Annotated in this window: 213 protein-coding genes (1 of these 213 cut by a window edge); 85 read left to right on the plus strand and 128 right to left on the minus strand. The window is 64.1% G+C overall.

Annotated elements, in window-relative coordinates; all coding sequences use genetic code 11:
• Positions 1-139: 139 nt before the first annotated feature.
• The 13 genes from ACFO5X_RS19770 to ACFO5X_RS19830 all read left to right on the plus strand — a co-directional run bounded on the left by ACFO5X_RS19770 (position 140) and on the right by ACFO5X_RS19830 (position 14,170).
• Positions 140-988 (plus strand): ABC transporter ATP-binding protein, encoded by an 849-nt coding sequence (locus ACFO5X_RS19770; protein WP_380720798.1) that lies wholly within the window; start codon positions 140-142, stop codon positions 986-988.
• On the plus strand, positions 985-1,797 hold the full coding sequence (locus ACFO5X_RS19775; RefSeq protein ID WP_380720210.1) for an ABC transporter ATP-binding protein: 813 nt from the start codon (positions 985-987) through the stop codon (positions 1,795-1,797). The genes ACFO5X_RS19770 and ACFO5X_RS19775 overlap by 4 nt, the downstream gene beginning before the upstream one ends.
• On the plus strand, positions 1,794-3,737 hold the full coding sequence (locus ACFO5X_RS19780; RefSeq protein ID WP_380720212.1) for an AMP-dependent synthetase/ligase: 1,944 nt from the start codon (positions 1,794-1,796) through the stop codon (positions 3,735-3,737). Before ACFO5X_RS19775 ends, ACFO5X_RS19780 begins: the two co-directional genes overlap by 4 nt.
• Positions 3,734-4,606 (plus strand): branched-chain amino acid ABC transporter permease, encoded by an 873-nt coding sequence (locus tag ACFO5X_RS19785; RefSeq protein WP_380720215.1) that lies wholly within the window; start codon positions 3,734-3,736, stop codon positions 4,604-4,606. The genes ACFO5X_RS19780 and ACFO5X_RS19785 overlap by 4 nt, the downstream gene beginning before the upstream one ends.
• On the plus strand, positions 4,606-5,652 hold the full coding sequence (locus tag ACFO5X_RS19790; RefSeq protein WP_380720218.1) for a branched-chain amino acid ABC transporter permease: 1,047 nt from the start codon (positions 4,606-4,608) through the stop codon (positions 5,650-5,652). The genes ACFO5X_RS19785 and ACFO5X_RS19790 overlap by 1 nt, the downstream gene beginning before the upstream one ends.
• Before the next feature lie 22 nt (positions 5,653-5,674).
• Entirely contained in the window at positions 5,675-6,826 is a 1,152-nt protein-coding gene (locus ACFO5X_RS19795) for an ABC transporter substrate-binding protein (protein ID WP_380720221.1), read from the plus strand.
• Positions 6,827-6,893: 67 nt separating this feature from the next.
• Positions 6,894-8,132, plus strand: a complete 1,239-nt coding sequence (locus tag ACFO5X_RS19800; RefSeq protein WP_380720224.1) for an acetyl-CoA C-acetyltransferase — start codon at positions 6,894-6,896, stop codon at positions 8,130-8,132.
• Positions 8,133-8,264: 132 nt separating this feature from the next.
• A complete protein-coding gene (locus ACFO5X_RS19805) occupies positions 8,265-9,386 on the plus strand; it encodes a 3,4-dihydroxy-2-butanone-4-phosphate synthase (RefSeq protein WP_380720226.1) in 1,122 nt (373 codons plus the stop codon).
• Positions 9,376-10,437 (plus strand): phosphotransferase family protein, encoded by a 1,062-nt coding sequence (locus ACFO5X_RS19810; RefSeq protein WP_380720228.1) that lies wholly within the window; start codon positions 9,376-9,378, stop codon positions 10,435-10,437. Before ACFO5X_RS19805 ends, ACFO5X_RS19810 begins: the two co-directional genes overlap by 11 nt.
• The gene (locus tag ACFO5X_RS19815) at positions 10,434-10,850 is read left to right on the plus strand and encodes a hypothetical protein (protein ID WP_380720231.1); all 417 of its coding nucleotides are present in this window, start codon (positions 10,434-10,436) and stop codon (positions 10,848-10,850) included. Before ACFO5X_RS19810 ends, ACFO5X_RS19815 begins: the two co-directional genes overlap by 4 nt.
• Positions 10,851-10,869: 19 nt before the next feature.
• On the plus strand, positions 10,870-11,976 hold the full coding sequence (locus ACFO5X_RS19820; protein WP_380720234.1) for an Rv3169 family protein: 1,107 nt from the start codon (positions 10,870-10,872) through the stop codon (positions 11,974-11,976).
• 29 nt (positions 11,977-12,005) lie between these two features.
• A complete protein-coding gene (locus ACFO5X_RS19825; protein WP_380720237.1) occupies positions 12,006-13,562 on the plus strand; it encodes an AMP-binding protein in 1,557 nt (518 codons plus the stop codon).
• A gap of 38 nt (positions 13,563-13,600) precedes the next feature.
• Complete coding sequence (locus ACFO5X_RS19830; RefSeq protein WP_380720239.1) at positions 13,601-14,170, plus strand: DUF2889 domain-containing protein; 570 nt, start codon at positions 13,601-13,603, stop codon at positions 14,168-14,170.
• A gap of 6 nt (positions 14,171-14,176) precedes the next feature.
• On the opposite strand, the gene ACFO5X_RS19835 is transcribed toward ACFO5X_RS19830, so the two are convergent.
• Positions 14,177-14,926 carry an enoyl-CoA hydratase/isomerase family protein gene (locus tag ACFO5X_RS19835; RefSeq protein ID WP_380720242.1) on the minus strand — a complete coding sequence of 250 codons (750 nt, stop codon included), beginning with the start codon at positions 14,924-14,926 and terminating at the stop codon, positions 14,177-14,179.
• 127 nt (positions 14,927-15,053) lie between these two features.
• Between ACFO5X_RS19835 and ACFO5X_RS19840 the strand changes: the two genes are divergently transcribed.
• From ACFO5X_RS19840 to ACFO5X_RS19855, 4 genes are all read left to right on the plus strand, one after another.
• Complete coding sequence (locus ACFO5X_RS19840; protein ID WP_380720244.1) at positions 15,054-15,959, plus strand: SDR family NAD(P)-dependent oxidoreductase; 906 nt, start codon at positions 15,054-15,056, stop codon at positions 15,957-15,959.
• Positions 15,960-15,989: 30 nt separating this feature from the next.
• On the plus strand, positions 15,990-16,961 hold the full coding sequence (locus ACFO5X_RS19845; RefSeq protein WP_380720247.1) for an NAD(P)H-dependent flavin oxidoreductase: 972 nt from the start codon (positions 15,990-15,992) through the stop codon (positions 16,959-16,961).
• Between the two features lie 98 nt (positions 16,962-17,059).
• Entirely contained in the window at positions 17,060-17,656 is a 597-nt protein-coding gene (locus ACFO5X_RS19850) for a TetR/AcrR family transcriptional regulator (RefSeq protein ID WP_380720249.1), read from the plus strand.
• A gap of 27 nt (positions 17,657-17,683) precedes the next feature.
• Positions 17,684-18,559 (plus strand): alpha/beta hydrolase, encoded by an 876-nt coding sequence (locus ACFO5X_RS19855; protein ID WP_380720251.1) that lies wholly within the window; start codon positions 17,684-17,686, stop codon positions 18,557-18,559.
• Between the two features lie 36 nt (positions 18,560-18,595).
• Here ACFO5X_RS19855 and ACFO5X_RS19860 read toward each other — a convergent pair whose 3' ends face one another.
• The 3 genes from ACFO5X_RS19860 to ACFO5X_RS19870 form a co-directional block, all read right to left on the minus strand.
• Entirely contained in the window at positions 18,596-20,128 is a 1,533-nt protein-coding gene (locus ACFO5X_RS19860; RefSeq protein WP_380720253.1) for an AMP-binding protein, read from the minus strand.
• Between the two features lie 170 nt (positions 20,129-20,298).
• Positions 20,299-21,390 (minus strand): acyl-CoA dehydrogenase family protein, encoded by a 1,092-nt coding sequence (locus ACFO5X_RS19865; RefSeq protein ID WP_380720256.1) that lies wholly within the window; start codon positions 21,388-21,390, stop codon positions 20,299-20,301.
• 57 nt (positions 21,391-21,447) lie between these two features.
• Complete coding sequence (locus ACFO5X_RS19870; RefSeq protein ID WP_380720258.1) at positions 21,448-22,662, minus strand: acyl-CoA dehydrogenase family protein; 1,215 nt, start codon at positions 22,660-22,662, stop codon at positions 21,448-21,450.
• Positions 22,663-22,873: 211 nt separating this feature from the next.
• Here ACFO5X_RS19870 and ACFO5X_RS19875 point away from each other — a divergent pair, with 211 nt between their 5' ends.
• Entirely contained in the window at positions 22,874-23,758 is an 885-nt protein-coding gene (locus ACFO5X_RS19875) for a helix-turn-helix transcriptional regulator (RefSeq protein ID WP_380720261.1), read from the plus strand.
• A 3-nt stretch (positions 23,759-23,761) separates the two neighbouring features.
• Here the strand turns inward: ACFO5X_RS19875 and ACFO5X_RS19880 are convergent, their stop codons facing one another.
• The 8 genes from ACFO5X_RS19880 to ACFO5X_RS19915 all read right to left on the minus strand — a co-directional run bounded on the left by ACFO5X_RS19880 (position 23,762) and on the right by ACFO5X_RS19915 (position 31,986).
• The gene (locus tag ACFO5X_RS19880) at positions 23,762-24,511 is read right to left on the minus strand and encodes a TetR family transcriptional regulator (protein WP_380720263.1); all 750 of its coding nucleotides are present in this window, start codon (positions 24,509-24,511) and stop codon (positions 23,762-23,764) included.
• Positions 24,512-24,663: 152 nt separating this feature from the next.
• On the minus strand, positions 24,664-25,992 hold the full coding sequence (locus ACFO5X_RS19885) for a phytoene desaturase family protein (RefSeq protein ID WP_380720266.1): 1,329 nt from the start codon (positions 25,990-25,992) through the stop codon (positions 24,664-24,666).
• Between the two features lie 149 nt (positions 25,993-26,141).
• Positions 26,142-27,203: an MBL fold metallo-hydrolase gene (locus ACFO5X_RS19890; RefSeq protein WP_380720269.1), complete on the minus strand. Its 1,062-nt coding sequence runs from the start codon at positions 27,201-27,203 to the stop codon at positions 26,142-26,144.
• Between the two features lie 29 nt (positions 27,204-27,232).
• Positions 27,233-27,601, minus strand: coding sequence for a MaoC family dehydratase (locus ACFO5X_RS19895; RefSeq protein ID WP_380720272.1), 369 nt, complete (start codon positions 27,599-27,601; stop codon positions 27,233-27,235).
• A 10-nt stretch (positions 27,602-27,611) separates the two neighbouring features.
• Positions 27,612-28,010, minus strand: a complete 399-nt coding sequence (locus ACFO5X_RS19900; protein ID WP_380720274.1) for a hypothetical protein — start codon at positions 28,008-28,010, stop codon at positions 27,612-27,614.
• Positions 28,011-28,165: 155 nt separating this feature from the next.
• Entirely contained in the window at positions 28,166-29,434 is a 1,269-nt protein-coding gene (locus ACFO5X_RS19905; RefSeq protein WP_380720276.1) for a CaiB/BaiF CoA transferase family protein, read from the minus strand.
• Positions 29,435-29,514: 80 nt separating this feature from the next.
• Complete coding sequence (gene kce / locus ACFO5X_RS19910; protein WP_380720279.1) at positions 29,515-30,456, minus strand: 3,5-dioxohexanoate:acetyl-CoA acetone transferase; 942 nt, start codon at positions 30,454-30,456, stop codon at positions 29,515-29,517.
• Between the two features lie 99 nt (positions 30,457-30,555).
• On the minus strand, positions 30,556-31,986 hold the full coding sequence (locus tag ACFO5X_RS19915) for an amidase family protein (protein WP_380720281.1): 1,431 nt from the start codon (positions 31,984-31,986) through the stop codon (positions 30,556-30,558).
• Positions 31,987-32,325: 339 nt separating this feature from the next.
• Here ACFO5X_RS19915 and dctP point away from each other — a divergent pair, with 339 nt between their 5' ends.
• Positions 32,326-33,354 carry a TRAP transporter substrate-binding protein DctP gene (gene dctP / locus ACFO5X_RS19920; RefSeq protein WP_380720284.1) on the plus strand — a complete coding sequence of 343 codons (1,029 nt, stop codon included), beginning with the start codon at positions 32,326-32,328 and terminating at the stop codon, positions 33,352-33,354.
• Between the two features lie 84 nt (positions 33,355-33,438).
• Positions 33,439-34,455, plus strand: coding sequence for a quinone oxidoreductase family protein (locus ACFO5X_RS19925; RefSeq protein WP_380720287.1), 1,017 nt, complete (start codon positions 33,439-33,441; stop codon positions 34,453-34,455).
• Positions 34,456-34,459: 4 nt separating this feature from the next.
• Here the strand turns inward: ACFO5X_RS19925 and ACFO5X_RS19930 are convergent, their stop codons facing one another.
• From ACFO5X_RS19930 to ACFO5X_RS19985, 12 genes are all read right to left on the minus strand, one after another.
• Positions 34,460-35,161, minus strand: coding sequence for a GntR family transcriptional regulator (locus ACFO5X_RS19930; RefSeq protein ID WP_380720290.1), 702 nt, complete (start codon positions 35,159-35,161; stop codon positions 34,460-34,462).
• Positions 35,162-35,476: 315 nt separating this feature from the next.
• Positions 35,477-36,685: a CaiB/BaiF CoA transferase family protein gene (locus tag ACFO5X_RS19935; RefSeq protein WP_380720293.1), complete on the minus strand. Its 1,209-nt coding sequence runs from the start codon at positions 36,683-36,685 to the stop codon at positions 35,477-35,479.
• Complete coding sequence (locus ACFO5X_RS19940) at positions 36,682-37,536, minus strand: HpcH/HpaI aldolase/citrate lyase family protein (protein ID WP_380720296.1); 855 nt, start codon at positions 37,534-37,536, stop codon at positions 36,682-36,684. Before ACFO5X_RS19940 ends, ACFO5X_RS19935 begins: the two co-directional genes overlap by 4 nt.
• Positions 37,537-38,784, minus strand: coding sequence for an acetyl-CoA hydrolase/transferase family protein (locus ACFO5X_RS19945; protein ID WP_380720299.1), 1,248 nt, complete (start codon positions 38,782-38,784; stop codon positions 37,537-37,539).
• The gene (locus ACFO5X_RS19950) at positions 38,781-39,746 is read right to left on the minus strand and encodes a hydroxymethylglutaryl-CoA lyase (RefSeq protein WP_380720302.1); all 966 of its coding nucleotides are present in this window, start codon (positions 39,744-39,746) and stop codon (positions 38,781-38,783) included. Before ACFO5X_RS19950 ends, ACFO5X_RS19945 begins: the two co-directional genes overlap by 4 nt.
• A 19-nt stretch (positions 39,747-39,765) precedes the next feature.
• On the minus strand, positions 39,766-40,545 hold the full coding sequence (locus tag ACFO5X_RS19955) for an enoyl-CoA hydratase/isomerase family protein (RefSeq protein ID WP_380720305.1): 780 nt from the start codon (positions 40,543-40,545) through the stop codon (positions 39,766-39,768).
• Positions 40,546-40,560: 15 nt separating this feature from the next.
• Positions 40,561-41,670 carry a CaiB/BaiF CoA transferase family protein gene (locus ACFO5X_RS19960; RefSeq protein ID WP_380720308.1) on the minus strand — a complete coding sequence of 370 codons (1,110 nt, stop codon included), beginning with the start codon at positions 41,668-41,670 and terminating at the stop codon, positions 40,561-40,563.
• Positions 41,671-41,683: 13 nt separating this feature from the next.
• Complete coding sequence (locus tag ACFO5X_RS19965) at positions 41,684-42,883, minus strand: acyl-CoA dehydrogenase family protein (RefSeq protein WP_189681584.1); 1,200 nt, start codon at positions 42,881-42,883, stop codon at positions 41,684-41,686.
• A gap of 97 nt (positions 42,884-42,980) precedes the next feature.
• Complete coding sequence (locus tag ACFO5X_RS19970; RefSeq protein WP_380720312.1) at positions 42,981-43,742, minus strand: flavin reductase family protein; 762 nt, start codon at positions 43,740-43,742, stop codon at positions 42,981-42,983.
• 38 nt (positions 43,743-43,780) lie between these two features.
• Complete coding sequence (locus ACFO5X_RS19975) at positions 43,781-44,953, minus strand: LLM class flavin-dependent oxidoreductase (protein ID WP_189681586.1); 1,173 nt, start codon at positions 44,951-44,953, stop codon at positions 43,781-43,783.
• Positions 44,954-45,103: 150 nt separating this feature from the next.
• Complete coding sequence (locus ACFO5X_RS19980; RefSeq protein WP_380720315.1) at positions 45,104-45,748, minus strand: VOC family protein; 645 nt, start codon at positions 45,746-45,748, stop codon at positions 45,104-45,106.
• Positions 45,749-45,876: 128 nt separating this feature from the next.
• Positions 45,877-47,058, minus strand: a complete 1,182-nt coding sequence (locus ACFO5X_RS19985; protein WP_380720317.1) for an alpha/beta hydrolase — start codon at positions 47,056-47,058, stop codon at positions 45,877-45,879.
• Positions 47,059-47,215: 157 nt separating this feature from the next.
• Here ACFO5X_RS19985 and ACFO5X_RS19990 point away from each other — a divergent pair, with 157 nt between their 5' ends.
• Positions 47,216-48,877 carry an FAD-dependent oxidoreductase gene (locus ACFO5X_RS19990; protein WP_380720320.1) on the plus strand — a complete coding sequence of 554 codons (1,662 nt, stop codon included), beginning with the start codon at positions 47,216-47,218 and terminating at the stop codon, positions 48,875-48,877.
• A gap of 40 nt (positions 48,878-48,917) precedes the next feature.
• On the opposite strand, the gene ACFO5X_RS19995 is transcribed toward ACFO5X_RS19990, so the two are convergent.
• The 4 genes from ACFO5X_RS19995 to ACFO5X_RS20010 all read right to left on the minus strand — a co-directional run bounded on the left by ACFO5X_RS19995 (position 48,918) and on the right by ACFO5X_RS20010 (position 52,736).
• A complete protein-coding gene (locus tag ACFO5X_RS19995) occupies positions 48,918-49,745 on the minus strand; it encodes an SDR family NAD(P)-dependent oxidoreductase (RefSeq protein ID WP_380720323.1) in 828 nt (275 codons plus the stop codon).
• Positions 49,746-49,809: 64 nt separating this feature from the next.
• Positions 49,810-51,102, minus strand: coding sequence for a TRAP transporter large permease (locus tag ACFO5X_RS20000; protein ID WP_380720326.1), 1,293 nt, complete (start codon positions 51,100-51,102; stop codon positions 49,810-49,812).
• Between the two features lie 50 nt (positions 51,103-51,152).
• On the minus strand, positions 51,153-51,677 hold the full coding sequence (locus ACFO5X_RS20005; protein WP_380720328.1) for a TRAP transporter small permease: 525 nt from the start codon (positions 51,675-51,677) through the stop codon (positions 51,153-51,155).
• A 21-nt stretch (positions 51,678-51,698) separates the two neighbouring features.
• Positions 51,699-52,736 (minus strand): TRAP transporter substrate-binding protein, encoded by a 1,038-nt coding sequence (locus ACFO5X_RS20010; protein WP_380720330.1) that lies wholly within the window; start codon positions 52,734-52,736, stop codon positions 51,699-51,701.
• 298 nt (positions 52,737-53,034) lie between these two features.
• Here ACFO5X_RS20010 and ACFO5X_RS20015 point away from each other — a divergent pair, with 298 nt between their 5' ends.
• The 3 genes from ACFO5X_RS20015 (at position 53,035) to ACFO5X_RS20025 (ending at position 56,524) form a co-directional block, all read left to right on the plus strand.
• Positions 53,035-54,276, plus strand: coding sequence for an MFS transporter (locus tag ACFO5X_RS20015; protein WP_380720333.1), 1,242 nt, complete (start codon positions 53,035-53,037; stop codon positions 54,274-54,276).
• Positions 54,277-54,383: 107 nt separating this feature from the next.
• Positions 54,384-55,610 (plus strand): CaiB/BaiF CoA transferase family protein, encoded by a 1,227-nt coding sequence (locus ACFO5X_RS20020; protein WP_380720336.1) that lies wholly within the window; start codon positions 54,384-54,386, stop codon positions 55,608-55,610.
• Complete coding sequence (locus ACFO5X_RS20025) at positions 55,607-56,524, plus strand: hydroxymethylglutaryl-CoA lyase (protein WP_380720338.1); 918 nt, start codon at positions 55,607-55,609, stop codon at positions 56,522-56,524. The genes ACFO5X_RS20020 and ACFO5X_RS20025 overlap by 4 nt, the downstream gene beginning before the upstream one ends.
• Before the next feature lie 166 nt (positions 56,525-56,690).
• Here ACFO5X_RS20025 and ACFO5X_RS20030 read toward each other — a convergent pair whose 3' ends face one another.
• The 9 genes from ACFO5X_RS20030 to ACFO5X_RS20070 form a co-directional block, all read right to left on the minus strand.
• On the minus strand, positions 56,691-56,849 hold the full coding sequence (locus ACFO5X_RS20030) for a hypothetical protein (RefSeq protein WP_380720341.1): 159 nt from the start codon (positions 56,847-56,849) through the stop codon (positions 56,691-56,693).
• Positions 56,850-56,852: 3 nt separating this feature from the next.
• Positions 56,853-57,872 (minus strand): zinc-dependent alcohol dehydrogenase family protein, encoded by a 1,020-nt coding sequence (locus ACFO5X_RS20035; RefSeq protein WP_380720344.1) that lies wholly within the window; start codon positions 57,870-57,872, stop codon positions 56,853-56,855.
• 47 nt (positions 57,873-57,919) lie between these two features.
• On the minus strand, positions 57,920-58,684 hold the full coding sequence (locus tag ACFO5X_RS20040; protein WP_380720347.1) for an SDR family NAD(P)-dependent oxidoreductase: 765 nt from the start codon (positions 58,682-58,684) through the stop codon (positions 57,920-57,922).
• Positions 58,685-58,719: 35 nt separating this feature from the next.
• Complete coding sequence (locus tag ACFO5X_RS20045; protein WP_380720350.1) at positions 58,720-59,496, minus strand: SDR family NAD(P)-dependent oxidoreductase; 777 nt, start codon at positions 59,494-59,496, stop codon at positions 58,720-58,722.
• A gap of 24 nt (positions 59,497-59,520) precedes the next feature.
• A complete protein-coding gene (locus tag ACFO5X_RS20050; protein WP_380720352.1) occupies positions 59,521-59,907 on the minus strand; it encodes an EthD domain-containing protein in 387 nt (128 codons plus the stop codon).
• Positions 59,908-60,003: 96 nt separating this feature from the next.
• The gene (locus tag ACFO5X_RS20055) at positions 60,004-60,390 is read right to left on the minus strand and encodes an EthD domain-containing protein (RefSeq protein WP_380720355.1); all 387 of its coding nucleotides are present in this window, start codon (positions 60,388-60,390) and stop codon (positions 60,004-60,006) included.
• Between the two features lie 12 nt (positions 60,391-60,402).
• On the minus strand, positions 60,403-61,500 hold the full coding sequence (locus ACFO5X_RS20060; RefSeq protein WP_380720358.1) for an alpha/beta fold hydrolase: 1,098 nt from the start codon (positions 61,498-61,500) through the stop codon (positions 60,403-60,405).
• Positions 61,501-61,605: 105 nt separating this feature from the next.
• Entirely contained in the window at positions 61,606-62,358 is a 753-nt protein-coding gene (locus ACFO5X_RS20065) for an SDR family NAD(P)-dependent oxidoreductase (protein WP_380720361.1), read from the minus strand.
• Positions 62,355-64,148 carry an FAD-dependent monooxygenase gene (locus ACFO5X_RS20070; protein ID WP_380720364.1) on the minus strand — a complete coding sequence of 598 codons (1,794 nt, stop codon included), beginning with the start codon at positions 64,146-64,148 and terminating at the stop codon, positions 62,355-62,357. Before ACFO5X_RS20070 ends, ACFO5X_RS20065 begins: the two co-directional genes overlap by 4 nt.
• Positions 64,149-64,343: 195 nt before the next feature.
• Between ACFO5X_RS20070 and ACFO5X_RS20075 the strand changes: the two genes are divergently transcribed.
• Together ACFO5X_RS20075 and ACFO5X_RS20080 are read left to right on the plus strand one after the other, a co-directional pair.
• Complete coding sequence (locus ACFO5X_RS20075) at positions 64,344-64,919, plus strand: MarR family winged helix-turn-helix transcriptional regulator (protein WP_380720367.1); 576 nt, start codon at positions 64,344-64,346, stop codon at positions 64,917-64,919.
• A gap of 99 nt (positions 64,920-65,018) precedes the next feature.
• On the plus strand, positions 65,019-65,828 hold the full coding sequence (locus ACFO5X_RS20080) for an SDR family NAD(P)-dependent oxidoreductase (RefSeq protein WP_380720370.1): 810 nt from the start codon (positions 65,019-65,021) through the stop codon (positions 65,826-65,828).
• A gap of 72 nt (positions 65,829-65,900) precedes the next feature.
• Here ACFO5X_RS20080 and ACFO5X_RS20085 read toward each other — a convergent pair whose 3' ends face one another.
• From ACFO5X_RS20085 to ACFO5X_RS20100, 4 genes are all read right to left on the minus strand, one after another.
• On the minus strand, positions 65,901-66,725 hold the full coding sequence (locus ACFO5X_RS20085) for a helix-turn-helix transcriptional regulator (protein ID WP_380720373.1): 825 nt from the start codon (positions 66,723-66,725) through the stop codon (positions 65,901-65,903).
• A 292-nt stretch (positions 66,726-67,017) separates the two neighbouring features.
• Positions 67,018-67,344, minus strand: a complete 327-nt coding sequence (locus ACFO5X_RS20090) for a 2Fe-2S iron-sulfur cluster-binding protein (RefSeq protein ID WP_380720376.1) — start codon at positions 67,342-67,344, stop codon at positions 67,018-67,020.
• 24 nt (positions 67,345-67,368) lie between these two features.
• Positions 67,369-68,571 (minus strand): cytochrome P450, encoded by a 1,203-nt coding sequence (locus tag ACFO5X_RS20095; protein WP_380720378.1) that lies wholly within the window; start codon positions 68,569-68,571, stop codon positions 67,369-67,371.
• Between the two features lie 39 nt (positions 68,572-68,610).
• Positions 68,611-69,828: a cytochrome P450 gene (locus ACFO5X_RS20100; RefSeq protein ID WP_380720381.1), complete on the minus strand. Its 1,218-nt coding sequence runs from the start codon at positions 69,826-69,828 to the stop codon at positions 68,611-68,613.
• A 182-nt stretch (positions 69,829-70,010) separates the two neighbouring features.
• Here ACFO5X_RS20100 and ACFO5X_RS20105 point away from each other — a divergent pair, with 182 nt between their 5' ends.
• Together ACFO5X_RS20105 and ACFO5X_RS20110 are read left to right on the plus strand one after the other, a co-directional pair.
• Positions 70,011-70,757 carry an NIPSNAP family protein gene (locus ACFO5X_RS20105; protein WP_380720384.1) on the plus strand — a complete coding sequence of 249 codons (747 nt, stop codon included), beginning with the start codon at positions 70,011-70,013 and terminating at the stop codon, positions 70,755-70,757.
• Positions 70,754-71,497, plus strand: coding sequence for an NIPSNAP family protein (locus tag ACFO5X_RS20110; protein ID WP_380720387.1), 744 nt, complete (start codon positions 70,754-70,756; stop codon positions 71,495-71,497). Before ACFO5X_RS20105 ends, ACFO5X_RS20110 begins: the two co-directional genes overlap by 4 nt.
• Positions 71,498-71,500: 3 nt before the next feature.
• Here ACFO5X_RS20110 and ACFO5X_RS20115 read toward each other — a convergent pair whose 3' ends face one another.
• The 12 genes from ACFO5X_RS20115 to ACFO5X_RS20170 all read right to left on the minus strand — a co-directional run bounded on the left by ACFO5X_RS20115 (position 71,501) and on the right by ACFO5X_RS20170 (position 82,704).
• Positions 71,501-71,971, minus strand: coding sequence for a nuclear transport factor 2 family protein (locus ACFO5X_RS20115; protein WP_380720389.1), 471 nt, complete (start codon positions 71,969-71,971; stop codon positions 71,501-71,503).
• Entirely contained in the window at positions 71,968-72,795 is an 828-nt protein-coding gene (locus ACFO5X_RS20120) for an SDR family NAD(P)-dependent oxidoreductase (RefSeq protein WP_380720392.1), read from the minus strand. Before ACFO5X_RS20120 ends, ACFO5X_RS20115 begins: the two co-directional genes overlap by 4 nt.
• 180 nt (positions 72,796-72,975) lie before the next feature.
• Entirely contained in the window at positions 72,976-74,121 is a 1,146-nt protein-coding gene (locus ACFO5X_RS20125) for an iron-containing alcohol dehydrogenase (RefSeq protein ID WP_380720395.1), read from the minus strand.
• A gap of 34 nt (positions 74,122-74,155) precedes the next feature.
• The gene (locus ACFO5X_RS20130) at positions 74,156-75,424 is read right to left on the minus strand and encodes a cytochrome P450 (RefSeq protein WP_380720398.1); all 1,269 of its coding nucleotides are present in this window, start codon (positions 75,422-75,424) and stop codon (positions 74,156-74,158) included.
• Between the two features lie 126 nt (positions 75,425-75,550).
• A complete protein-coding gene (locus ACFO5X_RS20135) occupies positions 75,551-76,684 on the minus strand; it encodes an ABC transporter substrate-binding protein (protein ID WP_380720400.1) in 1,134 nt (377 codons plus the stop codon).
• A gap of 64 nt (positions 76,685-76,748) precedes the next feature.
• Positions 76,749-77,468 carry an ABC transporter ATP-binding protein gene (locus ACFO5X_RS20140; RefSeq protein WP_380720403.1) on the minus strand — a complete coding sequence of 240 codons (720 nt, stop codon included), beginning with the start codon at positions 77,466-77,468 and terminating at the stop codon, positions 76,749-76,751.
• Between the two features lie 4 nt (positions 77,469-77,472).
• Positions 77,473-78,228 (minus strand): ABC transporter ATP-binding protein, encoded by a 756-nt coding sequence (locus tag ACFO5X_RS20145; RefSeq protein ID WP_380720405.1) that lies wholly within the window; start codon positions 78,226-78,228, stop codon positions 77,473-77,475.
• Complete coding sequence (locus tag ACFO5X_RS20150; RefSeq protein ID WP_380720408.1) at positions 78,225-79,106, minus strand: branched-chain amino acid ABC transporter permease; 882 nt, start codon at positions 79,104-79,106, stop codon at positions 78,225-78,227. Before ACFO5X_RS20150 ends, ACFO5X_RS20145 begins: the two co-directional genes overlap by 4 nt.
• On the minus strand, positions 79,103-79,999 hold the full coding sequence (locus ACFO5X_RS20155; protein ID WP_380720411.1) for a branched-chain amino acid ABC transporter permease: 897 nt from the start codon (positions 79,997-79,999) through the stop codon (positions 79,103-79,105). The genes ACFO5X_RS20150 and ACFO5X_RS20155 overlap by 4 nt, the downstream gene beginning before the upstream one ends.
• Positions 80,000-80,190: 191 nt before the next feature.
• Positions 80,191-81,222 (minus strand): alpha/beta fold hydrolase, encoded by a 1,032-nt coding sequence (locus ACFO5X_RS20160; RefSeq protein ID WP_380720413.1) that lies wholly within the window; start codon positions 81,220-81,222, stop codon positions 80,191-80,193.
• A gap of 46 nt (positions 81,223-81,268) precedes the next feature.
• The gene (locus ACFO5X_RS20165; protein ID WP_380720416.1) at positions 81,269-81,469 is read right to left on the minus strand and encodes a DUF1289 domain-containing protein; all 201 of its coding nucleotides are present in this window, start codon (positions 81,467-81,469) and stop codon (positions 81,269-81,271) included.
• The gene (locus tag ACFO5X_RS20170; RefSeq protein WP_380720419.1) at positions 81,466-82,704 is read right to left on the minus strand and encodes an MFS transporter; all 1,239 of its coding nucleotides are present in this window, start codon (positions 82,702-82,704) and stop codon (positions 81,466-81,468) included. The genes ACFO5X_RS20165 and ACFO5X_RS20170 overlap by 4 nt, the downstream gene beginning before the upstream one ends.
• Positions 82,705-82,849: 145 nt before the next feature.
• On the opposite strand from ACFO5X_RS20170, the gene ACFO5X_RS20175 reads away from it, so the two are divergent.
• The 7 genes from ACFO5X_RS20175 (at position 82,850) to ACFO5X_RS20205 (ending at position 90,133) form a co-directional block, all read left to right on the plus strand.
• Positions 82,850-83,545, plus strand: a complete 696-nt coding sequence (locus ACFO5X_RS20175; RefSeq protein WP_380720422.1) for an NIPSNAP family protein — start codon at positions 82,850-82,852, stop codon at positions 83,543-83,545.
• A gap of 183 nt (positions 83,546-83,728) precedes the next feature.
• Positions 83,729-84,871, plus strand: a complete 1,143-nt coding sequence (locus ACFO5X_RS20180; protein WP_380720425.1) for a C4-dicarboxylate TRAP transporter substrate-binding protein — start codon at positions 83,729-83,731, stop codon at positions 84,869-84,871.
• Between the two features lie 274 nt (positions 84,872-85,145).
• Positions 85,146-85,697, plus strand: a complete 552-nt coding sequence (locus ACFO5X_RS20185) for a TRAP transporter small permease (protein ID WP_380720428.1) — start codon at positions 85,146-85,148, stop codon at positions 85,695-85,697.
• Positions 85,694-87,004 carry a TRAP transporter large permease gene (locus tag ACFO5X_RS20190; protein WP_380720430.1) on the plus strand — a complete coding sequence of 437 codons (1,311 nt, stop codon included), beginning with the start codon at positions 85,694-85,696 and terminating at the stop codon, positions 87,002-87,004. Before ACFO5X_RS20185 ends, ACFO5X_RS20190 begins: the two co-directional genes overlap by 4 nt.
• Before the next feature lie 34 nt (positions 87,005-87,038).
• Positions 87,039-87,491 (plus strand): MaoC family dehydratase, encoded by a 453-nt coding sequence (locus ACFO5X_RS20195; protein WP_380720433.1) that lies wholly within the window; start codon positions 87,039-87,041, stop codon positions 87,489-87,491.
• A 36-nt stretch (positions 87,492-87,527) separates the two neighbouring features.
• Positions 87,528-89,117, plus strand: coding sequence for a long-chain-fatty-acid--CoA ligase (locus tag ACFO5X_RS20200; RefSeq protein WP_380720436.1), 1,590 nt, complete (start codon positions 87,528-87,530; stop codon positions 89,115-89,117).
• A gap of 119 nt (positions 89,118-89,236) precedes the next feature.
• Complete coding sequence (locus ACFO5X_RS20205; RefSeq protein ID WP_380720439.1) at positions 89,237-90,133, plus strand: crotonase/enoyl-CoA hydratase family protein; 897 nt, start codon at positions 89,237-89,239, stop codon at positions 90,131-90,133.
• Between the two features lie 7 nt (positions 90,134-90,140).
• On the opposite strand, the gene ACFO5X_RS20210 is transcribed toward ACFO5X_RS20205, so the two are convergent.
• The 6 genes from ACFO5X_RS20210 to ACFO5X_RS20235 are packed head-to-tail and all read right to left on the minus strand — an operon-like array spanning position 90,141 to position 95,846.
• A complete protein-coding gene (locus tag ACFO5X_RS20210; protein WP_380720442.1) occupies positions 90,141-91,259 on the minus strand; it encodes an acyl-CoA dehydrogenase family protein in 1,119 nt (372 codons plus the stop codon).
• A 3-nt stretch (positions 91,260-91,262) separates the two neighbouring features.
• Entirely contained in the window at positions 91,263-92,462 is a 1,200-nt protein-coding gene (locus ACFO5X_RS20215) for an acyl-CoA dehydrogenase family protein (RefSeq protein WP_380720445.1), read from the minus strand.
• A 60-nt stretch (positions 92,463-92,522) separates the two neighbouring features.
• Positions 92,523-93,431, minus strand: coding sequence for an SDR family oxidoreductase (locus ACFO5X_RS20220; protein WP_380720447.1), 909 nt, complete (start codon positions 93,429-93,431; stop codon positions 92,523-92,525).
• Between the two features lie 36 nt (positions 93,432-93,467).
• Complete coding sequence (locus tag ACFO5X_RS20225) at positions 93,468-93,848, minus strand: Zn-ribbon domain-containing OB-fold protein (RefSeq protein ID WP_380720450.1); 381 nt, start codon at positions 93,846-93,848, stop codon at positions 93,468-93,470.
• A 5-nt stretch (positions 93,849-93,853) separates the two neighbouring features.
• On the minus strand, positions 93,854-95,023 hold the full coding sequence (locus tag ACFO5X_RS20230) for a thiolase domain-containing protein (protein ID WP_380720452.1): 1,170 nt from the start codon (positions 95,021-95,023) through the stop codon (positions 93,854-93,856).
• A 16-nt stretch (positions 95,024-95,039) separates the two neighbouring features.
• Complete coding sequence (locus ACFO5X_RS20235; protein WP_380720455.1) at positions 95,040-95,846, minus strand: enoyl-CoA hydratase-related protein; 807 nt, start codon at positions 95,844-95,846, stop codon at positions 95,040-95,042.
• A gap of 187 nt (positions 95,847-96,033) precedes the next feature.
• On the opposite strand from ACFO5X_RS20235, the gene ACFO5X_RS20240 reads away from it, so the two are divergent.
• Positions 96,034-96,984: an NAD(P)H-dependent flavin oxidoreductase gene (locus ACFO5X_RS20240; protein WP_380720457.1), complete on the plus strand. Its 951-nt coding sequence runs from the start codon at positions 96,034-96,036 to the stop codon at positions 96,982-96,984.
• Positions 96,985-96,987: 3 nt separating this feature from the next.
• Here the strand turns inward: ACFO5X_RS20240 and ACFO5X_RS20245 are convergent, their stop codons facing one another.
• Positions 96,988-99,363 carry a transketolase gene (locus ACFO5X_RS20245; RefSeq protein ID WP_380720460.1) on the minus strand — a complete coding sequence of 792 codons (2,376 nt, stop codon included), beginning with the start codon at positions 99,361-99,363 and terminating at the stop codon, positions 96,988-96,990.
• A gap of 105 nt (positions 99,364-99,468) precedes the next feature.
• On the opposite strand from ACFO5X_RS20245, the gene ACFO5X_RS20250 reads away from it, so the two are divergent.
• From ACFO5X_RS20250 to ACFO5X_RS20285, 8 genes are all read left to right on the plus strand, one after another.
• Positions 99,469-99,954: an Lrp/AsnC family transcriptional regulator gene (locus ACFO5X_RS20250; protein ID WP_380720463.1), complete on the plus strand. Its 486-nt coding sequence runs from the start codon at positions 99,469-99,471 to the stop codon at positions 99,952-99,954.
• A gap of 98 nt (positions 99,955-100,052) precedes the next feature.
• The gene (locus ACFO5X_RS20255) at positions 100,053-101,324 is read left to right on the plus strand and encodes a CaiB/BaiF CoA transferase family protein (RefSeq protein WP_380720464.1); all 1,272 of its coding nucleotides are present in this window, start codon (positions 100,053-100,055) and stop codon (positions 101,322-101,324) included.
• A gap of 151 nt (positions 101,325-101,475) precedes the next feature.
• The gene (locus ACFO5X_RS20260) at positions 101,476-101,988 is read left to right on the plus strand and encodes a TRAP transporter small permease subunit (RefSeq protein ID WP_380720467.1); all 513 of its coding nucleotides are present in this window, start codon (positions 101,476-101,478) and stop codon (positions 101,986-101,988) included.
• A 4-nt stretch (positions 101,989-101,992) separates the two neighbouring features.
• A complete protein-coding gene (locus tag ACFO5X_RS20265; protein WP_380720469.1) occupies positions 101,993-103,276 on the plus strand; it encodes a TRAP transporter large permease in 1,284 nt (427 codons plus the stop codon).
• A gap of 124 nt (positions 103,277-103,400) precedes the next feature.
• Complete coding sequence (locus ACFO5X_RS20270; RefSeq protein ID WP_380720472.1) at positions 103,401-104,435, plus strand: TRAP transporter substrate-binding protein; 1,035 nt, start codon at positions 103,401-103,403, stop codon at positions 104,433-104,435.
• Positions 104,436-104,673: 238 nt separating this feature from the next.
• Positions 104,674-105,825 (plus strand): acyl-CoA dehydrogenase family protein, encoded by a 1,152-nt coding sequence (locus tag ACFO5X_RS20275; protein WP_380720475.1) that lies wholly within the window; start codon positions 104,674-104,676, stop codon positions 105,823-105,825.
• Positions 105,826-105,836: 11 nt separating this feature from the next.
• Positions 105,837-107,039, plus strand: coding sequence for an acetyl-CoA C-acetyltransferase (locus ACFO5X_RS20280; RefSeq protein WP_380720478.1), 1,203 nt, complete (start codon positions 105,837-105,839; stop codon positions 107,037-107,039).
• On the plus strand, positions 107,039-108,313 hold the full coding sequence (locus ACFO5X_RS20285) for an acetyl-CoA hydrolase/transferase family protein (RefSeq protein ID WP_380720481.1): 1,275 nt from the start codon (positions 107,039-107,041) through the stop codon (positions 108,311-108,313). The genes ACFO5X_RS20280 and ACFO5X_RS20285 overlap by 1 nt, the downstream gene beginning before the upstream one ends.
• A 79-nt stretch (positions 108,314-108,392) precedes the next feature.
• Here ACFO5X_RS20285 and ACFO5X_RS20290 read toward each other — a convergent pair whose 3' ends face one another.
• From ACFO5X_RS20290 to ACFO5X_RS20310, 5 genes are all read right to left on the minus strand, one after another.
• On the minus strand, positions 108,393-108,986 hold the full coding sequence (locus tag ACFO5X_RS20290) for a DJ-1/PfpI family protein (protein ID WP_380720483.1): 594 nt from the start codon (positions 108,984-108,986) through the stop codon (positions 108,393-108,395).
• A 61-nt stretch (positions 108,987-109,047) separates the two neighbouring features.
• Positions 109,048-110,019 (minus strand): substrate-binding domain-containing protein, encoded by a 972-nt coding sequence (locus ACFO5X_RS20295; RefSeq protein ID WP_380720486.1) that lies wholly within the window; start codon positions 110,017-110,019, stop codon positions 109,048-109,050.
• 41 nt (positions 110,020-110,060) lie between these two features.
• Positions 110,061-111,056 (minus strand): ABC transporter permease, encoded by a 996-nt coding sequence (locus ACFO5X_RS20300; RefSeq protein WP_380720489.1) that lies wholly within the window; start codon positions 111,054-111,056, stop codon positions 110,061-110,063.
• Positions 111,053-112,597 carry a sugar ABC transporter ATP-binding protein gene (locus ACFO5X_RS20305; protein ID WP_380720492.1) on the minus strand — a complete coding sequence of 515 codons (1,545 nt, stop codon included), beginning with the start codon at positions 112,595-112,597 and terminating at the stop codon, positions 111,053-111,055. The genes ACFO5X_RS20300 and ACFO5X_RS20305 overlap by 4 nt, the downstream gene beginning before the upstream one ends.
• Positions 112,594-113,280, minus strand: a complete 687-nt coding sequence (locus tag ACFO5X_RS20310; RefSeq protein WP_380720494.1) for a GntR family transcriptional regulator — start codon at positions 113,278-113,280, stop codon at positions 112,594-112,596. Before ACFO5X_RS20310 ends, ACFO5X_RS20305 begins: the two co-directional genes overlap by 4 nt.
• Positions 113,281-113,611: 331 nt before the next feature.
• On the opposite strand from ACFO5X_RS20310, the gene ACFO5X_RS20315 reads away from it, so the two are divergent.
• From ACFO5X_RS20315 to ACFO5X_RS20325, 3 genes are read left to right on the plus strand one after another with little or no spacing between them, the layout of a single operon-like run.
• Positions 113,612-114,811, plus strand: a complete 1,200-nt coding sequence (locus ACFO5X_RS20315; protein ID WP_380720497.1) for an iron-containing alcohol dehydrogenase — start codon at positions 113,612-113,614, stop codon at positions 114,809-114,811.
• Positions 114,812-114,828: 17 nt separating this feature from the next.
• Positions 114,829-116,292: an NAD-dependent succinate-semialdehyde dehydrogenase gene (locus ACFO5X_RS20320; RefSeq protein ID WP_380720500.1), complete on the plus strand. Its 1,464-nt coding sequence runs from the start codon at positions 114,829-114,831 to the stop codon at positions 116,290-116,292.
• Between the two features lie 18 nt (positions 116,293-116,310).
• Positions 116,311-117,150, plus strand: a complete 840-nt coding sequence (locus ACFO5X_RS20325) for an alpha/beta hydrolase (RefSeq protein WP_380720503.1) — start codon at positions 116,311-116,313, stop codon at positions 117,148-117,150.
• 10 nt (positions 117,151-117,160) lie between these two features.
• Here the strand turns inward: ACFO5X_RS20325 and lpdA are convergent, their stop codons facing one another.
• From lpdA to ACFO5X_RS20350, 5 genes are read right to left on the minus strand one after another with little or no spacing between them, the layout of a single operon-like run.
• Positions 117,161-118,549, minus strand: a complete 1,389-nt coding sequence (gene lpdA, locus ACFO5X_RS20330) for a dihydrolipoyl dehydrogenase (RefSeq protein ID WP_380720505.1) — start codon at positions 118,547-118,549, stop codon at positions 117,161-117,163.
• Position 118,550: 1 nt separating this feature from the next.
• Positions 118,551-119,813 carry a dihydrolipoamide acetyltransferase family protein gene (locus ACFO5X_RS20335; RefSeq protein ID WP_380720508.1) on the minus strand — a complete coding sequence of 421 codons (1,263 nt, stop codon included), beginning with the start codon at positions 119,811-119,813 and terminating at the stop codon, positions 118,551-118,553.
• A 1-nt stretch (position 119,814) separates the two neighbouring features.
• The gene (locus ACFO5X_RS20340) at positions 119,815-120,831 is read right to left on the minus strand and encodes an alpha-ketoacid dehydrogenase subunit beta (protein ID WP_380720511.1); all 1,017 of its coding nucleotides are present in this window, start codon (positions 120,829-120,831) and stop codon (positions 119,815-119,817) included.
• A 1-nt stretch (position 120,832) separates the two neighbouring features.
• Positions 120,833-122,086, minus strand: coding sequence for a 3-methyl-2-oxobutanoate dehydrogenase (2-methylpropanoyl-transferring) subunit alpha (locus ACFO5X_RS20345; protein WP_380720514.1), 1,254 nt, complete (start codon positions 122,084-122,086; stop codon positions 120,833-120,835).
• A 21-nt stretch (positions 122,087-122,107) separates the two neighbouring features.
• Positions 122,108-122,383, minus strand: a complete 276-nt coding sequence (locus ACFO5X_RS20350; protein ID WP_380720517.1) for a hypothetical protein — start codon at positions 122,381-122,383, stop codon at positions 122,108-122,110.
• 136 nt (positions 122,384-122,519) lie between these two features.
• Here ACFO5X_RS20350 and ACFO5X_RS20355 point away from each other — a divergent pair, with 136 nt between their 5' ends.
• Positions 122,520-122,990 carry an Lrp/AsnC family transcriptional regulator gene (locus ACFO5X_RS20355; RefSeq protein ID WP_380720520.1) on the plus strand — a complete coding sequence of 157 codons (471 nt, stop codon included), beginning with the start codon at positions 122,520-122,522 and terminating at the stop codon, positions 122,988-122,990.
• A 9-nt stretch (positions 122,991-122,999) separates the two neighbouring features.
• On the opposite strand, the gene ACFO5X_RS20360 is transcribed toward ACFO5X_RS20355, so the two are convergent.
• Complete coding sequence (locus tag ACFO5X_RS20360; protein ID WP_380720523.1) at positions 123,000-123,593, minus strand: helix-turn-helix domain-containing protein; 594 nt, start codon at positions 123,591-123,593, stop codon at positions 123,000-123,002.
• A 156-nt stretch (positions 123,594-123,749) separates the two neighbouring features.
• Between ACFO5X_RS20360 and ACFO5X_RS20365 the strand changes: the two genes are divergently transcribed.
• The 7 genes from ACFO5X_RS20365 to ACFO5X_RS20395 are packed head-to-tail and all read left to right on the plus strand — an operon-like array spanning position 123,750 to position 131,571.
• Positions 123,750-124,895 (plus strand): NAD(P)/FAD-dependent oxidoreductase, encoded by a 1,146-nt coding sequence (locus ACFO5X_RS20365; RefSeq protein WP_380720526.1) that lies wholly within the window; start codon positions 123,750-123,752, stop codon positions 124,893-124,895.
• On the plus strand, positions 124,892-126,175 hold the full coding sequence (locus tag ACFO5X_RS20370; protein ID WP_380720528.1) for a TRAP transporter large permease: 1,284 nt from the start codon (positions 124,892-124,894) through the stop codon (positions 126,173-126,175). Before ACFO5X_RS20365 ends, ACFO5X_RS20370 begins: the two co-directional genes overlap by 4 nt.
• A 27-nt stretch (positions 126,176-126,202) precedes the next feature.
• On the plus strand, positions 126,203-127,171 hold the full coding sequence (locus ACFO5X_RS20375; protein ID WP_380720531.1) for a TRAP transporter substrate-binding protein: 969 nt from the start codon (positions 126,203-126,205) through the stop codon (positions 127,169-127,171).
• Positions 127,172-127,176: 5 nt separating this feature from the next.
• Positions 127,177-127,719, plus strand: a complete 543-nt coding sequence (locus tag ACFO5X_RS20380; protein ID WP_380720533.1) for a TRAP transporter small permease — start codon at positions 127,177-127,179, stop codon at positions 127,717-127,719.
• Entirely contained in the window at positions 127,716-129,176 is a 1,461-nt protein-coding gene (locus tag ACFO5X_RS20385; protein WP_380720536.1) for a M81 family metallopeptidase, read from the plus strand. Before ACFO5X_RS20380 ends, ACFO5X_RS20385 begins: the two co-directional genes overlap by 4 nt.
• Complete coding sequence (locus tag ACFO5X_RS20390) at positions 129,173-130,666, plus strand: amidohydrolase family protein (protein WP_380720539.1); 1,494 nt, start codon at positions 129,173-129,175, stop codon at positions 130,664-130,666. The genes ACFO5X_RS20385 and ACFO5X_RS20390 overlap by 4 nt, the downstream gene beginning before the upstream one ends.
• On the plus strand, positions 130,651-131,571 hold the full coding sequence (locus tag ACFO5X_RS20395; RefSeq protein WP_380720542.1) for a CobW family GTP-binding protein: 921 nt from the start codon (positions 130,651-130,653) through the stop codon (positions 131,569-131,571). The genes ACFO5X_RS20390 and ACFO5X_RS20395 overlap by 16 nt, the downstream gene beginning before the upstream one ends.
• Here ACFO5X_RS20395 and ACFO5X_RS20400 read toward each other — a convergent pair.
• From ACFO5X_RS20400 to ACFO5X_RS20435, 8 genes are all read right to left on the minus strand, one after another.
• Entirely contained in the window at positions 131,568-132,359 is a 792-nt protein-coding gene (locus ACFO5X_RS20400) for a hypothetical protein (protein ID WP_380720545.1), read from the minus strand. The two genes, ACFO5X_RS20395 and ACFO5X_RS20400, sit on opposite strands and share 4 nt — an antisense overlap.
• Entirely contained in the window at positions 132,352-134,079 is a 1,728-nt protein-coding gene (locus tag ACFO5X_RS20405; protein ID WP_380720548.1) for a thiamine pyrophosphate-binding protein, read from the minus strand. Before ACFO5X_RS20405 ends, ACFO5X_RS20400 begins: the two co-directional genes overlap by 8 nt.
• 13 nt (positions 134,080-134,092) lie before the next feature.
• Positions 134,093-135,394 carry a TRAP transporter large permease gene (locus ACFO5X_RS20410; protein ID WP_380720550.1) on the minus strand — a complete coding sequence of 434 codons (1,302 nt, stop codon included), beginning with the start codon at positions 135,392-135,394 and terminating at the stop codon, positions 134,093-134,095.
• The gene (locus tag ACFO5X_RS20415; protein ID WP_380720553.1) at positions 135,391-135,927 is read right to left on the minus strand and encodes a TRAP transporter small permease; all 537 of its coding nucleotides are present in this window, start codon (positions 135,925-135,927) and stop codon (positions 135,391-135,393) included. The genes ACFO5X_RS20410 and ACFO5X_RS20415 overlap by 4 nt, the downstream gene beginning before the upstream one ends.
• A 65-nt stretch (positions 135,928-135,992) precedes the next feature.
• Complete coding sequence (locus ACFO5X_RS20420; protein ID WP_380720556.1) at positions 135,993-137,018, minus strand: DctP family TRAP transporter solute-binding subunit; 1,026 nt, start codon at positions 137,016-137,018, stop codon at positions 135,993-135,995.
• Between the two features lie 53 nt (positions 137,019-137,071).
• Positions 137,072-138,058, minus strand: a complete 987-nt coding sequence (locus ACFO5X_RS20425; RefSeq protein WP_380720558.1) for an alpha-ketoacid dehydrogenase subunit beta — start codon at positions 138,056-138,058, stop codon at positions 137,072-137,074.
• Position 138,059: 1 nt separating this feature from the next.
• A complete protein-coding gene (locus ACFO5X_RS20430; protein WP_380720561.1) occupies positions 138,060-139,070 on the minus strand; it encodes a thiamine pyrophosphate-dependent dehydrogenase E1 component subunit alpha in 1,011 nt (336 codons plus the stop codon).
• Positions 139,071-139,073: 3 nt separating this feature from the next.
• Complete coding sequence (locus tag ACFO5X_RS20435; protein ID WP_380720564.1) at positions 139,074-139,886, minus strand: IclR family transcriptional regulator; 813 nt, start codon at positions 139,884-139,886, stop codon at positions 139,074-139,076.
• A gap of 268 nt (positions 139,887-140,154) precedes the next feature.
• Here ACFO5X_RS20435 and ACFO5X_RS20440 point away from each other — a divergent pair, with 268 nt between their 5' ends.
• Positions 140,155-141,357 (plus strand): Fic family protein, encoded by a 1,203-nt coding sequence (locus tag ACFO5X_RS20440; RefSeq protein WP_380720570.1) that lies wholly within the window; start codon positions 140,155-140,157, stop codon positions 141,355-141,357.
• Positions 141,358-141,381: 24 nt separating this feature from the next.
• Here ACFO5X_RS20440 and ACFO5X_RS20445 read toward each other — a convergent pair whose 3' ends face one another.
• From ACFO5X_RS20445 to ACFO5X_RS20455, 3 genes are all read right to left on the minus strand, one after another.
• Positions 141,382-142,104 carry a ribonuclease activity regulator RraA gene (locus ACFO5X_RS20445; RefSeq protein WP_380720573.1) on the minus strand — a complete coding sequence of 241 codons (723 nt, stop codon included), beginning with the start codon at positions 142,102-142,104 and terminating at the stop codon, positions 141,382-141,384.
• Positions 142,105-142,249: 145 nt separating this feature from the next.
• Positions 142,250-143,716: a M81 family metallopeptidase gene (locus ACFO5X_RS20450; RefSeq protein ID WP_380720576.1), complete on the minus strand. Its 1,467-nt coding sequence runs from the start codon at positions 143,714-143,716 to the stop codon at positions 142,250-142,252.
• The gene (locus ACFO5X_RS20455) at positions 143,713-144,849 is read right to left on the minus strand and encodes an NAD(P)/FAD-dependent oxidoreductase (RefSeq protein WP_380720579.1); all 1,137 of its coding nucleotides are present in this window, start codon (positions 144,847-144,849) and stop codon (positions 143,713-143,715) included. The genes ACFO5X_RS20450 and ACFO5X_RS20455 overlap by 4 nt, the downstream gene beginning before the upstream one ends.
• A gap of 449 nt (positions 144,850-145,298) precedes the next feature.
• Here ACFO5X_RS20455 and ACFO5X_RS20460 point away from each other — a divergent pair, with 449 nt between their 5' ends.
• The 6 genes from ACFO5X_RS20460 to ACFO5X_RS20485 all read left to right on the plus strand — a co-directional run bounded on the left by ACFO5X_RS20460 (position 145,299) and on the right by ACFO5X_RS20485 (position 150,762).
• The gene (locus ACFO5X_RS20460) at positions 145,299-146,336 is read left to right on the plus strand and encodes an ABC transporter substrate-binding protein (protein ID WP_380720582.1); all 1,038 of its coding nucleotides are present in this window, start codon (positions 145,299-145,301) and stop codon (positions 146,334-146,336) included.
• Positions 146,337-146,413: 77 nt separating this feature from the next.
• Entirely contained in the window at positions 146,414-147,574 is a 1,161-nt protein-coding gene (locus ACFO5X_RS20465; protein WP_380720585.1) for an ABC transporter ATP-binding protein, read from the plus strand.
• Positions 147,571-148,407: an ABC transporter permease gene (locus ACFO5X_RS20470; RefSeq protein ID WP_380720588.1), complete on the plus strand. Its 837-nt coding sequence runs from the start codon at positions 147,571-147,573 to the stop codon at positions 148,405-148,407. Before ACFO5X_RS20465 ends, ACFO5X_RS20470 begins: the two co-directional genes overlap by 4 nt.
• A 3-nt stretch (positions 148,408-148,410) precedes the next feature.
• Positions 148,411-149,208: an ABC transporter permease gene (locus ACFO5X_RS20475; RefSeq protein ID WP_380720592.1), complete on the plus strand. Its 798-nt coding sequence runs from the start codon at positions 148,411-148,413 to the stop codon at positions 149,206-149,208.
• A gap of 77 nt (positions 149,209-149,285) precedes the next feature.
• Positions 149,286-150,092, plus strand: a complete 807-nt coding sequence (locus tag ACFO5X_RS20480; protein ID WP_380720595.1) for a sterol desaturase family protein — start codon at positions 149,286-149,288, stop codon at positions 150,090-150,092.
• Positions 150,061-150,762 (plus strand): TetR/AcrR family transcriptional regulator, encoded by a 702-nt coding sequence (locus ACFO5X_RS20485; protein WP_380720597.1) that lies wholly within the window; start codon positions 150,061-150,063, stop codon positions 150,760-150,762. Before ACFO5X_RS20480 ends, ACFO5X_RS20485 begins: the two co-directional genes overlap by 32 nt.
• Here ACFO5X_RS20485 and ACFO5X_RS20490 read toward each other — a convergent pair.
• Positions 150,756-152,402, minus strand: a complete 1,647-nt coding sequence (locus tag ACFO5X_RS20490; protein ID WP_380720600.1) for an alpha-amylase family glycosyl hydrolase — start codon at positions 152,400-152,402, stop codon at positions 150,756-150,758. The genes ACFO5X_RS20485 and ACFO5X_RS20490 overlap by 7 nt on opposite strands.
• Positions 152,403-152,895: 493 nt before the next feature.
• On the opposite strand from ACFO5X_RS20490, the gene ACFO5X_RS20495 reads away from it, so the two are divergent.
• Genes ACFO5X_RS20495 through ggpS form a run of 3 tightly spaced genes read left to right on the plus strand, consistent with a single transcriptional unit; the run spans position 152,896 to position 156,306 of the window.
• Positions 152,896-154,026, plus strand: coding sequence for an NAD(P)H-dependent glycerol-3-phosphate dehydrogenase (locus ACFO5X_RS20495; protein ID WP_380720604.1), 1,131 nt, complete (start codon positions 152,896-152,898; stop codon positions 154,024-154,026).
• Positions 154,023-154,811, plus strand: coding sequence for an HAD-IIB family hydrolase (locus ACFO5X_RS20500; RefSeq protein WP_380720607.1), 789 nt, complete (start codon positions 154,023-154,025; stop codon positions 154,809-154,811). Before ACFO5X_RS20495 ends, ACFO5X_RS20500 begins: the two co-directional genes overlap by 4 nt.
• Positions 154,801-156,306 (plus strand): glucosylglycerol-phosphate synthase, encoded by a 1,506-nt coding sequence (ggpS, locus tag ACFO5X_RS20505; protein ID WP_380720610.1) that lies wholly within the window; start codon positions 154,801-154,803, stop codon positions 156,304-156,306. The genes ACFO5X_RS20500 and ggpS overlap by 11 nt, the downstream gene beginning before the upstream one ends.
• 42 nt (positions 156,307-156,348) lie before the next feature.
• Here ggpS and ACFO5X_RS20510 read toward each other — a convergent pair whose 3' ends face one another.
• The 5 genes from ACFO5X_RS20510 to ACFO5X_RS20530 all read right to left on the minus strand — a co-directional run bounded on the left by ACFO5X_RS20510 (position 156,349) and on the right by ACFO5X_RS20530 (position 161,204).
• Complete coding sequence (locus ACFO5X_RS20510) at positions 156,349-157,191, minus strand: fumarylacetoacetate hydrolase family protein (RefSeq protein WP_380720613.1); 843 nt, start codon at positions 157,189-157,191, stop codon at positions 156,349-156,351.
• Positions 157,192-157,234: 43 nt separating this feature from the next.
• Positions 157,235-158,215 (minus strand): VOC family protein, encoded by a 981-nt coding sequence (locus ACFO5X_RS20515; protein ID WP_380720616.1) that lies wholly within the window; start codon positions 158,213-158,215, stop codon positions 157,235-157,237.
• Positions 158,216-158,262: 47 nt separating this feature from the next.
• Positions 158,263-159,264 (minus strand): TRAP transporter substrate-binding protein, encoded by a 1,002-nt coding sequence (locus ACFO5X_RS20520; protein WP_380720617.1) that lies wholly within the window; start codon positions 159,262-159,264, stop codon positions 158,263-158,265.
• Between the two features lie 92 nt (positions 159,265-159,356).
• Positions 159,357-160,658, minus strand: a complete 1,302-nt coding sequence (locus ACFO5X_RS20525; protein ID WP_380720619.1) for a TRAP transporter large permease — start codon at positions 160,656-160,658, stop codon at positions 159,357-159,359.
• 21 nt (positions 160,659-160,679) lie between these two features.
• Positions 160,680-161,204: a TRAP transporter small permease gene (locus ACFO5X_RS20530; protein WP_380720621.1), complete on the minus strand. Its 525-nt coding sequence runs from the start codon at positions 161,202-161,204 to the stop codon at positions 160,680-160,682.
• 154 nt (positions 161,205-161,358) lie between these two features.
• Here ACFO5X_RS20530 and ACFO5X_RS20535 point away from each other — a divergent pair, with 154 nt between their 5' ends.
• Positions 161,359-162,144 (plus strand): helix-turn-helix domain-containing protein, encoded by a 786-nt coding sequence (locus ACFO5X_RS20535; RefSeq protein WP_380720624.1) that lies wholly within the window; start codon positions 161,359-161,361, stop codon positions 162,142-162,144.
• Here ACFO5X_RS20535 and mhpA read toward each other — a convergent pair.
• Positions 162,066-163,679 carry a bifunctional 3-(3-hydroxy-phenyl)propionate/3-hydroxycinnamic acid hydroxylase MhpA gene (gene mhpA, locus ACFO5X_RS20540; protein ID WP_380720627.1) on the minus strand — a complete coding sequence of 538 codons (1,614 nt, stop codon included), beginning with the start codon at positions 163,677-163,679 and terminating at the stop codon, positions 162,066-162,068. The two genes, ACFO5X_RS20535 and mhpA, sit on opposite strands and share 79 nt — an antisense overlap.
• A 173-nt stretch (positions 163,680-163,852) precedes the next feature.
• On the opposite strand from mhpA, the gene ACFO5X_RS20545 reads away from it, so the two are divergent.
• The 3 genes from ACFO5X_RS20545 to ACFO5X_RS20555 all read left to right on the plus strand — a co-directional run bounded on the left by ACFO5X_RS20545 (position 163,853) and on the right by ACFO5X_RS20555 (position 165,954).
• On the plus strand, positions 163,853-164,449 hold the full coding sequence (locus ACFO5X_RS20545; RefSeq protein ID WP_380720629.1) for a nuclear transport factor 2 family protein: 597 nt from the start codon (positions 163,853-163,855) through the stop codon (positions 164,447-164,449).
• A 108-nt stretch (positions 164,450-164,557) separates the two neighbouring features.
• The gene (locus tag ACFO5X_RS20550) at positions 164,558-165,277 is read left to right on the plus strand and encodes a 3-oxoacid CoA-transferase subunit A (RefSeq protein WP_380720632.1); all 720 of its coding nucleotides are present in this window, start codon (positions 164,558-164,560) and stop codon (positions 165,275-165,277) included.
• Positions 165,277-165,954 (plus strand): CoA transferase subunit B, encoded by a 678-nt coding sequence (locus ACFO5X_RS20555; protein ID WP_380720634.1) that lies wholly within the window; start codon positions 165,277-165,279, stop codon positions 165,952-165,954. Before ACFO5X_RS20550 ends, ACFO5X_RS20555 begins: the two co-directional genes overlap by 1 nt.
• Positions 165,955-165,963: 9 nt before the next feature.
• Here ACFO5X_RS20555 and ACFO5X_RS20560 read toward each other — a convergent pair whose 3' ends face one another.
• From ACFO5X_RS20560 to ACFO5X_RS20585, 6 genes are all read right to left on the minus strand, one after another.
• A complete protein-coding gene (locus ACFO5X_RS20560; RefSeq protein WP_380720637.1) occupies positions 165,964-167,016 on the minus strand; it encodes a tartrate dehydrogenase in 1,053 nt (350 codons plus the stop codon).
• 44 nt (positions 167,017-167,060) lie between these two features.
• A complete protein-coding gene (locus ACFO5X_RS20565; protein ID WP_380720640.1) occupies positions 167,061-168,386 on the minus strand; it encodes an NAD(P)/FAD-dependent oxidoreductase in 1,326 nt (441 codons plus the stop codon).
• A gap of 88 nt (positions 168,387-168,474) precedes the next feature.
• Positions 168,475-169,386 carry a 2-hydroxyacid dehydrogenase gene (locus ACFO5X_RS20570; protein WP_380720643.1) on the minus strand — a complete coding sequence of 304 codons (912 nt, stop codon included), beginning with the start codon at positions 169,384-169,386 and terminating at the stop codon, positions 168,475-168,477.
• Positions 169,386-170,759 (minus strand): aspartate aminotransferase family protein, encoded by a 1,374-nt coding sequence (locus ACFO5X_RS20575; RefSeq protein ID WP_380720646.1) that lies wholly within the window; start codon positions 170,757-170,759, stop codon positions 169,386-169,388. Before ACFO5X_RS20575 ends, ACFO5X_RS20570 begins: the two co-directional genes overlap by 1 nt.
• A 17-nt stretch (positions 170,760-170,776) precedes the next feature.
• Positions 170,777-171,625: a GNAT family N-acetyltransferase gene (locus ACFO5X_RS20580; protein WP_380720649.1), complete on the minus strand. Its 849-nt coding sequence runs from the start codon at positions 171,623-171,625 to the stop codon at positions 170,777-170,779.
• 100 nt (positions 171,626-171,725) lie between these two features.
• Positions 171,726-172,097 (minus strand): cupin domain-containing protein, encoded by a 372-nt coding sequence (locus ACFO5X_RS20585; protein WP_380720652.1) that lies wholly within the window; start codon positions 172,095-172,097, stop codon positions 171,726-171,728.
• 220 nt (positions 172,098-172,317) lie between these two features.
• Between ACFO5X_RS20585 and ACFO5X_RS20590 the strand changes: the two genes are divergently transcribed.
• Positions 172,318-172,983 carry a haloacid dehalogenase type II gene (locus ACFO5X_RS20590; RefSeq protein WP_380720655.1) on the plus strand — a complete coding sequence of 222 codons (666 nt, stop codon included), beginning with the start codon at positions 172,318-172,320 and terminating at the stop codon, positions 172,981-172,983.
• A gap of 16 nt (positions 172,984-172,999) precedes the next feature.
• On the plus strand, positions 173,000-174,289 hold the full coding sequence (locus ACFO5X_RS20595) for an NAD(P)/FAD-dependent oxidoreductase (protein WP_380720658.1): 1,290 nt from the start codon (positions 173,000-173,002) through the stop codon (positions 174,287-174,289).
• A 12-nt stretch (positions 174,290-174,301) separates the two neighbouring features.
• Here the strand turns inward: ACFO5X_RS20595 and ACFO5X_RS20600 are convergent, their stop codons facing one another.
• From ACFO5X_RS20600 to ACFO5X_RS20625, 6 genes are all read right to left on the minus strand, one after another.
• Positions 174,302-175,252, minus strand: a complete 951-nt coding sequence (locus tag ACFO5X_RS20600) for a GNAT family N-acetyltransferase (RefSeq protein WP_380720661.1) — start codon at positions 175,250-175,252, stop codon at positions 174,302-174,304.
• Positions 175,253-175,518: 266 nt separating this feature from the next.
• Positions 175,519-176,832 (minus strand): NAD(P)/FAD-dependent oxidoreductase, encoded by a 1,314-nt coding sequence (locus ACFO5X_RS20605; protein WP_380720664.1) that lies wholly within the window; start codon positions 176,830-176,832, stop codon positions 175,519-175,521.
• Between the two features lie 12 nt (positions 176,833-176,844).
• The gene (locus ACFO5X_RS20610) at positions 176,845-177,723 is read right to left on the minus strand and encodes an ABC transporter permease (protein WP_380720667.1); all 879 of its coding nucleotides are present in this window, start codon (positions 177,721-177,723) and stop codon (positions 176,845-176,847) included.
• A gap of 29 nt (positions 177,724-177,752) precedes the next feature.
• Entirely contained in the window at positions 177,753-178,703 is a 951-nt protein-coding gene (locus ACFO5X_RS20615) for an ABC transporter permease (protein ID WP_380720670.1), read from the minus strand.
• 77 nt (positions 178,704-178,780) lie between these two features.
• On the minus strand, positions 178,781-180,448 hold the full coding sequence (locus ACFO5X_RS20620; protein WP_380720673.1) for a peptide ABC transporter substrate-binding protein: 1,668 nt from the start codon (positions 180,446-180,448) through the stop codon (positions 178,781-178,783).
• Positions 180,449-180,507: 59 nt separating this feature from the next.
• Positions 180,508-182,172, minus strand: a complete 1,665-nt coding sequence (locus ACFO5X_RS20625; RefSeq protein ID WP_380720676.1) for an ABC transporter ATP-binding protein — start codon at positions 182,170-182,172, stop codon at positions 180,508-180,510.
• Positions 182,173-182,563: 391 nt separating this feature from the next.
• On the opposite strand from ACFO5X_RS20625, the gene ACFO5X_RS20630 reads away from it, so the two are divergent.
• A complete protein-coding gene (locus ACFO5X_RS20630) occupies positions 182,564-183,043 on the plus strand; it encodes an Lrp/AsnC family transcriptional regulator (protein ID WP_380720679.1) in 480 nt (159 codons plus the stop codon).
• A gap of 108 nt (positions 183,044-183,151) precedes the next feature.
• On the opposite strand, the gene ACFO5X_RS20635 is transcribed toward ACFO5X_RS20630, so the two are convergent.
• Complete coding sequence (locus ACFO5X_RS20635; RefSeq protein ID WP_380720682.1) at positions 183,152-183,913, minus strand: class I SAM-dependent methyltransferase; 762 nt, start codon at positions 183,911-183,913, stop codon at positions 183,152-183,154.
• A 123-nt stretch (positions 183,914-184,036) separates the two neighbouring features.
• Here ACFO5X_RS20635 and ACFO5X_RS20640 point away from each other — a divergent pair, with 123 nt between their 5' ends.
• From ACFO5X_RS20640 to ACFO5X_RS20650, 3 genes are read left to right on the plus strand one after another with little or no spacing between them, the layout of a single operon-like run.
• Positions 184,037-185,170 (plus strand): ABC transporter substrate-binding protein, encoded by a 1,134-nt coding sequence (locus ACFO5X_RS20640; RefSeq protein WP_380720685.1) that lies wholly within the window; start codon positions 184,037-184,039, stop codon positions 185,168-185,170.
• A gap of 58 nt (positions 185,171-185,228) precedes the next feature.
• Entirely contained in the window at positions 185,229-186,296 is a 1,068-nt protein-coding gene (locus ACFO5X_RS20645) for a FecCD family ABC transporter permease (protein WP_380720688.1), read from the plus strand.
• Complete coding sequence (locus tag ACFO5X_RS20650; protein ID WP_380720691.1) at positions 186,290-187,054, plus strand: ABC transporter ATP-binding protein; 765 nt, start codon at positions 186,290-186,292, stop codon at positions 187,052-187,054. Before ACFO5X_RS20645 ends, ACFO5X_RS20650 begins: the two co-directional genes overlap by 7 nt.
• 642 nt (positions 187,055-187,696) lie before the next feature.
• Here ACFO5X_RS20650 and ACFO5X_RS20655 read toward each other — a convergent pair.
• Both ACFO5X_RS20655 and ACFO5X_RS20660 read right to left on the minus strand, forming a co-directional pair.
• Entirely contained in the window at positions 187,697-188,800 is a 1,104-nt protein-coding gene (locus ACFO5X_RS20655) for a ParB/RepB/Spo0J family partition protein (RefSeq protein WP_380720693.1), read from the minus strand.
• Positions 188,793-190,190, minus strand: a complete 1,398-nt coding sequence (locus ACFO5X_RS20660) for an AAA family ATPase (RefSeq protein WP_380720696.1) — start codon at positions 190,188-190,190, stop codon at positions 188,793-188,795. Before ACFO5X_RS20660 ends, ACFO5X_RS20655 begins: the two co-directional genes overlap by 8 nt.
• 519 nt (positions 190,191-190,709) lie before the next feature.
• On the opposite strand from ACFO5X_RS20660, the gene ACFO5X_RS20665 reads away from it, so the two are divergent.
• Positions 190,710-191,885: a replication initiation protein gene (locus tag ACFO5X_RS20665; protein WP_380720699.1), complete on the plus strand. Its 1,176-nt coding sequence runs from the start codon at positions 190,710-190,712 to the stop codon at positions 191,883-191,885.
• A gap of 13 nt (positions 191,886-191,898) precedes the next feature.
• Here ACFO5X_RS20665 and ACFO5X_RS20670 read toward each other — a convergent pair whose 3' ends face one another.
• From ACFO5X_RS20670 to ACFO5X_RS20705, 8 genes are read right to left on the minus strand one after another with little or no spacing between them, the layout of a single operon-like run.
• The gene (locus ACFO5X_RS20670) at positions 191,899-192,720 is read right to left on the minus strand and encodes an SDR family NAD(P)-dependent oxidoreductase (protein ID WP_380720702.1); all 822 of its coding nucleotides are present in this window, start codon (positions 192,718-192,720) and stop codon (positions 191,899-191,901) included.
• Between the two features lie 4 nt (positions 192,721-192,724).
• Entirely contained in the window at positions 192,725-193,717 is a 993-nt protein-coding gene (locus tag ACFO5X_RS20675) for a Gfo/Idh/MocA family protein (RefSeq protein WP_380720705.1), read from the minus strand.
• Positions 193,710-194,324: an ATP-binding cassette domain-containing protein gene (locus tag ACFO5X_RS20680; RefSeq protein ID WP_380720707.1), complete on the minus strand. Its 615-nt coding sequence runs from the start codon at positions 194,322-194,324 to the stop codon at positions 193,710-193,712. Before ACFO5X_RS20680 ends, ACFO5X_RS20675 begins: the two co-directional genes overlap by 8 nt.
• Before the next feature lie 3 nt (positions 194,325-194,327).
• Positions 194,328-195,023 (minus strand): ABC transporter ATP-binding protein, encoded by a 696-nt coding sequence (locus ACFO5X_RS20685; protein WP_380720710.1) that lies wholly within the window; start codon positions 195,021-195,023, stop codon positions 194,328-194,330.
• Complete coding sequence (locus tag ACFO5X_RS20690) at positions 195,023-195,766, minus strand: ABC transporter ATP-binding protein (RefSeq protein ID WP_380720713.1); 744 nt, start codon at positions 195,764-195,766, stop codon at positions 195,023-195,025. Before ACFO5X_RS20690 ends, ACFO5X_RS20685 begins: the two co-directional genes overlap by 1 nt.
• Positions 195,766-196,767, minus strand: a complete 1,002-nt coding sequence (locus ACFO5X_RS20695; protein WP_380720716.1) for a branched-chain amino acid ABC transporter permease — start codon at positions 196,765-196,767, stop codon at positions 195,766-195,768. The genes ACFO5X_RS20690 and ACFO5X_RS20695 overlap by 1 nt, the downstream gene beginning before the upstream one ends.
• Positions 196,767-197,687 carry a branched-chain amino acid ABC transporter permease gene (locus ACFO5X_RS20700; protein WP_380720718.1) on the minus strand — a complete coding sequence of 307 codons (921 nt, stop codon included), beginning with the start codon at positions 197,685-197,687 and terminating at the stop codon, positions 196,767-196,769. The genes ACFO5X_RS20695 and ACFO5X_RS20700 overlap by 1 nt, the downstream gene beginning before the upstream one ends.
• 58 nt (positions 197,688-197,745) lie before the next feature.
• Entirely contained in the window at positions 197,746-199,038 is a 1,293-nt protein-coding gene (locus ACFO5X_RS20705; protein WP_380720721.1) for an ABC transporter substrate-binding protein, read from the minus strand.
• 162 nt (positions 199,039-199,200) lie between these two features.
• Between ACFO5X_RS20705 and ACFO5X_RS20710 the strand changes: the two genes are divergently transcribed.
• The gene (locus ACFO5X_RS20710) at positions 199,201-200,034 is read left to right on the plus strand and encodes a MurR/RpiR family transcriptional regulator (protein WP_380720724.1); all 834 of its coding nucleotides are present in this window, start codon (positions 199,201-199,203) and stop codon (positions 200,032-200,034) included.
• Positions 200,035-200,036: 2 nt separating this feature from the next.
• Here the strand turns inward: ACFO5X_RS20710 and ACFO5X_RS20715 are convergent, their stop codons facing one another.
• On the minus strand, positions 200,037-200,711 hold the full coding sequence (locus ACFO5X_RS20715; protein ID WP_380720726.1) for a transglutaminase domain-containing protein: 675 nt from the start codon (positions 200,709-200,711) through the stop codon (positions 200,037-200,039).
• Positions 200,708-201,157: a PaaI family thioesterase gene (locus ACFO5X_RS20720; RefSeq protein ID WP_380720729.1), complete on the minus strand. Its 450-nt coding sequence runs from the start codon at positions 201,155-201,157 to the stop codon at positions 200,708-200,710. The genes ACFO5X_RS20715 and ACFO5X_RS20720 overlap by 4 nt, the downstream gene beginning before the upstream one ends.
• A gap of 209 nt (positions 201,158-201,366) precedes the next feature.
• On the opposite strand from ACFO5X_RS20720, the gene ACFO5X_RS20725 reads away from it, so the two are divergent.
• From ACFO5X_RS20725 to ACFO5X_RS20735, 3 genes are all read left to right on the plus strand, one after another.
• A complete protein-coding gene (locus tag ACFO5X_RS20725; protein ID WP_380720732.1) occupies positions 201,367-202,311 on the plus strand; it encodes an NAD(P)H-dependent flavin oxidoreductase in 945 nt (314 codons plus the stop codon).
• Between the two features lie 87 nt (positions 202,312-202,398).
• A complete protein-coding gene (locus ACFO5X_RS20730) occupies positions 202,399-203,166 on the plus strand; it encodes an HpcH/HpaI aldolase family protein (protein WP_380720735.1) in 768 nt (255 codons plus the stop codon).
• A 75-nt stretch (positions 203,167-203,241) separates the two neighbouring features.
• Positions 203,242-203,835, plus strand: a complete 594-nt coding sequence (locus ACFO5X_RS20735) for a TetR/AcrR family transcriptional regulator (protein WP_380720738.1) — start codon at positions 203,242-203,244, stop codon at positions 203,833-203,835.
• Here ACFO5X_RS20735 and ACFO5X_RS20740 read toward each other — a convergent pair.
• From ACFO5X_RS20740 to ACFO5X_RS20770, 7 genes are read right to left on the minus strand one after another with little or no spacing between them, the layout of a single operon-like run.
• The gene (locus ACFO5X_RS20740) at positions 203,832-205,319 is read right to left on the minus strand and encodes an amidase (RefSeq protein ID WP_380720740.1); all 1,488 of its coding nucleotides are present in this window, start codon (positions 205,317-205,319) and stop codon (positions 203,832-203,834) included. The genes ACFO5X_RS20735 and ACFO5X_RS20740 overlap by 4 nt on opposite strands.
• 25 nt (positions 205,320-205,344) lie before the next feature.
• Positions 205,345-206,988: an ABC transporter ATP-binding protein gene (locus tag ACFO5X_RS20745; protein WP_380720743.1), complete on the minus strand. Its 1,644-nt coding sequence runs from the start codon at positions 206,986-206,988 to the stop codon at positions 205,345-205,347.
• Positions 206,988-207,878 carry an ABC transporter permease gene (locus ACFO5X_RS20750; RefSeq protein WP_380720746.1) on the minus strand — a complete coding sequence of 297 codons (891 nt, stop codon included), beginning with the start codon at positions 207,876-207,878 and terminating at the stop codon, positions 206,988-206,990. Before ACFO5X_RS20750 ends, ACFO5X_RS20745 begins: the two co-directional genes overlap by 1 nt.
• 1 nt (position 207,879) lies before the next feature.
• Positions 207,880-208,797: an ABC transporter permease gene (locus ACFO5X_RS20755; RefSeq protein WP_380720749.1), complete on the minus strand. Its 918-nt coding sequence runs from the start codon at positions 208,795-208,797 to the stop codon at positions 207,880-207,882.
• Positions 208,798-208,849: 52 nt separating this feature from the next.
• A complete protein-coding gene (locus tag ACFO5X_RS20760; protein ID WP_380720752.1) occupies positions 208,850-210,361 on the minus strand; it encodes an ABC transporter substrate-binding protein in 1,512 nt (503 codons plus the stop codon).
• A gap of 54 nt (positions 210,362-210,415) precedes the next feature.
• Positions 210,416-211,180: a 2-amino-5-chloromuconate deaminase CnbZ gene (gene cnbZ, locus ACFO5X_RS20765; protein WP_380720755.1), complete on the minus strand. Its 765-nt coding sequence runs from the start codon at positions 211,178-211,180 to the stop codon at positions 210,416-210,418.
• A 16-nt stretch (positions 211,181-211,196) separates the two neighbouring features.
• A complete protein-coding gene (locus ACFO5X_RS20770) occupies positions 211,197-212,504 on the minus strand; it encodes an amino acid deaminase (RefSeq protein ID WP_380720758.1) in 1,308 nt (435 codons plus the stop codon).
• A 535-nt stretch (positions 212,505-213,039) separates the two neighbouring features.
• Here ACFO5X_RS20770 and ACFO5X_RS20775 point away from each other — a divergent pair.
• Positions 213,040-213,702, plus strand: coding sequence for a nitroreductase (locus ACFO5X_RS20775; RefSeq protein ID WP_380720761.1), 663 nt, complete (start codon positions 213,040-213,042; stop codon positions 213,700-213,702).
• Positions 213,703-213,720: 18 nt separating this feature from the next.
• Entirely contained in the window at positions 213,721-214,713 is a 993-nt protein-coding gene (locus ACFO5X_RS20780; RefSeq protein WP_380720764.1) for an NADP-dependent oxidoreductase, read from the plus strand.
• 17 nt (positions 214,714-214,730) lie between these two features.
• Here the strand turns inward: ACFO5X_RS20780 and ACFO5X_RS20785 are convergent, their stop codons facing one another.
• Positions 214,731-215,282, minus strand: coding sequence for a helix-turn-helix transcriptional regulator (locus ACFO5X_RS20785; RefSeq protein WP_380720767.1), 552 nt, complete (start codon positions 215,280-215,282; stop codon positions 214,731-214,733).
• Between the two features lie 87 nt (positions 215,283-215,369).
• Between ACFO5X_RS20785 and ACFO5X_RS20790 the strand changes: the two genes are divergently transcribed.
• Complete coding sequence (locus ACFO5X_RS20790) at positions 215,370-216,530, plus strand: acetyl-CoA acetyltransferase (protein WP_380720770.1); 1,161 nt, start codon at positions 215,370-215,372, stop codon at positions 216,528-216,530.
• Entirely contained in the window at positions 216,527-218,038 is a 1,512-nt protein-coding gene (locus ACFO5X_RS20795) for an AMP-binding protein (protein WP_380720773.1), read from the plus strand. Before ACFO5X_RS20790 ends, ACFO5X_RS20795 begins: the two co-directional genes overlap by 4 nt.
• Before the next feature lie 4 nt (positions 218,039-218,042).
• Here ACFO5X_RS20795 and ACFO5X_RS20800 read toward each other — a convergent pair whose 3' ends face one another.
• The 6 genes from ACFO5X_RS20800 to ACFO5X_RS20825 form a co-directional block, all read right to left on the minus strand.
• The gene (locus ACFO5X_RS20800) at positions 218,043-218,831 is read right to left on the minus strand and encodes an SDR family NAD(P)-dependent oxidoreductase (RefSeq protein WP_380720776.1); all 789 of its coding nucleotides are present in this window, start codon (positions 218,829-218,831) and stop codon (positions 218,043-218,045) included.
• 129 nt (positions 218,832-218,960) lie between these two features.
• Complete coding sequence (locus ACFO5X_RS20805; protein WP_380720778.1) at positions 218,961-219,713, minus strand: SDR family NAD(P)-dependent oxidoreductase; 753 nt, start codon at positions 219,711-219,713, stop codon at positions 218,961-218,963.
• Position 219,714: 1 nt separating this feature from the next.
• Entirely contained in the window at positions 219,715-220,530 is an 816-nt protein-coding gene (locus ACFO5X_RS20810) for an enoyl-CoA hydratase/isomerase family protein (protein ID WP_380720781.1), read from the minus strand.
• 22 nt (positions 220,531-220,552) lie between these two features.
• Positions 220,553-221,110: an aromatic-ring-hydroxylating dioxygenase subunit beta gene (locus ACFO5X_RS20815; RefSeq protein ID WP_380720783.1), complete on the minus strand. Its 558-nt coding sequence runs from the start codon at positions 221,108-221,110 to the stop codon at positions 220,553-220,555.
• The gene (locus ACFO5X_RS20820) at positions 221,107-222,363 is read right to left on the minus strand and encodes an aromatic ring-hydroxylating oxygenase subunit alpha (RefSeq protein WP_380720786.1); all 1,257 of its coding nucleotides are present in this window, start codon (positions 222,361-222,363) and stop codon (positions 221,107-221,109) included. Before ACFO5X_RS20820 ends, ACFO5X_RS20815 begins: the two co-directional genes overlap by 4 nt.
• Positions 222,364-222,489: 126 nt before the next feature.
• On the minus strand, positions 222,490-223,254 hold the full coding sequence (locus ACFO5X_RS20825) for an enoyl-CoA hydratase/isomerase family protein (protein WP_380720789.1): 765 nt from the start codon (positions 223,252-223,254) through the stop codon (positions 222,490-222,492).
• A 128-nt stretch (positions 223,255-223,382) separates the two neighbouring features.
• Between ACFO5X_RS20825 and ACFO5X_RS20830 the strand changes: the two genes are divergently transcribed.
• Positions 223,383-223,849: the beginning of an acyl-CoA dehydrogenase family protein gene (locus ACFO5X_RS20830; RefSeq protein ID WP_380720792.1), read on the plus strand. Its footprint extends 724 nt past the window's final position; the window shows 467 of its 1,191 coding nt (coding positions 1-467); the start codon lies at positions 223,383-223,385; the stop codon falls past the right edge of the window.

Genomic DNA, 223,849 nt, shown 5'->3' on the forward strand with positions numbered 1-223,849 from the left:
AAAAAAACCGGTCAACCGACCGGTGATTGAAGCGATGCCTTTCCGGCGCGAGACGCGCGGGACTGGCTGGCGAAGGGAGGATCACCGTGAAGACAATGCCTTGCGCAAGGGTTTTCGCAACCTGCGCGGTGTGCGTCGTATGATGCAGACGGTTTCTCCGTCGGCTCCGGACGTGCGCGCCGAACTGGGCGCGCTGCTGGAGATTCGGAACGCGCAGATCATATATGACAACGCCGTGGAGGCCGTGCGGGACGTGTCGCTTTCGGTGCCGGAGGGCGCCGTGGTGGCGCTGCTGGGGTCGAACGGAGCGGGCAAGTCCACCTTGCTGAAGGCGGTCACCGGGACGCTGCACCTGGAAGAAGGCGAACTGACCAAAGGCTCGATCCGCTATGCCGAAGAGGACATCGGCCATGCGCGGACCGAGCGGATCGTCAGTCAGGGGCTGATTCTGGTTCCCGAGGGGCGCAGGCTGTTCGCCAATCTGACGGTGGAAGAGAATCTGACGATGGGGGCCTACCGCAAGACGGCGGCCGAGATGCGGCGCCTGAAGTCCATGGTCTTCGATCTGTTTCCGCGACTGCATGAGCGGCGCGCGCAGATCTCGGGGTATCTGTCGGGCGGCGAGCAGCAGATGGTTGCGGTCGGTCGCGCGCTGATGGCCGAGCCGCGCCTTCTGGCGCTGGACGAACCCTCGCTGGGTCTGGCGCCGCTGATCATCGACTCGATCTATCAGACGATCGACAGGATGCGGCACGAGCTGAAGATGACGATCTTTCTGGTCGAGCAGAATGCCAGTCAGGCGATGGAGATCGCCGACTATGTTTACATCATGGAAAACGGCCGTGTCGTTCTGGACGGGCCGGCCGAGAAGATGCGCAGCAATCTGGATGTGCAGGAGTATTATCTCGGCTTTTCCGCCGGCGGCGGCGAGCGCAAGAGCTTTCGCGACATCAAGCATTACAAGCGGCGCAAGCGGTGGCTGTCATGACCGACCATCTTTTGCAGCTGCGGCAGGTGACCAAGGGGTTTGGTGGCATCAAGGCCGTCAACGGGGTGTCGCTGCATGTCGACAAGGGTGAGATCGTCTCGATCATCGGTCCGAACGGCGCCGGCAAGACGACGCTGTTCAACCTGATCTCGGGCGTGTTGCCGGTGACATCGGGGACCATCGAGATCGAGGGGCAGGATCTGGCCCGGGTGCCGGGGCATCGCTATGTGCAGCTGGGTATCGGACGGACGTTCCAGAACCTTGCGCTGTTCAAGCACGGCACGGTGGTGGACAATATCCTGGTTGGCCGGCACTGGCGGATGAAGACTTCGGTTGTCGAGGCGGCGTTGCATTTCGGCCGGTCCCGCCGCGAGGAGGTGCAGCACCGCCGGCGCGTCGAGGAAATCATCGACTTTCTGGAAATCGAGCATATCCGCGACAAGGTGGTTGGAACGCTGTCGTACGGCCAGCAGAAGCGGGTCGAGCTGGGCCGCGCGCTGGCGACCGATCCGAAGGTGCTGCTGCTGGACGAAATCGTTGCCGGGATGAACCAGGAAGAGACCGAGGATATCGCCCGGTTCATCCTCGATATCCGCGACGATCTGGGCATAGCCATCCTGCTGATCGAACATGACATGCATCTGGTGATGGACATTTCGGACCGGGTCCATGTGCTGAATTTCGGCGAAACGATCACAGAAGGCCGCCCGGCAGAGGTTCAGACCCATCCCGGCGTGATCGAGGCCTATCTGGGCCACGGCAAGTCGGGTGCGGGCACGGCGAAAACCGTAACGGCAGGTGCGGCATGAACGATCAGACCTTCATGACGGCGCCCGATGCGGGGCAGCTTCTCGATGCGGCGCGCCGGCGGCTGCCTGCGGGATTCAACCCCTTTGATCCGGAAAACCTGAAGGGCGGCACGGGCACCCTGCCCCGGCTTCTGCGCGAACATGCGCGCCGGCATGGTGGCGAACTGGCGCTGCGTGAGAAGGTTCTGGGCGTCTGGGAGCGGAATGACTGGGCGCATTATTATGGCCAGGCGCGGCGGTTCGCCTTTGCGCTGCTGTCGCTGGGCCTGAAGCGCGGCGACCGGATCGTCATCGCTTCGGAGAATTCGCCGCAGTGGTATTATGCCGACCTCGGGGCCGAAATGATCGGCGTGGTGCCAGTCGGGATCTATCCGACAAATCCCTGGCCGGAACTGCAGTATATCGTGCGCCATTGCGGCGCGCGGCTGGCGGTCTGCGGCGATCAGGAACAGACGGACAAGGTGCTGGACGCGCAGGCGCAGGACGGCGGCCTGCCCGATCTGGAGCATGTGGTCTGCGTCGACATGAAGGGGATGCGCGATTACGCGCAGCCGGGGCTGATGTCGTTCGACGCACTGCTTGAGCTGGGCGATGCCTATGTGGCGCGCACTGCCCAGGCCGAGGCCGAGCTGGATGCGATGATCGAGGACACCTCGCCCGACGACGTGGCGCTGATGGTCTATACCTCGGGCACCACCGGTCCGCCGAAGGGCGGGATGCTGACGCATCGCAACATCATCTATTCGACCTACAACTATGCCCGCGCGGTGGGGGCCGATGTCCGGCGGATCGACGCGGTGGGCTATCTGCCGCTGTGTCACGCGGCCGAGCGCTGCTATTCCATGGCCATGCTTCTCTGCGTCGGGGGCACCGTGAGCTTTGCCGAGAGCATCGACACGGTGAACGAGAACGTCCGCGAGATTGCCCCGACCTTCATGGTCGGCGTGCCGCGGATCTGGGAGAAGATGAAGGAAGGATTCGAGTTCCGCCTGCGGGAAAGCGGGGCGGTGCAGAAAGCTCTTGCGGGCTGGCTATTCCGGCAGGGCCGGCGGCTGGATGACATCCGCCAGCGCAACGATGGCGCCTTGAGTCCCGGGCAGAGGGTTCAGGCCTGGCTGCTGCACTGGGCCCTGTTTCGCAACGTCCAGCGGCACATGGGGCTGGATCGGACCTATCACCGGCTGTGCGCCGGGGCGGCGGTGTCGCCGGAAACGATCCGCTTTTTCTCGATCATCGGTCTGCCGCTGAGTCAGGGCTATGGGATGACCGAAGTTGCGGGTTGCGTGTTCATTCAGCGGCCGGGCGCCTTCCGGCTGGGCGGCTGTGGTCTGCCGCTGGAAGGGACCCAGTATGACATCGCGGAAGACGGAGAGATCCGGCTTGGCGGGCCTGCGGTCTTCAAGGGCTATTTCCGCGACGCGGCGGCGACCGACAACACGATGGAAGACGGAATGCTGCTGTCGGGCGATATCGTGTCGGTGCTGGACAATGGCGAAATCTCGGTCGTCGACCGGAAGAAGGCGATCATCATCACCTCGGGCGGCAAGAACATCGCTCCGTCCGAGATAGAGAACGCGCTGAAGGACAGCCCTTATATCAAGGAAGTGATCGTCACCGGAGACGGCCGCAAGTTTCTTGGGGCACTGATCCAGATCGACTTTGACAACGTCGGTTTGTGGGCGGGCGACAGGAACCTGTCGTACACGACCTACAGGTCTCTGGCGCTGCTGCCCGAGGTGCGCACGCTGGTGCAGGGCATCGTCGACGAGGTCAACGGACGGTTCGCGCGGGTCGAGAACATTCGCCGTTTCGTGATCCTGGAAAAAGAGCTCGACCACGACGATGGCGAGCTGACGGCGACCCAGAAGGTGCGCCGGTCGATCATCGATACGAAGTTCGAGAAGGAACTGGAGCAGATCTACGGGAAGGTTCCGGCATGAGCTATTTCGCCGAACTGATGGCCTCGGGCCTGGCGGTCGGAGCGGTCTATGGGCTGATCGCGATGAGCTTTGCCATCATCTACAAGTCGACCGGTCTGCTGAACTTTGCGCAGGGCGAGATGGGGATGATCATCGCCTATGTCGCCTGGTCGATCTCGACCTCCGTCGACGGCAATCCGGTCATCGTGGCGGTGGGGTCCATCGGGTTTGCGGTCCTCTTTGCCCTCGCGGTAGAGCGGATCGTGATTCGGCCGATGATGAGCGAGCCGATCCTGGCGCAGATCATGGTGACGATCGGGCTGTCGGTGATCTTCCGTTCGGCCATCGTACTGATCTGGGACGGCCTTCCGCACAACATGGATGTCGCGTCGGGGAACAATCTGATCGACCTGGGCGGCGTGCGGGTGCGCGAGGCGCAGATTGCCGTCCTGCTGGCGCTGGTGCTGGCCATCGTCGGCATGTGGGCCTTCTTCCGGTATTCGCGCTTTGGCGTCGCCATGCGGGCAGTGGCCTCGGACGAGGCGACGGCGCAGCTGATGGGCGTGAACAGCGGCAAGGTGCAGATGGCGGCCTGGGCAGCGGCGGCGGTGATGTCCGGTATCGCGGGCGTTCTGTTCGCGATTGCCTACGAGCTGTCGCCGAGCCTTTACGCGCTGGGTCTCAAGGCCTTTCCAGCCACCATCCTCGGTGGCCTCGATGCGGTGATCGGGTCGGCCGTGGGCGGGATCATCATCGGCGTGACCGAGAACCTTGTGGGCGGTTACCTGAGCTCGGGCCTCAAGGAAGTTGCCGGCTTTGTCATCATCATCCTGATCCTGATGATCCGTCCCTATGGATTGTTCGGCGAAAAACGAATTGAGAGGCTCTGATGCGCAGCGGCTATTACAAGGAAACCATCGTCGAGCACATCAACCTGACGGATTCGACCCTGCAAAGGGTCTGGATCGCGATCGGGCTGATCGTGGTCGTCGCGGCGCCCTTCTATTTCGACTTCTACGGTCTGTCGCTTTTGACCCTGATGATGATCACCGCAATCGGGGCCATGGGGCTGAACGTGCTGACTGGTTGGACCGGGCTGATCTCGCTGGGACAAACTGCCTTCATGGTCTTGGGCGCCTATGCCTATGCCATCACGACCGAAAGCTGGGGCTGGCCGCCGCTTGCCGGGTTCCTGCTGGCGGGGATCGTTCCGGCTCTGGCCAGTGTGCTGGTGGGGGTGCCTTCGCTGCGGCTGACGGGACTTTACCTTGCCATCACCACGCTCGCCTCGGCCTTCATCGTGAACCATCTGGTGCTGGAATTCGACGGGCTGACCAATGGCTCGTCCGGCATTTTCGTGAACCGGCCGACGGTTCTGGGGTTTGCCTTCGACAGCGACGCGCGGTTCTACTACCTGACCGCGGGCGCCGGACTTCTGACGATCCTCGCCTGTCTGAACCTGCGGCGGTCGCGCGTGGGCCGGGCCCTGATCGCCATCCGGGACAATGACAATGCGGCGCGGGTCATGGGGATCGACCTGCGGACCTACAAGCTTTACGCCTTCATGGCGAGTTCCTTCATCGTGGGCATTGCCGGGGCGCTGTACGGGATTTTCCTGAGCTTCGTGACGGTGGACGGCTTCCCCTTCCTGCTGGCCATCGAGGCGCTGGCGATCCTGATCGTTGGCGGGATGGGCAGCATTGCCGGCGCGATCCTGGGCACGATCTTCATGGTCGGTCTGCCGGAGGTCACCTCTTTCGTCTTCTCGCTGCTGGGCGATGGCGCGCGTGACGTGTTGTCCACCAGTGCGCATGAGATCAAGGGGCTGCTTTATGGCCTGGTCATCATTCTTTTCCTGAAACTGCAACCGCACGGGCTGATGGGTCTCTGGCAGGACGCCAAGAGGGTCTGGACGCTCTGGCCGTTGAAATACTGAACTTCTTTGTGGGAGGACCAAGATGAAGAGACTGACACGACTGGCCGCGGCGGCGCTGTTTGCCCTGCCCGCGGGACTGGCGACGGCCGATCAGGGCGTCACCGATACCGAAATCCTGCTGGGAGAGGTCGAGCCGCTGACCGGTCCTCCGGGGCTGCTGGGTGTGGCGCATAACCTCGGCGTGAAGCTGGCTCTGGCCGAAGTCAACGCGGCCGGTGGCATCGGTGGGCGGCAGCTGAAGCTGATCGCCGAAGACGATGGCTATGTGACCTCGCGGACGATCCAGTCGCTGCGCAAGCTGATCGGCGTCGACAAGGTGTTTGCGCTGACCTCGCTGTCGGGGTCGGGTCAGGCGCTGGCGGCGCTGCCGATCATCAAGCAGGCGGGCATCCCGGCGATGGTGCCGATCGGACCGCTGCCGCCGCTGTATGAGCAGCCGAACGACAATATCTTCGTTGTCGGGCAGTCCTATACCGAGGGGATGCACCAGCTGGCTCTGTATCTTGCCAAGGAATTCCCCGGCAAGAAGTGGGGCGTGATCCTGCAGGATGACGATTACGGCAAGGCGCTGGCCGAAGGCATCGAACAGGCCAAGGCCGAGGCCGAGATCAACGTCGTTTTCGAGACCAAGTATGCGCGCGGGCAGAAGGACTTTGCCTCGGAGATGCTGCGGGTCAAGGACGCGGGTGTCGAGGTGCTGATCGCCGGTGGCATCATTTCGGAAAACATCGCGATGGTGAAAGAGGCCGAGAAGCTGGGCATCTCGCCGGCCATCGCGACCTTCTGGCCGGGACGCGTGCCCGAGGTGCTCAAGGCCATCGGTCCGGCGAGCGATGGGCTGTATGGTGTCGATTATGTCGCGCCGATCCAGTCCGACGCGGGCAAGGCCTTTGTCGAACTCGCCAAGAAATATCTGAGCGAGGAAGAGGTTGCCCGGGTGAACCGCTATACCATGACCGGCTACGCGTCGACGAAGACGCTGATCGAAGCCATGAAGGGCTGCGCGGACGACCTGACCTGGAAGTGCACCATCGAGAAGTTGCAGACCAATCCGCCGGTCGAGACGGGCGTCATGGCGCCCATCGGGTTCGGTGCGGACAACCGGTTCTCGAACTCGCCGGTGACCATCATGCGGGCGCATTACGATACGCTGAGCTATACGCCCGTCGAGTGATCGCACTTGAGACCGGCGCCCCTTTGGGTGCCGGTCTCATTCATTCTGCCCCTATCGGAGAGCCCCCATGGCCGAGGCCTATATCGTCGACCACTGCCGCACACCCCGCGGAATTGGCAAGATGGGAAAGGGGGCGCTGACCGAATTGCATCCCCAGCAGCTGGGGGCGACGGTGCTGGCGGCGCTGCGCGACCGCAACGCCCTTGATACCTCGAAGGTCGACGACATCATCTGGGGCTGTTCGAACCAGCAGAACAAGCAGGGGTCGGACCTCGGGCGCATGTCCGCGCTGGCCGCCGGATATGACGTGCGCGCCTCGGGCGTGACGCTCGACCGATTCTGCGGGTCGGGCATCACGACCGTCAGTTTCGGCGCCGCGACGATCATGGCCGGGATGGAGGACATCGTTATCTCGGGTGGATGCGAAATGATGTCGTTCAACTACGGCGATCCGAAGGCGCGCCGGACGCAGCTGATGGATGCCGACAACCTGGCCCTGCGGGCATTGCATCCGCAGGTCGGACAGGGGATTTGCGCGGATGCCATCGCGACGATGGAGGGCATTCCGCGTCGGGCGTTGGAGGAGCTGGCGGTAGAAAGCCAGCGCCGGGCCGATGTGGCGATCCGCAACGGCTATTTCGAGAAATCGCTGGTTCCGGTGCGCCGCGAGGACGGGACTATCGCGCTGGATCACGAGGAATATCCCCGCCCGCAGACAACGCTGGAAGGGCTGGCCGGGCTGAAACCCTCGTTTGAGGCGCTGGCCCAATCGGCCGTGGATTCCGAGGGCACGACACAGCTCGACCTGATCCGGCGGGTGATGCCGGGGCTCGAAATCGAGTTCGTGCATCATGCCGGGACTTCGTCCGGGGTGGTCGATGGCGCCGGCGCGGTGCTGCTGGCCTCGGCCGAGGCGACCAGAGCGAATGGATGGAAGCCGCGGGCGCGCGTCGTCGCGATGGCGAACGTCGGTGACAGCCCCGAGCTGATGCTGAACGCCCCGGTCCCGGCGGCCCGGAAGGTGCTGGAGAAAGCCGGGCTGACGCTGGACGATATCGACCTGTTCGAGGTCAACGAGGCTTTTGCTGTGGTGCCGGAGAAGTTCATCCGGGATCTCGGGATCGACCGTGAGAAGATCAACGTCAACGGTGGCGCCATCGCGCTTGGCCATCCCATCGGGGCCACGGGGGCTATGCTCATAGGCACGCTTCTGGACGAGCTGGAACGCCGCGATCTGCGGCGCGGTCTTGTGACAATGTGTGCGGCCGGCGGGATGGCCCCGGCAATGATCATCGAGCGGATGTGACCCGCTGCGCTGGCTGTCCCCGGTGTCGGGGACAGGGGGGGCAGCATACCGGGGCAAGATGTCCGCACCCGTGGTGCAGCAGGGCCGACACGGACCTGTGTGCTCCGCCCGGCGGGCAGGGAGCCGAGCAAGTTGGAAACGAACGTTCAATCCTCATTCAAGACAGCTGTCGAAGCGCTTGCCGCCGGGCGCTGCGTGTTCATTCATGGGGAAAGCGGCGCTCGGCGCGCGGCCGTCATGGTCGTTGCCGCCACGCACTGCGATGCACCCGGCGTCAACCTTCTTGCGAAACACGCGCGGGGCCTTGTCTGCCTTGCCATGACCGGCGAACAGGCCGCCCGGTTGGAACTGCGGATGCAACCTAGGCGCAACATGGCATCCGGGCAGACAGGATTCACGGTGTCCATCGAGGCGGCGCGGGGGGTGAGCACCGGCATTTCCGCAGAGGACCGAGCGCGCACCATTGCGGCGGCGATCGACCCTGCGAGCGGTCCGCGTGCGCTGCACACCCCGGGTCACGTCTTTCCCTACGTGGTGGCGGATGGCGGGACGCTATTGAAGCCGATGTTGCCCGAGGCCGCGCTGGACCTTGCGCGGCTGTCCGGGTGCGGGCCCTTTGCGGTGTTCTCCGACGTGCTGGATGACGAGGGTGAGCTGGCCGACATCGGCCATTTTCAGGCTTTGGCCGAGTCCCTGGACTGCGCCGTTCTGGACATCAAGGATCTGATCCTGGCCCGGCGCCGCACCGAGAAGATGGTGGAGCGCACCCATGCCACCTCGGCCGATACGGAGGAAGGCGGCATTTTCGCGGTCCAGCTTTATCGCAACCGGTTGTCGGGGGCGGAGCATATTGCGCTGATCAAGGGGAATTTGTCCGCTGCAACGGGTGCCGTGCCGGTGCGGGTGCATTCGCTGAACATCACCGACGATATCCTGCGCTGGCGCAACTTCGGCCCTTCCGATCATGTCGGGCGTTACCTGCGGGCGGTCGATGCGCTGGGGTGCGGGGTGATCATCCTGATCCGGGAATCCTATGACACGACGCTCACCGAGCGGTTCGTCGCGCGTGAGCGGCAGGCCTCGACCGGCTATGGCTTTACCGAGTTGACCGACTTCGGCATTCCGGCGCAGATCCTTGCCGATCTTGGCGTGCGGCAGATCGAGCTTCTGTCGGAGAGCGAAGGGCAATATGGCAATCTGGCCGGATTCGGCATTTCCTGTGTCGGGACAAGACCGGTGTCCGATGCGGGATGAGTCCGGCACATGCGCTCGGTTGCCCGTCTGGCGCACCGATGGGCTGGCGGACAGGCTGGCGGCGTATCTGACGGATCAGATGCGCGAACCTGTCACCGTATCGGCGTTGAAGCGCTTCACGGCGGGCCTGTCCTGGGTGACGGTGCTTTTCGTGATGCAGCCCGCCTCGGGCGCGGCGCGCGAAGCGATCCTGCGCATCGGAGATCCAAACGGATTGCTGGCCCCCTACTCGACTTTGCCCGAGTATCTGACCTTCACGACGTTGAATGCGGAAACCGTTGTCCCGGTGCCGCGGGTCCTATGGCACAGCGATGACCCGGCGACCTTTGGTGCGCCGTTCCTGATTGTCACGCGCCTGCGCGGCGAGACCCTGCTGCCGCGATGGCCGGGGGCGGAAAACGAGGTGCCCTATCCGTATGCCAAACAGGTGACCGAGGATTTTGCCACGCATCTCGCCGCGATTCACGGGTGTGCCTGGCGCGGAACGCCGATCGAGGCGCTGACCCCCGGGGCGACGGTCGAGACCTGCACGCATATGGAAATCGACCGCTGGAGCACGCATGCGGCGGGCCCGTCCGGTGGTCTGGAAGACAATGCCATGCGATATGCCGCCGGATGGCTGCATGCCCATGCGCCGACGTCCGACGAGGTTGTACTGCTGCATGGCGACTATCGCGTGGGCAACTTCCTGGTAGATGACGGCCGGATTTCGGGCCTGTTGGACTGGGAGCTGACGCATCTTGGCGATCCGCACGAGGATCTCGCCTGGGCCGCGATGCGCACCTTCGGCGGCACCCGGACGACCCTGTCCGGGTTGCTGGACCTTCAGGCATTCCAGGAGCGATACGCGGCCGCGTCGGGCCGGCAGGTGGATCAGCACCGGGTGAGGTATTTCCAGGTTCTGGGACAGTTCAAGATGGCGTCGATGCTGGTGGGTACCGAGCAGCGGCTGCGCAATGGTGATCTGCACGACATCCGCCTTGCGGTGATGGCGCTGCAGAAGGCGACCACACTGATGGGCATGCTGAAGATGATCGAGATTGCGGCATGACCCTGGCGCTGACCCTTTATTTCGACGCGATCCGCAGCTCGCTGAAGGCCGAGGTGCTACCGCATGTTCAGCATGAACACGCGCGCAGCCAGCTTCTTGGGGCGCTCGACGTTCTCGACAAGCTGTCCGCGCTGGCCGACTGGTCGCCCGCGCTGCAGGCCGAACAGAACGCGGCGTTGTCGCAGGGGTTGAGCGAGCTGGGAAAGACGCCCGAGACCGGCGACGGCGATCCGGCAGAGGCGCTTGCAGGAAATGAGGCCGCCTTTGCGCGGGTGATCGCAGCGGTCTTTGCGTCCGGCGGAGACGTGGCTCTTCCGGCGGAAACCGAAGCGATCATTCAAAAGAGCTTGCGGGCCTATCTCGCGGCGGAGCGGTCGCGCATCGCCGCCGCCAATTATTCCGCCATGACCTGACCGGACAGAAGGACTTATCATGCTTTCACCGCAAGACGACAATATCGGGCATCAGCTGCCGACCACCTTCAACCATGTCGTGTCGAGCGATGATCGCTGGACCGAACGGTACTGGTATTCGGGTGCTCCGATCGACACTGGCGACGTGCTGCTGGACCTCGGGCTTGGCTGGTATCCGAACAAGAACATCATGGACATGTTCGCGGGCATCACGGTGGACAATGTCCAGCACAGCTATCGCGTCTCGCGGCAGCTGGGCTCGGCGCCGCTGGAAACCGCGGCGGGGGCGCTGCGGTTCGAGATCGTGGAAGGGCTGAAGCATCACAGGCTGACCCTGGCCGAGAACGATCTGGGTCTGAGTTTCGAGATCGACTGGCGGGCGAGCTTCAAGGGGCTGGAAGAACACCAGAGTTTTCGCCGCAAGCGGAACCGGGTGGAAGAGGACCTGATCCGGATGACGCAATTCGGCCGCATGGAGGGCTGGATCGAACTGAACGGCCGCCGGATCGAGGTCAGCCCGGACACCTGGTATGCGCAGCGCGATCATTCCTGGGGAATCCGCTCGGTCATGCAGACCGACATGATCACGAACGGCACGCTGCCGACCTACAAGGACTTCTTCTGGTTCTGGTTGACCTACCAGTTTGAAGACTTCGCAATCTCGCTGTTCCTGAAAGAGCGAAAGCCCGGCAAGCCGTTCTTTCTTTCGGGCCTGGAGATCGGCAGCGATGGTGAGGAGCGTGAGATCATCGCCGTCGATCACGAGATCGAATGGGCGGATGATCCGCTGGGCCAGACCTGGTCGGGCGGTACTCTGGTGTTGCATTACGAGGACGGCGGGACGCGCGAACTGACTTTGGTGCCGCAGCGGGGCCGGTTCTTCCTGAAGGGTGGCGGTTACGGCGGTCACCAGGGATGGGACCACGGCGACAACCGGGGAAAGCTGCACAGCGACCATTACGTCTGGGATCTGTCCGACCCCGAAACCCGGCGTCAGGCGCGCCAGCTGGGCGACCACTTCACCCGCGTCGAATGTGGCGGGCAGACCGGATATGGCATGAGCGAATACGGGGTCGCCAAGGGCTATCCGAAATACCAGATCGCCCAACGGCACGAACCGTTGTGATGTAACGGGGCCGAAACCCGGAGGGGAACATGCGTCTAACTTCCAGTCTGACACGGGCGGTCCAGACCCGCGGGCGGTATCCGGCAACGATCTTTGCCGGCCGGACAAGAACCTGGTCGGAGGTGGGAGAGCGGGTCCGGTGCCTGGCCGGGGCGCTGGACGAGCTGGGCGTCGCGCCGACAGATCATGTGGCGATCCTGGCATTGAACAGCGACCGCTATGTGGAAGCCTTCTATGCCACCGCCTGGGCCGGTGGCGTGTCCGTCCCGCTGAACACGCGATGGTCGCTGACGGAAATCGCCTATGCACTGACGGATTCCGGGGCGCGGGTACTGCTAGTCGATGCCGCGTTCCGCGGGTTCCTTCCGGAGATACTTGCGGCAACGCAGGTACGGTCGGTCGTCTACATGGACGATGACACGCCGCCCGAGGGGGCATTGTCGTACGAGGGGCTGGTCGCGGGGGCGCAGCCGATGGACGAGCGGTCGGGCGTGGGCGACGATCTTTGCAGTATATGCTATACCGGGGGCACCACGGGGAAATCCAAGGGTGTGATGCTGTCGCACACCAATCTGGTCGTGGCGTCGATCAACTGGATTGCCTCGCTGCACTTCAGCGACGAAACCGTGTTCATGCATTCTGCCGGCTTTTTCCATCTGGCCGGATCCATTCCCATGTTTGCGCTGACGCTGGCCGGTGGGACGCATGTCTGCCTGCCCAAGTTCGATGCCGAGCTGGGCATGGAGATCATCCAGACGCATCGGGTGAACTACTGCCTGTTCGTGCCGACGATGATCAACATGATCCTCAACCATCCGCGCGAGGCGGAGTTCGATCTGTCGAGCCTGCGTTATATCGAATATGGCGCATCGCCGATGTCGGAAAGCGTTCTGGCCAGGGCGCTGGAGCGACTGCCCGACTGCACGTTCATACAGGGATACGGGATGACCGAATGCGCCGCGCTGGCGCTGTCGTTGCCGTGGCGCTACCACTTCGACGGGCCCGACTGGACCGCGAGACGGCTTGCCACCGGGCGCGCGGCCTATGGGTTGGACGTGAAGATCACCGCGCCGGGCGGCGGCCCGGAATTGCCGCGCGGCGAACACGGCGAGATTGCATTGCGTGGGCCGCAGGTGATGCTGGGCTACTGGAAGCAGCCCGAACTGACCGAGGCGGCCTTTCATGACGGTTGGCTGTGCAGCGGCGACGGCGGTTACATGGACGACGATGGCTTCATCTATCTGACTGACCGGGTGAAGGACATGATCGTCAGCGGCGGCGAGAACGTCTATTCGAAGGAGGTCGAGAACGCGATCTTCAAGCATCCGGCGGTGAAGGACTGCGCGGTGATCGCCATTCCCTCGGCCGAGTGGGGAGAGGCGGTTCACGCGGTGGTCGTCTGCAAGGCCGGACAGAGTGTCACGCTGACCGATCTCAGGACACATTGCGCCTCGTTGCTGGCCAACTACAAGTGTCCGCGCAGTATGGAGGTGATGGATGCGCTGCCGATTTCGGGGGCTGGCAAGACGCTGAAGGCAGAGCTGCGGGCGCCTCACTGGAAGAATGCGCCGCGTCCCGTCGGCTGACGGCGGCCCTGTTTCGAGAAAGACTACGGGAGATCTCGATGACTTTACCGACCTCGGTCGAACGTGAGGAAAGCCACCTGCGGACCTACCGGTTTCAGGCCTATCGCCGCAAGGACGGGCTGTGGGATATCGATGCGACGGTTCAGGACAGCAAGCCCTATGTCTATTTCGACCACACAAGGGGTGCGATGGAGCCCGGCGCGTTCATCCACAACATCTCGGTTAGAGTCACGTTCGACGGGGATTTCGTGGTGCGCGACATCGTCTGCGCGCTGGACGACACGCCCTATCTGTTCTGTCAGGGCGGCGGAGACAACCTGCCGCATCTGGTAGGGGCGAACCTGATGAAGGGCTGGCGGCAGCGCGTGGGCGAGGTGCTGGGTGCGACAAGCGGCTGCACGCATCTGCGGGAAATGCTGCTGAGCGTACGGACCGTGGCGTTTCAGACGCTGTCGTCGGAGTGGGAGAACCGGACCGAGCCCGACAGCCTGCACACCGAGACGCTGACCACGCGGCCGGCGTATCTGGGCGGGTGTCATGGGATGGCGCTGGACGGTCCGGTGGTCGCCACGCATTTTCCCCAGTTCAGCATTCGTCGCGAGGAGTGACGGCGGTCAGCCCGACTTTTTCAGGAAGGCGTCCCGTGCCGCCCGATGTTCGGCGGACTGCAGCAGAGTGAGGTAAGACGCCATCTCCCGCGAGAGAACGGCGTCGAGCGAGCCGGCGTTCTCGGTCAGCATCGCCTTGACATGGCCCTTCGCCTCTTGCGTGAAGGCGGCCAGTTCGCGCGCCCGAGTGATGGCGGTCTCGATCAGCTGACCCTCGGCGCTGATCTCGTCGGCAAGTCCGATGCGCACCGCTTCCTCTGCGCCCGTGATGCTGCCCGACAGCAACATCCGCCGCGCGCGGCCCTCACCGACGCGACGCGGCAGGGTGAAGCCAAGCGCGAGGTCGGGCGGCAGGCCGACACGCCCGAAAGAGGCAGAGAAACGCGCGCTCGGGTCGACAATGACCTGATCGCAGCAGAGCGCCAGCGACATGCCCGCGCCATAGGCGGGGCCGGCCACGGCGGCAACGACGGGCCGGGTGCCGGCGAGAAGCATCCGGACGACATCGTGCAGGATCGTCATGCGCGCCCGCGCCACCTCGCGGTCCGATGTCATGGCCGAGATGTCACCGCCCGAGCAGAAGCTGCCCCCTGCCCCGGACAGGACAATCGCGCGGACAGAGGGATCTGTCTGCGCCGCAACGATTGCCTCGCGCAGTTCGCGCCGCAGGATGTCGGTCAGCGCGTTTTTCTTGCCGGGCACATTGAGCTCCAGGTGGAGGAGACTGTCGTGCGCCGTGGCGGTCAGCTGTTCCATCGAGATGCGTCCTTTGTCGTCAGCTTGGCCCGGCCAGGCTATGCTGATTTGCTGCACTGGGCGTCGATGCTGGCTTGCAAATACCGGCCGTCCGGTTTTATTTAAAGGAAATTGTGGGAGGCTTCCAGTGCTGAAAGACAAGGTGATCATCGTAACGGGTGCCGGGGGCGGCATCGGTCGGGCGCTGGCATTGGAATGCGCGCGCGCCGGCGCGGCGGTTGTCGTCAACGATATCGGCGTGTCGCTAAGCGGCGAGGCGGATGACCTTGGCGCTGCTGAGAAGGTTGTGCAGCAAATCAAATCCGCCGGTGGAGAGGCGGTTGCCGCGACGCAAAGCGTATCGGACCCCGGCGAGGCGCAAGCCATCGTGCGCACGGCGATCGACCATTTCGGTCGTATCGACGGGGTGATCAACAACGCGGGCATCCTGCGCGACGGCTTCTTTCACAAGATGAGCCACGAGAATTTCGACTCGGTGGTCAAGGTTCATCTGTACGGAAGTTTCAACATCAGCCGCGCGGCTGCGATGCATTTCAAGGATCAGGGCTCGGGCGCCTTTGTCCACATGACATCGACCTCGGCGCTGATCGGGAATTTTGGCCAGGCCAACTACATGGCCGCCAAGATGGGGATCGTGGCGCTGTCCAAGTCCATCGCGCTGGACATGGAGCGCTTTGGCGTGAAATCGAACTGTATCGCCCCCTTCGCCTGGAGCCGGATGACCAGTTCCCTGCCCACCGATACGCCGGAACAGATCGCGCGAGTGGAGAAGTTCAAGCAGATGGTGCCCGAGAAAATCGCGCCGCTGGCGATCTCGCTGTTGTCGGGCGACGAGCGGGCGCCATCGGGGCAAATCTTCTGCGTGCGCAACAACGAAATCATGCTGATGAGCCAGCCGCGTCCGCTGCGGTCGGTTCAGCGTGGCGAGGGTTGGACGCCCGAGACGGTGCTGGATCATGCGCTGCCGTCGATGGCCGCTCAATTCTACCCGCTGGAACGCTCGGAGCATGTGTTCACCTGGGATCCCGTCTGATTTGGTTCACCTTTAGATCGAGGAATGATCATGCGATTGAAGACGCGGATAACCGAGCTGTTGGGTATCGAACATCCTGTCGTCATGGGCGGTCTGACGTTCTATGGCCGGGCGGAACTGGCCTCGGCCGTGTCCAATGCCGGAGCCCTTGGGATGCTGACTGCTCTCACAGCGGGGTCTCCCGAGGGCCTGTCCCGTGAAATCGCGCGATGCCGCGACATGACTGACAAGCCGTTCGGGGTGAATCTGACGCTGCTGCCGACGATCAATCCAATTCCCTATGACGAATACCGGGATGCGATCATCGAGGGCGGCGTGGTGGCAGTCGAGACGGCCGGGCGCGCACCGACCGACCATTTGCCGCAACTGAAGGGCGCCGGGATCAAGGTGATTCACAAGTGCGCCTCGGTTCGGCATGCCGTTTCGGCCGAGAAGATGGGGGTCGACGTGATCTCGATCGACGGTTTCGAATGCGCCGGACATCCGGGAGAGGATGATGTGGGCGGGCTGGTCCTGATCCCCGCGACGGCGGACCGTATCCGCATCCCGATGATCGCCTCGGGTGGCTTCGGGGACGGGCGCGGCCTTGCCGCCGCCTTGATGCTGGGGGCCGAGGGGATCAACATGGGGACGCGGTTCTGCGCCACGCAGGAGGCGCCGGCCCATCCGGATATCAAGCGGCTGTACGTCGACAAGGACGAGCGGGACACCAATCTTATCTTCCGCCGATTGCGCAACACGGCGCGGGTGATGAAAACCTCGGTTTCCGATGAGGTCGTCGAGCGATTGGCGCATCCGGACGCCACCTTTGCGGATGTTGCGGAGCTGGTGGCCGGCACCCGGGGCAGGCAGGCGCTGGTTGACGGGAACGCCGATGGCGGGATCATCTGGGCCGGACAGGTGATGGGGCTGATCCATGATCTTCCGAAATGTGACGCGCTGGTCGGGCGGATCGTGCGCGATGCCTGCGATCTGATGCGCCGCTGCCCTGTGGTGGAGTGAGCGTGCACGGGTCGCGCATTTCCTTTGCTCGGTTGCGGGGAATATGTTCTGCTGATAGACGAAACCCGAATTTCATAATCCGAACGTTCGACGTATAGATGGCCAGAACTCAAAGCAAAGATTACCCTGAAATCCGCCAGAATATCCTGCGGTCCGCAGCAAAGCTGTTCGCGGAGAAGGGTTTTTCTTCCACGACCATCGTGGACCTCGCGCAGGCGTGCCAGTCGTCGCGCGGGGCGTTGTATCATTACTTCACCTCCAAGGAAGAGATCCTGACCCGGATCATCACCGAGCATGTGGAGGCCATGCTGGTGTCCTTGCACGACATCGGCGAAGAGCGGCTGGAGCCGGAAGCGCATCTGCGTGCCATCGCGCGCAAGATCATGGAGATGAACGCCTTCAACAATGCCGAGCAGATCGTTCTTCTGAACGACTGGAACCAGTTGGACGACGGGACGCGCGCGTCGGTCGGTGCGGCGCAGCGCAAGATCATCTCGATCGTGCGCGATGCGATGACGCGGGTGGATTCGGCGCATCGGATGACGCCGAAATATGCGACCACCTATGCCATGTCGCTGCTTGGGTCGCTGAACTACACCTATGCTTGGTATGATCCCAACGGACCGGTGACCCCGCAGGACTATGCGGATCGGGTCATCGATGTATTCATGTCAGGCTTCCCCGCGAAAGCCTGAGCACGCCCTTCTCCGGAGTTTCTGGATATGACCGACGCCCCGATCGATCTCGTTCGTGCGCGAATCGCCGCGATATTCGGTCAGTGGGGCCGCGGCACCACGCTTGACGAGATGCGCGCCGGGTTTGCCGAGCTTGTCTCTCACGGGCGGCGCCCGGACATGCGTTCCGTCGACGCGGACGGCGTTCCGGCGGGCTGGTTCGGTACCGGTGACGGCGTGATCCTTTACTGCCACGGCGGCGGGTATCAGATGGGGTCGCTTGTCTCGCACGGTGCGCTGATGGCGGAACTTGCGGACGCCAGCGGCACGCGCGTGTTGGGCTTCGACTATCGCCTGGCACCGGAACATCGGTATCCGGCCGCTCTTGAGGATGCGGTGACGGTGTATCGCTGGTTGCTTGATCAGGGAGCGGACCCTGCCCGCCTGGCCATTGCGGGCGATTCCGCCGGGGCTGGACTGGCGCTGGCGACCCTGCTGAAGGCGCGGGAGGAGGGGTTGCCGCTGCCGGCGGCGGCGGTGTTCCTGTCGCCCTGGGTCGACATGGAACTGCGTGGCGAAAGCTACGAGACCCGTGCCGAGGTTGATCCGCTGACGCAGAAGGCCAAGGTGGCGATGATGGTGCGGGCCTATATCGGGCGGGAGGGCGATCCGAGTGATCCCTATGTCTCGCCGGTCAATGGCGATCTGGCGGGACTGCCGCCGATCCTGATCCATGTCGGCAATAACGAGACAGTTCTGGGCGATACGGAGCTTTTGCAGGCGCGCGCCGGCGCTGCCGGGACTCTGGTAGAGACAGTGATCTGGGACGAGATGATCCACCACTTCCAGGTCTTTCCGGAGTTGTCGGAAGCGCGGGAGTCGCTGGCGCAGATCGGCGCTTGGCTGCGCGACAGGATCGGCTGAACCGTCCGTTGACGGCTCAACCGGTCCTTGATGCCTTCAGATTGCGCGCTCGCGGCCTTCCCAATAGGGGGAACGCAGCTTGCGCTTGAAGATCTTGCCGCTGTCCTCGCGCGGCAGGGTGTCGTGGAACGTTACCGCTCGGGGCACCTTGTAGCCGGTCAGCCGTTGCTTGAGCCAGCTTCGGATGGACTCGGCATCTGTCTGCGCGCCGGGTTTGAGCTGCACCGCCGCCATCAGGGATTCACCCATCTCGTCATCCGGAATTCCGAATACGGCGCAGTCCTGGACGTCGGGATGGCTCAGCAGGGCCATTTCCGTCTCTGCCGGATAGATGTTGACGCCTCCGGAGATAACCATGTCTTTCTTGCGGTCGCACAGATAGAGGGCGCCATCCTCGTTCACGTAGCCCATGTCGCCGAGTGTGATCATGGTATCTATCTCGCACTCGGCGCGGGCGTCGGGACGGCCGACATAGGTGAAGTCGCCGAAGGCATCGTTGCGGGCGTAGATCTCGCCCACCTCATTGGGGCCGAGCCTTTCGCCATTTTCTCCGATGATGGCGTAACGAGTCCCTTCGAGCGGGAGTCCGACCGTGCCGGGATAGGTCAGCCAGGTCGCGGAATCGCAAGAGAATGTGATGCCCTGTTCGGTGCCGCCGTAGATTTCGTGAATCACCGGGCCAAACCAGTCGATCATCTGGCGTTTCACATCCACCGGGCAGGGCCCGCCGGTATGGGAGACCTGCCGCAGCGAGGATACGTCATAGCGGGCGCGGACCTCGGGCGGCAGTTTCAGCAGACGGACGAAGACGGTCGGCACGGTAGAGATATGGGTGATGCGGTGTTCTTCGATCAGTTTCAGCATACCTTCGGCATCGAATTTGGGCTGCAGAACGGCGATGTCTGCCTCGTTGACCGCGAAACGGCCGGCCGCATCCGGGCTGGCATGGTAAAGCGGCCCGAGCACCAGAACGCGCGCACCCGGGCCGATTCCGTAGGCGTCGAAGATGAACTTGCGGAACTTGGCCATTTGCGCTGGCGTCATTGTGGGTTTGCGCACGGCCTTGGGGTGTCCTGTGGTTCCCGACGTGTAGAGGATGGCCGCCGGAGGGACGCGGGGTTCGCCGGCATAGGGTTCAAAGCCCGAGATCCAATCTTCCCACACCTTCGAGCCGTGGAAGACCTGCAGGGCCTCGCGGGTCGCGGCACAGTTGGTGGCTGGCTGGCCGTCGACCGGGACGAGGAACACGGGGATCCCGGGCGGAATGGCGTCACGGACGCCGAGAAGGATGTCGGAGTGTCCAACCAGAGCCTTTGGCCTGGCATCCTTCATGATGTAGTCGATCTCGTCGGTCTTATTGTGCCAGTTCAGGGGAACTGCGTAACCGCCTGTCCCGCCGATACCCCTGCTGGCTTCGAAAAAGGCAATGGTATTGCGCATCAGAAGCGCGACAGGATCCTCGGGTCCTATGCCGATGGAAAGAAGGGCGCTGGTCGCCCGCAGGCCCTTTTCGAACAGGGCCTGGCGGGACATCATTTCGTCACCGATGATCACGACGTCCTTGAGCATGTCCTTCTCCTTCTCTGTGTCCGTCGCTTCAGGGCAGGCTTCCTGGCAGTCTGCATGGATTGACCCAACCGAAGATTAAGTCCCGTCCATTGGAGGGGCCGTCCCATGTGCCGGGGACATCCCGCAAGGGCCGGATTCCCCGGGGTTCGGGCGGTGACGGTGCGTGCGCTTCAGTCGAGCGAGGCCTCATAGCGCTTGCGGTAGAACCCCGGGCCGCCATAGCTTTCGTTCACGGTCATGGCGCGTTTGAAGAAATGTCCGACCATCAGTTCGCTGGTGATGCCCATGCCGCCGTGCAGTTGTACTGCCTGCTGGCTGACGAAGCGCAGCGCTTCCGCGGCCTTGACCTTCATGCCGGTGACCGCCCGTTCGAAGGCGCGGGTGTCCGTAGGGTCGGTCAGAAGGGCCATGTAAAGCAGCGAGCGGGTATCTTCGAGATAGAGAACCATATCCGCCATTCGATGTTGCAGGGCCTGAAAGGCGCTGAGCGGCTGCCCGAACTGCTGGCGCCCTGTGATATAAGCGGCAGTGGTGCGGATCAGGGTTTCCATCATGCCGACGGCTTCGGCCGTGTGCGCGATTGTCGCCATGTCGGCGGCGTGCAGGTGAAGATCGGCTCCGGCTCCAATGGCACCAAGACGGGTTTCCGCGCCGACGGCGACACCTTCGAACCGGAGTTCCGAGGCGGGCTGACCATCGATCATGGTGAAGTCGCTTCGGGTGATCGCTGTCGCATCGGCAGACAGGAGAAACAGCGAGAAGGTCTGCTGTTCGTCCTCCTGTGCCGAAACGATGAAATGGGTGGCCAGAGGTGCGCCCGCGACCATGATCTTGGTACCCGTGAGCCGTCCGTTTTCGACGCTCGTGGCAACCTTTCGGGCGCCGGACAGTTGGCCGTGTTCCGCATGGGCCAGTGCAACGATCATCTTGCCGGTGCCGACGCCTTCCAGCGCCTGCGTGGCATCGGCGGCTTGAAACAGGGTGCCTGCATAAACAGCCGTGGGAACGAAACTGTCGAGCGCCAGGTGGCGACCGAGTTCCTGCGCCACGACCATCGCGTCGATCATGCCACCCCCCATGCCCCCCAGGCTTTCGGGCACCATGACGGATAAGAGGCCAAGATCGGCGGCCATGCCCTGCCACAGGGCGCGGCGCGCGGCGATTCCTCCGATGCTCAGGCGATCCTGATCCCAGTGCTTTTCCAGATAGGCGGCGACTGAGCCCCCCAGCATCACCTGTTCCTCGGAGAGATCGAAGTTCATCCCGGTTCTGGTCCTTGTTTCATTCTGCTGTTGCAAAGAGGCCCGCAGTCCATTGCCTCACGGCACCTGACCGGCCGAGATGAAGCGGAACAGGATGTTGCGCTGAATTTCATTCGAGCCGCCGTAAATCGACGCCGCCCGTCCGTTCAGATATTTGGCCGTGGGTCGGATCGCTGATGGAGTGCCGATGGCTGCCTCGTTGGAGCCGGGCTTCAGCGCGGCGCGCTGATCGGCCATGCCCAGGGGACCGAGTGCGGTGACCGACACCTCCTGAGCTGCCTGCTGGCATTCAGATCCACACAGCTTCAGGATGGAGGCGATCGCGTCGCCGACGTTCTGACCCGAGCTGATGGCGGAGACGACGCGCTTTTCCATCCAGCTTTGCGCGGTGACACGCAGTTGCGCATCCGCGAAGTCGCGCCGGAATTGCGGATCGTCCCACAGCCGTTCGCCGGTGACGGGATCGGGTGACTTTGCCGCGGTCCGGGCTTCGTCAAGGCTCGCCTGGGCCTGGGCCGCGTAGCTGCCTGCGCGTTCGAATTCGAGCAGGTATTTGGCGATGGCCCAGCCCTGCCCTTCGTCGCCGATACGGTTCGTGACGGGGATGCGGACATTGTCGAGAAAGACCTGGTTGGTCTCATGCTCGCCCGACATCGATACAATCGGCTGAACAGTGATGCCGGGCGTGTCGGTGGGGGTCACGAGAAAGGTGATGCCTTCCCGTTTGTTGGCAGTCTTCGCCGTGCGGACGAGCAGGAAAATCCAGTTGGACCAATGGGCATGGCTGGTCCAGATCTTGCTGCCGTTGACGACGTAGTGATCGCCGTCCAGGACGGCCTGAGTACTGAGCGAGGCGAGGTCGGAACCGGACCCCGGCTCGGAGAAGCCCTGTGCCCAGTAGTGTTCACCGTTGAGGATGCGGGGCAGAAAGAAGTCCTTTTGCGCCTGGGTGCCGAACTGCATGACCACAGGCCCGAGCAGCTGGTGCCCGGAGACCCAAAGCGTGGGGGCGCCGGCACGCACGCATTCTTCCTCGAAGATGTGCCGGCGGGCGGCGTCCCAGCCTGTGCCGCCGTATTCCTTTGGCCAAGCCGGCGCGGCCCAGCCCTTCTTGTGGAGCTCTTTCAGCCACCAGATACCAAGCGCGGGTTCCGCAGCGATGCCGGCCTGCCGCTGTGCCTGCGCGCGGATGTCGGGTGTGATGGTCTGGTGGAGAAAATCGCGGACCGTCCTTCGGAAGGCTTCGAGATCCGGGTCTGGGCTGGCATCCACGTCAGGTGCTCCGTTAGGGTCGTCTTGAACGGACGCAGAACCGGGGCCGCGGAGTCGTGTTCGCGCGGGTGGAGCCTTGCCCGATCGAATTAATTAAACGAATATTTAGTATCTGCGGTCCCCAAGTTGGGGGACGCATCTTTGCGCGTCTTCCAGGCTGTGCAAAGACCCGCCAACATCGGGGCTACTCATGTGAAAAGTTAGCAAAATCATGGTTGTATTGGAGGGCGCGAGAAAAATTAAATATGAAGATAATTTAGTTGAAAGCTGGCGCGCCGTTCCGCAAGGTTGCTGGTGGGAGGAGATTGGAATGCTGGATATCTTGGAACAACCCTTCGGTCCGGACGAGGTTTCCGGAGAGACGCTGATTGCTGCGATATCGGAGGCGGTTCACCTGATCGGAACGCCGGATTTCGCCGAGGGGCTGATGCGCGCAGTCTCGTCTTTGGTCGATGTCGACGGATGTGAATTGCTGCTTTTGCATGGTGGTCGTGTGCAGGTGGTCGATCGGGCGGGTGACCCGATGGCCACCGTTTCGGGTGTGATGCCAAGCGCTTTCGACCTGCGGACGATGCTGCGGCCGGTTGCGGGCGGGGGCTGCGCCGTCTCGATCTCGGGCATTGACGCGCCGCAGGGAAACGATCCGCAAAAACATCAGAGGATCACGCTGTGCTGCATGCACGATCATTCCGTGACTGCCCTGCGTCTCTTGCGTTCGCCCGACCGGGAACCGTTGTCCCAAAGGCGGCTGGACCATATTCGGCGTCTGGCCCGCATCTTTCTGTCCTTCGTGACGCGGCATCTGGCCATTGCGGTGCGGCGCTCGCAGGCGGCGGCGCCGCTGGTGTCGCTGCAGATGATAGAGGAGAGCGTATTGCGCACAAACGAGCTGACCCGGCGCGAAAGCCAGGTCTGTGCCCGTATCCTCTATGGATTGACGACCCTCGGCATTGCGCTGGATCTGGATATCGGCAAAGAGAGCGTCGTGACCTACCGGAAAAGGGCCTATTCACGGCTGGCGATCAGCAGCCAGCGCGAACTTCTGGTCTGGTATCTAGACGCCTATGACAAGCAGCTGCTGACCCTCGCCGCGTGAGGTTCAGCGGCGCAGGCCGTTCAGGACCATTTCGGTCAGGAAGTCTGAATAATTGCGGCGTTCTTCGTCGGTGATCTCGTCAACGCCGAACAGGGCGGGCAACAACCGGCGGCGGGCAAAGATGTGGTCGCTGGCGCCAACGACCATCATGTACATGTGCATTGAAGAGACCTTCTTGAACACCCCTTCCGCATAACCCTGCGCCAGAACGGAATCGTAGAATTCTACAATCGGTTGGGCGAATTCCCGGAAAACGGCTTCCTCTTCGCCTTCGGGCGCTGAATCCGACAGGTAGCGGAAGAGGGCATATACGTAGGGCGCCTGATAGTAGGCCTTGACCAGGCCGCGGATATGGGCAGCGATCTTGCGTTCCGGGGACAGGTCCATGCGGATGAGGTCGCTTAGCTGCGCGACGGAGCGATCAGCGCCGCGCCGCATGAGCGCCTGCAGCAGTCCCGCCTTGCCCCCGAAATGATATTGCACCACCGCTGGGCTCTGCCCTGCCCTTTCGGCAATCTCGGCGACTGACACGTCGATGGAGTTCTTGGCGACCATCACCTCGTGCACTGCGTCCAGCAGCAGTTCACGCGGGTCGCCACGGCGAGCCTGTTCCTGTTTGGATGGGCGGCCGCGCTTGGCCTTGGCCTTTACCGGACGCGGGCCCGGCTCTGGCTTTGGGGCCTTCTGGCTGGCTGCCGACTTTATTCGAATCGTTCCACACCTCGACCGGGCGTCCGGCATCTGCCGGAACAACCTTCTGCACCAGGGCCTCAAATGCCACGGCTCAGGGTCCATGTCAAAACAGGCAGTATGCGCTCAGGCTAGTGCCGCGCAGCGCAACAGGTCTGTCCCACGCGGGTGTGACCCCGGTGGGTGCTCTTGTGTGCGGTTGGGGCGGAATGCGGTCAGCTTGCCGGAACTGTCGGGCCCGCTTGTTCCAGGGCCTTGGTCACAGCGAGCCGGGCAGATTCCGCGCAGGCCTGCGTGCCGCCGTTGCCATAGTCCTTGACCGCGTCGCCGACGCACCAGAGGCCGCGAACGGGCGTGTCCACGTCCATGTCATAGCCGGCGCCCGAGCGCTGTGCGGGCCAGTCGTCGCGCATCACCCGAACCGACAGCATCTTTACCTTGTCATCGAAGCCCGGGAACTGCTCGCGCAGGTCTTCGAGGGCCAGGTTCACCTCGGCATCGCTGTCGAAGTCGCCGATGGCCGGATGCGGCACGGCATAGGCCACATACTGGTGCCAGCCTTCCGGCGCGAGTTCGGGACAGGTGGCGGTCAGGTTGGCCATGTTGCAGAGCCGGTTGTTCCGGGTCTGGCCAAAGGTCATGATGCCGGGCGCCTTTGGCATCAGGTCTTCCCGGGTGGCGAAATTGAAGACGATGTTGGCAGCGGGTTTGAGAAGATCCTCGGTCTGACGGACGTATTCCGCGCCCAGAGCCTCGGGGCCGGTCAGACCGACCAGTGCCCTCGGGCCGCCGTTGAACAGGATGGTCGAAGCTTCGACCCGGATCGGCGCACCGCCGTTGCGACGGATCAAGACGGCGGTGGCCTGTCCGTTCGCAATCTCGATCTTCTCGGCGGGACTGGACAGCCAGACCTCGCCGCCAAGCCGTTCGACCGCATCGGCCAGCGCCTGCCAGGCGCCCATGGTGCCTTGCGGATGAAAGCCGAACCGTTTGAATGCGCCTTTCTGGGTGAAATAGGTCAAGAAGGCGCGGGCCGGGATTTCGCTGGAATTCATCGCGAAGATGGCGGCGCAGAGGTTGCGAAAGATCGCGTGGACCGTCTTGTTGCCGGTATAGCGCAGAAGCCAGTCCTCGGTGGACTCGCGGCCATCGGGAAGCGTGCCGGTGCGCGCGATGGCAAACTGGTCGAGCACCCGGGAGGCCTGTTTGGTCACGCCGTTCAGCAGGAAACCCAGGCCGCCCTTGCTGACGTCGACCACTTTGCGATTGAGATAGAAGACGGCGGGCGGTGTCGGTTGGCGGATGTCCAGGGTGGCGCCGCAAAGCTTGAAGGTTTCTTCAAACACGCCGCCAGGTTCCAGCGCGATGGCGCCGATGTTCACCTTGTGGCCGTCGATGATCTCGGTGCCGGCGCGACCGCCCAGATAATCGTGGTCGTCGATCAGGAGGGTATGCTGCCCCGCCGCCGCCAGGCGGGCTGCCGCATGGCATCCTCCTGCGCCTGCCCCGATCACAATGGCGTCAAACTTGAGGGTGTCGGTCATGCCGTCGCGCTCCTGCGTCTTCCTGTTGATGATTCATTAAACCGGATATCCGGCCTAATAATTTCACGGCAATGAGATACGCGCAACACATCTTTGACCGCTGCGAGAATACGCAGGGTCAGGGGATGTCTTTTCCGGGCGAGTTCGGATTAGGGGTCGGTTGCGAGGACCGTCACCAGCATCCCGTCGCGCGGGACAGTCTTCAGCTCGCCCCGGCGCACGAGGCGGTTCACATGCGCCAGCGTTTCGGTGAAGGCAAAGCTCATCTGATGCGGGTCGAGCGGGCGTGTGAACAGCACCGGCACCAGTGCGGCGGCAGTCTGCGGTCCAGCCTTGCAGGCCTCGCGGATCCGGTCGCAGCGTTCCTCGTGGTGCGCTTCGAGTTCGGAGCATCGCTGGTGCAGGCCCCGGAACACCCGGCGATGCCCCGGAAGAACAAGAACGTCGTCAGGGATTTCCGAGCGGAGAAACCTGAGCGACCTTAGATAATGTCCCAAAGGGTCGCCGTTCGGGTCGCCTGCGTAGACGCTCACGTTGGGAGAGATGCGTTCGAGCACCTGATCGGCGGCGAAGAGGAGCTTTTCTTCCTCGCAATAGAGCATCACCTGTTCAGGCGCGTGGCCGTCACCCGTAAGGACGCGGAAGGTGAACGCGCCGATTTCGAGCACGTCGGCGAGGACAAGCCGATGATAGGACAACGGCAGTTCGGCAACCCGACGCAGGTATTCGTTGCCCTGGATCGCGACGACGCCGGCGACCTCTTTGGACATCCCGTGTTTCTGGTAGAAGTCGAAGTTCTGGGCGGTCAGCCTTTCGTTCACACCGAGCGACACAACCTTGCTGCCCATATAGGAGGAATAGCTGGTCAGCAGCTGAGCGTCGAACCGTTTGCACAGCCAGCCGGCAAGGCCGATGTGATCGGGGTGGAAATGGGTCACGATCACGCGGGTGATGGTTTCGCCCTTCATCGGCCCGTCGAACAGGGCGGTCCAGATCCCGATCGCTTCATCCGTCTGGATGCCCGTATCGATCACCGCCCAGCCTTCTCCATCGCGGATGAAGTAGATGTTTACATGATCAAGCAGATAGGGAAGCGGTACGCGGGTCCACAGGATACCCTCGCGCACCTCGACGAGCTCGCCGAAACCCGGCATCTCGGCAAAGGGAAATTCGAGGGTATTGGCTGTCTGTGGTTTCGCGCTGGCTGACATGGCAAAGTCCTTGCTTGTCCGGGGCGGGATCAGTCCGGTGAGGCAATCCTCAGGGTTCCCGAGAGGACGTCCTTGCCGTCATCCGTCCTGACCCAGACGGAGAATCCGTCGTCCGTGCGATCGCCGCCCGCGGTGATGCGTTCGCCGACCCTTACCGGTGCGGTAAACCGGATGTCCAGATCCTGCTGCGTTGCAGCGGCGCCGAACGTGGCCTCGATGGCGTTGAGCAGCAGGACGAGCGACATCGAACCGTGCACGATGGGGCCGCCGAAAGGGGTCTGGCTGGCGAAGGCCTGGTCCAGATGCAGCGGATTGAAATCATGCGCGAGGTTGGCATAGGCGGCGGTCAGGGCCGGATCGCTTTGCAGGCTTAGCTGTTTGAGGGCGGAAGGTGTCACGGCGTTTCTCCTACGCTGCCCAGATAGAGCGTATTGTTCCGGTCATGATGACCTGGCCGTTGGCCGAGGCCTCGACGCCGAAGGACACCCACTTGCGGCCCTTGCGCTCTTCCTTGTCGCGGCAGGATACCGAAATGGCGAGTATGTCGTTCCACAGCGCCGGCGCGCCGGTGAAGGACAGTGCCTGCGAGGCGTGCACGTTGCCATTCGGGCGCGGCTGGATCGCACGGATATAGGCCTCCATCATCGCCGCAACGATCATGCCGCCCGGCAGGCGGGACGAGTCGGACGGGCCGAACAGCGTGACCCATTCCGCCTTCTTCGCCTCGTCCATGGCTATGTTTACCGTGCCAAAGGTCTGGCCCGATTCGAACCTGTCAAAGGTCCAGAGCGCGGCTTCGTCCGGCATTCCGGCCTCTCCTCTTCATCTCTCGGGGTCCGAAAATAATCAGACCAATTGGCCGGATTATCTAAACGCGGATGCGGCGGTTGCCAATCCTCCTTGCACAGCCGCACCGGCGGCGATGCGTGTGGAGTCCTGTCAGACACCGGCGCGGCGACGGTTCACGGGGTCTTGGCGAGCGAGATGGAGCCCTTTGCCGCGAGGGCGCCGATTTGGGCGTCGGTGAGGCCGGCGTCGCGCAGCAGCTCTTCGGTGTGCTGCCCGAGTTTTGGTGGCAGACCGAGTTCGAAGCTGGCGCCGTTCCAGACCATCGGGTTGGCGATGGCGCGCGTGCGGCCCTCGGTGGGGTGATCCTGTTCGACAACCAGTTCCGAGGCGCGGGTTTGCGGATCGTCGAGCAACTCCTGAAGCGAATTCATCGGCGAGACGGGAATGTCGAGGTCATCGAAGAAATCCATCCAGTAGGCGGTGTCCTGCTCCTTCAGGATGTCGGACATGAGCGCGGAAACCGAGTCGATATGAACGACCCGCGCATTGATCGAGCTGAAGTGAGGGTGGTCGAGCAGATCCTCGCGGCCGACCTTGGGTAGGAATCGACGCCAATGGTTGTCGTTGTAGACCGCAACGCAGATGTGCCCGTTTCGGGTCTTGAACGGCCTGCGGTCATGCGACAGCAGACGGGGATACCCAAGCGCGCCATCGCCATCGACCGATGTGGTGCCGTAGAGATGATCGCCCAGCACCAGGGACGCCAGAACCTCGAACATCGGCAGTTCGACCTTCTGCGCCTGGCCGGTCTGGCGGGCGGCCAGAAGGCCAATGGGAATCGCCGCCGCTGCATACAGCCCGACGATGCGGTCGGCCATGTTGATCGGCACATAGCGCGGAGAGTGCGACCCTGCGAGAGTTTGAAGATAGGGCAGACCGCAGGCCCCCTGGATCAGATCGTCATAGGCGGGACGGTCGCGATACGGGCCCTTTTGTCCATAGCCATAAAGGTTGCAAAAGACGATCTTCGGATTGACCGAAACGAGGCGTTCGAAATCCAGTCCGCGTCTCTGCGCTGCCCGGGGGCGAAGGTTGTGTACCACGACATCTGCCTTGGCGATGATCTTGTCCAGGGCTTCACGGCAGCGCGGGTCGGCCAGGTCCATGGACAGGGTCTTCTTGCCCCGGTTCAGGTTCATGAAGAGCGGACCCATTCCGGACGTAACGCTTGGCCCGATATGGCGCGTGGTGTCACCCGCCATCGGTTCGACCTTGATGACCTCTGCACCGCTGTCCGCCAGGATCTGCGTGCAGAGCGGGCCCATCAAGACGGTCGTGAGGTCCACCACCCGGATCCCGTCAAGAGGCTTGGAAGCCGCCTTTTGTGCCACTCGTCGTTCCTCCAGATGGCCGCGTCGTTCGTTTCTGGTGCAAGTGTGCACGAGCCGACAGCAGAAATGAACCTTATTTTTAGAATTTTAAAACTTGTCACTCCCGCAGGGCCATCTCCCCTGCTTCCCGGTCAGAATGCCGTGCGGTCGGAGCCCTTGAGTTGCAGCAGTTCGCGAGCGTCGTCGGGCGTTGCAATCTCGAGCCCCAGTCCCTCGATGATGCCGCGGATCGCCGTGACCTGTTCAGCGTTGGACTTTGCGAGTTGGCCTTTCTTCAGCCAGAGCGAATCCTCGAGGCCGACGCGCACGTTTCCGCCCATAAGCGCGGCGGAGGTGGCAATGCGCATCTGATTGGCCCCTGCCCCGAGCACCGACCAGACGTAGTCCCCGCCGAAAAGACGGTCTGCGGTGCGACGCATGTGCATGACGTCTTCGGCGTGGGTGCCGATCCCGCCCAGGATGCCGAAGACCGACTGAACGAAGAATGGTGGCTTGATCAGGCCGCGGTCGATGAAGTGCGCCAGTGTATAGAGATGGCCGATGTCATAGCATTCCACCTCGAACCGGGTGTCTTGTTCGGAGCAGGAGCGCAGGATGTGTTCGATGTCGGCCAAGGTGTTACGGAAGAAGCCGCTACGGCTGCCTTCCAGATAGTCGCGCTCCCAGCCGCTGATTTCGGGATAGCGTTGCAGCATCGGGTAGAGGCCAAAGTTCATCGTGCCCATGTTCAGAGACGCCAGTTCGGGGCTGAACTCGACAGCTGGACGGAGCCGCTCTTCGATTGTCATGGTCTGCGAACCGCCGGTTGTCAGGTTCAGCACCGCGTCGGACTGCTGCTTGATGGATTGGAGGAAGGGCCGGAACAGCGCCGGGTCCTGATCCGGAATGCCGCTGTCCGGTTTGCGCGCATGGAGGTGAATAACCGCGGCGCCAGCCTTTGCCGCCTCGACCGCGTTCCGGGCGATCTGCTCTGCCGTGATGGGGAGATGCGGCGACATCGATGGCGTGTGGATGGATCCGGTGATCGCGCAGCTGATGACGACTTTGCGGCTCGATGTTTTGGGACGGTTCATGATTTTGCTCCTAGGCCTGTCGCAGACGGCCTTTTGACCGGCGCCGCGCGCCTGACTGATGGGATGGGTATAAAATCGTGTTGCGAGGTCATACAAGTCTTAATGATGAGACTTTTGGTTAATTCCTGCCAACCGCTCCAGCAGGACGGGATGTGGCGTGGAAAAGGCCAGCCCCGCTTCGACAGCCGCACCAGCAGCGATCAGCGCACGGTCTTCGTAACGCCGGGCCATGATCTGAAGCCCGACCGGCAGGCCGTCGGCCAGCCCTGCGGGCAGCGTGAGTGCCGGTTGGCCGGTCGTGTTGGCCGGCAGCACATAGGTAGTTGCAGACCAGCGCGTGTAAGCGCCCTCGTGGTAGGGCAGGTCTGCGGCTGGCGCAGTGTCCAGCATCGTTGGCGTGATGAGGAACCGGTGCGTTTCATGAAAGGTCGCAAGTTCTGTCGTCAGATCAAGCTGGTGTTGCAGCCCCTGCCAGATCGCCTCGGGCCCGATGGACATTCCGCTCTGACCGATTTCCACAAGCTTCGGGTCTACGAGGTCGCGCTTGTCCTCCGGTATGGAACGCAATGCCTGGGCCATGCTGGCCAGCCAGAAGGGCTCGAACCGTTCGCGCATCGGTGGGATGACGGACCCGACCTCGATGATTGTGGCGCCGGCCTCTCGCAAAAGGCGCAGGGCCTCCTCGATGACAGCGAGAGTGCCAGGAGAGGCCTGTGCGCCAGCGAAGCCGGGCGCGTAGGCAAAGGTCAGGGAGGACAGGTCGGGTCGGCTGGCCGGGTACCAGGGCCCGGGATCGTGCGGGAGGCCAAGCGGGTCGCGCCGGTCGGGCTGGCGCATGACGTCAAGTGCGAGCGCGGCGTCGGCGACGTTCCGGGCGATCGGCCCTTCCACGACCATCCGGGCCGAGGGACCTGATTGTGGAAGGAAAGGTATGCTACCGTTTGTCGGTTTCATGCCGACGACGCCACAGTAGCTGGGCGGCATTCTGAGCGAGCCGCCTCCGTCTGTTCCATGGGCGATCGGCCCGAGGCCGGCGGCCACGGCTGCCGCGCCGCCCCCGGTTGACCCCCCGGCGTTGCGTGTCACGTCCCAGGGGGTGCGGGTCGCCCCGTTTCGGCGCGATTGTGTCAGGCTCTTCCACGCGAATTCCGGGGTGGTCGTCTTGGCGAAAATCAGCGCTCCGGCGCGCTTCAGGCTTGCGACAGAGGGCGCATCCGTGCGGGCCTGAACCGAGGCATCGGTCAGGAGCGATCCCTTGAGGGTCGGCCATCCTGCAAGGTCCACCGTGTCCTTGATGGTGATCGGGACGCCATCGAGCCGCCCGCAGGGGCGCTGGTTGCGCCACCGGGTTGTCGATTCCTTGGCTTCTGCCAGCGCGATGTCGAAGCGGACCGTCTGAAAGGAATTGAGCGCGGGTGCCACGCGCTCTGCCTGCCGGGATATTTCAGTGATGACCTCAACAGGAGTCAGGCTTCCCAGCCGGAAAGCGGTGGTGAGTTCGGTTGCGCTCGACCAGATGGGATTGTCCATGATGTCCCTTTGCGGCAAAGTTAAAAATAGGTTGATGGGTTTATCGGAAATTATGTGCCAAGTTAGCAAGGTTTCCGGCGGATGCTCTCGTGCAACGTGCCGCAACCTCATGGAACGACGTGTTAATGACTCGCCGTGGTAAAGGCTCAAGATAGATCATGGTGTGCAGTTTTCCGTGGTTCATTGCGGGAGACCCGCGGCCGTGAGCCGCTTTTTCGGCAGATTCTTCCGGTTTACCGGTCTTCAGCACCGGCATGTCCCCCTTGATAAGGACGTGCACGTCTTTTCGTACCGTCACTTTGCTCCCGTGCGACGCTGTGTTCGCCAAGGGAGGAATTCATGCAAACAGGATTTGTTCTCCGTACCGTGCTGGCTGGCGCCCTCGGTGTGGGATTTGCCGCGGCTGCCATGGCGCAGGATGTGACCATCCGCTATTCGAACTGGCTGCCGAGCGGCTTCTGGCTCAAGGAAGAAGTGATCGCAGACTGGATCAAGCAGGTCGAGGAAGTCACTGAAGGTCGGGTTGTTGTCGAGACGACGCCGAAGGTGGTCGGATCGGTGCAGGGACAATACGACGTTATCCGCGATGGGCTGGCCGATCTGAGCTGGATCGTTGCGGGCTATACCCCTGGCCGCTTCCCGATGATCGAGTTTGGAGATCTCGGTCTGATCGGGGAAAAGGCCGGTACGCTTGCCCCCGCGATGGACCGGATTTATCGCGAGGATCTGGCGCAATACAACGTCTTCGAAGGTGTCGAACCGCTGTCGGTGCTGGTCATCTCGCCCCTGCAGATGGTTCTGAAGGGCACCGTGGTCAACCACGTCGAAGATCTGAAGGGGCTGAAGCTGCGGTCTTCATCGAACACGCTGACAGCTGCGATCGAGGCCGTCGGTGCTGTGCCGATCCTGAAGCCGATTGCAGAGGTTTATGAAATGTTGGCCTCGGGCACGATCGACGGGCAGATCACCAACCTGAACTCGGTGATCGGGTTTGGTGGACTCGCGCTGACCGATTCCCAGTATTACATCCCGGGCGGCATGTCGAACGCGGTCATCCTGTGGGGCCTGAACAAGGCTACCTGGGACAAGATCTCGCCAGCAGATCAGGAGGCGATCCGCAAGATTTCGGGTGAGGTTTTCGCCAAGAACGTTGGCGAGGAATATGACCGTCAGGACGCAGCGGCCCTCGAGAAGATGAAGGAGGCGGGCTATTCGACGACGGTGGCCTCTGAAGAGGACATGGCGAAGCTGCGCGAGATGCTCAAGCCCATCGAAACCGCCTGGATCGAACGGGCCAAGGCGGCCGGGCTGGAGAATGCCGAAGAGATTCTGGCGAAATACAAAAAGGCCGCAACCGGCGGCATGTAAGCAGACAGCACGCGACAAGAGATGGCGACGGGGGCTCGGTGGAGGCTCCCGTCCTTTTTTCCGGACTGCAATGGGGCCAGTAGCATGGAAACGATGAACGCGATCCGCATCCACCGGAACGGCGGCGCAGAAGAAATGCAGTGGGAGCAGATCCCTAAGCCGGTGCCAGGCCACGGCCATGCGCTGGTGCGGCATACGGCCATTGGTGTCAACTTTTCGGACATCAACGTCCGGCGGGGTGGTTTCTATGCGAGCATCCTGTCCGGCAGCGATCAACCATTTCCGTTGGTCCTGGGAAACGAGGCGGCCGGCGTGGTCGAGGCTGTGGGGGAAGGCGTGAGCGATGTCGCCCCCGGGGACCGTGTGGCATATGCCGGTATGCACGGTCAGTTCTTCGAGCAATCCGGCGCCTATTGCGAGTATCGTGCGGTGCCGCAGGACAGGCTTGTCCACATACCCGACGCGGTGTCGGACGAGCAGGCGGCGGCGATGTTGCTGAAGGGCAGTACGGCGTCGTTGATCGTCAATCGTCTGGCCACTCCCGGACCGGGCGACACGGTTTTGGTGCATGCAGCGGCCTCGGGTGTGGGTTCGCTGCTGTGCCAATGGGCGCACTATCTTGGCGCGACTGTGATCGGTACGGCGGGTTCAACTGAAAAGGCCGATATCGGGCGGCAGAACGGCTGCTCTCACGTGGTGCTTTACAACGACGTGGATTTTTCCGAGGCGGTTCGAGATCTCGTGCCGGAGGGGATCAACATCGTTTACGATGGCGTTGGCGCGGCGACTTTCGAGAAATCCGTCGGTCTCATGGCGCCCTTCGGGAAGCTGGTGAACTACGGAAATGCCTCAGGCCCGGTTGCGCCTCTCAATATCCAGACGCTGGCCATGCGCTCGCTTTCGGTGTCGCGGGCCGGCGTCACCGGCCATATCGGTGACGCGGGGGCGCTGCGGCGAACGGCGAGCGAGCTGTTCGGGTTACTTGCCGAAGGGGCGCTGGTTCCGCGCATTGACTCGCGTTTTGCGCTGCGCGACGCGGTTCAGGCACACCAGTTGGCAGAGACGGCCAGGGCCGCCGGGTCGATCCTGCTGCTACCCTGACCCTTCAGGTCTTCAGAAGATGGGTAATGTCGCGCTGTGTCTCATAGCGCGACCCCAGATAGCAGAGCTTGCCCAGGTAGAGAATCTTGCCTTCGACATCCGTGCAGATTCGGGTGATCCGGGCGACGGGCGAGTGCAGCGCACAGCCGAGGAGGAGGGACTCCTCCTCGTCCGACATGCCTACGGTGACTTTTTCCTTCCAGATTGCCACGACATCGCGGCCATAGTCGCTGACCAGGCGCGCCACCTTGATCCGCTGCTCGGCCCCCTCGGGGAACCTTTGATAAAGGCTTTGGGCGATAAAGTTATGCGAGACGGAATAGGCGGCGCCAGCGTCCATGTCGATCTTGTGGATATGCTGGTAATCGCCCGCCAGCTTGCCAAAGAAGGCGTCGACCCGGTCGGGTAGTCCCGGCTGGGACGAATAGATCCGGAGCTTGAAGTCGGGGGTGTCGCGTTCGACCGAACCGACCGAGAGGAAGACCGGCTGGTTCTTGAGCTCGTAGGTCACGGTGGTGCGTCGGCCGCGATGGCTGGAGAGCAGACCTTCGGCCGAGAGCATCTGGATGGCCTGCCGCGCGGTGACTCGCGCGACGTCGTATTGCTTGGCCAGATCCTCGAGCGTCGGAATCGGCTCGTTCTGCGCCCATTCTCCCGCCACGATCTTGCGGCGGAAGATATCCGCGAGTTGTGCGTAAAGAGTCACTGGACCGGATTTCAGGACCGCAGGTTGGCTCGAGTTCATCAATTAACCAGTTCGCTCAATGGTTGTTCTACTGATGGATCTCTATACAACTTTAGTGCTTTTCTCAACTGACGTTGGATGGGGTAATACCGGTGGACCGACCCATTTTCTTATCTAAACGACACAGACCTCGCGATTGCAGAGCGATCGTACCTTCGATGATTGGATGACCACATGACTCCAATATCGACAAAGCAGATATTTAGGACAGGCCCGCACTCTCTTTGCCGGCAATTGATCCCTTAATCTGACGCCGTGACGACACATCGGGGACTTTCAGACTTTCGGCAGTGCGCCGGCAGCGGCATAGTCGGCGACTTCTTCCGCGGTCAGGCCGAACTCGCTCAGGATGTCGGGACCGTTTTCGCCCAGACGGGGCGCGACGGTGCGTGTCTTCATCGGAACATCGCCACCGAACAGCGGCCCCGGAATGGTCAGCGTCGCGCCGCCGGGAAGCTGCATGCGAGTCAGCGCGCCGGCGGTGACCAGTGACGTGTCTTCCAGAACTTCGGGCAGCGTCTGAACCGGTGCTGACGGGACGCCTTCGGCTTCGAGTGCTTCGCGCAGCGCATCGCGGTCCCACTCGGCTGTCAGGACCGAAAGGCGGGCATTCATGAGGTCGCGGTTCTGAACGCGTTCGGCCAGGGTGGGCCAGGGGCAGGCTTCGCCCCGTCCACGATCCAGGACAGACCAGAGGCGCGCATAAAGTCGGTCGTTGCTGGCAGCCAGCAGGATCGGACCAGTTTTGGTGTGGAACGTGCCATAGGGGACGAGCGAGAGATGGCCGCTGCCATAGCGCTGCGGGACGGCACCGCCGAGGCTGTACGAGGCGATCTGGAAATTCATCAGGTTGAGCGCCGAACGCAGAAGCGAAGGTTCGACATAAGAGCCCTGCCCCGTCGCATCGCGATGCCGTAGCGCCGCGAGGATGCCCACAACCGAGGCCATGCCGGTCGACAGGTCCAGCACACTTGGCCCGCAGCGCACCGGATCGCCGTCGGCTTCGCCCGTCAGGCTCATGACGCCGGAATAGGCCTGCATTGTCGCCTCGTATCCGGGCAGGCGTTCATTCCGCGTCTTCGTGGGATGGGCCCGCACCGAACAGTGGATCAGCCGGGAATTCGCGGTCTTGAGCGTTTCGCGGCCGAGTGCGAGACGATCCATGCCTCCATGGCGGAAATTCTCGATCAGGACATCGGATTCGGCGATCATGCGCAGCAGCAGATCGCGGCCGGCGGGTTTGCCGACATCGAGGGCGATACTCCGCTTGGAATGATTGAGCGCGGCGTTGGCTCCGGTGAAATCGCCGACGACCGGGGGCCAACGGCGGGTTTCGTCCATTTGATCGGGGTGCTCTACATGAATGACATCGGCGCCCAGGTCGGCGAGGATGGCGCCAGCGAATGGGCCAGCCAGAACGCGGCTGAGATCCAGCACGCGGATACCCTGGCAGGGCAGCGCGGGGGCGGTGTTGTCGGTGCTCATGGCGATCTGGTCCCGATACGGTCTGCGGTCTCGACGATCCGGCGCGCCCGCCGCAGCATCGGCTCGTCTGTCATGTCGCCTTCGAAGAGGAAGGCTCCGCGGTCGGTGATAGCTTCCAGCATCCGGCGGCTGCGGTCCAGCTCTTGCTCGGTCGGCCGAAAGGCGTTCCGCACGATTTCCGTTTGCGACGGGTGGATCATGTATTTGCCGACGCAGCCGAGCAGCGCGGCCTCGTTCGCGTCACGCTCCAGTATCTGGCCGCCGTCCGAGAGCTCGGCGGTGACAGTGTCGTAGACCGGCACGCGCGCCGCGCCGGCCGCCAGAAGGATCTGGTTGCGGGCCTGTGTCAGGATCGGCAGCAGCGCGCCAGATGCATCTCGCACAGCGCGCATGCCCAGGTCGGCGGCAAGGTCGTAGGGACCCCAGGAAACCGCGCTGACCGCGTCATGGCGCAGGAGTTGCGGCAGCGCCTGAAGGCCGGCGGCGGATTCCACGGTGATCGTCAGGCTGACCGATTTGCCCATGGCAGCGACGACCTGCTCGATCTGGCTGGTCGTCTCGGTCTTGGCCATCAGGATCGAGCGCGCTCCGGCTTCGGCGAGGGCCTTCAGGTCGGCCTGGCCACGCTCGGTCGCGGGGTCGTTGATGCGGACAATGACATGCCTGTCCCCGCCCGCGATATGGGCGCAGACAGCATCACGGGCCGCGTCCTTGGAAGCGGGCATGACCCCGTCCTCCAAATCCAGCACGGCGGTATCGGCAGCTGCGGCGGCCTTGGCAAACCGCTCGGGCCTATCGCCGGGACAGAACAGGATGGAGGGTCCGTAAAGGGGTATCATCATGCGGTCCATTCAGAAATCCGCCGCGGCGCGCATCAGATCCTCACGGTGATCGGGGTGGGCGATTGCCGCCAGCGCTTCGGCCCGTTCACGCATCGTCTTGCCGCGCAGATCGGCCGAGCCAAATTCGCTGACGACGACCTGAACGAGGGTGCGCTGTGCCGTAACTGGTCCGGGAGGCAGCTGTTTCACGATGCGACTGGCGCCCTTCTTGGTGGTCGCGCGCAGGGCGATGACCGACAGGTTGCCGTCGAACATCGCGCCGATGGCGAAATCCGAACTGCCGCCCGTCGAGCCGACCTGTCGCCCCCCGAGGGTCTCGGCGTTCGTCTGGCCGTAGAGGTCGATTTCGAGAACCGAGTTCACCGAGACGAAGTTCTCGACCTTGGCAAGGGCATTGGGCGTGTGCGTCTCGAAGGCGCTTGCCATCCGAAGGTCTTTTCGCCCATCGGCCCAGCGATAGAGGTCTTCCGTGCCGAGGATTTCGCCGATGATGCAGGATGGCCCATCCTGGCGGCAGGCGCCGCTTTCGATCAGGCCGATGCCGGGATCGGAGAGCTGCGAGTAGATGGTGAGGTTCTTGCGGTTCAGGGTCTGCAGCTCGGCCAGCATCGCGCTGGGGATCCCGCCGATGCCGAATTGCAGGGTCGCCCCGTCAGGGACGTGTTTGGCGGCGTTCAGGGCGACCTGCCTGTCAATGTCATCGCCGTCGCGGTGGGGAAAGGGGATCAGGGGATGATCTGCCCGAACGAGGATATCAAGTTCGGACTCATGCACCAGCGCGCTGCCGAAGGTGCGCGGCATCCTGGGATTGACCTCGGCCACGACAAGCTTTGCGCTGCGCAGCATTGGCACTTGCTGGCCGACGTGGATCCCGAGGCTGTGATAGCCCTGCGCATCCGCTTCCGAGACTTGGACAAAGGCGACGTCGATATGCGCGGCGGCCAGCATCCGGGCGGTCTGGGTCCAATTCAGCGGCAGATAGTCCGCCCGCAGGTCGCGCGCCGAACCGCTGAGAAGTGTGCCCGGCATGAACCATGTCCTTAGGCGGAACGCGCCGGCATTTGGGCCGGTCAGGAAATCGTATCCCGTCAGCAGCATGCCGGTGAGGATCGTCACATCGCGAAGCTCACCGCCCCGTGCCCAGAGTGCGGTTGTCAGGTCGGTCGGCTCGGCGCCGATGCAGCCCAGACCGACCGTCATGCCGGATTTCACCACCGCGACGGCATCCTCTGTGGTGCGCCACTTCGAGCCGGTCATTGCGCCACCTCGGCTGCGCGCGCGCGGAACGGCTTGAGCGATCCGGCCTTCATGATGCGTCCGGGCAGCGGATGGCCGACAATCTGTTCCGCCAGCGTGGCGACGGCGATGGTCTGTTCGAGATCGACGCCGGTGTCGACGCCCATCTCTTCGCAAAGAAACACCAGTTCCTCGGTCGCGATATTGCCCGCCGCCGCGCGGTTTCCCGCGAAGGGGCAGCCGCCGAGACCGCCGATGGAGCTGTCGAAGCGGGATACGCCAAGATCTAGCCCGGCGGCCGCATTGGCGAGGCCGAGGCCGCGAGTGTCGTGCAGGTGAAGCGCGATCGGCAGGTCCGGCCACCGGTCTCGCACCGCGCCGATGACGCGGCGCACAAGGGTGGGGTTTGCGGCGCCGATTGTGTCGCAGAGGCAGATTTCGGACGGTTTCTGCCCCAGATCGGCAAGGCCCGAAATCAGGCGCTCGATGGCTGCCAGAACCTTGTCGACCGGCACCGAGCCTTCGTAATTGCAGCCGAAGGCAGTGAAGATGTAGAGCGGGCTGCGGCCCAGTCCGGCCTCGTCATAAAGCCCGCGCATCGCCATCTGTTCGGTCAGGGACCGATCGGGCGTCCGGTTGTTGTTCTTCAGCAGGAAGGTGTCGGATGCGCTGGCGAACAGGACTGGACGCAGGGAGAGGCCGGTTGCCTGCGCCCGCCGGAAGCCGCTATCATTCAACCATAGCGCGCCGTATTCGACATCTTGCTTCTGATGGAGCCCCTCGGCGATCTGTTCGGCATCCGCCATCTGGGGCAGCAGTTTCGGACTGACGAAGGACGCGCAGGTGATGTGGCGCAGGCCCGTTTCGGCGAGCGCCTCGATCAGGCGGATCTTGTCGCGGGTCGCAATGCCGGGCGGTTCGCTTTGAAAGCCTTCGCGCGGGCCTTCCTCGATAATTTCAACCCGTTCCGGCAGATCCGTCATTGTCTTGGCTCCCCTGGTGTCACTTGCCCGGCCAGACCGGCTTGCGCTTTTCGTTGAACGCCGCGAGGCCTTCTTTTGCGTCCTGGGTCATGCCGAACATGCCGATTTGCGATTCCATGAAGGTCAGAGCCTGATCCATCGACATGTCGCGTGTGGCGCGCAAAGCGTATTTGCCGCGCCGGATCGCTGTCGGCGACTTGTCGACGATCCGGCCGAGCAGCCAATTGGTTTTTTCGTCCAGCTCGCCGGCGGGGACGACATAGTTGATCAGCCCGATGTCGCAGGCCTCCTGTGCGGTGATCGGCTCGCCCGTATAGGTCATCTCGTCGAACTTGCGCGGCGGAATCAGTCGTTCCAGCAGGGCTGCCACCTGGGCCGGGAACATCCCGATCTTGACCTCTGGCAGTCCGAACAGAGCCTTCTCGGTCGCCACGGCCATGTCGCACATCGCCAGCAGACCCATACCGCCCGCCAGACAGTGGCCATTCACCCGCGCCACGATTGGCACATCGCAGGATTTGGCGACCCGCAGCAGCCCGGCGAAGGCGGTGCGCGGTTCTGAGGGATCGAATCCGAAGGTATCGGCGCCGGGCTTCAGATCGCCGCCGGCGCAGAACGCCTTGTCGCCCACTGCGGTTACCAGAACGACACGGATTTCGCGATTGGGGATATTCTCCTCCAACGCCATGCGCATCGCGATCATGATCTCTTCGTTCAAGGCGTTGCGGCGTTCTTCGCGGTTGATCGTCAGCTTCAGGACGTGGTCCTGCCGTTCGATCAGCAGATCGGTATAACTCATTTCGAACCTTTCTTTTCAGTGGCGCCGGCGCTGCGCGCGCCAGTCTGCAATGGTCTCCGCAACCGGGATTTCGCTATTCCTGTCCTCTCGCAGAGACCTGCCATCCATCGAGGCAAGGCGCGGAGCCAGCGCGGGGATCCAGGCGCCGCCCTCTGCGCGGCTAAAGCTGCTGCGGGCCCTGGCATGGGGGTGTGCGACCGCTTCGTCGAGGTCGAGCACCGGGGTCAGGCAGGCGTCCTTGTCACGGGCGCGCGCGACCCAGTCGTCCCGCGTGCGTGTCAGGAACGTTTCAGCGAAGATGCGGCGTCCTTCCGGCCAGCGGGCCTGGTCAGACTGTTGCGGCAGATCTCCTTCCGTCAGGTCGAGCACCGCCAGCAGAGCTTTATAGAATTTGGGCTCGATCGCCCCGACCGCGACGTGGCGACCGTCAGCGCAGACGTAGGTGTCGTAGAAGAACGCACCGCCATCGAGCAGGTTGGTGCCCGGCGGGCCTAGCTGATCCTGTCCGTGCAAGGCGAACTGCTTGCTCATCATGATGGCGGCACCGTCGATCATGGCGGCGTCGATCACGTCGCCCTGCCCTGTCGCCCGCGCGCGCCAGAGCGCGGTCATCAGTCCGAACAGCATGGTCATCGTGCCGCCACCATAGTCCCCGATCAGATTGAGCGGGACCGCCGGGCGTTCGTCGGGGCGGGTGATGCGGCCCAACACACCGGACAAGGCGATGTAGTTTATGTCATGCCCCGCCTCACGGGCCAGTGGTCCGTCCTGACCCCAGCCGGTCATCCGGCAATAGACAAGCGCAGGCGCACGGGCGTGGCAGTCGGCCGGTCCCAGCCCGAGCCGCTCCATCGTGCCGGGCCGGAATCCTTCGAGCAGCGCGTTGGCGCCGGACACGAGGTCGAGACAGGCGGCGCGCCCCTCCGGCGATTTCAGATCTAGTCGGACAACGCGCCGCGACCGCACCGCGACATCGTCATCCGGTTCTTTCTGGATGCGGACGACATCCGCGCCGAACCCGGCCAGCAGCGTTCCGGCCAGCGGCAACGGGCCAAGCGCGGCCATCTCGAGGATGCGCAGGCCCGCAAGGGGCCGGTCGTGCGGTATGTCGGCTCCTGTCTGCATCGTTTAGACAGGCTCAGTAGGACCGGGGCAGACCGAGCACGTGCTCGGACACGTAGTTCATGATCATCTCGCGGCTGACCGGGGCGATCCGGGGCAGCATGATTTCGCGCAGATAGCGCTCGACGTTGTATTCCTTGGCGTATCCGAAGCCGCCGTGCGTGCGGACCACCTGATCGCAGGTGGCAAAGGCGGCATCCGCGGCAAGGTATTTCGCTGCATTTGCCTGAGCGCCGCAAGGCTGGCCGCTGTCATAGAGTTTCGCCGCCAGCCAGACCATGAGATCGGCCGCTTCGAGCGACATCCAGCTTTGGGCCAGCGGATGTTGAATCGCCTGGTTCTTGCCGATCGGCCGGCCGAAAACGACGCGGTCGTTGGCATACTGGACCCCGTGGGCCAGTGACCGTCGACCAAGCCCGACACATTCCGCCGCGATCAGAACCCGTTCGGGGTTGAGGCTGTCCAGCAGCATGCGGAAGCCCTTGCCTTCTTCCCCGATGCGGTCTTCCTCGGGGATGACGAGGTTGTCGATGAAGATCGCGTTCGAGTTGACGGCGTTCCGTCCCATCTTGTCGATCTCGCGGACCTCGATCCGGTCGCGGTTGAAATCGGTGTAGAACAGCGTCAAGCCGTCAGTGCGCTTTGCACAGTCTTCCTTCGGCGTGGTTCGGGTCAGCAGAAAGATCTTCGTCGCCTGCTGTGCCGTCGTCGTCCAGACCTTGCGGCCGTTGACGATGTAGTTGTCGCCCTGCCGCACCGCGCGTGTGGTAATCGCGGTGGTATCGAGACCGGCGTCCGGTTCGGTCACGCCGAAGGCCACCTTGTCCTCGCCCCGCACAAGGGGCGGCACGATCCGGGACTTTTGTTCCTCGGTGCCGTACAGCAGCACGGGATGCGGTCCGAAGAGGTTGATATGGAAGGTCGAGCAGGCCGAGATCGCGCCGGCGGAATTGGCCACGGTCTGCATCATGATCGCCGCTTCGGTCACGCCAAGGCCGGCGCCTCCGTATTGTTCGGGCATGGTCAGACCCAGCCAGCCCTGTTCGGCCAGAGCCTTGTGGAATTCATGCGGGAAGCTGTGCGTTTTTTCCTTTTCACGCCAGTATTCGTCATCGAAGCCATCGCAGAGCTTCTTGATGGCGCGGTGAATGCCCGCGCGGTCTTCATTGGCTTCAACACCAGGCGGAAGGGCTTCGGACAAGAGGTTGGCAGTCATTGGTTCGCTCTCCTAATTCGAAACCCAGCGGCACCGTGCGGATGTCGGTGGCCGGATGAACCTGTTTCCTTTGCGGGTGTTTCAGGGGATGCAGGCCTCAGACGGCTGCGAACCTTCCCTTGCGCCCGTCGAGGTAGACCATGGGATCGAGCTCGCCGTCGGTGCGCACGGATTCGACCTGCCCCACGAAAATGGAATGAGTTCCATAGCGGCACTTTTCGGCGACGCTGCAGAAGATGTTGGCCTGCGCATCCGGGAGATAGGGCAGACCCGCCTGGACCTGCCAGTCGCCGAGGCTGAAGCGCGCCTCGCCTTTCAACTCTCCGCTGAACGCGCCGAGCAGCGCGTCGTGATTGCCTCCCATGAGGTTGGCGCAGAAGCGGCCCTCGGCTCGCAGAGGGTCGTGGATGCTGGCCTGGGCGTTGACGCAGACCAGGATCGATGGTGGATCGAAGCTGAGCGAGGTAACCGAGGTTGCCGCCATGCCATGGCGCCGGCCATCGCTCATCGTGGTGATGAGACAGGGGGTGGCAGCCAGGCGGCGCATGGCAAGGCGGAAGCTGTCGCTGACCTGGGGCGCGACCTCGGCCCATTCGAGATGGGCCTTGACGGCCGAGCCATCGGCACTGATCCAGCCATGCGGTGCGGCCTTGGCGACCATTTGATCGAGACGGGTCTGCCATTTGGTGTCGGCAGGCCCGGTCGTGCGCAGCCATGACAAGGACACCCAGGCGGTGTCCTTGTCGGCGAGGGTCAGCGCTGGTTCGAGCGACAGCTGGTGGGCGGCGAAGCTGGTGGCCGTCCGGTCGCACATGACGACCTTGAACCGGGAAAAATCCTCGGCGAGGTCCAGCGTCATTCGGTCTCCCCTGACCCGAACTTCCATGTCCGGCCTCCCTATTCGCCAGCCTTGCGCTGCGCCGCGGCCTTTCCTGCCTCGTGCTGCGCAAAGGCCGCATCGGACGCCGTCTTTCGGCGGGCTTGGAAGTCCGTATTCTGGGCGATCATCCAATCCTGCGTCGCAACCCGGTTCCGGTTGGTCTTTGCGAAATGCGGCATGACATAACGTGCGTAGAGCTCGTAGGATTTGCGGGTCGCCGCGGGGTCGGCCCAATCGACATGCTGTGCCAGGAAAACACCGAATTCGCCCTGCTTGCCCTGCATCCGCTCGATCATCTCGATAGCGTCGTCAGGGGTGCCGATGACCGCGCGCTTGCTGTCGATCAAAGCTTTTGTCAATTCCTTGCCCCTCGCTCCGAAGGGGTTCGGCGAGACGAGCTGATAATAGTCGCCCCATTCGTCCAGACCCCATTCTACGTTCTTCAACGCCTGCTCGCGGGTTTCCGCGATGTGGATCGGGGCGACGAGGCGCAGGTTGTTGCGGTCCATCGTGTTGCCGTATTCCTGGGCCGTTTCGCAGGCGATCTTCCAGTTCGTGTCCAGCACGTTGAACCCGCCGCTATCGGAAGCGGCCACGCAGAGCATCGAGGCCCCGAACTTTCCGGCGGCATGCCCGCCCGACGGGGTGCCGGCGCTGGCAACCGCGATTTCCGGTAGGGGCCGGGAGTAGGGTAGCAGATGGGCGCGCGCGTTCTGGAGTTTGTACCATTCCGTCTCTTCGGTGACTTCCTCGCCCTTCAGCAGACGGATGATGACATCCAGCGCCTCGAGCATACGGTTGCGGGTGGTCTTGGGTTCGATCGCCTGCATGTGCGCGTCGCCGACCAGCAGCCCCGGCCCGAAGCCGAAGCTGACGCGGCCGCGCGTCTGATGGTCGAGCTGCGCGATACGGTTCGCGACCATCAGAGGGTTGTGGTAGGGCAGCGAGATGACGCCCGTGCCGAAGCGGATGCGTTTGGTCGCTTCGGCGGCGGCCGAGATAAACAGTTCGGGGGAACTGATGATTTCCATGCCGCCCGAGTGGTGTTCGCCGATCCAGACTTCGTCAAAGCCGAGGTCTTCCCACAGCTTGCAGTAGTCAATGTCGCGCCGCAGCAACGTCGAGGGGCTTTCGCCGATAGGGTGATATGGCGCCAGGAAGATACCGTGACGAAGCTGTATATCCGACATTCATTTCCTCCTTCAGGACGCTGGTCCGGACGCCGCCATTACTGTGTTCGCGACACGATGACCGCTAAAATAAATCTAAGGGATGGTCAATAGTACTTCTATAGGGGATTTCATGGCCCAACCCCTCGGTCGAGCCATGACATGCTGTGTTCAGTGACCGGCGGATTTGGCGGCGTTGCGTTCCGCGCGGCGCTTGCGTGCGAGGTCGATCATCGCCTGGACTACGTCGTCACCCTGTTCCTTCGCCTTGCGCTTGGCATCGGTCCAGGCCCGGAAATCATCGGCTGCGGTTTCGGTATGATTGTTCCAGTCCTTGTCCAGTGGCGTGGTAATTTCCAGCCGGACGCCGTTGGGGTCGAAGAAGTAGATCGACAGGATGATGCCGTGATCGGTCGGCCCGACGATGTCGATGTCGTTGGACTTGAGCCATTCGTACCATTCCAGCACCTTCTCGGTGCTGTCGACCTCGAGCGCGATATGCGTAAAGACGTCATAGGCGGGGTGAGTAGACTTTGCCGGCGCGGGCAGCCCGGGTGCCTCGAAGAAGGCGAACGTCGAGCCATCCTTCATCTTGAAGAAGAGGTGGAAATAGGGAAATGCGTCGCCGGTCGAGGGCACGGCGTCGTCGATGACAGTGCTCGCAAGTTCCATTCCCATAATGCGGGTGTAGAAGTCGTGAGTTGCTTCGACGTCATGCGTGACCCAGGCCGCATGATTGAGCATCATCGGCGTCAGGCCGGGATTGCGGGGCCGCGCGGTCGCGTGCGGTGCCTTTTTAACGTCCACATTTGCCATGGCATTTACCTCAATTCATCAAGACCGAAAGGCGGTCTGCTTCTGTTTCGAAATTAGCATCTGCGCGTTGGCTGGCGTGTCCCCCCCTATGGGACGCCAGTTCCACGTGCTTTGAGCGTGTTCGATAATCATCTCTGGAAAAGCCCGCGTTCGCGAAGCCAGCCAAGCTGTGTTTCGACTGCTTCCGTCAGATGATCCGGCTGGCCGGCGTAGTAATGGGTGCCGCCCTTGATCAGATGATGGGTCTTGTCCTTACTCGCGGTGGCCGCGTGGATTGCCGGCGTGTGATAGGTGGGCACGGCGTCGTCCGCGCTGTTTTCTATGGCAAGGAAGGGCACCGTGATATGCGCCGCGTTGTCCACGCCGTCGGCCTTGCTGTCCTCGATGGACCATTGCGACAGCCAGGACCGCAGAGTCGAGAAACGCCCAAGCGCGACCGGGCCCGAATTCGCGGTCTCGGGATCGCCGATATAGCTCCAATTCGGCCTGCGGTCATTCGGATCCAGTGAGGGATCCACAAAGCGCGGGTCTGCAAATGTTCGGTGGGTCAGGAAAGGCCGCTCCAATTCGCCGGTGCCACGCGATTTCAGGTCGAGCAGCGTTTCCATGACCTGTGCGCGTATCTTGTCGATTCTCCGGCGTTGCGCCCTGCGATAGTCCGCGATGAAATCGGCAGAATAGGGTGCCTTGTTCGGATTCGAGGGATCGTAGATATCCAGTTCGGGATCGCGTTTATCGGGATCGAATTCGTCTAGAACCGAAGGATCGATATTGTCCCGCAGAAGCCGCGCCCGCGATATGTGGGCCGCTTGGAAAACAAGCGCATCCGCCGGGATAAGGCCGGCGCCTTTCACATCGACCGGGTCGCCGGCAGGCGTTTCGGTGATGGTCGGGTTCTGTGCCTGCGATTGGTACATCAGCGTCAGCGATCCACCGCCGCTCCAGCCCACAAGGACGACATGCCGGTATCCCAGTTCCTCTTTCGCGTGGCGGATGTAGGCACCGAGGTCCAGCAGGACCTTTTCCATGATCAGCGCCGTGTCGTTCTTGGCATAACGGCTCGCCGCGCAGAGCACGTGCATTCCCTGCGCGACCAGAGCGCGGGGGACCGGCAGCAGTTGCAACGTCGAAGCCGGGTGCATGAAGACGCAGAGCGTATCCGAGGGGCAGCCCTCGGGCAGGATCAGAATCCCTTCAAGGTTCACGTTTCCCTGATTGCCTGCAAACCCGTAGGTTTCGACGAACTGGCTGTTCTCGGCGTACTGAAGGTGCAGCCAGCGAAAAGTCAGTTGATACGGCGCCTTGGTCATCGAAACAGTCCCATCCTTGGAGTTGGAAGAACCTTAGTTTCGCGCGGGTTGGCGTGTGTCCCCTCTGGAAGTTACATCGACGGTCCCTGCACACGGGGGCACCGGCGCGGGGCGCGTGTTTTAGTATTCGCGCAGATCAATCCCCGGGAGAAAACGCGTGAAAGACTTCGACGCTATTGTGATCGGTTCGGGTGTCAGCGGACTGACCACAGCCATTGTGGCGGCCCAGCACGGGCTGAAGGTTCTGGTGATCGAGAAAGCCCCGGTGTTCGGTGGAACCACCGCCTATTCCGGCGGGGTTGGATGGATCCCGAACAACCATCTGATGCGCGAGGCCGGGTTAGACGACAGCCGCGAGAAGGCCGAGACCTATCTGCGCGCTGTACTCGGCAACCATTACGACCCGGAAATGATCGATGCATTCCTCGACAACGGGCCGAGGATGCTGAAACACATGATGGATACGACCGAACTGGATTTTGTCGTGACTCCGACGCCGGACTACGAACCTGACAAGCCGAGCGCCTATCATTCACGTGGTGTTCTGGCCAAGGAATACGACGGGACGCGCCTGGGAAAACACCTCGACCTTCTGCGCCGTCCGCTCGACACGCTTACTGTGCTGGGCGGGATGCAGGTGGCGGGCGCGGACATCACGCCGCTGCGGACCGCGTTCCAGACCCCTGCCAGCTTTGCTTATACCACCCGGACCGTTGCCCGTTATGCCCGCCAGAAGGCGACCCATGGCCGAGCGACCCGGTTGGTCAGTGGCAACGCACTTGCCGCGCGGCTGCTCAAATCCGCGCTGGATGCAGGCGTGATGCTGTGGAACGAGACGCCGGCACTGGAACTTCTCAAGACCGGGGGGCGCATCACCGGTGTCAAGGCACGCCATAAGGGCCAGGAAACTGTTCTCACCGCGCGGAAGGCCGTTGTGCTGGCGTCGGGTGGCTTTGGTGCGAGTGAAGGGATGCGCAAGGAGTTTATGCCCAATCCCGAGCACCATCGTTCGATCCAACCTGCCGAGAACGTCGGGGACGGCGCCCGCATGGGGGAAGCTGTTGGCGGACGCATGGCGCGCGACAATCCCTCGAATGCCATCTTCATCCCGATTTCCGAGCACCGCGAGGCGGACGGAACGGTCAAACGCTTTCCGCATATCATGATCGACCGCTACATGCCCGGGTCGATTGCGGTAGACGAGGCTGGTCAGCGCTTTGTTAACGAAGGGCTGTCCTACCAGCATTACGTGACCACGATGCACGCGCGGAACATGACACGGTCGTATCTGATCGGCGACCGGCGTTTCCTGCGGAAATACGGGATGGGGCTGGTGCGGCCCTTCCCCTACCCGATCGGCAAATGGCTGAAGAACGGATATCTGACCGAAGGCGCGACGCTTCAGGATCTGGCGCGCAAGATCGGCGTCGATCCGGCAGGACTGCAGGCCACGGTCGAACGGTTCAACAGCTTCGCGCGCAAGGGTGCGGATGAGGATTTCGGTCGCGGAGCAGACGCGCATTCGCGTTTTCGCGGCGATCAGACGGTCAAGCCCAACCCGAGCCTTGCGCCGCTGGAAACAGGGCCATTCTATGCGATCACGCTGTATCCGGGCGACCTCAGCTCGGTTGCAGGGCTTGTCACCGATGGTCGGACGCGGGTTCTGGATGAGGCGGGCAAGCCGATTGCCGGGCTTTATGCTGTCGGACTCGACATGAATTCGATGACCAAGGGTATGTATCCGGCCGGCGGATCGAGCCTCGGGCCGGGATTGACCTTCGGCTACATCGCAGGGAACGAAATCGCCGCGGCGGAGTGATCCACCGCGGCTTGACCGGTCGCCGGGACCGGAGTTTCGATCAGTTGTCGGATTGCCACTTCTGCACCATCAGCGCCTGCGAAAGACCGCCGTCACAGCAGATTTCCTGGGCGGTGATGTAGGATGCCATGGGCGACGCCAGGAAGACGGCAAGATCGGCGACCTCGCGCGGGGCGCCCATGCGATGCAGCGGGATGCGTTCGGCCCGGGCCGCCTGTGTCGCCTTTGACATATTGGCCAGCAGCAGTGGCGTCAGGACAGAGCCGGGGCTGATGACATTCACCCGCACCCCATGTTCGGCCCATTCCACACCCATCGTCTGCGACAGGTGGATCAGGGCCGCCTTGCTGGTGCCATAGGATCCGCCGTTCGGATAGGCGCGGCCGCCAGCGAGCGAGGCGACGTTCACGACCGAGGCGGCCGGGCTTTTCTTCAGCATCGGCAGCGCGCTGCGCGCCAGTTGCAGGGCGCCTTCCACATTGACCTCGAAGGACTTGCGCCAGCTGGCCAGATCGGCATCGACCAGCCGTCGCGGCGTGATGACCCCGGCGCAGTTGACCAGCATGTCCAGCCGGCCCCAATCGGAATCGACCTTCGCCAGCGCGGCGTCGATGTCAGCCTGACGGCAGACGTCCATCGTGATCGCGATCGCCGTTCCCCCCTGCGACCGAATATCTGCCGCCACGCTTTCCGCCATGTCGGGCCGCAGGTCCGCAACAACGACCTTTGCGCCATTGGCGGCAAAGGCATGTGCGACTGCTTCGCCGATCCCGCTGCCACCGCCAGCGACCAGTGCCACCATGTCCTCGATTGTCGAGGTCCTCATCCAGTCGCGTCGCAGGCCGTCTGCATTGCGGTCTTCGGTCATAGAGTCGTCTCCGGTTGGTTCTGGTCGTCGCGCCAGCGCCGGTAAAGGCGCAAGCGGTGCTCCATCAGAACAGCAGGTTTGGCAGGAAGAGGGCGATTGCCGGGAAAAGGGCCACGACTGCGACACGGATCAGGTCCACTCCGATAAAGGGGATGATGCCGTGGATGATCTTCGAGATCGGCACGTCGGGGGTCACGCTGCGCATCACGAAAAGGTTCACGCCGATAGGAGGCGTGATCAGGCCGAGTTCGCAGAGGATGACCAGAAGGATGCCGAACCAGACCGGATCGAACCCAAGTCCGACCACGACGGGGAAGAACAGCGGCACTGTCAGCAGCACCATCGAGATCGATTCCATCAGCATCCCGAGGACGATGTAGATGAGACAGATCACGAAGATGACCGTCGCGGGCGAAAACCCGGATTGGGCGACGAAGTCCAGCAGGGCGGCATGTGCTCCCGAGTAGTTCAGGAATTCGGTGAACAGACCGGCTCCGATGATGAGGGCGAAGAGGATCGCGGTTGTTTCGGCGGTGTCGATCAGGATCTCGTAGAACTGGCGCAGACCCAGTTTTCGGCGCCCGAGCGCGATGACCATGGCGCCGAATGCGCCGAAGCCGGCGGCCTCGGTGCTGGTGAAGAAGCCGGAGTAGATACCGCCGATCACCAGGATGAACAGAAGCACTGCGGCCCATATGTGCCCCAGCGATGCGATTTTCTCGGACCAGCCGACCTTTTCGGAAGGCGGCGCGATGTCCGGGTTGCGCCAGACGGTCCAGCGCACCGCGGCGATGTAAAGCAGGATCCCGATGATGCCGGGAATGAGACCCGCGGCGTAGAGCTTGCCGATGTGGGTTTCGGTGATGATGCCATAGATGACCAGCAGGACGCTTGGCGGGATCAGGATGCCGAGCGTGGCGCCAGCCGCGATGGAGGCGGTCGACAGCCGATCGTCATACCCGTATTGCCGCATCGATGGCATCGCCACCTTGCCCATTGTCACGACGGTAGCGACCGAAGAGCCGCAGATCGAAGCAAAGCCGCCGCTCGCCACCACCGTCGCGACCGCCAGTCCGCCCTTGCGCGCGCCCAGGAAACACTGCGCGGCCCGATAGAGCTCGCGCGAGATACCGGTGCCGGCGACGAGATTGCCCATCAGGATGAACAGCGGAATCACGACCATCGAATAAGTCATCGTGCTTTCGCGCGATATCATGGCCAACATGGAAGACGCCGGGTTCCATCCGACGAGATAGCCAAAGCCGATAAATCCGACCAGCCCCATGGCAAGGGCGATGGGAACCCGCATGAAGATCAGGAAGAAGGCCGAGGCGAATCCGGCGAGAGCGACTGTCATGGCTGTATTCTCCGGTAATGCTGGAAGGTCGGGACGGCGGGGCCAGCCGGTCAGGTGTTGGGACTTCTGGCGGCCAGTTCACCGGGCGCGTCGGCTTGTCCGACCGGGCGTTTCGAGCCAGACCTGAACATCGTGACGGCTAGCCCGACAAAGGCGATCGCGGTGAGGCCCGAAAAGAGCGACATGCCATAGACCAGGGGAGCAATCGGAATTTTGAGCGTGGGGGTCAGGTCGTTATACCGTGCCGTGCTTTCGGCCAGAATGAACAGGCGCCAGGCCATCATGCCGAACAGAAACACGCCAACCGCCACGCCGATCACCGTCTGCGCGGCCTTGAAGATCCGGTTACCGACGAAGTCCAGCAGGTCGACCACGATATGTTTCTGCCGGATCGCAATCAGCGGCAGCATGAGGAATACTGTCGAGGCGAGCATCAGTTCGGTCAGCTCGGCCGCGCCGTTCAGCGGGCGATTGAAGAAGTTCCGCCCGATGACGTCGATGAAGGTGATGATCATCAGGAGGAACAACAGCACCGCTGCGATGATGGAGATGGCTGTCTCGATGCGCTTGAGCATTGCTGTTCCTCCCTCGTGGCCTCAGTTGGTCGCTTTGGACTCGGCTTCGGCGACGCGGCGCCGGAATTCGGCCAGAACCTCCAGCGGGTTCTCCAGACCCTTTTCCTTGGCCCGGGTGGCCCATTCTTCTTCAAGGGGTCGCGTGGCCTCTTTCAGTTCGGCGACGAAATCGTCGCTGATGGTCTGGATGGTCAGAGTATCGGTCGCCTTCATCTGCTCCATCGCTTTCTTGCCGGCGGTTGCAAAATCGTCGGCCAGAAGCTGGGCGAGTGCCCGGTCCGATACCTTCCAGATCGCTTCCTGATCCTCGGGCGAGATCCTGGACCAGCTGTCTTCGTTCATGACGACACCCAGCGTTGCGCTGAACAGGCCGCCAGGGACCAGCGTGTAGTATTTGGTCATGTCCAGCATGTTCATGTTGATGACCGTCTCTGGCTGGCTGAGGCTGCCGTCAATGACGCCGGTGCTCATCATTTCGAAGGCCTCGTTGGAGGACTTGAGGATCGGCACCGCGCCAACCGCTTCAAGAAGCGAGGTGGCATAGGGTCCGGTGCTGCGCAGCTTGATCCCCTTGAGGTCCTCCATCGAAGTGATCTCTTTCTGGGTCGTCACGATGTTGCCGGGCGCGTTCGAGATCATGGTCATGACCTTGACGCCGCGGTATTCGTCGTGAGGGGCGATGTACTCCTTGTAGATGTCCCAGAAGATTGGGCCGAAGACGCTTGGATCGTTGCCGACCCAGGACATTTCGCCAAGTTCGGACATCACAAAGCGGCCGGGCGTGTAGCCGGTCACGATAAAGGAAACGTCTGCCAGACCGTCACGGACGACATCGAACTGCCCAGCGGCAGAGCCAACCATCTTTGGCAGCGTCTCGACCTTGACCCGGCCTTCGGTCACCTTCTCGATCTGTTCGAACCAGGGATACATGACCTCTGTGTTCACGTGATGTTGCGGCGGCAGCCAGGACGAGTATTTCCATACGACGTTCTCGGCCGCCGCCGGTCCCGCTACCGCAGTCATGAAGGCGCCAATCGCCGCGAATTGAGTGATCTTCATTCCGTCCCTCCTCTGGTCGGTACCTACTACCTGTGATCGGCTCTCGTTCGCCGAGGTGGCACAGGGATGAAGCACCCGTCTGTTATCGTCTGTCCCTTGCAGTGTGACAGTCGTGACGGGCGTCGTTTGTCCCTGCGGGCAGGTGCATGGCCGGGCATTTGTGATAGATAGTCTCGTACAGAGAGCCGCCTCGGGCGGCGACGGAGAGACTATTGGACAATAAGCGAATTCCGCGGGTCAGGGTCGAAATGGCCCCCCTGCCCGCCCGGCCGCCCGGGCAAGACGAAAGAGCCACCAGATGAGCGATGGAACTGCAGAGCGGGTCGGGATGACCCGACCCAGTCCGATGTTGCAGTATGTGTTCTCGGCGATCGTCTTGTTTCTGGCTCTCTTCGGAAGCCATCTTGCGACGCCGCTTTATCCGATCTGGCAGGCAAGGTTCGATCTGACGAACTCGGATATCGTGATGATCTTTGCCTGTTACCCGATTGGTGTGACCTTTGGCCTCCTGCATGGCGGGCGGCTGGGGGATCAACTGGGACGCAAGCCCATGGTGCGCAGTGGCCTGTTCCTGGTTCTGCTGGCAAGCCTTGGGTATCTGGTTGCCAATTCCATGACTCCGCTGCTGGTCGCGCGTCTGCTCAACGGCTACGGAATCGGCCTGCTCAGCGGACCGGCCGTGGCCTCGATCATCGAATTGCACCCCAGGCTGGACCGGGGTGCCGCGTCGCGGGTCGGTGCGGTCGCGACCCTGAGCGCGCCGGCGGCGGGTATGCTGACGGCCACGCTGGTGGTCTACTTCGCGGCGACAGAGACGGCTGTGCTGCTGCCGTACCTGATCTTCGCGACACTGCTGGTGGTGAGCCTTGGACTGACCTGGGGCTATCGGGAAACGATCTTGCCGATTGCCAGGCGCAGCCTTCGCAAGGCTTCGTATCGCCCGCAGGCGATGCGAGTGCCCGCCGACATTCGCGGACCGTTCATCTATGCCGCCTGCCTTGCGGTCCTCTGTTGGGCCAACACCGGGCTTTGGCTGTCGCTGGGACCAAGCATGTTCTTCACTCTGATGACAGATGCGCATCCGCTTGTCGGCGGGCTGTCCGTGGTGGCCTTTCTGGGAACTGCGGGCGTGATCCAGCTCACTGGCGGTTGGCTGGGATACATCAGGGCAACCCTTGTTTCCCTGGTCCTTGTCGTAGTCGCGCTGGTGGCTGTGCTGGTCGCCCTAAAGACGGAAAGCGTGGCCGGGGTCGCCATCGGTCTGCTGGTCGGCGGAATGTCTCAGGGCCTTGGATGGATGGGCACGGTGGAACTGATCAACCGGATCGCTCCTGACACGATGCGCGCTTCGGTGCTCTCGATGCTCTATATGTGCAGCTATTTCGGCTCCATCGTGCCGGTGCTCATCACCGGTTTCGCGGCCGACCGATTTGGATTGTTTCCCGCGCTTTTCGGCATGTGTTCGGTGTCGATTGCCACCGCCTGCATTCTTTTTATCGTTACCGTGAAACTTCGCAGAAGTTTGCCGCAAGGCGCGTAACGAAACCGGCCTGTCCCTAAAGGCATGGACAAATCGCGCGGTCCGGACGTGCAAGACTGTGGCCGAAGACGCGCCCGGCGCGGCCCGACCACATGCACAGGACAAAGATGACTCAGAGGAAATTTTCCGGCCCGCTGCGCGGCATGCGCGTCCTTGAAATCGGCCATTTCATCGCGGCGCCCTTCTGTACCCGACTGCTGGCGGATCTCGGGGCGGATGTCGTGAAAGTCGAGCCGCTTTCGGGCGATCCTGTCCGCAAATGGGGCGACTCGGTCGAGGGCAAATCGCTTTGGTGGTCCGTGCATGCGCGCAACAAGCGGTCGGTGGCGGTCAACCTGAAGGCGCCGGGGGCGGCTGGGGTCATTCTGCGGCTGGTGCGGGACTGCGACGCATTGGTCGAGAATTTCCGGCCGGGCCAGCTGGCCCGCATGGGTCTGTCCAACGAGACCCTGCGTCGGGAGAACCCAGCCCTGGTGATCGGCCATGTGTCGGGCTATGGCCAGGACGGCCCTTATCGTGATCGTGCCGCCTTCGGCGTGATCGGCGAAGCCATCGGAGGTCTGCGGCATCTGTCGGACCATCCGCCGGGGACATCCGATCTGCCGCCGGTACGGGTCGGGGTGAGCATAGGCGATTCACTGGCCGGTCTTTACGCGGCTCTTGGCATTGTGTCGGCCCTCTGGCAGCGGGACCGCGCGGCGGGCGACGGCCTCGGCCGCACGGTGGACGTCGCCCTGACCGAGTCGGTGCTCAGCCTGATGGAGGGAATGCTGCCGGAATATGGCGAGACGGGCAAAGTCCGCCAGCCCTCGGGATCACGTATACCGACGGCCGCGCCATCGAGCGCCTATCCGACGCGGGACGGGAAATGGGTGTTGATCGCCGGCAATTCCGAACCGCTGTTCCAACGTCTCTGCGCCTTGATGGGAGGATCGGGTCTGGCGGCTGATCCGCGCTTTTGCGACAACCCTTCGCGGGTGGCCAATGTGGCTGCGCTGGATGATATGATCGGTGCCTGGACGTACCAATATGAGGCCGCGGCACTTCTGGATCTGCTCGAAAAGGCAGATGTGCCCGCGACCCGGATTTACGATGCCGCGGATTGCGCCGCCGATCCCCAATTTCGCCACCGCGAGATGGTGCGGGAGGTCGAGGATCCGCTGTTTGGCAAGGCGCTGACCCATCCCGGCATTGTGCCGAAGATCACGGACGATCCCGGCGAAATTCGCTGGTGCGGTCCTGCCATTGGCGAGCACACCGACGAAGTGCTGGCCGGGTCTGGCTTTACGCTGCCTGAAATCGCCGCCTTGCGCGAGAAGGAGATCATTGCATGACCTCGCCCGATGTCACACTGGTTGAAGTCGGTCCGCGGGACGGCTTTCAGGGAATTGGCCCCTTCATCCCAACCCAGAACAAGATCGCTTTTCTGCAGCGCCTTTTTGCTGCGGGCCTGAGAGAGATCGAGATCGGGTCCTATGTCAGCGCGAAGGCCCTTCCCCAGATGGCCGATACGCCCGAGCTGCTGGCCGCCTGCACGGCGGTGCCCGACCTGTCGCCCCGGGTGCTGGTCCCAAGTCTGAAACATGCCCTGCGGGCGTTGGACGATGGGGTCACTTTTCCGACCTTTGTGCTGTCGGTCTCGGAATCACACAACAGGAACAACGTGAAGCGGCATCCGGACGAGTCGGTGGGTGAGTATCTTCAGATCGTTGAGGCCCTGCCCGACAACGCGGATTTGCGGCTGGACCTCTCGACCTGTTTTGATTGTCCCTTCGAGGGGCAGGTGGATGAGGAAGCTGTATTGCGGCTGCTGGAGAAGCTGGTGCCGGCGATGCCGGGCGCGGAAATCTGCCTCTGCGACACCACCGGAAAGGCAGAACCACAACAGGTCGAACGCCTGTTCTCGATGGCGCGCGCGACATTTCCCCAAGTGGATCGCTGGGCGGTTCATGCCCACGACACCTATGGCCTGGGACTGGCGAATGTGTATGCCGCCTACCGGACCGGAGTGCGGATCGTAGATGCGTCCTTTGCGGGCCTAGGTGGCTGTCCGTTTGCGCCGGGCGCGACCGGCAATGTGGCGACAGAGGACGTGGTCTGGATGTTCCACCGGATGGGCATTCCCACGGGCGTCGATCTCGACGACTTGATCCCTGTGGCCTGCGATGGTGCGGGCATCCGTGGCGGGCAGAGCGGCGGGCGGGTGCGGGCCGCCATTGCGGCCCGGACCTCGGCACGCTGTGACTGACCCACATGGCGTGTGAAGCCTGGTGCAGCCCGTCGCCGAACGTTCAGGATTATTGTTCCGGACCATGATCCGGGAATATGGCCTGCGGTTCACATCCGTGATCGCGATGGGTGCCGCCTGCCCGTTTGTCAGCCCAAGACCGGCAATCCGCTAGGCCAGCCATTTGTCAGAGGCTTTGGGCACGCGCGATGCCAGGGTCATGCAGGGCGGACTTTTCCGGCAGACAACCTTTCACGTCCGACAAGACGGTATCCCACCCGATCTCTGCGAGCATGACGGCGGTTTTCAGGTCTTTGCCTGTTGGTGCATGGGGAACGTCGATCATGCTCTAATCCACCTTGATCACGATCTTGCCGAAATGCCCGGCACGGCGCTGGAGAGCGTAGGCGTCCTCTACGTTGTCCATCGCAAAGACATGGCCGATGGCCGGTTTCAGGTCATGCAGGGATAGCGCGCGGTTCATCTCGTGGAACTGGGCGCAGTTTCCGACGGTAATGCCCTGAAGGTTGACGGATTTGCCGATCACCAGACGGGGCGCGACGCCCTCGCCTTCCTGCGCGACAAAGCCGATGGCGACGATCGTGCCGCCGACGCGGACCGACTGCATCGATTTTTCCAGCGTGCCGGGACCTCCGACCTCGACCACCACATCGACGCCGCGGCCGTCGGTCAACTGCATCACGTCCTTGTGCCAGTCTGGCGATGCCTTGTAGTCGATAAGGTGATGCGCCCCCATTTTTGCCAGCCGCGCCCGCTTTTCAGCGCTGCCGGACAGGATGATGACCCGGGCGCCGGCCATTCTGGCAAATTGCAGGGCAAAGACCGACACACCGCCGGAACCGATCAGCAGCACATCCTGGCCCGGCTGCAGCGCAGCCACGTTGAACAGCGCGTTCCATGCGGTCAGGCCGGCGCAGGGCAGCGTCGCGGCTTCTTCATCACTCAGATGGTCAGGCACCGGAATGGCGGCATGGGCGGGCAGAAGCGCGAATTGCGCCAGCATCCCGTCCATGTTGGCGCCCATCGACCGGGTGCGTGCAGCGGCAGTGATCGGGCCGGTGATCCAGTCCGGGTAAAAGGCGCCGGCGACGCGCTGCCCGGGGACGAGCCCCGAGACGCCCTCGCCAAGGGCTGCGATCTCTCCGGCTCCGTCCGACAGCGGCACGACAGTTTCCGGCAGGGCACCATACATGTGATCTGCGACCAGCAGATCGCGGAAATTCAGCGATGCAGCGCGGACGCGTACCAGCACTTCACCGCGTCCGGGCTTCGGGACCGGGCGGGATGCAATGCTCAGCGTGCCGCCCCCATGCGCCGGGCGAAGCTCGACGGCTTTCATATTCGTCATGCGATCATCCGATATGCTGCGCCCGGATCAACGATCCGGGCAAGCTTTCATGCGATGAAGAGGCCGCCGTTCACGCCGATGGTGACGCCGGTGATGAACCCGGCCAGCGGGTCAGCCAGAAACGATGCGGTATGCGCGATCTCGTCGGGATGGCCGACCCGTCCCAGGGGGATTGCGTCCATCTTGGTGTATTTGCTGCCATCCGCGGTGGCGCCCGTCGCCTGAGCCAGCATGGGCGTGTCGATCGGGCCCGGCGCAATGGCATTCACCGTGATCCCTTCCTTGGCCAGCGCCCGCGCGGCAAAGCGCGTCAGGCCCAACACTGCGGCCTTGGACGCCGTGTAGTTGACCCCCGACTGAAGGCCGCCGATCTGACCGGCCAGCGAGGATACCGTTATGATCCGTCCGTGCTCGACCGGTTTGGCACGCCGGCACCAGGCCATTTCGCGCATGCAGATCATCGTGCCACGGGCATTGACGCCCATGGTGAAATCCCAATCGTCGAGGTCGGTATCGGCCAGCGCCGGCGCCGTGCTCATGCTTCCGTTGCCAAGCGTGCCCGCGAACTGGGCAAGGACCGAGATCGGTCCGACCTCGGACTCGATGGCGCCAAAGGTCTTTTTCACGGCGGCTTCGTCCGTCACGTCCAGGGCGAACCCCCTGTGCCCTTCGCCGGGCAGACTGGCTGCGGCCGCTTCGGCCGCTTCCGCCTTGAGGTCTGCCACGGCGACGATCATGCCGTCCTTCGCGAACCGTTTGGCGGTCGCAAGACCAAGCCCGCTTGCCCCACCAGTTACGAGTGCAATGCGCATTGGAGAGTTCCTTTCATCCTTCGAGCCTTGCGGCCCTATTCCGTCTGGGTGGCGACCCAGGCCGCGATCATCTCTTCACTGACGAAGACAGACGATGTCTGTCCGCCGTCCACCGCCAGAACCTGACCGGTGACAAGGCGCGCGTCCTGGCTTGCCAGAAAGGCGACTGCGCTCGCCACGTCCTCGGGTTCGCCGGTCATACCGAGCGGCATGGTGGCCACCACCAGCGCCTTGAACCGTGCGGTGTGCAGACGGTCCTCGGTTCCCGGTGTCCGGATCACCCCGGGGGCGACGGCATTCACCCGTACGCCCCTGGGGCCATAGGCACTGGCCATCTGCCGGGTCACGCCGATCACGCCGGCCTTCGCCGCGGTGTAGGCACCAAACCCCATGTAGCCCGACAGACCGATGGACGACGCGATGTTGACGATATTGCCACGGCTTTCGAAAAGCATGGGCAGCGCGTCGCGGGACAGGCGGAACATGGCGCGGAGATTGACGTCGAGATACCGGTCGTAGATTTCGTCGGTCGTGTCATGCAGTGCCGGCGCGTTGCCGAGGCCGACGTTGTTCACCAGGATATCCAGTGTCGTGAAGGATTTCCGACAGGCCTCCAGAATGGTAGCCGGCGCGTCGTCGGCGGTGGAATCCTGAACCAGGATTTCCGCGCCGCGCAGCGACGACAGGCCATCGGGGCGGACATCGACGGCCAGCACCCGGCAACCCTCGGCGATCAGCCGTTCCGTGATGCCGCGACCCAACCCCTGCCCCGCGCCGGTTACGATCGCGGCGCGACCTTCCAGACCTTTCATGGTCACTGTCCTTTCAAGCGGCCGTCAAAGCCGACCTTCCATCCAGTCGCCTGCGTAGTCCTTGCCGATCTGGACAACCTGATTGTCGAACATCAGGACGCGCGTCGCGTCCATGTCGAGGAACTGCCGTTCGTCCTCAATCATCTCGTTCTGGAAATAGGGCATTGCGTGCAGTTCCTTTCTCGCGTCCAGGCTGGGGAACCAGCTCTCGGAAAACCCGTCGTAGTCGAGCGGTCCGACTCCGGGCCAGCCCTGGCTGGGGACCATGTGATGCTGCACGTATCGTTTCAGGTATTTCTCGACGCCTGGAATTCCGGCGATCAAAGGTCCGTGCACGTCCCGCCAATGAGTTTGGAACTGCTCGAGCGTGAGGCCCGGTTTGCGCTTGTAGAAGCCGAGGGTGATGATCATGCGTCCTCCGGAACCGTCAGGGCGTGAATGTCTCTGCGTCAGGTCTGACACTGCATCGCCGGGCCGAGTGACCCCCGGCGATGGGACAGGCGCGTCTCAGGTCCTGTCGGCCATCCATTCAAACGCATAGTCCTTGCCGATCTGCACGACCTGCTTGTCGAACATCAGCAAGCGCGTCGCCGACATGTCGAGGAACTCGTGTTCGTCGGGGATCATGACCTCGGTCTGATAGGGTTGTGCATGCATTTCCTTGCGAGCGGCTTCGGAAACGAACCAGGCTTCGGAAAAGCCGTCGTAGTCGAGAGTGCCGACACCGGAAAATCCGCTGCTCGGTCTGATGTGATGCTGGACGTAGCGTTTGAGAAACCGTTCGATATTCGGTGTCTTTGCGACTAGAGGGCCGTGGATTTCGCCCCAATGGCGATGGAATTCATCCAGCGTGAGCCCCGGCTTTCGCTTGTAGAAGCCAAGCAATATCAGCATGTTGTTTACCTCTTAGGGAGTTGGCGCCGCATCATCCGGCACGAGGTGGGGCATTTCGGCAAGAATCCAGCGCGTGAGTTCGAGATTCACACGTTCGGGCCGTTCCTGCGCCATCCAGTGACCGGAATGAACGATTCGCTCTGTCAGGTTGCGGCAGGACGCGCGCATCGGTTCGGCCAATCGCGAGTCCACGGATTCGCAGGTGATGTCGTAGCGCCCGGCGAGAAACAGCACGGGCATCTCGAGGCGGCCGCCATTCAGGGTGGCAGCGGAATATGCAGCGTTGTCTGCATCGTTCAGATAATAGGCATTCGGGCCTCGAAAGCCGTTCCGCGACAGGGCATCCGTATAGATCGCAAGATCGGTTTCGGTGAGCACCTGTGTGTCAAGCGGCAGGTCCGGTGCCCTGTCGGCCCCGCCAAACCAGCCGCCGTTGCGGAAGATGTCGGCATGCGGGCTGGGCTTGCCCAGAGCCTCGGGCTTGCCGTGCCGAAAGAGTGCACGAACCGTGCACAAGACGTCTGCCTCCATGACCGACGTCGCGCAGTCGAACTGTTCGACATAGAACCTCTGATAGGCCCATTGACCATAGGGCGCGCTGTCTTCGGGATAGAGGGTCCTGTCGACCAGCGGCAGCATGTGCTCCATCCCGAATTCCAACGTGCGATAGGGCACGCAGAGATTGGCAACGCCGTGACAGCGATCCGGGTGATGGCTGGCCACAGACCAGACGGCAGGGGCACCCCAGTCGTGGCCGACCCACACCGCGCTCTCCAGACCAAGCGCATCGGCCAGTCCGATGAGGTCGGCGACCTGGTGGCGCAGCGCATAGGCCGAAGGATCGTCGTACACCTGCGATCGGCCATAGCCGCGCATGTCGGGCGCGATGGCGCGGAACCCCATGCCGCCGAGATGGGACAGAACATGCCGCCAGCTCCACGACAGCTCGGGCCAGCCGTGAACAAGGATGATTGGAACGCCGTCCTGCGGCCCGCAGGAGAGATAGAAGACACGATGTCCTTGCAGGCTGATGGTGTTCGAAACAATCTCGTGCCGCGGGACGTGCGACAGTGCGGTCGTACCGGTGTGCCCATTGGCTGGTGAGTGCATGTCGGATCCTCGCCCGCGCGGCAGTCTGTCGGGGAAGCTGTGCGGGTCATGACCCCTCTGACGGGGACAGGTCAGATTTGCATCCCGGTTGACGGCCAAGACCGGTCAGGAGAAATGCAGGCCGCCGTTGATGTCGAGAACGGCACCAGTCACATAACCGGCGGCGGCCGTGCAGAGAAAGGCCATCGGGCCGCCGACCTCTTCCGGTTCACCCATCCGGCCGGTCGGCAGTTTCGACAGGTCGAACGGCTGACCGGAGGCGCGCAGCATCGGTGTCAGGATCGGCCCCGGCGCGACTGCGTTCACCGTCACCCCATGTGCCGCGCCTTGCCGGGCAAAATACCGGACCAGTGACTGAATCGCGCCTTTGGACGCGACATAGGCCGGTTCCACATCCAGCGTGGTGCCGGCGTTGCGCCCGGCCTGCGATGCGACGATGGCGATCTTGCCGCCGCCTCGGTCGATCATGCCACGCATGACCGCCCGCATCATGTTGATCGGGCCGCGCACGTTCACTTCCATGATCCGCTGATAAAGGGCGTCCCAGTCGCCGCCGTCGCGCCAGTCGCCCTTGCTGTAGATGCCGCTGCATTCGGCATAGGCGTCAAGCGGACCGAGGCTGGCGATGCAGGCTTCGACCGCGTCCCTGTCTGTGGTGTCGAGCTGATGGGCCTGTGCCTTTGTTCCCGCCGCGTGCAGTTCTTCGGCCAGATCGTCCGGCCGGCGGATATCGGTCAGGATCAGCCGCGCGCCCAGGCCGGCACAGGCCCGGGCGGTGGCGCTGCCGAGGGAACCCGCCGCGCCCGATACCAGCACGGTCTTTCCGGAGAGGTCGAAAGGGTTGGCCAGCGGTATCATGCGGCCGCTGTGGCCGCTGTGGCCGCGAGGGCGGGCTGGCGCCGCAGAAGGGTGGCCAACACCTGTTCCATCACGGTCGCCGGATCGGCCGCAGCCTCGAACGCACGCCAGGCCACGTGCGAGTCCGGTCGGACCAGGATCGCACCCGTACAGCCGATTTCGCATTGCGCCGCCCATTCGCGATCTGTGTCGATCACATCCGTTCCCATGCGAACGGTGCGCAGCGAGACGCCGTGCCGCGCGGCGGCATTGGTGGCGGCGGGCAGCCATGCGGCGCCGCCATCCGGGACGATCAGGACGAAATCCCCCTTGCCGCAGAGATCCAGCGTGGACAGGCGTGCGCCGTCCTTCTCGACCCAGCAATGCGGGAGCCGGTGCCCGGGCCGGGTTGTCGGCTGATAGGTTCGGCCCAGGGGATCGCGTTGGGGCGGCAGCGTTCCGTCGCCGATGACCGCCCCCTGTTCGTAGTGAAAGCCGAGCTCCAGGTCATGCGCCTGCCACTCCATCTCCTGCACCTTGAGCACCTGCTTCAGCCGTGCGCGGCGGGTGCGGCCTTCATCGTCCTGGGCAAAGAATTTGACGAAGTTCTTGCGGCTGGTTTCGCCATCTCCCCGCACCAGGCCAATGACGCCGTCGGTCAGCGCATGGTTTTCGAAGGTCATCAGCGCCCAACTGACATTGCGCGCAGCGACCGGCCGGCGCTCGGATTCATAGGTGTCCAGCAGGGCCGGATCGGCCCGACCCTTAAGCACCTCGCGCAGTTTCCAGGCCAGGTTATGGGCGTCCTGAATTGCCGAGTTCAGGCCAAGACCCGTGGTCGGCGGATGCCGGTGCGCGGCGTCTCCGGCCAGAAAGATCCTGTCGAACCGGTAGCGGTCGGCCAGCACGCCTTCGACTTCCCAGTGACCGATGCCGATGATGTCCGGGTCGAGGTCCGGCACCTTCAGCAGAGCGCGCATCCGTGGCAAGAGCGAGGCCTGATCGAACCGCGCCGGATCATCCGGGCGGAAGGAAAAGTGAAACATCCATTCCTCGGAGTGACGGTCGAACCGGGTCGGCCCCAGTTTGCCCAGCACGCCGCTGCTCCACGATCCGCCGTCCGGATTGACGAACCATGTGGTCATGGCCAGATCATCGTCCCACCATTGCGACAGGTCGGCCCTGAAATAGACCGTCACCATGTCGACCAGCTTGCGTCGCCCTTCCAGCCGGCTGCCCACTGCCGGGCCGACCGTGCGTCCGCCGTCTGCGGCAATCAGGTATCGGGCGCGAATGGTCAGATCGCGGTCGTTCTCGAGGTCACGGACGATGGCCGTCACGCGGTCGGCGTCCTGATGCACCTCTTTCAGCTCGTGGCGGAACAGCAGGCCGTCCGGATTTCGAGCCCGGGCCTGTTCCGTCAGCAAGGGTTCGAGCCGAACCTGCGGATAGAGACAGCTTTCGCAGGGGCTGTGCCGCCTGTAGTCGGTCAGCGACCCGCCGCCAAAGGATTCGACACTGTGGAATGTGCGCCGGTCCAGCGGGCCGTCGCCGCCGAGGGTCGTGCACCAGCGGATGCGCTGGATGGCTGACAGCGGCATGGCCTTGTCATAGACGGCCCCGGCCACACCCAACTGGCGGAAGACCTCCATCGTCCGCTGGTTGATGTATCGCGCCTTCGGCAGGTTGCCGGTCGAGGCATGACGCTCGATCAGAAGCGATTTCACGCCGAGTTCGGACAGCGCGATCGACGCGGTCAGACCGCAGCCGCCGGCACCGACGATGAGAACGGGAACTTCGATGTCGGGCATCGTTGGCCTCCTGTAGCGCGCAGGTCGGATTTGCGTCCGTGAAGAGCCGGAGAAGTGACGCCACGGAACCTGATCGTTTTCGAGATAGTTTGGCAATCATGCCACCAATGTCCCCCATCAAAGTTACACAGGATTTCGAATTTGGCGGAAAGATGAGAGAATGTCGGAAATGAGGTGAAGCAGGTGAGCCGCCTGATGGATTCTGAAGACAACGCGGCTCGAGAAATCGAGACCGAAGCCCTTCTCGACCGGATGAGGTTGCCTGTCGGACAGAGCTATAATGCGGATGACAATATCGCGCGGATCTGTTCCGTCATCGCCAACCGCACCAGTCTGCTCATGCAATCCATGTATGGCGAACGCTTTGGGCTGAATGTGCTGAATTGGCGCATTCTCGCGATTCTGGGATACCACAGTCCGATTTCCGCCAAGACGATTTCCGAGATGATCGCGACCGATCAGGTCACGATCAGCCGCGCCATAGATCAGATGTCGCGCAAGAAGCTGATCAGCCGGCGCGTGGACCAGAGCGACCGACGCCGCCAGCTTCTTCGGCTGAGCGATCGTGGCCAGGAGGTTTACCAGCGGGTCCTGCCCCTGTTCGCCGCGTCGGAAAGCGCGCTTCTCGCGCCCCTGAGCGAGGACGAGCAGGCAGAGCTGCGCCGGCTTCTTCATATCGTCGCGAAACAGGCCGAGACGGAATTCTCGGAAACCAAACGCTGGCAAGACGTTCTGTCCGCCTATGGCAAACCCGGCGGAAGCGACGCCTGAGTCCCGCACCGAGGGACAGATTGCCGCCTGCCACGCGCTAGGATCGCCCGAACCGTTGTCCGACGGTGTTTGTAGATCTGGAACGCAAAGGAATCTGGCATGAAAAGCGACTGGTTGGGACTGGATGGCAAGGTGGCTGTCGTCACCGGGGGCGGCGGCGGAATCGGTCGCGTGATTGCCGCGTCTCTTGCCGAGGCGGGCTGCAAGGTCGCGGTTCTCGATCTCAATGCAGAGAGTGCTTCAGCAACGGCCGCGGAACTGACCGAAACCGGGGCAACGGTGATCTCTTGCGCCGCGGACATTTCCGATCATGCGAGCGTCTCCGCGGCCGCAGATCGGGTGCGCGCCGAGCTGGGGCCTTGCGATATCCTCGTCAACAACGCTGCACTGGTGCGCAACGGTCCGCTCTCCTCGCTCTCGGTCGCGGACTGGACTGCTGTGCTTACCGTCAATCTGACGGGCTACTTCATCTGCTCGCAGGTCTTCGGCCAGCAGATGATGGACAAGAAGTCCGGCGCGATCGTGCATGTTTCGTCCATGGCGGGCCTGCACGCCCAGCCGACCAGCGGCGCCTATAGTGTCAGCAAGGCGGGAGTCATGATGCTTTCGAAGAACATCGCGCAGGAGTGGGGCCCGAAAGGCATCCGGTCCAACGTCGTGAGCCCCGCGATGGTCATGACGCCGATGTCCGAAGTGATCTATCGCAATCCCGAAGTGCGAAAGAAACGCGAGGACATCGTACCGATCGGCCGTATCGGGCAGCCTCAGGATATCGCGGATTCCATCGTCTTCCTGGCGAGCGAGCGCGCCAGCTATGTCAGTGGCCAGGAAATCCTGTGCGACGGCGGCTGGAGCACCGTGTTGCTCAAGACAGTGCCGCGCCCCGGGTTCGACCAGAAGGACGTCTGACCCTTCCAAAGAAATTGGCGCAGGCCCTGCGGCGTGCGCCATTCCCGTTCTGCCGGCATCTGCGCAAGTTGGTCAGGCGGCTTCCTGGTGTTGATCGCGGTTGCGTTTGCCCGAGTTCACCCAGTCGTTCCAGACGTCCAGATACCACATCAGCAGTTCGCGCTGGCTGGCAATCCCAAGCCGGTTGTAGGCGCGCTTGCGATAAGTCATCACGCTTTCCTTGCCGATGCCGAGGTCGTCCGCGATGACGCAGGATGACATGCCATGAAGGATGCGTGAGCAGACTTCGCGCTCTCGGCGGGACAAGTCGGACATGTTGTAAACGCAATCTTCGATATCCTCGCGAGAGGCGAGCGCCGGAGTGAGATCGGACTTTTGTTCGAAGAGTTCCGCGTGGCGCGAGATCATCGTCAGGAGGAACCGTGCAGATTGTTCGAGCTCGAGAAGCGTATCGCCGGACAGTTCGCTGCGGTCGGCCGAGCGCAACAACTTGAGACAGTACGAGGCTTGGTTGATCCGGGCATAGACCAGCACTGTCTCGTAATTTTCGGCGGCGGCGCCGGCCTGGTTGGGTTCCGTCGTGGAGTTGACCGGACGGATGACGCGCACACGGATGTTGTCGCCAGCTGTTACCAGATGGCGTTTTACGTCATAAACGCTGCCCTTTATGGCCTGTGCGAGGGACGACGACGTGTGAGAGGCGCTGCCGATTTCAGAAAGGTGATAGTCGCTGAGACGGTAACAGGCGCAATGGTCGCCGCCCAGCAGACGGTCCATCGCTTCAAGCAGCTTCTCGGAAAACTCCAGCGTACCGATCTTGGCTATCAGCTCGATAAACTCGCCGGTCACAATCAGAACCGGTTCGTCCATGGTCGCGGTCGCTTGTGTCTTGATCACCGTGTTTCCTCCCATCTTATGACCTCTTGGGTCTTCTCCCGACAGTCACGTTACTTACGAGAAGAAATGATTGCAATCATCAAGTAATTTTTTGGAGGAAAAAATTTAAAGTATTATATTTAAGACTACTTGCGGGGGCTTGTTGAGATTTGCCCAGGAAAATGGTGGCGCTATCATGTCCGGCGAAGCCGAACCGGTTCTGCGGCGGTCTCGTTTGTCGGGACGACAGGCGAATCATAAGTGGCCGCCGGGGACCGGCGGCCTTCACAGATGGGTCTTCCCTGAGCGGGTCCTAAAGCTGCGGATCGGCGACCCGCACAACCATACCGTCCATCTCATCGGTGATCACCAGCTGACAGCTCAACCGGCTGTTCGGCTCGCGTTCCATTGCGGTGAAATCCAGCATCTGGTCTTCGGTTGGCGAGATCTCGGGGGCCTTGGCAAAGTAGGCGTCGTCGACAATCACGACATGGCAGGTCGAGCACGACAGACCACCGCCACAGTCTCCGACGATACCGTCCAGCCCCGCCGCCGTTGCGGCGCGCATGACGCTGTCGCCGACGGCGACTTCGAGCTCGGTGCGGGTGTTGTCAGGATTGATCAGGGTGACCTTGGGCATCTAAGTTCCTTACTAACAGTCGTGTCAGCTCACCAGCCGCAATGGCAGCCGGTCCAGCGACCTCAGGGTGTTGATGGTCTTGTATTCGGGATCGCCATCCAGCTCGATTCGGCTTAACCGCTTGAGCAGGGCGCCGAGAAAGACTTCTGCTTCCAGGCGGGCGATGTTCTGGCCGATGCAGATATGCGGCCCCGCCCCCAGGGCGACATGCGTCCCGGCGCTGTTGCGGTCGATGTCGTATGTGGTCGGGTTGGAGAACTTGCGCGGATCCAGGTTGGCCGCGCCGATGAAGCAGCCGACCTTCACATCGCCCTTCAGCGCGAGGCCGCCGAATTCCATGTCGCTGACCGTGGTGCGGTGGATAAGCTGCGACGGGCTGTCCATGCGGATCGCCTCGTCGAAGGCCGCCTTTGCCTTGGACGGATCCGCCTTGAGCTTGGCCCATTGATCGGGGTTCTGGGCGAGCCGCAGAAGCATGTGGCCGATGCCGGCAATGGTCGTGTCCACTCCGGCCCGCAGGAACGAGCGGACCTGGACCCCCGCCGTGCCGGTTGGAAAGCCGCCCTCGTCCTCGGCCTGATAGATCTTCTCGCCCAGTCCGCCGGCGATCATGCTCTCGCGGGAAAAATACTGCTCGTAGTTCTTCAGATGCGGGCCGGCCGCCTCAATGGACGCCTTCGTCAGGTCGTTGTTTGGCCCGATCTGGTTGAAGTTCATTTCGCCGATCAGGGGGAAGGCCTCGCGAGGCATGTCCACACCCAGGGCGTCAGGGAAGACCTTGAGGATGAACGGTTCCACCAGATCGCTCACTGCCTCGACGGTTCCGCTGCCGATGATGGTCTCGGCCTGTTTCTCGGCCTCGGCCATGAAGTCGTCGCGCCACTGACGGATGATGACCGGCGAGAGGACACGCTGCAAGGTGCGGCGCACGGCGGAATGGCCCGGCGGATCGACCTCGGCAATCGGACTGGGTGTGCGCCAGGCCCCGGGTTTGCGGATGTCCGACATGCCGATGCCGCCGGTGCTGGTGAAGCGCGTGTAATCGCTGAGCGCCGTCTGCACGAGGTCATGACGCCCGATGGCATACATGTCGTATTTCGTCAGGCGGACGACGGGGGCGGTTTCCCGGATGGCAGTTTGCACCGCCTCGGGGTCGCGCAGATTTTCCGGGGTGAATGGATCGATGTCCACCTCCGGAGGGGAGGCCAATCCTGCTTCGACCGTCATGCTGATCCTCCTTGGATTTTTCGCGGCTTGTCCGGCGGATCAGGCCGCAATCAGGCGCAGCGGCAGCTTTTCAAGCATCCGCATCTGGTTGATCGGTTTATAGACCGGCTCGCCGGCCAGTTCGATCCGCTTTACGCGCTCGGCCAGTGCGGACAGGATCGAGGCCGCCTCGGCCCGGGCGATCATCTGGCCGATGCAGATATGCGCGCCCACGCCAAAGCCCAGGTGCGTGCCGGCAGACCGACGCTCGATCCGGAAGGCGTCGGGGTCTTCGAACTTGCGCGGGTCGCGGTTCGCGGCGCCAAAGAACACCCCGACCTTGGTATCGGGCCGCAGCCGGACGCCGGAAAGCTCCATTTCGCCCGACGTCGTGCGATAGGATACGTGGAAGGACGGCTCGAGGCGCAGCGCCTCTTCGAAGGCGAGACCAGCCTTTTTCGGATCGGCGTGGATCAGGTCATACTGGTCGGGGTTTTCGGCCAGTTTGCACAGCGAGTGTCCGATACCTGCCATGGTCGAATCCGCGCCGCCGCCTACCAGCGAGCGGGTCATGTTCGATGCGAGCCCCGGTTCGGGAAACTCGCCCCGGTCCTCGGCCGCAAAAAGGTCGTCCGCGATAGAACCGGGACGCACGCCTTCACGCTGGCAACTGGACTCGAACCAACCGAGATACGGCTGCGCCTTTTCCATCGCGGCATGATAAAGGGCGTTCTGCGGGCCGGACTGATTGAAACGCATTTCGCCGATGGCAAGGATGTTGGGACGGGGAAGATCGATGCCTACGGCTTCGGGAAAAACATCCAGAATGTAGGTTTCGGCGATATCCTCGACACCGTCGATCTCGCCGCGTGCCACCAGTTCTTCGGCAAGGGTGGCGGCGCGTTCGTCGAACTTCTGCTTCATCTTGCGGATGGCAATCGGCGAGAGGTATTTCATGACCACATTGCGGATGGTGGTGTGGTCCGGCGGGTCATTTTCCAGCATCCGGTTCGGCACGCGGAAATCGCCGGGCTTGCGGATATCCTGGATCCCGATGCCACCCTTTGCGGTGAACTTCTCGAACTCTTTCAGGACGATTTCGCATTCGTGGTGGCGGCCAACCGCATAGACATTGTATTTCGGGATCAGAGCGATGGGCCCGGCTTCGCGCAGCTTTTCCTGGAATTCATAGGGGCTTCGCAGGACCTCGATGTCATAGGGATCGATGTCCAGCACGGGGGCCTCGTTTCGGTCGATTTCCGCCGCGGTGTCTGCCATCTCTGCCATCCTCTTAGATTTGATGCCCGGCGCAGGACGCCGAGAGTCGGCGGTCCATCGGACCAAGTGGGCGCTTGAGCGCACTCTATCGATCGGCTGCGCAGTCGCTGTCCCCCCGAACGGGGAAAATACCAGAGTAGCCGCGCCGTTAGGCTGCGGATCGCAGCCAGAGGTGAACGGCGATGTACTATGAGTTCCGCTTCTATGCGGTCGCGCCCGGCCGGCTTTCGGACGAGATGGCGCTTGTGCGCAATGTGGCGGTCGATCCGGCGCCCGACCTGCCGGCTGGCGAGGAAGGCAGCCTTTGGGATCGCTACGAGGTGCCGCGCCCTGTCGGGTCCTGGATCACCTTGACCGGCCGCGATTGCCCGGGGTTTCTGTACATCGTTCCCTGGGAAAGTCTCGACCAGCGCGATGCGTGCCTGCCGCGCTTCTGGACAGACCCGCATTGGGCGAAGCGGCGGGCAGAGCTGACGGGTGGTCATACGCTGGTCAATTCGATCCAGACATTGATATTCTCCCCCCTGCCCCAGGCCGTTGCCTTGCGTGACAAGCCGTCTCCGCTTCCGCTCGGCGGTGTGCACGAGTTGCGTATCTACGACCTGCTGACGGGCGACCAGCCGGAGGCGCAGCGCGTCCTGGCCGAAGTCGATCTTCCTGCGGCACAATCCCTTGGCGCGCGGATTCTGGGGTTCTTCGGGATGGTTCTGGGGTCCGACCGTCCACGGCTTGCCGCCTTGCTGGCCTGGCCGGACCTGGACACGCAGTTGCGGGCTGCCGAGGCGCTGGACAGTCATCCGGCCGTCACGGCGCAGCGCGAAAACGAGTATGCGCGCACCGGTCGATATGTATTCGACCGCCTGGATCAGTATCTGCTGGAGCCGATGGAGTGGAACAGTCCGCGCCCCAACCTGGGAGCCCGAGCATGACCGCAACGCTCGCGCCCAAGGTCATGATCGAAGAGTATTACGAGCTTCGGCTCTACGAGATGCTGCCCGGCCGGCTTCCGGGCTTTCTGCCCCTGATGGAAGAGACCGCGATTCCGCAGTTTGCGGTTCACGGCATCCCGCGCCCTCTGGCCATCTGGCAGGGTCACGCCGGCCCCATGGCGCCACTTTACGCCTATCTGATCCGCTGGCGGTCGCTGGACGAGCGGATGGCGCGGTGGAACGCCTTTTATGCCGATCCCCTTTGGAGCGAGCGGTTAGGCGCCAATTTCGCCGATGGTCGCCGGTTGCGGCGAACCCATGTTCTGATCCTGCGACCGTCGCACACATGGGCCTCGCTGGTGGACCCGGCTGTGACGGGACCGCAGAGCGGCATTCATGAGCTGACGTTTCACAGTATGGACAACGACAACCCGGCCCGTGGTCACGAGGCCATCGCACAGACAGACCTGCCCTTTCTACAGGCGCGCGGTGGGCATGTTCTGGGGACGTTCATGACCTGGTACGGAGGGGCTATGAACCAGGCCGTCACGGTGACTTCGTGGAAAGACGCTGAAAGCTGGCGCGCGGCGAGTGTCGCCCACAAGAGCGATCCCGGGATTACCCGCATTCATGACGCGTCGCGGATTCGCCGCGGAACGACCTTGGTGCAGGGATCGGACGTGCATCTGTTGCGACCGCTTCCAGGCTGGGAACCGGCCGCCAATTTCGGGCGTGTCTGAGGCCTATTCCGGCAGGACACGCACACTGGCCGAGGCGATCTTCCACTCTCCGGCGACGCGCTGGAACCGCCAGGTATAGAGGCCGTTCATCGCGATCTTTCCCGCTCCGTCCCGCCAGTCGGTGATCAGCGCGCGCGAGAGACCGTGCGCCGTATCCGCGTCGGATCCGGCAGCCAGGACGACATCGGTCATCTGATGGCGGAACTTGCGGTTGAAGCGGTCTATGATCGACGACTGGATCATTGCCCGCAACGCCTGTTCGCCGCGCTTGGTCTCCTGCGGCAGGCCGGAACCGCCCTGGCTGGCCGGAGGAGAGTTCTCGCGCGTCCAGGTGCCGTCTTCGGTGAACAACGCCGTAAAGCGATCCAGATCGCCCGCATCCGCGACATGGGCGTAGCGCGCGATCAGCGTCCGCAGGGCGACGTCCTCTTCCGGCGACAGACGTGGCCCGTCCAGGATCTCGCCCCAGGTCATTCGGAATACACGCCCTGGGACAGCAGGTTCTTGCTGGCATAGTCGCCACCCTGTCCGCGGGTCAGGAAACCTGCGGTCATTCCGCCATCGACCGGAACGATGGCGCCGCTCATGTAGCTGGCCGAATCCGACAGCAACATCATCGCAACGGCGGCGATCTCGTCGGAATTCGCCATCCGGCCCAGCGGAGTGCGGTCGAATACAACACGTTCGATGTATTTCTCGGGCATGTTGGCGCGCAGCAGCGGGGTATCGACGAACCCCGGCATGATCGCATTGACCCGGACGCCATAACGTCCCCATTCCAGCGCCAGCGACTTGGTCAGACCGGCCACCGCGTGCTTGGACGACACATAGTGCAAGCGGCCGGGATGCCCGCCGAGTCCGTCGATGGAGCCGACGTTGACGATCGCGCCGCGGCCGCGCTGGATCATCGCCTGGGCGAATTCGCGCGCCGCCAGGAAGACACCATTCACGTTGACGTCGAGAACGGCCTCGAAGTCGGCCAACGCCACCTTTTCCGCAGGCGCGGTGCGCGAGATGCCGGCGGAGGAAAAGAGCCCGTAGACCGGCCCGAGGTCGGACTCGACGGCCTTCGCGACTTTGCCCATCGCCACTTCGTCGCGAACGTCCAGCGCATAGCCTTCCGCCTTGACGTTCTTGGCGCGCAGCTCGGTCAGTGTCTTGTCGATATTGTCCTGATTGACGTCGAGGACGGCAACATGCGCCCCGTCCGTAGCCGCGGCCAGGGCCGCCGATCGGCCGATGCCCGAGGCGCCGCCGGTGATCGCGATGACCCTGTCCTTCAGTCCGTAATTCACCATGTGAGCGCCCTTTCGCGAAAGATGAGTTCTGTTGCGGCAAGTTACGATCAAGGCCTGGTCCTGATTGTCCCCGGTGCCGGGGACCGTCAATCGGCCGCTGCGTGAATAATCGGCGGAAACCGATCGGAAGACACCATGGCACGGTCTACCAGATTTTCGAACTTCTCTGACTTCGCAGGCTCACCACGCGGCGCGCAGCACCTCGAGCACCTGCGCGGGTGAGGCAAAGCGGCGCCCTCCTGTCTGAAGCTCGGGATGAACCATGGCCTCCTCTGCCATCTGCTCCAGGGCGTCCGCGGGGACGCCTTGTGCGCTTAGCCGAGATGGCAGGCCGAGATCTTTCACAAGGTCGGCCACCGAATCGGCCAGTGGCTGGCCTGGCGCGCCCATCGCCTCGGCCAGCGGGGCATGCAGGTGGTTTGCCTCGGGGGCTGTGTAGCGCAGGACATGCGGCAGCAGGATCGCCGACGCTACTCCCTGGGGAAGGCCTGTATGGCCTGTGATTGGCCGACCGATGGCATGAGATGGCCCAAGCTGCACACCCTGCGCCGCGCCCTGAATCGCCTGCCAACTGCCCAGCTGGCAGTCCTGGCGGGCGTTCAGATCGTCCGGGCGGGCCTTGCTCGCTCTCAGGCCACGGGTCAGCAGCCGCAGGCCCTGCAGGGCAGTGGCCTCGGGCATCGGGGCTGAACCGGCAGCGGAGCACCATGTGGCGATGGCATGATCGACCGCGCGCAGGCCGGATGACAGCCAGAGCTCTTCCGGCGTATCCAGCGTGGCGGTGGAGTCGAGCAGGACGATATCAGCGGCCAGATCAGCATGGCTGACGATCTGTTTCCGACCCGTCAGCGGATTGAGGAATCCGGCGGCGGGCGTGTATTCGGCCCCGGACAGCGTTGTCGGGACCGAGATCAGATAGGGCCGGGGCGACGCTGAGGTGGTCGAGAGAGCCAGCCGCGCAAGATCGTCGGTTTCCGCCACATTGTTCGTGAGACAGATCCTGGCGGATTTTGCAGCCTCGGCGACCGATCCGCCACCGACCGCGACCATCGCTTCGGTGCCCTTGTGGCGCAGCGCGCCGACAATGTTCATTACATCGGCAAATGGCGCGTCGCGACCGATGCCTTCGATCCGGTCGGTGCACCCATCGCCAAGGATCGCACGGCAGCGTCCGCCGGCGCGTTTCGGCCCGGCAAGCGATTGCGACGTCACCAGAACTGTCTGCCGCGCCCAGAGTTCACTTAACGCCTTGGGGAGCATTTCTTCCAGAGGTTCCCCATAAATGACGATCTGCCGTTGAGGCGGCGTGTGGCGCCCTTTGAACATATCCTGCTCCATCTGTTGTGGTAGGGACCGGGGCTCAGCCACGCGGCCGGACGCGCAAGCCCGTTGGCGCGCGGAAGGCGAAGGCGGGTTGAAAGCTCATCGGACCCGGCTCGCTAAGGCGCATATCGGGAAAGGTCTGCGTCAGTTCTTCAAGCATGACCTTCACTTCCATCCGCGCGAGCGGGGCGCCAAGGCAGACGTGAATGCCGTGGCCGAAGGTCAGGTGGCGGCGTCCGTTTGCGCGATCAAGCCGGAACCGGTCCGGATCGGGAAAGATCTCGGGATCGCGGTTCGCGGCGGCGAAACTGACGATGATTTGCGATCCGGCGGGGATCTCCAAACCGCCGATGGTGACATCCTTGACCGCGACACGGCGCCAGTTGGCCACGGCACCATACATCCGCAGCCCTTCTTCAACGGCTGCCGGAATAAGTGCCGGATCCTGCACCAGAGCGGACCAGAGATCGGGTTCGGAGAGAAGCGCGTGCACCGTGTTGGTCGACTGGCTTGACGTTGTTTCATGACCGGCAAACAGCAGCCCGAATGTGGCCGAGTTGATCTCGTTCACCGTCAGCCGTTCATCGTCGCCGTCGCGCAGCCGCAGCAAATCGCTGGCGAAATCGTCGCCCGGTTCGTCCATCCGCTGTTCGACCAGCGCCACGACATAGTGCCAGAATTCGAGCAGGTTCTGCGCGGCACGCATCTGCGCCTCGGGCTGGGCCCGCGAGAAGCTGAGCATCAGACGATCGGTCGCCCAGGCCTTGACCTGAGCTGCGTCCTTCTGGGGAATGCCCAAAAGCCGGAATATGACCCGCGCCGGCAATTCATATGTCATCTCGCGCAGGAGGTCAGCTTCATCACGGTCTGTTAGGGTTGCGATGGCTTCCCGGCTCAACTGCCGTGTATCTGCTTCGAGAGCCAGCAGGCGCTTCGGGTTCATGGCCTGCGCGGCGAAGGAGCGGATCCGCGTGTGGCGCGGCGGATCGCAGTTCACCTGGATCCCTTCCAGCGCGTAACCGCCACGGGACAGCAGATCGAGCGCCTGGGGAGGCAGCGGAGAAATGGGGGTATTGGCGTTCGACGCAGAAAAGCTGTCGGGTGCCCGCAGGATTTCCTGCACGTCGGCGTAGCGGGTGACGACCCAATAGCCAAGCGAGGGCGCGTAGAAAACCGGTTCGGTCCGCTGCGCCCGCGCCAGGGTCTGGTGCATCCGGCCGTGATCGAAGGGATCCCATTCCCACCCGATGCTGCCGGCCGGGCAGACCGCTTTCGGGATGTCCCACACTTTTGCAAGATCGCTCATTCCGCGCGTTCCTTCCGTCCGCCACCCCTGCGTGGCTGAGGCCCGTGTCCCGCCCGAGGGGGCCGGCATGAAGACCTGGGGCAGCCGATTGCGGATGCCCCAGGTTCGTTCAGGCGGCAGACCGCGTCACGGGTTGGCGAGGACCAGCCCGCCGTCTTCGACTTTCAGGATCGCCGCGCCGTAATGTGGGTCGAAATCGTCGCTGTCCATCGTCCAGGTCCCATTGCCGAGGATCGTCGGGACGTCGCGCAGCCCGGCGAGAGCATCACGAACCTTTTCGCGGGTCGGCTCGGGACCGGCCTGCTTGACCGCTTCAACGGCGAGGCTGGCAAGGGCAAAGCCCATCGCGGCCCAGTTGTCCGGCTTCGCGCCGTATTTCGACTCGTAGCTGGCCACGAAGTCTTCGTTGCCCGCGTTCTTCGAGCCGATGAAATAGTCCGCGATCACAATCGAGCCTTCTGCCGCGCCGCCGGCCGTGTCGATGAAGGCCGGTGTCGCGAAGGACGAGGGCCCGACCATCGGGACCTCCATCGGCACGCCAGCCTGGCGGGCCTGAACGACGACGTTGGCGCCCACTTCGGCCGGTGCGGCCACAAAGAAGGCGTCGATACCGGAATTTGCGAGCCGCGTTCCGATAGCAAGGAAGTCGGTGTCGGACGACAGGATGCCATCCTCGGAAACCACCTCGACGCCGGTGCCCTGCAGTCCGGCGACAAAGGCGTTCTTCTGGCTGACGAAGCCATCGTTGGAGCGGTCGAAGACGACGGCGATCTTCTTGATGTCGGTATGCTCGGCGACGTATTTCGACAGCTCGCCCAGCATGTCGTCGCCGACCTGCTGAACCTTGAAGGACCAGGGTCCGGCCTGCACGATCCCGCGCGACGAGCCGATTCCGAACAGCGCGACTTTCTGTTCGTTGGCGACCGGTGCGCCCGCCGTGCCTTCGAGGCTTGTGGTCGGGCCGATGATCATCAGCAGCGCGGGATCCTGGGCAAGGCGGCTGACCAGCGTGATGGTCTGACCCTTGTCACTGGCGGAATCGCCTTCCACCACTTCCAGCTTCACATCGCCGAGCTTGCCGCTTTCGTTGCCCTGCTCGATGGCCAGTTTCATCGCGTTCTGGATCGGCACGCCACCAAAGGCATAGGTCCCGGTCAGCGCGTTGATGACGCCGATCTTGTAGGTCTCGGCCTGAGCGAGCGTCACGCCGGCGGCAAGAACCGCAACGGAGGCCAGCAGCGTTTTTCTGAAAAGTCGCATTCTCATCTCCCTGAATTCCGGATTGTCTCCACGTGCGCCGGTCCCCGGTCAGACAGGTGCCACGTCAGGCCGTCTCCTCTGTCCGGCCCAGGTAATGGTCGACCACGAGCGGATCGTGCGCGAGGTCAGCGGCCGTGCCGCGCATGACGACACGCCCCATCTCGAGAATTGCCGCATGATGGGCGGTCTCCAGCGCCAGTTTGGCATTCTGCTCGACCAGAAGGATTGTCAGCCCGCCGGCGTTCAGCCGGAGCAGGGCGTCGAACACTTCGCGCACGATGACCGGCGCGAGGCCGAGGCTCGGCTCGTCCAGCAGCAGGATACGCGGCGCCCCCATCAGGGCACGGCCGATGGCCAGCATCTGCTGTTGACCCCCTGACAGCGAGCCCGCCAATTGCGTTCGGCGCTCTGCCAGAACCGGAAACAGGTCATGCACCCGGTCGAGAGCGTCCCGGTCCCCGCTGCGCGTACCGGCTGCAATGCGACCGAGTTCGAGGTTCTCGCGGACGGTCAACGGCGCGATGACCTGGCGTCCCTCCGGGACCTGAATGAGGCCCGCGCGCGCGATGCGATGGGCTGGTCGTCCGATCAGCTCGACCCCGTCAAAGCGGGCGTGACCCGTCTGGGCCAGCACCATGCCGCTGAGCGTGTTGAGGAGCGTGGACTTGCCGGCGCCGTTGGGGCCGATCAGGGCAAAGATCTCGCCCTTGCCAACCGTGAGGCTCACGTCCTTCAAGGCGCGAATGCCGCTGTAGGACACGGAGAGCCCAGAGACTTCAAGCATCGGTTCAGCTCCCCAGATAGGCTTCGATGACGCGCGGATCGTTCACCACGGTCTCGGCAGCGCCCTGAGAGATCAGCCGCCCGGACGCCAGGACGCAGACATGGTCGCAAAGACGGCGGACAAATCGCATGTTGTGTTCGATCAACAGGATCGCGACGCCCTGCGCGGCCACGTCGCGGAAGATCTCGGCGAGCGAATAGGCTTCGGCGTCGTTCATCCCGGCGACCGGTTCGTCCAGCAGCAGCAGGCGCGGTTCGGTCGCCAACGCGCGCATCATCTCGATGCGTCTCTGGTGGCCATAAGACAGCGATGCGGCGGGCCAGTCGGCCAGATCGGCCATGTCGAAGCGTTCCAGCAGATCCATCGAACGGCGCAGGAGGGCGCGGCGTTCGCGGAAGGCGGATGGCAGACCCAGAAGGCTTGACAGGGTCGACGTCGTCTCGTGCCGGTGGAACCCGGCCAGGACGTTCTCCAGCACGCTGGCTTCCTTGATCAGCCGGATGTTCTGGAAGGTGCGCGACACACCCATATGCGACAGGTGCTGCGCCTCCATCGTGCTGACGTCCTGGCCGTCCAGCAACACCCGGCCGCGCGACAGCTTCAGCAGGCCGGCGATCATGTTCACGACGGTGGTCTTGCCCGCGCCATTGGGTCCGATCAGGCCCGTGATCTTGCCGGCCTCGGCCCCCATGCTCAGACTGTCGACCGCCGGCAGCCCGCCAAAGTCGCGTCCGACCTCGTGCAATGTCAGCATACTCATATCGTCACCTCGTCGCGATCTTTCGCGCTTGCCCCGCGCGAAAGCGACCGATGCCGCAGCCGGCCCAAGACCGTGTCGACGATCCCGCGCGGCAGGAAGGTGATGGACACCATCAGCAGAGCGCCCTGCAAGATCGACCGGTAGTCCTGGAAGCCGCGCAGCAATTCGGGCAGACCGGTCAGGATCAGCGCGCCGACGATCGGTCCGAAAATCGAGACGCGCCCGCCAAGGACGACCATGGCCAGCAGCATGACCACCATGTGGAACCCGAATTCGTTTGGCGTAATCGAATAGCTGCTGAAGGCGTGCATCGCGCCGCCCAGACCGGCAATGGCCCCGGACAAAACAAAGGCGATCATATGGTGCTTGCGCACGTCATATCCGAGTGACACGGCGACGGTTTCATCCTCGCGGATGATATCGAAACCGCGCCCGATGCCGGACATCCCGATGACGTGCAGGAAGTATGCGACCACCACGACGGCGATGGCGGCCTCGGTGATGTGCACCGCCTTGGGGATCGAATTGATCCCCAGAGCCCCATCGGTAAGGCTGGTCCAATTCAGAGCCAGGGACAGAACGATCTGAACGAGCGCGAGTGTCGCCAGCGCCTGGAAGACGCCGCGCAGCCGGGCCAACGGGACGGCGACGATCGCACCGAAGAGGCCACCGGCGACCAGCGCGATCACCATGCAGAGCGCGGGTGGCACGCCATGGCGGGTGGCGAGGATCGCCGCGGCATAGGCACCGACCGCGGCAAAGGCCGCACTACCCAGCGAGAAGACCCCGGCACGCAGGACGATGTACTGGCTGAAGGCCAGAACCATGTTCAGCAGGGCCAGTTCGACAAGCGGTCCGTATCCGGCGAAAAAGCTCATTGCCGCGCCACCCGTGCTGCGCCGCCTGAAGCGCTGCCGAACAGGCCGGTCGGACGTGCCAGAAGGACGAGGAAGAGAAGGGAAAACACCACCACATCGGCCATTCCGGCAGACAGGTAGGAGACCGTCAGAACCTGCACGATCCCGATCAGCAGGCCGGCGATCAGCGCCCCGGGGATGCTGCCGAGCCCGCCGAGGATGATGACGACGAAAGCGCGCAGCAAAAGCGGTTCGCCCATCATGAAGTGCACCGAATTGAAGACGAGTCCGATCAGCACGCCCGCGACACCGGCCAGAGCGCCGGACAGGAAGAAGACTTGAAAATTGATCGAGAAGGGGTTGATCCCAAGCAGGCGTGAGGTGCCTTCGGAATAAGCGACCGCCCTGATCTGGCGTCCAGCACTTGTGCGCTGCAGATACCAGACAAGCCCGACGACCGTCAGGATCACCACGGCCATGATCACCAGCTGCAGAAGCTGAACCCTCACGCCGAGGATCTCGTAGAACTTGATCGGAAAGGTGTCGAAGGGAAAGCGCATGACCCGTGTGGCGGTCATCTGCTGGGCCAGCGACAGCAGGATGAGGTTCGCACCGATGGAGGACACGATGGCGGAGAACTCCGGGGCATTCCGTTTTCGCAGCGGGCGGAACGCAACCCAGTCCAGCACTACCGACAGCAGCCCGCCGGCAACGGCGCCGATCACCAGCGCGGCGGCAAAGGGCAGATCGAACATGGTGACTGCGAACAGGCCCGCGAAGGCGCCCCACATGAACACCGCGCCGTGGGCCATGTTCATGATGTGATTGACGCCGAACAACAGGGTAAATCCAAGCGCGAACAGCCCGTAGACACTGCCCACGACAACACCATTCAGCAATTGCTGTGCTAACAACGAGACCTCCCTGGCGGTCCGGCCCCCTGACCGGTCGGCATTCTGCCTATTGCAAGGTCCCACAGTTCCAGACGTCTGGTGTAACCAAGCCGGGGGACAGGGCCGAAGATTGTTTCTGGACCGGATCTTAATTCGTTATTTCAAAGACTTGAGCGACGGCCTCTTGGCAAGGATGCGAGCTTTGCAACTCCTCATTCACGCGCCGGCGAGACGGTCTGAAGGAATTGAAGGAGCAACCGGTTCACCTGTGACGGCGATTCCTGTTGAACCCAATGGCCCGCGTTTTCCAGGATGTGGGCGCCGCGAAGATCCGACAGTCGCGGGACGGGATCTGCGTATCGGTCGATCTCCGGAACGAACCAGCGCGTCGGGTCCAGTGCGCCGCCGATAAATAGCGCCGGCATGTCGATCGTCCGGTTGGAGTAAGACCGCAGTCTTTCCCAATCGAGATCCGGGTTGCGATAGCGGTTGAGCGGACCGCGCAGGCCATTTGCCGCGAACTCGGCTACATAGAAGTCCAGTTCTTCCTGAGACAGCCATTCGGGCAGGCTGTCGCGTTCCGGTAATCCGTCCAGCAGGGTGCGCGACCCGAACGGGCGCAATAAGGCGTTGTTGTGCCGATCGCCCTCGGCGGAAAGGCTGAGGAAGAACAGCCGCAGGAACCTTTCAATGTCGGGCTCGAACTCGGCCTCTGCCACACCGGGCGTTTGGAAATACGCCTGATAGAACAGGATATCCTTGTAGATTTCGGCCCAGATCTCGGTGGGCCGGCGTTCAGGCGGAAACGTGGAGGGCACCGAGAGCGTGACCATACCGCGCAGCAGGTCCGGAAACATCAGCGCGGCCGCCTGCACCTGCATGGAGCCCCAATCGTGCCCGATGACAACGGCCCCCTCCGGCGACAGAGAACGGATGACCGCCGCGATGTCTTTTGCATGTTCGGTAATCGCATAGGCCTCGGGCGCTTCCGGCCTGGAGGAGTTTCCGTAACCGCGGACGTGCAGCGCCGCGACCCTGTAGCCCGCTTCGACAAGCGGTCGAAACTGGTGGCGCCACGAGAACCATGATTCCGGGAAACCGTGAACCAGAACCACCAACGGCCCCTCGCCCGCCATCGTGACGGCCAGACTCATATCATTCGCGATATCAACGCGGTGTAAATATGTAGGTACGTCCAAATTCATAGCTTGCCGATCCAAGGGTAAAGATTCGTCGATCTTCATGCATCTTCAGTGCCGCCCTAGTCCCCGAAGCGCGGGACGCGGCTGGTCACGCCTTGTTCAGGCTGGCCAGTCTGCCCGGCAATTGCGACAGGATGCTGCTGCGCTCTGCTGCGGCAAGCGAGGTCCAGCGGAACACTTCCAGGACAGTGCGGCCGCAGCCCTCGCAAAAGCCGGCCTCGGCGTTCTGGCGGCAGATCCGCCGGCACGGCGAAGGCGGGAGGCCTGACTGTTCTCGCTGGTCGTTCATCGCGCAACCCCCTGCCGCCGAGACTGATTGCAGGCGTGCAGCGAGATCGGCATGCGCGTCAGAAGAAGCACGCCGAGGCCGAGGAAGATGACCGCAGCGGCGACAAATACCGCCGCTGCCCCTGCCCTGTCGATCACGAAACCGGCCAGTTGCACGCCAACGGCCTGGGACAGGAAATAGAAGGTTGCGAAGATCGCGACCGACGATCCCCGCACGTCGGGCGCCATCTGGGTGGCCATGGTCTGGAGCGAATTGTGGATCATGTAAAATCCCAGCCCCATGGCAGCGATCAGCGGCACCGCTGTCCAGGCTATCTGGGTCATGGCCAGCCCGAAATAGGTCGCCGCCACGATCAGCGAACCTATAAAGGGCAGTTTACGGTTCCCCAGCAGAGCAAACAGGCGCGACGACTGTGTCACGTAGACCAGCCCGCCTATGCAGTAGCTGGCCAGAAACGCACCTACCATGGCAAAGTCAATGCCGAAGCGAAACTGCAATGTCGCGCCGACGTAGGTGAAGGCACCGAACATCGCAAAGGCCTCGATCGACACCGCGAGCAGGACAAACCGAACGACCGGATCGCGCAGCAAGCGGGAGAAGGTGTGTATCGTTGCACGCACGCCGCCCGATCCGCCGCCGGTCCCGACAGAGGCACCGCCGCGCAGGCGTGCAATGACCAGTCCGGCTACCGCCAGAACATAGATCGCAGCGATTAGCAGGAAGGTGCTGCGCCAGCCGAAATATTCTCCCATCACGCCGCCGCCGACCTGGCCGGCCAGAAGGCCCAGAATCTGACTCGACATGAACTTGGCCAGAAGGGGTTGCCGCTCTTCATGAGGGACAGCGTCACCGATCCAGGCGATGGCCAATGGCACGATGGCCGCGGCCGCAACTCCGGACAGCAACCGTGCGAGGGCGATGCCGGTAAGCGTTGTGCTGAACGCGCAGGCCAATGTCATCAGGCACGACGCGACGCCGGCCCAGGTGATCACCCTGAACTTGCCGTAGCGGTCGCCAAGCGGGCCGAAGACAAGCTGGAAAAGGCCGTAGGTAAAGGCATATCCCGTCGCGACGACGGCGACAGAGCCGATATTGACACCGAACTCCAAGGCGATCTGCGGCAAGACCGCATCCATCACCCGCGTGGTCGCCGCAGCGGCGAAGGATGCGATCGCGAGATAGCGGATGATTCGACCTGTCTCTTGTCGATGGGAAGGCGCGTCAGATCGCATCATCTTGCTGCTTTCTCTTGTCCGCACGGCGCTAGCTGCTCCAGTCTGCGACCCGGCGGGCAGGCGGTATGTCCCCCCGCGGGTTACGGCGGTAACACGTTCCGTGGCGGATAAGGGCCGGGACAGCGCAAGGGAAAGGCAAAACGAAATGATCTACGAATTACGCCAGTATCTGGTCGATCGCGGCCGGACTGGTCACAATCATCTGCGCATGACGGGTGAACTTCCCGCGCTTCTTGCTCGGCATGGGGTGCATGTCGCCGGACGCTGGGATGCCCTGGCCGGCCCGCGCTGGCCGATGTTCTGCTATATCATGGAGTGGGAAAGCTATGCCGCGCGGGATGCCGCCTGGGGCGCCTTCTATGCCGATCCAGACTGGGCCCGCATCCGGTCTGAAACCAACGCCGGGCACGAAATGATTCAGGAGAACCAGCTTCAGTTCGTAGCGCCAAATCCGGCTCTTTGCCCGGATGGCCCCTCGTTCACCGGACCGGACAGCATTCACCAGCTTGTGGTCCATAAGACGGCGATCGGTCGGACGGGCGAGGTCAACCGGTTTCTGGCTGAGACCTATCTGCCGCAGGTTCAGCAGGCCGGTGCCGGAGTCATGGGTGTCTGCGACGTGATCAGCGGTCCGGCCATGCCGGCGGTGGTGATGTTCCTGAACTGGGAGAATCCGGGCGCCTGGCGGAAGGGCTGGCGGGATTTCACCCTGAACCCGGTCATGATCGGCGCTTATGAGGCACAGCGCGCTGTGAATGGAGCGACCCTGCTGGACCGTGGCGAGGTGATCGTGATGGAGACGCTCGAGGGGCTTCCGCCGCAGCCGAAACTGCGGTTCTGACAAAGCCGCCCCAACCCCTGTTGCGCCGGGTTTCCTGAGCCATCTGCGGGGGGCACACAAGCGAGGATCGCACGTTCCCCCGTCCGGGGGACAGAAAAAACTAAACTGTCATTTAATAAACCTTCGAAACCTGTTCCTTCATGTTGCGAAGGGACGGTGCGCTTTTGGAGGAGGCACTTTTCGATGAAACGACTCACTGCCCTTAGATCCACCCTGACCGCTGCCGCACTGCTGTCCGTTGCCACTGCAGCCGGAGCGACCGACATCCGCTATGCGACCGGTTTTGCGCCTGGCACCACGGGCGCCATTTCGGCGATCGCGACCGCAGAGAAGTTGTCCGAACTGACCAATGGCGCGATGAAGATGGAGGTCTTTCCCCAGTCGCTTCTCAGCTTCGGCGAGATGAATGCCGGGGTTCGGGACGGTATCGCGGACGCAGGCTTTGTGCTGTTGCCCTATTTCCCGGCCGAATTCCGCAACACCGGGATGATCGCTGACCTGACGATGATCTTCACGCTCAAGAACACCGGCGATCGCGGCGGGCTGGCCTGGACCGGGGCGCTGACCGAATACATCATGCTGAACTGCGATGCGTGCCAGGCAGAGATGGCCGCGCAGAACCAGGTCTACACCTCCACGTCCGCCACCGAATATGCGCTGATGTGCACCAAGCCACTTGGCACGACAGAGGATCTGAAGGGTCTCAAGATCCGTGTCGCCGGTGCCAACTGGAGTCGCTGGGCGCAGAACGTCGGTGCCACGCCGGTCTCCCTGCCGCAGAACGAATTGTACGAAGGCCTGAGCCAGGGCATCATCGATTGCACGATTTCTGGAATGACAGAAATCAATGACGCAGGTCTGTCCGACGTCCTGAAAGCGGTCATGGTCGATGTGCCCGGCGGAGGTTTCGGCGGGTCGGCGATGATGAACATCAATCGCGACGTCTGGCAGTCCCTCAGTGTCGACGAGCGGATGGCTTACGCCAGGGCGGCAACCTTCGCAGGGGCGAAGCTCGCCTGGGACTATCGCGTGGGCAATACCAAGGGTCGCGAGACGGCCGAGGCGAAAGGGATCGACGTCGTCGATGCCGACGCGGCGCTGCGGACTGCGACCGAGGAATGGATCCATCAGGATTTTGACGGCATCGCCAAGCTCTACGCTGAAAAATACGCGCTTAAAGGCACCGATGAGTCCGTCGCCACTTTCATGCAGATCTTCGAGAAGTGGAACGGGCTGGTGGCAAACGTCGACAGCGCAGAGGCTCTGAGCGATCTGATCTGGGAGCAGATCGGCACGAAAGTCGATTTCGCCACATACGGCATGTAATGCCCGACCAACCGGAGCCGCCAGATGACAGGCGGCTCCCAACCTCGCTCGGTCCGAGCCTGCCGTTTACGGCCAAGCGACCGAGCGTCAGTTTCCCGCGGCCGGCGGGTCTGCCAAGGGCAAAGCGGGCTGACCGTGCGGCCGGAGGATCGGGAAGGCCGCTTGCCGTCTGGCAGAGGGCCCGCAAACGGCCTTTGCAACGCACACCATGTCGGCAAGGGAGGGCCACATGACAACACCCACAGCAGGTCGCGCAGCAATTCCTGAAAGAGGATTGACGAAGCTTGGCCGGCTCATATCGCGCGTCGTGTCTTTGCTGTCGTTCATCGGGACTGTCCTTCTGGCGGTCATGGTGCTGCACATCACGCTGGATGTGGCATCGCGGTACATTCTGAACATGCCCCTTCCCGGAACCATCGAGATTGTCATCAACTATCACATGATCATCATCGGGTTCCTGTCGCTGTCCTTTACCGAGGAAAAGAACCGGAACATTTCGGTCGAATTGGTCGCCGACCTGCTGCCAAAACGGGTTCAGCTGCGTCTGGATGTCCTGGCCAGTTTTGTCTCGGTGATCGTCTTCGGGTTTCTCACCTATCGAAACTGGGTCGAAGCGATGAAAAAGTTCGACATCCTCGCCTTTGTCACACAGGGCACCACCGATATTCCGATCTGGCCGGCCTACTTCGTGGTGCCGTTCGGCTGTGCGATGGTCTGTCTCGTGGCGCTTTACAAGCTGATCTGCGGACTGACCGGCGTGAAATCGGGGCTTGATTCCGAGCTGTTCGATGTCGACGAACTGACCGTTCCTGGAGAAGCCGCATGAGCAATGTCGAAATCGGTTTCAGCGCGCTGGGGATATTGTTTGTCCTGCTCGCGATGCGCATCCCGATTGGTCTTTCGCTGATCGTGGTTTCTTTCGGCGGGCTCTGGGTTCTGATCGGCTGGAAAGGTGCCTATGGTTCAATCGGGATCGTGCCCTACAAGTTCACGGCGAACTGGGTTCTGAGTTCGATTCCCATGTTCCTGTTGATGGGATACGTTGCCTATCACGCCCAGCTGACCAAGGGTCTGTTCCAGGCCGCGCGGGTATGGATGGGCGCGTTACCAGGCGGGCTGGCAATATCCGCGGTCATCGGCTCTTCCGTTTTCGCGGCTGTGACCGGGTCATCGCTGGCCTGCACCGCCGCCATGGGCCGGATCGCCGTGCCGGAAATGCTGAGAAGCAACTACCACCCCGAACTGGCCACCGGCACCGTTGCCATCGCCGGCACCATCGGCGCGCTGATACCTCCGTCGATCCTGCTGATCCTATACGGAGTGATCGCCAGCCAGCCGGTGCCGCATCTCTTCCTTGCCGGTCTGGGGGTCGGGGTCATCAGCGCCATTGCCTATGTCGTCGTCATCGTTCTGCGGGTCGCGGTCAACCCGGACATCGCCCCCCCGGTGAACAACAACTACACCTGGCGCGACCGGTTCACCGCGCTGGGGGATACCTGGCCGATCATTCTCGTGATGATTTTTATCTTTGCAGGCCTGTTCGGCGGGATATTCACAGCGACCGAGGCCGGCGCGCTTGGAGCCTTCTTTGCCTGTATCGTCGGATTTGCCAAGCGGACGCTGACCTGGCAGAAATTCCGAGCCGCCGCGCTGGAATGCCTGCTCACCACCAGCGCCTTGATCGTCATCGGCGTGGGAGCAAGCCTGTTCACGCGTTTCCTTGCGATTTCGGGTGTCGGCACGGCGATTTCCACGACCATCCTCGGTATATCCGATCAGGCAATCGTCATCCTGATCATGATCGTCGTGCTTTACCTGCTGATCGGCTGCTTTCTCGAGCCGGTCGGGGCGCTGCTGCTGACACTGCCCATCGTCCTGCCGATCATCCTCGCCGGCGGATACGACATGATCTGGTTCGGCCTGCTGCTGGTGAAACTGCTCGAGATCGGGATGGTCACGCCGCCCATCGGGATGAACGTCTTTGTCATGAAGGGCGTTGTCGGCGATCAGGTCAGCCTGACCGCGATCTTCAAGGGCGTGGGCTGGTTTATCGTCATGGATCTGGTTGTCGTCGCGGGCATGATCGCCTTTCCCGAAACGGTGCTGTGGCTGCCCAACCTTCTTCTCAACTAGACCCTATCCAACGACTAAGAACAGGAAACGGAAAATGAAAACCATCACTGGCCTCGACGAACTCAAGTCAATGATCGGCCAGACCATCGGCCCGTCGGACTGGCTGACCGTGACGCAGGAGATGATCGACGGCTTTGCCAAAGTCACCGGCGACAACCAGTGGATCCACGTCGATGTCGAACGTGCGCGGAAAGAGTCTCCGGCGGGCACGACCATCGCCCACGGGTTCCTGGTGCTGTCGCTGATCGGCAGTCTGCAACCGGGGATCTACACCGTTAGATCAAGACAGACCCTGAACTACGGCATCGAGAAGCTGCGCTTTCTGAACATGGTGCGTTCGGGCGCCCGCATCCGCCTGTCCGAGCAGATTCAGTCGGTCGAGGATACCGGCAAGGGCCATCGCACCACCTCGCGCGTGACCATCGAGGTCGAGGGGGAAGAGCGCCCCGCTGTCGTCGCCGATCTGGTGTTTCTCTATTTCTTCTGACGCCGCGCCGCCTGTTACCGCCAAGGGAGGATGACCATGTCTACGGATCCGGCGTTGCTGCCGCTGAGGAAAATCGCAACTTACGATGCGCTTCTGAACCATCACGCGGTTGCCAACCGCGATCGGATCGGACTGCGGTATGGCGACGAACTCTATACCTTCGGCGAGATGAACCTGCGCGCCAACCGAGTGGCGAACGGTCTGATGGCCGCTGGGTTGACCAAGGGCGCCCGGGTCACTCACATTGGCAAGAACGACTCCCGGTTCTTCGATATCCTCGGAGGCTGTGCGAAATCCGGAGTTGTCTTCTCGCCGATCAGCTGGCGGCTCGCGCCTCCGGAAATGGTCGATCTGCTGAACGATTTCGATGTGAAGATCGTCTTCCTGGATGCCGAGATGGATCATGTGGCCGAAGCGATCGCGGTCAATTGCCCGCAGGTCCAACAGATCATCGGGATCGGCCGGGCGTTCGGCCAGGCCCCCGAGTTCGACGTCTGGATCGACGCGCAGGAAGATGCGGGTCCCGGTCTGGACGTCGATCCCGAGGATATCGTCCTGCAAATCCACACCTCTGGAACGACAGGCCGGCCGAAAGGGGCAATGCTGTCCCACAGCAATATCCTGGGTCTGGCCAAGCATGCCCTGACCGGTGACGTCGGGACCTGGGCGCCCGAAGATATCAACCTGGTCCCGCTGCCGCTGTTTCACTCCGGGGGAACCTGTTACGCGCTATACGGGCTCCTGGTGGGCGCGACGACCTATCTGGTCCGCGAACCGCGGCCCGATCTGATGTTCGACGCCTTCGGGAAGGAGAAGATCACCAAGGCAGGGTTCGTGCCGGCCGTGATCCAGATGGTCGTGAACCATCCCGATTTCGATCGTGCCAAGGTGGCGACCCTTCAATGTGTTTACTACGGCGGCGCTCCGATCACTGCGGCGCTGCTGGAGCAGGCGATGAAGCTTCTTGGCTGCGGATTTCATCAGATGTTCGGCATGACCGAGAGTTCCACCGCAGGCACCTCGCTTTTACCCGACGAGCACGACGTTACCCGGCCCGAGTTGCTGAAGTCCTGCGGCCGGGCAAATTCCGACACGCAGATCCGCATCGTGGATGCCGGTCGACAGGATGTGCCGGCGGGTGAATCCGGAGAGATCGTCCTGAAGTCGCCCGGCATCATGAAGGGTTATTACAAGCGGCCCGAAGCCAGTGCCGACGTGTTGCAGGACGGCTGGTACTATACCGGGGATGTCGGATATCTGACCCCCGAAGGATATCTCTACATCCGGGACCGACTCAAGGACATGATCATTTCCGGTGGCGAGAACATCTACCCAGCCGAAGTGGAACAGGGGCTGGCCCGCCATCCGGCGATACTCGAGTGCGGTGTCATCGGGGTTCCCTCGGCCAAATGGGGCGAGGAGGTGAAGGCCTGTGTCGTACTGCGGCCCGGCCATTCGGCGACCGAAGCGGAAATCATCACCCACTGTCGCAGCCTGCTGGCGGGTTACAAATGCCCGAAGTCGGTCGATTTCATCGACGCCCTGCCCCGCAACGCAAACGGCAAGATCTTGAAGCGCGTTCTGCGTGAGCCCTATTGGTCGGCGACCGACCGTCAGGTGAGCTGAGCGCCGTCATGGACGTTCGACCCGGAGTCTTCTCCCACCGGGCCGAATGAACTGCGGGTGGCCGCAGACTGGATGCTGCCACCCGCTTCTTGCTTTCCATAACCCAGCGGGACCACGCCATGACCTTTGAGACCATTCGATACGAGATCGTCGATGGAGTCGCCCGTATCTGTCTGAACCGGCCCGAGCATCGAAACACCATGAACGTGCAGATGATGCGGGATATCCTTTCCGCCCTCGATCTGGCCGATGCCGATGACGCGGTGCGGGTGATCCTGTTCCACGGAGCGGGCCGCATGTTCTGCGCCGGCGCGGATCTCTCGGCGGGGGGTGAAACCTTCGACTATGACAGCCGCGCGGGCGGCAGTTCGGGGCCGGTGCGTGCGGATGCAACCATCGACTATGCCCATCCCGAGGTGCGCGACGGTGCGGGCCTGATGACATTGCGGATCTTCAATGCGACCAAACCGGTGATCGCGGCGGTTCATGGCGCCGCCGTTGGCGTGGGCTCGTCACTGATTACTGCAATGGACGCCCGCTTTGCCGCGGACGATACGAAGTTCGGCTTTGTCTTCACGCGCCGCGGCATCGTCCCCGAGGGTGCCTCGACCTGGTTCCTGACGCGGCAGGTCGGGATCGGCACGGCGCTGGACTGGTGTCTTTCGGGGCGCGTATTTCCAGCGCAGGAAGCGCTTGAGAAGGGCTTTGTGCGCTCGCTTCATCCAGAGGACCAAGTGCTGGATGCAGCGATGGCCTATGCTCGGGAGCTTGCAACGAATACCGCGCCGGTCTCGGTGGCGCTCACGCGGCAGATGTTGTGGCGAATGGCAGGGGCGGACCATCCGATGATGGCGCACCGGCTTGACAGCCGGGGCGTCTATGTCCGCGGACGCATGGCAGATGCGCGGGAGGGCGTGACCAGTTTCCTGGAAAAGCGCGCGCCCAGATTTACCGACCGTGTGTCCACCGACATGCCGGACTTCTATCCCTGGTGGGATGAGCCCGACTATTTCTAGGCTGGCCTCAGGCGGCGCGCCCGCTTAGGGACGCAAATCGCGCCTGATGATGGCCGATATCGCCGAACATCGGTTCGCAGGCGATCAGGCGCTTGAAATACTGGCCGACGGCAACCTCCTGGCTGACTCCCATCCCGCCGTGCAACTGCACCGCGTTGCGGCCGACATACCGAGACGACTGGATGCATTGAACCTTGGCGGCCGAGACCGCCCGCATGCGGTCTTGCTTTCCCTCGCTCAGGCCAGCAGCTGCGCCAAGGGACATGGCTTCGGCGGCGGACAGCTCGCTTTGCATTTCCGCAATGCGATGCCGCAGGGCCTGGAAATTGCCGATTTCGGTGCCGAACTGCCTGCGGGATTTTACATGCTCGATGGTCAGCCGCAGCGCCGCGCGCATTGCCCCAACAGCTTCCGCGCAGACGAATACGGCCGCCAGATCGAATGCGGCGTCAATGGCCTTGCGGGCGTCGGCTGTCGCCGCGCCCAGGCGTTCGGCCGGAACATCGTCAAAGATCATATCCGCGCCAGCGCGGTCATCGACCAGCCGATAGGTATTGAGGGTCAACCCCGGCGCGTCGCGATTCACGATTGCCACGACAGGCGCGCCCTGCTCTTGCGCCACCACTAGAAACCGGTCCGCCAGCGGAGCATCCATCACAACCATCTTCTCGCCCCGCAGCCGCAGGCCGTCATCCGTGGCCGTGGCCACCGTCGTGCTGCGGAAGGGATCGAAGCGCGCCGTTTTCTCGGCATGTGCGACGGCCAGCCGCAAACGTCCCTCGGCGATCGCCGGAAGCATCGCCTGCTTCTGCGCCTCGTCGCCCAGCCGAATGATCAATTCGGCGCCCAGAACTGCCGTCGACAGGAACGGGTCAATGACCAGATGCCGACCCAATGCTTCGGCCACGAGATGGAGGTCCATCGCCCCCATGCCGATACCACCATAGGAGTCCGGGATTATCAGGCCGGTCACGCCAAGGTCGGCCAGTCCCTGCCAGGTATCCGAGGGTTCAGGCGGCCACGAGGCAGTCAGTTTCCGCCACGATGCCATGTCATAGCTGTCGGCCAGCCAGGCATTCAGGCTGTCGCACAGCATCGATTGCTCAAGGCTCAGAGAGAAATCCATCGTTCACACCTCGGCATAGATCAGGTTGGCGAGAATGTTCAGCTGCGTCTCGGACGAGCCGCCGTAGATCGTCGCGGCACGCAGGAACAGCATCTCTTCCATCTTGCCCTGCGCGCTTTCGGGCGCCGGCGGCGACAGTTGCGAGCCGTCCTGTGCCGGGTGAAACGCCAGTCCGGCATACCCCATGGCTTCGACGCTCAGTTCTGTCACCGACTGGATCAGCCGGGTGCCGCGCAGCTTCAGGATGCTGGCCGATTGCATGTTCGAAATACCCTCGTCCATCTCCCACGCGACCCGCAGGCCAAGCTGTTCCAGGCTGGCCAGCTCGATTTCCAGGGCGGTGATCTTGTCGCAAAAGCTTTGGTCCTGCGCCAGTGTTCCCTCGCCGCATGGCATGTCGCCTGCGATCTGCCACAGCCGCTGCAGGCGCCGCTTGGTCCGGGCGATCTCGGCGATGTTGAAACGTTCGTGGCCCAACAAGAACTTGGCATAGCTCCAGCCCTGACCCTCTTCGCCGATCAGGCTGTCCGCCGGAACGCGCACTTCGTCGAAAAAGGTCTCGTTCAGGCTGTGCCCGCGGTCGATCGAAATGATCGGGCGCACGATCACGCCGGGCGTATCGATGGGGAACACGAAGAAAGAGATACCCTTCTGCGGTTTCACATCCGGATCGGTGCGAGCCAGCAGGAACAGCATGTTCGCGTGATGGGCAAGGCTGGTCCAGATCTTGTGGCCGGTAATGACCCAGTCATCGCCGTCGCGGACCGCTCGGGTGCGCAGCGAGGCGAGGTCGGATCCCGCGCCCGGTTCGGAGAAGCCTTGCGCCCAGAAATCCTCGCCTCTGAGGATGCGCGGCAGATATCGGGCCTTCTGCTCGGCCGTTCCGTAGGTATAAAGCACCGGGCCGATGATCTGCACCCCGTGGCCCATCTGGAGCGGAAGCGGGCCATCTGCCAAACAATATTCTTCGTCGTAGATATAGCGCTGGATGGCCGACCAGCCGGTGCCGCCGGCCTCGACCGGCCAACCTGGAGCGGCCCAACCCTTGGCATTCAGGATGCGCTGCCAGCGCCGCATCATCTCGGGCGCGATGTGGAATTGCCGCCGGGCGGCCTGGCGCAGGTCCTCCGGCAGGTGTTCCTGCAGGAACGCGCGGACCTCCATCCGAAAGCGCTGATGGTCCGCTGTCAGCTTCAGATCCATGGCGCAATTCTCCTTGGGCAAATCGGAGCGGCGGCGCATGGGCGCCGCCGTTCAGGTCAATCAGCGGGCGAGCGAATCCAGACGTTCCTGGATCTTGCCCTCGGCCCCCGGCGTGCAGGGGTCGGCCCGGGTGAGATCGGTGATATCGTCGAACCGTTCCGCGACCTGTTCGATCGTCACCCCCTTCGCAGGGTCGAACTGAACGCCGCGCGTCTCGAACATGTGGACACGGCCAAAGCCGCCCGCCGCGGCGGTTATGGTCGCGCCGCTCACGTCGCATTCTTCCGAGCAGAGATAGGCGACAGCCGGCGAAACCAGTCCCGGCTTGAGCTTTGCCATGAAGTCTTCGTCCATGCCGAGGTTGCCGGTCATCCGGGTCAGGGCGCCGGGAGAGATGCAGTTGACCTTCACGTTGTTCTTCTGGCCTTCGATGGCCAGCGTGTTCATCAATCCGACCATGCCCAGCTTGGCCGAGCCATAGTTCGACTGGCCGAAGTTGCCGCTGGTCCCCGCGATGGAGGTGGTGAAGACGATGCGTCCGAAGCCCTGCGCGTTCATGTGCTTCCAGGCGGCATGGGCGCAATAGAGGGTACCGAAGTAATGCACGCCAAAGACGAATTCGAAATCGTCCAGATCGGCCTTGGCGAAACTCTTGTCCCGCAGGACGCCGGCGTTGCAGATCAGGATGTCGATGCGGCCAAAGCTGTCCAGCGCGGTCTGGATGATCGCGGCGCCGCCTTCCCGTGTGGCCACGCTGTCATAATTGGCGACCGCTTCGCCCCCGGCGGCCTTGATCTCTGCCACCACCTTGTCGGCCGCGGAACTGTTGCCGCCCTCGCCGCTGACCGAGCCGCCCAGATCGTTCACGACGACTTTCGCTCCGCGCGAGGCAAGCAGCAACGCGTGTTCGCGGCCCAGACCGGCGCCCGCGCCGGTCACGACGGCGACTCTGCCATCAAATCGGATCATCTCTTCAACTCCTTTTCATTTTCTGCGGCCAGGCTTTCAGCCCTGGACCGGTGCGAACATCGGCGTTGGAATGCCGTTCCTGTCCTTGAAGACGACGGCGACCGGATCGTCGATGCGGATCGCATCCAGGTCGCAATCGACGATGTTGGTCATCATCTTGATCCCTTCGTCCAGCGTAACGTAGGCAAGGGCATACGGAGGTTCGGCGCGGCGAAAGACCGAGACCGAATAGATGCGGCCGCGTCCCGAGCAGGTGATCCAGCTCAGGTTATCGCTGCTGCAAAAGGGGCAGATCACCCTCGGGTAGTAATGCGGTTCACCGCAATCCTCGCACTTCGCGAGGATCAGGCTGCCGTCTTCGGATTGCCATTGGGGTGCTTCGCTGCGCGCCGGGCGCGGTGTTCTGGGATCAGACACAGACGTTACTCCCTTTCCAGGATCAGGGTGGCGGACCCGTGACGCGACCCGAGGTAGCCGCCCGTTCCGTGGGCCAGCGCCAGGTCACATCCGGGCACCTGAACAGCCGGATGCGCCTCGCCGCGCAGCTGACGGACGGCCTCGATCACCTTGGTCATTCCGCCGCGGTTGGCTGGATGATTGCTGCACAAGCCGCCACCATCGGTGTTGAACGGCAGCTTGCCGACCCCGGAGATCAGGTTGCCGTCGGCGACGAACTTGCCGCCCTCGCCCTTCTTGCAGAACCCGAGATCCTCGAGCGTCATAAGGACGGTGATGGTGAAACTGTCGTAGATCGAAACGTATTTGATATCCGCCGGCGTCACCCCGGCCTGTTCGAAGGCTTTGGGGCCGGACCAGACCGCGCCCGAAAAGGTCAGGTCCGTCTTTCCCCCGTTCAGATGCTTGACGGCCTCGCCCGAACCCCGCACCCGTACCAGCGGCCGGTTCAGCGATCTGGCGATTTCCTGCGACACGACGACAAGAGCGCCACCGCCATCGCTGATGACGCAGCAGTCCAGCTTGTGCAGCGGATCCGAAACCATCGGGCTTTCCAGAACGTCCTCGACCGTGACGACAGTGCGCAGCATGGCGTGTGGATTGTGCTGCGCATGATGCGAGGCTGCGACCTTTACCCAAGCCAGCTGTTCCGAGGTCGTGCCGAACTCATACATGTGACGCGCGGCGCACATTCCGTAGAGGTTCGGGATGACATGGCCAAACGGCAGCTCGTAGGGGACATCCGGACAGTTCGGATCATCAAAGAAGGCGCCTTCGCCCTTGTTCGGTCTGCCCGTGCGCGGCTTGCCCGCAAGCGTCACGACCGCCACCGAACATTTGCCCTCGGCGATCGCCTGGGCGACGTGTCCGACGGCCAGCACATAGGAGGATCCGCCCGTGTCCGTGTTGTCCACATAGGTCGGCCGGATCCCGAGGTATTCGGTGATGCTCAACGCGCCCAGTCCCGGAACGTCGCTGGCACAGAAAAAGCCGTCGACGTCCTGCATGGTGAGGCCCGCATCCTGCAATGCGCCCTTCACGTTTTCGGCGTGAAGCTGGATCAGCGTCTTGTCGGTTGCCTTGCGGGTGGGGTGTTCCCAGGCACCGGCGATATAGGCGGTCGGGGTGATACTCACTGTGCGGTCTCCTGTGTCATGCCCGGCCCGCCGAAACTTTGCGGAAATCCGGCGCACGCTTTTCGGTGAAGGCCGCGACGCCTTCGGCGAATTCGGGGCCGAGGCTGGCGGCAAGCTGCAGCTCGTCCTCGAGATTCAGCTGGTCTTCAAAGCTGTTCCGGTCGGATTCCCAATAAAGCTTGCGAATGCGGGACAGGCCGTTGACCGGCCCGTCGGCAAGCGATTTGGCGATCTTCAGCGTCTCTGCCATGAGCGTGTCCGCCGGGTAGACGCGGTTGACCAAGCCCCAGTTCAGCGCCTTTTCGGCGGGCAGTTTTTCCGCGAGCAGACTCAGCTCGCGCGCCCTCGCGGCGCCGACCAGGCGGGGCAGCAGCCAGCTCGACCCGGAGTCGGGAACCAGGCCGATGCGGGCAAAGGCCTGAAGAAAGTAGGCATCCTGCGAGGCGGTGATGATGTCGCCCATCAGCGCGATGCTCATCCCGGCGCCAACAGCTGGCCCGTTCACCGCCGTCACAAGCGGGACCGGACAATCCCGCAGGGTTCGCAACATGGGGTGATAGAACTTCTGCAAGACCGCTTCGGCACGATTGGCCGTCGCCGCGTTGCCATCATCCCCGCCCGAGAGATCCGCGCCCGACGAAAAGGCCCGCCCCGCCCCGGTCAGGACGATACAGCGCGCGCCTTGCTCTGAAATCAGCGACAGGACCGCCTGTACAAGCGCCGTCACGGTGGCTGGGTTCAGGGCGTTCAGAACATCCGGACGATTGAAACGGATGATGCCAACGGACTCGACCATTTCGGTCGAAACGGGGGGTTGTGTCATCCTGCGTCCTCTCGAAAACGCGCCCGCGCGGCGCTTCGAGCCGAGAAGAAACCCTTTTGTCCCTGACCGGTAGCCCCCTGAAGAGGGGACACAATCAGGAAAATTGAATTAGTATTTAATTTTTGCGGTGGTGCTGCGAAATCCGTTTTGCGGCGTCACCAAGAGCGCGATCAAGGAGCCCGGACCCATGAAAGATACCTTCTGGACTCCGCATGGCCACTGCCTGAGAATACCGCTGATCGGTGCGCCGATGTTCCTGGTTTCCGGGCCGGCCCTTGTCATCGCCCAGTGTCGCGCGGGCATTGTCGGGACGATGCCGGCGCTTGGGGCGCGCACAAGCGAAATCCTTGATGGTTGGCTCGACGAGATCACGACAGCGCTGTCTGCGCCGGGCGAGCCGCAAGCCGCGCCCTATGGCCTGAACCTGATCGTGCACAGTTCCAACACCCAGCTTCCGGCGCATCTGGACCTTTGTGTCAAATACCGCGTGCCTCTGGTCATCACGTCCCTCGGCTCTCGCCCCGAGGTCAACGAGGCGGTCCGGTCGTATGGCGGCATCGTCCTGCACGACGTCACCAATGCCGAACATGCCCGCAAGGCGCTGGATCGCGGAGCGCACGGGCTGATCGCCGTGGCGGCGGGTGCCGGCGGACATGCCGGTGCGATTTCGCCCATCGCCCTGATCGAGACGCTGCGGGCCTTCTGGGACGGCCCGTTGGCGCTGTCGGGTGCCATCGCGACCGGACGCGGACTGCTGGCCGCGCAGAGCCTCAGGGCCGACCTTGGCTATAGCGGCACCCTGTTCATTCCGGCCGCCGAGTCGCTCGCCTCGGATGCCTACCGCGACATGGTGATCGCCTCGGACAGCAGCGACATCGTTTACACCGACAGGGTTTCGGGAACGAACGCAAATTTCCTTCGACAATCGCTGATTGCCAATGGCATCGCGTTCGATGGCGCTCCGCCCACCCACAAACCCGACATGTTGGGCGAGGCCAAGGCCTGGCGTGACATCTGGAGCGCGGGGCATGGCGTGGCCCAGGTTCACCTACGCTCGACTGTGGCCCAGATCGTGGACCGGCTGGAGCGGGAATACAGGGCGGCGCTGACGCGCATTGCCGCCCTGTCCCGAAACTGAGAGTTACACGACTGCGAGCCGGGCCTGGCCCAGTGGACGTCCCTTGGTGAAGGCGGCTGCGCGTTCGACAATTGCGGCGGCGTCGATGCCGTTCAGCCGGTAGAGATCGGCGATGGTGCCGGTCTGGCCGAACTGTTCGACGCCGAGCGGCAGGACCGCATGCCCAGCCACGCCGCCGATCCAGGACAAGGCGGTTGGGTGTCCGTCGATCACGGTGATGATCCGGCAGTCGCGCGGCAGATCGCCCAGCAGCCGCTCGACACAGGACATGGCGCCCGTGCCCTGGCTTCTCTGCCGTTGCGCGGCGGCCCAGCCCGCGTGCAGACGGTCGGCCGATGTGATCGCCAGCACGCCGATATCGCGCCGGTCTTCGGCCAGCAGGCCGGCCGCGCGGATCGCCTCGGGCGCGACAACGCCCTGATAGGCGATGATGAGATCCGGGTTCGGCCCCGGTTTGCGCAGCCAGTAGGCACCATCGATGGCGCCTTGCCGCCATGCATCGTCCGGGCGCCGCCCCGGTTGTTCGATCGGATTGGTCGACAGCCGAAGATAGACCGCGCCGCCCTTGTCGTCCGCCAGCGACGTGCGCGGATCGAGTTCTCCGTCCCCGCTGCGCTGAACATAGTCGAGCGCCCATTCGGCGATAACGGCCAGTTCGTCGGCGAAGGCCGGCTCGAATGCAGCCAGCCCCGGTTGGGTCATCCCGATGCCCGGCGACCCGATGGACTGATGCGCCCCGCCTTCCGGCGAGAGCGTCACTCCCGAGGGCGTTCCGACCAGGATAAACCGGGCGTCCTGGTAGCAGGCGTAGTTCAGGGCATCGAGCCCGCGCGCGACGAAGGGATCATAGACCGTCCCGACCGGGATGACCCGCTTGCCAAACAGCGAATGCGACAGGCCTGCCGCACCCAGAAGCAGCATCAGGTTCATTTCGGCGATGCCCAGTTCCAGGTGCTGGCCTTCTGGCGCGAAGTCCCACTTTGCCGTCGACGGGATCTTTTCCGCCCGGAACAGATCGACCTCGGCCTTGCGCGCGAACAACTTGCGCCGGTTGACCCATGGACCCAGCGAGGTGGTGCCGGTCACATCGGGCGATGTGGTCAGGATACGATCCGACAGGGCGCTGTCCCCCTTCGCCAGTCCATCGAGAATCTTCCCGAAAGCCGTCTGGGTCGAAATCGTGCCCTCGGGCGACAGGGACAGCGCCGGGACCGGCAGCGGGTCGTCGTCAAAACGCCGGCGTCCCGCCGCGAAGAATGGCACCTTGTCCAGCCAGGCTTGAAAGCCGTCGGGATCGCGCACCGTAGCGAGGCGGTCCCATTCGCGGCCTTCGGGAACGCCCTGATCGGCCTGCCAGTCCGCCATCTGCGCCGGGGTCATAAGACCGCCGTGGTTGTCCTTGTGACCGGCGATGGGCGTGCCCCATCCCTTGATCGTATAGGCCAGAAAGCAGGTCGGGCGATCGTGGTCGATGGCGGCGAAGGTTTCGGCCATGGTCTCGACGCAGTTGCCGCCCAGGTTCTCCATCAGTTCGGCCAGTTCGTCGTCCGAACGCGTGTCAATCAGTGCCGTGACGTCCCCCTGATCCCCCAGCGCGTTCATCAGATGTTTGCGCCAGACCGATCCGCCCTGGTAGGTCAGCGCGGAATAGAGCTGGTTCGGACAGGCATCGATCCATTGCCGCAGCGCCTCGCCCCCTGGCTCGCGAAAGGCGGCACGTTGCAAGGCGCCATATTTGACGCGCACGACGTCCCAGCCGAAGGCCTCGAAGATCTTCTCGATCCGCTGCCACAGACCTTCCCGAACCACACCGTCGAGAGACTGCCGGTTATAATCGATCACCCACCAGGTGTTCCGCAGCCCGTTCTTCCAGCCTTCCTGCAGGCACTCGTAGATATTGCCCTCGTCGAATTCAGCATCGCCCATCAGCGCGATCATCCGGCCCGTTCGCGCACCCTCACCCCAGGGCTTGGCGCGGATATAGTCCTGAATCAGGGATGCAAACGATGTGATGGCGACCCCGAGCCCGACCGACCCGGTGGAGAAGTCCACATCGTCATCATCCTTCGTCCGGCTGGGATAGCTTTGCGCGCCGCCCAGCCCGCGATAGGCCTTCAGTTTCTCGACCGTTGTATTGCCCATCAGGTATTGCATCGCGTGAAACACGGGCGAGGCGTGGGGCTTTACTGCCACCCGGTCTCCCGGCTGAAGGACGCCGTAGTACAGAGCCGTCATGATACTGACCATCGAAGCCGAAGAGGCCTGGTGCCCGCCCACCTTGATCCCGTCGACTTTGGGGCGGATGTGGTTGGCATGGTGGATCATCCAGTGAGACAACCACAACAGGCGGCGTTCGACGGTTTTCAGGTTCGTTTCCATGTGAGCCATTTCTCTTCGATCATTGCGCCCATCTTAACGCCGCGGGCCGCAGGGAATCCTTGCAAAGCCATTGCTGACGGGGCAGGCTTTGGGCGGATTTGAAGCGTGATTGACGACATGGTAGGTAATATCCCCAAGATCGATAAATTTGATATTGAAATACTCTCGATTCTGCGGACAGAGGGCCGGGCAAGCGTTCTTGAAATTTCAGAGCGGATCGGGTTGAGTGCCACCCCCGTCTCGCGCCGGATCCGGCGCCTGGAAGAACAGGGTATCATCACACGCTATGCGGCTCTGATCGACGAGGCCAAGCTTGGATACGAGGTGTCCGTTTTTGTCTCGGTCAAGCTCGACAAGCAGGTGGACGACTCCCTTGCAGCCTTCGAGGCGGCCATTCAGGACTTTTCCGAAGTTGTGGATTGCTGGCTTATGACCGGCAACCGAGACTACATGTTGCGCGTCGCAACCCGCAGTCTGGCGGATTTCGAGAACTTTCTTGTCGGCCGGTTGACGCGGGTACGAGGAGTGGCTTCCATCGAGAGTTCCATTCCATTGCGCCGGGTGAAGGCCGGGATCGCGCGTGCCTTCTGATCGGCGGTCTTGAGATATTTGACTATTGACCGGTTTACATGATCAATAAAACTCCGCCCGATGTGGTCGGGCAGCGAAGTCACGAATAGCGAGGCGGAATGAAGTCCCCAAGCCCCAAAGATCCCGGACATCACACCCCGGCACAAAGCGGGGCGACGGGTCAGCCGCTTGAGGGCATTCGTGTCATCGAAATGGCCACCCTTGGAATGGGCCCTCTGGCGGCGCAGAGTCTCGGTGACTATGGCGCCGAGGTTATCAAGGTCGAACCGATAGGGGGCGATCTTTTTCGTCAGACGACGCCGCGCCGGTCGGAAGGCATGGGTCACACCTTTCTGCAGTTCAACCGAAACAAGAAAAGCCTCGCGATCGACGTGAAGTCGGAGCGCGGCATCGATCTTGTGCACCGGCTTTTACGTGGCGCGGATGTGTTCCTGTCCAATACGCGGTCCCCATCGATGGCGCGTCTCGGTCTCGACTACGACTCGTTGTGTGGCGACAATCCAGAGCTGATTTACTGCGCCTGTTACGGTTTCTCCGACCTCGGGCCCTATGCCGGCCGACCCGCCGCGGACGACACCATACAGGCGATGTCCGGCCTCGTGGACCTGCAGGCGAAAGCCGGAGGCGGGGCGAATTTCACGGCATCCGTCGTGGCCGACAAAGTTGTCGCAATGACCATCGTCAACGCGGTTATGGCCGCCCTGATGCGCCGGATGAAGCATGGCGGCGGCCAGTTCCTGGAAGTGCCGATGTTCGAAAGCATGGTCGCCTTCGTCATGCCCGAACACATGGCCGGCAAGACCTATGAGCCTCAGCAGGGCGCGGTTGGCTATTCGCGCCTGCTCAACCCCAATCGCGTACCCTTTCCAACCCGAGACGGTCTGCTTTGCGTCCTGCCCTACACCGACAAGCAGTGGAGCAAGTTCTTCACCCTGATCGGCCGTCCCGACCTGGCGGAATCGCCGGATTACGCGACGCTTGAGGGGCGGGGCCGGAACATCGAGGCGGTCTACGCTGTCATCCGGTCCGTTCTTCCGTCGAAGACAACCGCCGAGTGGATAGCACTTCTGGCCGAGAACGATATTCTCTATGGCGAAGTAAACTCGGTCGAGGAGCTATTTTCGGATCCCCATCTGACCGCGCGCGCGATGTTCCCGGAATACGATCACCCGACCGAAGGACGGATTCGGTTGATCGGCTATCCCGTGGTCTCCTCTGAACCGGCCACGCGTCTGCGCCATCTGCCGCCGACCCTTGGCGCTCATAGCGCCGAGATCGCGCGGATGGCCGGCCTGTCAGACGAGACCATCGCCGTGATGGTTGCAGCGGGCGAGCTTGTGGACCCTGCGATGCAGGATCCTGTCCGCTAGCGGCAGGGGATTGCAAGTGCTCGCAATAAAGTTCTAAAGATGGGTCTAGGTGTTCAGGCGGAGGGGCCGTGCGTTGCCAGCCGGCCCGCCATCGCAACGGGGAACGCCGTAGACCCGGCCGGAGGACGCCTTGCCTATCTTACGACGAGCCATGAGCCGGATCGAACTGGTCTTGGGCACCTTTTCCGCATTGGCCCTTGGCGTCGTCATGGTCGCCATGTGTGCCGACACCTTCATGCGATATGTCTTCAACAGCCCGATACAGGGTGTGCAGGATCTGGTCGGGAAATATCTGATGGTGGGCGCCTATTTCCTGGTCCTGTCGCTCAGCTATGCCTCGGGTTCGCAGGTTCGGATCGACTTTCTCAATCTCAGAATGCCGCTGCGCCTGCGCCATCTCATCGAAGCCGCCATCTGCCTTGCAACGGCGGTGCTCTTTTCTCTGATCGGCTGGCTCGCCGCAGCGCGTTCGCTCGTCAGCTTTGAGAGGTCGGAAATCCTGCCCGGCCCGATCGGCTGGCCTGTCTGGCTGACCACCGCTCTGGTGGCCCTCGGCACAGCCCTTCTGGTCGTGCGCCTGATCCTGGACGCTATTGGCCATGTCGCTGGCGCCGCAGGTGCCACGGACGCCCCGTCCCTTCCGAACGCCGAAGGCGGGCATTAACGCCATGCTGGTGCTTGCAATCACGCTTCTTATGCTCGGCCTGCTGGTCGTCGGAATGCCGGTCGGCTTCGCCATGGGTGTTGCCGGGGCGGCAGGACTCTACCTGCTTGGCGGCACGCGGTTCGTTTTCGGTATTCTCGATACGACACCTCTTTCGACGGTAGGGGTGTACGAGCTGGTCACAATCCCGATGTTCCTTCCGATGGCAGAGCTTGTTCTGCTGAGCGGAGTTACCGAAGACCTGTTCAAGGCCGCCGCCGCCTGGCTGAGCCGCGTGCGGGGCGGGCTTGCCATGGCCACGTCTATCGCTGGTGCGGGCTTCGCCGCCATCTGTGGCTCTTCGACCGGTTCGGCCGCGACGCTTGCCGCCACCACCATTCCGTCGATGCTCAAACAAGGATACGAAGCGAAACTGGCCAGTGGTGTCGTCGCGATCTCGGGCACCCTGGCGATCCTCATTCCGCCATCCGTGGGCATGATCGTCTATGGATTCATGGCTGAAGTTTCCATTGCCAAGCTCTTCATCGCGGGTGTGATTCCCGGACTGCTGGTGGTTACAGCCATCATCGCGACCATCGCCATCCTTGTCCGCCTGAATCCTGACGCGGCCCCCCAAACCGAATCCGTCCCCATGGGCGAACGGTTCCGGCTATTGGTCGGGGTTCTGCCCACGCTGCTGCTGTTCGGCTTTGTCACCATTGCCATCTACAGCGGCGCCACCACCCCGACCGAGGCGTCGGCGGTGGGTGCCGCCGGCGGTCTTGTTCTTGCTCTGGCCCGCGGGCAAACGTCCTTCGCGCAATACCTTCATGCATTCCGCCGGGCGGCGCTGACCAGCTGCATGATCTTGACGATTATCCTTGGGGCACACATCTTCGGTTATTTCATCACGATCACCCGATTGACCCAGGACATCATCGCTTTCGTGGGAGGATTGGAAGCGAACCGCTGGGTGATCCTGCTGATCCTTCTGGCCGGCTACGTCGTGATGGGCATGTTCATGGATCAGATGGCCATTCTCGTGCTGACCGTGCCGATCGTCGTCCCCCTTGTCAGCAGTCTTGGATTCGACCTCATCTGGTTCGGCGTTATCTTCATCATCGTGGCCGAGATCGGCCTGGTCACGCCGCCCCTGGGGCTGAACTGTTTCGTGGTGGCACGCTATGCCGGGCGGCCGCTGAACGAGGTGTTCCACGGAACGTTTCCCCATGTGCTGGCCCACTTCGTCGTGATTGCGATCCTCCTTGCCTTTCCCGCCATCACTCTCTGGTTGCCTGGTCGGATGTAAAGACCGCGCTGGAACCAATTTTGGCTTATAAACTCCATTAATAGGTTTTTAGGTCTTGACCGGCTTGCCCGGCCGACGCACCAATGCAACCAAGGGTGCGGGGAGCGCCCAGGAGGAAACAGGAATGACAATTGTAACCAGGACGACGCTTTGCACCACGATTCTGGCGGGGTCGCTGCTCAATCCGCTGTTGGCGTCCGCGCAGGACTATGACCCGGTGACGCTCAAGCTTGCCGACTCATTTCCGACGACGCATGTGATCTCGGTCGAGGGAGCCCAGTTCTTTATCGACGAGGTCAAGAAACGTTCGGACGGCAAGATCAGCATAGAGTATTTCCCCGCCTCGCAACTGGGCAAGGCCGGCGATTTCTTGGCACTTCTGCAATCCGGTCTGGTCGATATAGCCTACGTCCCGCCGGCCTATGTTTCGGAAAAGATGCCGCTGTCTGACGTCGGAAGCCTTCCCGGGCTGTTCTCGGATGTCTGCGCCGGAAGCCGCGCCTTCACCAAATTGGCGGCAAGCGGGCCTGTGGCCGAGAACGACTTTGAAGGCCAAGGCATCAAGTCGCTCTTCGCAACGCCCCTGCCGCCCTATCAGATCAGCGGTCCGAAGGTTCCAATCAAATCGCTGGACGATCTCGAGGGCCGCAAAATTCGATCGACCGGGGCTGCGACCAATCTGGTTGTCGAGGCTCTGGGCGGTGTGCCGGTCAATATCAGCGGCGCGGAAACCTACGAGGCACTGGACCGTGGCACGATCGACTTCAACCTCGGTCCGTACAGTTCGTACAAGGGCTATGATCTTTACGACCAGACGAAATACGGCACGGTGGGATTCGGCTTTGCCAATATCATCGTCACGTATTCGATCAGCGCCGAGACATGGGGGAACCTCCCCGAGGCCGCGCAGACCGTGCTGAGCGAAGCCGGCGCGGCAACGGCCGAGCATCTGTGCGGCGCGCTCGAAAGCGAGAACGACAAGGCCATTCAAGAGATGACCGACCTCGGGTCTGAATTCTACAGGGCAACGCCAGAGGATCTCGCCAAATTTGCGGAGACGGCCAAAACCCTTCAAACCAACTGGGCGAAGGCTCTTGATGCACGCAGTTTCAAGGGAACCGAAACACTTGAAGCCATGAAGGCCGCGCTGGCAAACTGACAAATGCGCCGCGCCTTCGGGCGTGCTGCCACCCTGCCCAAGGTCACCTTCCGGGAACCGATGTCGAGTGACACGGCCCCCGGACGGTGGCCTTTCGGTTTTTAACGGCTCGCCCTGCACGTAACCTGCCGTCTTCAGGCGACACACCGGCAACCTGGCGGCCGAAAGATGATTCCGTCGCTTGCAAATACCGGTCGTCCGGTTTTATTTACGCGCAGGCATCGACACGGGGAACAGGATGAGCGACGCATACGACATGATCCGCGACGAGGTCGCCAAACTTTGCGCAAGATACCCCGACGAATATTGGCGCAAGCTGGATGCCGAGCGGAAGTATCCGTCGGAATTCGTCGATGCCCTGACGCAGGCCGGCTATCTTTCGGTTCTGATCCCCGAGGAATACGGCGGCACCGGGCTTGGCCTGTCGGCTGCCGCGGCGATTCTCGAGACCGTCCAGGAGATGGGCTGCAACGGCGCGGCCTGCCATGCCCAGCTCTATGTGATGGGCACCATCCTGCGGCATGGGTCCGAGGCGCAGAAAAAGGCCTATCTTCCGGGTATCGCCGCGGGAGAGCTGCGGCTGCAGGCCTTCGGGGTTACCGAACCGTCCAGCGGCACGGACACCACCTCGATCCGCACCTTCGCGGCCCGGGATGGCGACGGCTATGTCGTGAATGGCCAGAAAGTCTGGACCAGCCGCGCCGAACATTCGGATCTGATGATCCTTCTCGCCCGGACGACGCGGAAGGATGAGGTGGCAAAGAAGACCGACGGCATCTCGACCTTCATCGTCGACATGCGGAAAGTTCCGGAAGACCAGCTGCGCATCCGCCCGATCCGCACGATGATGAACCACAACTCGACCGAGATCTTCTTCGAGAACATGCGCATCCCCGCCGATGCGCTGATCGGCGAAGAGGGCAAGGGCTTCAAATATATCCTGACCGGTATGAACGCCGAGCGCCTGCTGATCGCCGCCGAATGCGTGGGTGACGCCAAATGGTTCATAAAGCGGGGCGTCGACTACGCCAAGGACCGCAAGGTCTTCGGTCGCGCCATCGGGCAGAACCAGGGCGTCCAGTTCCCGATTGCCAAATCCTATGCGGCGATGAGGGCCGCCGAGCTGATGGTGCGCGAGGGGGTGCGCAAATACGAGGCCGGCGAGAACTGCGGAGCGGAGGCGAACATGGCCAAGATGCTGGCCGCAGACGCGTCCTGGGAGGCAGCGAATGCCTGTATCCAGACACATGGCGGCTTCGGTTTTGCCGAGGAATACGACGTGGAACGAAAGTTCCGCGAAACCCGGCTCTATCAGGTCGCGCCGATCTCGACCAACCTGATCCTGTCCTACATCGCCGAGCACGTTCTCGGCCTGCCCCGCAGCTATTGAAGGATTTCGGCATGACACGCAGAGCCGCCATCGTCGCCCCGCTTCGCAGTCCGATCGGCCGCTTTGGAGGCGTGTTCCGCGATCTTCCGGTCGAGTCGCTTGGCGCCACCATCGTCAAGGCTGTCGTCGACAAGAGCGGGATTGACCCGGCGTTGATCGAGGATGCGGTCTTTGCGCAGTCCTACGCCAATTCGGAAACGCCCTGCATCGGGCGCTGGCTGGCGCTGTCGGCGGGCCTGCCCATCGAGGTTCCAGGGCTCCAGCTCGACCGTCGCTGCGGCGGCGGACTGCAATCCATCGCGACCGCTGCGATGATGATCGAGTCCGGCGCCTGTGACGTCGTCCTGGCCGGCGGCGTCGAGAGCATGAGCCGGATTGAATACTACAATACAGACATGCGCTGGGGCAAACGTGCCGGTTCGGCAATGTTCCATGACCGCCTTGACCGGGGCCGCGAACGCTCGCAACCGGTGGAACGTTTCGGTGTGATCTCGGGCATGGTCGAAACGGCCGAGAACCTTGCCCGAGACTATCGTATCAGCCGGGAGGCCAGTGACGCCTTCGCCGCCGCGAGCCACCACAAGGCCGCGGCCGCCTGGGCCGACGGACGTTTCGCGGCCGAGGTCGTGCCGGTACCTGTGCCTCAGCGAAAGGGCGATCCGGTGGTCATCCGCGAAGACGAAGGCATTCGTGCCGACACCACGCCCGAAAGCCTGGGCAAGCTTCGCGCGATCATGAAGGATGGCGTTGTGACGGCCGGCAATGCCAGCCAGCAGAACGATGCGGCCGCCGCCTGTCTGATCGTGGCAGAAGACAGACTCGAAGCCCTGGGGCTGAAGCCCGAGGCCTTCCTTGTCGGCTGGGCGGCCGCCGGCTGCGCGCCGTCGCATATGGGTATCGGGCCCGTCCCGGCCACTGCGCGTGTCATGGCCCGCACCGGCCTGAGCCTCGACCAGATGGACCTGATCGAGGTCAACGAGGCCTTTGCCTGCCAGGTGCTGTCGGTATTGAAAGAATGGGGGCTCGACGCCAGTGATGCGCGCCTCAATGTCAACGGGTCCGGCATTTCGCTGGGTCATCCGATCGGCGCAACCGGAACGCGGATCATGACGACCCTGCTGCACGAGATGCCACGCCGAAATGCACGCTTTGGTCTGGAGACCATGTGCATCGGTGGCGGTCAGGGCATGGCCGCGATCTTCGAGCGCGCCTGATGCCGCGCGAGATCCCGCCGGGCGATCTGGATTTCAGCAGCCTGATCCGCCCCGGCGAGACCCTCTGCTGGGGCCAGGCCTCGGCCGAACCGCTGACCCTGACCGAAACGCTGATGGCGCAGCGCCACGATCTTGGTGGCGTGTCGGTCTTTGCCGGGATTGGCTGGAATACGACAACAGACCCGGCCCATGCGGACGTCATCCGGTTTACCGCATATGGTGGCACCGGGCGGACGCGGTTGCTGCATGATGCGGGCGTCATGGACCCCTTGCCGGTCCACTACTCGCAGTTCGAAACCTATCTGCCGCAGCGCGTGGACGTTCTGTTCCTGCAACTTGCACCGGGGCGGCGGCCCGGGACCTACAGCTTTGGTCTTGCCTGCGAATATCTCTGGCCGCTGATCAAGTCCTCGCGCCTCGTTGTCGCCGAGCTGAACGATCGAGTCCCACCAACTCCGGCGCTGGTCGAGATTGCGGCGGAGGATATCGACGTCGTGGTCGCTACCTCGCGGCCTCTGCAGGATCCGCCTCTCGCTGCGGTGACCGATACCCATCGGTCCATCGCCCGGCTCGTTGCCGGTCTGATCCCCGATGGCGCGACGCTTCAGGTCGGATTGGGTGCCATCCCGGCCGCAATTCTCGATGCGCTGGACGGGCATCGCCACCTTGGCGTGCATACCGGCCTTTATGTCGATGGGTTTACACGGCTTGTGGAACGCGGCGTGATCGACAACAGCCGCAAGCCTTTCGACGCAGGGCTTAGCGTGGCTGGACTGATCGCCGCCACCGCGCCGACGCACAGGCTTTGCGCCGAAACCGATCTAATTGCGCTGGCTCCTACGTCGCACACGCACGCGCTCGGCAATCTCGGACGGATCGAAGGGTTCACTTCGATTAACTCCGCCATCGAAGTCGATCTGACTGGCCAGATCAACGCGGAGACTGCCGGGCAGAGCTATGTCGGCGCGGTGGGCGGCGGGCCGGACTTTGCCCGGGGCGCCGCGCTCGCACCGCGTGGCCTGCCGATCTGCGCCCTGCCCGCCGCGCGCAGGACGCGCGAGGGCGCCCTCATCTCGGCCATCGTCCCGCAGCTGTCGGGTCCGGTCAGCTTGTCGCGCGCCGACGCCGGAGTGATCGTGACCGAGTTCGGCGTTGCCGATCTGCGGGGCAGAACGCTGTCGGAACGCGCGCGGGCCATGGTGGCCATCGCTCACCCGGATCTGCGCGACGAACTCGAACGCGCAGCCCGCGACCAGGGTCTTCTGCGCCTCTAGAAACGCGGCGGGTCGGTTGTGGCCCGGCCGTCCATCGCGGATGGCGGAAGACCCCTTGGGGTCTTCCGTGCTGTGGATATCAGGCGTGGGTGATCTTGGTGCCCAGCACCTTCAGGCATTCGCGCATGAAGGCAGCAAGCCCGGTCCAGCCCTTGGCCGACACCATGTTGCCGTCGACATAGGCGTCCTTCGGTTCGACATCGATATAGGTGCCGCCCACCGCGAGAATCTCGGGCTGGCAAGCGCCAAGGCCGGCCACCTTGCGGCCCTTCAGGACGCCGGGCACCGCCATCAGGATTTGCACGCCGTGGCAGATCGTGAAGATCGGTTTGCCCGTCTCGTGGAAGTGGCGGACTATGGCCTGAATGCGGGGATCGGTCCGGATGTATTCCGGCCCGCGTCCGCCCGCGCAATAGACGGCGTCATAGCTGTCGAGTTCCGCCTCGGCCTCCGAGAAGGTCTTGTTGATCTCGGCATTGTGGCCCGGCTTTTCGGTATAGGTCTGGTGGCCTTCGAAGTCATGCAGCGAGGTGGCGATGGACTCGCCCGCCTTCTTGTCGGGGCAGACGACGTGGATGGTGTGGCCCACGGCTTCCATGCCCTGCTGATAGACGTAGATTTCGTATTCCTCGGTGAATTCACCGCAGAGCATGAGGATTTTCTTGCCGCTCATCTTGGTCTCCTGTGCAAGGGAATGTCCCGGCGGCAGAGTGCCGGCCGGGCGCTGTCTGGGCTCAGAACGGGGAGTCGGGGAAGTAGAACTGATCCGCGTTCTCGGGGGTGATCAGCGGCGCGTCGAGCTTGAACGTGCCGCGCATCGGGGCCTGACCGGCGAATTGCGCCGCCGTCATGTAGATGGCCGAGGCGATCATCGACGGCGGATAGGGGGTCGAGATCGGGGTGCGCTGGTCACCCGCCTTCACCATCTCGATCACCTGTTTCATGCCGTTGCCGCCAAGCGCGTATTTGATGTCGGTCCGCTTGGCCTGATCGACGGCTTCGAGCACGCCGAGCAGCATGTCGTCATCGTTGGCCCAGACGGCGTCGATATTGGGATAGCGCGCCAGATAGTCCTGCATGAGGGTAAAAGCTTCGTCCTGGTTCCAGTTGGCATACTGGATGTCGAGGATCTTGATGTCGGTGCCTTCGATGACCTTGGTAAAGCCCTCGATCCGCTCGTCGTCGATGACGGTCGGAATGCCTCGCAGAACGACGATCTCGCCCTTTCCGCCCAGCTTGTCGGCCAGATACTTGGCGGTATTGGCGCCGACCGCGATGTTGTCACCGGCGACGTAGAGATCCTGGATCGACGGATCGGCCAGACCACGGTCGACCACGGTGATGAAGGTGCCTTTTTCCTTCACCTGCTCGACCGGGCCGGTCAGCTCTTCCGAGGTGAAGGGCAGGATCACCAGCGCGGACAGATCGTTGGTGGCCGACAGATCCTCGAGAGCCGAGACCTGCGCAGAGGCCGAGGATGCGGTCGAGACGATCACGTCGATGTTCGGGAAGGCGGCCTCGATCTGTTTCTCGGCCTGCTCGGCGTGGTAGACCACGCCACCGGTCCAGCCATGCGTCGCCGCGGGGATCGACACGGCGATGGTGACCTTCTTGTCCTGCGCCAGCGCCGATGTGCCGGCCAGCGCCACCCCGGCAATGGTTGCGGCGGACAGAAGGTGCCGCGCGCGGGAAATCGTCTTTCTCATTGGTTTTCTCCTCCTTGAAGTTTGGTTTTGTTGGCCCGCTGTCAGCGGGCACTTGTGAAGCGATGCGCCAGCATTGCGATGATGATGATTGCGCCCTGGACCGCCGCCACGAGGTATTCCGACACCATGTCGGACAGCACCATGACGTTGGCGATGACCTCGAGGATCAGGGCGCCGGCGACGGTGCCCCAGATTCGTCCCTTGCCGCCGCGCAGAAGCGTGCCGCCGATCACCACGGCGGTGATTACCTGAAGCTCCCACAGCTGGCCGGTGGTCGGGGTCGCCGCACCCAGCCGCGGGACATAGCAGATGGCGGCGACGGCCACGCAGAGACCCTGGATCACAAAGGCCCAGGTGCGGACACGTCCGACATGCACACCGGAAAAGCGCGCCACATCGTCATTCGAACCGGCGGCGGTGACGCGCCGGCCGAATTTGGTGCGATAAAGCAGGAAAGCGCCCAGGAGGACGACCACCAGAGTGATCAGAACCGGATAGGGGATGCCCAGGAAATCGCCGAAATAGACCGGGCGATAGGCATTGCGCAGGCTGCGGTCGATCGGCAGCGAACCGCCATCCGACATGAAGGTGATGAAGGCGCGGAAAATGCCCATCGTCCCCAGCGTGACGATGAACGGTTCTATCCGGCCCACGGTGACAATCAGCCCGTTCATCAGGCCGCAGAGACCCCCGACGACAAGGGCGACACCGGCTCCGGCCGCGATTGCCCAGGTGCCCAGTGACGGGGCCAGGGCGTTCATCGACATGATCATGATGCCGGTAACGAAAGCCATCATCGACCCGACCGACAGGTCCAGCCCGCCCGAGGCGATGACGAAGGTCGCGCCGACGCCGATGATGGCAATGAAGGCGCTGCGCGTGATCACATTCAGCAGGTTGTTCGAGGACATGAAGTTCGAATTGATCAGCGCCCCGAGGATCACGATCACGGCCAGCGCGATGAAGGGGGCCATCTCACTCCACCGGATGCTCCGGCGGTCGGTTTCGCGCGATGCGGCGACTTCGGCGGCACTCATGCGATTTTCCTTGTATTGGTGTCGTGGTGGCTGCTTGCGGCGGCAAAGACGACGTTCTGTTCTGTGATGTCCTGGCCCGTCAGTTCGGCGACGAACCGCCCTGCCCGCATGACCAGCACGCGATCGGACAGGCCGACGAGTTCGGGCATCTCGGAAGAGATGACGACGCAGGCCTTGCCCGCGCGAACCAGCTGATCGATGAAAAGGTAGATTTGGCTCTTGTTGCCGATGTCGATCCCGCGCGTCGGCTCGTCGATGATGACGACGGAGGGGTCGGTCATTATCACCTTGGCCAGCAAAAGCTTCTGCTGGTTGCCGCCCGAGAGCTGGCCTGCGGTGAGGTCGGGCGAACGTACACGGATATCGTATTCCTCGACGGCGCGGTTCAGGGCGCCGGCCTCGGCAGCGCGGTCCAGAACCACGCCGGGGCTGACCGTATCGAGCGCCTGCAGCGTCAGGTTCGGGGCCAGCCTTTCGTTCAGCAGCAGGCCTTTGCCTTTGCGGTCCTCGGTCAGATAGACCAGCCCGGCGCGCATCATCGTGCCGACATCGGGATGGGTGACCCGCTGACCGTTTACGGTGATCGACGCGGCATGGGCCGGGCGCAGACCCATCAGGCCCTCGATCAGTTCGGTACGGCCTGCGCCGATCATCCCGCCGATGCCCAGGACTTCGCCGGGGCGCACGGTGAAGGACCCCTCGACACGTCCGTGATCCACGGACAGGCCCTCGACCTCCAGCGCGGGCGGCGCCGAAGAGAGCCCCCGCTTGGGCGGATAAAGCATGTCGAGTTCGCGCCCGACCATCAGCTCCGCCATCCTGCGCTGGTCGAGTTCGATTGCCGGCCATGTGCCGATCATCCGCCCGTCGCGCAGCACCGTCACACGGTCTGCCAGCGCCTCGACCTCTTCCAGGCGGTGCGAGATATAAAGGACGGCGACTCCCTGCGCGCGCAGGCTGCGCACGATCTCGATCAGCGCCGCGACCTCGTCGTTGGCCAGCATCGCGGTCGGTTCGTCCAGGATCACCACCTTGCGGTCGTCCAGCAGGGCGCGGGCGATCTGGACCAGTTGCCGCTGCGCCAAAGGCATGTCGCCCACGCGATCGTTCGGGCGCACCGTTGCACCGACCCGGGCCAGCACCTCGGCGGTGCGCCGGTTCATCGCTCGGTCGTCGATCCAGAGTCCGCGCGACAGTTCGCGGCCAAGGAACAGGTTCTGCGCCACGGTCAGATCGGGGGCGAGCAGGATTTCCTGATGCACCAGAACGATTCCCGCGGCTTCGGCCTGTACCGCGTCCTCGAATTCCACCGGATGACCAGCCATGGTCAGCTGACCTTCGGTCGGGCGAACATATCCGGACAGCAGCTTCATCAGCGTCGATTTGCCGGCGCCGTTCTCGCCGATCACCGCGTGAACCTCCCCCGCGCGGATATCCAGCGTGACGCCCGACAGCACCGTGACCGGGCCATAGGCCTTGCCCAGCCCTTCGGCGCGCAGCGTGGCCTCGCCCGCTGGTGGTATGATTGCGGACGGCGTCATTCGTAGGCCAGCAGCAGCCGCGCGCGCGAGCGGTCGATATGGTCGTACATCGCCTGATGCGCTGCCTCGGGGTCGCCTTCGCGGAAGGCCACGAGCAGACGTTCGTGTTCTTCCAGCGCCTCCTGCGTCACGCGGCTGTGAAACATCAGCCGGAAGATGTGCAGGTGAACATGCTGATCGGCCAGCGCCTGGCGGATGACCTGGTTCCCGCCGATGGCAAGGATGTCGTCGTGAAACTGGGCATCGGCGCGCGCGAAGCGGGAGTAGCGGCTGTTGCGGTCGACCGGCGGTTCGCCGCGGCCCATGTCGGCGGCGTCGGTCTCGAGCCGGGCCAGAGCTTCGGGTGTCATGTTGCGGCAGGCCAGCCGCGCGGCTTCGGGTTCCAGCAGCAGGCGGAAGGTATAGAGGTCGTCGAATTCCTTGCGGGTCAACTGCGGCGCGGCGGAATAGCCGATGAGATGCGCCTTGCGCACCAGACCTTCGCGTTCGAGCATGCTGAGCGCTTCGCGGACCGGTGTCTGAGAGACGTTCAGATCGCGGGCCAGCGCGTCGATCGGGATCCGTGCGCCCGGCGCGATTTCGAGCGCCATGATGCGCTCGTAAATTCGGTCGTAGACACCTTCCGAGATGCTCGACGGGCGCGCGAGTTTGCCCTTGCGATCCTGCTGCTCGATATCCGCCAAGACAGCCCCTCCCCGGCTGGTTCGACTTAAGACGTTTACATACCGCGCAGATATGATATCGAATGTCAAATAGAATATCCTATACGATATGATTTGGACTCGCTCGACCGATGACATGCCTGGCCAGCCAGAAAGGGTACAAGCCTTTGATAAATGGCTTGAAATGCATTCGACTCCCGGGCCGGTCCACCGTGTTCATCAAGCGGCGAAAATTCGAAAACCGGTTTCGGGATGCGAAGATTTGGGCGCCCGCCGCAAACCGTTCGGGCGAATCCGGGAGGGTCCGGCCCGACCTAAGCCTCTGTGTGACCCGTCAGGAGGAGGAAACAAAATGACATCATTCGGCACGATCAGAGCCCCGCGCGAACTGATCTTCGGTTCCGGACAAAGAGCGGCCCTGGGCACGGTTGCCGCGAAGTTGGGCAAGCGCGCGCTGGTCGTGACCGACGAGCGGCTGGCTGGAGACCGCCTGTTCATTGAAATGATGGAAGAGTTGGCTGAGGCGGGCCTGAACCTGCAGGTCGACAGCTCGACCCAGCCGGACGTCCCGGTGGACACAGCGGTTGCCAGCGCCGACAGGGCCCGGGCCTTCGATCCGGACATCGTCATCGCCATCGGCGGCGGTTCGTGCCTCGACATGGCGAAATGCGTGGCGGTTCTGCTGGCGCATGGAGGCAAGCCGCAGGATTATTATGGCGAGTATCAGGTGCCCGGCCCGCTGATGCCCCTGATCGCCGTGCCCACCACGGCCGGCACTGGATCGGAAGTCACCCCGGTTGCGGTACTTTCTGACAGCGCGCGCAGTCTGAAGGTCGGCATCTCGAGTCCCTATCTGATTCCCACCGTGGCGATCTGCGATCCGGACCTGACGCTGACTTGCCCCGCCGGTCTGACCGCCATCGCCGGGGCCGATGCGCTGACCCATGCGATCGAGGCCTTTACCGCGATCCGCCGCGACCCGGTGCCGGGGCTGGCGCAAGAGCGGGTCTTTGTCGGCAAGAACGCCCTGTCAGATCACTTCGCCCTGCAGGCCATCGGCCTGTTGTGGAGCGGGCTGGAAACGGCCTGCCGTGATGGCGCCGACCGTTCGGCCCGCGAGCAGGTCATGATGGGTGCTACCCTGGCCGGGCTCGCCTTTGGCGTTGCCGGAACGGCGGCGGCCCATGCGATCCAGTATCCGGTCGGCGCGCTGACCCATACCGCGCATGGCGCGGGCGTTGCCTGCCTGATGCCCTATGTGATGCAGTGGAACGCCCCGGTGATTTCCGACGAACTGGATCAGATTGCCAAGGCCGCCGGTCTTGGCAGCGGCACCGAGGTGATTCCGGCGATTGCCGCACTGTTCACACGCATCGGCATCCCGCCGACACTGGCCGCACTTGGCCTCCCCGAGGACAAGCTCGACTGGGTTGCCGAGCAATCCAGCGGCATCGCCCGCCTTGTGCAGAACACGCCCCGGCCGCTCGACCCCGCCGCGATGCGCCGCCTCGTCGGGGCCGCCTTCTCGGGCGACCTCACCAAATTGAACTGACAGAACAGGAGCTTTCCGTGACTCTCGATACCGTTTTCACCGGCTATGCCGACCCCGCCCTGCATTCGCAGGGGCTTTTCATCGACGGCCAGTGGCTGGCGGGAGGCGGCATTCCGGTTATCGATCCCTCGACCGGCGACGTTCTGGCCGAAGTGGCAGACGCCAGCGTTGCCGATGCGATGCGCGCGGTGGACGCAGCCGAGAAGGCGGCCGCGGGCTGGCGCCGCACTCCGGCGCGGCAACGTTCGGAAATCCTGCGGCGCTGGTTCACGCTGATGACCGAACATGCCGAGGAACTGGCGCTGCTGATCTCGCTCGAGAACGGCAAGGCGCTGCCCGACGCGCGAGGCGAGGTCGGCTATGCCGCCGAGTTCTTCCGCTGGTACGCCGAAGAGGCGACGCGCATTCCGGGCGAGTTCCGCCCGACCCCCTCGGGGTCACACAACATTCTGGTCGACCACGAGCCGATCGGAATTTCGGTGCTGATCACGCCCTGGAACTTCCCGGCCGCGATGGCGACGCGCAAGATCGGCCCGGCCCTGGCCGCCGGCTGCACGGTGATCCTGAAACCCGCGTCGGAAACCCCGCTTACCGCTTATGCCATGGCGCGCCTGGGAGCCAAGGCCGGTGTCCCGGCCGGTGTGGTCAACGTCCTGACCACCTCCAACCCCGGTCCGGTCACGAACGCCATGCTGGCCGATCCGCGCGTGCGCAAGCTGTCATTCACCGGTTCCACCGGCGTGGGTCGCACGCTGCTGGCCGAAGCGGCCAAGACGGTGGTCAGCTGCTCGATGGAACTGGGCGGCAACGCGCCGTTCCTGGTCTTTGACGATGCCGATCTCGATGCCGCGCTGGATGGCGCGATGGTCGCCAAGATGCGCAACGCGGGCGAGGCCTGCACGGCGGCCAACCGTTTCTACGTTCAGTCGGGCATTCACGACGCCTTTGTCGCCGGGCTGTCGAAGCGCATGGCGGCGATGAAGGTGGGTCCCGGCTATGACCCGGCAACGCAATGCGGCCCGATGATCACGACCCGTGCGGTCGACAAGATCGACCGTCTGGTTGCCGACGCCAAGGCGCGCGGCGCGCGGGCCACGACAGGCGGCGAGGCGATTCCGGGCAGCGGCTATTACTACCCCCCGACGGTCCTGGAAAACGTACCCGTCGACGCCGATCTGGCGCATGAGGAAATCTTTGGCCCGATCGCCCCGGTCTATCGTTTCGAGACCGAGGAAGAGGCGATCCGCCTGGCCAATCAGACCGAATACGGACTGGCGGCTTATGTCTATTCCCGCGACCTGACCCGCGCGATACGGGTTGGCAGGGGCATAGAAACCGGCATGGTAGGGATCAACCGTGGTCTCATGTCCGATCCGGCTGCACCCTTCGGCGGGGTCAAGCAAAGCGGACTGGGCCGCGAAGGCGGGGTGCATGGTATTCTGGAATTCATGGAAGCCAAGTATTTCGCCGTCGAGTTCTGACGCATAAGGACCTGTCGCATGATTCTGCCCGACCTCTACCGCAACCGCGACTTCATCCCCGATTTCGATGCGCTGATGGAGGAGACGGCCGCCCGCAGCAAGGCGTTCGCGGCCGAGCAGGCGATCATGTACGACATTCCCTATGGCCCGTCGCCCCGGCAGCAGATGAATATTGTGCTGCCGGACAACGCTCCGCCGGGCGCGCCCCTGCACATGTTCGTGCATGGCGGCTACTGGCGGGCGGGCAGCAAGGACGTTCACACCCTCGTTGCGGCGCCCGTCCTTGCGGCGGGCGGCGTGGCCGCCATTGTCACCTATGACCTGATGCCCGGCACCCGACTCGAAAAGATCGTCTGGCAGGTCCGATCAGCAGCACGCCTGCTGCAGGCCCGTGCCGCAGACTATGGTGCAGACCCCAAGCGCTTTACGGCCAGCGGGCATTCCGCGGGCGCCCATCTCGTCTCTCTTCTCGCGGCCAAGGCGCCCGGAGACAAGAGCGGCCCGCTTTTGCCCGACCTGAAGGCGATGCTGCTTGTCAGCGGCATCTACGACCTGTCCGGCATTCCCGACAGTTTCCTGCGCCACGAGGCCGAGATGACCCATGCCGAGGCCGATGCCTGGTCGCCCCTGGACGCGCGGCATCTGCCCGGGCCGCAGCGGGTGATCACCCGGGGTGCCGAGGAAACCGCGCCCTTCCACGATCAGGCCATGGCGCTGCACCAACTTCTCGAACAGAGCGGGGCGCAATCGGAGCTTCGGGTCGAGCCTGATCGCAATCACCTGAACGTGGTCTTCGATCTTGGAGACCCCGACAGCGATCTGGGGCGCTGCCTGACCGAGATGGTGGCGAACTCCTGACCGCCTTCCGTCAAATGTGCAGCGCGTGGCCCAGGGCGCGCAGACAGGCTTCGTGCAGCGCTTCGCCGCGGGTGGGATGCGCGTGGATCGTGCCCGTGACATCCGCGATCAGCGCGCCGCTTTCCAGCGCCAGGGCAAAGCCTGCGGCCATCTCGGACACGCCCTCGCCCACGGCCTGAATCCCCAGGATCTCCTGCGTATCGGCGCGGGCGGTTACGCGGATGAAGCCATCGTCGCGCCCGGCGGTCATCGCGCGGCCATTGGCGGCGAAGGGGAACAGGCCGGTGATCACCTCACGCCCGGCAGCCTGTGCCTCTTCCGGCGAAAGACCGACCGTGACGATTTCGGGATCGGTGAAGCAGACGGCCGGGATTGCGCGGTGATCCCAGGCGCGGCGCGCGCCACCGATCAGCTCGGCCACCATCTCGCCCTGTGCCATGGCACGATGCGCCAGCATGGGTTCTCCGGTCACATCGCCGATGGCATAGACGCCGCGCATCGAGGTGCGGCACTGGGCATCGATGCGGATGAATGGCCCCTGCCGGTCAAGTCGCAGTTCGGCCAGCCCCGCCGCCTCGCTGCGCGGACGCCGCCCGATGGTGACCAGCACCTTTTCGGCCGCGATCTCTTCGGCGCCGTCGTCACCCGCAATGCGCAGCGCGCCCTCGGGCGACAGCCCGCCTGCGCGAACGCCGGTGCAGACCCGCACGCCCAGCTCGGACAGGCGCGACATGACCGGGCGGGTCAGCTCGGCGTCATATTGCGGGAGAATACGGTTCGCCGCCTCGACCACGGTGACCCGCGTGCCCAGCTTGGCGAAGGCGGTGCCCAGCTCCAGGCCGATGTAGCCGCCGCCGACCACGGCCATGGTTTCGGGCAGCTCTTCCAGTGCGAGCGCGTCCGTCGATGAAATGACCGCGCCCCCGAAAGGCAGCGCGGGCAGTTCGACCGGTTCCGATCCCGTGGCGATCACCAGAACCTCGGCCCGGATCATCACCGGTCCTTCCGGGGTCTCGACCACCGCGGTCTTGCCGTCGCGCAGGCGCGCCTCGCCTGTCACCAGCCGCACCTTCGCCTTGCGCAAGAGCGCGGCAACCCCACCGGTCAGACGGCTGACGATACCCTGGCTCCACCGCCGCGTCTGGCCCAGATCCAGCGTCGCGCCATGGGCCGAGATGCCCATTTCGGGTGTCTCGGACAGGGCAGTGATGCGGTGAAACTCGTCTGCCGCATGGATCAGCGCCTTGGAGGGGATGCAGCCGACGTTCAGGCAGGTGCCGCCCGGCGGATCGCGGTCGACAATCACGGTGTCGACGCCCAGCTGGCCGGCCCGGATCGCGCAGACATAGCCGCCCGGTCCGGAACCGAGAACCAGCAATCGGCAACTCATCTCGCGCATCTCAGCTCTCCACGAAAATCAGGGCGGGGGTTTCCAGCAGGGTCTTCAGTTTCTGGACGAAGACCGCGGCATCCCAGCCGTCGATCACCCGGTGATCGAAGCTGCAGGAAATGTTCATCATCTTGCGCGGTTCGAACTGGCTGCCGTTCCAGTGCGGGCGCACGGCCATGCGGTTCACGCCGACGATGGCCACTTCCGGCGCGTTCAGGATGGGTGTCGTGGCAATCGCTCCTAGTGCACCTAGCGAGGTGATGGTTATGGTCGAGCCGCTCAGCTCTTCCCGCCGGGCCGAGCCGTCGCGCGATGCCTCGGCCAACCGGGCGATTTCGGCCCCCGCCGCGCGCAGCGACAGCGCCTCGGCGTGACGCAAAACCGGCACCATCAGGCCCGCGTCGGTCTGCGCGGCGATGCCGACATGCACGCCGCCGAAGCGGCGCAGAATGCCTTCCTCGGCGTCGTAATGCGCATTCAGAGCCGGCTGATCGCGCAGCGCCCGGACCATGGCGCGCACGAGATAGGGGAGGAATGTCAGCTTGGGCCCGCCTTCGGCATTCATCCGGGCGCGCAGGTCTTCCAGGGCGGTCGCGTCCACCTCTTCGACGATGGTGATATGGGGGATCTGGTTGGCCGTCGCCATCCGCTCGGAAATCTTGCGGCGCAGGCCGATGACCTTGATCTCCTCGACGCTTTCGTCGGGCTGGGTGCCGGCGGGGGCTGGCGTGCCGCCGGAGGAGATATATGCCGACAGATCGTCCTGGGTGATCCGCCCGGCGGGGCCGCTGCCGCGCACCAGCCGGAGGTCGACCCCGGCATCGCGCGCCCGGGCCCGGACCGAAGGCGCGGCCAGCGGGCGCTCGCCTTCCGCACGCAAGGGGGCTTGAGTGGCCTTCGGGGCCACCTTTGGCCTTGCCGGTTCGGGCGCGGGTGCCTTGGGTTTGTCCGGCTGCGTTTCTGGCTCGACAGGTTCGGGCTCTGCCTTTGCGACTTCGGGCGCGGCGTCTTCGCCGGTCCAGTTGCCCGGGCCATCGATCTCGAGCCGGATCAGTTCGGCGCCGACGGCGACGATTTCTCCGGCCTCGGCGGCAAGCCACGTCACCTTGCCCGCCGCCGGCGAGGGTACTTCGACCGTCGCCTTGTCGGTCATGAGTGCCGCCAGCGAATCGTCTTCGCGCACCTGCTGGCCGATGCTGACCAGCCATTCGGCGATTTCCGTCTCGGCGATGCCCTCGCCGATATCGGGAACGCGGATCGACAGAATGCCCATCTCAGATCTCCTCAACCAGCTTGCGCAGCGCTTCACCTACCCGCTGCGGGCCGGGGAAATACCGCCATTCGTGGACGTGGGGATAGGGCGTGTCCCAGCCCGCCACCCGCGCCACCGGCGCTTCCAGGTGGTAGAAGCATTCGGCCTGCACCAACGCCGCCAGTTCGGCGCCAAAGCCCGAGGTCAGCGTGGCCTCGTGCAGCACAAGACAGCGGCCGGTCTTGCGGACCGAGGCGGCGATGGTTTCCAGATCGAGTGGCAGGAGCGTGCGCAGGTCGATGACTTCGGCGTCGATCCCCTGCTCATCCGTGGCGACCAGCGCGACATGGACCATCGTCCCGTAGGTCAGCACTGTCACCGCCTGACCGGTCCGGCGCACCGCCGCCTGTCCGAGCGGCACCACATGGCGGCCTTCCGGCACTTCACCGAGTTCGTGCGCCTTCCACGCCATCACCGGGCGGTCGTGATGCCCGTCGAACGGCCCGTTGTAGAGCCGCTTGGGTTCGAGAAAGATCACAGGATCCGGGTCTTCGATGGCTGCCATCAGAAGGCCCTTGGCGTCCTGCGGGTTCGAGGGCACCACGGTCTTGAGACCGGTGACATGGGTGAACAACGCTTCCGGGCTCTGGCTGTGGGTCTGGGCGCCGAAGATGCCGCCGCCGGTCGGCATGCGTACGACCATCGGGCAGGTGAACTCTCCGGCGGAACGATAGCGCAGGCGCGCCGCCTCGGACACGATCTGGTCATAGGCCGGGTACATGTAGTCGGCGAACTGGATTTCGACCACGGGGCGCAGCCCATAGGCTGCCATGCCGATGCCAGCGCCCACGATTCCCAGCTCGGAAATCGGCGTGTCGAAACAGCGGGTTGGCCCATATTTCTTCTGCAGGCCCGCGGTGCAGCGGAAGACGCCGCCGAAATAGCCGACGTCCTCGCCGAAGACGACGACGCGTTCATCCTCGCCCATCGCCACGTCCAGCGCATCGCGGATCGCTTCGATCATCGTCATGCGTGCCATGTCAGAACCCCGATTCCTGGCGCTGCCGTTGCAGGTGCGGTGGCATCTCGGCGTAGACATCCTCGAACATGTCACGCGGGCTGGGGTGCAGCCCCTGGTGCAGGGTGCCGATTGCCTCGGCCTCTTTCTGGGCGGCGATCACGGTGGCCAGAACCTCGGCCTCGGCCTGATCGTGGCGCGCGTCGCTCCATTCGCCCAGGGCGATCAGGTGGTTCTTCAGCCGCAGGATCGGATCGCCCAGCGGCCATGCGGCGCTTTCCTCGGCGGCGCGATAGGCCGAAGGATCGTCCGAGGTGGAATGCCCGCCGGCGCGATAGGTGACGTATTCAACCAGTGTGGGTCCGAGGTTGCGGCGTGCCCGCTCGGCCGCCCATCGCGCGACGGCACAGACCGCCAGATAGTCGTTGCCGTCCACCCGCAGGGCCGGAATACCGAAACCATGGCCGCGCGCCGCGAAGGTGCCCGATCCGCCCCGCGCGATGCCCTGAAAGGTCGAAATTGCCCATTGGTTGTTGACGATGTTCAGAACTGCCGGCGCCTTGTAGGTCGAGGCGAAGACCAGCGCCGCGTGAAAGTCGCTCTCGGCGGTCGATCCGTCCCCGATCCAGGCTGCGGCGATCTTGCGGTCGCCCGAGATGGCCGAGGCCATGGCCCAGCCCACGGCCTGGATATACTGAGTCGCCAGGTTGCCCGAGATCGAGAAGAACCCGTGCTCTTTCGACGAATAGAACACAGGCAGCTGGCGCCCGCGGACGGGGTCGCCGTCGTTCGAAAAAACCTGACACATCATCGTCTTGAGCGGATAGCCCGACGCCACCAGAAGGCCGGCCTGCCGGTAGGTCGGAAAGTTCATGTCGCCGGGTGCCAGCGCGCGCTGGAACGCGCAGGAGATCGCCTCTTCGCCCAGATGCTGCATGTAGAACGAGGTTTTCTGCTGGCGCTGCGCCATCTGCATCCGCGCGTCATAGGCCCGCAGCGTCAGCATGTGGCGCAGCCCGTCGCGCAGGTCGTCGGCGTCGAAATCCAGCGCCTCGGCCCAGGGCCCCACCGCCTCGCCGTCGCGGTTCAGGATGCGGATAATGGTGAAGGCGAGGTCGCGGATGTCCTCCGGATCGACGTCGACCGGCGGGCGGCGGACATCGCCGGCGGGCGGAATTTTCACATGCGAAAAATCGGGCCTGCCGCCCGGCCGCACCTCGGGTTCCGGCACGCTCAGCCTTAGTGGCGGCAGGTCGGGGTCGCTGTCCTTGGTCATGGAAGTCCTTTCCTTCCTCGGTCAGGCCTGGCGCGGGGCGAGACCGCCCTGCAGATCGCGGATGCCCGGAATGCCAGCGATCCGGGCGAGATAGTTGTCGGCGGCAAAGGCGTTGCTGGCGTCGAAATCGATGCGGATTTCCGCCAGCGCGCCCTCGTTTGCGGCGGCTATCGCCTGCCCGTTGGCCCCGACGGAGACCGCCAGGCCGCACAGCTGAAAGCCGCGTCGCCGCAGTTCGTCCAGAACCCGCCCAAGGTGATCCAGCGGCGCCGCCGACGTGAAACTCGCAAAGTGCACCGGCCGGTCCTCCTCCGTGATCTGACGGGAAGAATGTGCCACGGCTCAGATAGAATTAGTTTTCGCATTGCCAAGTTTCAGATAGGTTTTCAGACGATCCTTCTGTCATTCCCCAGATTTGAAAGCACAATCATCCATGGAAATCCGACCTCTCGACGATATCGACCGCCGCATTCTTCGTTCGCTCCAGCGCGACGGACGGCTTGGGAACAACCACCTTGCCGAAGAGGTGGGACTGTCGCCCAGCCCCTGCTGGCAGCGGACCCGCCGGCTGGAGGCCGAGGGGTACATCAAGGGCTATACCGCCGTTCTGGATCAGGAAAAGCTGGGTGCGCCCGAGACGGTGATCATCGAAGTCACCCTGAACCGGCACGACGATGCGGTGCTGGAAACCTTCGGCCGCGCGATGGCGGAACTGCCAGAGGTGCTGGAAGTCTATCTGACCACGGGGGAATACGACTATTACATCAAGGTCGCCGTGGACGGGACCAGGGGATACGAAGAGTTCCTGCGGCACAAGCTGTATCGCGTGCCGGGCATCCAGCATTCGCGGTCGACCTTCACGCTGCGTTGCCTGAAACAGGGCGGAATTTCGGTTCCGGCGTGAGGCGCTGGGTCAGATCGTCTGCACCTGCGGTTCGGTGCAGATGCACAGGATCTCGGCGTCGCCGTCGCCGGTGCTGAGATAGCCGTGCGCCATGGAACTGTCGAGGTAGACGCCGTCGCCCTCGCCGAGCGTGACCGGTTCGTAGAATTCGCTGTGCACTTCCACCTGTCCCTTCAGGACGTAAAGAAACTCTTCGCCACCGTGGCGGAACAGCTCGCCGAAGGTCTTGATATCGCGCGATTTTACCTTGGCCAGGATCGGCACGATGAACTTGTTCTTCACCTCGGGGCACAGATACAGATAGTCGTAATTGGTCGTGCTGATCAGCGCGCCCTCGCCTTTCATGGCGGTGGACATGCGGCTGTTGGGCAGGGACTCGCGCGGGGAGTCGCCCTCTTCTCCGTTCACAAGATCGCCGATCTTGACCTTGAGTCCGTCGCAGAGCTTGAGGATCACATCCAGCGTCGGCGACAGCGCCCCGTTCTCGATCTTCGAGATGGTCGAGACCGAGACATCCGACCGCGATGCCAGCTCGGCGAGCGTCATCTGCTCTGATTTCCGAAGGAATTTCAGCCGCTTACCGACTTCGCTCTTGTTTGGCATCCGTCCTGATCCCGTCGCGCGTGATGCTGCAATTTTCCACATCATGCGCCCAATTCATAGACGAAAAGCAAACCGATTTTCGTATGTGAAAAATTTTCTTGTAATCAAAACCGATTTCACGGAAGCTGATTCGAAAGCGCATCGAAGAGACTCGGAATGCAGACTCCTCCTCCAGAAACCGCCGATATCCTGGTCATCGGGGGAGGCATTGCCGGTGCCTCGGTCGCGGCCGAACTTGCGGCTTCGGCCCGTGTCATCCTGCTCGAACGCGAAAGCCAGACGGGTTATCACACCACCGGTCGTTCGGCGGCGGTGTTTGCGCCCTGCTATGGGCCGACCCCGATCCGGCAGTTGACCGTCGCATCGGAACCGTTTTTTCGCGAGCCTCCAGAAGGGTTTACGTCAAACCCCCTGTTCTCGCCCCGCCCGGTGCTGATGATCGCACGCGACGACCAGCGCGCCGCGCTGGACCGGCTGACGGAGGATGTCGCCTCGCAGACAGAGGTCGAGCGGTTTGACGGCGAGGCGCTGGCAGCTTGCCAGCCGTTGCTGCGCCCCGGTTATGCCAGCGCCGGAATGATGGACCGTCAGGGGCAGGACATCGACGTGCACGCCCTGCACAGCGGCTATCTGCGAATGTTGCGGGCGCGTGGCGGGCGGGTGGTGACCAATGCCGAGGTGGCGGGTCTGGCGCATGACGGGACCGACTGGCGGGTCGAAACGAGGGGGGGTGATTTCCGTGCACCACTCGTCATCAATGCGTCGGGCGCCTGGGCAGATGTGATCGGTGCCATGGCGGGGGCCGGAGAGATCGGGCTGGTGCCGAAGCGCCGTACCGCCATGACCATCGCCGACCATCCGACCGTCCGTACCGCCGGGCTGCCGATCACCATCGACGTGGACGAGGAATTCTACCTCAAGCCCGATGCCGGCCGCCTGCTGATCTCGCCGGCCGATGCGACACCGTCCGAGCCCTGCGACGCGCAGCCGGACGAGATGGACATCGCGATCGGCGCCGACCGGATCATGACCGCCTTTGATCTGACCATCCGACGGATCGAAAGCAGCTGGGCGGGACTGCGCAGTTTCGTTGCCGACAAGGCACCGGTCGCGGGATTCTCGGACCGCGTGCCGGGGTTCTTCTGGCTTGCGGGTCAGGGCGGCTATGGCATCCAGTCCGCCCCTGCCCTCGCGGCCTTTGCCGCCAACAGCGTTCTCGGGTTGCCGCCGTCCGAGCGCCTGCTTGCCACCGGATTCGATCCGGCCTCGCTGTCGCCCGAAAGATTGAGGTCCGCCGCATGATCTGGCTTGTTCCGCTTGCAGCCATCGCCCTGCTTGCCTCCGGTCTGGCCCTGGCCTATGTCATCGGCGGCGCGGCGATCCTGGCCTTCGTCGCCTCGGACAACACCCGCTATCTCGCGGTCATGCCGCAGAAGATCTTTTCGCAGATCAGTGTCTTTTCGCTGCTTGCCATGCCGCTGTTCATCCTGGCCGGTGAGGTGATGAACCGGGGGGGCGTGACCAAGGCGCTGATCGACGTGTCGATGGCGCTGGTCGGGCGCCTGCGCGGCGGGCTGGGCCATGTGAACATCATGACCTCGGTGTTCTTCGCGGGCATTTCCGGGTCGGCCGTGGCCGATGCCGCCGCGCTGTCGAACACCCTTGTCCCCGCCATGCGCGAGCGGGGCTATACGGCGGCCTATGCCGGCGCGATCACCGCGGCCTCGTCGATCATCGGCCCCATCGTGCCGCCCTCGATCATCCTGATCTTCTATGGCGCGCTGATGCAGACTTCGGTCGCGGCGCTGTTTGTCGCCGGGATCCTGCCGGGCCTCGTTCTCGCTGGGGCGCTGTTCATCGTGAACGGCTGGTATGCCTGGAAAGAGGATCACCCCCGCATCGAGAAGGCCGATGCGCCTGCGGTGCTGCCGGCGATCTGGCAGGCCCTGCCCGCCATGTGCCTGCCCGCCATCATCGTCGGCGGCATCGTCTTCGGCTGGATGACGCCGACCGAGGCCGCCGCCGTCGCGGTTGTCGCCGCCACGCTGGTCGCCTGGTTCTATACCGGCCTCAACCTGTCCGACATGTGGGAGGCCCTGTCGCGTACCGCCGTGCTGACCGGGTCGATCTTCATGATCCTTTGCGCCGTTGCCGCCTTCAGCCACCTGCTGGCGCTGGAGCGGGCGCCCCAGGCGCTGGCGCAACTGGTGGACAGCATGGGCCTTGGCCCGGTCGGCTATCTGGTTGCGATGAACATTCTGTTCATCCTGGCCGGCATGGTGCTGGACGTGACCGTCGCGCTGGCCCTGCTGGTGCCCCTGCTGGCCCCGGTCGCGCTGGCCAATGGCGCGGATCCGGTCCACCTGGGCATCGTCATCTGCTTCAACCTGTCGATCGGGCTGGTTTCGCCGCCGCTTGGGGGATGCCTGCTGATCGTGTCGACCGTCACCGGCATCCGCTATTGGGAACTGGCGCGCAAGGTCATCCCCTTCGTGATCGTCGAAATCATGGTGCTCGCGCTGCTGGCCGCGGTGCCCGAGATCAGCCTTATCCTGCCGCGCATGATGGGGCTCTGGAACTAGACTGCAAACAACAGTGGAGAGAGAAACATGAACTTCAGGACAATCATCGCCGCCACGGCCGCGAGCCTCGCGCTGGCCCTGCCCGCGACCGCAGAGATCAAGATCGCCCTCGATGCGCCGCCGGACATGGACAAGTCGGGCACCTATGTCTGGGCCCATACCTTCGCCGAATATCTGAACGCGAACGGCCTGAACGCGGTCGAGTTCGAGCGCAACTCGCTGGGCGAAGAGGCCGAGCGGCTGGATCAGGTCAGCACCGGGCTGCTGGAAGTGTCGATGTCCGACGCGAAGTCGGCCGGGCAGCTGGATGGCACGATCTTCGGGTCGATGATGCCGTTCTTCTTTGACGGCACCGAACAGCTCGACACCGCGCTGGACGACGGGATGCTGGAGACCATCAACGCCGGCACGCTGCCGCATGGCGTGCGGGTTCTGGATCTGGTCTATCTCGGGCAGCCCACGGGCATCTTCACCACCCAGAAGCCGATCCGCAGTTTCGAGGATTTCGCTGGCGTGCGGATGCGCGCACTGGACGAGCTGCAGATCAATACCTTTGAGGCCTGGGGCGCGAAGGGCACCATCGTGTCGTGGTCGGAGGTGCCGAACGCGCTGCAGACGGGCGTGGCCGAAGGCTATATCAACCCGCCCTCGGTGCCGCTGGTCTATGGCCACACCTCGTTCATCAAGTATTTCACCAACGTGAAGATTTCGCCCTCGGTCCGCATCGCGATCGCTTCGGAGGACTGGTATCAGGGTCTGTCCGAGGCCGACCGCGCCGTTGTCGATGCGGGCGTGAAGGCGGCGCATGACGCCAACCGGGCCTTCCTTGAAGCGGGTCAGAAAATCTTTGGCGAGCTTGAAGCCGCCGGGATCGAGGTGATCAACCTGTCGGATGAAGAGCGCGCCAAGTTCCGCGCCGCGTCGGAACCGCTGTACGAGGCCGTCGAGATGCCGGCCGAGTCCTTCGCGGCCTGGAAGGCAGCGGTGGGACGGTGAGCGCCATGCGCCAAATCGCCCTGGGCCTGGACCGGCTGTCGCGCCGGTTCTTCCAGGCCGGGCTGGCGGTGGCCACGCTGGCGGTGGCGGTCATGCTGACCGCCGCCTCGTGGCAGGTCTTCGCCCGCTATCTTCTGGCCCAGCCGCCGATCTGGACCGAGGAACTGGCGCGCTTCTCGATGGTCTGGGCCGGGGTGATGGGGGCGTCATGCGCCTACAAGCTGAAGGCCGACCCCACCCTCTTTCCCGAAGCGCTGCGGCTGCGGGGCGCCTATGGCGCGGTGGCGACGCTGGTGCGCAGCTTCGGCGCGCTGATCTTCGTCTCCGTGACGATCTGGTATTGCGTCTTTGGTGCCGGGATGGACCCGACGCGCGGCTATATCGCCCGGCTTGCCGGCCGTCAGGCCGAGACGATGCCCCTGCCGATGATGGCCTTCGGCATCGCGATCCCGGTCGCCTTCGCCTTTATCGTTGTCCATATCCTGGCCGATCTCGCCCGGCTGGGGCTGCCCGACGAACCGACCCCGCAACAGGAACCTGCCGCATGAAGATGTTCATGGCCTCGCTGGCCACCGAGACCAATTCCTTTTCGCCCATTCCGACCGGCTGGAGCGGCTTCAAGGAAAACCTTCACACCAAGCGGGCGTCTTATGGCGAAACCGGACCCTATGCCACGGCGGTGACGGTCTGGCGGCGCCGGGCCGAGGCCCTGGGCTGGGAGGTGGTCGAGGGACTGGCGACCTATGCGCAGCCGGCCGGGCCGACCGTGCGCGCGGTCTATGAGGCGCTGCGCGACGATATTCTGGACGACCTGCGCGCCGCGATGCCGGTGGATGTGGTTCTGCTGTCGATGCATGGGGCGATGATCGCCGAAGGCTATGACGACTGCGAAGGCGACCTGCTGAGCCGCGCCCGCGAGATCGTCGGGCCGGCAGCGACCGTCGGGCTGGAAATCGACCCGCATTGCCATCTGACCGAAGAGATGCTGGCCGCCGCCACGGCGATCATCTGCTACAAGGAATACCCGCACGTCGATATCGGCGAACGCGCGGAAGAGCTGTTCACGATCTGCGCGGACGCCGCCGAGGGGCGCACCCGCCCGGTGATGCGCGATTACGACTGCCGGATGATGGCGATGTATCACACGCCTTTCGAGCCGGTACGCGGCTATGTCGACCGGATGTCGGCGATGGAGGGCAAGGACGGGATCCTGTCCGTTTCGCTGGCGCATGGGTTTCCCTGGGGCGACAGCCCGCGTGCGGGCACCCGCACGCTGGTCATCACGGACGGAGATGCGGAGCTGGCCGAAAGCCGCGCCCGCGACCTGGGCCGCGAGCTTTGGGACATGCGCCACCAGTTGCGCAGCTTTCCCGGTATCGAGGAAGGGCTGGGCCGGGCGATTGCCAGCAACGCCTTTCCGGTCGTGCTGGCCGATTTCGCCGACAACGCCGGTGGCGGCGCGCCGTCGGATTCCACTTTCGTATTGCGCGCCGCGCTGGATCGGGGGCTGAAGGATATCGCCTTTGCCACCTTCTGGGATCCGGTTCTGGTGTCGATGTGCATCGATGCGGGTGTCGGGGCGGTGATGCCGGTGCGCGTCGGCGGCAAGATCGGCCCGATGTCGGGCGATCCGGTCGACCTGACCGTGACCGTGCGCGGCATCAAGCATGACGCGAAACAGCATTTCGGACCCGCGCTGACCGGCCTGGGCGATACCGTCTGGATCGAGGCGGATGGCGTGCATATCGTGCTGTCGACCCGGCGCACCCAGACCTTCCATCCGGAGGTCTTCACTGAGCTTGGGCTGGATCCGGCGCAGATGAAATATGTGGTTGTGAAATCCTCGCAGCACTTCTACGCCGCTTTCGAGCCGATCGCCTCCGAGATCATCCACCTGGCCACGCCGGGCGCGATCCCGCCGGATTACACCATCATCCCCTACACCAAGCCGGACGACAATTACTGGCCCAAGACCGAGAACCCCTTCGCAGGAGACCGCCCATGACCCATGATCTGCTGATCCGCAACGGCCGCGTGATCGACCCCGAGACGGGTTTCGATGAGGTGTGCGATGTCGCGGTCACGGGCGATACGATCACTGGCGTCGGCACCGATCTTGGCGCCGCCGCGCGCGAGATCGACGCCACCGGGCTGGTCGTCGCCCCCGGCTTTATCGACATCCACGCGCATGGCCAGTCGGTTGCCGCCGACCGGATGCAGGCCTTTGACGGGGTGACGACCTCGCTGGAACTGGAAGTGGGCGTGCTGCCGGTTGCCGAGTGGTACGAGACGCAGGCCGGTATTCCGCGGGTGCTGAATTATGGGACCGCGGTTGCCTGGGCCTTTGCCCGCCGCGCCGCCTTTGGCGGTTTCACCCCGGACGGGACGCGCAACATCATCGCGCAGATGGGCGGATCGAACGACAACCGGTGGAGCACCGACGCGGGAACGCCCGAGGTGATCGAAGAAATCGTCTCGATCACCCGGCAGGGGCTGGAGGAAGGCGGGATCGGCATCGGTCTGCCGAACGGATATCTGCCCGGCGCGGGTCTGAAGGAGCTGTCGCTGATCTGCGATCTGGCCGCCGAATACGGCCGGCCGACCTATACCCATATCGCCTATATGGCCAATATAGACCCGAATTCATCGGTCGACAGCTATATCCGCCTGATCGGCCTGGCCGGTGCGACCGGGGCGCATATGCATATCTGCCACCTCAACTCGACCAGCCTGCGCGACATCGACCGCGCGGTCGAGGTGATCGCCAAGGCGCAGGCGCAGGGTCTGCCGGTCACCACCGAGGCCTATCCCTATGGCACTGGTTCGACCGTGGTGGGCGCCGGGTTCTTCGCCGATCCCGAATTCACCGCCCGGACCGGCAGCGATTATTCGGATATCGAGCTGGTGAAGAACCACCACCGCTTTGCCGACCGCGACGACATCCTGCGCGCGGCGCATGAGGCGCCTTCGGATCTGGTGATGTGGCATTATCTGGACGTCGAGGTGAACCCCGAGCACCGGCGGATGCTGGATGCCTCGGTCACTTATGCCGGCGGCTCCATCGCCTCGGACGCGATGCCCTGGGTGCGGCCTGACGGGTCGCTGTACGAAGGGCTCGACTGGCCGCTGCCGCCCGAGGTTTCGGCGCATCCCCGGTCATCGGGCACCTTCACCCGGTTCCTGCGGGAATACACGCGCGAGCGCGAGGTGATCCCGCTGGTCGAGGCCATTGCCAAATGCACGCTGTACCCCGCGCGCGTGATCGAGGGCGCCGCGCCGCAGATCGCGCGCAAGGCCCGGCTGCGGGAAGGGTTCGATGCCGATATCGTCGTCTTCGATGCCGCCACGATCAGCGACCGCGCCACCTTCACCGACATGAACCGTCCGGCGGAGGGCGTGCGCCACCTGCTGGTGGGCGGTGTGCCGGTGATTGCCGAGGGCGAACTCGATGCCGCCGCCGCGCCCGGCCGGCCGATCCGATGCCCGGCCAGGTGACCGTTCCCGTCGTGCTGGTCACCGGGTTTCTCGGGGCCGGCAAGACGACCTTCATCAACGACCTGCTGGCGCGCGCCGATGGCCGAAAGATCGCGTCCATCGTCAACGATTTCGGCAGCATCAACATCGACGCCGCCCTGCTGGAAAGCCGCACCGACGAGGTGATCGGCCTGAGGAACGGCTGCATCTGCTGTTCGCTGCAGGGCGATCTGCTGCGCACGATGAAGACCGTGCTGGGGAAGAGCGCCCCGGACCTGATCGTGATCGAGGCGAGCGGCATCGCAGATCCGGCGGGCGTGGTGCAGGGGCTGATGGACCCGGTGCTGTTCCGCGCCGCCGCGCTCGACAGCGTGATCTGCCTGGTGGATGTGGAGGACGTGCTGGGGGATCCCGCCCGGTGGAACGACCCGCTGTGGCAGGCGCAGGTGCGGGGGTCGGATCTGATCCAGCTCAGCAAGGTGACGCCCGGCGATGCCCGGTTGTCCGAGGTGGAGACGCGGCTGGCGGCGATGGGGCGCAAGCCGGTGTTCGGGCTTGACGGAAGCGCGGCCGAGATCGGCGATCTGATCGGTGCGACGGTGACCCGGCAAAGCGGCGCGCCTTCGGCGAGAACCACGCAGAGCCGATTTGCGACGGTGGAATGGACCTGCCCCGGGGCGGTGTCGCTGCCCCGGTTTCAGGGCGTGATCCAGACGCTCGCGCCGAAGCTGTTGCGCGCGAAGGGCTTTCTGACGCTGCGGGAAAAGCCCGGCCAGACCCTGCTGTTCCAGATGGTCGGCCGCCGCGCAAGCCTTGTGCCGGCGACGCAGGATCTGCCCGGCTGTTCGCTGGTGCTGATCGGCGAGGCGGAGGGGTTCGAGCCGAACGCGGCGCTGCGGCTGCTGGATGCCCTGCGCGCCGGTTAGGTGCCCTGTGTCAGCGCGGCGTTGACGAAATCGCGCGCGGAGCGGCCGATGGTTGCCCCCATTGCGGCGGCAAGGCCGTTGCAGGCCGAGATAACCCCGTCTTCGTAGGTGGACCGTGCGTCGCCGATCCGCGCGCTTTTGGCGGCGACGGTGACGGCGGCGATGCCGCGCGCCTGCAGCGCCGGCAGGCGGGAGGTGGCCGCGCCGCCCGCGTCGTTGAACAGGGCGAGATAGGCATCCGCCTTGAGCGCGTTGGCCGGATTGCCACCGAAGATCGCGCCATGCGAGCCGGTGACGACAACTTTCCCGGCGTCTTCCGGCCCGACCAGACTGGCGGAGTCGACCAGCACCAGATGCCGGCCACCGTGCAGCGGTTGCAGGTCTTCCCGCCCCTCGCGGATTTCGGGAGCCTCGCCCGAGGGCGGAACGGCGGCCTCGAGCAGCTGCGCCGCCTCGGCGCAGGTCATGCCGGGGCGGGCGCCGGTGGCCCGTGCGGCCGCGTTGACGTGCGAGATCACGCCCTGCGCCAGCATGGCCGCCGCATCGCCGATGGGGGCGCTGCGGTGATTGACCGCCGCCGCCGCCATGCCGGCGCGGTCGAGCCAGGCCAGGCCGCCGATCCCGGCACTGTCGAGCCCGACGCCGGCGTCATGGAACACCGCCGCGCGGCAGCCCGAGCGGTAGGCGAGGCTGGCGGCGTAGACGCCGCCATGCGAGCCGGTCACCACCGTCCGGCCCTGCGCCCCGTCCAGCCTGGTCACACTGTCCGCGAGCAGCGGATCAGGCAACGCGGTCGCCCTTCTTGACCTTGACCGCGCGGCTGTCGGCGGCGGGCAGCATCTTGCCGGGATCGCGTGTCACGACCACATCCAGCACCGTGGGGCGGTTCTTTTCGGCCAGGCCCCGGCGGATCGCCTCGCCCAATGCATCGGGGGTTTCGACCCGGATGCCGAGACAGCCCATCGCCTCGGCGACATTGGCATAGTTGGTCTCGGCCAGGTCGCTCGACTGGTAGCTGCCCTCGCCATACATCAGGTGCTGGAGCGCCTTCACATAGCCCGAGGCGGCGTTGTTCACGACCATGATGACCGGGGCCAGTTTCATGCGGCGCGCGGTCTCGATCTCGCCCAGCACCATGTTGAAACCGCCGTCGCCGGTGATGGCGAAGACCGCGCGTTCGGGCGCGGCGAGACAGGCGCCGATGGCGCCCGGCAGGCCGTAGCCGATGGAGGCAAAGCCCCGGTCCGGCACGAAGCCGCGGCCCGGTTTCTTGCTGTCGTAAAGCAGCCCGCCCCAATGCGCGGCAAAGCCGCCGTCGGCGATCAGGATCGCGTCGTCGGGCAGGTTCTGGTTCAGCTCGCCGATCATCCGGCCCATCGACACCGGGACTTCCTCGCTGGTCAGACGGGCGCTGGCCATCTTGCGCCAGTCCTCCATCTTGGCGACCACGCCGTCGCACCAGTCCTTGCGCGCGCCCGGCAGCGGCTTGCCCTTCAGCGCGGCGTGCAGGTCGCGGATGCCCTCGCGCGCGTCGCCCCAGAGCGGCAGCTCGGGCTGATAGGTGCGGCCGATCTCTTCGGCCACGCAGTCCAGATGGATCATCCGCTTGCCCGGGCCCGGCACGGTATAGCGCTTGGTTGCGATCTCTCCGAGCTTGCAGCCGACCACCAGCAGGCAGTCGCTGTCCTCGATCAGCCCGTTGGCGATGCGGTCATAGCGGCCGAACAGGCCCGCCGAGAGCGGGCTGGTGCAGGCGATGGCGCCCTTGCCGCTCATCGTGTGAGCGACGGGGATCTGCATCGCCTCGGCGAGTGCCTGCAGGTCCTCGGCCGCCTGCGAGATATGCACGCCGCCGCCGGCCAGGATCAGCGGACGTTCCGCCGCCGCCAGCAGCGCCGCGGCCTCGGCCAGGGCCGACGCCTCGGGACGGCAGCGCAGCGCCGGTGCGGCTTCGTAGCGGGGGTCGCAGAGGAAATCCTCGTCCTCGAAGCCGTAGGTGCCATGCGCGACATCCTCGGGCACGATCACCACAACGGGACCGGGCCGCCCGGTTGTCGCGACGATGAAGGCGCGTCGCAGGAGTTCGGGGATGCGCTGCACCGACTCGACCCGGATCACCTCCTTGCAGGCGGGGCGCAGAATCTCGGCCTGGTGGGTTTCCTGCGTCATGTTCTTCCACGAGTGATCGCGGTGGGTGTCGCCGACGATGGCCACGATGGGCGAGCCGGCGTTCAGCGCCTCGACCAGCCCGGTCACGAGGTTCGTCGCGCCCGGCCCCAGCGTCGCGTCGACCAGCCCCACCCGGCCCGAGACCTTGGCATAGGCATCGGCGGCGAAGGTGCCGCAGCGTTCGTCGTTGATCAGATGGTGGTTCAGGCCCAGCCGCCGCGCGGCGTCGTAGAAGGGCAGCAGCTGGAAGCCGCCCATGCCGAAGACCGGCCCGACCTCATGCGCGAGCAGGGTCCTCACCATGGCTTCGCCGCCGGTCATCTCGTTCGTGTCAGTCATGTCTTATGTCCATTCAGGTGATGCGATAGCCCAGCAGCCTTGGCAGCCAGAGCGCGATTTCGGGGAAGACCAGGATCAGACCCAGCGCGACGGCCATGGCCAGCAGCAGCCAGCCGACCCAGCGGAAGGTGGATTCCAGCGGCACGTTGGCGATCTTGGCGGTGACCATCAGGTTGACGGCGACGGGTGGCGTGAACTGTCCCATGGCGATGTTGATCGCCATGACCACGCCGAACCAGACGTAGGACCAGCCGAATTCCTGCACGATGGGCACCAGCAGGGGCAGCGCGATGAGGTAGATCGACACGCCGTCCAGCACCATGCCGGCGAGCAGCATGATGATCATCAGCAGGACCAGGATCACCCACTGGTTGTCGCTGACCGAGAGCAGCGCGCGGGTGGTGGCGTCGAAGGCCCCCATGGTCGACCCGGCCCAGGCGAAGAGCCCCGCCAGCGACAGGATCAGCATGAGCACGCCGGAGATCTTGGCGCTTTCGGCGAGCACGTTGTAGACGTCGCGCCAGCCCATCGTGCGGTAAAGCACGGTGCCGACGAACAGCCCGTAGAACACGGCCACGACTGCCGTCTCGGTCGGGGTGAAGAGGCCCGAGCGCAGGCCGCCCAGGATGATCACCGGCGCCATCAGGCCCGGCAATGCGCGGCGCAGGCTGCTCCAGAAGGGCGGGCGCTCGGGCGATTCCAGCGCGCCGAAATCGTGGCGGCGGCTGAGGATCAGGGTGGGCACGGCCACGGCGGTGCCGAGCAGGATGCCGGGGATCAGACCGGCGGCGAAGAGCGCCCGCAGGTCCATGCCGGGGATGATCACCGAATAGACGATCATCGCGATGGAGGGCGGGATGAGGATGGCGGTCGAGGCCGAGGCCGCGATGACGCTGGCGGTGAAGGGCTTGGGATAGCCCGCCTTGACCATCGAGGGCAGCATGACGGTGGCGACCGCCGCCGCATCGGCGGGGCCGGAGCCGGACATGCCACCCATGATCATGCAGACAAGGATCGCCACCAGGGCCAGTCCGCCGCGGCGCGGGCCGACCATGGCCTGGGCGAATTCCACCAGCCGCGCGGCGACGCCCGACCTTTCGAAAACTGCCCCGGTGAGAATGAACAGCGGGATGGCGATCAGCGGGTATTTGGCGATGGCCGCATAGGTATTGGGCCCGATCATCCCCATGGCGGTGGCGTCGAGGCCAAGATAGACGCCGACCGCCCCGCCGATGCCAAGCGCGACGGCGATGGGGGTGCCGACCGCCATCAGGAAGATGAAGACGAGGAGCAGCAGCAGGTTGGCGGTGATCATCGCGCCGCCCTCCGGCCACGGATCAGCACCGCCCAGCCGCGGCCCAGAACGCGCAGCAGGATCGCCACGCAGAGGATCGGCATCCAGATGGTGTAGATCCAGCTGGGATTGCCCAGACCGGGGGTCGTCTCTTCCCAGTACCATTCGGAATAGGTGACGCGCGCGCCGTAGTAGAGCACCAGCGAGAACATCAGGGTTGTCGCGGCCAGTGTGATCAGCTCGCAGATCCATCGCAGCGCCGGCGGCAGCCGGTCGAGCAGGAAGGTGATGCGGATGTGCTGGTTGCCCGCGAAGGCGGCCGAGGCGCCGACGAAGGTCATAAAGACCAGCAGGAAGACCGAGTATTCCTCGGTAAAGGCGAAGGACACGTTGGTCGCATAGCGCGCGACGACATTGCCGAAGGAGATCAGGCAGATCGCCGCCATGGCGGCGGCACCAAGCGCCTCTTCGATGCGCACGGGCACGATGGTATGGGCGGTGTCCGCGTCGTTCGCGTTCGGTTCAGCGGATTCGCCGTCTGGCTGGGTCGCCATCGCGCGCTCCTAAAGTCTGGGGGTGGTCATCAGGGTCCGCACGGAGGCGCGGACCCTGTGGTTGCTCAGCGGTTCTTGATCGACTCTTCCGCTTCGTTCACCAGATCGACGCCGATCTTTTCCTTCCACGCGTCATAGACGCCGCGCGTCGCGTCGACGAACTGTTGCCGCTCTTCGTCGGTCAGCGTGACCACATCGACCCCATAGCCCTTGACCTGGTCGATCAGGCTGGTGTCGCCGCCGGTCAGACCCTTGCGGGCGACCTCGACGCCATAGGTGCCGGCGTCGATTGCAGCCTGGCGCAGGATCTCCTGGTCTTCGGGGGTGAAGCTGTTGAAGACCTCGGGGTTCACCGCGAAGATCAGCGGGTCGGCGACGTAACCCCACATGGTGACGTTGGTCTGGCCCAGTTCATGCATCTTCAGCACGGTGTAGATGGTCAGCGGGTTTTCCTGACCGTCGACCGCGCCGGTGGTCAGCGCGGGCTGTGCGTCGGCCCAGCTCATCTGGGTCGGGTTGGCGCCCAGGGCGGTGAACATGTCGTTGTAGATCGGCGAGCCGACGACGCGCAGTTTCAGGCCCTGCATGTCGGCCGGGGTGCGGATCGGATGCTTGGAGTTGGTGACCTCGCGGAACCCGTTCTCGGCCCAGGCCAGCGGGATCGCACCTTTCTTCTCGACGATGTCGAACAGCTTTTCGCCCACCGGACCATGTGTCAGCGCGTCGAGCGCCGCATAGTCGGGCATCAGGAAGGGCAGCGAGAAGAGGTTCAGCTCGGTGATCTGGGGCGACCAGTTGATCGTGGAGCCGACCGCCATGTCGATCACGCCCTGACGCAGCGCGGTGAATTCGCGGGTCTGGTCGCCCTGCACCAGCTGCACGCCGGGGTAGATCTTCATCTTGATCCGCCCGTCGGTGCGCTCGGCCGTCAGTTCGGCCCAGCGTTCTGCGGCCAGGCCCCAGGGGAAGGGCGCCGGGACCACGGTCGAGACGCGGTATTCGTCCTTGTAGGCGGTCTGCGCCATGGCCGGGGCAAGGCCCAGCGTTGCGAGTGCCGCACCGGCGGCGATCCAGGTCTTCAGGTTCATCATGATATGTCCTCCCATGACTGATGAATGACGGCGCCCTCCCGGCGCCCTGGCTTTCAGGAAACCCCTGCCGGCTGCATCATCCGGCGCGCCGAGGCCGTGATCCGGTCCGCGCTGACGCGGGCCTCGTTCTCCATTGTCGGCGCATAGGCGATCGGGATGCGCGGCGCGCCCAGCCGCGTCACCGGGGCCTTCAGGCGGAAGTGCAGCGCCTCGGCGACAGTTGCCGCGATTTCGGCGCCAAAGCCCGAGACGGCCACGGCCTCGTGCGCGACCAGCAGGCGCCCGGTCTTTTCGACCGAGGCGAAGACCGTGTCGCGGTCCCAGGGCCAGAGCGTGCGCAGGTCGATGACCTCGGCCTCGATCCCCTCCGAGGCCAGCGCGGACGCCGCCTTGAGGCATTCGTGCCGCATCCCCGACCAGGTGACGATGGTCAGGTCGCGCCCCTCGCGCGCGACATCGGCCTTGCCGAGCGGGACCACATGGTCGCCCTCGGGCAGGTCGCCCTCCATCGCCCAGAGGTTCTTGTGTTCCATGTAAACGACCGGGTCGTCGCAGCGGATCGACGCCTTGAGCAGGCCCAGGTTGTCGGCGGGTGTCGCGGGGGCGACCACCACCAGACCGGGGATATGGGTGTACCAGCTTTCCAGCGATTGCGAATGCTGCGCGGCGGAGGAGCGCCACATGCCCACGGGTTCGCGCACGACCAGCGGCACGCGCATCTGCCCGCCGAACATGAAGCGCGCCTTGGCGGCCTGGTTCACCAGCTCGTCCACGGCGCAGAGGGCGAAGTCGGAAAAGCGCATCTCGACGATGGGCCTTGTGCCGGTCATCGCGGCGCCGACGGCGGCGCCCATGATGCAGGCCTCGGAAATCGGCGTGTCGGCGATGCGGCCGGCGCCGAACATCTCTTGCAGGCCCTTGTACTGGCCGAAGACGCCGCCGCGGCCCAGATCCTCGCCAAGCGCCCAGACCGAGGCGTCGCGCTGCATTTCTTCCATGACCGCGCGGCGGCCGGCTTCCAGATAGGTCGACTTGGTCATCTCAGAACGCCCTCTCGCGCGGGTCACCCATATCCTGCACATCGGTGAAGGCCCCAGCGGCCTCCGGCCAGTCGGTATCGCGCGCGGTGCGGGCGATCTGTGCCATGGTCTCGGCCTCGCTGCGGTGCAGCTCGCTCAGCTGGTCATCGCCGACTCCCGCCACGCGAAGCGCCACCTCGAGCCGTGCGATGGGGTCGTTGCCGCGCCATTCCTCGACCTCGCGGGCCGGGCGGTAGGCGGCGGGATCGACCGAGGTGTGGCCGGTCATCCGGTAGGTGTGACAGGTCAGGAACCGCGGCCCCTGCCCCGCCCGCACCGCCGCGATGGCCGCGCGCGCCGCCGCGTCGACGGCAACCAGATCATTGCCGTCGACCTCGGTCGCCTCGATGCCGAGGCTTTCGGCGCGGGCGCCCGCGCCGGGGCCGCCGGTCATGTCGCTGGTGCGCGTGGTGGCCGAGAAGCTGTTGTTTTCGCAAACGAAGAGCACCGGCAGATCGAAGACCCGCGCCCAGTTCAGCCCCTCCATGAACGGCCCCCGGTTCACGGCGCCGTCGCCGAAGATGCAGGTCACGATCTGGCGCGAGCCCTGCAGTTTCAGCGCATGGGCGGCGCCGGTGGCAATCGGGATATTCGCGCCCACGACACCGTTCGCGCCGAGCATGCCGACACCGAAATCGGCGATGTGCATCGAGCCGCCCTTGCCGCCGCAGGTGCCGCCCTGCCGGCCGAAGAGTTCGCGCATCATCGCCAGCGGATCGGCGCCCTTGGCCAGGGTGTGGCCATGACCGCGATGGGTCGACAGCATGAGGTCGGCGGTTTCGAGATTGGCGCAGACGCCCGCCGCGACGGCCTCCTGCCCGATCGAGGGGTGGATGGCGCCCAGCACCAGACCTTCCTTCTGACCGGCGATGGCCTCTTCCTCGAAGGCGCGGATGCGGTGCATCAGCCCCAGCATGTCCAGGAACCGCTCCCGGTCGAAATTGTCACGGCGCAGGCCCGAGCCTTCCGTCATATTCTATTCCTCTTCCGTCACTTCCAGAGGCCGTGCCGCGTGGTCGCGGCGCCGGCCGATGCTTTTGCCAAGCTCCGCCGCCTCTGCGGTCAGCAGGGCAACGAGTTCCGTCAGGCGCGGCGCGGTCATCCGCTCGCGGATCGCCGCAACCGACAGCGCGGCCGCGACGCGCCCGTTCTGATCCATCACCGGCACGCCGACCGCGTTCATCGCGCTGACGATGTGCCCGTCGTTGAAGGCAAAGCCCCGCGCCCGCGCGTCGGAGACCATCGCGCGCAGGGCGTCATCGCCAAATCCGGTGAAGGGGCGCCGCGCCTCGTGGCTGGTGGCGATGATGCGCTCGACCTCGGCCTCGGGCTCGAAGGCCAGCAGCGCCAGCGAGCCCGCGCCGACGCCGAGCGGGCGGCGGTCGCCCACCGACAGGGTCAGCGTGCGGATCGGGTAGGCCCCGGTCTGGCGGTCGACGCAATGGGCCTGATCGCCGTCGCGCAACGACAGGAAGATCGTGTCGTTGGTGACCTCGGCCAGCCGTGCCAGAGCGGGGCGGGCCAGTTCGATGATGTGAAAACGGCGGGCGGCGTTGCCGAGGTTGAACAGGCAATAGCCCAGCCGGTAGCGCTTGCCGAGTTCGTCGGTCTCGACATAGCCGACGTCGATCAGGGCGCGCAGAAGCCGCGAGACGGTGGATTTGCCCAGCCCGACGGCCATCGCGACATCCGACAGGCGCATGCCATCGGAACTGCTTTCCGACAGCACCTTGAGCACCATCGAAGCACGCCCGATCGTCTGCACGGATGCGACGCCAGTTTCCGGCAAAGTCCCCTCCCTAGCACGGGTCCTCCAACCCGTGTGTTTCACTAGGTGATACTGATTCGACCGAAAAGTGAAACAAAATTTTCCGGAGTCCGGTTCGACCGAGACCTGTGACGTTGCGTAAGCCCTTGTGCGACCGTCCGGGGTGCGGGGCTGCGAGGCGCCGGATTTCGGCAGGAAAGATCGGCAAGTCATATCGGCAAAACCTTGCGGTGATGCGTCAAAACATATTATATGGAAAGGAGATTTTGGATTTTCGGGATCGGCAAGAATGTTGGAGACACCGGGCAGGATCGAGCCCTGCTTTTTCGAGGATCGTATCCCCGCGCGCCTGGCGGACCTTTCGGTCGAGATCCAGCGCGAGGCGGTGGGCCTTGGGCAGGGTCTGCATCCTGACAGCGCGGCCGAGCTGGCGGAAATGGTCCGGGTGATGAACTGCTATTATTCGAACCTGATCGAAGGCCACAACACCCGGCCCCGGGATATCGAGCGCGCCCTTGCCGGTGCCGAGCTGGAGGCCGAGACACGCCCGCTCGCGCTGGAGGCGCGCGCCCATGTCATCGTCCAGCGCGCGATTGACGAAAGATACCGGGCCGGGACGCTGCCGCGGCCCACCTCGCTGCCGTTTCTGACCTGGGTGCACAGGACGTTCTATGAGGAAATGCCAGACGAATTCCGCGTGATCGACCATCCGGATGGCACGCGGGAGCCGATCGTACCCGGCCGTCTGCGGCAGGCGGGCGATGCCGATGTCTCGGTCGGGCGCCATCTGCCGCCCTCTTCGGCACGGGTCGCGGCCTTCATGGATCACTTCGACAAGCGGTTCCAGATCGCGGAGGGGTCAGCCAGCGGGCGGATCATCGCAATCGCCTCGGCGCATCACCGGCTGAACTATATCCACCCCTTTCCCGATGGGAACGGTCGGGTCAGCCGGCTGATGTCGCACGCCATGGCGCTGACCGCCGGGATCGGTGGCCAGGGCCTGTGGTCGGTGTCGCGGGGGCTGGCACGCGGGTTGACGGACCGGGGCGAATACAAGCGGATGATGGATCTGGCCGACAGCCCGCGACGGGGCGACCGCGACGGGCGCGGGAATCTGTCGGAATCGGCGCTGGCCACCTTCTGCGAGTGGTTCCTGAAGGTCACGCTGGACCAGATCACTTTTTCGGCGCAACTTTTCGACCTTGCGGGGCTGGAGAAACGCTATCGCCGGCTGGTGGCGGATACGGTGGAGGACAAGCGCGCGCCGGAACTGATTTCGGCGGTCCTGCGGCATGGCGCGCTGGAGCGCGGCGATGCGCCGGTTGTGCTCAAGACCTCCGAGCGGACGGCGCGCAACACGCTTCGGACGCTCACCGAGGCCGGATATCTGACCTCGGCCTCGCCCAAGACGCCGGTGCGGCTGGCCTTTCCGCTGGCCTATCGGGAACGTCTTTTCCCCAATCTCTTTACCGACGCCGATCTGCCGGGGTAGGCCCCGGCAGATCAGGCCGAGGGATCAGTCCTGCTGGGCCGCCTTGAAGGCCTCGTATTTCGCCTTGTTCTCGGCATTGGCGGGATAGAGGCCGGGCAGCGGCACGCCGGCATCGACCTGGGACATGATCCAGCCTTCGAGCCGCTCCTGCTCTACCGCCTCGGTGGTCACGGTTTCGACCAGATCGGCGGGGATCAGGACCGCGCCGTCATCGTCGGCCACGATCATGTCGCCCGGAAAGACCGCCACGCCGCCGCAGGCGACCGGCTCTTCCCAGCCCACGAAGGTGAGTCCGGCGACCGAGGGCGGCGCGGCCACGCCGCTGCACCAGACCGGCAGGCCCGTACCCTTGACGCCGGCCGCATCGCGCACGACGCCGTCCGTCACCAGCGCGGTGACGCCGCGCTTGACCATCCGGGCGCAGAGGATGTCGCCGAAGATCCCGGCATCGCTGACGCCCATCGCGTCGGTCACGCAGATGCAGCCTTCGGGCATCGCCTCGATGGCGGCACGGGTGGAGATCGGCGAGGCCCAGCTGGCCGGTGTCGCCAGATCCTCGCGCGCGGGCACGAAGCGCAGGGTGAAGGCGCGGCCCACCAGCCGGGGCTGGTTCGGCGTCAGCGGGAAGGCGCCCCGGATCCAGACGTTGCGCAGACCCTTCTTCAACAGGACGGTCGTCAGGGTCGCGGTGGTCACGCCGCGCAAGGCCTCGATCAGGGCGGCGTCGCGATTCGGTTCGGTCGTCATGTGGGCAGTCCTTCCTGTCAGACACGGGCCAGCGATCCGTCCAAGGACGGAGTATGCCGCGGCCCATATACGGGGCGAGTGCCGGCGACGGCAACTCGTCTCGAAGAGTGCCGACGCATTTCCTGCGAGGGGGTTCGGGGTGGCTCTAATTCGGACGAAACGCCTTGTCCGAGAGCGGCCAGTAGTTTCCGTCGCGATGACGGAAGGGATTCACCGGACCTTCAAACTGCACGGCCGTCGGAGACCGGGCATAAAGGATATCCGCCGCGACAGGCGCAAAGCCGGCGTGGAAATGCTGGGTCGATTTCACGACGATCACAGGGGCCGCGGTGACGTCCACGCCGAGGCCGGTGAAGGCATCGGGATGGAAGGTCTGGATGCGGCGGTCGGACAGGGCGATCCGGATGCCGCCGGTCGTTTCGACCAGAACCGCATTGCCGCAGATCATGCGCTGACCGGCCACCGTTGTCTGGTGCAGATCCGGGACGATCCTGAGCACCTTCACGTCGAGATCCAGCGGCGGGCCGGACCGGGGGCTGAACTTGCCGCCGATCCGCAGCGCCAGTTCGGCCCCTTCGCCGGCCCCGGCGCAGATTTCGACCGCCATCGGATCGTACATGACCCCGACAACCGCCCCCTTAGCCCCCGCATCGATCAGCGCACTGAGCAGATAGGTGCTGTCCGCTCCGGCCCCGGTGCCGGGGTTGTCGGCCACATCGGCGATGACCACCGGTCCCTTTGGCGCCGCCAGGGCCGCCGCCACCGCGTCGGCCTCGTTCATGACCGGTATGCGGGTCTGATGGCGCAATTCCCAGATCTCCTGCGCCAGCCGCTCTGCCAGCTGCTGTGCCTCGGCCGGGGATCCGTCCGCATAGACCAGCATCCGTGATCCGAGATCGGGCGTATCCCCCAGCGCGAAGCCGTGGCAGAAGCTGACCGACAGGGCCGTACCCTCCGCTTCCAGCGCGTGCATCCGGGCGACGAAATCGGACATCGGCGGCTTGGTGGTGTGCCAGACCGACAGCATGTGACATTCGGCAACCGCCGCCACGGGGGCGACCTCTTTCCGCAGGGTGCGCAGCGCCAGTGACCACAGATCCTCAGCACGTTCGACAATGTCGGTGTGGGGATATTGCTTGTAGGCAACGACCAGATCGGCCGAGTCCACGATCCGGGCCGTCAGGTGGCAGTGCAGGTCGAGCTCGCAGCCGATGATGGCCTCGGGACAGATGGCGCGGATGGCTGCCAGAAGCGCGCCTTCGCAGTCGAATTCGTCCGAGGCGATCATCGCGCCGTGCAGGTTCAGCAGGACCATGTCGAGCGGCCCCGCCGCGCGGATATCCTCGAGCAGCCGGTCACGCAGGCTGTGCCAGGCCGAGGCGACGGTCGTGCCACCGGGCTGGGCGGCGGCCATCAGGCCCTCGACGACGTCGATGCCCTCGGCTTCGGCCCGGGCCCGCCAGACATGCAGAGGCGCGGTGAAATGCTGGGGGTCGACCCGGGTTGCGGTGCCATGGAACAGCCCGCCCTTCTCGAAGTCGGAGAGGGTGGTGGGCACCGGGCTGAAACTGTTGGATTCCGTGGCGATGCCACCGATGAACACGCGTGTCATGTCAGGTCCTTTGATGAAAGCGTATCGAGCCGCGAAGGCGAGAGGTTGCCCCGCGTCAGCCCGGCCTTTGCCAGGTCCTCGGGGACTGGATCGCCGCGCAGGATGGCGGCGGCCGCACGGGACAGGGCGGGAGAGGACTGGATGCCAAAGCCGCCCTGACCGGCGTACCAGAAGAATCCCTCCGCCTCGGGGTCGTAGCCCGCCAAGGGATCCTGATCCGGGAAAAAGCTGCGCAGGCCGGCCCAGCTGGCCCTGGGGCGGCGCAGGTTCAGGTCAAGCCAGCCCTGCATCCGGTCCACCGCCACGGCAATATCGAGATCGTCGGCCCAGACCTCTCCGGGGGGTGCGGGCGTTTTGTCAGAGGGCGAGACGAGGATGCCGGTCGACTCGGGCTTCACGTAGAAGCTGAAGTCCGGATCGGCGATCAGGGGCCAGCCGCCGGTGGACAGACCGGGGCATTCGAAGTGGGCGATGGTGCGCTTGCAGGGGGTCAGGCCGCGCGGCCGCAGACCCGCCAGCAGTGCCACCTCATCCGCGAAGGCCCCTGCCGCGTTCACGACGATTGGGGCAGTCAACCGCTCGCGGGAGGTGTCGACCACCCAGTCCGAGCCAGCGCGCCGGATGTCCCGTACCCGCGACTGCAGGCGCAGATCGGCATCCGAACCGCGCAGATAGGCGCGATGAAGGGCGTCGACATCAATGTCGCGTGGCTCTCCGTCGTGGAGTCCCAGCGCGACACGGCCGGTGATCGGCAACCCCATTGCGGCAATCTCGGACCGGTCCATGAGGCGTAACGTGCGACCCTGCGACAGTCCCTCGTCCAGTGCTGCCTCCAGCCGCTCGCGCCCGGAGGCGTCCGCAAGCCGCAGCACGCCGCGCGGCGCGGTCAGCGGCACGTCGCAGAAACCCTCGGGCGGATGGATCAGAAAGCCGCGGCTTGCCAGACTGGCGGCCCGCGTCAGCGGCGCCCCGGCATAGGGGGTCATCACCGCGGCAGAGCGTCCGGTGGAATGATGCGCCGGCGTGTCTTCCGCTTCGAGCAGAACCACCCGCCCGCTGCCGCGCAACTGCCAGGCCAGGGACGCCCCCGCGATCCCGGCGCCGATGATGAGGATCTCGGCGCGCGCGCTCATGCCCCACCGTCGACCGGGCGGGGGCAGCGCCGTTTCAGCGGAGCGGAGGCGCCCGGAATGCCACAACACGCCGTTACACCGCAGCGGTCCGGCGTTCGCACGACAACTTCCGCACCGATCATTCCCAAATCCCGCTTTTCATTTCCTTCCCGGCGAGACTAGAGTGTTTCCGGCCCGGTCGATAATGCAAAGGCGGCGGCTTCTCATTCCGCCGGGTTATCAGCGCGACGCGGACAAACCCGTGCAAAACAGAAGAATAGGCGGTGAGACCTTTCTGCGTTGCCGCATGAGGGCGGCAGGTTGCCGGCGCCGCAAGGGCCGGCGAAATCGCATAACATGCGGTTATGATATTGGCGATCTATTGAATTTTACAGCTTTGCATCCGGCCCATCACACTGCCGGAACAATCGGTACCGTTCCGGACCGGACAGCGAACAATGGGGAACCAAATGAACAAACTCCTGAATGCAGCCGCGATCGGTCTGATCGCCACCCTGGCGACCAGTGCTTCGGCCGAGGTCATCCATGCCACCTGGGGCGGCGGCGGCGCTCGCACCCTTGGCGAGTTCGTGCAGAAGCCGTTCAGCGATCAGACCGGGATCGAGACCCGTGTCGTCGAGGTGCCCAATACCGCGGGCGCCGTGCGCTCGCCCACCGCGTCCCAGTATAACGCCGTGACCGTCACCTTCTTCGAGGGCGTCGGCCTGTCGGGCACCGATCTTCTGGAAGGCTTCACCGACGAGGAAATCCCCGAGGTGAAGAACCTGCCGCCGGAAGTGGTGATCCGCAACGAGGAAGGTCTGATCGTCGGGATCCCGACCTACTTCGCCTATTACGGCATCGTCTATAACAGCGATCTTGCCAGCGCCGAGGACTTCAAGAGCTGGAAGAACCTTGCCGATCCGAAATGGAAGGGCAAGCTGGCGATCACCCGTCCGGTCTATGCCGCGGCCTATGACCTGACGATGCTCGCCCATGCCAATGGCGGGGATGCCGAGAACGTCGAGCCGGGCGTGGAGACGCTGAAGGGCCTGATCGCCAACGCGCTGACGACCTATACGTCGCTGGCCCATATGAACACGCTGCTTGGGACCGGCGAGGTCACCGCGGTGCCGTTCTATTCGACCCGCGTCTGGCATCTGCAGAACGAGGGCCAGAAGAACATCAAGATCGTGATCCCCGAAGAGGGCGGGCTGATGCTGGCCTATGCGGTCGTATCGCCCAAGGGGGCGGCCAACCGCGAGGAGACGCGCCAGTATCTGAACTACCTCGCCGGGGCCGAAAGCCAGGTCGCGGTTTCGGTCGAAGGCGGCGGCATCCCGACGAACAACACCGCAAAGCTGCCGCAGGCCTATCTCGATACGCTTGGAACGACCCGCGAAGAGCTGATGAAGCAGATGTATGTGCCCGACTGGAAAGTGGTCTGGGACCATCATGAAGAGCGCATCAACATGGTTGAGCAGTTGATGTCGGAAGCCGCGAAGTAACCGTCACATACCGACTCCTTCCTGAAATGGCCGGGCACGATCCGGCCATTTTTCAGACCGCAGAGGCCCAATCACCTATGACCAGCGCGACCCAGACCATGATCCGCGACGCCGCCGTCGGCAGCATCGACATCGAAGCCGTTTCGAAATCCTACGGGGATGCCGAGGTGTTGTCAGAGGTGTCGCTGAGCATTCCCGCCGGCAGCTTCCTCACGCTGCTGGGCCCGTCGGGCTGCGGCAAGACGACCCTTCTGCGCCTGATCGCCGGGTTCATTTCGCCCACGCGCGGGCGGATCCGGATCGATGGCCGGGACATGACCGACGTGCCCACCCAGAAGCGCCCGATCGGGATGGTGTTCCAGAACCTGGCCCTGTTCCCGCATTTCTCGGTGGCCGAGAATATCGCGTATGGCCTGAAGCTGCGCCGCGTCGATGCGGCGTCGATCCGGACGCGGGTCGACAAGTTCATCCATCTCGTCGGGCTTGACGGGCTGGGCGACCGGCGGATCGCGCAGCTGTCGGGCGGGCAGAAACAGCGTGTCGCCCTGGCCCGGTCGCTGGTGCTGGAACCGTCGATCCTGTTGCTGGACGAACCCCTGTCGGCGCTGGACATGCAGCTGCGCAAGCAGCTTCAGTTCGCGCTGAAGGACATCCAGAAACAGCTGAGGACGACGTTTGTCTTCGTGACGCACGACCAGGAAGAGGCGACGATGATCTCGGACCGGATCGTGGTCATGAGCAACGGGCACGTCCAGCAGGTCGGCACCCCGCAGGAGATCTACGCCGACCCGCAGAACCTGTTCGTGTCCAAGTTCATCGGCGAGGTGAACCAGCTGCCGGGCCGCGTGCAGGCCGTTGGCCAGAGGCTGGCGATTGCCACCGGTGCCGGGACGGTAGATCTGCCGTCGCATGTCGCCCGGGGGCACGATCCGGCGGTGGGAGACTCGGTCATCGTCTGCCTGCGGCCCGAGAAGATCTCCATTCACGAGCCGGGCGAGACGCTGGCCCCGGACATGGTCACCGCTGCGGCGGTGGTACGCGATGCGCTGGTGATCGGCCCGCTGACCCGGGTGACGCTCGACGCGCAGGGCACCCGGATGGTCAGCGTCCGCATGACCGACACGCCCGGACGCATCGCGTCCGGGCAACAGGTGCAGATCGCCTTTCCCGCCGACTCGGCCCGTGTCTTCGCACCGCTGTCGGCCGACATGGCCAGCGCCTTCGGAGAGGACGCATGAACACCGGCGAGAAACCGACGCTGGCCAAGGGGCTGATGCTCTTGCCGGCGCTGATCGTGCTCGGGCTGTTCTTCATCTCGGTCATCATGCTGTTCAGCAATGCCTTCGTCGACCGGGGCGGATTTTCCCTGAAGTATTTCGAGCAGATCCTGTCGCGGCCGGATTATCACGTGGTCTTCTACCGCACGGTGCTGACCTCGATCGTCGTCGCGCTGCTGGCGGTGTTGTTGGCCTATCCCATTGCCCTTCTGTTGTGGCGGTCGGAGCGGCATCGCAACATGCTGCTGATCGTGGTGCTGGTGCCCTGGCTGGTCAGCCTTGTCGTACGCACCTACGGCTGGATCATCCTGCTGGGTCCCAAGGGGTTCTTGAACGCCTTTCTGGGCTGGGTCGGCGTGATCGACACGCCGTTGAAGCTGATGTTCAACGATACCGGCATCGTCATTGGTCTTACCCATGTGCTGATCCCCTTTGCCGTGGTGTCGATCCTCGCCTCGCTGCTGTCGATCGAGGAGAACCTGGAGGAAGCCTCGCGCGTGCTTGGGGCGAACCGTCTGCAGACCTTCCGGACCATCGTGCTGCCGCTGTCGCTGCCGGGTGTCTTCACCTCGCTGATGGTGATCTATCTCGCCTCGGTCGGGGCCATCGTGACGCCCCTGCTGTTGGGCGGGATCACCGAGAAATTCGTCGGTTCGCAGATCTATCAGGAGGTGATGGCGACCTTCAACATGTCCAAGGCCGCGGCGTGGTCCATCTGTCTGCTGACGCTGTCCTTCGTGTCGCTGGTCATTCTGAAACTGATCGAACGCCGCGCCCTGCGCGGGCAGGAGTAACCGATGCGCAAGCTGACTCCCCTGACCAAAACGCTGGGTATCGTCCTGCTGCTGATGCTGCCCGCGCCCATCGTGATCGTCTTTGGCGCCTCGTTCAACGGGTCGGGCTATATCCAGTTTCCGCCCGACAGCTGGTCGATCCGCTGGTATATCGAGGCCTTCACGGATCCGCGCTGGGGCCGCGCGGTGCTGACGTCGCTCTGGATCGCCGCCATCGTGGCGACGCTGATCACCGCAATCAGCTTTCTGGCCGCCTATTTCACCCTGCGCTATGCGCCGCGGATCTCCGGCTGGCTGGAACTCGCGATCTTTTCGCCGCTGTTCTTCCCCCATGCCTCGATGGGAGTCGCGGCGGTGGCGCTGATGGCGGCAATGGGCATCGTCGGGACGCCCTGGGCGATCATCCTGGCGCATCTGATGGTAACCCTGCCGTTTTCCTATCGGCCGATCCACGTCGCCCTGCGGTCGGTCGACCCGGACCTGATCCGCGCCGCGGAAGTGCTGGGCGCGTCGGAACTGCGCGCACTGTGGGACATCATCCTGCCGATCTGCCGCTCGGGCATCCTGACCTCGCTGCTGTTCACCGGCATCATTTCCTTCGACGAGGTGACGGTGACAATGTTCCTGATCGGGCCCGACATCACCACCCTGCCCGTCCAGATCTTCACCTTCATCCAGGACGATGCCTCGCCGGTGCTGGCGGCGATCTCGACGCTGTCAGTGATCATCACCTTCCTGGCGATCCTGCTGCTGGAGCGTGTCGCGGGGCTGAGTTTCTTCGTGCAACGACAGTCGGGGTGAGGGCGACAAAACGGGGCTTGACTGAAACTGGGCAATCACCCAAATTTGGGTAAACACCCAGAATCGAGTGATCGCCCATGTTCCTTTCTGTCCTGCAGTCCTTGTCAGAGGCAGCGCCCAAACCGGTCTGGTATGCGGTTGGGGCGCTGCTTATCCTTTTGCTGATCCTGCTCAGGTATGCCGTGCTCAGCTCTGCCGGATATTCGCTTGGGCTGGCTCTGGGACGATGGGCGCCCTGGCGGCGGTTGCAGCCCCGACCCTTCTCTTCGGCGCAAATCTCGCGGGAGATACGCGACTCGGTTGTCACCGTCATCGTGTTCACCGGCATTGTCGGGCTGATCATCCTGATGAAACAGGCGGGCCTTACCGCCATCTACGACGACCCGTTGCACTATGGCGCGGTCTGGCTTGTCCTTCAGATCCCGGTCGCGCTGCTGATCCACGACTGGTATTTCTACTGGATGCATCGGCTGGTGCACCGGCCGCCGTTCTTCGAGCCGATCCACCGGACGCACCATCTGTCCACGAACCCGAGCGCCTTTGCCGCCTTTGCCTTTCATCCGTTCGAAGCCATTCTGGAAATCGCCGTCTTCGTTCCGCTGGTCATGGTGATGCCGATGTATTCGGTCTGTCTGCTCGCAGCCTCGTTGGTGTCGCTGTCCTATAACGTTTACGGGCACCTGGGGTACGAGATCATGCCGCGCTGGCTGGCGGCGACCTGGCTGGGCCGGCTGCTCAACAAATCGGCCTATCACAACCAGCATCACAGGACGTTCCGATACAACTTCGGTCTCTACACCGTCATCTGGGACCGCCTGCACGGGACGCTGCATCCCGAGGCGGAACAGCTTTATGATCGCGCGACGCGGCGCCCCGATGGCTAAGGCCGGGCTGTCACCGGCGACGGTTGCCGCCTTCGGGTCGAAGACGCGCGGCAAGATCCTGCGCGCGAGCCTGGCGCTGTTCGACGAGCAGGGTTTCGATTTTGTCACCACGGCCCAGATCGCCACGACGGCCGATGTCCTTGAGGGCACGCTCTGGTATCACTTCAAGACCAAGAAGGACTTGGTGCTGGCCCATCTGGATACGATGGAGCAACGGCTGGAAGAGCATTTCGGGCAACCGTTTCCGGAGGCGCCGGCGCAGGCGGTCGAGACCTTTCTCGCGCTGTTCGGGATCCTGTGGGAGTTCCGATATCTGCTGCGCGATCCGCTGTTCGCGCTGGAGCCGCGCGAGGCGATCCTCGAGCGGTTGCGGGACAGCTACGTCAGGATCGAAGGGCTGGTCGAAGAGCGGTTGCGCGCGGCAGAGGCCGCGGGGCTGCTGGATCTGCGGGAGGCCGGCGTTCGCGAAATCGCGGCCAACTGTGTGATCATCGGGCGGTTTCACATGGACTATGCGCGCATGCGGCATAGGGAGTCGGCGGACACGGAGCTTCACACCGGAGCGCGGGCTATTGCATCTCTCCTCAGGCCCTATATGACCGAAGGTGTCGCGGGCGTCTTGCGGACGCGCGACCCTGCCGCGACGCTGGATCGGTCAGAGGGTCAATAGACCTCGGCCTGCTGGCGGGCGATGCAGATCTGCCACGGCCCCATGTGCAGCAGGCCGTCGTGGCTGACGCTGACGGCGCCCAGCTCCTGACCGATGGTTTCCCAGGTGCCGGACGGCAGGTTGTGTGCCGAGGGCGTGTCGGAGAGGTTGAACGCGCAATACAGCGTCTCTTCGGGTGAAACCGTCCGGAAATGCAGGACATCGCCGTAGACGTAGACACCGTCGAGCATCCCGGTGCGCAGGGCCGGATGGGTCGCGCGGAAGGCCAGCGCCCTGCGGTAATGGTGCAGCATCGCGCCGGGTTCGCTTTCCTGGACATCGACCGCATGGCGCAGGTGGTGCGGGCTGATCGGCAGCCAGGGATCGCCGGTGGTGAAGCCACCGTTGCGCTCGGTTCCGGTCCAGACCATCGGGGTGCGGCAGCCGTCGCGCCCTTTGTATTCCGGCCAGAATTCGCGGCCGTAGGGGTCGCGGATATCCTCGAAGGCCAGGTCGGCCTCTTCCAGACCCAGTTCCTCGCCCTGATAGAAGCAGGCCGACCCTGGCAGGCACAGCAGCAGCGTCGCACAGAGCCGCTGGGCGGCTGGGGACAGGTTCCACCGAGTCGCATGGCGCATCACGTCATGGTTGGAGAAGGCCCAGGCCACCCATCCGCCCTTGGTCAGGTGGTCCGCCTTGTAGAGCACCTCGGCCACGCGGGCGGCGCTGAGCGGTTCCTGCGCGAGGAAGTCGAAGGCGTAGCACATGTGCAGAAGCTCGGCACCCTCGGTATAGGTGCCGATCAGTTCGAGGCCCCGTTCGGCATCGCCGATCTCTCCCAGGGTGGTCGTCCCGGGATATTCGTCGAGAAGCGCTCGAAGGCGTTTCAGGAACTCCAGGTTCTCGGGCTGGTTCTTGGAATGGATGTGCGACTGGTAGTTGTACGGATTGACGGAGGGCGCCAGGATGGCGTTGCGCTGGTCTTTCGGCAGCGGCGGGTTGTCGCGCAGGTCCTTGTCGTTGAAGTAGAAGTTGACGGTGTCCAGCCGGAATCCGTGAACGCCACGGTCGAGCCAGAAGCGGACAACACCCAGCAGCGCGCTTTGCACCGCTTCGCTGTGCAAATTCAGATCGGGCTGCGACGTCAGGAAGTTGTGCAGGAAATACTGCTCGCGCCGTGAGTCCCACTGCCAGGCCGATCCGCCGAAGAACGACAGCCAGTTGTTCGGCGGGGTGCCGTCTTCTTTCGGATCGGCCCAGACGTACCAGTCGGCATAGGGCCCTTCCCGCGAGGCGCGGCTGGCCGTGAACCAGGCGTGCTGGTCCGAGGTATGCGACAGCACGAGGTCGATCATCACCTTGAGGCCGTGGTCGTTGGCCGCCGCCACCAGTGCGTCGAAATCGGCAAGCGTGCCGAACATTGGATCGACATCGCAGAAATCGCTGATGTCATAGCCGAAGTCCTTCATGGGCGAAGTGTAGAAGGGCGACACCCAGATCGCATCCACGCCCAGACTGGCCAGATAGGGCATACGGTCCACGATGCCCCGCAGATCGCCGATGCCGTCGGCGTTGCTGTCCTGAAAGCTGCGGGGATAGATCTGATAGATGACACATCCGCGCCACCAGTCCCGGTCGATTTCCGTCCGATCGGTTGTCATGATCGCATAGCCTCGCGCCCAGGCGGCGCTTCGAGTTCACCATCTTGCCCGGGGCCGCCAGGCCGGCGCACGGGCCTCCGAAACGGCCGGTCCCAGCGATCCCTGATCCCGGGATCGCGGTCCGGCACGTGGTCGAAAAACGACACAGCCATAACCACTTGTCAATTCGTCCTTGCCGGCGGCGGGACGATCCCGCGCCGCAGATCAAACAAGCCATCTAGCGCTTGGGCTTTTACAATCAAAGGCTTGCCTGTATCGGCCTATCCCATTCCTTGCGAAACGGCAGCGCGCTGAAGAAAAATACCGGGCAGGCAAGGTTTGCGCAGGATTTGTGCGCCACACCGCGAAAAAGGGTCAAGATGTCGCTTTTGTGCCATTCGACTGTTGCAGCGAGACCCGCAAGCTTTAGATACAGCCCATCAACACCTCTATGTGAAAGGACGACACGCCGCCCTGGCGCCGTTGCCCGATGGATAAGAATCCGAAAGGGAACATGAACGAAGAGCTGCAATCACACCGCCTTCCCACCCTGCCCTATACGCGCTTTGCGGTCATTGGCGCGGGGGCTTGGGGAACCGCGCTGGCCAGTGTCGCCGCGCAGGCGGGACATCAGGTTCGCCTGCTCGCCCGCGACCCCGAAGTCGCCGAGGCCATCAATCGGACCTCGCGCAATCCGCGCTATCTCGACGATGTTCCGCTGCCCGCAGGCTTGCAGGCCACGACCGACGCGGCCGAAGCGCTGGTGGGCGCCGATGTGGTGCTTTTCGTCGTGCCCTCGGTGGCCACCCGCGCCATGGCGCGACAGGTACGGCCGCTGATCCCTGCCGGCACGCCCGTCGCGGTCTGCACGAAGGGCATCGAACCGAGCAGCGGGATGCTGATGTCGCAGGTTGTCGCCGACGAACTGCGCGACGCCCGCGTCGGGGCGATATCGGGACCGACCTTTGCCCGCGAAACGGCGCTTGGCCACTATACCGCCGCGACGGTTGCCTTCGACTTCACCCATGCCGACCGGCTTGCCCCGCACGACAGTCCGGCCGCCCGCCTTGCCCTGTCGATGAGCACCGGGTTCTTCAAGACCTACATTTCCGACGATCTGGTCGGTGTGGAGATTGGCGGCGCGGTGAAGAACGTGGTCGCCATCGCCTGCGGCATGATGACGGGCGCCGGGTTTGCCGAAAACACCCGGGCCGCGCTGATCACGCGCGGCATGGACGAGATGAAGCAGCTTGCCGAGGCCCTGGGCGGGCGCCGCGAAACGGTGACCGGACTGGCCGGCGCTGGCGATCTGACCCTGACCTGTTCCAGCCGCACCTCGCGCAACATGTCGCTGGGCGTGCAGCTCGGCCAGGGCATTCCGCGCGAGAAGTGCTTTGACGGCAAACCCGTTGTGGTCGAGGGCGAGGTCAATGCCGTCTCGATCGTCGATCTGGCGCGGCGGCTCAATGTTTCGATCCCGATCTGCGAGACTGTGTACAGCATCCTGCATGAAGGCGCCGACATAGGGCAGGCATTCGGCGATCTCTGGACGCGGCCGATCCAGGGTGAGCCGCGCGCACTCGACATCCGGCTGTCGAACCCGGCGCAGGCGCGGCAACTGGTCATGGACGGACGCGGCACATGACGTTTGACGCAGAGGCAACGGACAGCCGGGCATTCACGCTGGCGACGGATCTGGACGGCACCTTTCTGGGGGGATCCGACGAGGACAGGGCACGTCTGTACAGCTGGATCGAAGACAACCGCGACAGCGTGCGACTGATCTTTGTAACCGGTCGCGATCCCGAGTTCATCGGCTCGGTCTGCGCCGAAGGCAGACTGCCCTGGCCGGAATATATCATCGGCGATGTCGGCACGACCATCGCCCGGGTGTCTCCCGAGCGGACCATCGCGCCTATCGAGGTGCTGGAAGACGAGATCGTCACGCGCTGGAACGACAGTGGCGCGCGGGTGCGGCAGGGTCTGGAGAACGTCGCGGGGCTGACGGTGCAAGAGACGCCGTTCCGCTATCGCGTCAGCTATCACTACGACCCGGACCGGTTCGATCCGGTGGCGCATGATATCGTGGCCGACCTCGGGCTGGATCTGCTGATTTCCGACAACCGCTTTCTCGATGTTCTGCCGCCGGGCGTCAGCAAGGGGCCGTCGCTGCTGCGGCTGCTCGGCCATCTCGGGATCGCGCCGGCGCGCACACTGGCGGCGGGGGACACGCTGAACGACCTGTCCATGCTGGTGGCGGGCACGCGCGCGGTGGCGGTTGGCGGATCGGAACAGCCCCTGCTCGACGCTCTGCCCGCGACGCCCGATATTCTGCGCGCGCGGGCCATCGGCGCGGCCGGCATCGCCGAGGCGATCGCGCATTTCAACCTGCACCCCAGAAGCGAGGAGATCCTGTCCGATGCCGTCTGATCTGGTCATCGTCTACCACCGGCAACCCTATGAAGAGGTCGAGGTCGATGGCAAGGTCACGCTGCGCGAGAACCGCAGCCCGAACGGAATCGTACCGACGCTCAAGAGCTTTTTCTCGACCGCGGAAAAGGCCTCGTGGATCGCCTGGAAGCTGGCCGAGGATCCGGCCAATCCCGAGTTCGAGAGGGTCATCGAGGTTTCCGATGCCTATGGCACCTACAACGTGTCGCGACTGCCGCTGACCTTCGAACAGGTGTCGAGCTTTTACCACGTTTCGTCGAAAGAGGCGTTCTGGCCGATCCTTCACAGCTTCAAGGAAAAGTTCAATTACGACCCGGTGGACTGGCCGACCTTTCGCGAAGTCAACTGGGCCTTTGCCGAGGCGGCGGCGCGCGAGGCGGCGCAGGGGGCGCGGGTCTGGATTCACGACTACAACCTGTGGCTGGTGCCGGGGTATCTGCGCAAGCTGCGCTCGGACGTGAAGATTTCCTTCTTTCACCACACGCCCTTCCCCGGGGCCGACATGTTCAACGTCCTGCCATGGCGGCGCGAAATCATCGCCAGCCTGCTGGAATGCGATATCATCGGCTTTCACATTCCCCGTTACGCGGCCAATTTCGTTTCGGTCGCGCGCAGCCTTTTCGATGTCGAAACGGTCGAGCGGGCCGCGCTGGGGCCTGAACGGATATCGGACGGCACCGCGCTCAGCGAGCGCAGCGCTCCGACCATGCTGTCCTATGAGGGACGGAAGATCGCGATCAGCGCTGCCGCTGTCGGGGTGAATTTCGACTTCATCGCCGGGCGCGCCTCGGATCCCGAGGTGCAGGCCGATGCCCAGCGGATCCGCGAATCGCAGGCCGGGCGCAAGCTGCTGCTGTCGGTGGGGCGCACCGATTATACCAAGGGCGGCGTGGAGCAGCTGGAAAGCTTTGAACGGGTGCTGACCGACAACCCGGACCTGCGCGGCAAGGTCAAGCTGATGCATGTCTCGGTCAGCGCCGACCGCAGCATGTCGGCCTATGCCCCGATCCAGACCGGCATCGAGGAAACCGCAGGCCGCATCAACGGCCGGTTCGGAACGCTGGAATGGCAGCCCATCGCTCTGATCTCGCGCGCCATCCCCTTCGACGATCTGATCAAATACTATCTTGCCGCCGATATCGCCTGGATCACCCCGCTGGTCGACGGGATGAACCTTGTCTGCAAGGAGTTCGTTTCGGCGCGGGTGGATGGCGACGGCGTGCTGGTCCTGTCGGAATTCGCCGGCGCGGCGGTCGAACTGCACTCAGCCGTGGTCACCAATCCATTCTCTCACCGGTCGATGGATTCGGCGATTCTGTCGGCGATCAACATGCCCGAGGAAGAGCGGCGTAACCGGATGAAGAACCTGCGCTCTGTCGTCAGTCAGTTCACGGTTGCCCATTGGGGCGCCGAACAGCAGCGGCAGTTCGATGAGGTGGACAGGCGCAAGAACGAGCTTGCCAAGGCGGGCTGACGGGCGCTGTCGCGCGCGGGTGACACCGCCCTGGCTCTGTGCTCAGACCTCGTCCTCGATGGGGTTCGACAGGGTGCCGATCCCGGTGATCTCGATCTCGACGCGGTCGCCGGGCTTCATGAACACCTTCGGTTCGCGGAACAGACCCACGCCCGAGGGGGTGCCGGTGGCGATCACGTCGCCGGGCTTCAGTTCGCAGACGGTCGAGCAATAGGCGATCAGTTCCGGGATGCCGAAGGCCAGATCCGAGATCGGGGTCGATTGCATTTCCTGCCCGTTCAGCCGGGTCACCATATGCTGCGCCTCCGGTTCGGGCATCTCGTCGGCGGTCACGATCCAGGGGCCCATCGAGCCTGACTTCTCGAAACTCTTGCCGGCCCAGAACTGGCTGGTGTGGCGCTGCCAGTCGCGCACCGATCCGTCGTTGAAGCAGGTATAGCCGGCGATGACGCTTTTTGCCTTGGCGGCGGGAACGTGGCGGCAGGTCTTGCCGATCACCACGGCCAGCTCGCCCTCGAAGTCGAACCAGTCGGACACCTTGGGGCGGATCATCGCGGCCTGATGCCCGACGATGGAGCCGGGAAAGCGGATGAAGATGGCCGGGTGCTTTGGCGCGTCGCGGCCGGTTTCGCGGATGTGCGTCATGTAGTTCAGGCCGATGCAGATGATCTTGTCGGGATTGGGCACCGGCGGGAGGAAGGTCACGTCGGCGGCCGCGAGGGTCTCGCCCTTAGCCTCTGCGGCGAGGTCGCCGCCGGTGGCGAGAAACGCCTGCAGGTCCCTTGCCTTGCCGCGCAGCGCGGCACCCGCGTCGCGGAGGGTGTCACCCTGGGCAAGGCCATAGGACTCGGTTCCGTCCGGAAGGACGTAGGACAGGATTCGCATTCAGATCTCCGTTGTTGAATTCTGGGAGCGCCGGATCCCCGGGTCACTCGCGCCGGATGACGCTGTCGAGCCAGGCGCAGTTGCTGACCGGATCCGGCGCGCGCAGCCCGCGCCGCGCCGCGTCCATCCGCATCTCGCGCATCCGCACCCGGGCCGGATCGCCCTCGGGCATGTGCAGGCGCTCGTGGCCCCAGTAGGAGGGGCCGTCGAAAGTTTCGTGCGGCTCCCAGGTCTCGGGGTCGATGACCCGCGCGCCCCAGCCGTATTCGACAAAGAACCCCGAGGGCGAATTGGCGTAGAACGAGGTCATGTGATCGTTGGAATGCCGCCCGAGCGTATAGGCCACGCGGCCCGCCTCGCTTTGCGCGAGGTCATATCCCTGACCCACGTCGTCCAGCGACAGCAGTTCGACCATGAAGTGGTGCATTCCACGCCGGCCGCTGCCAACCATGGCGAAGGAGTGGTGGCGCCCGTTGAGATGGAAGAAATACAGCTTGATCGGCGAGAGGCCGTAGTCGGTCACGCTGAAGCCCAGCAGGTCGCGGTAGAAGGGCAGGAGAACGTCCACGTCGGTCGCGTGCAGCACCGCGTGCCCCATTCCCAGCGCCCCTGTCTTGAAGCCCGAGATCGCCCGGCCCGGGGTGAAGGGATCGCTGGCCACCTCCGGCCCGCAGAAGACCTCGAGCCGGTTGCCCGCGGGATCGCTGAAGGAGATCAGACGCGCCACGTGCCGTTCGTCGGCCAGGGATCCGCTTTCGAGCGTCACGGCCACGCCCGCGTTTTCCAGCCGCGCGGCCAGCGCCTCCAGCGCCGCCGGGCTTTCGGCCTCCCAGCCCATGAAGCCCAGCCCGTCGCCCGTGTCGCCGCTGACAATCAGCCGCTGCTTGCGGTCGTCCATCCGGAAGGCGCGGACATCGCCGCCGCGGTCGACCTGCTGCATCCCGAGGAGACCGGTCGCGAAGCCGCTCCAGTCCTCGGTCCTTGTGCTGCGGATGCCGATGTAGCCCAGCGATGTCAGGGTCATGCTCTCTCTCCCGGTGGGGCCCCGGGGGCCGAAGCCCCCGGAGATGTTCAGTGCGCGGCGGCGGCGGCGTCCAGCCGTTCGCGGAAGGCGTCATAGATCGCCTGCCCGTTCTCGGTGGTGGCGATCCAGTCATCGACGGCCACCTGGGTGGCGTCCTTCCACCGCTGCGTCAGCGCCGCGTCGGGCTTGACAATGGTCGCGCCGGTCGCCGCCTCGCGGTCGCCCGCCGCATCGTGGTGCGCGTCGAAGCTCTTGCCGAAGCGTTCCGAGAAGGCGGCGCCGGAGAACTTGTCGATGGCGGCCTTCGCCTCGTCCGGCAGGCTGTCGTATTTCGCCTTGTTCATCAGCACGAGCATCGGCGTCGCTCCCAGAGGCGCTGTCATATAATAGTCCGTCACCTCGCCGATGCGGAAGGTTTCGACGGCGGCCCACTGGGTCATCGTGCCTTCCACCAGCCCGCGCCGGATGGCGTCGGCGATGGTCGGGCCGGTGATGCCGCCCACCGGCACCGCGCCGAGGGCCTCCACCGCCTTGAGCATCACCGGGCCGGGGCCGCGGAAGTTGATGCCCTTCATGTCCTCGGGTTCGACAATCGGAATGCGCGAGACGATGAAGTTTGGCGCCGAGACCAGCACCCCGATCAGCTTGAACTTGTCATAGTCGCCGGTGAAATAGCCGTCTTCGACCATCTTCCACATCGCCTCGGACCCGACGGTGGCGTTCGGCACCATGAAGGGCAGTTCGGCGACCGTTCCCTGCGTGAACCGCCCCGGCGAATAGCCCGGGATGATCCAGGCAAAATCGGCCACGCCGTCCTCGACCAGCTTGAGCTGCTGCGCGGGTGAACGGCCCAGCGTGCCGCCGGCGAACATCTGGATGTCGATGGTGCCGTTCGAGGCGGCCGAGACCTCTTCGGCCCAGGGGGTCAGGATGTTCTTGGTGATATGCGCGACGGGCGGCTCGAAACTTGAAAAGCGCAGCGTTTCGGCCCCGGCGGTCCCGGCGGCGAGCGCCAGCGCCGCCGCGGTGATGGTTCTGATGATGGACATGGTTCCTCCCCTTCGTCCGTCGTGGTCACGTTACGCTATCGCCTGCCCCGGCCCGGAACCGCTGCGGATCGGGATGTGTCCGTTCTGCGGACTCAGTGCATCACCGAGGGCAGCCAGAGGGTGAGTTCCGGCCACAGCGTCAGGATTGCCAGGCGGATCAGGTCGGCGATCAGGAAGGGCACGATCCCCCGGTAGATCGTGGTCAGCCTGGTGGCGCTTTGCATCGCGTTCAGCACCATGACGTTGATGCCGATGGGCGGCGTGATCATCCCGATGCCGATGACGACGACGTTGATGATCCCCCACCAGACCAGATCGTAGCCAAGGTGCTGGATCACCGGGATCACGAAGGGGAGCGTGATGACCATTGCCGCGATCTCGTCGAAGAAAGCGCCGAGGAAGATGTAAAGCAGCAGCAGCAGGAAGATCACACCCAGCGGCGGGATGGCGAGGCCGCTGATGCCGTCCACGAGGAAGGCCGCGGCCCCCGAGACGGCGACGAAATACGAGAAGATCGTCGCGCCGAAGACCATGATATAGACCATCGCGGTCGAGGCACTCGATTCCGCGAGGACGCCCAGGAAGGATGTCCATCCGAGCCGCCGCCGGATCAGCGCGAAGACGAAGGCGATGACGACGCCGACCGCCGCCGCCTCGTTCACGGTGAAGATGCCGGAATAGATCCCGCCCAGCACGGTGACCGCCAGCAGGATCACGCCCCAGCCCTGGCGGATCGCCTGCCAGCGCTCGGGCCAGGACATCTTTTCGCCCGCCGGACCGACCTCGGGACGCAGCGCCACGGTAACCCGGACGGCGATGTAGTAGAACAGCACGGCCAGGATCGCGGGCACGATCGCGGCCGAGAACAGGGAGATCACCGATTGTTCGGTCAGCACCGAATAGAGGATCATGATGCCCGAGGGCGGCACGATGATTCCCAGCGTGCCGCCGGCCGCGATGGAGCCCGTCGCCAGCGCCGGGCCGTATTTGCGCCCCAGCATCTCGGGCAGCGCTACCCGCCCGAAGGTTGCCGTGGTCGCCACGCCCGAGCCGCAGACCGCGCCGAACCCGGCACAGGCCAGGACGGTCGTGGTGGCCAGCCCGCCCTTGCGGTGCCCCACCAGCGCGCCAGCGAGGTTGTAGATGTCCCCGGCCAGCCCGCCCGCCGCGGCGAGGCTTCCCATCAGCATGAACAGCGGGATCACCGCCAGATCGAGGTTCGCCATGGCCGCGGCGGGCTCGCTCGCCATCAGCGACAGCGCCGGGGCCCAGCCGACGAGGATGCCAAAGCCGGTGACGCCGACCAGGGCCATGGCGATGCCGATGGGCACATGCACGGCGATGAGGCCCAGCATGACGACAAAGCCGATGAGGGCGAGCAGAAGCGGGTCCATGTCGGGGCCTTTCTTGAACGTTCAGACCGCGGGCGGCGCGTCGCCCGGAACACCCCGGCCGCCGGTGACCAGCGCCCTAACGTCCTCGACCAGCACCATCACCTGCACCAGCGTGGCGAGGCAGAGCAGCGCGGCGGCGCAGGCCCACCATGGCCAGACCGGCCAGGCCAGAACCCAGGTCTGCTCGCCCGTCTCCTTCAGTCCGGCGGCATAGGGCACGAACTGCCAGGCCATCAGCCCGACGAAGATCAGCGTGAGCAGGCTGGCCAGAACCTCGAAACAGCGCTCTGCCCGGACGCCGAGAAAGGCGCCCAGCACGTTGACCGTGATGTTCTGCTTGAAGGCGAGGTTCGCCGGAATGCAGGCCGCGACGACGACCGCCATCACCACGGCGCTTACATCGTTGACGCCGTGCAGCGGCGCGGCGAAGAGCCAGCGCAGGAGCACGTCGAGGGTCGTCATAATCGCCAGCACGAGCAGCCCTGCCAGACCGATCAGCGCAAGTCCCCGGGCGCCGCTGCGCACCTGCCGTTCCAGACCGTTCATGCGTTCCTCCCTCTCCCTTGTCTGACAGGGTGAAGGATTTCGTGCCAGGAGACAGGGTTGGCTGCGATCTGTTCACCTGATGGACATTCATCGCGACATGGCTGACCATCCCGGCGATAGCCGTTCACCTGACGGACAGTGAAAGGAGTGCCCGATGTCCACCTTTGCCCGCGTCCGCGCACTGCAGCGGGGGCTGGAGATCCTCCAGGCCCTCAATGCCCACAACGGGCTGAAGGCCAATGTGGTCGCCAGGATCACCGGAATGCCGCGGCCCACGGCCTACCGTCTGCTCGAAACTCTGGAAGAGCTGGGCTTTGTCACCCGCTCGCCTTCGGACGATACGTGGCGGCCGACCCTGCAGACGAAATCGCTGAGTTCCGGGTTTCGGGATGAGGATTGGGTGGCCCAGACCGCGGTTCCGCACATGATGAAGCTTGGCCGGCGGGTGCTCTGGCCCATCGACCTTGCGACCTTCCACGACTACCGGATGGTGGTGCGGGAATCGACGCATAACATCAGCCCGTTTTCCATCGACATCGGGGTGGTCGGGCGCGACATGCCCGTGACCCTGACGTCGGGCGGGCGCGCCTGGCTTGCCTTCTGTCCCGACGCCGAGCGTGAACAGATCCTTGCCGGGCTTGCGGTGCGGGGCGAGACCGGCGGTGGGATGATGGAGGACCGCGCCTCGCTCGACTATGTGATCGAGCGCTGCCGGAGTCTGGGTGTCGGCTATCGCAGCGGCGGGTTCAACGACCACACGATGAGCCTGTCGGCGCCGGTCATGCAGGGTGACAGGGTCATCGCGTCGCTTACCCTGATCTGGATCGCCTCGGCCATGGGGTTTGAAGAGGCGCTTACTCGCTATCGGGCCGCGCTGATCGAAACCGCCTCGGTCATTGCCTCGGAACGCTCGGCCGCGGCGGAAAACAGCGCCTCGTAACGCTGCAGGCCTTCGGCGAGGGCTTCCGGCCAGAAGGCGGCGGCGCAGTAGCGGTCGGGGCGGATCAGAAGAACCTGGCCCCGATGCGTCCGCAGGGGGCGCGCAGCGGCTTCCTCGGCCAGGACATGTCCGCCCCCGGTCCGGCCGGCAAGGGGCACGAGGCTGAGCGGCAATCCCAGAAAGCTGTCCCGCCCGATGGCCTTGGCGGCCTGAAACCCCGCCTCGCCCTGCGCGATCAGGGCAAAGCCCGGCCCCAGCAGGTCGTCCAGCTTGCCCGCGCCCTCCGCGAGATCGGGCTGGGGGATCATCTCTCCGACCAGATCGGACTCGAATTCCGCGTGCCCGAGGCCGAGGAACAGGCCGTCGGCATAGCGCGGGCGCGGCTTGAAGCGCATCTGGATCAGATAGTCCTTCACTGCCGGAAAGGGGTCGAGCGCCTGCATCAGCAGGTCGCGGAAGGCCACCTGCGAGGCGCCGGCGGGCATCACGATGTCACCCATCGCGACGGCAAGCTGGATCATGTCCCAGGCCGGTTTGCGCCGCTCGGTCTCGTAGCTGTCGAGTATCGCCGGATCGGCCCCGGCCAGATGCGCCGCGATCTTCCAGGCGACGTTATGCGCATCGCGCAGCCCCGCGTTCATCCCCTGCCCCGCGAAGGGCGGGGTCAGGTGGGCGGCGTCGCCCAGCAGCAGGATCCGTCCCTCGCGGAAGCGCTCGGCGATACGGGCGTGGAAGGTATAGACCGTCTTGCGCAGTATCATCGCCTCGTCGTAGGGCCGGAACGGTTGCAGGAGGTCGGCCAGGAAAGCGGGTTCCAGCACCGCCGCGCGCGTCTCGCCGGGCAGCAGCATGAATTCGTAGCGCCGCCCGCCGTTGGGGGCGGGGATCGAGACATGTGGCCGCGAGCTGGAACAGAAGAAGCGCGAAAACGGCGCGCTGTCCGGGTCGTCCTTGGTATCCAGAACGATCCAGTCCTGCGCATAGGTCTCGCCGCTCATCGGGATGCCAAGCCGTTCGCGGATCGGCGAGCGGCCGCCGTCGCAGGCCGCGACCCACTGGGCCCGGATCACATGCGGCTGCCCGTCCGGCCCCGTGACATGCACCTCGGCGCCTGACGGACCCTGCCGCACGTCCGTTACATCCGACCCAAAGCGCAGGACGTCCGGCGCGCGCGTCACCAGCGCATCGCGCAGCGCGGTTTCGAATTGGGGCTGATAGATGAAGTTGCGCTTGGGAAAGCCGTAGGTGCGCGGGCCACGCCCGGTTTCGGCGAAACAGTGCCCGGCGTCATTGTAATAGCGCGACCCCTCGCCGGGCAGCGTTCCGGCGACATAGCTGCGGTCCAGCCCGAAGACCTGCAAGGTCCGCGCGCCTTCGTCGTCGAGCACGATGGCGCGTGGCAGGTTCATCGGCCCCGGCTCGCGCTCGAGCACGAGGCAGTCGACGCCCATCGTCACCAGCAGGTTCGCCAGCGTCAGACCGCAGGGTCCGGCGCCCACGATGACAACGGGCATCTCGGCGGGGTAGGTCTGCATGCGGCGGTCCTTCCGGTCTGGGGTCGCGTGATGGGATAGCGTTACACCGGCCCCGCCCCCAAGGGTCCACGGTTACGGCCTTGCTGTCCACTCTGCGGACTGAGGCCGGGGCCACCGGGGACGGCGCGCTGTGCCAATGCTAGGACATCTCCACCGGGAAGAGGAGGATGCCCATGAGCGCCGCGGACATGATCGAGGTCGGGCAGCTGATGCAACGCTGGGGACTGGCGCGCGATCAGGGCCGCTGGGATGTGCTCGAGGCGTGCTATACCCCGGAGGGCGAGATGCATGTGACCTGGTATTCCGGCAGCGCGCGGGGATTTGTCGAGGCCAGCCGCAGGACCTTCAAGCAGGAGGGTCCGCGGACCAAGCACCTGATCGGCACACCGGTGATCGAGCTGAACGGAGACCGCGCCCTGGCCGAGACCACAATCCAGATCCTGGGCCGCGCGGTGATCTCGGGCGTCGCGGTCGACAATCTGTCCTATGCGCGTTTCATCGACCGGCTGGTCCGCCATGACGGCGCGTGGCGCATCGCCCGGCGGGTGGCGGTCTACGAGAAGGACCGTTTCGATCCGGTGATCCCCGGCCCCGATTTCGACCGGTTGATGGCCGAGACCGATTTCTCGGCGGTGCCCGAGGCCTATCGGTTCATCGGTCACCGCCTGCTCGACATGGGCAAGGCGCTCGTGCCCGGGATCCTGACCGATGGCAGCCCCGCCGCAGAGGCCTATCGCGCCGAAAGCGAGGCCTGGCTGGCGACGGACTGACCCCGGGACCATGCCATCCAACCTCGATATGCGTGCAAAATCGCTATACAGCCGGGCCTGCTCTTCCTAAACAGGCCCGGAGCGCAGCAGTCAGAAAAGGCGGTATTCTTGGACAAGACTCTTTCCTCGCCCGCAGAGGCCGTTGCCGGGATCGAAAGCGGCGCCACGGTGATGATCGGCGGTTTCGGCGGATCCGGCGCACCGATCGAGCTGATTCACGCGCTGATCGCGCGCTTTCGCGAGACCGGCGCGCCGGGCGACCTTACGATCGTCAACAACAATGCAGGCAACGGCAGCATCGGCATCGCCGCGATGATCAAGGCGGGCATGGTGCGCAAGATGATCTGTTCCTTCCCGCGCTCGTCCAACGCCGAGGCCTTCAACGAGAAATACCTCGCGGGGGACATCGAGCTTGAGCTGGTCCCGCAGGGCACCCTCGCCGAGCGCATCCGCGCCGGCGGTGCCGGCATCCCGGCCTTTTATACCCCGGCCTCGGTCGGCACCGAACTGGCCGAGGGCAAGCCGGTCGAGACCTTCGAGGGCCGGCAATACGTCCGCGAACGCTGGCTGAAGGCCGATGTCGCGCTGATCAAGGGGCAGACCGGGGACCGGATGGGCAATCTGACCTACCGGCTGGCGGGGCGGAACTTCAACCCGCTGATGGCGATGGCCGCCAGGCGCACCATCGCGCAGGTCAGCCAAATCGTCGAACCGGGCGGGATCGACCCCGAAACGGTGGTCACCCCCGGGATCTTCGTGGACAGCCTTGTCGAGGTGTCCGACCCACAACAGGAAGAAGTGCTCGTGCGCTCGGGAGCGGTAGCCTGATGTCCCTGACCAAACTGTCCAACGCCCAGATCGCCTGGCGCGCCGCCCAGGATATCGAGGATGGCGCCTATGTGAACCTCGGGATCGGCTTTCCCGAGATGATCGCCAAGTTCCAGCCAGAGGGACGGGAGGTGATCTATCACACCGAGAACGGGATTCTTGGATTCGGTCCCGAACCGGCCCCCGGCGCGGAAGACTGGGATCTGATCAACGCCGGCAAGAAGGCGGTCACCCTCAACCCCGGTGCGGCCTTCTTTCACCATGCCGACAGCTTTGCCATGGTGCGCGGCGGGCATCTCGATCTGGCCGTCCTCGGCGCCTTCCAGGTGGCGCAGAACGGCGATCTGGCCAACTGGCGCGCGGGGTCCAAGGGTGTTCCGGCCGTGGGTGGCGCGATGGACCTTGTGCATGGCGCCAAGCGTGTCGCAGTGGTGACCGACCACGTCACCAAGGACGGCAAGCCGAAGCTCGTGGAGCGCTGCAGCTTTCCGCTGACCGGGCTGGGCTGCGTGACGCGCGTCTATACCTCGCTGGCCGTCGTCGACATCGGCGAGGACCGGTTCATCCTGCGCGAGAAGCTGCCCGGCATGTCCTTTGACGAATTGCAGGCCGTCACCGGCGCCCCGCTGACGGTCGATCGCACACTCGCCGACCTGATCGTGCCGGATCTGGACTGACGACCGGCCTCAGGCTCTGCCGCCAAGCGCGGCGACCACCGCTGCCGTGATCTCGACGGTGGAGTTCCGGCCGGGACGCGTGCCGATGCCCTGCCGGGTCGCCCCCTCGATGGCCGAGAGCACATCGGCAGCGGCCCCGGTCTCGCCGAGGTGGTCCAGCATCTGGGCGCCCGACCAGATTGCCGCAATCGGATTGGCGATATTCTTGCCCGCGATATCCGGGGCCGATCCGTGCACCGGTTCGAACATCGACGGCGCGCTGCGGTCGGGGCAGATATTGGCAGAAGCGGCAAAGCCGAGGCCGCCCTGTATCGCCGCCCCGAGATCGGTCAGGATGTCGCCGAACAGGTTCGATGCGACCACCACGTCGAGATCCTGCGGGTTCATGACCATCTTGGCTGCCATCGCGTCGATATGCATATGGCTGACCGTCACATCCGGATAGTCGGCGGCCAGTTCGCGTGTGATCTCGTCCCAGAACACCATCGAATATTTCTGAGCGTTCGACTTGGTGACCGACGTGAGATGCCGCCGCCGCGCCCGGGCCTGCTCGAAGCCAAAGCGCAGGATGCGTTCCACCCCCTCCCGCGTGAAGATCGACGTTTCCACCGCCACTTCATTGTCGCGGCCCTGATGCACCCGCCCGCCCGCGCCGGAGTATTCACCTTCGGTGTTCTCGCGGATGCACAGGATGTCAAAGCCTTCCGCCTTAAGCGGTCCCTCCACCCCGGCCAGCAAACGATGCGGGCGGATATTGGCATATTGGTTGAAGGCCTTGCGGATCGGCAGCAACAGCCCGTGCAACGACACGGCGTCGGGCACCGTCGCAGGCCAGCCCACCGCCCCCAGGAAGATGGCATCGAAAGGCCGCAGGGTTTCGATGCCATCCTCGGGCATCATCGCGCCGGTCTTGAGGTAATGGTCGCAGGACCAGGGAAAGCGTTGCGTTTCAAGGGCGAAGCGATGCCGGCCGGCGGCCGCATTCATGACCACCATGGCCGCGTCGATGACGTCGATGCCGATGCCGTCTCCGGGGATCAGGGCGATTTGATATGTGTTCATGTCAGCTTCCTTTGTCATGACGGATCGATCGGTAGCGATCTGGTTCAGAATTTCGAGACCTTGCCCCACTGGGACGTCCCGAACCGGGCCAGACGGTATTGCGCCGTCTCGGCGATGGGGGTCCGTCCAAGTACCAGGTCGGCCACCAGATGGCCCACGCCCGGCCCGATGCCGAACCCGTGTCCGGACAGGCCGGAGGCCAGGGTCAGACCGGGAATGCCGATGTCGTTGTCAATTACCGGCACGCCGTCGGGGGTGCTGTCGATGTAGCCCGCCCAGCTTGCCTGAAGGGGTATGGCCTGAAGGTCGGGGAACATGCGGCGCGCGCGGGCCAGCGTGTCGTTCACGATGGCCTGCGAGGGTCGCGGGTCGAGAATCCGCACGCGCTCCATCGGCGTCTCGCGATCCAGGTCCCAGGTCGCCATGGTCTCGAAGCCTGATTTCCAGGCCTGCACGCCGCCGGGGACCAGCGACCGCCAGCGTCTGGCGAACATCGGCAGGAAATGCCGGCCGTTGCGGATCATGCGCGGCGTCGGGTCGACACAGCCCTTCCCCGAGATCGCCAGCGTATAGCCGCCATCGCCCCGGCGGGTCGCGGTCACGGTTGCGGTATGCAGGGCCGGCGGCAGCCCCTTGGCGCCCGGCGCCACAGACAGGATCGAACTGCGTATCGAGGCCTGCGGAAAGAAGATACCCGACTGGTGCAGGAAACTCCCCGACCAGGCGCCGCCCGCCATCACGACCTGCGGCGTCCGGATGACCCCGCGTTCGGTGACCACGGCCGAGACCGCCCCCGCCTGGGTTTCGATCCCGCGCGCGGCGCATCTCTGGATGACCACGCCGCCATGCCGCTCCACGCCCTGCGCGATCAGCGGCGCCGCGCTGGCGGGGTCGGCGATGCCATCGGTCGGCGACCAGACGCCGCCGGCCCAGGCTTTCCCCGTGACAGCGCCCCGTTCCGTGGCTTCGGCCGCGCTCAGCATACGGGTGTCCACACCCTCGCCCCGAGCGAACCGGCCCCAGGCCGCCCAACCCTCGATCTCGGCGGGGTTGTCGGAGAGATAGAGCAGCCCGCAGCGGCGAAAGCCGAGGCCGGGGCCAATGTCCTGCATCATCTCGTCCCAGAGCGCCAGGCTGCGGGTCGAGAGCGGCAGTTCGCGCGCGTCGCGGTTCTGTTGGCGGCACCAGCCCCAGTTCCGGCTGGACTGCTCGGCCCCGACAAGGCCCTTTTCCAGCAGGGCGACCTTCAGGCCGGATCGCGCGAGCCAATAGGCCGTGCAGACGCCGACGATTCCGGCGCCGATCACCACGCAGTCGGCGGTATCGGGAAGGTCCTCGGTCGTGGTTATTTTCTTCAGCGGCGCTGGCATCGTGGTCTCCGCAGGTGCGCAATCGGGCGCATTGGTGGCCGGGTGGTCCCGGAAATCGCGGCACTGAATCAGGCGCCGCGACCCGCGCTCAATACCCTCGGCCCGGATCGACGCGCCCCGGCAATGGGCGGTTCTCGCGCGTTGCCCGGATCACCGAGAGTGCATGAAGCGCCCCGGTCCGGTGATCCGTTTCCGCCGCCACATGTGGGGTGATGATCACGCGCGGATCGCGCCAGGCCCAGTGATCGGCCGGCAATGGTTCGGGGTTGGTCACGTCCAGCATCGCGGAGCGCAGCGCGCCCCGGTCCAGCGCGGCGCGCATCGCGTCCATGTCCAGCTGCGCCCCGCGCCCGGCATGAACCAGCGCCGCGCCCGCGGGCAGTCTGGCGAAGAGGTCGGCGTTCAGGATACCGCGCGTCTGGTCGGTCAGTGGCAGCAGACAGACGAGAATGTCGCTCTGCGCCAGGAAGTCATCGGTCCCCGAGGCGTCGAACACCGGAACGCCCGCCGCCGCACGGCCCGAACGCGACCAGCCGCTGACCCTGAACCCCAGCGCGCCGAGGGTTTCCGCCGCCAGCGTGCCGATCCGGCCCATCCCCATGATCCCCACGCGCGCGGTTCGGGCATGGACGGTCTCCTGCGCCTTCCACAGACCCTGCTCGGCCTGCGCCAGATAGTCCTTCATCCGGCGGTGCAGCATCAGCGTGGCCATCACCACCCAGTCGCGCACCATCTCCTCGATCCCAGGATCGAGCGTGCGCACCAGTTCCACGCCCTGGGGCATGGGCGGCATCTGGTCCACCCCCGCGCCGGCGCTGATCACGACGCGCAGGTTGGGGTAGCGGCGCAAATCCTTCGGTGGCATCCAGCACAAGAGATGGGTGATCGCTGCGGGATCGGTTACCGCCTCTTCGCCGATGACAAGCGCTTCGCCCGCCTCGGCGAAGACCTCGGCCCAGACGGCCGCGCGTTCGGGTTTGGACAAGAACAGCAGGGCCATCAGCGCACCACACCGCGCAGTTCCGGATCGTCGAGCGTGAGATCCAGAACCCGGCGGGTTCGGGCCACGATCTCGTCGATCTCTGCCTCGGTACAGCAGAGCGGCGGCGCATAGCCGAAAATGCCCTGGGCGAAGGACCGGATCACCAGCCCCTGCTCCCACGCGCGGTCGAAGAGCCGCGTGGCGGGCTGCATGTCGGCCGGCAGCGGCGTTTTTTTCGCCTTGTCGGTGACGAGTTCCAACGCCGCCAGCATCCCGCGCCCGCGCACATCGCCGACCAGCGGATGATCGCGCAATGTCTCGAGCCCGGCCATCAGCCGTTTCCCGGCGCGGATGCCGTTTTCGAATATGCCGCCCTCGTAGAGCGCCAGCACCTCCAACGCCACGGCGGCCGAGACCGGATGCGCCGAATAGGTAAACCCGTGGCCGATTGCCCGGGCGCCGGCCCCTTCGGCGATGACCTGGTAGACGTGATCCGACATCAGCACCGCCCCCATCGGCACATAGCCCGAGGTCAACCCCTTGGCGCAGGTCAGCAGGTCGGGCACGATGCCTTCATCGGCGCAGGCAAAGATCGGCCCGGTGCGGCCAAATCCGGTGATGACCTCGTCGGCGATGAAGAGGATGCCCAGCTCGGCACAGAGATCGCGCATGGCCTTGAGCCAGCCGGGTGGCGGAACCAGCACGCCGCCTGACCCCTGAATCGGCTCGACATAGAAGGCCGCCACACGGTCGGCGCCGATCTCGTCCACCTTGGCGCGCAGCTCGGCCACCGAAGCGGCGATGACCGCCTGCGGGTCGTCGCCCAGCGGATTGCGGTAGAGGTAATGCGACGAGATCTTGTGCTGCCAGGCGTAGGGGACGCCGAATCCGTCATGAAAGCCCGGCAGCGCGGTCAGGCCCGCTCCCATCGTGGTTGACCCGTGATAGCCCTGCTCCACCGAGATGAACTGGTCGCGGTCGGCCTGCCCCCGGGCGTGCCAGTAATACCGGACGAACCGGATCGTACTGTCCACCGCATCGGAGCCGCCCAGGGTGAAATAGACGTGGTTCAGATCGCCCGGAGCCCGCTCGGCCAGCGCGGCGGCCAGACGGATCGGCGGCTCGGATCCCAGATCGAAATAGCCCGTGGCATAGGGCAGCCGGCGCATCTGTTCGGCCGCCGCCTCGACGATGCTTTCGTGACCGTATCCGGCGTTCACGCACCACAGGCCCGCGAAGCCGTCCAGCAGCTCGCGCCCGGTGTCGTCGGTCAGGGTCGCACCCTTGGCCGACCTCAGAACGCGGACGCCGCGCGCCTCGTGGCCCCGGAATGACGAGACCGGGTGAATGAGGTGCTGGCGATCCAGCTCGTGCAGAGAGTTGGTCAACATGATCTGTCCCATTCGAATTAACCAAGTGCCTGCGACACAAGCCCGAAGGTCTTGAAGTCCGAGGGCGCGCGGTCTTTCGCGCCTCGATTCATGGCGGTGCTGACGCCCGCAAGCGCCAGTCCCAGCCGCGTTGCAGTCTCGCCGAGCCCTGCGTCGCCCGGCAGGTCGACGCGCATATGCTGCCCGGCGCAGCGGTGTGCGGCCTCGGCCATCAGCGCCGCTGCATGGGCCGCGTCCCGCGCGACAACCGGCCCAAGCACCCGCCCCTGCCCGAAATCGCGCAGCAAGGCGAACCCGCCGTCGTCGCTGCGCAGCACTTCGCCGCGCGCGGCGATCGTCGCCAGCAAACCGGCCCGCGACATCCCCGAAGCCTGCTGATCCAGCGCCGCCAGCGCGGGCACATCCTGCGCGTCGCCGGTCCGTATCGGCAACTCGGGCCGCGCATCCTGCGCGGTGCCCTGGTGTTTGCGCACCTCTCCGCAAGGCAGGAACCCCAGTTTTTCATACAAAGGCCGTCCGTCTTCGGTGGCGACCAGCCGCAATTCGCGCGCCCCGCCAAGGGGAATGACCCGGTCCATCAGCGCCCGACCCAACCCGCGCCCGCGCATTCGAGCGTCGACGATGATCATGTTGATCATTGCCACGTCGCCGAGGAGCGAGCACAGCGCTGTCCCCACCACATCGTCACCGAGCAGCGCCACGACCCCTTCGGAGACCGACCGCGTGAGCTGCCAGTCGTCGGCGCGATGGGGCCACCCGGCCTGGGCGGACAGGCGCAGCGCGCCGTGCAGGTGAGCGTCCTCGAAGGGGACGATCCGGATATCGTCGTCGGGCTGCGTGGCCGGGCGGGGACGTGGGGCAGTCATGCGAGTTCCGTTCCGTTTGGCCCGAGCTGAGATCCTTGCGGGCGGCAGTTTCATTCTGATGCGGGCGGGCCACTTCTCGCCTTGCCGAGGCGCGGCGCCTTCAGGCGTCAGGCGGCGACACGAAGACGTAGATCTTGCGCAGCGTCTCGAGCGTCTTCCACTGGCCGGTAAATCCCGGTTTCATCAGAAAGCTGTCGCCCGCGCCAAAGGTATATGTGGCGCCGCCGTCTTCGGTGATCTCGGCGCGGCCCGAGAGGATGTGGCAGAATTCGAAGGCTTCGCCCTTTATCGACTTTGTCGTTCCGGGCGTGGCTTCCCAAATGCCCGAGTCGACCCGGGACCCGCCGGCCAGTACCTCGTCCAAAGCCCAGGTGCGAAAGGTGGGCGCGCCTTCGATCAGGCGGTCCGGGTCCGCCACATCTTCGCGCGGCGCGAATGCGGGGGCGGTGTCGAGCGGGACGATAAGGGCCATGGTGCGTGCTTTCTCTTGTAGCGCCGAAGAGGCGCGTCATGCATTCCTGCAGACTGCACCAGTTTGCCCGGCGATGCAGACCAAAGACTCCGCCCCGGCGGCAGGTCATGCCGGATCGCGCGCGATAATCGCAATTTAATGCTCGCGTTCGGGAAAACGCGGCAAGCCCTTCGGCGCGAAGGCGACGAACATGTAGCCAACGCAACGCCCGGAGAGACCCATGACCGTCCGTCCCAAGTTCATCACCTTCGACTGCCATGGCACGATGATCTTCTTCAACATGGAAGGCGCCGCGCGCGATCACTACGCCGAGCAGCTGTCGCCCGAGCAGATGGACGCCTTTGTCGCCAATTTCTCGGCCTACCGGCTGGATGAAGTGCTGGGCGCCTGGAAGCCTTATGCCGAGGTCGTCCACAACGCGCTTGAACGCACCTGCAAGCGCAACGGCATTGCCTTCGACCCGGCGGTGGCCGAAGAGATCTATGCGCGTGTGCCGACCTGGGGTCCGCATCCGGACGTTCCTGCGGGTCTGGCCAAGATCGGCGACAAGATCCCGCTGGTAGCCCTGACCAATTCGATGAACGCGCAGATCCCGCACAACATCGCAAAACTCGGCGCCCCCATCGCCCATGTCTGCACTGCGGAAAGCGCAGGGGCCTACAAGCCGCATATGAAGGCGTTCGAGTATCTGTTCGACACCCTGGGCTGTGGTCCAGAGGACGTGCTGCACGTCTCGTCCAGCTTCCGCTACGACCTGATGACGGCGCATGATCTCGGCATAAAGAACAAGGTCTGGGTCAACCGTGGCCACGAACCGGCCAACCCCTATTACGGCTACACCGAGATCAAGGATGTTTCCGGACTGGCCGCGGTTGTGGGTCTCTGACACCCCGGAGGCTTTGATGCAATTCACGTCCTACTGGCACGACACGGCCCCTGTTTTTGCCCAGGCCCAGAGGGGGCCCGTAACCGGAAAGGTCGATGTCGCGGTCATTGGCGGCGGCTTTACCGGGCTGAACGCGGCGCTGCGTCTTGCCCGAGCGGGCGTCAGCGTCGCGGTGCTGGAGGCCGCCCATGTCGGCGCCGGCGGGTCGGGCCGCAACGGCGGTCATCTCAACAATGGCATGGCGCATGGCTATGCCGAGGCAAAGGCGCATCTCGGACCGGAGCGGGCCCGCGCGCTGTACAAGGCTTATGACCGTTCGATCGACATGATCGAAAACGTGATCGCCGACGAAGGCATCGCCTGCAATTTCCGCCGCTCGGGCAAGCTCAAGCTGGCCTCCAGAGCCTCGCATGTCGATGGGCTGCGGCGCGGATTCGAGCTGATCCACCGCGACGTGGATCCCGACACGTGCTGGCTGGACAAGGCCGAGCTGGCGGACGAGATCGGATCGCCGGAATTTCACGGCGCGATGCTCTATGGCAAGTCGGCGATGATGCACATGGGCCGTTATGTCACCGGTCTGGCCGATGCCGCGCACCGTCATGGCGCCCTGATCTGGGAACACGCGCCCCTTCTCGCGCGCGAGCGCGCCGGTAACGGCTGGGCGCTGAAGACGCCCGACGGCACGCTGACTGCCGACCGCATCATTGTCGCAACCGGCGCGTATTCGGGCGTCGTGCCCAAGGCGCCGCTGGCCTACTTCCGCAAGCGCATCATCTCGGTTGGCTCTTTCATCGTCGCCACCCGGCCGCTGACGCCGCAGGAGGTCGCTGAGACCATGCCGGGCAACCGCACCTGCGTCACCTCGATGAATATCGGCAACTATTTCCGCCTGTCACCGGACAACCGCCTGATCTTCGGCGGGCGCGCCCGCTTTTCGGCCACCTCAGACCAGCAGTCCGATGCCCTCTCCGGGCAGGTGTTGCGCCGCTCGATGGCCCGGATTTTCCCGCAGCTGGCCGATATAGAGCTGGACTATTGCTGGGGCGGGCTGGTCGGCATGACCAAGGATCGTTATCCGCGCGCGGGCGAGGCCGAGGGCATGATCTACGGCATGGGCTATTCCGGCCACGGCGCGCAGCTGTCCACGCTGATCGGTCAGGCGCTGGCCGATATGGCCCTGGGGCGAAAGGACACGAACCCGCTGGACGGGCTCGAGTGGCCGGCCATCCCGCTGCACACGGGCAAGCCCTGGTTCCTGCCGCTGGTCGGGATGTGGTTTGCCATGAAGGACCGTTTGTCCTGACGACCCGGAGGGCTATCCCAGGGAGTGCGCGGCAAGACCGTAGAGAATGGCGCCCGTCTCGGCCCGCCGCTGACGGCCGATCCGCATCTCGGTTGTGGTGTCGAAAACACCCAACCCTGCGGCCGCCAGAAAGGCCTTGAAATGTTCGCTTTGCTGCGGTGTGTCCATCCGGACGAACCCGCCTTCGTGCTGCCGGATCAGCGGCGCGCAAAGCTGCATCGCCATCTGGTCGTCTTCGGCCACAACCGGGCCGATCACTGTGCCCTTGCCAAAGGGACGCGCCAGCGCAAAGCCGCTCACCACGCCGTCGCGCAGCGCGACAATGCCGGTGGACTCGCGCAACAGCGCTGCCCTCGTGACGCGGCGGTCGGCGCCATAGGCGCGGGTGTCCAGCGCACCAATCGCCTCGTGATCGGCGGGCTCCGATGGGCGCACCTCCAGACCGGCGACCGGCGCCGGCAGATGCGCCAGCCGTGCAATCCCCTGCTGCTGCCAGATCGTCGCGACGATTTCGAAACCGGCGTCGCGATACAGCCGGAACCCCGAACGAGTCGCCGTCAGCCGGATATCGCGCCCCTCGCAATCGAGCAGGATACGCCGCAGGAGCTCGCGGCCGACGCCCTGAGTCTGAAGACGCGGCGTGGTGGCCATCATGCCAAGCATCGCAAAGTCTTCGCCTGACAGGAAATACATGCCCGACCCCAGGGGGCGGCCGATCTCGTCGCGGGCGATGTAGCCCTTGCCCAGAGACAGCAGCATGTCGTGATCCGAAGCCCGGTGCGGCCAGAATACGGAAACCGTCAGCGCGTGCAGCAAATCCCGGTCCGACGCGACCAGCGGCTGGATGTCGGCCTCGTAACTGTCCAGCCTCAGACGTTCATCCGGATCGGGCGAGGCGCTGGTCATGAAGGACTTGTAACGCGCAGCGCTGTCCCTGTCGCCATAAGGGCCTTCGACCTGCATTCGCTTCCAATCCTGTCCTCTGTCAGCGCACCGTCCGGCCGGGCCCCTCAGGCCCGATTTGACCGGATTCCGACGCACATTTCCACCGAAAGGCGGCGAAGGATGCAATTTTCTGCCGCGTGCGGATGGCCCTAAGCTTGCACGGACTTCTGACGCGGCACGGGGACTCCGGCTTGCCCGGGCGGTGTTTCAACACGGAACCCGAGGTTGCGCTTGCTGCGAAAACGGCCAGTCTTTTGCCTCCTCCGGGTCCATGCCGGATGGCATCACCTCTTGCTGCGCCACCATGCAATCCGGTCCTGCAACGCATAGCCCTTGATGAACGCAGGCATGAACCACGGATTGCCTCTGTACAGCGGAACCGCAGCGGGCGGACGCGAGAAGAAGGCAGACCGCGCCTGATCGCCGCTGCCCAGCAGCCTGTGCGCCGCGCGCGTGCCGACCCACGGCGCCCAGACCACGCCCGAGCCGCAGAATCCGCTGGCATAGAGGATGCCGTCCTTTTCGAAGATCCGCGGCAGCATGTCCCGGTTCATCGCGACCCTGCCAAACCAGCTGTGCGACAGGCGGACCCCCTCGAGTTCGGGGAAGAGTTCGGTCAGGCCCCGGCGCAGACGGCGGATTGGCGCGGTGGCATCCGTGCCATGCCCGCTTTCGCGCCCGCCCAGCAGGATGCGGCGGCCATCCGGCGTCGGGCGATAGTAATGGCCCAGCTGCCGGCCCTCGCCCATCATCATGCGCTGCGGCATCAGCCGGTCCATCACCTCGGGCGGCAGCTCCTCGGTCACGATGATCCGGCTGCGCACCGGAACCAGGCGGCGGCGCAGATAGGGCGCGGCCCCGTCGGTGTAGCCATTGGAGCAGACCAGAACCTGCCGCGCCTCGATCGTCCCGGCCGGGGTCTGCAGCCGGAACCCTGCGCCATCGCGCCTGATCGCCGTCACCGGGGTATGTCCGTGAACGCTGACACCGGCAGCCAGGGCGACCTTCAGCAGGCCGGCATGGAACTTGGCCGGATGCAGCCCGCCGATATCCTTGCGCACGACTCCGCCCCGGTAGAAGTCCGTGCCGATATACTGCTGTTGTTCCTTGTAGGGCACGGCATAGCTCTCGATACCGAGGCGTTTCGCCAGCCCCTCGGCGTCGCGGGCCATCTTGTCATACTGGTCGTATCCCAACGCGCCCTTGAACAGACCCGTCTTCTGGAAATCGCAGTCGATGTTTTCGGTGCTGAGGAACTCGTACAGGAATTCACGGGCGGTCTTGCCCTCGGCTTCGACGGCATTGGCCGTGGCCTCGTCGAAGGTCCTCGCGATCGCGGCATGGCTCGGGCGGATCGAGCCGCTGGTGATGCCCCCGTTGCGCGACGAGGCGCCCTCGCCCGGGTGCATCGCATCGAAGGCCGCAACCGACCGGCCCGCCCGCGCCAGCGTCAGGCCTGCGGCGAGCCCGGCATATCCGGCCCCGACGATGGCCACATCGACAGACTTGGCCAGCGGCTGCGCGGGCACCGGGCCGGGCGGCGCGGCTTCCCACCAGTAGGGCGATGCCTTTTCCGCAAGAATGGAGGTATTCGACATTTTCTTTCCCAATCAGACGGTGTCATTCCGAACGTCGAGCGCATCGCGCAGGCCGTCACCGATAAAGTTGAAACTGGACACGGCGATGGTGATCGCAATGCCCGGAACGATCGCGAGCCAGGGCGCGGTGGCCAGATATTGCTGCGCCCCGTTCAGCATGTTGCCCCAGCTTGGCAATGGCGGCTGAATACCAAACCCCAGAAAGCTGATATAGGCCTCGAGCAGGATCGCGCGGGCCACGGTCAGCGTGGCGGCAACGATGATCGGTCCGGTGACGTTCGGCAGGATTTCGCGGAACATGATGTGCATCCGGCTCAGCCCCAGCATCCGCCCCGCCATGACGAACTCGCGTTCCCGCAGCGACCGGACTTCGGCCTCGACGATCCGCGCGACTTCCATCCAGCTGGTAACGGCGATGATCACCGTGATCATGATCGGACTGGGCTTGAGCACGGCAGCCAGCGCCAGCAGCAGAAAGATCGACGGATAGGACAGAAACCCGTCGACGATCCGCATCAGAACGGCGCTGATCCAGCCGCCGCGATACCCCGCGATCACACCCACCACAGTGCCGACCATGGTGGCCAGAACCATGGCGGTGAAGCCGACCAGCAGCGAAATGCGCCCGGCCATGAACAGCCGCGCCGCCAAGTCGCGCCCCAGCGGATCGGTGCCCAGATAGTGGTTGCCGGTGAAGGGCGGCGCGAACCGCGCGCGCAGATCGATGTAAAGGGAATCGTAGGGCAGCAGATAAGGGCCAACGACGCAGGCCAGAACCAGAAGGCCGATCATGATCAGGCCCAGCAGGGCCAGCCGGTGACTGCGGAAGCGGCGCATGACGCGGCTGCTCCACCAGCTGGTCGGCGCCCGGTCGGCAGTGAGGGTGGTCATTGTGGTGGCCTCCTGTTGTGTCGTGGCGCTTAGGCCAGGCGGATCCGCGGGTCGACCATCGCGACGACAATGTCGGCAATCAGGTTGCCCGCGATGGTCAGCACTGCCGAGAACATCAGCAGCCCCATCACCACGGGATAGTCGCTGTAGCCGAGGCTATCGAGAAACAGCCGCCCCATGCCGGGCCAGGTGAAGACCGTTTCGGTCACCAGTGCACCCGTCAGGATCGCGGGCAATTGCACCCCCGCCAGGGTGATCATGGGCAGCAGTGCGTTGCCGACCACGTGTTTCATCAGCACACGGCGTTCGCTGACCCCCTTGGCCCGGGCGGTCTTGACGAATTCCTGGCTGATCACGTCGAGGGTCGCGGTGCGCATGTAGCGGCTCCAGATCGCGATATGAACCAGCGCCAGCACCACAGAGGGCATGATCAGGTGATGCAGGTAGTCCAGAACCGACCCGTCGCCGATGTTGTACATGTTGCCCGCGGGCAGCCATTCCAGCCGCAGCGAAAAGATGTAGATGCCGACCAGACCGAACCAGAAGGTCGGAATCGACAGGGCGATCATGGCCCCGATCGTCGCCGTGTAGTCAAACAGCGAGTAGCGGTGGGTGGCGCCGCGGATGCCGATCCAGGTGCCGAGGGCAATGGCAATCGCCGTGGACGACCCCATGAGCAGCAGCGTGGCGAAGATGTGCCGCTGGATCACCGACAGCACCGGCGCACCATCGCGGAACGAGGTGCCCCAGTCGCCCTGCAACAGCCGCCAGACCCACTCCAGATATTGCACCCACAGAGGACGGTTCAGGCCCAGTTGCTCGGCCAGCCGGTTCAGGTCGGCCTGGGTCATGCCGGGGTCGAGCGCGTATTGCGACATCGGGCCGCCCGGAATCAGATTGAGGACGGTGAACCCGATGATCGAAACGATGATCAGAAGCACGATGCTCTGCGCGAGCCGGCTTAGCAGGAATGCGGGCACGACGCCCTCCTTTCATAACGGGTTGCCTCAGCGGGGCGATGCCGCCCGGGCCACGGGCCCGGGCGGCAGGGGGCAGATCAGCCCCAATACCAGCTTGCAGCCTTCCAGGACTCGGTACGCGTGTTGGTATTGGGCACATAGCCCTGAATACCGGCCTTGCGCCCGTAGATCTGCGTGTTCGCGAACAGCGGCAGGAACGGCAGATCCTGGCGGATGATCTCCTGCACCCGGAAGTAGATCTCGCGGCGCTTTTCCGGATCGAAGGTCCGGCTGCCTTCTTCCAGCAGGGCGTCGACCTCGGGATTCTTGTACTGCGCGTTGTTCGACCCGGCGCCGCCTTGTGCCGTGATGGCCTTGGAGTGGAAGCGGTTGGTCACGTCCGGGTCCGCGCCGATCAGATAGGTGATCCCCACCATGGCGGTGTCGAATTGCGACAGGCCCCAGAAATCGCCCCACATCACGGCCGCCGGCAGGTTCTCGATCGTCATCTCGACGCCGATTTCAGCAAAGGTCTGTTGCATGAACTGTTGCGCCTGTTCGCGCAGATGCGCACCCGAGGTGGTCGAGTTTGCGAAGGACAGGCGCACGCCGTCCTTTTCACGGATACCATCGGCACCGGGTTTCCAACCCGCGTCGTCGAGGAGCTTGCGGGCGCCCTCCAGGTTGAATTCGTGCGCCGGCAAGTCCGGGTTGTAGTAGTAGGACTGCGGCGGCATGAAGGTCTCGATCGGCTTCGGGACGCCATAGTTCAGCGCGTCGATGATCGCGCTGCGGTCGATCGCCATATACAGCGCCTGCCGCACCGCCGGGTCCTTGAACTGCGGCTTTTCCATGTTGAGATAGATCGACTCGACCGATCCTTTCGGCACCAGCGTCACCACGCGGTCGGCCAGCTTGCTGGCTTCGGCATAGTTGTCGGGGGTAATATAGTGCGTTCCGACCATGTCGATATCGCCGCTCTTGAACTGGGTATAGAGCACCGTCATGTCGGGGATGTACTTGAAGATCAGCTGCTCGATATAGGGACCCTCGCCGAAGTAGTCGGGGTTCGCCACCAGCTCCAGCCGGTCGCCGGCCAGGCGCTGGCCCCACTTGAATGCCCCTGTGCCGACCGGCGCCTGGTTGAAGGCGGCGTTGTTCAGATCGGCCTCGGCACTCAGGATGTGCTTGGGCACCATGAAGGTTTCGGTCAGGAACGATATGTAGGGGGCAAAGGCCTCTTCCATCCGCCAGGTGATCTCGGTCGGCGAGACAACAGTGATGTCGCGGACCAGCGAATGGCCTGCCGTCCGCCAGGCGCGGAAGTCGGGGTTCACGATCAGCTCGAGCGTGTATTTCACGTCTTCGGCGGTGAAGGGCTCGCCATCGTGCCAGCGGACGTCATCCCGCAACTTGACCCGCCATTCCAGGCCATCCTCCGAGATACCGCCGTTGGCCTGGCTCGGCACCTCGGTGGCCAGGTTCGGAACGATGACCCCGGTCGGATCGATCCGGAACAGCGCGTCGAACACCGAGAAGTCGACGCCGTCGTCGACCTCGATGTGGGGCATCAGCGGGTTGAACACGGTCGGTTCCTGCGACAGGCCGACAACGACCCGGCCCTTCGGGGCGGCGGGCGGCGTCTGCGCGAAGGCGGGCTTGCCCAGCAGCTGCGGCACGAACAGGCCGGCAGCGCCACCGGCGCCCAGGATCCTCAGCGCACCGCGGCGCGAAAAGCCCGGGTTGTTTGAATTGGACTTGGTCATCTTAGACTCCCGTGTGTTGGATTTTTGTCTGGTTGGTTTCTTGTGGTGGATGCTGCCGCTCAACCATCGGCGGCGGCCATGGCAGGCCGGTCGTTGCGCTCGCCGGGAATGGCGGCGACCAGTTCCCGCGTGTAGTCGGACTGCGGATTGAGGAAGATCTGCGATGGCGGCCCCATCTCGACGATCCGCCCGCGCTGCATCACCGCGATCTCGTCGCAGATCTGGCTTGCGACCCGCAGATCGTGGGTGATGAATATCATCGACACCCCCGTCTCGCGCTGGATCTTGTCGAGCAGCTGAAGGATTTGCGCCTGGATGGAGACGTCCAGCGCCGAAACCGCCTCGTCCGCGACCAGCAGCGTGGGCTTGAACATCAGCGCCCGCGCAATGCCGATGCGTTGCCTCTGGCCGCCGGAAAACTCGTGCGGATACCGACCGAAGGCGCCGCCGTCGAGCCCGACCAGCTCCAGAAGCGCGCGCGCCTCTTCCCGTGCCTTCGCATAGGGCATTCCGTGCGCGATTGGTCCCACGGTCAGGATCCGGCCGATCGTCGCCCTCGGGTTGAGAGAGGCGAAGGGATCCTGGAAGATCATCTGGATACGGGGTCGCAACGGGCGAAACCGGGTTTCGCTCATCGGAGCGATGTCGGTGCCCTCGAACAGGATGCGCCCGCCGTCGCTGTCCATCAGCTTGGTCAGCAGCCGGCCGAGCGAGGATTTCCCCGACCCGCTTTCGCCGACCACGCCCAGCGTCCGGCCGTTGGTCAATTCGAAGGAAACCTCGCGCACCGCCGGCACGACCCGCAGGCTGCGCAAGAGCGCGCTGCCGCTCCGATAGGTCTTGGCCAGTCCCTCGACCCTGAGCACCTGCCGGGTACCCGCGTCCTGCAAGGCCGGACGGTCCTTGTCGGTGAGATGCGGCACCGCCGCGATCAGCCGCTTGGTATAGGGATGCTGCGGCGCCTTGAGAATCTGCACCGCAGGGCCCTGTTCGACCACGTGGCCCTTTTCCATGACGACAACGCTGTCGGCGATTTCGGCCATCACGCCGAAGTCATGGGTGATGAACAGCACGCTCATGCCCTTGCGGCGCTGGATGTCGCGGATCAGGGAGAGGATCTGCGCCTGCGTCGTCACGTCCAGCGCCGTGGTCGGCTCGTCCGCGATCAGGATCGACGGTTCGAGTGCCAGCGCCATGGCGATCATCACCCGCTGCCGCTGTCCGCCGGACAGCCGGAAAGGGTATTGGTTGTACATCAGCACGGGATCAGGCAGGCCGACTTCGGTCAGCAGTTCGATCGACCGCTTGCGCCGCGACGCCGGCGTGCCTTCGCCGTGCGCGCGCATCACCTCGTCAACCTGGGCACCCACCGTCATCAGCGGGTTCAGCGCCGACAGGGGATCCTGGAAGATCATCGACACTTCGCGCCCGCGCAGGCTGCGCAATTCCTCGGGGTCCATGCCGACGATTTCGCGCCCGTTCAGGATGATCGACCCTGCGCTGACACCGATCCTGCGCGGCAGAAGCCCCATGACGGTATTCGCGGTCACCGACTTGCCCGAGCCGGACTCTCCAATCACGCAGAGGATTTTACCGCGCTCGAGATCGAAGCAAATGTCCCTGACCGCATAGGCCCGTTCCATGCCCTCGGGCAAACTGACCGTCAGACCGCGCACCGATAGCGCAACTTCCTGGGTGTCGCCGGTGAGGGTGGGTGCTGTCATGTTGCCCTTTCTCTGGATGCGAATCCGTTTGCGATCCGCACGTTCGATGCCGGCAGTTTGGGCTTTGAGCGGGTTAGGTTTCACCAAATCGTCACATGCAGACGGCAGGATCAGCTGTACTGACACACGGCTCAGGCAGATTATTCTGCGCCGCCCGGGGCTGATGCCGTCACGGGCGGTCCGGTGTGGCTTTGGACGACGCGGAACCTTCCCTTGCCCCTGCCCCGCCTATGTGCTGAAACGCACCCGGGCCGCCTCGTTCAGGGATCACAGGGGGATGCGATGGGCCGGACGTCCCTACAGGTGTCCTGCGCAGCCCGCACAGATACGAAGCAGATGACGGCCCGTTGCGCAGCGCATATAGTCTTCCCGGAGGGATTGGAGTGACGGCATGATCCTGGACAAGATCGACATCAAGATTCTGTCCGAACTCCAGAAGAACGGCCGGATCACCAATGTCGAGCTGGCCGAACTGGTCCACCTCTCGCCCAGCCCCTGCCTCATGCGGGTCAAGAAGCTGCAGGCCGAAGGCTATATCACCGGCTATTCCGCGCAGATCGACGTCTCGAAACTGGGCCAGACGCTGATGGTCTTCACCGAAATCACCCTCAAGAACCACCGCCAGACCGACTTTGCACGTTTCCTGGCGGCCATAGAGAAGGTGGACGAGGTGATCGAATGTCACCTCGTGTCCGGCGGCTATGACTATCTGGTGAAATTCGTGACCGCCGGGATCAGCGACTATCAGCTGATCATGGAAAACCTGATCGAGCGCGACATCGGCATCGACAAGTATTTCAGCTTCGTCATCCTGAAGTCGCCCATCGTGAAGACGCATCTGCCGCTGGCCTCGATCTTCTCGAACAACTGACTCTGCGCTGCGGGGCCGCGAAGGAGCGGGACGGCCAGAGCGTCCTGATCATCCGCGCCCCGGAGAGGGTTCCAGGTAAGCGACTACAGGCGTCATCCACACAGCCGGTCAGGATGACACCGGCCTGATTGCGCTGATGGCATAGCGGTGTTCGGAACGGCGCAGAAGCGACTTGCGCCAGCCGAGTTGAGCGGCCTGCGCCCGATGGATCGGGGCCATGCGCCTGTCAGTGGTGATCCGGTCGAAACCGGCGGCCTGCAACATCTGGGCCACGGCTTCGGCGCGGGCCCCCTTGTTGAAATGGACGCGCGCAAGAATGTCGCGATGTCGGGCGCCATGGAAGGCCACCGCGCCGTTGGAATTCTGTGGCAGGAAGAGCTGAATCACCCGGCCCAGCCAGTTCCGCGACACGAAATCGCCGTCCACCAGCAACAAGTTCCCGCCCGGCCTCAGGACGCGGAACCATTCGGCAAATGCGGCGGCGGGGTCGACGAGTGTCCAAACCAGATGCCGCGTCACGATGACATCCATGCATTCGTCGGGAAGCATCGTTCGTTCGGCATCGGCTTGAAGGAAGGTCACTCCGGGCAGTTTCGCGCGGGCCCTTTCCAGCATCGGTTCCGACCAGTCGAGCCCTGTGACCTGAAAACCCAACCGCAGGCAGAGCCGCGCGATTTCGCCGGTTCCCGACGCCAGGTCAAGCAACGTGCGGCCCTCGGCATCGCCAAGGTGACGATGAAACAACGCCTCCCACGCGGCCATTTCCGCTCCATCGTCGATGCGATGGCCCGGATCGTTGTCAAACGTCGCCGCGCGATCGGACCAGTATTCGCGGATTTCGTCGCGCAGGTTGCGGTTGCTTATGCTCATCTTTCAGGATCCTGCCTTTCCCGCGCGGAGTGGCTTTGTCGAATGATTTTGTCAACTTTATAATTGACTATAGTAGTCAGGAATTATACCCCGCCTCGGCAGTCCCTGACAAAGGAGGACATCATGTCCGTTCGTCCGCTGCTCTGCGCCTCGGCGCTGAGCCTCTTCGCAGCGAGCCTCGTGCAAGCCGATCCCGTAACCCTAACTGACATCGCGGGTCGCGACGTCACGGTCGAGGCCCCGGTCGAGCGCGTGATCCTCGGCGAAGGACGGCAGGTGTTCTTCACCGCCGTGCTGGACAGGGACAATCCCTTCCGGCGCGTCGTCGGCTGGCGCGACGATTTCCGTCAGGCGTCGCCCGAAAGCTACGCCATCTATGCCGAGAAATTCCCGCAGCTGGTGGATATCCCAACCTTTGGCGGCTTCAAGGACGGATCGTTCGATATCGAGCAGGCCGTTTCGCTGAACCCCGACGTTCTCATCATGAACCTCGAGTCCAAAGCCGCAACCGAAGAGGCCGGGTACGAGGAGAAACTGGCCAAGGTGGGGATCCCCATCGTTTACGTCGATTTCCGCGAAAAGCCGTTCGAGAACACCTCGCGGTCGATGGAGATCATCGGGCAGCTCTACGGCGAAGAGGAAAAGGCCGAGGAATTCAACGTCTTCTACAAGGAACAGATCGCCCGCGTCACCGATGTCATCGAAGCGCAAGCGGATCTGAAGCGACCCTTGATGTTTGTCGAGCGTGCCGGCGGCTATTCGGAAGATTGCTGCATGTCCTTTGGCGACGGCAATTTCGGCAGGTTCGTTGAGCTGGCCGGCGGAACCAACATGGGCTCTGCCTTCATTCCCGGCACCTTCGGCACCGTTAATCCCGAGCAGGTCATCGCGTCGGATCCCGACCAGATCGTCGTGACGGGCGGGAACTGGGACGCCTATGTGCCCGGCGGCGCCTGGGTCGGCATGGGCCCGGGCTCGGACCTTGCCGAGGCGAAACGCAAGCTGAAAGCGCTGAGCGAACGACCGGCGTTCACCGGCGTGACGGCGGTCGAGACCGGCCAGGTCCACGCCATCTGGCACCAGTTCTACAACTCGCCCTACAGCTTTGTCGCTGTCCAGAAGCTGGCTACCTGGCTGCACCCCGAGCTTTTCCCCGATCTCGATCCTGACGCGACGCTGAAAGAGCTTCACGCGCGCTTCCTGCCGGTGGACTACCAGCCCGGCTATTGGGTTTCGCTGCGCGACCCAGCGCAGTGATCGACCGAAATTGACCGGGACGGCCCGTGACGGGCCGCCTTCCCCTGTCGGAGTGGCCATGACCAGTATCGACATCCAGGCCCCGGAAACCGAGAGCGCGCAAAGCTATCGCGGGCTCGTCGCCCGGCGCATCGCCATCCTTGCTGGCCTGACGGCGGCGCTGATCCTGTCGGTGGCCGTGGACGTGTCACTGGGTCCAGCGCGCTATGCCGTCTGGGACGTGCTGAAGACGCTGGTTGCGCCGGGGGCCGCCGATGTGCAGATGCGCGTGGTGGTCTGGGACATCCGGCTGCCCATGGCGCTTCTGGCGGTCACCGTGGGGGCAAGTCTTTCGCTGGCTGGCGCCCAGATGCAGACGATCCTGGCAAATCCCCTGGCCAGCCCCTTCACGCTGGGCCTGTCGGCGGCGGCGAGTTTCGGGGCGGCGCTGGCCATGGTGCTGGGTGTGGCCCTGTTTCCCGCCGCAATCACGCTGATGGTGCCGATCAACGCCTTTGCGATGGCGATGGCTGCGTCGCTGCTGATCTTCGGGCTAAGCACCTTGCGCGGGGTCACAGTGGAAACCATCGTGCTGCTGGGCATCGCGCTGGTGTTCACGTTCAACGCGGCGCTTGCGCTGCTGCAATACTTCGCCTCCGAACAGGCGCTTTCGGCCGTGGTTTTCTGGACCATGGGCAGCCTGACCAAGGCGACCTGGGGCAAGGTCGGCGTCACCGCTGTCATCCTTGTCGTCTGTACGCCGCTCTTTGCCCGCCGCGCCTGGGCGCTCACGGCGATCCGGCTGGGCGAGGTCCGGGCCTCGGCCATGGGCGTGCCGGTCAAACGGCTGCGGCTCGAGGCGCTGGTGCTGGTCTCGGTGCTGGCGGCGGTGCCAGTGTCCTTCGTCGGCACCATTGGCTTCATCGGCATCGTCGGGCCCCATGTTGCCAGGCTGCTTCTGGGCGAAGATCAACGGTTCTTCCTGCCCGGCGCGATGCTGTCGGGGGCCGTGATCCTGTCGGCAACCTCGGTGCTGTCCAAGGCACTCCTGCCCGGCGCCGTCCTCCCGATCGGGATCATTACCGCGCTGGTTGGCGTGCCGTTCTTTGCCGCGCTGATCCTCACCAAAGGCCGCAAATCATGGTGAACCTGAGTCTGGTCAACATTGGCGCGCGGTATGGGCGGCACGAGATCCTGTCGGGCGCTTCGGCCGAATTGACAGGCGGCGGGCTGACGGCACTCGTCGGAGCAAATGCCGCCGGAAAATCCACTCTGTTCCGCCGGATCGCCGGGCATCTGCGCGGTGCTGGCCGCATCCAGCTTCACGGCGCCGACCGCCAAGAGATGCGCTACATGCCACAGGATACCGGCATGAACGCGGCGCTGACGGTTTACGAGTCGATCATTCTGGCGCTGAAACAGGGCAATGGCGGCTGGCGCCTGTCGCCCGAAGAACTGCGCTCTGTGGACGGCATTCTTGTCCGTTTCAACATCGCTCACCTGGCCGACCGGCAACTGCCCGAGCTGTCGGGCGGGCAGCGGCAGGCAGTGTCGATCGCCCAGACGCTGGTGAGCCGGCCAAAAGTGGTGCTTATGGATGAACCAACCTCGGCGCTGGACCTCAATCGCCAATACGAGGTGCTTGAAGCCCTTCGACTTTATTCCGAGGAAACCGGCGCCGTGATGATCCTGGCCCTGCACGACATCAACCAAGTAATGCGCTGCTGTGGTTCTACTTTGGCCCTGGGCGAAGGACGGATCATCGCGTCGGGTCCCACGCTCGAGGTGCTGACCCCTGCCCTGATCCGCCGCCTCTACGGCATCGAAACCCGCGTTGAACGCTGCTCGCGGGGATTGCCGGTCATGATCGTGGACGGACCCGCCGGTCAAGCTGCTGCGGAATAGGGTCCTCGAGCGGTGACATTAGAAAGCTCCTTGCGTTGACCGGGTTCCCTGTCCGCAATCACATTGGCGGTGAGTGCCAACCCGGACCGAAAGGCCACAGGTTGTTTGATTTCGGTGCGCTGATTGGTGACGCAGGCGTAAAGATGCGCTAGCATCTTCAGGTCGGTCGAGATCAATCCGGATGGGTTTCGGCACGTCACGAATCCCATCACGCGCGGCGCTTTTACGTTTATTATGAGGTAAAAACCGCCCTACCCTTGGCGGTTCCGGTATGTCCAATAAGTTTGCATTATCGGACATTTACATGTTTCGCAGCGAAACGTCACACGGCCCCCTTGCCTCTTGCGGTTTTGTCCATCTGGTAGCGGCTTCTCCTTGTGGGAGGGTCTGGAACAACCGTCCCATAGAAGAGGTTTCGCAGCGAAACATGTGGAAGGTTCGAGAGCCTGAATTCTGCAGGACTGCCCGAGCCGCCGCCGGCAAGCGCCGCGGTGGTCGTTCGGTCCGGCCGGGGGATGTTTCGCTGCGAAACCTCCCAGCGCGGATCCCAGGGATGACGGCGCCGGGAGGAAGATCAGAGGCGCGGCACATTGGCCAAGTCCGGTTCGAGAGGGACGTTTCGCAGCGAAACGTCCCCTGCCCTCACGGCTCCAGCAACTGCTGGATTGTCTGCATCAGGCTGTCCATGACCTCGCCGTCCACCGCGCTGCCTTCCAGGCGCAGGATATGGCCCTTGCTGTCATGGCCGCGGCGGATGGTGACGCCGGTCGAGGTGCGGATCGTGTATCGGTCAATCCAGCCGACGGCCGGCTTTCTGACGCTCGGGCGGCCGCCCCGCGCGGGATCGCGCGGCTTGACCTCGGTGCGGGCGATGGCCTCTTCCAGCGCCGCCCATTCCTCTTCCGCGTCGGCCGGCGCGCGGTCGGCCAGCGCGTTGCGCAGCCGGCTCTCGTTGCCGGCCCGCAGCGCATTGGCCAGCTTCAGGCCGCGCCTCTCGGTCAGCGCCTCAGGGAATTCCAGCATGTCGCCCAGCTCCTCGAAGACCAGCGCGAAGGAACGCACCTTCGACCGCTTGGCCCGCGAGCCGGAGGAGAACAGCTTTTCCACCGCCTCCTCGGTATTGGTGAAGGCGCCCTGATTGGCGGCGATCACCGCGATGCGGCCACGCTCGAAATGGCTGAGCTCCTGGCGGACCTCGTTCTCTTCCACCATTGCGACGAAGGCCGCATCGACGCCCGATCGCGGACGCACGATGGCGCGGATACGCTGGTATTTCTCGGCCTCGGTCAACTCCAGCAGCCCGCGCACGGCCAGCAAACGGCGGTAGCCAGAAAGCAACCCGTAGCGATGGCCCTCGGAACTGACGCTGTCGAGTTCAAAGACTTCGATGGGCAGACGCAGACCGTGCGCGGCGATGGACAGCCGCAGTTCGGTCAGCTCGGCCTCGCCCAGGGTCATGCGGTCCCGGATCATCGCCGTCTCGTCGATCTCGAACAGCGGTATCTCGGTCATCAAAAGGCCCTGCGCCTGCGCCTCCTGCAGGCGGGCGGCGTCGGCCTCTGCCTTGGCCCGCGACGCCCGGGTCTCGGCGTCCTCGGCGCTCGACAGAGCGGCGCTGTCGGCGGCGACCTGCGCGATCGGAGCGAGCCCGCGCATGCTGCGCGGCGAGGTTTCGCTGCGAAACTGTTCCTCGATCCTGTCGAGATCGGCGGTGGACGGCGCCTCGAGCCGTTTACGCTTAACCATTGGATGCCTCCTTGGCCTCTGCCTTCGCCATCTGCTGATCGCGCCACCACGTGGCAAGGATCAGTTCCTTGACCTCGGCCCAGGTGCGGTCGAAGGTCTCGCGCCCTCGGACATAGGTGTCCCGGTTGAACTCCCGGTAGTCGGCCTCGTAGATGCCATTCACCTGTTCGCCGGCCTGCCCCACCATGGCCGTCACCTCCTGCCGGTAGGTTGTCATGAAGTCGCCGAAATAGGCTTGGATGACATTGGCCAGATCGGTCTGCTGGGCCGCGTCGAACCGCGTGATCAGCGCGCGCACCGCGTCCCATTCGAATTTCATCTCGGGAAGGCCGTCTCGGCGCCGGGCCGCGTTTTCACCTTCCTCGACGCTGGCAAAGGTCGAATAGAGCATATCGAAGAACCGGCCCGTCGAGTCAAATTCCAGAAACGACGCGCCGAGCGGGACGAGCAGGATGTCGGCTGCGGCCAGCGCGTTGATCGTCAGGTATCCCAGCGCGGGCGGAGTATCGAGGAGGATGATGTCATAGTCGTCAACGATCCGGTCGGCGGTCAGTGCGTTCGACAGGGCATCCCAGAGGGCCCAACTGCGCAGGCACATGCGCCAGACCGGCACCTGGAATTCAGCCCAGTAGAGGTTCAGCTGTGCCCCAATCAGGTCGATGTTCGGCCAGTGCGTTTTTTGAATGAGGTTTCGCGGCGAAACCTGCAGCGCCTCGGTCAGGGTTTCGTCGAAGGGCAGGGGCGGGCGACCTGCGGCTTCGCGCACCCTGTTCTCGTCCTGAAGCGCGAGGGCATAGTCCTTGGCGATCAGCGGAAAAGCGGTGGACCACTCGTCCGGCACGTCTCCCCCCATGATGGAGGTCATGGAACCCTGGCTGTCGAGATCGATCACCAGCACCTTATAGCCGTCCAGCGCGGCGGACATGGCAAGGTGCGCGGCGGTGGAGGTCTTGCCGACGCCGCCCTTGAAGTTGGCCACGGCAATCGTCTTGGCCGGCAGCCCCTCCGGACGCCACGGCCGGTATTCCCGGCCGGCGGCGCCTTCGGTGGCAAAGTGGTCTCTAAGAAGGAGAACTTCCTCCAGCGTGAACCATTTCGAGTTCCCCTCACCCGTGCCTTGCGGCAGATCGGGATGCTTGCGCAGCACCCGGCGAAAGTGGCCTGCGGCAACCGGGATCAGATAGCGGCAGACTTCCCAGGTGGAGAAGCGCCGCAGGCGCTTGCGGCCATCGGGGGCGTAACCGCGTTCGGCCAGGTCCTGACGCCCTCGGGCGGCAAAGGCCGCGGCTTTTGCGAATCGGGCGGTGTCGATAGGTTCGGACAGACGCCGCGCGGCCTTGGCCGGGTCGATGTTGAAATAGGGGGGAAGGGGGTCCTTGCCTGAGGACATGTCGCTACCTCTGCGATGTTCTACATTGTTGTGCGTTTTCCCCGAAGTATTGCACACGCATAGGGTCAAGTGAATCGCCAAGGTGGTTTCGCAGCGAAAATCCTTCCGAAATCGACAAAAGCAGGCACGTAAAGATTGAGAATCTTTGAGAGTCTTTCAGATCTTTAGGTCAATTTAACAATGCATTATCAATATCTTACTAAAGGCTCGGCACCCGGATACAGGTTTCAGGGCACCTGTTTTCAGGACAAAGGGTACCCGGATGCGGGTCTTGAGGCACTGATTCGCGGGAAGAGGGGGGCCCGTTCCCGGTTCGAGCCTAAAACAGCAGGTTTCGCAGCGAAACGTGCGGCGAAGGGGTACCGATGCGCACCGTAAATGGGTACCTGAGCGTCGATGCCGCCCCTAAGGAACCCGTTTACGGGACCCGTGAAGGCGCGGCTGAAGAACCCGAAGAATTGTTGCCCACAGGTACCCGATGCGGCATACTGATGCCCAAGAACAAAAACGGGCAGGACGATGGACGAGATTCCGCGCGACCAGCTGACCGGCGCGCTGCGCCGGGGGGCGGTCAAGAAACACGTGGCGGCAATTCACGTGTCGGGCAAGCTGACGCTGTTGCAGCGAAAGCTGTCGAACGTCCTGCTCTTGAACGCCTATGACACGCTGGTGACCCAGACGCGGCACCGGATCGACGCGCGCACCCTGTGCCTGATGATCGGATACAACTCCAATGACATGGAAACCCTGAAACAGTCTCTACGCGGGCTTGCCGAGACGGTCGCCGAATGGGACATGCTGGACGAGAAGGGCCAGCAGGAATGGGGCGTCTCGAGCCTGCTGAGTTATGCCAAGCTCAAGGCCGGCGTCTGCGAATACGCCTACTCCCCGGCGCTGGCCGAAAAGCTGCACGATCCCAAGGTCTTTGCGCTGATCAATCTCAACATCCAGCGGCGCTTCACCTCGGGTCATGCGCTGGCGCTGTACGAGAACTGCTATCGCTTCGTTCGGACGGGCAGCACCGGCTGGTGGCCGCTGGACCTGTTCCGCCGGCTGATGGGGCTGGATGGGTCGAGCTATTACGAGAGCTTCAAGCATCTGAATGCCAAGGTGATCAAGCCGGCGGTGGCCGAAGTCAACAAGACTTCGAACATCCTGATCGCGCCTGAGGTGCGGCGGCAGGGCAGGGTGGTCACCGAGATCCGGTTCAAGGTGAAGGAGAACCCGCAGCTTGCGATCCTGGACATCGACGACGGCGAGGGGATGCGCCACGGGCCGGTCTATGCGCGGCTGCGCGAGCATGGGGTCAGCGACCGGCTGGCGCGGCAATGGCTGTCGACCCATGGCGAAACGCAGGTGTCCGCCAAGCTCGATTACGTCGAAGGGCGCAGCAACGTGCGCAGCAAGGTCGGGTATCTCGCAGCAGCGCTGGACGGCGGATTCGGGGCAGAGGCTGAAGCGGAGGCCGCGCCCAGTTCAGCGCGGGCGCAGCGGCTGGGACGGATTCTGGAGGCTGTGAAGGCCCGGACTCCGACCCAGCGGGATGCCGACAGGCGCCTGTTCCAGAGCCAGCTTTCGGACCCCGCCGCGCGCGCCGATTTCGAACGCCACGGATGGATTTCGCCGCTGAACGCGACCCGCGTGGCCGCTTTCTGGGAAGAGATGTCGCCGGGCTTGTACGAGGGGCTTGAATAGACCCTAAAAAGGCTTATTGCGAGGCGGTGACCCCGCCATCCAGATAGACGATCTGCCCGGTCATGTAGCTTCCCGCAGGCGCGGCAAAGGCGATCACCTGACCGGCAACCTCGAGGGGGTCGCCGATGCGGCCGAGCGGATTGCGCTCGAGAATGAAATCCCGGAATGCCGGGCGGTCGAGATGCGGGCGGATCCGGTCGGACTGGATGAAGGTCGGCGCAACGCCATTCACGGTGATATTGTGCGGGGCAAGTTCCATGGCGTGCTGTTTGACCAGCATCGCCATGCCGCCCTTGGTGGCGCAATAGGCCGAATACCCGCGCCCGCGCAGCGCAAGCTGGGCGCGCACCGAGAGGATGTGGATCTGCCGTCCGCCCTTGCCTCGGGCGATCTGATCGCGCGCGACGGCCTGTCCGAGGAACATCGCCGACCTGAGGTTGGTGCGATAGACATCGTCAAAGACCTCTTCGGTCACCTCCATCAGGCGCTGCTCGCGCTGGATGCCGACGCAGTTTACCATCACGTCGATCCTACCCATGGCGTCGACCGCGGCACTGGTGGCGGTGCGGATCGAGGCGACCTCGCGCGCGTCGAGCATCAGGCCGTGGGCCCTGCCGCCCTGGGCGCGGATGCGGGCGGCGAGCGCTTCGGCCTTGTCGCGTTTCGGTCCCGCGATGGTGACCTCGGCGCCATGTCCGGCCATGGCGCAGGCGATCGCCTCGCCGATGGCGCCATAGCCGCCCGGCAGGAAGACGCGCAGGTCCCGAATGTCGAACAGGCCGGCGATGCGTGCCGGGTCGATGCCCGGGGTGAGGCTGGCGGGGTCCTGTGTCATGGCCCTAAACCTCCACCCCCGCCGCCCGATAGACGCTTTCCATCAGGCGCAGGGTTTCCAGGTTGTCGCGGCTGTCGGTCTCGAAGGGGGCGCCGTCCTCGAGGCCGCGCACAAAGTGCGCCATCACCGTGTCGAAGCATTCCTGATAGCGGCCAAGCAGGTCGACCTCTTCCGTCGAATCCGTTCCGACGATCGAGACGCGGTTCAGCTCCATCAGGATGGTGCCGGTCTCGCCGATGAGTTCCAGCCGGTCCCCGTGCAACTGGGGGTAGCCCGGAGCGACAAGGCAGCCGTCGGCGGTGGCGATCAGCCCGTCTTGCCCGGTCATCAGGATTGCTGCCGTGTCCTCGCCCGGAAGGCCGTGGGCGAGCCGGTTCAGTCGGGCTGCGACCACGCTCAGCGGCCCGCAGAGGCAGCGCAGCACGTCGAGATGATGGATCATCGTCTCGAACACCAGATTGCGGCGGAAGGCGGTCAGGTAGGGCTGGCGCTCGATCAGGAAGGGCACCGTTCCGTCGCGGGGGCAGAGGCCCGAGCCGCGGCAAGAGATCTGCGCGTGCCGCAGGCGGCCAATGCGACCCTCGGCCAGCCACCTGCGGACGGTCATGTAGTGAGGGCGGAAGCGGTAGTTTTCGTGCACCATGAAGCGCACGCGGTCGCCGATGTCGTCGATCAGCGCCTCGGCCTCGGCCACGGTTTCTGTCAGGGGCTTCTGGCACATGATGTGGACGCCGCGGTCGGCGGCCATGCGGGCGACGGGGGCATGGGCAGGCACCGAGGCGGCGATGTCCACAGCGTCAAAGCCGCCGGCCGCAAACAGTGCCTCGGGGTCGGCGTAAACTCTGGCAACGTCAAACTCCTCTGCCCGCACGCTGGCCTTGGCGAGGTCCAGATCGCAGAGCGCAACGACTTCGGCGCCGGCATTGGCCCAGGCCCGGAGGTGATAGAGGCTGATCAGACCGCAGCCCACCAGCGCGACGCGCAACCGATCAGCCATGACTGCCTCCGAGCAGGTCGCCGAGATAGGCGCGCGCCGGAGCATGGGCCAGCAGGGCGGGATAGTGGGGCAGGGGGGTCACGGTGCCGTCCTTCACGAAGAGGAAACGCTCGCAGATCTCCTCGACGATCTCGAGGTGGAAGCGTTCGTTGGGGTGGATGCAGAGAAAGACGAGCCGGCCTTCGCCGCGCAACCTTCGGAAGAAGTCGAGCATGAAGCCGATATAGCCGTCCTGCGTGTTGAACTGCGGTTCGTCGAAGAGGTGAACCATCGGGTAGTCCGACCCCGCCGGTTGCAGCAGGGCGTTGGGTGTCCAAGACCGGAAGTGGCGCACCTGATAGGACTGGTGGTAGTGGATCGCCAGGCGGTCGCGCTGGTCGGTGCGGACGCGGTGGATGTCCTTGCCCGTCACGCGGACCTGTCCCGACGTCGGCGTGTTGGACCCGGTGACCAGCTCGAACAGTGTGGTCTTGCCCGACCCGTTCGGCCCCATCATCCCGACAATGGCGGGTTGTTCGATGGTGAAGTCGGCGGTCAGGCGGAAGGTCGGGGTGCGGTCGATCAGCGACCTTGTGTAAACCTTTTCCAGCTGGCGGACCTCGAGCATGGCTTACATTCCGATCAGGCGGCGGCGCTTGGCCGGATTGTCCAGCAGCTCTTGCGCGGGGCCGTCGTGGACGATGCGGCCCCGGTCCATGATATAGACCCGGTCCGCGACCTGCAGCGCGGCCAGCGCGTTCTGTTCGACAATCAGGCAGGACACGCCTTCGGATTTCATCCGGCGCACCGTTCTCAGCACGTCCTGCACCACCTTGGGGGCCAGGCCCTGGCTGGGTTCGTCGAAGAGCACGATACCGGGAGAGCCGAGCAGGGCGCGGCTGATGGCGATCATCTGCAGCTCGCCCCCCGACATGGCCTCGCAGTCGCGGGAGAAAAGGTGTTGCAGCGCCGGGAAGACCTCGCACATCTCCTCCTGGGTCCAGGCGCGGAATCGGGTGCGCCGCGCGCCAAGGGCGAGGTTGCGGCGCCCGGTGAGCATCGGGAAGACGCGGCGGTCGTCGGGCACCCAGCCGATGCCAAGGCGCGAAATCCGGTGCGTTGCCATGCGGGTGATGTCCTGGCCGTCAAACCGGATCGTGCCCCGTCGCGGCGGCGACAGGCCGAGGATCGAGCGGAGCGTGGTTGTCTTGCCGGCGCCATTTGGGCCGAGCAGGGCAACGATCTCGCCTTCACCCACGCGGAGCGAGGGGCCGAACAGCGCCTGCGTTTCGCCGTAAAACGTCTCTATCCCTGTAATTTCAAGCATCAGGCCAGCTCTCCCAGGGCAGAGCGCGCCACCCATTTGTTGGCCTTCAGTGCGGCGGGCGTGTCATGGGCGATGACCTGGCCCCAGTGGATGACCGAGATGCGGTCGACCAGGTCGAAGAGGAAGGCCATGTCGTGTTCGATCATGACGATGGTGTAGCGCTGCCGGAGCCTCCGGATCAGCTCGGCCAGGGCGCGCGTCGCCTCGGCGCCAAGGCCCGAGGTGGGTTCGTCCAGGAAGACGATGCGCGGCCTTGCGGCCAGTGCCACCGCGATTTCCAGCGCCCGGCGCTGGCCATAGGACAGCGACTGCGCCTTGTCCCAGGCGTGGGCATCGAGATCGACCTCGGCGAGCACGCTCAGCGCTTCGGCCACCAGATCCGTATCGTCAAAGACGCCGCGGCCGGGATGAAAGCCCATGGCGCGGAAGCGGGGCAGGGCGAGGATCACATTCTCGATCACCACGGTGTCGTCAAAGAGGTTCATGATCTGGAACGACCGCGAGACGCGCAGCCGCGCGATGCGGTGCGGCTTCAGCCCGGTGATATCCTGCCCGTCGAAGGTGATGCGCCCGCCATCCGGGGCGTAGTGCCCGGTCAGAACGTTGAAACAGGTGGTCTTGCCGGCGCCATTCGGACCCATGATGCCATGCACCTCGCCCGCCTCGACCGAGAGCGAGACGTTTTCAAGCACCACGCGGGCGCCAAAGCGTTTCTGGATATGGGTTGCCTCGAACAGGGCCATCACACGCTCCGCCGGGCCGGGGCAGGGGCGCGGCGCAGGCGGCGGCGCAGCACATGCGCCATGCCGGCGGCCCCTTCGGGGCGGGTCATGACCATCGTCATGAACATCAGTCCGAACCATAGTAGCCAGGTTTCGGTCAGACCGCCGATCACGTCGCGGGCGATGAAATAGACCAGCACCCCCAGAACCGGCCCCCAGAAGCTGACCAGCCCGCCGCCGACGAGGATCATCATGACGATCAGGCCCGACTGATGCAGGCTCATCACATCGGGATAGGCGCTTTCCTGCGCCATCGCGAACAGCCCGCCTGCCAGCCCGGCAATGGCTGCGGACAGGGTGAAGACCAGCCATTTGATGCGCCAGACGTCATACCCGATGAAGCGTGCGCGCATCTCGTTCTGGCGGATCGCCTGCAATACCCGGCCGAAGGGCGCGTTGACCAGCCGCCATATTGCCAGCATGGCCAGCGCCAGGATCACCGCAACCAACCAATACAGAGCCGCATTGTCGGCCAGGCTGATCCCCCAGAAATCGGGGCGGGGGATGCCGAGCAGCCCGTCTTCGCCGCCGGTCAGCCAACGCAGCTTGATCGCGCAGAACCAGAAGATCTGCCCGAAGGCGATGGTCATCAGGGCGAAGTAGATGCCGCGCCGGTGGGCGACCATGGCGCCAACGATGGCGCCGGCCAGCGCCGCCGCCAGTACGCCCGCCGCCAGCCCGCCCCAGAGCGAGACGGCGACATTGTGCTGGAAGAGCCCGAAGGCATAGGCGCCGATGCCGAGATAGGCGCCGTGCCCGAAGGAATGCAGCCCGGCATAGCCGAACAGCAGGTTGAACCCCATGGCGAAGAGGATCCAGATCGCCATCTCGATGCCAAGATAGCGGTAGAGCCCGATCGGCTCGATCCAGAAAGGCGCGGTGAAGAGGGCCAGCAGGAACAGGCCCATCGCCGGGGTGACCGGCCAGGCGGTGCGCGCGGGAATGTCGGAGAGGGTGATCATCAGTTTTCCAGCGCGCTCTTGCGCCCCATCAGCCCGCGCGCGCGCAGGCCGATGACCGCGATCAGCAGCAGATACATCGACAGCAGCGACCAGGCGGGCGCATAGGCCCCGGCGACGCCGACAGACAATCCAACCAGCATCGCGGCGATCACCGCGCCCCAGAAACTGCCAACGCCGCCGATGACGATGATGAGAAAGGCCGGAATCACCACGTCGACGCCGATGTGGGGCCGCAGCCCCCAGATCGGGGCCATGATGATGCCGGCCAGCCCGGCCATGGCCGCGCCGAAGGCGAAGACGGCGAGGCGCAGCTTGCCCAGATCATAGCCCAGGGCGCGCACCATCTCGCTGTCATGCGCGCCGGCCTTGATGATGGCGCCGTAGGGCGTCCGTTCCAGCAAGAGCCAGACAAGGAAGATGGCGACGATGGCGAAACCGGCCGCGTAGAACCTGTATTTCGAAAAGATCATGCCCCCCATCAGGAAGGCCCCGTTCATGCTCTGGGGCACGGTCAGGCTTTGCTCGCCCGTGCCCCAGGTGATGCGGATCAGTTCTTCGATCACCAGGGCCGCGCCGAAGGTGAGCAGTAGCCCGTAGAGCGGCGCCTTGCCGTAGGTGGGACGCAGGCAGAGTTCCAGCACCATCCCCGCGATGGCGGCTGCCAGCGGGCCGAGGAGCAGCGCGGCGGCATAGCGCGCGCCGATGGGCAAGGACAGCCACCAGGCGCCAAAGGCCGTTCCCGCGAACCAGCCGGCGCCGACGGTGGCGAGCGCAAAATAGGCGCCAAGAGCAAAGAGGGTGCCATGGGCGAGGTTGATCACCTCCATCACGCCGACGATCAGCGTGAAGCCGAGGGCGATCAGCGCGAAAAGCAGGCCCAGTGTCAGGCCGTTCACGATGTGGGGCAGCAGTTGCAGCATGCGACAGTCCGGGAATGGGAGGCCGGCCCCTTGCGGACCGGCCCTGTCAAGCCTGATCTCAGGCGTCGAAGGTTGGGGTGTCGTCGTAGCTTTCAAGCTTGCACTCGGCCGCCGCGCTGTCGTCGCGCACCTCGTCCGGGGCCGACTGAGTGAGGATTTTGAACATGTTGTCCTTGTCCTCGCCCGCCTCGGTATTGGCCGTGGCGAGGTAGATCGTCTGCTGCACCTGATGGGTCGCCGGATCCATGTAGGCGTCGTGGTGCTGCATCCGCTCTTCGGCGCTGGCCTTGTAGGCTTCCAGCTGCTTGATCACCGCGATGTTGTTCGTCGTTCCGGCGGTCTCGATGGCGTTCAGCAGCCCCTTGGTCGCCATATAGCCGTTGTAGAAGACGTTGCCGGGCACGCGCATCGCCGTGTCGGGATACATCTCCTGATACCGCGCGACGAATTCCTTCACGCCGGGCAGGTCGAGCCCGTAATACCAGGTGGTCCCAAAGACCCCGAACAGGTTGTCGACCGGCAGGCCATAGACATCCGGCCAATCCTGCTGGTTGTTGATCCAGGCGGTGGACTGGCCCATGCCCAGCTGCGCGACCTGCTGGCGCATCGCGACCTGATCGTCGCCGCCCACCGCCGCCGAGACGACATCGGGCGCGGCCTGCTGGATCGACAGCAGCGCGGCCGAGAAATCGCGCGTGCCCTGCGGGATCAGGATCTCCTGCACCTCTTCCGCGCCGTATTGCGCCATAAGTTTTCGGGTGGCGTTGGCGGTGTCGTGACCCCAGCCATAGTCGTTGGTCAGCAGCAGCCACTTCTTGCCATAGGCGGTGACGGCGTTCTTGACCGCCGCCTTGGCGAAATTGGTGCCGTTGCCGTCCCAGACGAACTTCACCCGGTGACAGTTCTTGCCGGATTCGGTGGGCGAAGAGGAGTTAGTATTGAGGTAGATCACGCCATAACGCTGCGCCACCTGGCTGACCGCGTTAGCCACACCCGAGCTGACCGCGCCGATCAGAAAGCCGCATTCCTCGCGGGTGATCATGCGCTCGGCCACCCGGCTGCCGGTGGCGGGGGTTGTTTCGGTGTCGATATGCACCGTCTCGACCTTGCGGCCCAGCACGCCGCCCTTTGCGTTCGCCTCGTCGATGGCCATGAGCATCCCGCGACGGTCCGAGGCGCCCGAGTTCGCGTATTGCCCCGAGGCGTCGGAGGTCAGGCCGATGCGGATGGGCCTGTCGCTTGCGGCGGCATAAACGCGGTTGTGTTTCCAGGGGCCATAGAAGCCGGCAACAGCCCCTGCCGCCGTGGCAGAACCCAGCAGCCGCCGACGTGAAATCGTCCTTGTAGACATTGTTTTCCTCCCCAATCCGGCCCTTGAGCGAGCGCGGTCGTCATCGGACGTTGCAGGCCCTCCCGGCCATTCGAACAATCCTTCCGAAAGATAGAAAGAAAATTCTTTCTGAGTCAAAGATTGAAAATTCACTCGCGCTTTGCCGCGTGCTATGTCTCTCTCATGACCATGAACATTTCCGATCCCAGGGCCGAGGCGCCCGAGACCTTCGATGCGCTGCGGCAGCGCATTCGCGACCGGTTTCCCGGCCTGTCGCCACACCTTCAGCGAATCGCGCGTGCCTCGCTGGACGAGCCGAACAGCTTTGCCCTGAACACCACGCCGGTGATCGCCGAGGCGCTGGGAATACAGCCTTCGACATTGATCCGGTTCGCGAAGGAATTCGGCTATTCCGGGTTCTCGGACCTCCAGCGGGTGTTCCGCCAGCGCCTGATCGAAGGGGCGGCAACGGTGCGGGACGAAGTGATGTTTCGCAGCGAAACCGCGTCGCCCCAGGATATCCGGACGATCCTTGAGGAAACGGCCCGCGCCCATGCGGCGGCGCTGACCCGGCTGACCGAGACCTGCGATATCGCGGCGCTCGCGCGGGCGGTCGAGATGCTGAGGAGCGCACGGCACGTCTATGTCGCCGGGCTGCGCCGGTCACGGCCGATTGCCGACTATCTGCTGTACGGGCTGATGCGGGGCGAGCGGGCGTGCAGCCTGCTGGATTTCGCCGGAGGCATGGCGGGGCCGCAGACCTCTACCATCGGGCATGACGACGTTCTGGCCGCCATCGCCTTTCCGCCCTATTCGAAGCCGGTGGTGGATGCGGTGATGGACGCCCATGTCTCGGGCCGCCGGATTCTGGCGATCACCGACACGGCTGAGAGTCCTCTGGCCCGCTGCGCCCAAGTGGCGTTGTTCGTCGATTCCGATGCCGCCAGCCGGTTGCAGCCGATCTCGGGCGCGGTCGCGCTGGTGCACGCGTTGCTGACGGCGGTGACCACGACCTGAGTTCAGGCCGTGCCGGAAAAGGCGCTGTCCTCGGCCCGGGCGTTGGTGCGGTCGAGCTCTTCCAGCCTGGCCAGCATGGCCGGGTAATGGCGGCGCATGTCAGCCGCGAAGCGGTCGAAGGGGAACTCGTCGAAGACTCCGACCTCGCTCACATATTCCATGTGCCGGCGGCCGGCAGTGTCATAGGGGTGATAGATCGAATCTTCGGTGCCGTCGAAGTCGAGCGGGTGCACCCCAAACCGGTCGCAGAGGCCGATGTCAAAGGCGGGTGTCGCCTTGACCCATTTGCCGTCAATCTGCAGCAGGCTGTAGCCGTGCCAGCGGAACACGTCGCTGCCCATCATCGCCGACAGCTTGGGCGAACTGAGGTGGTTGCGCACATCGGCGAAACCGACGCGCGCCGGAATGCCCGCCGCGCGGGCCGCCGCGGACAGGAGTATGGCCTTGGGCACACAGAAGGCCGAGGGCGCGGTCAGACAGTGCGAGGCGACGAAGATCCTGGGATTGACGCGGAAGCTGTAGGGATCATAGCGGATGCCGTCCCGGACCGCGCGATAGAGCCGGACCGCCCGGTCGCGATCGCTGCCCTTGCCGGCGGACTCCAGCGCGAAATCGCGCAGGGCAGGCGTGTCTGAATCCAGAAAGCGGGTAGGCGCGAGCGCGGGATCGGTGATCATGCCGCCTCTCCGGCCGTCCGGCGCTTGCCCAGCACCTTCCAGATGCCCGAGCAGGTCGCGACCAGACGGTCGCCGACCCGGCATTCGCCGCGCATGAACATGAGCGATCCGGTGGCGCGCATGACCTCGCAATGCGCGACCACGAACTCTCCCTTTTCGGCGCCGCTGATGAACTGGCATTCGAAGGAGACGGTGAAGAGTTGTTCCCCGGGCCGGGCGCGGGCGGCGGTTGTGCCCATGCCGTCGTCGCAGAGCGACATGATCATCCCGCCATGCGCGCGGGCGTGGGAGTTGTCGTGCTTGGTGTCGACGATAAACCCGACGCGGCGACGGCCGGGGCCATCGTCCTTGCGCCAGGTGGGGCCGACATGGCGGGTGAAGTCCGAGATGTCATCATTGCGGACCCAGCCGTCGCGCTCCAGAGTTGCGGGGGTGATTTCGGGCAAGGGAGTCTCCGCTGCTGGGTCAGGTAGTGAGTTATCGTCATTTGACAGGAAGACTATGGGAGGCGTCAACGGGCAAAGCGTCAGATTGCAAGAGAGCATTATTCATTAGGAGAAGGGGCCAACGTCTGTGGATATTAGACCTTGCGTGAATTCCGGGAAGATGGCACGGATTTGAGACGCTGATGAGTGAGGTTCACTAAAACTTGGCCATGACAATCCCATTCGAAAACCACCTGCGCGCGCCCATCATTGCCGCCCCGATGTTCCTGGTGTCTTGCCCCGATCTTGTGGTCGAAACCTGCCGGTCGGGGCTGATCGGCAGCTTTCCGGCGCTGAACCAGCGGACGAGCGAGGGCTACTCCGACTGGTTGTCGGAGATCCGCGACCGTCTGAGCGGGATGGGACGGGCCGATGCGCCCTTTGCCGTGAACCTTGTCGTCCACCGCTCGAACACGCGGCTCGAGGCAGATCTCGCGATCACCGCGGCGCAGCGGGTGCCGATCGTGATCACCTCGCTGGGGATCGTGCCGGAGGTGATCGAGACGGTGCATTCCTATGGCGGGCTGGTCTTTCACGACGTGATCAACCTGCGCCACGCGCGCAAGGCGGCGGAGTCGGGGGTCGACGGGATCATTGCCGTCTGTTCCGGTGCAGGGGGCCATGCCGGCGAGCTGAGCGCCTTTGCCTTTCTGTCGGAACTGCGGGCGATGTTCGACGGCACGATTATTCTGGGCGGCGTGATGTCGAACGGCGCACAGGTCGCGGCGGCGCGTCTTCTGGGGGCTGATTTCGCCTACATGGGAACGCGGTTCATCGCGACGCAGGAAAGCCTCGCGCCCGCCGGCCACAAGGCGATGGTGGTGGAGGCGCGGGCGGATGACATCATCTATACGCCGGCCGTCAGCGGTGTGCATGGCAACTTCCTGCGCCCGAGTTTCGTCGCAGCGGGGCTGGACCCGGACACGATGACGGCGCCCGGCAAGCTGAACCTTGGAACGGGCACCGAGATCAAGGCCTGGAAGACCATCCTGTCGGCGGGGCAGGGGGTTGGGGGCGTCGGGGATGTGCTGCCGGCGGCCGAGCTGTGCGACCGACTGGTCGCGGAATACAATCACGCGCTCGAGTCCGCGCCGAGACTGCGATTGGGGGCCTGAAGGAACTGAAACTAGCAGGCGTTTCGGCATTTGACTTAACCGAACGTATGGTATTTTAATTCAGGAGATCATCCTGGAACGCAAGATATGAAAAACAGCCTGGCCGCAAAGCTTCGCCAAGGAACGCCCTGTCTTAACGGCTGGCTCAGCCTGCCTTCCGCCATGGCCGCCGAGACCATGGCGCGGGTCGGGTGGGACAGCCTGACCGTCGACATGCAGCATGGGGTCCACGACTTCATGAGCGCTGTCGCCTGCATGCAGGGAATCGCCGCCTCGGGCATTCCGGCGCTGGTGCGGGTCCCGCAGAACGACGGCGGCCTGATCGGGCAGGTGCTGGATGCCGGTGCGTGGGGGGTGATCTGTCCGATGGTGAATACGGCCGAGGACGCGCGACAGTTCGTGGCGGCCTGCCGGTACGGTCCTGCAGGCAAGCGGTCCTTCGGGCCGAACCGGGCGGCGGCCTTTGGCACTGCTGACGCGCCCTATCATACCTTTGCCAATGACGAGGTCCTGGCGATCCCGATGATCGAGACGGTCGAGGCGCTGGAGAATCTGGATGCGATTCTGGACGTGTCGGGGGTGAACGGGTGTTATGTGGGGCCGAGCGATCTGTCGTTGTCGATGGGCCTGGATGCGCGCTTTGACCGGGAAGAGCCGGCGTTCATGTCCACGCTGGACAAAATTGCCAAGGCGACCGCTGCGCGGGGACAATTTGCCGGCATCCACTGTCTTTCTGCCGGCTACGCCCGGAAGATGGTCGATAGGGGGTTTCTGTTCACGACCGTTGCGAGCGATGCCTACTTCATGGCAAAGGGAGCGGGCATGGCCGTGGCGGAGTGGCGCAGCAATGCCTGAGATCGGTCCGCCGCCCGTGTCTGGCGTGAATACCCGTTTCGCCGTCTTGCTCATCTGACTGGAAACAGCTGGCCGATGACCCTGGAGAAGACAACAGCCAAACGAGGACGTCCTTCGGCCAAGCAGCGCGTGCTGGATATAGCGCTGGAGCTGTTTGCCGAAAAGGGCGCCTCGGGCCTGACTTATGACGAGCTGTCGAAGGCCACCGGTCTGTCCAAAGGTGGGCTGATCTACCACTTTCCGAGCAAGGAGCGGCTGATCGACGACGTGCGCCGTCAGTTGAGCGCCCGCTATCGGGAGGCCTGGCAGGAGGTCTATGACCAATTGCCGGAAAGCAGCAATCGCGCCTTGAAGAGCTATGCGCTGGCGTCGCTCGAGAACCGGTCGAACTCGGATCATATCAGTGCGCGGATGATGGTGTCGGGGCTTTGGGATGTGACCTCGGGCCGGCAGTATTACCGCGAGCGCTTTGACAGCATCGAGCAGGGCGTCGGGTTCGAGCGGGCGGCGCTGGTGCACCTTGCCACCGAAGGCCTGTGGTTCATGGAACTGATCGGGTTTTCGCCGTTCAGCCCTGAGGAACGCGCGCGCATTGTCGGGATGATCAAACGGATCATCGACGGGGGCGACCTGGAGTGGCCCCCGGACGAGCCGGCGGGAAAGACCTAGCCGAAGCCGTAAAAGTTTTCGTCCTCGGACAGGGGTCTGGCTGCGGCCAGCGCTTCGAGGTCCACGCCGGGCCGCGAGAGGTCGGGATTGCCGGCGAACTGTGTTTCCAGCGCGGCGGCAACGCGCAGGACTCCCAGATCGTCATGGCGCCGCCCGATGATCTGGAGGCCGAAGGGCATCCCGGTTTCGTCAAGGCCCATGGGGATCGTGATCGACGGATGCCCCGCGATGGTCGAGGCATAGGCGAGCGAGAGCCATTGATAGTAGCTGTCGAGCGTCTGGCCATCGACCACGGCAGGATAGAGTTCGCGCCAGGGGCGGGGGGAGACGGAGACAGCGGGCGAAATCAGGTAGTCCCAGCTGTCGAAGAAGGTTTTCCATTGCGCCATGTAGGCGGTCTGGCTGGCCAGGGCGCCGGTGTAGTCGGCCGCAGAATAGCTGCGCGCCTCGGCGATATTGGCGAGTGTATTGGGCCCAAGGGCGCCGGGTGTATTCGCGAAGCGCCGGAAGCCGGCGTTCATCATCACCATCGAGCGCAGGAGGGCGAAGAGTCTGTCGGCGCCGGTGCAATCGGGGCTGGCGGTTTCGGCGGTGCCGCAGAGGGGGGCAATCGCGCTGGCGCGTTTCTGGAAGGCGCGGCGCACGATGCCTTCGGTGATGGCAAAGCCGAAGTCCTCGGTCACGGCGATGCGCAGCGACGACAGATCGGCCGGTTGTGGCGCGGCGAAGCGGTCGCCGCTTTGCAGGGTCGAGAAGGGATCGCCGAGATCAGGGCGAGAGATCACCGAGAGCATGAGCGCGGCATCCGCCACGTCGCGGGCCATCGGGCCGGCCAGACTCATCGGGATCAGACCGAGCACGCGTTTGGGATCGGGCACCACGCCGGGCGTGGTTCTGAACCCGACGACACCGTTATAGGCCGCCGGATTGCGCAGGCTGCCGCCGGTGTCGGTGCCGGTGCAGAGCGGCGCCATGCCGGTGGCCAGCGCGACGCCGGATCCGCCGGACGAGCCCGCGCAGGTCTTGGTGAGATCGTAGGGGTTGGCGGTGACGCCGTAGACCTCGTTCCGGGTGTTCCCGCCCAGTCCGAATTCCGGCATGTTGGTCTTGCCCAGCAGGACCGCTCCGGCGCTGCGCATGTTGGCGACGATCAGGCTGTCGGTGGTGGCGATGTTGTCGGCCATCAGGCGCGAGCCGAAGGTGGTGGGAAGGCCGGCGGCATCGGCCTGATCCTTGACGCCGAACGGCAGGCCGTGGAGCGCGCCGAGCGGGCCGCCCGAGGTCACCTGTGCCTCGGCCTGGCGGGCCGCGTCCATCGTGCGGTCGAAATCGTGGGCGACGAGGGCGTTGACGGCCGGGTTCACGCGTTCGACGCGGCGGATGCAGCTTTCGGCCAGTTCCACCGGCGACAGCTGTTTCAGCCCGATCAGGCGGCGTGCCTCGACGGCGGAAAGGTCGGCGGGTTCGTGGCTCTGGCTTGTCATATGGGCGGTTTCCCTTTGGGTTCGTTCAGAGATCCGAGGCAGGGCCGAGGGTGGCCATGTCAGGCACTTCCCATGTCTGGCCCGGCATCGCGTCGATCAGTTTGCGGGTGTAGGGGTGGGTGGGGTTGCCGAAGACCTCGGCGACGCTGCCGCGTTCCACGACTTCGCCCTCGCTCATCACGATCAGCTTGTCGCTGACTTGTGCGGCGACGCGCAGATCGTGGGTGATGAAGAGCATCGTCAGGTTCATGCGCCGGCGGATGTCGCGCAGCAGGTCCAGCACTTCCTTCTGCACGGACACATCGAGCGCCGATACGGCTTCGTCGGCGATCAGGATCTTCGGGTCGAGCATCAATGCCCGGGCGATGCAGATGCGTTGGCGCTGGCCGCCAGAGAACTGCGAGGGATAGCGCCAGAAGGCCTCTTCGCCGAGGCGGACGATCTGGAGCAGTTCCATCGCGCGTTTGGTGGCATCGGCGCGGCGGGCGCCGAAGTTGAGCGGGCCCTGGACCATCTGGTCGCCCACCGTGCGGCGCGGGTTGAGGGAGCCGTAGGGATCCTGGAAGACGATCTGCATGTCCTTGCGCGAGGCCCGCAGCGCGCCCCGGCTGCTGGCGGCGACATCGGTGCCGTCGATCAGGATCTGGCCGGTCGTCGGGTCGGTCAGGCGCATGAGGCATTTGACCAGCGTCGATTTGCCCGAGCCGCTTTCGCCGACGATGCCCAGCGTCTCGCCCCGGTAGACGGTCAGGTCGAGCGGCTTGACGGCGTGGATGGTCTGCGCCTCGCCCAGCATGGTGGCGCCGATGTGATAGGTTTTTGACAGGCCGCGCACGTCCAGCGCGACCTCGCGGCCCGCCTCATGTGTCGGGGCGGTGCGGGTGCGGCGGGGCACGGCGTCGATCAGCTGCCGGGTGTAGCTGTGGCGGGGGGCGTTCAGCACCTCGCTTGCGGTGCCTTGTTCCACGATTTCGCCGCGGCGCATGACGATGACCCGGTCGGCCACCTCGGCCACCACGTCGAAGTCGTGGGTCACGAACATGATGCCCGCCTTGTGACGCTGTTTCAGCTCGTTCATCAGGTCGAGGATCTGCGCCTGGGTGGTCACGTCGAGCGCGGTTGTGGGCTCGTCCGCGATCAGAAGCGCAGGGTCCATGGCGAGCGCGATGGCGATGACGATCCTTTGGCGCTGGCCGCCTGAAAGCTGATGCGGGAAGCTGTGATAGATGCGTTTTGGCGAGGGCAGCTTGACCTCGTTCAACAGGTCGAGCGTGCGTTCGCCCATTTCGGCGCGCGTCAGGCGGCTGTGGGCCTGGAAGACCTCTTCGATCTGGTTGCCGACGGTGTAGCAGGGGTTCAGTGCCGTCATCGGTTCCTGGAAGATCATCGCCATCCGCTTGCCGCGCAGGCGCATGTGTTCTTCTTCCTTCAGGGTCAGGAGGTCGCGGCCTTCGAAGATCACCTCGCCCGAGGACACCTTCAGCGCGCGGGGCAAAAGCCCCATCGCGGTGAAGGAGGTGATCGACTTGCCCGAGCCGCTTTCGCCGACGACGCAGACGGTCTCGTTGGGCAGGATATCGAAGGTGAGCCCCTGAACGGCATGGGGCCGGTCGCCGCCTTCGGGGAGGTCGACGGTCAGGTTGCGGATCGACAGAACGGGAGCGGTCATCAGTTTCTTCCCTCCGGCTCGGTGATGTCGCGCAGGCCGTCGCCGAACATGTTGATTGCCAGAACGAGGATCATCAGCGCGATGCCTGGGATGGTGATCAGCCAGCTGTCGAAGAGCAGCATTTCCTTTCCCTCGGAAATCATCAGGCCCCAGGACGGGGTCGGAGGCTGAACGCCCAGCCCGAGGAAGGACAGCGCGGCTTCGAGGATGATGGCATGGGCCAGTTCGACGGTTGCGATGACAATCAGATGGTTGGCGATATTGGGCAGGATGTCCTTGACCAGAAGTTGCAGGGTGCTGGCGCCCTGGACCTCGGCGGCGGCGATATATTCCATGCTCCGCACCTGGCGGGTGGCGCTGCGCAGCACGACAGCGAACCGATCCCAGAGCAGAAGGCCCATGACGATCATGACGGTCATGAGCGAGCCGCCGAACAAGGAGACGACGGCCAGCATGATCAGGATGCCGGGCAGGGCGAGCCGGACGTTGATGATGAACAGGACGACCCTGTCGACGCGCCCGCCAAAGAAACCGGCGAGGATGCCGAGCGTCGTGCCGATCACCGCGGAGATCGCCACGGCGACCAGCCCGATCGAGAGCGAGATGCGCGCGCCGTACATCAGGCGGCTGAGGAAATCCCGGCCCAGGGCGTCGGTTCCGAGTATGTGCTCCCACGAGCCGCCGAGGAAGACGGGGGGCACGGTGCGGGCCAGCAGGTCCTGCTTGTAGGGATCGTGCGGGGCGAGCGGCGCGAGGATCGCGATCAGGACCACGAGGATAAGAATGGCCGAGGAGATCAGGAAGCCTGTATGGCTGCGGGCGCGGCGCAGCATCCGCGCGCGTGGCGACTGATCGCGGGGCTTGGCGGGGGAGGCTGTGTTTTCGGCCACTTCAGTTCCCCCTGAGGCGCGGATCGAGCCAGGCGTTCAGAACGTCTGCCAGCAGATTGAAGAAGATGTAGAACATCGAGAAAATCAGGATCAGCGCCTGCATGGTCGGCAGGTCGTTGCGCGAGATGGATTGCCATGCCGCATAGCCGGCGCCGTTGAGCGCAAAGACGGATTCGACGACGACCGATCCGCCGAGCAGAAAGCCGAGCTGGACCGCAGCGAGGCTGACAACCGGAATCACCGCGTTGCGCAGCGCGTGCTTGAACAGGATCTTGCGCTGAGGCAGGCCTTTGGCCCGCGCGGTGCGCACATAGTCGGAGCCCAGAACCTCGATCATGCCGGTGCGGGTCAGGCGCATGATTGCGGGGGTCGCAGAGGTGCCGAGCACGATCATCGGCATCACGAAGCTTTTCCAGCTGTCGGTGCCGGAGGCGGGGAGGATGCCTAGATGGATCGAGAAGAACATGATGAGCAGCAGGCCCATCCAGAAGTTGGGGATGGCCTGCCCGAAAACGGCGATTGACAGGGCGATCCGGTCTAGGGCCGAGTTCGGCCGCATCGCGGCCAGCACGCCCAGCGGGATGGAGATCGCCAGCGCCAGTGCGATGGACAGGAAGCCGAGGGTCATTGTCACGGCCAGCCGTGGTCCGATCAGGCTGGAGACGGGTTGGTTGAAGTAGGTGCTGACACCGAAGTCACCGTGCAGGACCCCCCACAGCCAGCTGCCGTATTGCACGACAAGCGGCCGGTCGTAGCCATAGAATTCGCGGACGGCCTGAACGTCTTCCGCTGTCGCGTTTTCACCCGCAATGGCAATCGCGGGGTCGCCCGCGGCGAAGACCAGCAGGAAGCTGATCGATGACACGGTGAGCGCGACGAGCAGCGCCAGGCCCAGTTTCGAAACGAAATATCTCAGCACGATGACTGACCCCCGGTTGGGGGCACCGGGGACAAGCCCCGGTGCACGATCCTTATTTCCAGCTCATGTCGAAGAAGCGGACGACTTCATCGGCTGTCGGAACGAAGTCGAGATCCGCGCTGATGACATAGTTGGTGGGATAGGTCCACAGCGGAACCCAATAGGCCTCGTCGGCGATCTTCTTGAGGGCCTTGGAGTAGTTCTCCTTGCGCTCGGCCACGTCGACCACGGTGCTGCCCGTGTTCACCCAGTCTGCAACCTCCTGGTCATGAGACTGATCCCAGGCACTGTTGGTGAAGAAGCGTGCGGTGCTTGCGGCCACGTCGTTGATCGAACCCGACCCCCAGGTCATGAAGGCCATGCCGACTTCGCCGGAGGAGATTTTGTCGCTGAGCGCCGAGTATTGCATCATGTTGATGTTGGCGGTGATCCCGACCTCGGCCAGCATTCCGGCCATCGCCTCGGCCAGCTGGCGATCGCGATAGGCGTAGAACTCGACGGTGAGGCCGTCGGCATGTCCCGCTTCGGCGAGCAGCTCTTTCGCCTTGGCCGGATCATAGTCGTAGGTCGTCACGTCCTGTTCGCATCCGAGCTGGGTCGGGAAGCAGGCGCTGTTGATCACCTGTGCTTTCTCGCCCAGCAGCGCCTTGGCGATGGCGTCGCGGTTGATCGCGTGGTTCACCGCCTTGCGGACCAGCGGATCGGTGAAGGGGCTGTTGCCCGTCCGGTTGGCCGCGTCCATCGTGATGTAGCCGATCCGCATCGTGGTTTCGGAAATAACGTTCAGACCGCTGCGCGAGGCGAGCTTTTCCGCCTGATCGGTCGGAACCTGCCAGATGAAATCCGCGCCGCCGCTCATCAGCTCGGCGATCTGGGTATTCACGTCGGGGATCGTTCGGACGTGGATCGTTTTGATCTTCGCGGCCGATTTGGGGCTGTCCTTGAAATAGCCGTCAAAGCGTTCCAGCGTGAAGCTCTGTCCGGGGACGATTTCGGTGAACATGTAGGGACCGGTGCCGACCGGTTTCATGGAGAAGCCCTGTGCCCCGACCTCGGCGTAATATTCGTTGGGATAGATCACCGTATTGCCGGCGAGGTATTCGAAGGCTGCGGGGTAGGGGGCCGGCAGATGCAGGACGACCGTGAAGTCGTCGATCTTTTCGGCGTGGTCGATGAAGGAGACCAGCCCCTTGTTCTTGATGCCCTGGGCCGGGTCGAGCATCGTGTTGATGGTATAGACGACGTCATCGGCATTGAATGCCTCGCCGTTGTGGAAGGTCACGCCTTCGCGCAGCTTGAGCTTGAGCGTCTTGTCGTCCACCCATTCCCATTCGGTGGCCAGGCAGGGCAGGTAGTCGCCCGTTGCCGGGTCGCGGTACATCAGCGTGTCGAAGGCAGAGTAGCCCACAACCGTGCCTTCGCGCGCGGTGGTGTAATAGAGGTTGGCATTGTCGAGCTCTTTGGTGAAGAGCAAGGTGGCGGTGTCATTCGCCTTGTCGGCGAGGGCAAGGGCCGGTGCCAGGGACAGCGCCGTTGCCAGCATCAGTTTCGTCATAGTTTTCATTTCTTGGTCTCCCTTGTCGAACCAGTTGATAAATCGACGGTTGGTCACGTCTGTTCAGAAGTTTTGAGCCATCGTGTCGGTGGCCACGCGGCGGCAGTCCATTTCGTATTCGACGTAGCGGACCGGGGGCCGGCAGTATTGCCATGAGAAGCCCGCACGTCCTCCGCCCATCGCGGCAAGCCTGGAGAGTGTGGCGACGGGTGTTTCGTGCACCGTATAGGTCTGGACCGTGCCGCAATCGGCCCAGCCCAGTTTGAAGGCGTCAAGGCGGTCCGAGATGGCGCTGATCGTCTGGGCAGTCTTCAGCGCCAGACCGGCGGGCGATACGTCATTGAAGGCGACGATGCGTTCCTGAGGGGTTGTACCGGAGTCGAGCGTTTCGGCGCCGCCTGCGATGACGAAGGTCCGCGGTCCCTGGCATTGGGTCGGGGCGACGTAGCAGAAGGCATGCAGGCAGGTGTCTTCCGGCCCGTTGAGTTCGGGGCAGACGTTGCTGCGGGCGACCGGGTTGCTGTCACCGTCGAAACAGCCCCAACGCCGCAGCGTGGCCGCGTAGGCCTCGTTGAAGGCGCGAAACTCTTCGGGCGTATAGGGGGCTTTGGACCGCAGCTCGCAGGCGGCGAATGCGGTTGTCGGCAGGCCCAGTCGCTTGAGGTGGGCCTCGATCCAGGCGAAGCCTTTTTCTAGAGGCATTTCAGCGGGAAACCAGACACGGTGCACCGCATGGCCGGGCAGGGCGGCAATGCCGAGGGAATACTGGAATTCGTAGGGTATGTATTCAAAGCCGCGGTCGGATATCTGTGCCGTGCCTCGTGACATAAAGCTCTCCAATCGTTCAGAAATAAGTTCGTACAGCCGAAGTGACCCTGTACGCTTCATCGACGACGAACAAAGTGCGCCACTTGTCGAAGGTCAGGCAGGGATGGCTGATGCCAAAGGCGACCATGTCGCCCACCGCCAGAGGCGAGGATTCGGGTATCTCCATGTGGCAATGCTGGTCGTTCATGCCGGTAACCTTGTGGCCCTCGCGCAGAGGTTCGGGGCCAGTCATGTCGGACTCGGGGCGATACCAGGACAGCAGCACCGGCAGTTGATCGTGGGAGGCGTCACGCTTGCCGAAGGCAACGATGGCCTTCCCGGGCTCGGGCCGGGATTGCACGTAGGCCCAGACTTCGATCGCATTCCTCAGGCCGCCATCCATGGCCGCGAGCTCGGGGTTGCGGTCGCGGAGCTGCTCGAAGGCGAAGGTATAGAGGACCGAGTCATGGGTCAGGTAGCAGCCGCTGCGCAGAATGACCTGTGTCGGGGTTGCCAGGCCAGCGTTGGCGAAGGCATCGGCGACGATGTCGTAATATTGCGAGCCGCCGGCGCTGAGGATGATCCTGTCGGTTCCGAACAGTCCCTCGGCCTCGCACTGACGGGCAAGGGCGACCGTATCGTCCAGGATGGCGCTGACCTTGCGGCGGTATTCCTTGGGATCGAAGGAATGGATGAGACCTTCGAAACACTCGATTCCCGCCAGAACCAGCGCACCCTGCGTTGCCTTGACGGCGCGCGCGACTTCCATCGCCTGTTCGTGCGTGCGGCACCCGGTGCGTCCGCCGAGATAGCCGCGTTCGACCATGACGGTCATCGGGCGCTGCGATCCGGCGTCACGCACGGCGGCGGCCAGCTTGTCGACGTTGGCGCTGGAATCGACGAGGCAGTAGAATTCAAAGTCCGGGTCTGCGTTGAGTTCGTTCACCACGTAGCGGATCGCCGCCTTGCCAACCAGCTGATTGGCAAGAAGAATGCGCTTGTGGCCGAAACTGCGGGCAACCTGAACCTGGTGCGGCGTGGCCAGTGTGATGCCCCATGCGCCGGCATCCAGCTGCATGTCGAAGAGCTCGGGGCTCATCGTTGTCTTGCCGTGCGGTGCGATCATTGCGCCGCTCGCCTGAAGGAACTTCTGCATCCAGAGATTGTTGTGGCGCAGATTCGAGTCCTTGAGGATGGCCAGCGGCAGCGGCATGTCCTCGTCCAGAACATTCCAGTTCTGGGAATCGATGTCCTCGATCGCGAAGGGGACCGTTCCGCCAGGTATTCCTTTGGTGCGAAGATCGATCAGCGCGGCATCCCTTGGGCGGGCAGGCATCAGAGGCATATTCCAACTTTCCGAGTATTTTCTTGGCGTATGGGCGCAAGGGCGCCGATCCGAACCGGGAACCGACCACGACGGCATGGGCAAAGTCGTTGATTTGATCTCAATGCAGTCCCAACTTGCGCTAATTAGTGTACCATACGTACGGGTACTATATTTGGCTGAAAAGCTTTGTCCACAAAAATTCTGTGACAGCCCGACGGCATTTGTTCGCATGGGGAAAGACTGGGCAACCTTCAGGCGCAGAGGGCGGCAAGTGTAATAACATAATTCTCATTATGCGCCTTTTTATTTCCGCCGGGGCACATTCTAATCTGGCTTGCGACAACTCCCCTTCCCGGCTGGGCTACCCGACAATCCAAAGAAATATAGACCTATTGACACGACTACCATACTACTTAACCTGCGGCCAACCGGTGTGAAGGGCGGGACGCGGATCGCCTGGACCTAATTACGCGTAGAAGGAACCGATCATGCCAGAGGTCCTCATCGCACAGGACAGCCGGGGTGTGCTGCGCATCACGCTGAACCGCGACATATGGAACTGACAGAGGCAATCAAGAGCCGGCGTTCGGTGCGCGCCTTTACGGATCGGACGGTGCCGGCCGAATGGGTGCGTGACATCCTGGATCATGCCCGGCTGTCCGCTTCCGGTGGCAACCTTCAACCCTGGCGGGTTCATGTCGTAACCGGCGAGACGCGTGCCCGGATCGTTGCCGCGGCGCTGAGGGCGCATGAAGCCGGAGAGACGCGGAACCCCTTCCCTGTCTATCCACCCGGCCTGTGGGAGCCTTATCGCACCCGGCGCCGCGATGCCGGCACGCTGCGATTTCAGGCCCTGGGCGAGACCGGGCGAACCGCAGAGGGAACCGACCACATGGCACGGCTCAACTACGGATTCTTCGGCGCTCCGGTCGGGCTGTTCTTTTTCCTGGAACCGCGGATGGAGCCGTCGCAGTGGACGGACCTGGGTCTGTTCCTGCAGAACGTGATGCTGTTGTGCCGGGATCGCGGGCTGTCGAGCTGTCCTCAAGCGGTCTGGTCGACGGTCAGCCATGTTGTGCGGCCAATTCTGGGCGAGCCGGAGGCCAATGTCCTGGTGGCGGGCATGTCGGTGGGGTTTGCCGACGAGGACGATCCGTTGGCGAAGCTACAGACCGACCGCGCTGATGTGGACAGTTTCACGACCTTTCACGACTGACCTGAGGGAAGAGCGCCCATGCAGAACCGCCATATCATCCTGAAGCAGCGTCCCGACGGGCTGCCCCGACTGACGGACTTCGCGCTCGAGGCCTCTCCGATACGTGCGTTGGAAGAAGGCGAGTTCCTCGTCGCCAACAGTTTCATCGGGTTGCAGCCTGCGGCCCGGATCCGGATGGGGACCGGAGACAGCTATGCCGCCCCTACCCCGCTGGGCACCCCTCCGTATGGGCAGACGGTGGGTCGGGTTGTGCAGTCGCGCCATCCGGGTTTTGCCGAAGGCGATCACGTTGCGCTAGAGGGCGCGTGGGAGAGTCATACGATTTCGAACGGGGAAAAGGCCTGGGTGTTCGACCCGCAGATCGCACCGGAGAGCTATTGGCTGGGCTGTCTCGGGGTGTCGGGCATGACCGGTTATGTCGGCGTCAAAGAGATCCTCAAGGCGCAGGCGGGCGAGACAATCGTGATTTCCGCCGCAACGGGGGCGGTCGGCCATGTGGCGGGGCAAATCGCGAAGGCCATGGGGTGCCGGGTGATCGGGGTTGCCGGGGGCGCCGAGAAATGTGCGGCGGCGGTGTCGGAGTTCGGATACGACATCTGCGTCGATCATCGCGATCCGTCCTTTGCCGAGCGGTTGGCCGAGGCCTGTCCCGATGGGATCGACCTGGATTTCGAGAACGTCGGCGGCCCGGTGCGGGATGCCATCTGGCGGCTGATGAACCCCTTTGGCCGGATCGCAATCTGCGGGCTGATTTCCGAGTATAACGCCGAGGGCGCGATAGGTGGCCCGTCGTGGCAATTGGCCTTGGCGCGGCGACTGACGGTCAGGGGGTTTCTGCTGCGCGATCACCTGGAGCTGAGGCCGTCGTTCATCGCGGAGGTGTCGGCCCTGCTGGCCAAAGGCGCCTTCCGCACGCGGGAAACCATCACCGATGGGATAGAAAACGCGCCTTCCGCCTTCATCGACATGCTGCAGGGTCGCAATTTCGGGAAGGCGCTGGTGCGCGTCTGATCCTTTGCGCCCGGATCCTAATGCGGGACCGAGGCCAGGCAGCGCACCAGTTCGAGCGAATTGCGCACGCCGAACCGCGTCATCAGGCGGTTCTTGTGGACGTGGACGGTGCGTGGCGAGATATCGAGTCGGCGGGCGATTTCCTTTGCGGTGAGACCCTCGACGAGAAGCATCCCGACCTGCCGCTCGCGTCGCGAGAGGGCGAGGACCGGACGTTCGGACGACAGGTCGGCGAAGGACCAGACGGCCCGGGCAAGCGGTTGTTCGGAATCGAGCGCCTGCCCCCGGACGCGGCACCAGAACAGCTCTCCTGACTTGCGGCGCATGATGCGTTCGTCGGAATAGATGCCATGCGCGCCGAGTTCGCGGATCCAGTGCTGGCCGGTGTGGTCGAAATCGTCCAGCGAGGGATAGAGCATGGCGAGCGACTGGCCGTCGAGCTCGTCCGGGCCGTAGCCGAAGATCGCCGCAAAGCGCCGGTTGCCGCGGCGGACGACACGGTCTTCGGAATAGAGCAGTCCGATGGGCGCATTCTCGAATATCTCGGTGTTTAGGTCGATGGCGGTCATATCCAGCCGCCGGGATTAGGTAACATTGCGTAATGTCCAGCTGGGCCGCGAATCCCTATGATGGCGGTCTGCATCGAGGAGGATGTCATGCAACCATGTATCGTCGGATGGGGCCACACGAAATTCGGTGCGCTTCGGGACCAGAGCCTTGAGGACCTGATCGTCGCCGCGGCGCGCGCGGCGCTGGATGACGCCGGGGTGCCGGCGGCGGATGTGGATGGCATCTGGCTGGGTCATTTCAACTCGGGCATGGTGCCTGACGGTTTTGCCTCGTCGCTGGTGTTGGGGGCGGACGACGACCTGCGGTTCACGCCGGCCACGCGCTGCGAGAACGCCTGCGCCTCGGGATCGGCGGCGGTCTATTCGGCGCTGGAGGCGGTGCGCAGCGGATCGGCGCGGATCGCGCTGGTGATCGGCGTCGAGAAGATGACCGAGCTGGACACCGCCGGCGTGACCAAGGCGCTGTCGGGCGCGTCCTATCAGAAGGAAGAGGCCGGGGTCAGCTTTCCCCAGATCTTCGGGCGGATCGCCGGGCAGTATTTCCAGCAGTTCGGCGACCAGTCGGCGACGCTGGCGCGGATCGCCGAGAAGAACCATGCCAATGCCCTGTCGAACCCTCTGGCGCATATGCAGAAGCAGGTGTCGTTCGAATTCTGCAATACCGTGTCGGACAAGAACCCGCTGATCGCGGCGCCGCTGCGGATGACCGACTGTTCTCTGATCTCGGACGGCGCGGCCGCGCTGGTGATCGTTGCACCTGAGCTGGCGGCGGATTTCAAGCGTGCCGTCACTTTCCGCGCATCGGCGCAGGTCAACGATTTCATGCCGATGTCGCGGCGGGACATGACCGAGCTGACCGGCGCGCGCATGGCCTTCGAGCGGGCTTTTGAAGGCTCTGGCGCAGGCTCGGGCGATATCGGCTTTGCCGAGGTGCACGACTGCTTCACTATTGCCGAGCTGATGATCTACGAGGCGATGGGGCTGAAACCCAAGGGCAAGGGCGCCGAGGCGGTGGCCGAGGGCACGGTGCTGAAGGGCGGTGCGCTGCCGGTGAACCTGTCGGGCGGGCTGAAGGCCAAGGGCCATCCGGTGGGCGCAACCGGCGTGTCGATGCATGTCATGGCGGCGCGGCAGCTGACCGGCGAAGCGGGCGAAATGCAGGCGGAGAACACGGACCTGGGTCTGGTCTTCAACATGGGTGGATCGGGGGTCGCGAACTACTGCTCGATCCTGGAACGCGCGCGATGAACCCGGCGGAGTGGCTGGCCCGGACCGCGCGATCGGTTCCGGAGGCGCCGGCGCTGTTTCGTGGCGCGCGTGTGGTCGCCGATTACGCGGGTTTCGCCCGACGGGCTGCCGGTATCGGCGCGGCGCTGGCCGCACGGGGGATCGGCCCGGGCGACCGGGTCGCGATCTTCCTGCCGAATTCCGTTGATTACCTGCCCATCCTCTACGGAATCCTCTGGGCTGGTGCTACGGCGGTTCCGATCAATGGCAAGCTGCACGCGAAGGAAGCCGGCTGGATCGTGGAGCATTCGGCGACCAAGTTCGTCTTTACCGGCGATGCTGCGCTGAGCGAGGCCTGCGGCCTGCCCTGTGTTGATCCGGCGACCGAAGCCTTTGCCGAGATGCAGGGGACGCCTGGTTTGGAGGCCCCCTGCCCCATGGCTGGAAGCGATGCGGCGTGGTTGTTCTATACCTCGGGCACGACCGGGCGGCCAAAGGGCGCGGTTCTGACCTGCGGCAATGTGATGGCGGCCTCGCTGGCCTATCTGGCCGATGTCGATGATGTCGCGCGCGAGGATGCCGCGCTTTATGCCGCGCCGATGTCGCATGGCGCGGGGCTGTACAACTTTATCCACGTCCTACGCGGCGCGCGTCATGTGGTGCCCGAGAGCGGCGGATTCGATCCGGCCGAGATCATGGGACTGGCGGCAGAGCTGGGGAATATCTCGATGTTCGCCGCGCCCACGATGGTCAAGCGGCTGGTTGATTTCGCGCAGCGGTCGGGGGCGGATGGCGCCGGGATCAAGACGATCGTCTATGGCGGCGGGCCGATGTATGTGGCCGATATCCAGGCTGCGCTGAAGGTATTCGGCCCGAAGTTCGTTCAGATTTACGGCCAGGGCGAGGCGCCGATGACGATCACGGCGCTGTCTCGGCAGGATATCGCGGATTCGGACCATCCCGACTGGCTTCGTCGGCTGGCATCAGTGGGCAAGGCGCATTCGGTGGCCGAGGTACGCGTTCTTGGCGAGGACGGCACGCCCCTGCCCCCGGGACAGATCGGCGAGATTGCCGTGCGCGGACCGCAGGTGATGCAGGGGTATCTGGACAACCCCGACGCCAATGCGAAGGCGCTGCGCGACGGTTGGCTGTGGACCGGCGATCTGGGACAGCTGGACGAGAATGGTTATCTGACCCTGCACGACCGGGCGAAGGATCTGGTGATCTCGGGCGGGTCGAACATCTATCCGCGCGAGGTGGAAGAGGCGCTGTTGACCCATCCGGAGGTCAGCGAGGTTTCGGTTGTCGGGGCGCCCGATCCGGAATGGGGCGAGATCGTTGTCGCCTTCGTCGTGGCGAGCGGGGCGACGCCGCCGGAGACGGCAGCGCTGGATGCCGCCTGCACCGCGTTGATCGCCCGGTTCAAGAAGCCGAAACGCTATGTCTTTGTGAAAGACCTTCCAAAGAACAACTACGGCAAGGTGCTGAAGACCGAGCTGCGTGAACGGCTGGCCGCGATGGCGGTCTGATCCGTCAAGCGGCCGTATAGCCGCCGTCGACGGCGATGGCGGCCCCGGTCACATAGCCGGAGCGGTCGGACATCAGCCAGATGGCCTGTGCGGCGATTTCCTCGGCGGTGGCATAGCGCCCGATGGGCGTTTTGGCGACCGACGCGGCGCGCTTTTCCGCTTTGCTGGTCGCGGTGAGCGGCGTTTCGACGAAGCCGGGGCAAATGGCGTTGATCCGGATCCCGAGGTCGGCGTAGTCGATGGCGGCGGCCTTGGTCAGCCCGACCACGCCGTGTTTGGCGGCAGTATAATGCGCGGCACGCGGCAGGCCGATCAGGCCGGCGATGGACGCCATGTTCACGATTGCGGCGCCGCGCGCCATGACCGCGATCTCGTGCTTCATGCACAGCCAGACACCGGTCAGGTTGACGTCCAGCATCCGGCGCCAGCTGTCTTCCTCGAGGTCTCCGGCGCGGTTGCCGACGGCGCGGGTTTCCAGCGTGCCGATCCCGGCGTTGTTGAAGGCGGCATCGAGCCGTCCGAACGCTTTGGCGACGGAGGCGACCATGGCGGCGACGCTCTGGGCGTCCGATACATCGACGGTGACGGCTAGGACCTCGGCGCCCGATTTGGCCAAATGGGTTGCGATTTCTTCGACGCCAGGGGCGTTCCGGTCGGCCAAGACGACTTTGGCCCCTTCGTGCGCGGCCGCGCGGGCCGCGGCGGCCCCGATGCCCGAGGCGGCCCCGGTCACCAGGACAACCTTTCCCGCGAGTAGCCCGGCGGTCGCGGTGGATCGGAGGTTCGGGGTCATGACGGTGCCTTCAAGATGTTAGCCGGCCTGCAGGACTCTTCCGTGACATAAGAAGGGCCAAAGCGATCAATGCGAGGTTACGGCAACCAAGTAGTATGTTCAAACATACTTTTCAGTGAAAGCAGCCCGTCATCCGGCGGCGACGCCCATGCCGCCGGATACGCCGAGGGTTTCCCCCGTGATGTAGCCGGCTTCGCGTGAGGCGATGAAGGCCACGGTGGCTGCAACTTCTTCGGGCGTACCGAGGCGGCGGGCCAGGGTTGCGTTCTCCATCGCCTTGAGAAGTTTTTCGCCACCCTCTTCGACCGCGCGGCGCAGCAAGGGCGTGTCGATCGGGCCGGGCACGATGGTGTTGGCGGTGATGCCGTAGCGGGCGTTTTCCATCGCGATGGATTTGGTAAAGGCGATCAGGCCACCCTTGGCGGCGGAATAGACCGACCCGCCGCGCGAGCCGAGCCGCCCGGCCTCGGAGCCGATGTTGACTATTCGTCCGAAGCCCGACGCCTGCATGTGCGGAAGCGTGGCGTGGGTGACGGCGAAGACGGTTTCGAGGTTGATCGACAGAAGCCGCCGCCAGTCGTCCTCGGTCGTCTCGGTGAAAAAGGCGTGCTGGTCGACGCCGGCGTTGTTCACCACGATATCGAACGGACCCTGTTCCGCGATCAGGCTGCGCAGCCGGGCGAAATCGGTAAGATCGACGGCAGCGACCGAAGCGCCATTGCCGCATTCCCTGGCGAGAAGTTCGGCGATATTGGGATTTCGGTCGAAGATCGCGACGCGCACGCCTTCGGCGGCGAGGCGACGGGCGATGGCCGCGCCGATGCCCTTGGCGCCGCCCGTGACCATGGCCGAGAGGCCGCGCAGACGGTTCGACATGTCCATGTCAGTGGCCTTTGAAGACGGGCTGGCGTTTTTCGATGACGGCCTGGAGGCCCTCCATCGCGTCGCCGGTGCCCGAAAGTGCGGCGACTTCGCGGGCCTCGTCCGGCAGGGCGGATTCGAAGCCTCGGGCGAGGCCGTTCCACATCATCCGCTTGGCAGCCGACTGCGCGCGGGGCGCACCGGCGGCGAGCTGGCGCGCGACGGTCAGGACCGCCTCGTCCAGCTGGTCGTCCGGCACGGCGCGGGTGACGAGGCCGATGCGTTCGGCCTCTTGCGCGTCGACGAAACGGTTGGTCAGCACCAGATCCATCGCGCGCCGGAAGCCGACAATCTTGGAGAGGGTGGCCGTGGCGCCGCCGTCCGGCGCCATGCCGACCCTCGTGGCGCCGGCCATGAAGCGGGCGCTGGCGCCGCAGATCACGATGTCGGACGCACAGACAAGGCCCAGCCCTGCCCCGCCGGCCGCAAAGCCATGAACGCGAGTCACCACCGGGACTTCCAGATTGACGAGACCCGAGACGCAGATCTGCAGATAGGCGGTGGCCATGCGCAGGTAATGCGGAAGCTCGGCACCCTTGGAGGCGAAATCCTTTACGTTGCCGCCGCCGGTGAAGATCTTGCCGTTGCCGGAGAGGATCACGGCGCGAACGCGCGAGTCGCCATGCACCTGCATGACGACCTCCTGAAACTGCCGCATCAGATCGACGTCGAACCCGTTGCCCGTCTCGGGGCGGTTGAGCTGGATATGGGCGATCCCTTCGCCATATGTCAGCAGGACCGGCCCTTCGCCGACCAGCGTCTCTTCGCCTTGGAACACGGAATTCCTCCCCTTGGCTTCCTCAGACGAGGAAGGACAGCGTGTAGATCGCCTTGTTGTTGTTGATGAGAACCACCTTTTTGTAGGCCATCCTCAGCGCACCATCGACCCGGCGCAACGAGTATTCGTTGCGAGACGCCCACATCGTGTCGCCGCGCAGGTTGGTCTCGAATATCTGGGTGTTGCACATCACCTTGATGTCGTCGGTGTCGGACGCCAGGAATTCGAAATTTGAGATCACGCGCGCCAGCTGCGAGGGCGGCGTCTGCGAGTGCCGACGCCCGGTCTTGAGCTGGCGGATCCGCAGCGCGATGCGGGACCGGTTGTCGTAGATCAGTGACATCTGCTTTTCCGGATCCGTATCGGTTCCGTTCGCAGGCACCCAATAGAGGGCGTCATCGGTCCAGAGCTCTTCCCAGGCGTCATAGTCGTGAATGTCCTGAAGCCGGGCCTCGCGGAAGATGAAATGTTGCACCTCATGGTAGAGTTGCGGGTTGAACGATTTTTCGTAGACCCGCGATTTGCCGACCCATTCCTTGAGGATGTCCGGCCCTTCGATTTCTGCGACGTCGGTGCTCATTTGTCTTCCATTATCTCGCGGTAGTGTTTCCAGATTTCCCGAGACGGCAGGTCGTCGGTGGAATGGCCGATCAGGTATCCGTTTTCGTCGCGCCGTTCGCGGTGCTCGCCCCGCTTGAGGTAAAGGTACTCGGGCTGGCGGATTTCGAGGCCGCGCTGGTTGCGCTCGTACATCTCGGTATCGTCGGCGAGCAGGAAGCCGGCCGGGCCGACCGAGCCCATCGTCTGCTGGCGCAGGCGGCGGTTGATGTCGGGCGCGCCCTTGAACTGGATGGCGGTGGAATGCTGCACCGACTCGGTGGCCGAAACCGGCTGGATCACGAAGATCTGGATCTCGGCGATGAAAAGGTTCGGGAAAATCATGGTATGCGGCGTGCCGTCGATCATGATCTGGCGGGCGCGGTCCTCGCCATAGGCCTCGTTCATCTGTCGCACGTAATCGGGCAGACGATCGGGCGTAGTCCCGAACCAGCTGAGCGGCTTGTCGCGGCGGCGGAATTCGGGGCGGGGATCGACCTCGGTATGGCCGTTGCCGAAGCTGCGCGTCACGGCCACGGCGGCGTCGCCATAGAGATCGCCGATGGCGCTGTCCGAGACGGAGAAGATCGAAGAATGCACGAAGGCCGGGTGGTAGCCGTCGCATTCGTTCTCGAGGATGAATTTCCAGTTGGCGCGGGTGCGGTGTTTCAGGAAGCCGGCAGAAATCTGGATTTCGCCCGTCGGTGAGTTATCGCAGAGCAGGTCGATGCTGCTTTTCGCGCCGCCGAGATGCTCTTCCAGCGTCGGGCCATCCGCGGCCATGGAGCCGAAGACGAAGCCGCGATAGCTGGCAACCCGCGTGACCTTGGAGAGGCCCAAAGTGGACTTGTCGGTGCCCTTGTAGCCCTCGGGGAAGGCGTAGTTGATGAGTTCGCCGGTATTGGCGAAGGTCCAGGAGTGGTACGGACAGGTGAAGCGGGCCCGGTTGCCCTTGTCCTGTACGCAGACTGCGTTGCCGCGATGAGGGCAGCGGTTCAGCAGAAGCTGAATCTCGCCATTCGAGTCGCGCACCATGAGGACAGGCATCGGGCCGAGCGACTTGGTCACGAAGTCGTTCTTCTCGGGCACTTCGCTTTCGTGGCCGATGTAGACCCAGGTCTTGAACCAGATCTTCTCGACCTCTTCCTTGAAGATGGCCTCGTCATAGTAGAGCGATCCGTGAACCCTGCCGGGCTGGATCAGGTCATCCCATTTCGGGTTGAAGTTTCCGTCCATGGTCCCCTCCTTTTCTTGATCTCGCTGGCGGGAAGTTCCGGGGTCTCGGCGTTCATTCAAAAACCGGACGACCATCCTGATAATTGGTGAAGTGGCGCAAGTCAATCCCGCAACGTGATGGCGTGCTCAGCGCCCCGTGAATGTGGGCCGGCGGCCGGAGAGGAATGCGGAGATGCCCTCGCGGGCGTCTTCGGTGGCGAAGACCTCGGCCTGGAGCCGGGCCTCGGCGTCGAGTGCGGCATCCGGATCGGCGACGTGGCGCAGGATGTGCTTGGAGCGGCGCAGCGCGGCCGTCGGTCCCGTGGCGAGCCGCTTTGCAAGCGCCCGGGCGCCCTCCTGCAGGTCGGAGTCGGGCAGGACGTCGCTGCACAGCCCCATGTCCAATGCGGCGCGCGACGGGATCGTTATACCGGTGAAGATCATAAAGGCGGCGCGCTGGTGGCCGATGGTGTCGCGCAGGAAGCTGTGCAGGCCGGCGTCGCACATGATGCCGATGTTGCTGTAAGGCGCGCCAAAGCGGGCTGATTCGGCGGCAATGGTGATGTCGCAGGCCGCGGCGATGCCGAAACCGCCACCGACGCAGGCGCCGGTCACTGCGGCGAGTGTCGGAACGGGCACGTCGCGCAGCGCGCGCAGGGCGGGATTGACGAGGCTGTCGATGATGGCGAGGGCGTCGGTCTTGTCCGGTTCGATTTCGGCGATGTCGAAGCCCGAGCAGAATGCGTCTCCGGCACCGCGAATCAGCAAGGCGCGCGCGGGGCTGGCCGTCACCTGCAGGGCGGCGTCGGTCAATGCGGACCAGTCCTGACCGCGCAGGGCGTTCTTGCGCTCTGGACGGTTGAGGGTGATTTCCGCAAGGTCGTCGTGGAAAACAAGTTCGACTGCCGTCATTTTGCTGGCCTCCGTCCGGTGGGAAATTTAATAAACCGGTCAACCGTATGTCTTATCTAGCATCGCGCGGAGAGATGTGCAATTTTCAGGCGTCATCCAGACAGGCGGCACAGAGGAAAAGCATGAACATGACCAGCAGAGCGAATGCAGATATGCCGGAGGCGGGGTTCCGCCTGAACGATCCGGTTTTCGTGGGCGAGGAACTTGTCATGCTGCGCGATCAGGTGCGCCGCTTCGTGGAGAAGGAGGTCACGCCCAATGGCGAGGCCTGGGAGCGCGAGGGAAAGATCCCGCGCGAGATGTTCCGCAAGCTGGGTGACATGGGGCTGCTGGGGATGCAGCACGAAGAGGCCTATGGCGGTACGCAGATGGGGTCGCTTGCCAGCGTGGTCTTTGGCGAGGAGCTGTCGCGGTCGACCTTCGGCGGTTTCACCGCTGCCGTGACGGTGCACACAGACATGTCGGCCAGCCACATCACCCGCGTGGGCACGCCCGACCAGAAGGCGCGGTTCCTGCCCGACATCATTAGCGGCGAGACGGTCTGCGCCATTGGTGTGACCGAGGCGGGCGCAGGATCGGACGTTGCGGGGATACG

This window comes from Seohaeicola nanhaiensis (genome assembly GCF_042654245.1).
In the GTDB taxonomy this organism is placed as follows: Bacteria; Pseudomonadota; Alphaproteobacteria; order Rhodobacterales; family Rhodobacteraceae; genus Seohaeicola_A; species Seohaeicola_A nanhaiensis.

What these genes read in the sequence shown, in the direction of transcription:
- ACFO5X_RS20115 (WP_380720389.1), bottom strand. Translation starts at nt 71,971, where the DNA reads ATGACCTGGGGCGAGATCCTGGACGGGCCACGTCTGTCGCCGGAAGAG.
- ACFO5X_RS20180 (WP_380720425.1), top strand. Translation starts at nt 83,729, where the DNA reads ATGAAACGACTCACTGCCCTTAGATCCACCCTGACCGCTGCCGCACTG.
- ACFO5X_RS20570 (WP_380720643.1), bottom strand. Translation starts at nt 169,386, where the DNA reads ATGGCCCTGCTGTTCTTGTCCAAACCCGAACGCGCGGCCGTCTGGGCC.
- ACFO5X_RS19875 (WP_380720261.1), top strand. Translation starts at nt 22,874, where the DNA reads ATGGTTGTATTGGAGGGCGCGAGAAAAATTAAATATGAAGATAATTTA.
- ACFO5X_RS20295 (WP_380720486.1), bottom strand. Translation starts at nt 110,019, where the DNA reads ATGAGAAAGACGATTTCCCGCGCGCGGCACCTTCTGTCCGCCGCAACC.
- ACFO5X_RS20580 (WP_380720649.1), bottom strand. Translation starts at nt 171,625, where the DNA reads ATGACTGCCCCACGTCCCCGCCCGGCCACGCAGCCCGACGACGATATC.
- ACFO5X_RS20445 (WP_380720573.1), bottom strand. Translation starts at nt 142,104, where the DNA reads ATGACGACCGAACCGAATCGCGACGCCGCCCTGATCGAGGCCTTGCGC.
- ACFO5X_RS20245 (WP_380720460.1), bottom strand. Translation starts at nt 99,363, where the DNA reads ATGGAAACGAACCTGAAAACCGTCGAACGCCGCCTGTTGTGGTTGTCT.
- ACFO5X_RS20290 (WP_380720483.1), bottom strand. Translation starts at nt 108,986, where the DNA reads ATGAGCGGCAAGAAAATCCTCATGCTCTGCGGTGAATTCACCGAGGAA.
- ACFO5X_RS20005 (WP_380720328.1), bottom strand. Translation starts at nt 51,677, where the DNA reads ATGCTCAAGCGCATCGAGACAGCCATCTCCATCATCGCAGCGGTGCTG.
- ACFO5X_RS19855 (WP_380720251.1), top strand. Translation starts at nt 17,684, where the DNA reads ATGACCGACGCCCCGATCGATCTCGTTCGTGCGCGAATCGCCGCGATA.
- ACFO5X_RS19995 (WP_380720323.1), bottom strand. Translation starts at nt 49,745, where the DNA reads ATGACCGAAGACCGCAATGCAGACGGCCTGCGACGCGACTGGATGAGG.
- ACFO5X_RS20255 (WP_380720464.1), top strand. Translation starts at nt 100,053, where the DNA reads ATGAAGTCCCCAAGCCCCAAAGATCCCGGACATCACACCCCGGCACAA.
- ACFO5X_RS20660 (WP_380720696.1), bottom strand. Translation starts at nt 190,190, where the DNA reads ATGTCCTCAGGCAAGGACCCCCTTCCCCCCTATTTCAACATCGACCCG.
- ACFO5X_RS20375 (WP_380720531.1), top strand. Translation starts at nt 126,203, where the DNA reads ATGAACTTCAGGACAATCATCGCCGCCACGGCCGCGAGCCTCGCGCTG.
- ACFO5X_RS20405 (WP_380720548.1), bottom strand. Translation starts at nt 134,079, where the DNA reads ATGACTGACACGAACGAGATGACCGGCGGCGAAGCCATGGTGAGGACC.
- ggpS (WP_380720610.1), top strand. Translation starts at nt 154,801, where the DNA reads ATGCCGTCTGATCTGGTCATCGTCTACCACCGGCAACCCTATGAAGAG.
- ACFO5X_RS20520 (WP_380720617.1), bottom strand. Translation starts at nt 159,264, where the DNA reads ATGTCCATCATCAGAACCATCACCGCGGCGGCGCTGGCGCTCGCCGCC.
- ACFO5X_RS20110 (WP_380720387.1), top strand. Translation starts at nt 70,754, where the DNA reads ATGACCGCAACGCTCGCGCCCAAGGTCATGATCGAAGAGTATTACGAG.
- ACFO5X_RS20635 (WP_380720682.1), bottom strand. Translation starts at nt 183,913, where the DNA reads ATGAGCATAAGCAACCGCAACCTGCGCGACGAAATCCGCGAATACTGG.
- ACFO5X_RS19950 (WP_380720302.1), bottom strand. Translation starts at nt 39,746, where the DNA reads ATGACGGATCTGCCGGAACGGGTTGAAATTATCGAGGAAGGCCCGCGC.
- ACFO5X_RS20595 (WP_380720658.1), top strand. Translation starts at nt 173,000, where the DNA reads ATGCAATTCACGTCCTACTGGCACGACACGGCCCCTGTTTTTGCCCAG.
- ACFO5X_RS20135 (WP_380720400.1), bottom strand. Translation starts at nt 76,684, where the DNA reads ATGCGACTTTTCAGAAAAACGCTGCTGGCCTCCGTTGCGGTTCTTGCC.
- ACFO5X_RS20150 (WP_380720408.1), bottom strand. Translation starts at nt 79,106, where the DNA reads ATGAGCTTTTTCGCCGGATACGGACCGCTTGTCGAACTGGCCCTGCTG.
- ACFO5X_RS20105 (WP_380720384.1), top strand. Translation starts at nt 70,011, where the DNA reads ATGTACTATGAGTTCCGCTTCTATGCGGTCGCGCCCGGCCGGCTTTCG.
- ACFO5X_RS20700 (WP_380720718.1), bottom strand. Translation starts at nt 197,687, where the DNA reads ATGCTGCAACTGCTGCCCCACATCGTGAACGGCCTGACACTGGGCCTG.
- ACFO5X_RS19915 (WP_380720281.1), bottom strand. Translation starts at nt 31,986, where the DNA reads ATGGACAATCCCATCTGGTCGAGCGCAACCGAACTCACCACCGCTTTC.
- ACFO5X_RS20725 (WP_380720732.1), top strand. Translation starts at nt 201,367, where the DNA reads ATGACAATCCCATTCGAAAACCACCTGCGCGCGCCCATCATTGCCGCC.
- ACFO5X_RS20425 (WP_380720558.1), bottom strand. Translation starts at nt 138,058, where the DNA reads ATGACCAAGTCGACCTATCTGGAAGCCGGCCGCCGCGCGGTCATGGAA.
- ACFO5X_RS20090 (WP_380720376.1), bottom strand. Translation starts at nt 67,344, where the DNA reads ATGCCCAAGGTCACCCTGATCAATCCTGACAACACCCGCACCGAGCTC.
- ACFO5X_RS20385 (WP_380720536.1), top strand. Translation starts at nt 127,716, where the DNA reads ATGAAGATGTTCATGGCCTCGCTGGCCACCGAGACCAATTCCTTTTCG.
- ACFO5X_RS20735 (WP_380720738.1), top strand. Translation starts at nt 203,242, where the DNA reads ATGACCCTGGAGAAGACAACAGCCAAACGAGGACGTCCTTCGGCCAAG.
- ACFO5X_RS20715 (WP_380720726.1), bottom strand. Translation starts at nt 200,711, where the DNA reads ATGATCACCGATCCCGCGCTCGCGCCTACCCGCTTTCTGGATTCAGAC.
- ACFO5X_RS20210 (WP_380720442.1), bottom strand. Translation starts at nt 91,259, where the DNA reads ATGGATTTCTCTCTGAGCCTTGAGCAATCGATGCTGTGCGACAGCCTG.
- kce (WP_380720279.1), bottom strand. Translation starts at nt 30,456, where the DNA reads ATGAACCGTCCCAAAACATCGAGCCGCAAAGTCGTCATCAGCTGCGCG.
- ACFO5X_RS19860 (WP_380720253.1), bottom strand. Translation starts at nt 20,128, where the DNA reads ATGCTCAAGGACGTCGTGATCATCGGTGACGAAATGATGTCCCGCCAG.
- ACFO5X_RS20775 (WP_380720761.1), top strand. Translation starts at nt 213,040, where the DNA reads ATGGAACTGACAGAGGCAATCAAGAGCCGGCGTTCGGTGCGCGCCTTT.
- ACFO5X_RS19885 (WP_380720266.1), bottom strand. Translation starts at nt 25,992, where the DNA reads ATGACCGACACCCTCAAGTTTGACGCCATTGTGATCGGGGCAGGCGCA.
- ACFO5X_RS20535 (WP_380720624.1), top strand. Translation starts at nt 161,359, where the DNA reads ATGTCCACCTTTGCCCGCGTCCGCGCACTGCAGCGGGGGCTGGAGATC.
- ACFO5X_RS20470 (WP_380720588.1), top strand. Translation starts at nt 147,571, where the DNA reads ATGAACACCGGCGAGAAACCGACGCTGGCCAAGGGGCTGATGCTCTTG.
- ACFO5X_RS20605 (WP_380720664.1), bottom strand. Translation starts at nt 176,832, where the DNA reads ATGTCGAATACCTCCATTCTTGCGGAAAAGGCATCGCCCTACTGGTGG.
- ACFO5X_RS20140 (WP_380720403.1), bottom strand. Translation starts at nt 77,468, where the DNA reads ATGCTTGAAGTCTCTGGGCTCTCCGTGTCCTACAGCGGCATTCGCGCC.
- ACFO5X_RS20055 (WP_380720355.1), bottom strand. Translation starts at nt 60,390, where the DNA reads ATGCTGATATTGCTTGGCTTCTACAAGCGAAAGCCGGGGCTCACGCTG.
- ACFO5X_RS20530 (WP_380720621.1), bottom strand. Translation starts at nt 161,204, where the DNA reads ATGAACGGTCTGGAACGGCAGGTGCGCAGCGGCGCCCGGGGACTTGCG.
- ACFO5X_RS20620 (WP_380720673.1), bottom strand. Translation starts at nt 180,448, where the DNA reads ATGACCAAGTCCAATTCAAACAACCCGGGCTTTTCGCGCCGCGGTGCG.
- ACFO5X_RS19795 (WP_380720221.1), top strand. Translation starts at nt 5,675, where the DNA reads ATGAAGAGACTGACACGACTGGCCGCGGCGGCGCTGTTTGCCCTGCCC.
- ACFO5X_RS20820 (WP_380720786.1), bottom strand. Translation starts at nt 222,363, where the DNA reads ATGGACGGAAACTTCAACCCGAAATGGGATGACCTGATCCAGCCCGGC.
- cnbZ (WP_380720755.1), bottom strand. Translation starts at nt 211,180, where the DNA reads ATGTCACGAGGCACGGCACAGATATCCGACCGCGGCTTTGAATACATA.
- ACFO5X_RS20790 (WP_380720770.1), top strand. Translation starts at nt 215,370, where the DNA reads ATGCAACCATGTATCGTCGGATGGGGCCACACGAAATTCGGTGCGCTT.
- ACFO5X_RS20315 (WP_380720497.1), top strand. Translation starts at nt 113,612, where the DNA reads ATGACATCATTCGGCACGATCAGAGCCCCGCGCGAACTGATCTTCGGT.
- ACFO5X_RS20795 (WP_380720773.1), top strand. Translation starts at nt 216,527, where the DNA reads ATGAACCCGGCGGAGTGGCTGGCCCGGACCGCGCGATCGGTTCCGGAG.
- ACFO5X_RS20345 (WP_380720514.1), bottom strand. Translation starts at nt 122,086, where the DNA reads ATGACCAAGGACAGCGACCCCGACCTGCCGCCACTAAGGCTGAGCGTG.
- ACFO5X_RS20825 (WP_380720789.1), bottom strand. Translation starts at nt 223,254, where the DNA reads ATGACGGCAGTCGAACTTGTTTTCCACGACGACCTTGCGGAAATCACC.
- ACFO5X_RS20465 (WP_380720585.1), top strand. Translation starts at nt 146,414, where the DNA reads ATGACCAGCGCGACCCAGACCATGATCCGCGACGCCGCCGTCGGCAGC.
- ACFO5X_RS19775 (WP_380720210.1), top strand. Translation starts at nt 985, where the DNA reads ATGACCGACCATCTTTTGCAGCTGCGGCAGGTGACCAAGGGGTTTGGT.
- ACFO5X_RS20275 (WP_380720475.1), top strand. Translation starts at nt 104,674, where the DNA reads ATGAGCGACGCATACGACATGATCCGCGACGAGGTCGCCAAACTTTGC.
- ACFO5X_RS20575 (WP_380720646.1), bottom strand. Translation starts at nt 170,759, where the DNA reads ATGTTGACCAACTCTCTGCACGAGCTGGATCGCCAGCACCTCATTCAC.
- ACFO5X_RS20205 (WP_380720439.1), top strand. Translation starts at nt 89,237, where the DNA reads ATGACCTTTGAGACCATTCGATACGAGATCGTCGATGGAGTCGCCCGT.
- ACFO5X_RS20805 (WP_380720778.1), bottom strand. Translation starts at nt 219,713, where the DNA reads ATGGACATGTCGAACCGTCTGCGCGGCCTCTCGGCCATGGTCACGGGC.
- ACFO5X_RS19790 (WP_380720218.1), top strand. Translation starts at nt 4,606, where the DNA reads ATGCGCAGCGGCTATTACAAGGAAACCATCGTCGAGCACATCAACCTG.
- ACFO5X_RS20305 (WP_380720492.1), bottom strand. Translation starts at nt 112,597, where the DNA reads ATGACGCCGTCCGCAATCATACCACCAGCGGGCGAGGCCACGCTGCGC.
- ACFO5X_RS20560 (WP_380720637.1), bottom strand. Translation starts at nt 167,016, where the DNA reads ATGAACACATATCAAATCGCCCTGATCCCCGGAGACGGCATCGGCATC.
- ACFO5X_RS20015 (WP_380720333.1), top strand. Translation starts at nt 53,035, where the DNA reads ATGAGCGATGGAACTGCAGAGCGGGTCGGGATGACCCGACCCAGTCCG.
- ACFO5X_RS20300 (WP_380720489.1), bottom strand. Translation starts at nt 111,056, where the DNA reads ATGAGTGCCGCCGAAGTCGCCGCATCGCGCGAAACCGACCGCCGGAGC.
- ACFO5X_RS20640 (WP_380720685.1), top strand. Translation starts at nt 184,037, where the DNA reads ATGTCCGTTCGTCCGCTGCTCTGCGCCTCGGCGCTGAGCCTCTTCGCA.
- ACFO5X_RS20670 (WP_380720702.1), bottom strand. Translation starts at nt 192,720, where the DNA reads ATGACACAGGACCCCGCCAGCCTCACCCCGGGCATCGACCCGGCACGC.
- ACFO5X_RS19940 (WP_380720296.1), bottom strand. Translation starts at nt 37,536, where the DNA reads ATGGACCGCATGATGATACCCCTTTACGGACCCTCCATCCTGTTCTGT.
- ACFO5X_RS20170 (WP_380720419.1), bottom strand. Translation starts at nt 82,704, where the DNA reads ATGATGCGATCTGACGCGCCTTCCCATCGACAAGAGACAGGTCGAATC.
- ACFO5X_RS20430 (WP_380720561.1), bottom strand. Translation starts at nt 139,070, where the DNA reads ATGACGGAAGGCTCGGGCCTGCGCCGTGACAATTTCGACCGGGAGCGG.
- ACFO5X_RS20630 (WP_380720679.1), top strand. Translation starts at nt 182,564, where the DNA reads ATGATCCTGGACAAGATCGACATCAAGATTCTGTCCGAACTCCAGAAG.
- ACFO5X_RS20075 (WP_380720367.1), top strand. Translation starts at nt 64,344, where the DNA reads ATGGATTCTGAAGACAACGCGGCTCGAGAAATCGAGACCGAAGCCCTT.
- ACFO5X_RS20380 (WP_380720533.1), top strand. Translation starts at nt 127,177, where the DNA reads ATGCGCCAAATCGCCCTGGGCCTGGACCGGCTGTCGCGCCGGTTCTTC.
- ACFO5X_RS20265 (WP_380720469.1), top strand. Translation starts at nt 101,993, where the DNA reads ATGCTGGTGCTTGCAATCACGCTTCTTATGCTCGGCCTGCTGGTCGTC.
- ACFO5X_RS20190 (WP_380720430.1), top strand. Translation starts at nt 85,694, where the DNA reads ATGAGCAATGTCGAAATCGGTTTCAGCGCGCTGGGGATATTGTTTGTC.
- ACFO5X_RS20675 (WP_380720705.1), bottom strand. Translation starts at nt 193,717, where the DNA reads ATGGCTGATCGGTTGCGCGTCGCGCTGGTGGGCTGCGGTCTGATCAGC.
- ACFO5X_RS20020 (WP_380720336.1), top strand. Translation starts at nt 54,384, where the DNA reads ATGACTCAGAGGAAATTTTCCGGCCCGCTGCGCGGCATGCGCGTCCTT.
- ACFO5X_RS20745 (WP_380720743.1), bottom strand. Translation starts at nt 206,988, where the DNA reads ATGACCGCTCCCGTTCTGTCGATCCGCAACCTGACCGTCGACCTCCCC.
- ACFO5X_RS20475 (WP_380720592.1), top strand. Translation starts at nt 148,411, where the DNA reads ATGCGCAAGCTGACTCCCCTGACCAAAACGCTGGGTATCGTCCTGCTG.
- ACFO5X_RS20220 (WP_380720447.1), bottom strand. Translation starts at nt 93,431, where the DNA reads ATGATCCGATTTGATGGCAGAGTCGCCGTCGTGACCGGCGCGGGCGCC.
- ACFO5X_RS19980 (WP_380720315.1), bottom strand. Translation starts at nt 45,748, where the DNA reads ATGGCAAATGTGGACGTTAAAAAGGCACCGCACGCGACCGCGCGGCCC.
- ACFO5X_RS20555 (WP_380720634.1), top strand. Translation starts at nt 165,277, where the DNA reads ATGTCCCTGACCAAACTGTCCAACGCCCAGATCGCCTGGCGCGCCGCC.
- ACFO5X_RS19785 (WP_380720215.1), top strand. Translation starts at nt 3,734, where the DNA reads ATGAGCTATTTCGCCGAACTGATGGCCTCGGGCCTGGCGGTCGGAGCG.
- ACFO5X_RS20600 (WP_380720661.1), bottom strand. Translation starts at nt 175,252, where the DNA reads ATGCAGGTCGAAGGCCCTTATGGCGACAGGGACAGCGCTGCGCGTTAC.
- ACFO5X_RS20280 (WP_380720478.1), top strand. Translation starts at nt 105,837, where the DNA reads ATGACACGCAGAGCCGCCATCGTCGCCCCGCTTCGCAGTCCGATCGGC.
- ACFO5X_RS20440 (WP_380720570.1), top strand. Translation starts at nt 140,155, where the DNA reads ATGTTGGAGACACCGGGCAGGATCGAGCCCTGCTTTTTCGAGGATCGT.
- ACFO5X_RS20025 (WP_380720338.1), top strand. Translation starts at nt 55,607, where the DNA reads ATGACCTCGCCCGATGTCACACTGGTTGAAGTCGGTCCGCGGGACGGC.
- ACFO5X_RS20545 (WP_380720629.1), top strand. Translation starts at nt 163,853, where the DNA reads ATGAGCGCCGCGGACATGATCGAGGTCGGGCAGCTGATGCAACGCTGG.
- ACFO5X_RS20370 (WP_380720528.1), top strand. Translation starts at nt 124,892, where the DNA reads ATGATCTGGCTTGTTCCGCTTGCAGCCATCGCCCTGCTTGCCTCCGGT.
- ACFO5X_RS20080 (WP_380720370.1), top strand. Translation starts at nt 65,019, where the DNA reads ATGAAAAGCGACTGGTTGGGACTGGATGGCAAGGTGGCTGTCGTCACC.
- ACFO5X_RS20815 (WP_380720783.1), bottom strand. Translation starts at nt 221,110, where the DNA reads ATGAGCACCGACGTCGCAGAAATCGAAGGGCCGGACATCCTCAAGGAA.
- ACFO5X_RS20585 (WP_380720652.1), bottom strand. Translation starts at nt 172,097, where the DNA reads ATGGCCCTTATCGTCCCGCTCGACACCGCCCCCGCATTCGCGCCGCGC.
- lpdA (WP_380720505.1), bottom strand. Translation starts at nt 118,549, where the DNA reads ATGCGCGAGATGAGTTGCCGATTGCTGGTTCTCGGTTCCGGACCGGGC.
- ACFO5X_RS19985 (WP_380720317.1), bottom strand. Translation starts at nt 47,058, where the DNA reads ATGACCAAGGCGCCGTATCAACTGACTTTTCGCTGGCTGCACCTTCAG.
- ACFO5X_RS20415 (WP_380720553.1), bottom strand. Translation starts at nt 135,927, where the DNA reads ATGGCGACCCAGCCAGACGGCGAATCCGCTGAACCGAACGCGAACGAC.
- ACFO5X_RS19825 (WP_380720237.1), top strand. Translation starts at nt 12,006, where the DNA reads ATGCGTCTAACTTCCAGTCTGACACGGGCGGTCCAGACCCGCGGGCGG.
- ACFO5X_RS19970 (WP_380720312.1), bottom strand. Translation starts at nt 43,742, where the DNA reads ATGACGCTGGACCTCGCCGAGGATTTTTCCCGGTTCAAGGTCGTCATG.
- ACFO5X_RS19900 (WP_380720274.1), bottom strand. Translation starts at nt 28,010, where the DNA reads ATGCCGGACGAAGCCGCGCTCTGGACCTTTGACAGGTTCGAATCGGGC.
- ACFO5X_RS20480 (WP_380720595.1), top strand. Translation starts at nt 149,286, where the DNA reads ATGTTCCTTTCTGTCCTGCAGTCCTTGTCAGAGGCAGCGCCCAAACCG.
- ACFO5X_RS20340 (WP_380720511.1), bottom strand. Translation starts at nt 120,831, where the DNA reads ATGGCACGCATGACGATGATCGAAGCGATCCGCGATGCGCTGGACGTG.
- ACFO5X_RS20565 (WP_380720640.1), bottom strand. Translation starts at nt 168,386, where the DNA reads ATGCCAGCGCCGCTGAAGAAAATAACCACGACCGAGGACCTTCCCGAT.
- ACFO5X_RS20525 (WP_380720619.1), bottom strand. Translation starts at nt 160,658, where the DNA reads ATGGACCCGCTTCTGCTCGCCCTCATCGGCTTTGTCGTCATGCTGGGC.
- ACFO5X_RS19815 (WP_380720231.1), top strand. Translation starts at nt 10,434, where the DNA reads ATGACCCTGGCGCTGACCCTTTATTTCGACGCGATCCGCAGCTCGCTG.
- ACFO5X_RS20050 (WP_380720352.1), bottom strand. Translation starts at nt 59,907, where the DNA reads ATGATCATCACCCTCGGCTTCTACAAGCGCAAACCGGGCCTCACGCTC.
- ACFO5X_RS20450 (WP_380720576.1), bottom strand. Translation starts at nt 143,716, where the DNA reads ATGACACGCGTGTTCATCGGTGGCATCGCCACGGAATCCAACAGTTTC.
- ACFO5X_RS20785 (WP_380720767.1), bottom strand. Translation starts at nt 215,282, where the DNA reads ATGACCGCCATCGACCTAAACACCGAGATATTCGAGAATGCGCCCATC.
- ACFO5X_RS19960 (WP_380720308.1), bottom strand. Translation starts at nt 41,670, where the DNA reads ATGCAGACAGGAGCCGACATACCGCACGACCGGCCCCTTGCGGGCCTG.
- ACFO5X_RS20800 (WP_380720776.1), bottom strand. Translation starts at nt 218,831, where the DNA reads ATGACCCCGAACCTCCGATCCACCGCGACCGCCGGGCTACTCGCGGGA.
- ACFO5X_RS20145 (WP_380720405.1), bottom strand. Translation starts at nt 78,228, where the DNA reads ATGAGTATGCTGACATTGCACGAGGTCGGACGCGACTTTGGCGGGCTG.
- ACFO5X_RS20235 (WP_380720455.1), bottom strand. Translation starts at nt 95,846, where the DNA reads ATGACACAACCCCCCGTTTCGACCGAAATGGTCGAGTCCGTTGGCATC.
- ACFO5X_RS19800 (WP_380720224.1), top strand. Translation starts at nt 6,894, where the DNA reads ATGGCCGAGGCCTATATCGTCGACCACTGCCGCACACCCCGCGGAATT.
- ACFO5X_RS20665 (WP_380720699.1), top strand. Translation starts at nt 190,710, where the DNA reads ATGGACGAGATTCCGCGCGACCAGCTGACCGGCGCGCTGCGCCGGGGG.
- ACFO5X_RS20010 (WP_380720330.1), bottom strand. Translation starts at nt 52,736, where the DNA reads ATGAAGATCACTCAATTCGCGGCGATTGGCGCCTTCATGACTGCGGTA.
- ACFO5X_RS20195 (WP_380720433.1), top strand. Translation starts at nt 87,039, where the DNA reads ATGAAAACCATCACTGGCCTCGACGAACTCAAGTCAATGATCGGCCAG.
- ACFO5X_RS19935 (WP_380720293.1), bottom strand. Translation starts at nt 36,685, where the DNA reads ATGAGCACCGACAACACCGCCCCCGCGCTGCCCTGCCAGGGTATCCGC.
- ACFO5X_RS20200 (WP_380720436.1), top strand. Translation starts at nt 87,528, where the DNA reads ATGTCTACGGATCCGGCGTTGCTGCCGCTGAGGAAAATCGCAACTTAC.
- ACFO5X_RS20490 (WP_380720600.1), bottom strand. Translation starts at nt 152,402, where the DNA reads ATGACAACCGATCGGACGGAAATCGACCGGGACTGGTGGCGCGGATGT.
- ACFO5X_RS19945 (WP_380720299.1), bottom strand. Translation starts at nt 38,784, where the DNA reads ATGACCGGCTCGAAGTGGCGCACCACAGAGGATGCCGTCGCGGTGGTG.
- ACFO5X_RS20040 (WP_380720347.1), bottom strand. Translation starts at nt 58,684, where the DNA reads ATGCGCATTGCACTCGTAACTGGTGGGGCAAGCGGGCTTGGTCTTGCG.
- ACFO5X_RS20730 (WP_380720735.1), top strand. Translation starts at nt 202,399, where the DNA reads ATGAAAAACAGCCTGGCCGCAAAGCTTCGCCAAGGAACGCCCTGTCTT.
- ACFO5X_RS19810 (WP_380720228.1), top strand. Translation starts at nt 9,376, where the DNA reads ATGCGGGATGAGTCCGGCACATGCGCTCGGTTGCCCGTCTGGCGCACC.
- ACFO5X_RS19780 (WP_380720212.1), top strand. Translation starts at nt 1,794, where the DNA reads ATGAACGATCAGACCTTCATGACGGCGCCCGATGCGGGGCAGCTTCTC.
- ACFO5X_RS20130 (WP_380720398.1), bottom strand. Translation starts at nt 75,424, where the DNA reads ATGAGCGATCTTGCAAAAGTGTGGGACATCCCGAAAGCGGTCTGCCCG.
- ACFO5X_RS20705 (WP_380720721.1), bottom strand. Translation starts at nt 199,038, where the DNA reads ATGTCTACAAGGACGATTTCACGTCGGCGGCTGCTGGGTTCTGCCACG.
- ACFO5X_RS20120 (WP_380720392.1), bottom strand. Translation starts at nt 72,795, where the DNA reads ATGGTGAATTACGGACTGAAGGACAGGGTCATCGCGATCACCGGCGGC.
- ACFO5X_RS19925 (WP_380720287.1), top strand. Translation starts at nt 33,439, where the DNA reads ATGGAAACGATGAACGCGATCCGCATCCACCGGAACGGCGGCGCAGAA.
- ACFO5X_RS20285 (WP_380720481.1), top strand. Translation starts at nt 107,039, where the DNA reads ATGCCGCGCGAGATCCCGCCGGGCGATCTGGATTTCAGCAGCCTGATC.
- ACFO5X_RS19890 (WP_380720269.1), bottom strand. Translation starts at nt 27,203, where the DNA reads ATGTCAGCCAGCGCGAAACCACAGACAGCCAATACCCTCGAATTTCCC.
- ACFO5X_RS20710 (WP_380720724.1), top strand. Translation starts at nt 199,201, where the DNA reads ATGACCATGAACATTTCCGATCCCAGGGCCGAGGCGCCCGAGACCTTC.
- ACFO5X_RS19865 (WP_380720256.1), bottom strand. Translation starts at nt 21,390, where the DNA reads ATGAACTTCGATCTCTCCGAGGAACAGGTGATGCTGGGGGGCTCAGTC.
- ACFO5X_RS19845 (WP_380720247.1), top strand. Translation starts at nt 15,990, where the DNA reads ATGCGATTGAAGACGCGGATAACCGAGCTGTTGGGTATCGAACATCCT.
- ACFO5X_RS20420 (WP_380720556.1), bottom strand. Translation starts at nt 137,018, where the DNA reads ATGATGAACCTGAAGACCTGGATCGCCGCCGGTGCGGCACTCGCAACG.
- ACFO5X_RS20060 (WP_380720358.1), bottom strand. Translation starts at nt 61,500, where the DNA reads ATGCACTCACCAGCCAATGGGCACACCGGTACGACCGCACTGTCGCAC.
- ACFO5X_RS20780 (WP_380720764.1), top strand. Translation starts at nt 213,721, where the DNA reads ATGCAGAACCGCCATATCATCCTGAAGCAGCGTCCCGACGGGCTGCCC.
- ACFO5X_RS19820 (WP_380720234.1), top strand. Translation starts at nt 10,870, where the DNA reads ATGCTTTCACCGCAAGACGACAATATCGGGCATCAGCTGCCGACCACC.
- ACFO5X_RS20625 (WP_380720676.1), bottom strand. Translation starts at nt 182,172, where the DNA reads ATGACAGCACCCACCCTCACCGGCGACACCCAGGAAGTTGCGCTATCG.
- ACFO5X_RS20045 (WP_380720350.1), bottom strand. Translation starts at nt 59,496, where the DNA reads ATGAAAGGTCTGGAAGGTCGCGCCGCGATCGTAACCGGCGCGGGGCAG.
- ACFO5X_RS20500 (WP_380720607.1), top strand. Translation starts at nt 154,023, where the DNA reads ATGACGTTTGACGCAGAGGCAACGGACAGCCGGGCATTCACGCTGGCG.
- ACFO5X_RS20770 (WP_380720758.1), bottom strand. Translation starts at nt 212,504, where the DNA reads ATGCCTCTGATGCCTGCCCGCCCAAGGGATGCCGCGCTGATCGATCTT.
- ACFO5X_RS20410 (WP_380720550.1), bottom strand. Translation starts at nt 135,394, where the DNA reads ATGATCACCGCCAACCTGCTGCTGCTCCTCGTCTTCATCTTCCTGATG.
- ACFO5X_RS20175 (WP_380720422.1), top strand. Translation starts at nt 82,850, where the DNA reads ATGATCTACGAATTACGCCAGTATCTGGTCGATCGCGGCCGGACTGGT.
- ACFO5X_RS20395 (WP_380720542.1), top strand. Translation starts at nt 130,651, where the DNA reads ATGCCCGGCCAGGTGACCGTTCCCGTCGTGCTGGTCACCGGGTTTCTC.
- ACFO5X_RS20590 (WP_380720655.1), top strand. Translation starts at nt 172,318, where the DNA reads ATGACCGTCCGTCCCAAGTTCATCACCTTCGACTGCCATGGCACGATG.
- ACFO5X_RS19830 (WP_380720239.1), top strand. Translation starts at nt 13,601, where the DNA reads ATGACTTTACCGACCTCGGTCGAACGTGAGGAAAGCCACCTGCGGACC.
- ACFO5X_RS20760 (WP_380720752.1), bottom strand. Translation starts at nt 210,361, where the DNA reads ATGAAAACTATGACGAAACTGATGCTGGCAACGGCGCTGTCCCTGGCA.
- ACFO5X_RS20680 (WP_380720707.1), bottom strand. Translation starts at nt 194,324, where the DNA reads ATGCTCGAGGTCCGCCAGCTGGAAAAGGTTTACACAAGGTCGCTGATC.
- ACFO5X_RS20160 (WP_380720413.1), bottom strand. Translation starts at nt 81,222, where the DNA reads ATGAAGATCGACGAATCTTTACCCTTGGATCGGCAAGCTATGAATTTG.
- ACFO5X_RS20070 (WP_380720364.1), bottom strand. Translation starts at nt 64,148, where the DNA reads ATGCCCGACATCGAAGTTCCCGTTCTCATCGTCGGTGCCGGCGGCTGC.
- ACFO5X_RS19975 (WP_189681586.1), bottom strand. Translation starts at nt 44,953, where the DNA reads ATGTCGGATATACAGCTTCGTCACGGTATCTTCCTGGCGCCATATCAC.
- ACFO5X_RS20650 (WP_380720691.1), top strand. Translation starts at nt 186,290, where the DNA reads ATGGTGAACCTGAGTCTGGTCAACATTGGCGCGCGGTATGGGCGGCAC.
- dctP (WP_380720284.1), top strand. Translation starts at nt 32,326, where the DNA reads ATGCAAACAGGATTTGTTCTCCGTACCGTGCTGGCTGGCGCCCTCGGT.
- ACFO5X_RS19850 (WP_380720249.1), top strand. Translation starts at nt 17,060, where the DNA reads ATGGCCAGAACTCAAAGCAAAGATTACCCTGAAATCCGCCAGAATATC.
- ACFO5X_RS19835 (WP_380720242.1), bottom strand. Translation starts at nt 14,926, where the DNA reads ATGGAACAGCTGACCGCCACGGCGCACGACAGTCTCCTCCACCTGGAG.
- ACFO5X_RS20495 (WP_380720604.1), top strand. Translation starts at nt 152,896, where the DNA reads ATGAACGAAGAGCTGCAATCACACCGCCTTCCCACCCTGCCCTATACG.
- ACFO5X_RS20100 (WP_380720381.1), bottom strand. Translation starts at nt 69,828, where the DNA reads ATGGCAGACACCGCGGCGGAAATCGACCGAAACGAGGCCCCCGTGCTG.
- ACFO5X_RS20510 (WP_380720613.1), bottom strand. Translation starts at nt 157,191, where the DNA reads ATGCGAATCCTGTCCTACGTCCTTCCGGACGGAACCGAGTCCTATGGC.
- ACFO5X_RS20355 (WP_380720520.1), top strand. Translation starts at nt 122,520, where the DNA reads ATGGAAATCCGACCTCTCGACGATATCGACCGCCGCATTCTTCGTTCG.
- ACFO5X_RS20065 (WP_380720361.1), bottom strand. Translation starts at nt 62,358, where the DNA reads ATGATACCGCTGGCCAACCCTTTCGACCTCTCCGGAAAGACCGTGCTG.
- ACFO5X_RS20095 (WP_380720378.1), bottom strand. Translation starts at nt 68,571, where the DNA reads ATGACGGTCGAAGCAGGATTGGCCTCCCCTCCGGAGGTGGACATCGAT.
- ACFO5X_RS20240 (WP_380720457.1), top strand. Translation starts at nt 96,034, where the DNA reads ATGAAAGATACCTTCTGGACTCCGCATGGCCACTGCCTGAGAATACCG.
- ACFO5X_RS20165 (WP_380720416.1), bottom strand. Translation starts at nt 81,469, where the DNA reads ATGAACGACCAGCGAGAACAGTCAGGCCTCCCGCCTTCGCCGTGCCGG.
- ACFO5X_RS20485 (WP_380720597.1), top strand. Translation starts at nt 150,061, where the DNA reads ATGATCGCGCGACGCGGCGCCCCGATGGCTAAGGCCGGGCTGTCACCG.
- ACFO5X_RS20455 (WP_380720579.1), bottom strand. Translation starts at nt 144,849, where the DNA reads ATGAGCGCGCGCGCCGAGATCCTCATCATCGGCGCCGGGATCGCGGGG.
- ACFO5X_RS19965 (WP_189681584.1), bottom strand. Translation starts at nt 42,883, where the DNA reads ATGACTGCCAACCTCTTGTCCGAAGCCCTTCCGCCTGGTGTTGAAGCC.
- ACFO5X_RS20695 (WP_380720716.1), bottom strand. Translation starts at nt 196,767, where the DNA reads ATGATCACCCTCTCCGACATTCCCGCGCGCACCGCCTGGCCGGTCACC.
- ACFO5X_RS20610 (WP_380720667.1), bottom strand. Translation starts at nt 177,723, where the DNA reads ATGACCACCCTCACTGCCGACCGGGCGCCGACCAGCTGGTGGAGCAGC.
- ACFO5X_RS20655 (WP_380720693.1), bottom strand. Translation starts at nt 188,800, where the DNA reads ATGGTTAAGCGTAAACGGCTCGAGGCGCCGTCCACCGCCGATCTCGAC.
- ACFO5X_RS20690 (WP_380720713.1), bottom strand. Translation starts at nt 195,766, where the DNA reads ATGGCCCTGTTCGAGGCAACCCATATCCAGAAACGCTTTGGCGCCCGC.
- ACFO5X_RS20685 (WP_380720710.1), bottom strand. Translation starts at nt 195,023, where the DNA reads ATGCTTGAAATTACAGGGATAGAGACGTTTTACGGCGAAACGCAGGCG.
- ACFO5X_RS20365 (WP_380720526.1), top strand. Translation starts at nt 123,750, where the DNA reads ATGCAGACTCCTCCTCCAGAAACCGCCGATATCCTGGTCATCGGGGGA.
- ACFO5X_RS20515 (WP_380720616.1), bottom strand. Translation starts at nt 158,215, where the DNA reads ATGACCCTGACATCGCTGGGCTACATCGGCATCCGCAGCACAAGGACC.
- mhpA (WP_380720627.1), bottom strand. Translation starts at nt 163,679, where the DNA reads ATGCAGACCTACCCCGCCGAGATGCCCGTTGTCATCGTGGGCGCCGGA.
- ACFO5X_RS20390 (WP_380720539.1), top strand. Translation starts at nt 129,173, where the DNA reads ATGACCCATGATCTGCTGATCCGCAACGGCCGCGTGATCGACCCCGAG.
- ACFO5X_RS20035 (WP_380720344.1), bottom strand. Translation starts at nt 57,872, where the DNA reads ATGACGAATATGAAAGCCGTCGAGCTTCGCCCGGCGCATGGGGGCGGC.
- ACFO5X_RS20645 (WP_380720688.1), top strand. Translation starts at nt 185,229, where the DNA reads ATGACCAGTATCGACATCCAGGCCCCGGAAACCGAGAGCGCGCAAAGC.
- ACFO5X_RS20360 (WP_380720523.1), bottom strand. Translation starts at nt 123,593, where the DNA reads ATGCCAAACAAGAGCGAAGTCGGTAAGCGGCTGAAATTCCTTCGGAAA.
- ACFO5X_RS20270 (WP_380720472.1), top strand. Translation starts at nt 103,401, where the DNA reads ATGACAATTGTAACCAGGACGACGCTTTGCACCACGATTCTGGCGGGG.
- ACFO5X_RS20740 (WP_380720740.1), bottom strand. Translation starts at nt 205,319, where the DNA reads ATGACAAGCCAGAGCCACGAACCCGCCGACCTTTCCGCCGTCGAGGCA.
- ACFO5X_RS20260 (WP_380720467.1), top strand. Translation starts at nt 101,476, where the DNA reads ATGAGCCGGATCGAACTGGTCTTGGGCACCTTTTCCGCATTGGCCCTT.
- ACFO5X_RS19770 (WP_380720798.1), top strand. Translation starts at nt 140, where the DNA reads ATGATGCAGACGGTTTCTCCGTCGGCTCCGGACGTGCGCGCCGAACTG.
- ACFO5X_RS20030 (WP_380720341.1), bottom strand. Translation starts at nt 56,849, where the DNA reads ATGATCGACGTTCCCCATGCACCAACAGGCAAAGACCTGAAAACCGCC.
- ACFO5X_RS19955 (WP_380720305.1), bottom strand. Translation starts at nt 40,545, where the DNA reads ATGAGTTATACCGATCTGCTGATCGAACGGCAGGACCACGTCCTGAAG.
- ACFO5X_RS20335 (WP_380720508.1), bottom strand. Translation starts at nt 119,813, where the DNA reads ATGGGCATTCTGTCGATCCGCGTTCCCGATATCGGCGAGGGCATCGCC.
- ACFO5X_RS20125 (WP_380720395.1), bottom strand. Translation starts at nt 74,121, where the DNA reads ATGTTCAAAGGGCGCCACACGCCGCCTCAACGGCAGATCGTCATTTAT.
- ACFO5X_RS20000 (WP_380720326.1), bottom strand. Translation starts at nt 51,102, where the DNA reads ATGACAGTCGCTCTCGCCGGATTCGCCTCGGCCTTCTTCCTGATCTTC.
- ACFO5X_RS20325 (WP_380720503.1), top strand. Translation starts at nt 116,311, where the DNA reads ATGATTCTGCCCGACCTCTACCGCAACCGCGACTTCATCCCCGATTTC.
- ACFO5X_RS20460 (WP_380720582.1), top strand. Translation starts at nt 145,299, where the DNA reads ATGAACAAACTCCTGAATGCAGCCGCGATCGGTCTGATCGCCACCCTG.
- ACFO5X_RS20215 (WP_380720445.1), bottom strand. Translation starts at nt 92,462, where the DNA reads ATGGATCTGAAGCTGACAGCGGACCATCAGCGCTTTCGGATGGAGGTC.